Genomic DNA, 230,082 nt, shown 5'->3' with positions numbered 1-230,082 from the left:
TGCGCGTCCAGCAGATAGAACTCCAGCTCCGCCGCCATCACCGGGTAATAACCGTCGGCCTGCAAGGCCTCGATCACCTGGCTGAGCAAATAACGCGGATCGGCGATTGTCGCCGGCATGCCCTCCTGGGGATGCATGCTGACCTGCACGGCGGCCGTGGGCATCAATCGCCACGGCATGCGCTGCAAGCTGCCGCTGAGGGGATAGGCACGGCAATCGATGTCACCGACGTCCCACACCAGTCCGGAATTTTCCACATCATCGCCATTGACGGTCAGCCCGAGAATTGTACTGGGCAGTGGCCGACCACTTTCGAAGACCGCCAGCAGCTCGTCCCGATGCAACAACTTGCCCCGGGGCACACCGTTATTGTCGAGGATGAACAGTTCGAACAGTTCGATATCGGGGTTCTGGGCAAGGAACGCCTCGGCGTGTTGCACGGGTGCGAAAGAAATCTTGGCAAGGCTCATGAGAAGGCTCGTATTTCCATGTCGGACGGGCGACAAGGCGCCGTCAGTCTGTGCTCGCCATTGCGCGAGCACCGTGAGTGATCAACAGGTAATACGAATATCTGGAGGACGGGCGTGACGGCAATGCCAGAGCGCCCAAAAGGCCAGCTCGGAGGGCAACGCACTGAGGGTTGGGGCCATGGCAGGCGTGAACCTGCCGACCGGATCGACCGCGGCAGATGAAGGGTATTGGAATGCCAGGGGCCAACCGTCCATGAGCGCATCACAGGAAACACATCGGGCAAGCGTCCCACGACCCCCTGGGAGGTTAAACCTGGATTTGATGGAGCTTGGATCGCAGCGAACTAAACATAGATAAACCAAACAGTCGTTGATCGACACGTCGTGTTCCCTACATTATCTGTCCCGTTCCCGACCATGAAAGCGCCTGCCTGGCATTCTCTTGGCACGTTCGTTCCGTTAGGATCGTCAGCCTGGTTTGCGCAAAATCCGCGCAAGGAGCACAGCGAGAGACAGAACGGATGCTGAACAGTAACTCCCTCAGAAAGCTCGACATGCAAGACCTCATGGTGTTTAGCGCCGTGTACGAGCAAAGCAGTGTCACCGGCGTGTCCGAGGCATTGTGCGTCAGTCAGTCAACCGTCAGTTATTGCCTCAAGAAACTGCGAACCTGTTTCGAAGACGAGCTATTCATCAACACCCGCACCGGCATGCGCCCCACCTATAAGGCCGAGGGCATGTACGATCACGTGCGCGCCATTTTACAAAGCATCAACCTGTGCCATGCCGGAACGCCAACTTTTGATCCGACGCGGCAAGCCATTACCTTCAATATTTGCGCACCGGAATATTTCGAACAACTGATCCTGCCGCCACTGCTGCGAGGCTTCGATTATGCCAATCTGCCGGTGGCGGTGAACGTGCACAAGCTCGAAGCCGACATTCCCGCCGAAGAATTACGCGACGGCAGCCTCGACCTGGTGATCTGCTTCGGCCCGAACTTCCACAGCAACCATGCCGATTTCAAATCCCGGCAGTTGCTGGAGGAGGACCTGGTTTGTGTCGTGGATAAACGGGCAACGCCACTTGAGCCGCAACTGAGCCTTCAGTCTTTCGTACGGCGCCGACACGTGTTTCCGACGCCTTGGACGTCAGCGACCAACATGGTGGACGGTTGGCTGTCGCAGCAGGCGCATCAACGCCAGATTGCCGCTCGCGCCAATAGCTACGGCGCCGCACTGAAGATGATCACCGGCACCGACTTCATCCTCACCCTGCCCCGCCGCATCCAGAAACTGCTGGCCAACGAGGCGATTTTCAATCACCACGAAGTGCCCCAGGGCCTGCCGGGGTTTACCTTGAACATGCAGTGGAGCCTGGCCGTCGATCAGGACAGTGCCAACGCCTGGCTACGCGAACAGATCATCAAGGCCTGCACCGTCCGCGACACCTGATCGTCATTGACCGATCAAGGCCTTGGCATACGGGCCTCGATCGATGTCGAGGATTTCCACGCACAGTTGCACGCTAACGTCGGCCGGCCATGGCCCCAGTTCCTGGATCACGGCCAGCAGGTTATCGGCCAGTTGTTTCTTGATTTCCGGCGAGCGGCCGCTCAGCAAGGCCAGCTTCACGTGCACGAAGCCCCGTTCGCCCAGCCCCGTGCCCACCCGGAAAGTCTCGAGCTTCACGGCACGGCTCTTGATGTCCAGCTCGGCGGCGAATTGACCGGAGGCCACCAGCGCATTGTTCAGGCGCAACAGTGCGACATCGGCCTTCAGCTCGGGCAGGTTGGCGGTGTACTCCATGTGCAGGTGAGGCATGTGTTCGACTCCGATTCGAAAATATGACGAGGTGGTTTCAGCCGCCACAACCTTACCTCGACTTTATTCTTTGGGGCAGGTTTTGTTTCGTCGTTTCACGGGCTCAAGGTTGCGCCGAGACAACGTGCTCGCCCATGAACGCCTCCAGCCGCGATCGCAACCAGCGTTCGGCCGGGTCACTGTCGACATGGCTCAGCCAGACCATGGACAAATCCAGGGTCGGGGTCTTGAAAGGAAAGGGTTCGTTGAACAGTTGGCCCGAGGCGGCCATGGCGACGGCGGTATAGTCCGGCAGGCTGGCGATCAGGTCAGTGCCGGCCAACAACGCCGGCAATGCGCTGTATTGCGGCACCGACAGCACGACCTGGCGCGTGCGTCCGATCTCGGCCAGCCATTCATCGGCAAACCCGGCGACGTTCGCGGTATGGGACACCAGCACATGAGGCCGGGCGCAGTACTCGTCCAGGGTCAGTGGTGTGTCCGATGCATCGGCGCGCAACACGCGGGGCTGGATGTGTCGCAACAATTTGCGCTTGGCGTTGGCCGGCAGACCGCGCGTCTGGCTGATGCCCACGGTGATGTCGCCCGATGCCAGCAGATCGGGGATGCGCCAGTAATCGACGTGCTGGACCACGAACACGATGTGCGGCGCCTCTTGCCGCAGGCTGCTCAACAGGGGCGGCAGCAGGCCGAACTCGACGTCGTCCGACAGGCCGATACGAAACGTCATGGTACTGCTGGTGGGGTCGAAATCGTGGGTCAGGCTCAAAGCCACCGACAGCGAATCGAGCGCCGGTGATAGGTGCCGGATGATTTCCTCGGCCCGGGCCGTCGGCTCCATGCGGTGGCCGACGCGAATGAACAGCGGGTCGTTGAACATCTTGCGCAACCGATTGAGAGCCGAACTGATGGTCGGTTGGCCCAGGAACAGTTTTTCCGCCACCCGCGTCACGTTACGCTCAAGCATCAGCGTTTCGAAAACCACCATCAGGTTGATGTCGGCCTTGCGCAATTCGTTGCGGTTCATTCACTGCCCTCGATCCCTTGATTGGCTGCAGTGTAGAAACGCCAAGGGTTGCGCGTCTATGCGCAAAAGGGCTCACTTCCCGATCGCGTGTTCTCATGCCCGCAATATTCGATAACCATTGGAAACGAATTTCCCGTAGCCAAAACCTCCCACTTGGCTAGGCTGGCAGCCACATGTCCAACGCATGTCTTGACTGAATGAATCGCAGGGAGCGAACCGATGTATTTTGAAATCTATCGACAGACCCGAGGCACCCCGAGCACCGGAAAAGGCCAATGGCGCTGGCGCTTGAGAGCCGGCAACCACGAAACGATCGCCAGTGGCGAATCCTATGTGAACAAGAGTGACTGCCTTCACGTCATCGGGCTGATCAAGAATGTCCAGGGTGAAACGCCTGTGAAGGAGATCTAACAGCGCCGCGTAGGCTCTGTAGGAGCTGGCGAAGCCTGCGATCTCTTGATCTTGATCTTTCGCCTGAGATTCAAGTGTCTGGGAAAAGATCGCAGCCTCGTTGCACTCGACAGCTCCTACACAGCGTCTATGGGCGCAGCCTTGCGGGAGCAATCTCCAGCACAGGTTCAGCTTTTTTGCTGTGACGAAGGTCATCCGGCAGGTAGGGTATGCGGACAAAAGCAGGAGGCTGGTGCAATGACTCGATCAATCCATAATCGCGACTGGCTGGTACGGGCGCCCGAATCGAGGAAAATGGAACGCATCGAGGCCTATTTCAGCGGGCATGGCTACACCACCCATCGCCACGACACCTACGCCATCGGAATCACACTTTCCGGCGTGCAGAGCTTCAACTATCGCCACAGCAAACGCCACAGCCAGCCCGGCGGCACCGTCGTCCTGCACCCGGACGAGGTGCACGACGGCGAAGCCGGGACGAGCGAGGGTTTTCGCTACCGGATGCTCTACATAGAACCGTCGTTGATCCAGCAAGTGCTGGGCGGCAAGCCATTGCCCTTCATCGAAGGAGGATTATCCAGCGACCCGCGCCTCAACATCGCCACCCGTCGGCTCCTGAAAGGCCTGGATCATCCCCTCGATCCGCTGGAGGAAGAGGACGCCATCTACGATGTGGCCCAGGCACTCGACATCGCAGCCGGCAGCCGGCGTGGACGGCGGCTGATCGACTACCCGGCGGCGGAGCGTGCCCGCCTGTTCATCCATGATGCCCTCCACAAGGCGATCACACTGGACGACCTGGTGCAGGCCAGCGGCAGGGACCGATGGAGCCTGTCCCGGGATTTCCGGGCACTTTACGGCACCAGCCCCTATCGCTACATCACCCAGCGCCGCTTGAACGAAGCCCGGCGCCTGGTATTGCATGGCATGCCGTTGAGCGAAGTAGCCCTGGCCTGTGGTTTTTTCGATCAGAGCCACATGACCCGACTGCACACCCAGGCCTTCGGTATTTCACCGGCACGCTGGCTGAAAATGCTGCGCTGAAGGCAGAGGCTGCGCACGGCAAAAAGCTGCACGATCATCCAATACGCACCCAGGCTCCGACAGTAAGGTACAGCTCACCACCCACCTGAGGAGCATGCCTCGATGACCCACTACGCCCCCATCAACTTCGCTCAGAAATACGCACTGTTCCACGAACAATGGGCACCGAAAGTCGTGGCCGAAATGAATGACTACCAATTCAAGATCGTCCGGCTCGAAGGCGAATTCATCTGGCACACCCACGCCGACACCGATGAAACCTTCATCGTGCTGGAGGGCGAGTTGCGTATCGACTTTCCCGACGGTGCGGTGACCATAGGGCCGGGCGAAATGTACGTGGTCAAAAAAGGTGTCGAGCACAAGCCCAGCGCCGCACACGAAGTGAAACTGCTGCTGATCGAACCACGTGGCGTCCTCAATACCGGCGAACAAACCAATGAGCGAACGGCGGTGAATGATGTGTGGATCTGACTGAGCCAGGCTCAATCGTATTCAGCTTCCTGGTGATCGCCCAACAACCGCCGCTGACGAGGTGTCGCGGCCGCCAGGACAGCAGGGTTGAACTGCCAGTGCAGATAGGGTGAGAACTTCTGCGCGACCATCCGCCGGCCGTAGTGCACCTGGAGCATGTACCGCGTACGGTCGACGGTGCGGTTGTCGTTGCCGGCGTGCCATAACTCACTGCGCAAGATCAGCACATCGCCGGCCTGGCACAGCACCGGCTGCGCGGGGCGCCCTTGCCATTGTGTTTCGCCCTTCACTGGCGCGCGGCCGGCCTTGTGGCTGCCAGGAATCACCTGCGTCGGGCTCAAGTCGGCGTCGATGTCATCCAGGTAGAACTGCGCGGTAAACACCTGCATGGGCAGGTCGAAAGCCGGGTCGTCCAACAGCGTTGGCGGCAATGCCATCGCCAGGTAATCCAGGTGCAACGGTGCCCCTGCGAAACCGGGATGGCAGCGCCAGGCCGTTTGGCCAATGACATGGCAATCATCGCCCAGGGCCGCCTCGGCCAGCTCGATCACCCCGGCCACCTCCAGGAACGGCAGCCAGAATGGACCGCGATTGAACACACATTTGTAATGATCGATGACGCCGCTGTAGTCCCAATGCCGGGGCTTCAACTGGTCGATGGCATGGCGCAGGTCGGCGATCTGCCGGGCATCCAACACACCGGGCATCAGGACGAAACCGTCCTGATGCAGGGCTTGCAAATGGTCGTCAGTAGACACGACACCACCTGCTTCAGGTGCGGAAGCGGCCGGTCAGTTCTGCCAGGTTTCTCGACAGGCTGGAAAGCTGTTGGCTGGCCTGCATGCTCTGGGCAGAATTGGATGCCGCCTCGTTGGACAGATCACGGATGTCAGAAATATTGCGGGCTATTTCCTCAGTGACGCTGCTCTGTTCCTCGCAAGCACTGGCGATTTGCGCGGCCATGTCGTTGATCCGCTGGATCGAACCGCCGGTACCGCTGAGCACCTGATCGACGCCCGCGGCTCGTTCGACACTGTCCCGGGCCTTGCTGCTGCCCACATGCATGGCTTGTACAGCCTTGGCGACACCGCTCTGCAACCGCTCGATGCGAACCTGGATGTCCTTGGTCGAATCCTGTGTGCGCGCCGCGAGTGCCCTCACTTCATCGGCCACCACGGCAAAACCACGGCCCTGCTCACCGGCCCGCGCGGCTTCGATGGCAGCGTTCAGCGCCAACAGGTTGGTCTGTTCGGCAATGCCACGGATCACCTCGAGCACGGCGCCAATACTGGAAGTTTCCTGGGCCAATGCCTCGATCGTGCCCGAGGCGCTTTCCACTTCCTGGGCCAACTGGCGAATCGACTCGATGGTGCTGCTGACCACCTCGGCGCCGTCGCGAGACTGACTGCTCGCCTGTTGCGCGGCCCCCGAGGCGTTCGCCGCGTTATGCGCCACTTCATGCACCGCTGCACTCATCTGGGTGGCGGCGGTACTGACCTGATCGAGCGCCGCATGTTCGCTGCTGATCAACCGGTCATTCGTCGCGGCCATATCGGCCATGGCACGCGCTGCGGAATCGACCTCCCCGGTCACCCGTCCAACTTCGGCGATCAGGGGCTGCAACTTGTCGAGGAAACGGTTGAAAGCACTGCCGAGCTGGCCCAGCTCATCGGCCGAACGCACCTCCAGACGGCCTTTCAGATCGCCGCCACCCTCGGCAATCTGCTCGACGCGGTGCAGCAAACGACGCATAGGGCTCAACACCACAAGTGGCAGAGCAACAAGCACAAGGATGCAACCGAGCAAGCCGATCAGCAGAATCGCGCCTTGATGCACGCCGACCGTCTCACCCTTTTCAATCGCTGCGTCACCTTCGCGATTCGACGCCGCGTCTTCCAGCTCACCCAGCTTGTCGATTGAGTCGCGCATGGTTTCGAACAGGCGCTCGCTGTCACCAAAACTCAGGGCGCTGGCGCCCTGCGGGTCGCCTACAGACAGTTCGAGGACGCGCCGGGAAACCTGCATCCATTTCCCGAAGCTGTCATTGAACTGACTGACCAACGCCTGCGCCTCGGCACCGGGCTGCATCGCCGCATATTTCTGCACGCGGTCATAAGCCTGCTTCGCATTCTCACCATGACTGGTGCTCAGCGCTTTCAAATGCTCGTTTGCATGACCATCCAGCAGGCTGCGCTCGGCAACGAAAGCCTGATAAAGATCACGGTCGGCGTTGAGCAACAGGCTGATCGCCGGCAGATAACGTTTGGTCAATTGCGTGCTCGATTCAGTCACCTGACCGATACCGCGCATACCCGCCCACCCCATCAGCCCCAGCAACACAGCCAGGAATGCGATCGGAAGGGTGATTTTCCAGCGAAAGCCCAGATCGGCAAAAAACCGCAGCATGGGGTGTCACTCCTTTCATGGGGATTAGCTTACCTATCGGCAGCCATGCCTTGAGCTATAGACCATTAGTCTAATTGTTACAAAGCTTTGGGTCTGGAAGGCACCGGGGTTATGCAGGTCGCGGAGTGGGTTGGGCGGGATAAAAAAGGCGGGGGGAGGCAATAGCTGCGGGGAATTTTCTGACATTTCCCGCCCACATAATTTAGAGAATTTTCTGACTCATCATCTGATTGATGATTTCTCCAGCGAGGCCCTATAGTCCAAACGTCGTTCGTAAGAGCGGCTTGGGTTTGGCGACTCGATGACAAATGGTAAGAAGGTCCTCAATCAAATGGAGTTTGGAATGAATAGATACATGGCTCTTACCAGCAATGCCGACGATCAACCCCTCTTTGTCGATACCTCAGCGCCTTTGCACACCCTGCTCGACACGGCAGGCTATAGAATTCGCGCGGTTACCCAGCTTTTAGAGAACCTCGCCATGCGAGGGGACATTCCCAGCGACTCAGTGGTCCTTCAGGACTTTGCACAGCTGTGCTGCATTCCGTTGAGGGATGGTTGCGACGTGCTCGATGTCATAGCCCGACGCTTGGATGCGGAACCTGCCTAGGGATAATACTTGTCAGCTAGAGATAAAGTCTGTGGGAGCAAAGCTTGCTCGCGATAGCGGTAGAGTCGCCAATATCGTTGTTAGCTGGCTTACCTCAATCGCGAGCAAGCTTTGCTCCCACAGGATTTACGCCAGACTGACAGATGACGAAAACGAAAAAGCCCCTGAAATGTTCAACCATTTCAGGGGCTTAGTCATACACAATAATGGCGGAGAGATAGGGATTTGAACCCTAGGTACTGTCGCCAGTACAACGGATTTCGAATCCGTCCCGTTCGGCCACTCCGGCATCTCTCCAGTGGCGCGCATCATACCAGCACATTCGCCGGAAGCGAACCCCCGAGCGAAATTTTTTCCGTGCTATCAGATGCTTGCGTCGATTACAGCGGCACACCCAGACGCTGGGCGACTTCTTCGTAGGCTTCGATGACGTCACCGAGGCCTTGGCGGAAGCGGTCCTTGTCCATCTTCTTCTTGGTGTCCTTGTCCCAGAGGCGGCAGCCGTCAGGGCTGAACTCGTCGCCCAGGACGATGGAACCGTCGCTGAACACGCCGAATTCAAGCTTGAAGTCCACCAGCAGCAGGCCGGCGTCGTCGAACAGCTTGGTCAGTACTTCGTTGACCTTGAGGGACAATTCCTTCATGCGGACCAGTTGCTCGGCGGTGCCCCAACCGAATGCCACGACGTGGGATTCGTTGATGAACGGGTCGCCCTTGGCGTCGTCCTTCAGGAACAGCTCGAAGGTGTAAGGGTTGAGCTTCATGCCCTCTTCCACGCCCAGGCGCTTGACCAGGCTGCCGGCGGCGTAGTTACGCACGACGCATTCGACCGGGATCATGTCCAGCTTCTTGACCAGGCATTCGTTGTCGCCCAGCAGCTTGTCGAACTGGGTCGGCACGCCGGCGGCTTCGAGCTTCTGCATGATGAAGGCGTTGAACTTGTTGTTCACCATGCCCTTGCGGTCCAGCTGTTCGATGCGCTTGCCGTCGAACGCCGAGGTGTCGTTGCGAAACAGCAGGATCAAGCGGTCAGCGTCGTCGGTCTTGTAAACCGACTTGGCTTTGCCGCGGTAGAGTTCTTCACGTTTTTCCATGATGGGCTCCGCTTGCTAAGTAGTGGGCTAGGCGATATGTCGCCAGTCGAGCCCTGAATCTTGATCGGCCAGTTGCAGCCAGTCCGGGTCGCACCCGAGGGTGTCGACAAAACATTGCCGGGCCAGCTGCGGCAGGTTGTTCTTGCTGCTCAGATGGGCCAGGACCAGGTGTTGCAGGCCTTGCCAGCCCAACTCGGCCACCAGGAACGCTGCCTGGTGGTTGTTCAAATGTCCGTATTCCCCGCCTACCCGCTGCTTGAGGAAGTACGGGTAGTAACCACGCGCCAACATGTCGCGGCAGTGGTTGGACTCGATCATCAACGCATCGAGGTCCCGGTAACTGTCCATCACCCTGTTGCAATACGACCCCAGGTCGGTCAGCAGCCCAAAACGCCGCTCGCCGTCACTGAACACATATTGCGTCGGTTCCCGGACATCGTGCGCCACGCTGACCACGCTGATATCCAGGCAACCGATGCGCAGTTGCTCGCCACCGGCCACGAAGCCGGCCGGTTCGATGGGCTTGCGCAGGCCTTCCAGTGTGCCACGGCTCAGGTACACCGGCAGATTGTAGCGCCGAGACAGCAAACCCACGCCATGCACGTGGTCGGCATGTTCGTGGGTCACAAGTATCGCGCTCAGTTGCGCTGGGTGCACACCCAGGCGCAACAGGCGCTTCTCGGTTTCCCGCAGGGAGAAACCACAATCGACCAACACATACGTGCCGGCACTGGCTACCAGCGTGCCGTTCCCTTGGCTACCGCTGCCGAGAACGGCAAAACGCATCGGATCAGCCCAGGTTGTCCTGAATCAAGCCCAACACCTTGCGGGCCACATCGGCCGGCGCCACGGTGTTGATGTTCTTCTCGACGGTGACCTGGACGTTGTCGCCGACCTTGCTCAGGCGAACCTGGTAACGCTCGGCGCGGGCTTCGACTTCTTCCTTGTCCGGCTTGCTGCCGAACAGGCCACTGAAGAAGCCTGGTTTCTCGTCCTTCCTCTCGGCCTTTTCAGCGAGGTTGATGTAGTACAGGCCCAGGCTGCGGTTGATGTCTTCAACGCGCCACTCGCCCTGCTCCAGCGCACGGCCAACACTCGACCAGGCACGGTCCAGGTCGGAGCCGACGTTGAGCACCGGGTTGCCGCTGCCGTCTTCGCTCAGGCTGACGCGGCTCGGGGTGTCGTAGTCGCGGGTAGCCAGCATCGAAACCGAGCCGCCCTGCTCTGCGGTACGGCTCATGCTGGCAAGCATGTCGTCCACCAGGGCAGCGTCCAGGCCGGTATTGACCGAACGGTTGGTGAAGGCCACGTCAGCGGTGCTGCCGGCAGGCCGCTCGGCGCTGACCACATAGACTTCACTGGTGTTGCGCTGCACGCCTGGCTCGATACGCACCCGCACGCGGGTTTCGCTGTCGGCCGCGACACCGGCGGCGCTCATGCGCTTGGCCATGGCGGCGGACAGTTCATCGGCGCGCTGCCAGGTGGTGGTGAATTCGCCAGTTTGCGGGCGCTGTTCGTCCAGGCGGAAACCGTTGTCCTGGAAGAACTGGATCGCCACAGGCCAGACTTCGGCCGGTGGATGCTGGCCCATGACCCAGCTGGAATCGCCACTCTTCTGCAGGGTGTAGTCGCTGGCATCGGCCACGGCCGACAGCGGCTGTGGACGTGGGACGATGTATTCGCCCTTGACGCTGTCGTCGGCTACGTTGCGCGGGATCGGCAGCAGCGGATCCAGGCGCTTGGCAACGCTGACGTCTTGCGGCAGTTGCATCGGTGCAGTCTGTTGCGCCTGCAGGTAATCGCTACCACGGTCGCGGAAGTAACCTTCCGGCCCCCAGATCCATCCGCAGCCGCTGGTGCTGGAGATAATCAAGGCAAGTGCGGAAAGTCCGGCCATTCGCTTCATGCGTTGTACTTCCTCAATTAAACCAGGACGCCGGACTGGCGCATGGCCTGCCGCAGCGGTTCGTGACAGGGGGTGCTCAGCCAGGTCAGTGGCAGGCGGATGCCTTCGTGCATCAGGCCCATTTCAACCAAGGCCCACTTCACCGGAATCGGGTTGGCCTCGAGGAACAGGTCCTTGTGCAACGGCATCAGTTTTTCGTTGATTGCCCGCGCAGTCTCGGCGTCGCCCTTGAGCGCGGCCTCGCACAGGTTGGCCATTTCGCGCGGAGCAACGTTGGCCGTGACGGAGATGTTGCCCTTGCCACCCAGCAGGATCAGCTCGACCGCGGTCGGATCATCGCCGGACAGCACGATGAAGTCCTTGCCCACGCCATCGAGGATGGCCTTGGCGCGCTTCATGTCGCCGGTGGCTTCCTTGATGCCGATGATGTTCGGCACGGTGGACAGGCGGATCACGGTCTCGGCCTGCATGTCGCAGGAGGTGCGGCCGGGAACGTTATAGAGGATCTGCGGGATGTCGACGGCTTCGGCAATGTGCTTGAAGTGCTGGTACAAGCCTTCCTGGGTCGGCTTGTTGTAGTACGGAACGACCAGCAGGCAGGCGTCGGCACCGGCTTCCTTGGCGTTGCGGGTCAGCTCGACGGCTTCGCGAGTCGAGTTGGCGCCGGTCCCGGCGATGACGGGAATGCGACCGTTGACCTGCTTGACCACGGCACGGATGACTTCGATGTGCTCATTGACGTCGAGGGTTGCCGACTCGCCGGTGGTACCGACGGCGACAATGGCATGGGTGCCGTTCTCAAGGTGGAAGTCCACGAGTTTGCTGAGGCTGGCCCAGTCAAGATGCCCTTGTGCATCCATGGGTGTGACCAGTGCCACCATACTGCCCGCAATCATGAAACCGCTCCTGCCGGAAAAAGAGAGCGGTAATGGTACTGGCGCCAAGATGCTTGTACAAGCGAACTACCATTCCCCTTGGCGATGGTTTTCGCTACCCTTCAGGCTTTGATCGGTACCGACAAGCTCATACGCCGGTTTCCAGCCTCCGTTTTCGACGCCACAAGCCCCGATCCCGGGTTTGTCCTGGTGCGTTCCTGCTGTCGTGGAATGCAGCGCAACCCCGGGCACAAGGCTTGAGCCGTTCGTTTTTCCGGGCCTGGCGCTGTGTCGAGCGGCAAAGGTACCGACCGCTCATCGCTTTAGGAATGCTGCATGTCCACCCCCACAGTCCGCGAACAATTCCTTGTTATCAGTGCCCTTGGCGCCAACCCCATGGAGCTGACTAACGTCCTGTGCCGCGCCAGCCATGAAAATCGCTGCGCCGTCGTGACCTCACGCCTGACCCGTCATGGCGAATGCAGTGCCCTCGTGCTCGAGATCTCCGGCAGCTGGGACGCCCTGGCTCGCCTGGAAGGCAGCCTGCCGGTACTGGCCAAGAAGCATGCCTTCACCGTCAACGTGGTGCGTAGCGCCGCCCTGGAGAACCGTCCCCAGGCCCTGCCCTACGTGGCCTATGTGAGCTCGGCCTACCGCCCGGACATCATCAACGAGCTGTGCCAGTTCTTCATGGACCACCACGTCGAGCTGGAAAACCTGACCTGCGACACCTACCAGGCCCCGCAGACCGGCGGCACCATGCTCAACGCCACGTTCACCGTGACCCTGCCCGCCGGCACCCAGATCAGTTGGCTGCGCGATCAGTTCCTGGACTTCGCCGATGCGATGAACCTGGATGCCCTGATCGAACCGTGGCGCCCACAAAACCCAATGTAAGGAAGCGTTCATGGCCGTTGCCGTCGACCAGCCGGTTACCGATTTCCAGGCACCCGCCACCAGCGGGCAGACCATCAGCCTCGCCGCCCTCAAGGGCAAGCAGGTGGTGATCTACTTCTACCCCAAGGACAGCACCCCGGGCTGCACCACCGAAGGCCAGGGTTTTCGCGATCAGTACGCGCAGTTCCAGGCTGCCAACACCGAAGTGTTCGGCATCTCCCGGGACAGCCTCAAGTCCCACGAGAACTTCAAATGCAAGCAGGAGTTCCCGTTCGAGCTGATCAGTGACAAGGACGAGGCCGTCTGCCAGCTGTTCGACGTGATCAAGCTGAAAAAGCTCTATGGCAAGGAATACCTGGGGGTTGATCGCAGCACATTCCTGATCGACAAGAACGGCGTGCTGCGCCAGGAATGGCGTGGTGTGAAGGTGCCGGGGCATGTGGATGCGGTGTTGGCGGCGGCTCAGGCCCTCAACAAGGGCTGAAATTTTCGCTGCCTGTCCTGGCGCTATCGCGAGCGAGCTCGCTCCCACAGGGATTTGATTAACACCACCAATCCAGTGTGGGAGCGAGCTTGCTCCGGGCGGCGTTCCGACGATGGGGCCACAAGCCCCACCCCATAAGCTACAACAACGGCGCCACCACCGGCTCCTTGCTCGGCCACGCATCCAGCACCGCCTTGAACAGCGTCGCCAGGGGTATCGCAAAGAACACCCCCCAGAACCCCCACAGCCCGCCAAACAGCAGCACCGCACAGATGATCGCCACCGGATGCAGGTTCACCGCCTCGGAGAACAGCAGCGGGACCAGCACGTTGCCGTCCAGCGTCTGGATGATCCCGTAGACCGCCATCAGGTAGATGAACTGATCGCTCCAGCCCCACTGGAACAGCGCAATCAAGGCCACCGGCACGGTCACCACCACGGTGCCGACATAAGGCACTACCACTGAGATGCCCACCAGCAGCGCCAGCAAGGCGGCGTAATTGAGTCCCAGGGCGACGAAGCCGATGTAGGTCACGCCGCCGCAGATGAAAATCTCGATGACTTTGCCGCGAATGTAGTTGGCGATCTGCCGATTCATTTCCTGGGCCACCCGGGTAATCAGCGCCCGCTCACGCGGCAGGTAGCCACGGACCCAACGCCCGATCATTTCCCGGTCCTTGAGGAAGAAAAACACCAGGATCGGCACCAGCACCAGGTAGATCATGATGTTGACCAGAAGCGGCAGGCTGGACAGCGAAAACGTCAGCGCCCACTGGCCGAACTTGCCGATCTGGCCGCGCACGACTTCAATGGCTTGCAACACCTGCTCGTCGGACACCAGGTGCGGATAACGCTCGGGCAACAGCAACAACACGGACTGCCATTTGGCAAGCATCCCCGGCAACTCGTTGAAGAGCGTCACCAACTGGTGCCAGAGCAGCGGCACGATCACGATTATGAACACCAACAACAAGCCCATGAACAGGGCGAACACCAAGCCCACCGCCGCCGCACCCGGCAACCGCAAGCGCTCCAGGGTCGTGACCAACCCTTGCATCAGGTACGCCAGCACCATCCCCGCCAGCACCGGCGCCAGCATGCCGCCCAGGGTGAGCACGGCGGTAAAGGCCAGGAACAGCAGCACTGCCAGGACTACAGCCTCTTCATCGGAGAAGTAGCGCTGGATCCAGTCGCGTAACACTTTGAACATTAAAAATCCTTAAGAGACGCTGTCGGTTTTCAGGCCTTTTTCAGCCAGTAACGGTAGACGCCGTTATCGTCTTCTTCACGCAGCAGCGTATGACCGGCCAATCGGGCGAAGGTGCGGAAATCACGCTGGGAGCCCGCATCCGTGGCGATCACCTTGAGCACGCTGCCGCTGGCCAGGCGATTGAGTTCCAGCTTAGCCTTGAGCAACGGCAACGGACAGTTCAGGCCGCTGGCGTCCAGTTCGGCATCGTGGGCTACAGCATCAGTCATGGGTTCACTCCGCAGCAGATCGTTGAGCGGCCTAGAATATCTGGTCCCGGGCCCGGTGTCCGGCTACAGTAAGGTCTTTGTCGACTAAGGCTTCGTGCATGACATTTCTGCGCCCCACCCTGCTGACGCTCGCTTGCCTGCTTGCCTCACCGGGCTTCGCCGACGACCTGCCGTCACTTGGCGACGCCAGTTCTGCCATCGTCTCGCCAGAACAGGAGCACCAACTGGGCCGCGCCTGGTTGGCCCTGCTGCGCAGCCAGGTTTCACAGCTCAACGATCCACAGCTCAAGGACTACGTCGAATCCAGCGTCTATAAACTGGTGGAAACCAGCCAGGTCAACGACCGGCGCCTGGAGTTCATCCTGATCAACAGCCCGCAGCTCAACGCCTTCGCCGCACCAGGCGGAATCGTCGGGGTCAACGGCGGCCTGTTCCTCAATGCACAGACCGAAGGCGAATACGCCTCGGTCATGGCCCACGAACTGGCGCATTTGTCACAACGCCACTTCGCCCGCGGCGTCGAAGCCCAGCAGCGCATGCAGGTACCAATGATGGCCGCGCTGCTGGCTGGCATCGTGATTGCCGCCGCCGGTGGCGGTGACGCCGGGATCGCGGCCATCGCCGGGACCCAGGCCGCGGCCATCCAGGAACAACGGCGTTTCTCGCGCCAGAACGAACAGGAAGCCGACCGCATCGGCATCCAAAACCTGGAAAAGGCCGGCTACGACCCGCGGTCCATGCCGACCATGTTCGAGCGTCTGATGCGCCAGTACCGGTTCGACGCCAGGCCCCCGGAGTTCCTGCTGACTCACCCGGTAACCGAATCCCGGATCGCCGACACCCGCAACCGCGCCGAACAGGCCAAGCCGGGCGGTATCGAGGACAGTGTGCGCTATCAACTGATTCGCGCTCGGGTCCAGTTGACCTACGAAGAAACCCCGGGCCTGGCCGCCAAGCGCTTCCGGGCACAGCTGGATGAGAACCCGAAGAACGACGTGGCGCGCTATGGCCTGGCAATCGCGCAGATCAAGGGCGGCCAGTTGAACGAAGCACGGGAAAACCTCAAGCCGTTGCTGGCCAAATCACCCAACGAGATCATCTACAACCTCGCCCAGGTGGACCTGGACATCACCAACAACAAACTGGCCGACGCTCAATCGCGCGTCGAGCGGATGCTGAGCCAGTACCCGGGCAACTATCCGCTCAACCAGGTACGCGTCGACCTGCTGCTCAAGCAGAACCGCCCCGCCGATGCCGAGAAGGCCCTGGAATCCTTGCTCAAGACCCGCCCGGACGATCCGGACGTCTGGTACATGGTGGCCGAGACCCGCGGGCTGTCGGGCAATATCATCGGCCTGCATCAGGCTCGTGCCGAGTACTTCGCACTGGTAGGCGACTACCGTCAGGCCATCCAGCAACTGGACTTCGCCAAACGGCGCGCCGGCACCAACTTCCCCCTGTCGTCACGCATCGATGCCCGGCAGCGGGAGCTCATGGAGCAGGAACGCATGGTCAAGGACATGATGGGCTGAGCATTCGCCAGGCAAAAAAAACGCCTCTTTCGAGGCGTTTTTTTTTCAGCGGCTAACCGATCATTCGGCCAGCTTGAAGGTGATGAAGCTCGCACGCCCCTGACGCAGGACGCGCATCGACACCGAACGATTCTTCGGCAACGCCTTGGCGATGTCGGTGAACTCCTTGGCGGAACCGATGGCCTGGTTGTTCAGGTGGGTGATGATGTCGCCCGGCTGAAGGCCGATCAGCGCGGCAGGCCCCTCCTGTACCTCCTTGATCACCACGCCGCCCTGAAGCTCCAGGGTGCGCTTCTGCTCTTCGGTCAGCTCGGCCACAGCCACGCCCAGACGGTTGCTGCTGCGCTCGACGCCAGACTTGGGCAGCGAATCCAGCTCCTTGCCTTCTTCAGGAATGGCGCCGACGGTCAATTCGACGTTCTTGCGCTTGCCTTCGCGAATCACTTCCAGATTGGCCTTGGCGCCAGCCTTGAGGGCACCCACCAAGTGTGGCAAGTCGGCGGACATGACGATCGGCTGACCGTTCATGCTCAGGATCACGTCACCCACTTGCAGGCCGCCCTTAGCAGCCGGGCCACCGTCCTGGATTTGCGCCACCAACGCACCGGCGGGCTTATCCAGCCCGAACGACTCGGCCAGGTCCTTGTTCACTTCCTGAATGACCACGCCCAACCAGCCACGGCTGACCTTGCCTTCGCTTTTCAGTTGGTTGGACACGTCCATGGCAACGTCGATCGGAATCGCGAAGGACACGCCCATGAAGCCGCCCGAACGGGTATAGATCTGGGAGTTGATGCCGACGACTTCACCCGCGAGGTTGAACAGCGGGCCACCGGAGTTACCCGGGTTGATCGGCACGTCGGTCTGGATGAACGGCACGTAGTTTTCGTTCGGCAGGCTGCGACCGATGGCGCTCACAATACCCTGGGTCACGGTGTGGTCGAAGCCGAACGGCGAACCGATGGCCACGACCCATTGGCCGGCTTTCAGGTCCTGGGATTTGCCCAGCTTGAGCACGGGCAGGTCCTTGCCTTCGATTTTCAACAGCGCCACGTCGGAACGTGGATCGGTTCCGACCAGCTTGGCCTTGAGCTCGCTGCGATCGGCCAGGCGCACCAGGATTTCGTCGGCATCGGCGATTACATGGTTGTTGGTCAGGATGTAGCCGTCAGGCGAAATGATGAAGCCCGAGCCCAGGGATTGCGCTTCGCGCTGGCGACCACCGCCAGGGGACCGTGGTTGTTGCGGCATGCCGCGCTCGAAGAACTCCCGCAGCATCGGCGGCAGACCTTCCAGGTCCGGCATCTGCTGGTCCGATACACGGCGGTCCGGCAGTTTCTGGGTGGTGCTGATGTTCACCACGGCGGGCGAAGCCTGCTCGACCAGTTGCGTGAAATCAGGCAATTCGACCGCCACGGCAGGAACGGCCTGGCCGAGCACAAGCACGGTGGCAAAGATGGAGAGATAGGTTTTCAAGCGTGGTATCGACATACGGCTCCCGTTACGACGAGCATGGTTAAGCGATATGGAGCAAGGAATACCAGGGAAAGATACGCCGGTATTTTTGTTCCGGGAACAGACAAGGCCAGGGCCGTGCGGCTCTGACCTATAGAAAAAAAGCTGGTTTTTTGCAAATGAAAATGCTGACAGGAAGTTTCGGCACTTCGATCAAGCCCTGGCGTCATCAGCCTCTCGCACAATCGAACCACCCATGCAGTCAGCAGGCTATTGAGTCGCCGTGACGTCGGAGCGCATGGAAAGCGCAATCCGTTCCGCCGTACCAATAGGAATCTCACCGACCACCGTGACCATCATTTCGCCCTGGGGCGTCGTGAGCCTGCGCGAGACGGCAGCCGTCGGGCCTAGCTGAGTACGAGTATCGGTGGCGTTGGCACCGTTCAACGGCTCCAGGAACACCGAAAAGCGCGCCAGGCCATCGTCGTACATCAAGCTATTGACCTGGACCTGGGTGTCCGGGTCCTTGCGTGCAGCGCTGCTGGTCAGCTCGAAACCCGGTGGAAGCCAATCCGAGTGCCAGGCGGTTTTCGCCGCGACGGCCTTGCCAGGATCCTGGGCGACAGCCTTGCATTCGGCGCTGGCTTGCAGCTCACCATCGGTCGGCGCGGCGACGTTCAAGCGAGTGAACTGGAAACGCTCGAGTAGCTGGCCCTTGTCATTGAGCAGCAGGGACTTGAGCGGCAGGCCGGTCTCTTTGTCCAGGTGCAGCTCGAAGCCATAGCGATGCTGGTCCTTGGGCGTCAACGCAACAATGACCGCTTGACGCCCGGCCACGCGCGACTTGCCAATGACGGCCAGGTCATACCAATTCTTGAGTTTTTGCGGATCGAGTGCACGTGAGGTGCCGTCAGGTGTATTGCCCAGCCCCGCGATCAAGGAGCCACTGACGCATTGAGTATGCCCATCAATGCGCAGGACTTCCTGTGCCGAGCCGTCGAGCTGGAGTAACCGCTCGCGGACTTTGCCATCCTGGACGCGATGCCAGATGTTATGGGTAGAAAAACTACCGTTGCGCTCGTAAACGAAAGTGCCCTGGAAGCTCTGCTGTTGCTCGGCTTGACTCAGGCGGTTCAGCCAGTCCTGAGCCTCATCGGCATGGGCTGGAATCGCACACCAGCCACCAAGCAGAAGCGTGAATAGAGGTATGGCGCGCAATGGCTTTCCTTATTAACGGTTTTCCAGGCTGGCTGCACGGGCGTAAGGCAGCGCGCTTTCAGTACCTTTCAGGGCTGCTTGTTGAGCATGCTGACGCAGGTAGTTGGGCAGACGCTGATCATGCCAGCCAGGTTGGCCTTGCAGAACACCGTTGACCATCGGGCCTGCGGTTTCCGAGCCTTCGCTGTAACCGGCCAGTACCGCTGGGCCCTTGACCTGTGGAGCGGCCAGGCCAGGCTGGTTGGACTGCTGCGCCATCTGCACGCCGGCAATCTCATCCTGGTTGTACAGGCGCACACCGGCCAGTACGGCCACGGTGACCGAAGCGGCTACTGCCAGGCGACCCAAGCTGCGCCATGGTCCGCGAGAAGCTTTTGCCGGTACGGCTTCGTCAGCCAAGGCAGCAGAAACGGCCGCAGCGATGTCCAGGCGTGGAAGCAACAAGTCCTTGTGCATCACAGCCCGGGCGATCTGGTAACGAGCCCAGGTCTCACGGGTTTCAACATCGTCGAAGGCATTCAATACCCGACGCAATTCCAGTTCGTCCGCTTCGTTGTCCATAACTGCGGACAGCGATTCCTGCAGGGCTTCACGACTCATGGCGTTCCTCTCTTGGCTGTCGCCGCTGTCTCTAGTTTTCCTGCAACAAAGGTTGCAGGGCTTTATCAATGGCCTCCCGGGCGCGGAAGATCCGGGAGCGCACGGTGCCTACAGGACATTGCATGACGCTCGCAATGTCTTCGTAACTCAGACCGTCGAACTCACGTAAAGTTAAAGCCGTACGCAAATCTTCGGGCAGTTGCTGGATGGTTCGATGGACAGTGCCTTCAATCTCATCCCGCAGCAACGCACGTTCCGGTGATTCGAGATCCTTGAGGCCATGATCGCCATCATAGAACTCGGCATCTTCAGAACTTACATCGCTATCCGGCGGCCGACGGCCGCGTGAAACCAGATAGTTTTTCGCCGTGTTGATGGCGATGCGGTAAAGCCACGTATAAAACGCACTATCCCCGCGAAAATTACCAAGTGCGCGGTAGGCCTTGATGAAGGCTTCCTGAGCGACATCCTGCGCTTCATGGGTGTCGTGCACGAAACGCACGATCAACCCGAGAATTTTGTGCTGGTATTTCAGCACTAGCAGATCGAAAGCTCGCTTGTCGCCGCGTTGGACGCGCTCGACCAGCTGCTGATCCTCTTCCTGGGTTAGCATGAACACTCCTCGATAAGCTCGAAGGAGGCTTGCATTACTAACTGACCGGGCTTGCAAACATAGACTCGGGCTTTTCGCAAAAGTTCTCCCCCTTTCAAGCAAGTTTCCGGCGCGCTCTGATCTCGGCACGCACGAAAAACGCAGCAGGAGATTCCCCGGCTGCGCGAATAATCTGTCACCGGGCCCGTTGGCAGCGATTCCAATCGAAATCCTGCACCAACCCGATGCTGCTCCCTTTTGCAGACAACCGTCTATTGAACGTAGGCGCTTGGCAAAAGTTCCCTCTATTTATAGTGCTATGCACTGAATATCAGGCAACCGTGACGAGATAAACTGCGTTCTGTCCTCGAAACGGTAGCCTTGTCGACCTTGAACCAAAACCAGCGATCCGACGAAGCGTGTCGCTTTTCTGTCACGCTGGTTTCACATTGCCATGAATGCCCGGCTATTGTGCCGATCCCCCCCTCTATATACTAGTGGGCTGCGTGGCTGCCTGACCCGTTGAAGCGGTGTCTTGCGCCAACCCCGACCCGGGTCGCCTTGAGCGGAAACCATTCGAATGAGCCAACAGTTTCAACACGATGTTCTGGTAATCGGCAGCGGAGCCGCCGGATTGAGCCTTGCACTGACCTTGCCTGAGCATTTGCGCATTGCAGTCCTGAGCAAGGGCGACCTGGCCAACGGTTCGACCTTCTGGGCCCAGGGCGGCGTCGCAGCCGTGCTGGACGATACCGACACTATTGAATCCCATGTCGACGACACCCTTAATGCCGGCGGTGGCCTTTGCAATCCGCAAGCGGTGCGTTTCACCGTGGAACACAGCAGGGAAGCCATCCAGTGGCTGATCGACCAGGGTGTGCCGTTTACCCGTGACGAACAATCGGGCACCGAAGACGGCGGTTTCGAGTTCCACCTGACCCGCGAAGGCGGTCACAGCCATCGGCGCATCATCCACGCGGCCGACGCCACCGGTGCGGCGATCTTCAAGACCCTGCTCGCCCAAGCGCGACAGCGGCCGAACATCGAATTGCTGGAGCAGCGCGTCGCGGTCGACCTGATCACCGAAAAACGCCTGGGCCTGGACGGCGATCGCTGCCTCGGCGCCTACGTGCTCAATCGCGGCACCGGCGAAGTCGACACCTACGGCGCGCGCTTCGTCATCCTGGCGTCCGGCGGCGCAGCGAAAGTCTACCTTTATACCAGCAACCCCGACGGCGCCTGCGGCGATGGTATCGCCATGGCCTGGCGTTCGGGTTGCCGGGTGGCGAACCTGGAGTTCAACCAGTTCCACCCCACCTGCCTCTATCACCCGCTGGCCAAGAGCTTCCTGATCACCGAAGCCCTGCGTGGCGAAGGTGCACACTTGAAGCTGCCCAACGGCGAGCGCTTCATGCAGCGCTTCGATCCGCGCGCCGAACTGGCACCGCGCGACATCGTCGCCCGGGCCATCGACCATGAAATGAAGCGCCTGGGCATCGATTGCGTTTACCTGGACATCAGCCACAAGCCCGAAGCGTTCATCAAGAGCCACTTCCCGACGGTGTACGAGCGCTGCCTGGAGTTTTCCATCGACATCACCAAGCAGCCGATCCCGGTGGTGCCGGCCGCGCATTACACCTGCGGTGGTGTGATGGTCGACCAACAAGGCCGCACCGACGTGCCTGGGTTGTATGCCATCGGCGAAACCAGCTTCACCGGCCTGCACGGCGCCAACCGCATGGCCAGCAACTCGCTGCTGGAATGTTTCGTCTACGCCCGCTCTGCGGCGGCAGACATCCTGGCGCAATTGCCGCAGATCGCCATTCCAGCCGCCCTGCCCTCATGGGACGCCAGCCAGGTCACCGATTCGGATGAAGACGTAATCATCGCGCACAACTGGGACGAACTGCGGCGATTCATGTGGGACTACGTGGGCATCGTGCGCACCAACAAGCGCCTGCAACGGGCACAACATCGGGTGCGCTTGCTGCTGGATGAAATCGACGAGTTCTACAGCAACTATAAAGTCAGCCGCGACCTGATCGAGCTGCGCAACCTGGCCCAGGTGGCCGAACTGATGATTCGCTCGGCCATGGAACGCAAGGAAAGTCGGGGGCTGCATTACACGCTGGACTACCCGAACCTGCTGCCCGAGGCTCTGGACACTATCCTGGTGCCGCCCACCTACGCCGACTGAACCTGAGCCGCACCCGCAGGCGCCGATGGACATCCGGCGCCAGCGCATCGCGGGGCACGCACAGCGAGCGGACGCGCCGTTCACCCGACACGCGAAAACGCAGCACGATGATCATCGGCAGCGCCAGGCTATCGGGGCGCAGTTGCACAGCCCGCCAGCCATCGGCCCGGCTCCAGAGTTGCCAGCCAGCGGCATTACGCCGCAACCCGCAGAAGGCCCGGCGATGGGTCAGCAGTAAATGCCGGGGGATCACCCAAGCGCCATGGGCCAGGCACACTATGACGCCAAGCGCTGCGCACCAGGACGGCACGGACAACAGGAACAACGAACCCAGGGCAAACACCTGGGCCAGCAGATAGGCCGCCAGCAGTTGCCCGGAGGCCTGCCAGCGGCATTCGAAGCGATTACTTGGGTTGGACACGGTCCAGGATCATCCGGACCATGCGCTGCAACTCAGGGTCTTCGGATTCGCTGCGCTCCATGAACCAGCCGAACATGTCCTGATCCTCGCATTCGAGCAGGCGGACATAGCACGCACGGTCCACTTCATTGAGATGGGGATAAACCTCTTTGACGAATGGCACCAGCAACACGTCCAGCTCAAGCATGCCGCGGCGGCTGTGCCAGTAGAGGCGATTCAGTTCAACATCTTCGACCATGGAGCGCTCCTCAAATAGAGCGCAAGTATACAGGCCCCGCCGCAGTGGAACAGACAGCTTTGGTCGGCCACCACCGATCCTTTGTGAACTACCCATTTCAAGGGCGCCCCCTTATGATGTCTACCAGACTTTTTACCCTGCGATGACCCATGGCTGATTCCGCTTTTTTCTGCACCCTGTCCCACGAAGGCGTCCTCGCGGTCCGCGGCGTGGATGCCAGCAAATTCCTGCAAGGCCAATTGACCTGCAACCTCGACTACCTGAGCGACAGCCGGGCCAGCCTCGGCGCCCGCTGCACCCAGAAAGGCCGGATGCAATCGAGCTTTCGCATCCTGCTCGAAGGCGACGGCGTGTTGATGGCCATGGCCACCGAGTTGCTCGAACCGCAACTGGCCGACCTGAAAAAATACGCCGTGTTCTCCAAATCCAAGCTCACCGACGAAAGCGCGGCCTGGGTTCGCTTCGGCTTGGAAAACGCCGACAAGGCGCTGGCCGGCCTGGGCCTCGAACTGCCGAGCGACACCGACAGCGTGGCACGCCATGAAACCTTGATCGCCATCCGCGTATCGCCCGGTCGCGCCGAATTGTGGGCACCCGCCGAACAGGCACAGACGCTGCGAACCCGCCTGGGCGCGGAATTGGCCGAGACAGACCTGAACCCCTGGCTGCTGGGCCAGATCCGCGCCGGGATCGGCCAGGTCATGCCGGCCACCCGCGAACTGTTCATCCCACAGATGCTCAACCTGCAAGCCGTCGGCGGCGTCAGTTTCAAGAAAGGCTGCTACACCGGCCAGGAAATCGTCGCCCGCATGCAATACCTGGGCAAGCTCAAGCGACGCCTGTACCGCTTGCAGCTGGACGCCAGCGAACTACCGGAACCCGGCACGGCGCTGTTCTCCCCCACGCATGGCAGTTCCATCGGCGAAGTGGTGATGGCTGCCCGCGGCGAAGGAAATATCGAACTGCTGGCGGTATTGCAGGCCGAAGCAGCAGAAGACGACAATTTGCACCTCGGCACCTTGGAAGGCCCACGCCTTCAACAGTTGGACCTGCCTTACGAACTGGATCGCGATCGAGAAATCCAGCGCTGATCGCAGCATTTGCCGCAATACCCTAGAGAACCGAAATGAGCGATTTGGCGGATAAGGTCCAACGGGATTTGGTACAGGCCATCGACAACGATGACTTGGTTCTGCCGACATTACCGGAAGTGGCCCTGCAGATTCGCCGGGCCGCCGAAGACCCGGAAATCAGCGTCAGCAACCTGAGCAAAGTGATCGGCCGCGACACGGCTCTCTCTGCACGTCTGATAAAAGTGGTCAACAGCCCGCTGCTGCGCGCCACCCAGGAAGTCACCGACCTGCACACGGCCATCACTCGATTGGGCGTCAACTACAGCAGCAACCTGGCCATCGGCCTGGTCATGGAGCAGATTTTCCACGCCCGCTCCGAGGTGGTGGAACTGAAGATGCGCGAAGTCTGGCGCAAGAGCCTGGAGATCGCCGGCGTCAGCTATGCGCTGTGTCGCGGTTACACCCAACTCAAGCCCGACCAGGCCGCGCTGGGTGGGCTGGTGCACCAGATCGGCGTGCTACCGATCCTGACGTATGCACAAGATAATAATGAATTGCTCTCGGACCCGGTCAGCCTGAACCACGTCATCGAAACGATTCACCCGGTGCTGGGGGACAAGCTACTCAGCGTCTGGGAGTTTCCGGAGCGGTTGGTGAAACTGCCGGGGTTGTATCTGGATTTCACCCGGGACTCCCAGCAAATCGATTATGTCGATCTGGTGCAGGTCGCTGCGCTGTATTGCTACAAGGACACCGAGCATCCCCTGAGCAAGATTGACGTGTTCGGCGTTCCAGCCTTCAAGAAACTGGGCATCGACCTGGAGAACCAGGCCCGCTGCGCGGATATCGAAGAAGCGCGGGCGATGTTCTATTAAACAGGTCGGACACCTATGAACTCGTAGTCAGGCCTGAATCTGTGACCTGTGGCAACAGGATTTGTGGGAGCAAAGCTTGCTCGCGAAACAGGCGCCTCGTATAAAGACCGTGTCGCCATCATCGCGGGCAAGCCTTGCTCCCACAGGATCAGTCTGCGCCTGGGATAAAACTCACCCGCACCTTCAACCCGCTCTCCTGCCCATCGTGCAAGGTGATCTGCGCCAGGTGGGCACGGCAGATTTCGCCGACGATCGCCAATCCCAGCCCCGAACCGGCCACTTGCTGGTTGCGTCGATAAAACCGCTCGAACACCCGATCCCGCTCGTGCAGCGGAATGCCAGGGCCATCGTCCTCGACCTCCAGCACGGCCGGCGCAGAAACCCGCAGGATCACATTGCCGCCCGATGGGGTATGGGCCAGGGCGTTGTCCACCAGATTGCTCAACAGCTCGTTCAACAAGGTTGGCTCACCTCGAAGCCACACCGGCTCGTCAGCTTCCAGGGCCAGCGCCACCCCTCGGGCATGAGCCAGCGGGGCCATGGCCATGCCCAATTCGCGGGCCAACTGGCTGAGATCAAGCAACTGCGCGCCGCCTTCGGCAATGGCCCGGGCGCCATTTTCCACACGCGCCAGGGACAGCAACTGATTGGCCAGGTGAGTCAATCGATCCGTCCCCTGGGCCGCGGTTTCCAGGGTTTCACGCCAGGTCGCCGGTTCGCTGGCGCGCAAGCCCAGTTCCAAGCGAGCCTTGAGCGCGGCCAAGGGCGTACGCAGCTCATGGGCGGCATCGGCGATGAACTGCGCCTGACGCTCGAATTGCCCGCGCAGGCGCTCGGTGAAATGATTGAGGGCCCGCACCAGCGGCCATAATTCGTGTTGCACTTCCACCAACGGCAACGGCCGCAGATCGTCCGGCTGACGCTCCTCCACCGCGGTGCGCAAGCGCTCCAGCGGGCGCAGCGCCGCGCTGACCGCAAACCACACCAACAGCAGCGCACCCACGGCCAGCATGCCCAGGCGCAACAACGTGTCGGCCATCAGCCCGCGAGCCATGCTGACCCGCGCCTCTTCAGTCTCCGCCACGCGAATTTCCGCCATGCCGTTCATGTTCGGCTCGCTCACGGCCTTGAGCAGGCTCACCACCCGCACGTTCTGGCCCTGATAGCGAGCGTTGTAAAAGCGCGCCAGGGCTGGGTAATCGTCCGTGCGCGGCGTGCCGGGCGGCGGGCCAGGGAGGTTTTCGTAGCCGGAAATCAGCTTCTTGTCGATGTCATTGACCTGGTAATAAATGCGCCCGGCGCTGTCGTAGGCGAAGGTGTCCAGGGCCACGTAGGGCACATCTGCGCTGAGACTGCCGTCGCGCTGGGACAGGCCTGCGGCGATGGTCCGGGCCGAGGCCAGCAGGGTCCGATCATAGGCAGTGTCCGCCGCTTCGCGACCATTCCAATAGGCGCTCAAGCCGCTGGCGAGCATCAATACCACCAGCAGCAGTGCGAGGTTGCGAAGCAGCCGCCAGCGCAGGCTGTCGGGCTTATGCATTGCGGTTTTCCAGCAGGTAGCCCAAGCCGCGGAACGTCACGATCGCCACCGCATGGCCGTCGAGTTTCTTGCGCAGGCGATGGACGTAGATTTCGATGGCGTCGGGGCTGGCCTCTTCGTCCAGGCCGAACACCTGGGCCGCCAGTTGTTCCTTGCTCATCACCCGCCCTGGCCGGGCAATCAACGCCTCCAGCACGGCTTGCTCGCGGGATGTCAGGGTCAGCAGTTCGTCGTCGAGGGTAAAACGACGGGTGTCCAGGTCATAGACCAGCCCGCCACAACGTTGCTGGCGTTCGCCGCCCAGTACGCTGCGGCGCAACAGCGCCTTGACCCGGGCCTCCAGCTCAGTGAGTTCGAATGGCTTGGCCAGGTAATCGTCGGCACCGAGGTTCAGGCCATGGACGCGGTCCTTGACGTCGCTGCGCGCGGTCAGCATCAGTACCGGCAAGGTCTTGCCACGCGCCCGCAGGCGCGCCAGCACCTCGAAGCCGTCCATGCGCGGCAGCCCGACATCCAGGACCGCCACGGCGTACTCCTCGCTGCTCAAGGCCAGGTCGGCCGCGACGCCGTCGTGCAACACGTCCACGGTCAAACCGGTGCTCTTGAGCGCCTGGGCAACGCTTTCGGCGAGCTGAAGATGGTCTTCGACGAGCAGGACACGCATGGGTTAATCCTCGATTCAGGGATGGCCGACGCCATTCTTTGGCGCGGAGTTTACAGCCGCATCTGCCACTGTGAAGCCAAAAAACACGCTGAAAGCTTTTGAAAGGTTAGCGAAAGGTTGAGCCGTTAGAGTCCTCCCACGGACAGTTTCGACTGCCGTCGCGACGCACATCGCGAACGAAAAACGCCTCGAAGCGTTTTCGCCAAATAAGAACAATAAAGCGGAGTACCACCATGCTGTCCATGCAGCCCCAGGCCTTCACGCCCGCCCCTCTCTCCCGTCCCAACCAGACTACCCTTGTCTGTGCCGCCGCCTGGGCCGATTTGCATCGACGACAAGGTGCATGCGCGCAACGCGACCTGCCGCTTCTTTGAAAACGCTGCGCAGGTCCGCTACAGCTTCAAGCCTGTAATGTCCAATCTACAACACACAACAACAACTCCTGTGGAGACGATAATGAACCTATCACTGCGTAAAGTAGCCCTGGCCGCCGGATGCCTGATGTTCGCCGGGCAGTTGCTCGCCGAGCCCAAGCGCCCCGAATGCATCGCCCCGGCGTCCCCCGGCGGCGGTTTCGACCTGACGTGCAAGCTGGTACAAAGCGCGCTGGTCAACCAGAAGCTGCTGACCAAGCCGATGCGCGTCACCTACATGCCCGGCGGTGTCGGCGCGGTGGCCTACAACGCAGTGGTCGCCCAGCGCCCGGCCGACGCCGGCACGCTGGTGGCCTGGTCCAGCGGTTCGCTACTGAACCTGGCCCAGGGCAAGTTCGGTCGTTTCGATGAAAGCGCGGTGCGCTGGCTGGCGGCCGTCGGCACCAGCTATGGCGCCATCGCCGTGAAAAGCGACTCGCCCTACAAGAACCTCGACGACCTGGTCCAGGCCCTGAAGAAAGACCCGGGCTCGGTGGTGATCGGTTCCGGCGGCACCGTCGGTAGCCAGGACTGGATGCAGACCGCCCTCATCGCCAAGGCCGCCGGCATCAACCCTCGCGACCTGCGTTACGTAGCCCTCGAAGGCGGCGGCGAAATCGCCACCGCACTGCTCGGTGGACACATCCAGGTCGGCAGTACGGATATTTCCGACTCCATGCCGCACATCCAGAGCGGCGACATGCGCCTGCTCGCCGTGTTTGCCGAGAAACGCATCGACGAGCCGGAAATGAAAGACATTCCGACCGCCAAGGAACAAGGCTACGACATCGTCTGGCCAGTGGTCCGCGGCTTCTACCTCGGGCCGAAGGTCAGCGACGAAGACTACGCCTGGTGGAAAGACGCTTTCGACAAACTGCTGGCTTCCGAAGAGTTCGCCAAGCTGCGCGACCAGCGCGAGCTGTTCCCGTTTGCCATGACCGGCCCGGAACTGGACACCTACGTGAAGAAGCAAGTGGCTGATTACAAGGTGCTGGCCAAAGAGTTCGGCCTGATCCAGTAACCGTCTCTGTTCTCGCGGCGGCGCTGGCACTGTCGGCGCCGCCCAGGAGTTAGTCATGCTCACCATCCAACGTATTTTTGCCGCGGTGCTGCTGCTGGTCTGTATCGGCCTGACGCTGATGGCTTGGCCCTATCAGGCCGCCTTTTCCTACGAACCGGTCGGTCCCCGCGCCTTTCCCTTGCTGATGCTCGGGCTGATGGGGCTGGCATTGCTGTACATGTTGTTTCGCCCTACGCCCATCGTGCACAGCGACGAAGACCCGCACCTGGACCGCGAAACCTTGCAGAAGATCGGTATCTGCGTGGCGCTGCTGCTGGTCTTCGCCGGGACCTTCGAACCCCTGGGCTTCATCGTCGCCAGCATCCTGATCGGCGTGCCGATGGCGCGCCTTTACGGCGGTCGCTGGGTGCCGAGCGTGGTGATCATCAGCCTGATGGCCATCGGTCTTTATCTGTTGTTCGACAAGCTGATGGACGTGCCGCTGCCCCTGGGCCTGCTCGACGTCCTGGAGAATTGATATGGATACCCTGAATTATCTCGGCCAGGGTTTTGGCGTTGCACTGACCCCCTACAACCTCGTCACAGCACTGACCGGCACCCTGATCGGCACCGTGGTCGGCCTGCTGCCGGGCCTGGGCCCGATCAACGGCGTGGCGCTGTTGATCCCGATTGCCTTCGCCCTGGGGCTACCGCCGGAATCGGCGCTGATCCTGCTGGCGGCGGTGTACCTGGGATGCGAATACGGCGGACGCATCAGCTCGATCCTGCTCAACATCCCCGGTGAAGCCTCCACCGTGATGACCACCCTCGACGGCTACCCGATGGCCCGCCAAGGTCTGGCCGGTGTGGCGTTGTCGCTGTCGGCGTGGAGTTCGTTCATCGGCGCGTTCATCGCCACCTGCGGCATGGTGTTGTTCGCACCGCTGCTGGCCAAATGGGCGATTGCCTTCGGGCCGGCGGAGTATTTCGTCCTGATGGTGTTTGCCATTGTCTGCCTCGGCGGCATGGCCGGTGATCGACCGCTCAAGACATTCATTGCGGCGCTGATCGGCCTGTTCCTGTCCAGTGTCGGGATCGATGCCAACAGCGGCGTCTACCGTTTCACCGGTGACAACATCCACCTGACCGATGGCATTCAGTTTGTCGTGCTGGTGCTGGGCTTGTTCTCCATCAGTGAAATCCTGTTGCTGCTGGAGAAAACCCATCGCGGACAGGAAGCGGTGGAAGCCACCGGGCGGATGATGTTCAACGTCAAGGAAGCGGCCTCGGTGTTCTGGGTGAACATCCGCTGCGGCGTGCTCGGCTTCATCATGGGCGTATTGCCTGGCGCGGGCGCGACCCTGGCCAGCGCCGTGGCCTACATGACTGAAAAACGCATCGCCGGCACCAGTGGCACGTTCGGCCAGGGCGACAAGCGTGGCCTCGCGGCACCGGAAACCGCCATCGGCGGCGCAGCCTGCGGCGCACTCGTGCCGATGCTGACCCTCGGCGTTCCCGGCTCGGGTACCACGGCGGTGATGATCGGCGCGCTGTCGCTGTACAACATCACCCCGGGTCCATTGCTGTTCCAGCAGCAGCCAGACATCGTCTGGGGCCTGATCGCGTCGTTGTTCGTCGCCAACATCATGCTGGTGATCCTCAACATCCCGATGATCCGCGTCTTCACCCGCATCCTGGCCGTGCCGAACTGGGCGCTGGTGCCGGTCATCGCGATCATTACCGGGATCGGTGTCTATGCGGTGCACGCCACCACGTTCGACCTGTTCCTGATGATCGGTATCGGCATCTTCGGTTACATCCTGCGCAAGTTGGATTTCCCGTTGTCGCCGGTGCTGCTGGGCTTCATCCTCGGTGGCCTGATGGAGCAGAACCTGCGTCGTGCGCTGTCGATTTCCAACGGTGCACTGGAGATCCTCTGGTCGAGCCCGATCACCTTCGGCTGCTGGGTGCTGACGGCGATCATGCTGTTCATGCCATTGCTGCGGATCTGGCGTCGCCGCGCCGCACAACGTCGCGCCCTGGCCAATGTCTGAAGCGACCTTCAGACAATGGTGGGGAACACCGCTCGTCGGTCTGGCCGGCGGTTACCTGGCCAGTCTGATCGGCTGGCCCTTGCCCTGGATGGTCGGCTCGTTGCTGGCGATCATCCTGGTGCGCTGTCTCACGCCGTGGCAATTGATGGAAATCCCCGGCGGCCGTAAAGGCGGCCAATGGGTGGTGGGCATCGGCATCGGCCTGCACTTCACCCCGGTGGTGATAGAGCAGGTCCTGAGCCACTTCGGCCTGATCTTCTTCGGTGCGCTGATCACCAGCGTGTCCAGCGTAGTGAGTGTCTGGCTGATGCGGCGCACCGGCGAGGACCGCGCTACAGCTTTCTTCTCGAGCATGCCGGGCGGTTCCGGCGAAATGGTCAACCTCGGCGCCCGCAACGGCGCGGACCTCAGCCGTGTTGCGGCGGGCCAGAGCCTGCGGGTGCTGGTGGTGGTGCTGTGCGTGCCGGCGGCCTTCAAGTACCTGTTGGGCGAAGGCGCCCCGGTACAACACGCCACGACGGTGGACTGGCTGTGGCTGGCGATGCTGTTCCCGGCGGGCGCCCTGCTCGCCTGGGTCTGGGAGCGCTTGCGCCAACCCAATCCCTGGTTGTTCGGGCCATTGCTGGTCAGTGCGGCGGTGAGCGTCGGTTGGGACCTGCACATCGGCCTGCCCAATGGTGCCAGCCAGGTCGGCCAATGGTTGATCGGCAGCGGATTGGGTTGTCATTTCAACCGGCAGTTCTTTCGTCGGGCGCCGTCGTTCATGGGGCGCACCCTGGTCGGCACGGTGTTGACGATGCTGATCGCCACTCTCGCGGCGTTGGGCCTGAGCACCCTGACCCAGCTGGACCTGCGTTCACTGACCCTCGGCATGATGCCCGGCGGCATCGCGGAAATGAGCCTGACGGCCGAGACGTTGCAACTGTCGGTGCCATTGGTGACGGCGTTGCAGGTGATGCGATTGCTGTTTGTGCTGTTTCTGGCGGAGCCGTTGTTCAGGTATTGGACGCGCGAGCCGGGTTCGGCCTGATAGACCGAGTTGTCTTCATCGCGAGCAAGCTCGCTCCCACATGGGATTTGCGGCGTACAAAATTCTGTTGGTCGCTGAAGATCAATGTGGGAGCGGGCTTGCTCGCGAAGGCGTCGGCACACTCCACATCACCGCAACTGATCTACCGCTTTCGCGAGCAAGCCCCACAGGAGGGTGTGTGCCCCTATGTGGGAGCGAGCTTGCTCGCGATGGGGCCCTTATTGCCGACCATTTAAACCGGCGGCAATCGCCAATCGATAGGCGCCTCGCCATGTTGCTCGAGGAATTTGTTGGTCCGGCCAAAATGCCCGCAGCCCAAGAAACCACGATAAGCCGACAACGGCGACGGGTGGACCGAGGTCAACACCAAATGCTTGGTGGCGTCGATCAGCTTCTGCTTGCCCTGGGCATGGGCGCCCCACAGCAGGAAGACCAGGTTCGGCTGGTGTTCGCTGACCACTTCGATGACCCGGTCGGTGAAATGCTGCCAGCCCTTGCCCGCATGAGCATTGGCGTTGGCGCGCTCCACGGTCATGGTGGTGTTGAGCAGCAACACGCCCTGGTCGGCCCAGCTTTGCAGGTAGCCGTGATTTGGAATGTCGATGTTCAAATCGCGCTTCAATTCCTTGAAGATGTTCACCAGCGAGGGGGGGGCCGGCACGCCCGGTTGTACCGAGAAGCACAAACCATGGGCCTGGCCCGGGCCGTGGTATGGGTCCTGGCCGAGGATCACCACCTTGACCTTATCCAGCGGCGTGGAATTGAGGGCGTTGAAAATCAGCGGAGCCGGTGGGTAAATCTCCTTGCCGGCGGCGTATTCACTGCGCAGGAATTCGCGCAACTCTGCCATGTAGGGCTGGTCGAACTCGGCACGCAGTGCCTGCTTCCAGCTCGGTTCGAGTTTGATACGGTCGTCGGCAGTCATGGTTGCATCCGGTAAAAACAATGGGCGCACCCTAGGAAAGCCTACATGGCTTGTCAATTGATCTGACGCAGAACCGGCACTTTCCTACGCAGCGGTCATACTGATCATTCCAATTTCTGATCGAGGTCACGATGAATCTGCACTTCGAAGAGCTCACCGGCATCGACGGGGCCCGTATTGGCATCGCCACCCTGGACGCCGAAAAATCCCTGAACGCCCTGTCCCTGCCGATGATCAACGCCTTGCGTGATCGTCTCGATGCCTGGGCCCGGGAGCCGCAAGTTGTTTGTGTGTTATTGCGCGGCAATGGCGCCAAGGCATTTTGCGCTGGCGGTGAAGTACGCAGCCTGGTGGAAGCCTGCCGTGCCCATCCCGGCGAAGTGCCGCCGCTGGCTGCACAATTCTTCGCGGCGGAATACCGCTTGGACTTCAACCTGCACACCTACCCCAAACCCCTGCTGTGTTGGGGCCATGGTTATGTACTGGGCGGCGGCATGGGGCTGCTGCAAGGCGCCAGTACCCGCATCGTCACACCAAGCAGTCGCCTGGCAATGCCGGAGATCAGCATCGGCCTGTACCCGGACGTCGGCGCCAGTTGGTTCTTGTCGCGCCTGCCCGGCAAGCTCGGGCTGTTTCTCGGCCTGACCGGCGCCCACATGAATGCCCGGGACGCCATCGACCTGGACCTGGCCGACCGCTTTTTGCTGGATGAACAACAGGACGACCTGATCGAGGGCCTGCTGCAACTCAATTGGCAGGAACAAACCGAGATGCAGCTCAACAGCCTGCTCAAGGCTTTGCAGCAGGAAGCGGTCGGCAAAATGCCCGAAGCCCAATGGCTGCCACGCCGGCAGAAAATCGATGAATGGCTGGATGTCAGCGACGTGCGTTGCGCCTGGAAAGCCCTCAGCCTGCTGGTGGACCACCCGGATCCCCTGATCGCCCGCGCCGCCAAGACCATGACCGAAGGCTCGCCGTTGACCGCTTGTCTGGTCTGGGAGCAGATCACCCGGGCCCGGCATTTGTCCTTGGCCGGTGTGTTCCGGATGGAATACACCTTGAGCCTCAACTGCTGCCGCCATCCGGAATTCAGCGAAGGCGTACGCGCGCGCCTGATCGACAAGGACCACAAGCCCCGCTGGCACTGGCCGGACATCAACCATGTGCCCGAAGCGGCGGTCGAGGCGCACTTTCACAAAGCGTGGGAAGGTCGGCATCCGTTGGCGGATTTGTCCAACGAGTAAAGAACCTGATTGACACCCTGTGGGAATGACATTCTGTGAGAGTGACATCTGTGGGAGTGACATCTGTGGGAGTGACATCTGTGGGAGTGACATCTGTGGGAGCAAAGCTTGCTCGCGATAGCGGTATGCCAGTCACCGGGCGGCTGACTGACCCCCTGTCATCGCGAGCAAGCTTTGCTCCCACAAGCCTTATCCCATCGGGTTTATTGCAGGCATAAAAAAGCGGCGCTTAATGCGCCGCTTTTTTCTGCCCTGGGATCAGCGGTGGTTGCGTCGTCCATCGTGATCGCCGCGTCCGCGATCATAATCACCGCGTCCCCGATGATCACGCCCGCCTCGACCCCGTCGGTCATCATTCCAGCCACCCCGGCTATGGCCGTCCCAGCCACCCCGATTCGGATAAGACCGGTACGCCGCTCGCGGCGGCGAGTAGTGGCGTGGGCCATGTTGGTAGTAACGCGGTGCCGAGTAGTAGCGCGGCGCCGGTTGGTAATACCGCGGGGCGTAATAGCCACGCGGTGCCGAATAATAACTCCCGCCACCGTAATAGACCGGCGCCGGTGAGGTGTAGACCTCGGAACGGTAGTAGCTCGAGTCTCCGTCGTAATAAGGCACGCAGGCCGAAAGAGTCAAACCGAGAAACGCAATGAGCAGCAGTCGTCGATACATGGCGGCCTCCTGGACCGCGGATGGGCCACATCAGCGACGCTGATGGGCGGCAGTCAACGTTGTGTGACTGACACCTACTCAGACAGCCAAATCGGAATCTGGTGCGCCCTGGCAACAACTCGAAACATGTCGCTCGTCGCCCTCTTCCAGTGCGCGACAGCACCACAAGCAAGCACAAATCCGCTTTTAATCCCCCCTCCCCAACACCTGCCCTCTCTGGCCCGGGCCTTTGCGCGAATTGGCACGGCTCTCGCTTTAACAAACTCCGTGCAGGAGTCATCACAGGTTCGCGGCACCACAATTTGCAATGGCTGACTAGGGTTCCGGCTCGCTTCTGGCGAGTGGCTGGTCCGAGAGTTGGCGACCTCCAGTTGAGGTTACACGGCGGGACAAAAGCCCGGGAGACAAGCCACCGTTCGCGGTGCCGCGTTGCTCCTGCCCGCCCTTGATCAACTGGAGAATCACCATGCTCAAGCTTCGTCTGTCCGCCCTGCTCCTCGCCGCCCTCTCGGCCCTCGCGAGCTTCTCATCCGCCGCCGCCCAAAAAGACCACTTCAGCGTCTGCTGGACCATTTACGCCGGCTGGATGCCCTGGGAATACGCCGGTAGCCAAGGCATCGTCGATAAATGGGCGAAAAAGTACGGCATCCAGATCGATGTCGTGCAGCTCAACGACTACGTCGAATCCATCAACCAGTACACCGCCGGTCAGTTCGACGGCTGCACCATGACCAACATGGACGCCCTGACCATTCCCGCCGCTGGTGGCGTGGACAGCACCGCACTGATCGTCAGCGATTTCTCCAACGGCAACGACGGCATCGTCCTCAAGGGCGAGGGCAAGAAAGTCGCCGATCTCAAGGGCATGGACGTCAATCTGGTGGAACTGTCGGTGTCCCACTACCTGCTGGCCCGTGCCCTGGATTCGGTTGGTCTCGCCGAGAAAGACTTGAAAGTCGTCAACACCTCCGACGCTGATATCTCTGCCGCCTTCAACACCGACCAGGTCAAGGCCGTCACCACCTGGAACCCAATGCTCTCGGACATCAAGGCCCAGCCAGGTGTGAGCGAAGTGTTCAATTCCAGCCAGGTTCCCGGCGAAATCATGGACATGATGGTGGTCAACACCCAGACCCTCCAGGACAACCCCGCCCTGGGCAAAGCGTTGACCGGCGCCTGGTTCGAAGTGGTGGCGCTGATGAATGCGAAAAACGCCGCCAGCCAGGCGGCGCTGGAACACATGGCCAAAGCGTCAGGCACCGACCTCAAAGGTTTCCAGGCGCAACTGGACACCACCAAGCTGTTCGCCACACCCAAGGAAGCCCTGAGTTTCGCCACCAGCGAGCAACTGCCCGCCACCATGGGCAAGGTGGCCGAGTTCTCGTTCCAGCACGGCTTGTTGGGCGAAGGCGCCAAGAGCACCGACGCGGTCGGCATGGCGTTCGCCAATGGCGTGACCCGCGGCGACAAGGCCAACCTCAAGCTGCGCTTTGACCCGACCTACGTACAGCTGGCCGCCGACGCCAAGCTGTAAACCGGAGGACCTGGCATGCGCCTGATCAACCGCTACCCGGATCGTCCCAGCCGCTTGTTGCTGGTGATCCTGCCATTCGCGCTGGTGTTGTTCGCCTACTTCATGGGCTCGGCCGAACGGTTGACGGACAACCCCAACGACAAGCTCCTGCCCAGCGCCGTGCAAATGGTCGATGCGGTGAAACGCCTGGCCTTCACAGCCGATGCCCGCAGCGGCGACTACCTGCTCTGGCAAGACACCGCGTCGAGCTTGCGTCGGTTGGCCATCGGCCTGGGCATCAGCGCCCTGGCCGGGCTGTGCCTGGGCATTGCCGCCGGTACGTTGCCACTGTTTGGCGCACCGCTGTCACCGTTGCTCACCGTGGTGTCGATGGTGCCGCCACTGGCCATCCTGCCGATCCTGTTCATCGTCTTCGGCCTGGGCGAACTGTCAAAAGTGATGCTGATCGTGATTGGCATCACACCGTGCCTGGCGCGCGACCTGGAACAGCGCGCCCGGGAAATTCCGCCCGAGCTGCTGATCAAGGCCCAGACCCTCGGCGCGTCGACCTGGACCCTGATGCTGCGGGTAGTGCTGCCGCAACTGCTGCCGCGCCTGTTGATTTCCCTGCGGCTGATGCTCGGTTCGGCCTGGCTGTTCCTGATCGCCGCTGAAGCCATCGCTTCCACGGATGGGTTGGGTTATCGGATTTTCCTGGTGCGACGTTACCTGGCGATGGACGTGATCTTGCCGTATGTGGTGTGGATCACCCTGCTCGCCTGGCTGATGGACTGGGGCCTCAAGCGCCTAACCCGCCGAGCGTTCCCCTGGTACGAGGGGGCGAAGGCATGAGCTTCATTACGGTGAACAACGTCTGGCAACAGTATGCCGATCAGGTGGTACTGGAGCGTTTGAACCTGAGCGTCTCTGAGGGTGAGTTCTGCACCCTGGTGGGTGCCTCGGGTTGCGGCAAGTCGACCTTCCTGCGCTTGCTGCTGGGCCAGGAACGCGCCAGTCGCGGACAGATTCTCCTGGACGGCGAACCCTTGGCCGGCGAGCCGGATGCCAGCCGGGGCGTGGTGTTCCAGCGTTATTCGGTGTTCCCGCACCTGAGCGTGCTGGACAACGTGACCCTGGGCCTGGAGTTGCCGCGCTCGCCGCTGCTGGGCCGCCTGTTCGGCAGCGCCAAGCGCCAGGCCCGCGAAGACGCCGCACAACTGCTGGACAAGGTCGGCCTGGGCCATGCGCTGGATAAGTACCCGGCGCAACTGTCCGGAGGCATGCAACAGCGGCTGGCGATCGCCCAGGCACTGATCATGAAGCCGCGTGTCCTGCTGCTGGACGAGCCCTTCGGCGCCCTCGACCCGGGCATTCGCAAAGACATGCACGCCCTGTTGCTGGAGCTGTGGCGCGAAACCCGGCTGACGGTGTTCATGGTCACCCACGACCTGTCCGAAGGTTTCAGCCTCGGCACACGCCTGCTGGTGTTCGACAAGGTCCGCACCGACCCGCACGCCCCCGGCGCCTATGGCGCACGCATTACCTACGACATTCCATTGAACAGCGACCGCCGCACCGCCCGTGCCGCCGTCGACGCCCTGCCCGCCGAACTGGCCGGCACGTTGCGTATCGCTTGAAAGGAGTTTTTACCATGACCGACTCGACCCAATTGTTTACACCTTTCGCCGAAGAACTGCTGCCCGGCGGCGGCCACCGTTCCTTCGTGCTCAAGCGCGGCCAACTGCTGCGCCTGACCGACCTGCGCGGCGCGGCCAACGTGAGCCTGACGCTGCTCAACGCCAACGAAAAAACCGAACGCCTGAACCTGCCCGACAGCCTCAAGTGCCAACACACCGCCAAACTCACCGCCGGCCATTGCCTCTACTCCGACATGGGCCGGGTGCTGGCGGCCATCACCGCCGACACCTGCGGCTGGAGCGACAGCCTCGGCGGTGTGCTCTGCGCCGAGGAAGTCGCTGAAAAATATGGTCAAGGCCGCTACCAGGAACTGCGCAACGGCTTCTTTCGCAACGGCACCGACAACCTGCTGGTGGAGCTGGGCAAATGGGGGCTGGGCCTGTCCGACCTGCTGATGACCCTCAACCTGTTCAGCCGGGTCGATGTCGATGAGGCCGGCGGCTTTCACTTTGTTGAAGGCAACTCCCAGGCCGGCGACTACATCGAGCTGTACGCGCCGATGGACACCCTGGTGGTGCTGACCGCGCTGCAGCACCCGATGGACCCGAACCCGCAGTACGCCCCGAAACCGCTCAAGCTCAGTTGGATGAACGCTGACGCCAGCGTCGCCGAGCACTGTCGCCATTCGCGCCCGGAAAACCAGCGCGGCTTCATCAACACCGACCGCCTGTTCGCCTGAGGATCGCTGCCATGTCACTTGCCATCGCTACCGCACACAAGCAACCCGATACTGCCGTCTACCGCGCCACGATTCCCGCCGGAGAACCCTGGCTGATGGAGGTCAAGGCCGGCCAGACCCTGCGCATCCTCGACCTGGAAGGCAACCAGGCGGTCGATACGCTGTTCTACAGCCTGGCCAACCCCAAGGAGCGCTACGACGTGCAGCGCACCCTGCGCCGGCAGAACAGCGTTTACCTGAGCACCGGCAGCGTGCTGTATTCCAACCTCGGCCACCCGATGCTGACCATCGTCGAAGACACTTGCGGGCGCCACGACACCCTCGGCGGCGCCTGCGCCCAGGAAAGCAACACCGTGCGCTACGCCCTGGAAAAACGCTACATGCACAGCTGCCGCGACAACTACCTGCGGGCCTGCGCCCACGACGGTCGGCTGGGCAAGGGCGACATCGGGCCGAACATCAACTTCTTCATGAACGTGCCCGTCACCGCCGATGGCGGCCTGACCTTCGAAGACGGGATCTCGGCACCAGGGAAATACGTCGACCTGCGGGCCGAGATGGACGTGATCGTGTTGATCTCCAACTGCCCGCAACTGAACAACCCGTGCAACGCCTACAACCCCACGCCAGCGGAGCTCTTGATATGGAACTGAAACTCACCCGCCTGCGCCGCTGGTTGTTTGTGTTGTGCCAGAGCCGGTCGGGGCAGTGCATCAAATAGCACTAACACCTACAACCTCATGTGGGAGCGGGCTTGCTCGCGAAAGCGGTCCGACAGTGACATTGATGTTGACTGACACAGCGCTTTCGCGAGCAAGCCCGCTCCCACAGGGTTTAGCAGTGTTTGTAAGGTTGATTATTTCGCTCACGGGGACGACCCCGGCGGCCATCGAAAACTGCGGGACGGCCCGCATCCCAGTTCAGGCAGCACGCATGCCTGAGGGGGCAATGCCATGTTCGAAAAAATCCTGATCGCCAACCGTGGCGCCATCGCCTGCCGCATCCTGCGGACCTTGCGTGAGCTGAGGGTCGAGGGCGTTGCGGTGTATTCCCAGGCCGACGCCGCCAGCTTGCATATCCTCCAGGCCGATGAAGCCCACTGCCTGGGCGAAGGCGCGGCGGCCGGTACTTACCTGGCGGTGGACAAGCTTTTGGCGATTGCCAAAAGCAGCGGCGCGACCGCGATCCATCCCGGCTACGGCTTTCTCTCGGAAAACGCCGCCTTCGCGCAAGCCTGCGAAGCTGCCGGTATCGCCTTCATCGGTCCGACGCCAGAACAACTGCGTGTGTTCGGCCTCAAGCACACCGCCCGCGACCTGGCGCGCCGGCACGGTGTGCCACTGCTCGAAGGCACCGAACTGCTCGACAGCCTCGACGCCGCGCTCTTGGCAGGCACCCAGCTCGGCTATCCGGTGATGCTCAAAAGTACCGCGGGCGGTGGCGGTATCGGCATGCGTGTGTGTCGCAGTGCCGCCGACCTGAGCGAATCCTTCGAAGCGGTCAAGCGCCTGGGCCAGAACAACTTCAGCGACGCCGGGGTGTTCATCGAAAAGTACATCGAACGCGCGCGGCATCTGGAAGTGCAGGTGTTCGGCGATGGCCAGGGCCAGGTGATCGCCCTGGGCGTGCGCGACTGCTCGGTGCAACGGCGCAACCAGAAAGTCCTCGAGGAAACCCCAGCGCCGAACCTGCCCGAGGGCATGGCCGACGAACTCTGCGCAGCGGCGATCCAACTGGCCCAAGCCGTGAACTACCGCAGCGCTGGCACCGTGGAGTTCGTGTTCGACAGCGACGCCGGGCGCTTCTATTTCCTGGAAGTGAACACCCGCCTGCAAGTGGAACACGGCGTCACCGAGCAGGTGTGGGGCGTGGACCTGGTGCGCTGGATGGTGCAACTGGCGGCCGGTGATTTACCGCCACTGAGCGAGCTCGGCCAAGGCTTGAAAGCCGAGGGCCACGCGATCCAGGCGCGCTTGTATGCCGAGGACCCAGGTCGGGATTTCCAACCAAGCCCGGGGCTGCTGACCGCCGTGAAATTTCCCCAGGCCGATGGCAAACAGTTGCGCATCGACACCTGGGTCGAGGCCGGTTGCCAAATCCCGCCCTACTTCGACCCGATGATCGCCAAGGTCATTCGCTGGGCGCCGACCCGCGAGCAGGCACGCCTGGGCTTGCATCAAGCACTGGACGAAAGCCTGCTGTATGGCGTCGAAACCAACCGCCACTACCTGCAACAGATTCTCCTCGACACACCGTTTGCCAGCGGCCAGCCCTGGACCCGCTGCTTGGAAGCGTTGGTCTATCGCGCCAACACCGTCGAAGTGCTCAGCCCCGGCACCCAGACCAGCGTCCAGGACTATCCCGGCCGCCTCGGCTATTGGGCAGTGGGCGTGCCGCCGTCGGGGCCGATGGACAGCCGTTCGTTGCGCTTGGGCAATCGCCTCTTGGGCAACGAAGAAGGTGCGGCAGCCTTGGAAATCACCATGAACGGGCCGCTGCTGCGTTTCAACTGCGCTGCCCGGGTGGCGGTGACCGGTGCGGTGATTGCCCTCACGCTCAACGGCGAAGCAGTGCCGATGAACACGCCGTTGTCGATTACTGCCGGCGCCACCCTCGCCATTGGCAACATCGCTGGCGCCGGGGCGCGCAGCTACCTGTGCCTGCAAGGCGGTGTGCAAGTGCCGGATTACCTGGGCAGTAAAAGCACCTTCACCCTCGGCCAGTTTGGCGGCCACGGCGGACGAGCGTTGTGTACCGGCGACGTGTTGCACCTGGCGCCGCTGGACGAGCATACGACGCTGCCGCCAACGAGCGCGCCGATCCTGGAACTGCCAAGCGTGCGGCAGATCCGCGTGATCTACGGCCCGCACGGCGCGCCCGAATATTTCACCGAACGCTACATCCAGACCTTCTTCGACACGGCCTGGGAAGTGCACTTCAACTCCAGCCGCACCGGTGTGCGCCTGATCGGGCCGAAACCCGAATGGGTCCGCGCCGACGGCGGCGAGGCCGGGCTGCATCCTTCCAATATCCATGACAACCCTTACGCCATCGGCGCCGTGGACTTCACCGGCGACATGCCCGTCATCCTCGGCCCCGACGGCCCGAGCCTGGGCGGCTTCGTCTGCCCGGTGACGGTGATCGAAGCGGACCTGTGGCAGTTGGGGCAACTCAAGGCGGGGGACAAGGTGCGGTTCGTGCCGGTGGATATCTCCACCGCCCGATCTCTCGCCTTGAAATGGGATCAATGTGGGAGCGGGCTTGCTCGCGAAAACGGTCTGTCAGATACATCAATGTTGACTGTGCCATTGCTTTCGCGAGCAAGCCCGCTCCCACAGGGGCTGGGGTCGCCTGTGGTGTTGGATATCGGCCAGGACGATACGCGCCTGGTGGCAAGGCTATCGGGCGACACCCACCTGCTGCTGGAAATCGGCGCCGCCGAACTGGACCTGGTGTTGCGCTTTCGCGCCCATGCCTTGATGCAGGCGTTGGAACACAAACACCTGCCCGGCGTGATCGACCTGACGCCGGGCATTCGCTCGCTGCAAGTGCACTACCAACCCGAGCAAATGCCCCTGGCCGATCTGCTGAGCATCGTCGCCGGTGAGTGGGACGCGGTGTGCGCCGCGCAGGACCTGCAAGTGCCGTCGCGCATCGTCCACCTGCCGCTGTCCTGGGATGACCCGGCCTGTCAGCTGGCCATCGAAAAATACATGACCACGGTGCGCAAGGACGCGCCCTGGTGCCCGAGCAATCTGGAGTTCATCCGGCGCATCAACGACCTACCCAACCTCGACGAGGTGCAACGCACGGTGTTCGACGCCAGCTACCTGGTGATGGGCCTGGGCGACGTCTACCTCGGCGCGCCGGTCGCCACGCCGCTCGACCCGCGCCATCGACTGGTGACCACCAAATACAACCCGGCCCGGACCTGGACCGCGGAAAACTCGGTGGGCATCGGCGGCGCCTATATGTGCGTGTACGGGATGGAAGGTCCTGGTGGCTATCAGTTCGTCGGGCGCACGTTGCAGATGTGGAACCGTTATCGGGACGTCGCCGCCTTCGACGGCAAGCCGTGGCTGCTGCGGTTCTTCGACCAGATCCGCTTCTACCCGGTCAGCGCCGATGAACTGCTGCGCATCCGTCGGGACTTCCCCCTGGGCCGCTTCGACCTGGAGATCGAGCACAGCCAGCTCAACCTCGCCGACTACCAGCGTTTCCTGGTGCAGGAAGCCGACGGCATCGCCGCGTTCCGCCAACAGCAACAAGGCGCCTTCGACGCCGAGCGCGAGCGTTGGATCGCCAGTGGCCAGGCGCACTTCGACAGTGAAGAAGCGGCCATCGCGCCGAGCGAAGATTCGCAACTGACTGACGGTCAACTGAGTGTCGACAGCCACATCGCCGGCAACCTCTGGCAGGTGCAGGTAGACGTTGGCGCACGGGTCGCCGCCGGTGATGTGCTGGTTATTCTGGAGTCGATGAAAATGGAAATCCCGCTGCTTGCGCCCTCGGCCGGCGTGGTGCGCGAGGTGCGCGTCCAACCCGGCTCGGCGGTGCGCGCCGGACAGCGCGTCGTGGTGCTGGACCGTGACTGAACTCAATCAAAGGATTAACACCATGAACTTCTCTCTTCGCTTGGACGACCTGCGCAACACCTACCGCAGCGGCGAACTGACGCCACGCCAATTGCTGTTGGGCCTGCGGGAAAAAGCCGCGGCGCTGGACCCGGACTATCACCTGTTCATCCACCTGCTGACGGCAGAGGAGCTGGAACCCTACCTGACCGCATTGGAAAGCCGCGACCTGGAGAGCCTGCCGCTGTACGGAGTGCCGTTTGCCATCAAGGACAACATCGACCTGGCCGGCATTCCGACCACCGCCGCCTGCCCGGCGTTTGCCTACGTGCCAGGCCGTTCGGCGACCATTGTCGAGCAGTTGCTGGCACTGGGCGCGATCCCCCTGGGCAAGACCAACCTCGACCAATTCGCCACCGGGCTCAATGGCACTCGCTCGCCCTACGGCGCCTGCCGCAACAGCGTGTTGCCCGACTATCCTGCCGGCGGTTCGAGCGCCGGCTCGTCGCTGGCCGTGGCCCTGGGCGTGGCGAGTTTTGCCTTGGGCACCGATACCGCCGGCTCCGGGCGGGTGCCTGCAGCGTTGAACAACCTGGTGGGCTTGAAGGCCACCTTGGGGTTGATCTCCACGGCCGGCGTGGTCCCGGCCTGTCGCACGCTGGACTGCGTCACCACCTTCACGGCGACGGCCAAGGAAGCCAGCCAGCTCTTGGCACTGACGGCCCGTCCAGACCCTCGTGACGACTACAGCCGCCACAACCCGCAGTGGAACGACGGCGCCGCGTTCGGCGCGCCCCGGCGCTTTCGTTTCGGTGTGCCGCGCCAACGGGACCTGGCATTTTTCGGCTGCCAGGAAGGTCCGCAGCTGTTTCAGGAAGCCATCGAGCGACTCGAACGCCTGGGCGGCGAAGCCGTGGAACTGGACCTGTCGCCGTTCCTGGAAGCGGCGCGGCTGCTGTATGAAGGCCCCTGGGTGGCCGAACGCTACAGCGTTGCCGGCCCCTTGATGGAACGTGAGCCGGAGGCCGTACTACCGGTCATCCGCGCCGTCCTGGCGAAAGCGCCTACGGTGGATGGCGTACAAACCTTCCGCGCCCGCTACCGTTTGCAAGCGCTCAAAGCCCAATGCGACCGGGCCATGGATACGCTCGATTGCGTCCTCACCCCGACCATCGGCCGCCCGGTGACCCTCGCCGAACTGGCCGCCGAACCGGTGCTGCGCAATTCGGAGCTGGGTTACTACACCAATTTCATGAACCTGCTGGACTACGCCGCCGTCGCCGTACCCAGTGCGTTCATGGGCAACGGCTTGCCCTGGGGCGTGACGTTGTTCGGTCGAGCCTTCACCGACCAATACCTCTTGAGCGTGGCCGATGCCTTGCAGCGTCAACAGGACAAGGCCTTGCCAGCGCCCGCCAACCCGGCGCGCCACGACCGGGCGCGGCTGGTGGTGTGTGGCGCACACCTGGATGGGTTGGCGCTGAACGGGCAACTCAAGCAACGCGGGGCGCGTCTGATCGAGGCCACCCAAAGCTCAGCGAACTACCGCCTCTACGCCTTGGCCGGTGGCCCGCCCTTGCGTCCCGGCATGCTTCGGGTCAGCGAGGGCGGCGTGGCGATCGAGGTGGAGGTCTGGGAACTGCCGAGCAGCGAACTGGGTTCATTCCTGACCGGCATCCCCGCACCGTTGGGGCTGGGCAAGGTGCAACTGGCCGATGGTCGCTGGGAAAGCGGATTCATCTGCGAGTCGTATGGCCTGGAAGGCGCACGGGACATCAGTCACCTGGGGGGATGGCGGGCTTATCTGCGTAGCCTGGAATAAGGCCGAACCTGTGGTGAGGGAGCCTGTTCCCTCACCATGGTCCTACAAACCTGCAAATCCGAATGTCTTTTCCCACAAGGCCACTAAACTGACTTCATTGGGTCTGCGCCAAGGGAAACGCCATGTCGCTCCGTTCGCCGTTGTATTCCCAGCGCAAGCCGCTCCTGGCCGTGGTGGCGCTGCTCGGTACTGGTTTCCTGATCATTGCATTGCTGGGCTATTACGCTGCCCAGGCCTCGCTACGCGATAACATCCTCAAGACGCTGTATCTGAACCTGCTGATCGGCATGCTCGTGACGCTGGCAGTCCTGGCAATCCTTTATCGGTTGATCAACAGCTACCAACAACGCATCGACGCCCAGGCCACCCTCGACAGCCTGACCGAATTACCCAATCGCCGTGGTTTCGACCTGCTGGCCGTGCAAGCCCTGCATGAAGCCCAGCGCGAGCCAAAACCGTTGACTGCGCTGCTGGTGGAACTGGACGATTTCAAGCGGTTGGACACCACCCATGGTCATATCGCCACCGATCAACTGCTGACCGGGTTCGCCCGCGACCTGACACAAAGCCTGCGGCATTCGGACATCGTGTGCCGCTGGAGCACGGAAGCCTTTGTCGTCCTGCTCAAGGACACCGACGGACAGACCGGTCTGAAGATCGCAGAGAAAATTCGTCAGCACATCGAAAAGCAGCGCTATTTCTGCAGTGGAAAACAATTGCTGGTCACCGTCAGCCTCGGCCTCACCACCTTGCAGGACGAAGACACCTTGCACAGCCTGCTGTCGCGGACCGATCATGCGCTGCAACGCGCCCGACAGACCGGGTGCAACCGAACCTGCGTGGAAATGCCTCACTCCAGTTATGAATAAACCCGACCTTTGCCCGGCCTGCGGCGGTGCCAACGATTGCACCCTGGCCGACCCACGAACTGCCGACCGCGCCTGCTGGTGTTACGGCGTGAGCATCGACCCGGCCGTGCTCGAGGCATTGCCAGCCGAGCTGCGTGATCAGTCCTGCCTGTGCCCACGCTGCGCCCAGGTCGAAGCCCAGTTGCGCGCCAAGCCCCAGCCGATCGCGTAAGATGCCCGCCCTCCGTTGCCTTGCCTGAACTGTCCATGCGCGTCGACCGTTTCCTCAGTAATCTGCCGCGATTCAATCGCCAACAAGTGCGCCTGTTGCTGGTGGAACGCCGGGTGCGGATCGACGGCCAGACCGTCAGCGACCCCCATGCACAAGTCCGTGAATTCAGCCGTGTAGAGGTCGACGACGAAGTGCTGCAAACGGGCCGACCGGCGCGCTACTTCATGCTGCACAAGCCGCCCGGCTGTGTCAGTGCGACCCGCGACCCGCAACACCCCACCGTTCTCGACTGGCTGGACGAACCGGACACGGACGACCTGCACATCGCCGGGCGCCTGGATTTCAACACCACCGGGCTGATGCTGATCACCAATGACGGCGCCTGGTCACGGCGCCTGACCCAACCGCAGACCAAACTGCCCAAGGTCTACTACGTCGAAACCGAGCAAATCATCACGGCCGAATACGCCGACACCTTCGCCCGGGGCCTGTACTTTGCCTTCGAAGACCTCACCACCCAACCAGCAGAGCTGACGCTGCTGGGGCCGAGATCGGCGCGCTTGAGCATCGTTGAAGGGCGCTATCACCAGGTCAAGCGCATGTTCGGCCACTTCAACAACAAGGTGCTGCGCCTGCACCGCGAGCGCATGGGCCCACTGACACTGGACGCCCATCTCGAGCCGGGCCAGTACCGCGCCTTGAGCCTTGAAGAAGTCCATCTCATCTGAACCTGCTACCGCTGGGCAGAAGTGTCGAACAATTTTCCGATAGGTACTTGCGCAACGGTCGTCCCCCTGCTTGAATCAGGTCGTCGGCCGAAATGTGACCGATGAGTCACAACATACTTCCAAGAAACTTTTTGCCGGCTGGAACCCTCAGGTTCCGCCTTGTCCCGCCGGCGAACTGCCCGCCTATAACAACACCCGTCGACCGTTTTTTTGGATCGACATGGGCTTTATCTTTCAGGCGTATGCCTACCTGTCACATTGCCCGTGCAATCTCATTGCGCGCATACCCGCTTGCCAGGAGTCTTATGACATGAGGCCAGAAATCGCTGTGCTGGATATACAGGGTCAGTATCGGGTTTACACGGAGTTCTATCGCGCAGACGCCGCACAAAAGACCATCATTCTGGTCAACGGCTCAATGGCCACCACCGCGTCGTTTGCACAGACCGCCAAAAACCTCTACCCGCAATTCAATGTTGTGCTGTACGACCAACCCTACGCGGGCAAGTCAAAAGCTCACAACCGACATGAGCAAATGCTGACGAAAGAGATCGAGGGCCAGATTCTCCTGGAACTGATCGACCACTTCGCCGCCGAGCACGTGCTGTCGTTTTCCTGGGGCGGCGCCGCTACGCTGACCGCCTTGGCGCAACGGCCACGGCGCATCGAAAAAGCGGTGATCAGTTCGTTCTCGCCGGTGCTCAATGCGCCGATGCGCGACTACCTGGAACGCGGTGTGGATTACCTCGGCAGCCTGGACGGCGACCGTGTCGGGCACTTGGTCAACAGCACCATCGGCAAGCATTTGCCGCCGCTGTTCAAGCGCTTCAACTATCGCCATGTCAGCAGTTTGGCCGAGCATGAGTACGGGCAGATGCATTTCCACATCAGCGATGTGCTCCACAGCGACCAGCTGTGCTACGTCAACGCCGCGAAAAAGATCAACGTACCGGTGTTGTTCCTGAACGGCGAATGGGACGAATACACCGCGGCCGACGACGCCAGGCTCTTTGCCGATCACGTGCAGCACAGCAGCTTCAGCACGCTGCAAGCCACCGGGCACTTCCTGGACATGGAACACAAAGCCGCCTGCCGCGACAGCCGTAACGCCTTGATGGGTTTCCTCACACCGGAACACCACGAAAGCCGACCGCGCTATAGCTACGTACAGGGCTACCATGCACTGGCCATCTGAAACCGAGTCCTGGCGAGCAAGCCCCGTCCTGCGCCTTCAGCAACGGGGCTTGCCCGCCAACGACCGCTCTGGTTTGAGGCTCGCGTAGACGACTGACCGCACGTTGTGTGAAGAAAAACTTCAAATCCGTGCCCACTTCTGGTACAAAGTCAGCCGCTCTGAGCGGGTGTCGTATAATGGCATTACTCCAGCTTCCCAAGCTGATAACGAGGGTTCGATTCCCTTCACCCGCTCCAATCGAATTCTGGTCCTGCGTCGTATGTTTTTGGCGGGGGATTAAAAAACCGGCTCTTGGTGGCCGGTTTTTTTTGGTCTGGAGTTTTGTGGGATTTGCGCCCCTGAGGTTCACACCGAGTAGCTATGAAGGAGAGCAAGGATGCACCTGATTGACTCATATCTGCCTACGTATCAGTTCAGTGAATTGCATACCGTGGACATCCCCGTAGACCCTTCCCATGCCATGGCGGCAATCCTCGCCCACCGCCCCGAAGACGACCGTTTTTTTCGGTATGCAATCAAGCTTCGCGAAATCCCCATGCGCCTGCTGGGTCGATCTCGGCACCCAGAGGCTGATCAACGCGCTTCATTCGGCATGGATAATTTCACGTTGCTTCAACGCAACGGCGACGTAGAGGTCGCTTACGGGCTCGCCGGCAAGCTGTGGAAAGCCGACTACGGCCAAGTCGTTGTCGCGGATGCCGAAGCGTTCGAGCTATTCAATGAGCCGGGGAATGTGAAGCTGGTCATAAGCTTCACCTGCCAGTTGCTGCGACCGGGCTTGACGAGGGTCACCACGCAGACACGGGTGCATTGCCTCGACGCGGATGCGTTGCGAAGTTTTACGTCGTATTGGTATTTGATTCGGCCGGTCAGCGGGCTTATTCGTCGGCGCATGCTGAAGGCTATTGTTAGGCGTTGCGCAGCAGGCGCTTTGAAGAAGAGTGAGCATGAATGAGCGCTCATGGAGATAACTTCATCAGACCTTCGCCATAGGAAAAGTGCTAGGCAGGTGGTCAAGCCTCTTGGATCCGCTTACAGCAAAGTAGAAGCGATAGCGCTGAACACGTAGGGGGTAGGGCACCGATGATTTGAGATGAGTGGCAAAGAATCAAACATGCCTTGCGACAAAAGCGACGACGGCCAACAGAGTCAGGGCGAACGCAGCACCGATGCTGAACGGCAGCAACGTAACGCGGATATAGCGACAGCGTTTCGCCCATCAGCTCGCGCAAGACGAACCACGAGTTCGACGAGACTTGGAACAGAGCCTAATGAACCTTGGGCTGATTTGACGGCAACATCTCAGTTTGCCTGAGCAGAAGCCCGCGCAGCTTTGATAGCCTCTGCTTTCTGCACGACATCCCGTTGGGAGGCGTTAGCCTTGCCAATGATGCCCATCAAAATCTCTTTTCTAGTCTCGGCGGGGGTGTTGGTGAAAAACTCAGTCAAAGCGCTGGTTTTCTTGATCTTTTCTGTACTCATTGATTTCAAACCTCTGCTAACAGCTCAACGAGCTGAGCCTGATCATAGATCTGGGGAATCAGAGCGTCAATCGTATCCCCAGCCACATCAAGCTCAACCTGTTGAGCATCGTCGCCATCAAAGTCCTTGATAAGCAAATCGATGTGGATCTGGCTACCGTAGATGCGCTTCAACTCAATGACATTGCACCGTGCGGCAACAAACTGTCTGGCGAACTCCTGCAGCGGAATGTTCCTGCCCTCTGTGACTTCCCGAGCCTGCACGAACTGCCAGGCGAGTTCTGGCCTCTGGTAGACATACATAATCTGGGCTTTCCTGCCACTTCCCAAGACGCGGTCGATATTCCGCTTCGCTATCCCAAGGTTGGCCATCGTCCCATCCAGAATGAACGAAAGCCGTCTCTTGAACGCGCGGTCCAACACCTTTTCCAGAATCTTCGTAACCGCACGCTGAAAAAGGTATGAATTGCTTCCGTCGTAGCCGGGAATCAGACTTCGAAAATCATCAGGATCGATACGAAGAACACGTTTGGAGTAAAGGCTAAGATTTCTCTCGTCCAAATCGTCAGCCATAGCCTTGGCTATTTCCGTCTTGCCAGCCCCAGGCGACCCCGCCATGAACACCGTGAATGGTACCTCCTCACTGAGGTACACAGCGGCGTCCGCAATATGCCGAGCCAAAGAGGCTCGATTCACTCTAGCGAATTCAAGGGCTGCGTGCTCGATAGCAGATTCTTCTGGCGTCATACCGACATCGACCTGTTTTACTTGATCCAAACTTAGAACGTTGATCGTTACCCATACGGACGAAGGCAACGACGATCAGTGTCTCGTTGAACATCGTCACATAAAGTATCCTCTGGCTCTCACGAATATTTGTAGGGAAATTCCGAGCGTTGCGTAAGGAGCACGCTAACTACGCTTTTTAGGCGGTGTGCCGACTTGTTGGGTTTGTCTTCCGTGGTTACCCTTCTAGACGTCGCTGCAAATCAGGCGATCGGGCTTGGAAACCCGTGAGTCAAGCAACCGCGCTTCACGGGAGCTAGACAATGCGTACCTCGCAGCAAATCAAATCACTTTCAAACCAGCCAAAGCTCAGGCCTCGAACCTACTGTTTCTCGATCGACGGGGGCAGGCCATGAACGAAGACACTGGGCTAAAAACCATCGGCTACACCCCCTTCAACTATTCCGCTGATCGAGCGCTGTTCCGTGTCAACGGCGGCGTACCCATCCAAGAGGCATTGGAACGGGCGTCAGATCTTTTGCATCTCGCTCACCGGCTTGCCGAAGACGCGGCGTTTGAAAAGAGCACCGACCGCTACGCCTGGGCTGCGCACTTTTTGTTGGAGATGAGCAAGGCGGTGATTGATGACGTTGTGAAGGTCATTACGCCAAGGCCGGCGGCTGAGTCCAAGAAAAAATCCGAGGCGCAGTAGATCGACAGTAAGTCCTGAGAATGGGGACATAGGGAACCCCATCCGATAGACAGCGCTAAGCCCTGCTTCTTTCGCAGCGGGGCTTAGCAATACGACGTCCCTAGGAGGCTCAAGCATGGGAACCGTTCGAAAAACCATCACCGTGGCCAATCAGCCCATCCAGAGACATAAGGCTGAACTGAAGACTATTCGCTCGGCCCTTGAAGACGGTGAGTCCAGCGGCCCCCCTCACCCATTCAATCCCGACGCATTCAAACAGCGAATATTATTAGTACGTGGGGTAAATCCCCATCGTAAAAACTATTCAGCCCCAGGCAAATGCCCCAACGGCAACGCCCCCGGCGTCTTCACCGTATGAATCACAAAGTTGCTCCGGATATCACCCACCCTCGGCCTCTTCGAGCATCCACACGCGACGCAGGCATGGCGAGGCGGATAGCGAGCCGACCAATCCAGGCAGAGGAATACGAAAGGAGATGATGACTCGGAGAACATGACGCGGCTTGATCAGTTGTGGACCGTGGACCGTGGACTGTCGGCAAACGGCGTTTAACGGAGACAAATGAAATCTGACTTCCTGTCGCAGTCTGTCTTCAAGCGTGCACTTCACGATCAAGAACATCGGCCACCCACTGGTTGATACTCTTGTGGGCGAGCTGAGCTTTCACGGCGACTGTTGCATGGAGCGCAGGGGCTAGGCGTAGGCTGAGATTGCCAGAGTAGGGTTTCTGCGGTGCTCGCCCCAGCTTGGCACAGGTCTCCAGATAATCAGTGACTGCCTCTTCAAACGCGGTTCGAAGCTCGCTGACAGATTCGCCGTGAAACCCGACGACATCCCTAATACCAGCGATGTGACCGACAAACAGACCGTCTTCATCGCTGTAGTCGATTCGGGCGGCGTAACCTTGATAATTCATAACGTTCACGGCGTAACTCCTGCTTGTTCAAGGAAAGCCCGAGCATCACGTACCTGGTAGGGCTTTGCTTCTTTGTCTGGGTGGGGCCGGTGGAACGTTGCGACCACGCCATTCAATTCAAAACGTACACGCGACCCACTGCCCTCAATGGTCTTGGCACCCGCTGCGCCAAACAGTGACTCAATACGAGCCCACTCCAGCGTTGAAAGCGTCGGCCTGGAAAATATGGCTCTGAGCGTGCTGTGCTGCTTATTGTTCATGGTATTACACCGCGATACCAAAAAAAAGATTTACCACCTGCGCTTGACGTCGCCGACGTGTGAGTAGCACCGATAAATAAAGTCAAAATGCGGACATGGTCATCCTTTCGGTTTTAACCCGCCCTCCCCTCCAATCCCACTTTTCGCGAAGCCGGAAAAATATGTCGGACGTTAATCGCCTATCACTAATCGTGCAGTCCGTTCTGCGGGGCACTATTTCCTATCTACCTTGCTGTGGATAGCGGGTAACTCCCGCTTCGTTTGTAGGCAAGATCAGAGAGTTGCGTAGGGGGTGCGCTTACTTTGCTTTTCGGCGAGTTTTCGCCTCGCTGCCCTTGTCCTTCGATGGCTACTCTCCAGACGTCGCTGCAAATTCAGCGACCGGGCCTAGGAACCCGTTGAATTCAAGGCGCACAGCGCCCCATGAAATTGCAGGCGCTTTTTGTGTTTGCGATGATGTTTTATGGCGGCTGTGCGTGGGACACCCTCGGGTGTGCCGGGTGCCTTGATTCCCGGTTCCTAGCCCACGTACGGCCGCCACCCGAATCTAGGAAAGGATGGCGGCGGTTTCTCAAGTCCCCGACCGACTCCCACCTAACGACAAAACAAAAAGCCCCGGTGCTTTTCGCAGCGGGGCTTTTTGTATCTTGGCCGCCGACTTGTGTCGTTCATTGCTCGGTCCCCGGCAAGTGCCCCAACGGCAACGCCCCCGGCGTCTTCATCGTATGAATCGCAAAGTTGCTGCGGATATCACTCACACCCGGCAGTTTCAGCAGCCGCCCAGTGAGAAAACGGTCGTAAGCCCGCAAATCCGGCACCACCACTTGCAACAGAAAATCCGATTCACCTGACACCAGAAACGCCGAGATCACTTCCGGCAATGCCGTGACGGCCTGGCGAAACGCTTCGGCTTGTTCGTCGTTGTGCCGTTCAACTTTCACGCCGACAAAGATCGTTAATCCGAGCCCTACTTCGTCACGGTCCAGGATGGCTTGATAACCGCGAATGACACCGGCTTCTTCGAGCATCCGCACGCGGCGCAAGCAGGGCGACGGGGACAGGCCAATTTCTTCGGCCAGTTGCACGTTGCTCAGGCGGCCGTCCCGTTGCAGCGCGGCGAGGATTTTGCGGTCAAAGGCGTCCAGTTTCATGGATTGGCAGATTCCGATTTAATGGCACGAATAAGTGGCAGGTTATGCCAATTAGCAACGCTTTAGAAGCTGACTTCGCAACCACCTGCCCTCCCCCTCGGCTCTAGACTGGCGCTATCAAATCGTCGCTCAAAGGGGTGTCACGTGGCAGAGCTCTGGTTGTTCCTGATGGCCTTGATGGTGGTCTACGTGTTGCCCGGGCCGGACATGATTCTGCTGCTGCAAACCGGTGCCCGTCAGGGCAGGGGCGCGGCGCTGGCGACGGCGGTGGGCCTGGGGGTTGCTCGTGGGTGTCATGTTGCATTGGCGGCGTTGGGGCTTTCGGCCTTGTTCAAGACCGCGCCGTGGACGTTCGACGTCGTGCGTCTGGCCGGTGCTGCCTACTTGTTATGGATCGGTTTTCAATGCCTGCGGACCACCTTGTTGCCGAGTTTTGAAGGTGCCGCCGTCGAGGTCGGGAAACGGCGCTGCTACCAGGCGATTCGGCGTGGGCTGCTGACCAATCTGCTCAATCCCAAAGCCTTGCTGTTTTGCTCGGTGTTATTGCCGCAGTTCATCGATCCACAGGGCGGGCCGGTGCTGGGGCAATTCGCGACCCTGGGCGTAGTGCTGGTCGGCGTCGGCCTGCTATTCGATAGCGCCTACGCGTTGGTGGGTGTCGCACTCGGTCGCTGGCTTCAACGTTCGCCTTCGGCCCAGCGTGTGCAGCAGTGGTTATTTGGGAGTCTTCTGATTGGATTTGCGGTACGGCTGACGTTTGTGCAGCAGTCCTAGTTCCTGTGGATAAACTGATCGGGCTCTCGAGTGAGCACCTGGCAAACTGAGCCGAAAATCCGGGGCTGCTTCGCAGCCCAGCGGGAGTCGGGCTCGCTCACAAATGCGTCGGGTCAGCTTGCGATGATGTTGACTGTGCCGCCGCCATCGCGAGCAGGCTCGCTCCCACATTTTTTCCGAGTTGCTCTCAGGTATCGCACTCACCACAAATCCCCTGTGGGAGCGGGCTTGCTCGCGAAAGCGGTGTGTCATTCAACATTGATCTTGGCTGACCCGACGCATTCGCGAGCAAGCCCGCTCCCACAGGTTCCCATTTCGTTTCTTAACTGACTGGCATTAGTCCAAAGTGGTCGGCTTTTTTCAGCAGCAGCTAAATATCCAGGCTGCTTCGCCCCACAGCGGGAGCAAGCTCTCATGGAAAAAAATGCAACCATGTGATTTTCAAGGCTGAAAATACATATCGATCGTTCCCACGCTCCTGCGTGGGAATGTCGCCAGGGACGCTCCGCGTTCCGCTTCTGGAAGGTGACGCAGAGCATCACGGGATGCATTCCCACGCAGAGCGTGGGAACGATCAAAAACAGATATCTCGTGGACGTCGCTCTAGTTCCCTGCGCGACAGCGCAGTGTCGAAGACGTGGCGGGGACTCCCTCGCCACCCAAACATTTGCCCCCTGTTTCACATCCCGAAATAAACCCACCCCGCCCCTCTGCCGCCCTTGTGCGACGCCGCTTCTAGACTTCGTTGCGATGACTGCGCATAGCTACCGAGGTCACCTTCGGTGGTTACAGTGTTGATCATTCATTTTCAGTAGGTATAGTACCCACCAAGCACACCACACGGAGGTGTTGTGAATAGCCGATTTTTGATAAGCCAGATCATTGCAGACGGTTGGTATCTGGTACGGGTTCGGGGCAGTCACCATCATTTCAAGCACCCGACCAAGCCGGGCTTGGTCACGGTTCCTCATCCCAAGAAAGACCTGCTCAAGAAAACGGCCATCAGTATTTTGCAACAGGCACTGCTTCAGCCGGCCCGTTGCGCGACGTTCGCGGAGGACGATGAATATGCTTTACCCGATTGCGATTTCCATGGGCGATGACAAGCACGCCTGGGGTGTTGAGGTACCGGATATTCCCGGTTGTTTTTCCGCAGGCGACGACCTGGACGAGGCCATGGCGATGGCGCGTGAGGCCATCGAGGGTCACTTCGAGATTCTGGCTGAAGACGGCTCGCCGATTCCGCCGGCCAACACCGTCACCTTGCACGCCGCCAATCCGGCATATGCCGGCTGCACTTGGGCGCTGGTGGACATCGATGTGACCAAATACCTGGGCAAGGCGCAGAAACTCAACATCACGTTGCCCGGCTACCTGCTCAATCGTATTGATGAATATGTGTTGCACCATCCTGAAGAGAAGAGCCGTTCCGGCTTCCTGGCTTCGGCAGCGCTGAAGGTGTTGCAACAAGGGCGCTAAGAAAGCCGCCATAACCTGTGGGAGCTTGCTCGCGAAGGCGTCGGCACATCCAACATCACTGCGAACTGATCCACCGCCATCGCGAGCAAGCTCGCTCCCACAGGGTTGAGCTAGATGACTATTTGTTTTCCGTTCCCGACTCTTGCATCTGCACCGAGGACTTAGTGCCATCGGTGTTGTCCTTGGTCTCGTTACCCGAATTGTCGAAGCAGCCTTGCAGGGCGAACAAACAGCAGGCAAGGCAAACAGTGCGTGCGAGGTTCATGGTGGACTCCGAAGCTGAGGGCCTTAAGGAGTGACCCGCCAACACGGCAATTGGTTGCGATGATTTTCAGGTTGCACGAAAAACCTTGCCGAACAGCGGCGCCTGAAAATGTAAGCAGAATTTTCATCAATTCATTGCTGTCACAAAGGACAGGTGCATCCATAAGGAACACAGCAATGACCTTCGCAAAAATCGCTCAAAAACTGGCCCTTTGGGCGGGGAGCCCCAAGACGTTTCTGGGGGCCATCGTGTTGTTGGCGCTCTGGGCCCTCAGCGGACCTCTTTTCGACTTCAATGACACATGGCAACTGATCATCAATACATCAACGACGATCATTACCTTCCTGATGGTATTCCTGATTCAAAACACGCAGAACCGCGATACCGACATCTTGCACCTCAAGGTCGATGAGTTATTACGAGCGACCAAGGAGGCACAGAATGCAATGCTCGGCCTTGAGTCGCTGGACCTCAAGCAACTGGAGGCGCTGAGAAAGCATTACCAGGCCATGGGCCAGGACGAAGTCAGGAGCCTTGAAGGCCTGGAAGAAAAGAACAAAGTAGACCTGAACCAGTGCTGACGCAGATGCGCTGGAAGGTTCTCCTTTTGGCGGGCAAAAATCAGCCGGGACGCGAACGTCCCGGCCCTGAATACAAAAACGCAGCGGATCAGCGGCTGGCTTGCAGCGCCCTGGCCATTTCGAGATGGGTCTGCAGTTTAGGCAGCGTTTCATCGGCGAAGGCCTTGATCTCCGGCACTTCGGTGGTCTGGGCCTGCTGCTCGATCTGCGCGATGGCCTCCTCGGTGGCCTTGACCTGGCTGGCGGCATACGCAGCCTCGAACGACTCGCCTTCCTTGACCTGCGGGATCAGGGCCTTGGCCTTGTCAGCCACCTCCTCACGGGGGGCGACAGCCAAGTCGAGCTTCTTGGCGATCTTCGCCAGGTGTTGATTGGCCGTGGTGCGGTCGTTGATCACCATGATGGTGTAGTCCTTGACCTCCCTGGATTCGGCTTTCCCGTGGGCCATGCGACTGGCCTCGATGTCGGCCATGCCTTTGGCGGAAGCATCGTTGATGAAGTCGGCAGGCGATTGGGCCCAGGCACTGTTGGCACCCAGGCCCATCAGCACGACGAGACTGGTGGTGCGAAAAAAGCTGGCCATACGGCTCATGGTCGCGCCCTCCTCTGATAAAAGTTCTGACGGGTTTCCCGCCTCTGAATCAGAACCACCCATGATGATCAACGAAACGTCTGACCCAGGTACGGCTGAGTGGTTCTCCCCCTTCTGCGACCCGCTCCAGACATCTTCGTTCGATCATGGACGATGTTTCCGGCGAGCGGGGCCCGCCTGACATCTGAAAAGGTCACGCTTGAAAGGTTGAAAAAACGTCCAGCGCCACGACGAACGGTGACGCGCTATCAGATGCCGAACGCCCGGTGATTGTGACGTTTGGCGGCGTACATAGCCTCATCGGCATGGCGGAACAGGGCGACATCTTCGGTGCCATGGTCGGGGAAACAGGCCACGCCGATGCTCGGTTCGATGCTCAGGCAGTGTCCGTCCAGACGCAGTGGCTGGGCCAGTGCATGGCGGATTTTTTCCCGCACACTGTGGGCATCCTCCAGGGCCTGGATGCTGTGCAGCAGGACCACGAACTCGTCGCCGCCAATACGCGCCACGGTGTCGGTGTCGCGGATGCAGCCCTTGAGACGATTGGCCACCGCTTGCAACAGCATGTCGCCCACCCCGTGGCCATAGGTGTCGTTGACCTGCTTGAAACGGTCCAGGTCGATATACAGCAAGGCCATGCGCCCGGACGCAGCACGGGCGGTTGCCAAGGCGTACTTGAACCGTTCACGGAGCAATTCGCGGTTGGGCACCTGGGTCAACTGATCGTACTGAGCCATGTGCTGCAACCGGGCGTGCAACTGCTTGCGCTCGATGGCGATGGTGAGTTGCGCGCAAACGTATTGCAGCAACTCCTTGTCCTGCTCGGTGTAGCGCACATTGTCCGGCGCGCTCTTGACGATCAGCGCGCCAATCGTGCCGCTCTGCGAGTTCAGTGGCACGCCCAGCCAACACGGCGCATCCGGCTGCGCCACAAGGTCGTCGAACCCCGGCGGCAAGTGGCTGCAACCGGGCGTCAGCAGGATTGGCTGGCCGCTGCGAATCACCTCGGCGCACAAACGCCCGGTGACCGTGCCCGGCAATTCGGGCTGCCCTTCCCGGTCGTCGACGTGATAGGGGAAGTTAAGTTGCGAACATTGTTCGTCATACAGCGCCACCGAAAAATTCAGCGCCGGCAGCCACTCGCCAATAATCAGGTGGATGCGTTTGAACAGCGCCAGCAGATCCGCCGCGGCATGGGCTGCCTCGGAAATCGCATACAACGCCGCCTGTCGGGACTCGGCCTGCTTGCGTTCGGTGATGTCCCGGGCCACGGCAATGCGCAGTTGGTCCGCCGGCGACCAGCGTGCCGACCACAGGATGTGCACCACCCGACCGTCCTTGCGCAGGTAGCGGTTTTCGAAATTGAGCTTGGGCTCGCCGTCCATGATCTCCCGGGCCGCCTCGAGGGTCCGCTGGCGGTCGGCGGGGTGCACCAGATCGATCATCGGCTGGCCGATCAGCTCCTGCGGGGTGTAGCCAAAAATCTGTTCGCAGGCAGCACTGACAAACACGAAACGCCCTTGGCCGTCGACGGCACACACGACGTCCAGCAAAAGGTCGATGTAGCTGGCCAGCGGCGCGGAACTTCGAGTGTCCATGGGGCTGGAGGTCATCCGGATAATGCAACGGTGAGCGAAGCGGGTGATGGTCAGTTCGTGACGCCGATACAACGAGCGAGACCGACGCGCCCCACCAATACCGATGAGGATAGCGCAGGGGATCAGACTGTAGAGGATGAGCCTCGATATCGGGGCGAACATTCACACAAACGATGGAGACCAACGGGACTGGCAACACTTCAAGGACGATGTAGTATGTTGTATTACAAACCACTACATCGAGATCATCATGTCCGTCATGTCATTGCGCTTGCCCGATGAAGTCGCCGAAACCCTGGCGGTATTGGCCAAGGCTACCGGGCGCAGCAAGTCATTCCTGGCCGTCGATGCACTACGCGAATACCTGGCCCGTGAAGCCTGGCAGATCAAGGAAATCCAAGAAGCCTTGCATGAGGCAGATGCAGGTGACTTCGCCAGTCCCGAGGATGTCAACGCGATTGCCGAAAAATGGATGAACAATGCAGGTTGAGTGGCTGCGCACTGCCCTCAAGAATCTGGACGACGAAGCCGCTTACATTGCGTTGGAGAATCCAAAAGCAGCAGCGCACTTCGTCAAGGCAATCCTCATGAGCGTCGAGCAACTTGCCCAATTCCCGGCGTCCGGTCGTGAAGGCCGCCTGGCTGGCACCCGTGAATGGGTTGTCCCCGACCGTCCGTACCTGATTCCCTATCGCGTTCGCCACGGGCGCGTGCAAATCCTGCGACTGTTCCATACGCGACGATTGCCGCCCAACGCCTGGTAGGCGCAGCAACTCGGTTCGACGCAGCCCATCACGGCTCGGTAAAAAACACCATACCGGCATACGGTGCCTGCCGACAGGCCTGCAACCGCGACGCCAGGTCCCCCACATGGACTTCCAGCTTGTGCCCATCCGGGTCGAGAAAGTAGAACGAATCCCCCTCGCTGCGGTTGTCTCGCCATGAGGACACCTGGGCCGCGTTCAGCCGCGCCACCAGCTCCGGGAAATCCTCGGCAGCGATGCTGAAAGCGTAATGGGTGTAGTCCGCTGCCGGCAGGGGCCTGCGCAACGGGTCGAAAGCCAGGCACAACCACAAACCCGGCAGCGACAAATAGGCCCCGCGGTCCCACTTGGCTTCGAGGCGCAACTGCAATAGCTCGCCATAAAAAACCACACTGCGATCCAGGTCGGTGACAGCAAGGGTCAGATGATTGAGGCCTGAGAGCATCAGTAAACAACCTTCAGAAAAGAGTGATAACCCAGCGGGCTTGGGGCGAACCCAGGGTACTTTCAAGCTCCGACATCGCCGACGGATTCCCCGTCCAAGGTCCTAGGCAAAGTCCTACGCAGAAATCTCCAGTGACACTCAAGCACGCCGGAAACAGCCGATTCAAAGCCCTGCACAACAATCTGTAAAGTCTGGAAACACACCGCTATCGAAACACCCCACGGACAGCGCCACTCACCAAGGAATGTAATCGCACCATGAACCAGACTGCTCAAGCACCCCATCACTTCACCCACTACCGCAAGGTGATTTCCCTCGCAGACCAGAACTGGCAGGGCACCGAAGCCGGAAAAATCTCAGGGCTGAATGTCGAGGTCAAGACACCCAATGTGCTGGTCGACCAATACGGTCGCACCTTTCATCACTTCTGTACCACGTCCTACCTGGGCCTGGACTATCACCCCGCGTTGCTGGACGGCGCCATGACTGCCCTGTGGGAAACCGGGACCCTGCGGGTCGCCAACTCAAGGAATCGCTGCAAGCTGGCGATCCTGGACGAGTACGAAACCCAATTGTCGGAGCTGTTCGGGGCCAGTTGCCTCAGTGCCCTGTCGTGCAGTGCGGCAAGCGCCGGAATCCTGCCGTTGCTGGCCAGCGGCGCGTTCACCAACCAGTGTTCGCCGGTCATGGTGTTCGACAAATACGCCCATTACTCGATGAACCACAGCAAGGCCGCCTGCGCCGATGAAACCCAGGTCATCACTTGCCCGCACAACGACATGGACTTCATCGAAGACCTGTGCAAACGCCAGCGCTACGTGGCATACGTGGCCGACAGCGCCTACAGCATGGGCGGATTGGCGGACCTGGACAGCCTGATGTATCTCAAGCAGCGCTATGGCCTGTTTCTCTATCTGGACGACTCCCACGCATTGTCTGCGGTCGGGGAGTCCGGCGCAGGCCTGGTCCGTTCGCGCGTCCCGGCCGTGGATGAACGTACCCTGATCGTTGCTTCATTGGCCAAGTCATTCGGCGCCAGTGGCGGGCTGGTCATGTTTGGCAGTGAGCGGTACAAAGCGCTGGTGCAGCGTTACGGTGGGCCGAGCAATTGGTCCCAGAGCCTGAACGCAGCGGCCATCGGCGCCGGCATGGCGTCGATCCGCCTGCACCGCAGTCGAGAATTCAGCGCCCTGCAGGAGCGTTTGCAAGCTAATATCCGCTTCTTCGACAGCCTCGTGCGCACTGAACAGCACGGCAATCCCATGGCGATCCGCATGGTGCCCTGCGGTGAAGCTACCCTGGCCAACAGCCTGGCCGTCGAACTGGCCGAACTGGGGTATTTCACTTCAGCGGTTTTTTTCCCCGTGGTGCCGCAAGGCAAGGCCGCCATTCGCATTACCCTGCGCGCCGACATGGAGCCGAACGTGATTCGCTCGTTTTGCGAAAAGATCACCGAACTGCTGCTGACCCACGGGCGTGACATCCGCCCTTGAGACAGGACGCTCGATGAAGACCCGTACAACCCTGATCGTCACCTGCACCACCGTTTTCCTGGCCCAACTGGGCATGAGCATCTACTTGCCGGCCCTGCCCGATATCGCCCGGGACCTGGGCGCCGATGCGTCCCGGGTTTCCTGGGGCTTGTCGGTGTACCTGATCGGCATGGCGCTGCCCATGTTGCTGTGGGGCAGCCTGAGCCAGCGGCTGGGGCGCAAGCCGATCTTGCTGGCGGCCTTGGGGTTGTACGGTTTGGGCAACCTGGCCCTGCCGCTGGGCACAACCGTGGAGGCGTTCCTGACGCTCAGGTTGATCCAGGGCATCGGCGCCAGCGGTATCTCGGTGATGGCGCGGGTCTTGATTCGGGACAGTTTCAGCGGCGACCTGTTGGCCAAGGCGCTGTCATGGATATCGATCGCCTTTGTGATTGCCCTCGGTATCGGCCAGTACCTGGGTTCGCTGATCCAGGCCGCTTTTGGCTGGGAGGCGATTTTCTACGGTTTGGGCGCCGTCAGCCTGGCCATGGCAGCGGCGGTGTCCCGGGCCAGGTTCCCGGTGCTGGTGCAAGCCGGCAACGGGCAATCGGCATGGGGCATCTACGGGCACATTCTCCGGCAACGCGCGTTCCTGCTGCCGGCCTTGGCCGGTGGACTGGGTTACGGCGTGATCGTCGCCTTCAACACCGCCGCGCCGCTGATCCTGCAGGAGAGCTTCCACTGGTCGCCCATTGAATACGGCCTGCTGGGCTGGCCGGTCAGTGCCGCGTACTTGCTTGGGGCGCTGGTGGTGAACGCTTTTGTACTGCGTACTGGTCAACGGCGAATGATGGGCTGGGGCATCGCGCTGGTGTTGGGCGGGAGCACGACCATGCTGGCAGGCAGCCTCACCCTGAGCAGCATCGCGCTGCTTTTCTGGTTGCCGTATTGCTTTGCGGTGTTCGGCCAGTCGTTGAACTACCCCATCAGCTTGTCCCTGGCCAACGAAGGCTCACCGGTGGCCGGCGCTTATGCCATGGCATTGAGTGGGTTCCTGCACCAACTGATGGCCTCGGTGATCGGCGCCATGGCCAGCCTGTTGTTGAGTCAACAGGCCTGGCCGCTGGCGGCGTTGTGCGCGGTGTTGGGGACGGCGGCGATGCTCTGTGTGAGGTTCATGCCGCCCCGGGTCGCTTAGAACGCGCTGCGGAAAATCTCTTCGATCTGCCGCTGGTCCGCCGCCCGTGGGTTGGTCAGGCCGCAGGCGTCTTTCAAGGCGTTGGCAGCCAGCACCGGTACGTCGTTGAGGCGTACGCCCAGGTCACGCAAACCGGCCGGAATGTCCACGTCAAGGGCCAGTTTGCGGATCGCCGCAAGGGCGTCCCGAGCGCCCTCTTCCGGGCTGAAGCCGCGTGTATCGGTGCCCATGGCATGGGCCACGTCGGTCAGGCGAACGGCGCACACCGAAGCGTTGAAGCTCTGCACATGAGGCAACAGCACCGCGTTGCACACACCATGAGGCAGGTCGTAGAAGCCACCCAACTGATGCGCCATCGCGTGCACGAAGCCTAACGATGCATTGTTGAATGCCATCCCCGCGAGAAACTGCGCGTAGGCCATGTTCTCCCGCGCGGTCAGGTCATTGCCGTCACGCACGGCCAGGCGCAGGTTGTTACTGATCAGGGTGATGGCCTTCAGGGCGCAGGCATCGGTGATGGGGTTGGCGGCGGTGGAGACATAAGCCTCGATCGCGTGAGTCAGTGCATCCATGCCGGTGGCGGCCGTCAGGCCCTTGGGCATCGCCACCATCAGCGCCGGGTCGTTCACCGACATCAATGGTGTCACGTTGCGATCGACAATCGCCATTTTCACGTGGCGTGTCTCGTCGGTGATGATGCAAAAACGGGTCATTTCGCTGGCGGTGCCCGCCGTGGTGTTGATGGCGATCAGCGGCAACTGCGGCTTGCTCGAACGGTCGACGCCTTCATAGTCACGAATCTGCCCACCGTTGGTGGCGCACAGGGCGATGCCCTTGGCGCAGTCGTGGGGCGAACCACCGCCCAGCGACACGACGAAATCACACTGACTCTCCTTCAGCAGCCCCAACCCGAGCTCGACATTGGCGATGCTTGGATTGGGCTTGGCGCCGTCGAAAATCACCGAGTCGATGTCCTGTATCGCCAACAACTCGGCCACCTTGGTGGCGACGCCGGCCTTGGCCAGCCCCGCGTCGGTGACGATCAGGGCTTTGCGAAAGCCGTAGTTGCGGATAGCGATCATCGCTTCATCGAGGCAGCCCAGCCCCATGATGTTCACGGCGGGAATAAAAAAAGTGCTGCTCATGGGGTCACGCTCCTGGTTGAGGCCGGATCGGCAGGGCCTACAGAATGACCGACTAGTCATGACGCATCTTGATCTGGCTCAAGACTGGGTCGTGATAAAGTCGCGCCCTGCCTTTGCCACGTTTTGAGATGATCCTTGCGATGACCGATTTCCAGGAATACGACACCCGGCTCGAAGACTGGGAGGCCCTGCGCGCCGACACCGCCTTCAACGGCCTGCTGGTGGGCAACGGCGCCAGCCGCGCGGTGTGGGATGATTTCGGCTATGACTCGCTGTTCGAAAATGCCCGCACCGTCGAGGAAAAACCCCTGAGCCCGTCGGAGCTGAGCGTGTTCGACGCGATGCAGACGCGCAGTTTCGAACAGGTGCTCACTGCGCTGAAAACCACCAGTCGCGTCAACAAGGCCCTGGCCGTCAGCTCCGCCGCGCCGCGCAATCGCTATTACGCGATCAAGGAAGCGCTGATCAACACCGTGCATGCGGTGCACATCCCATGGCGCCTGGTGCAACCGTCGACCCTGGCGACGCTCAACCAGGAGCTGGGCCGCTACCGCACGGTGTTCACCACCAACTACGACCTGCTCAACTACTGGGCGATCCAGCAGGCGCCCGAGAGCATCAGCGACCTGTTCTTCGGCGACGACCACAGTTTCGACCTGAGCCAGGCGACCACCGACAAACCACGCCTGTTGTACCTGCACGGCGGCCTGCACCTAGTGCGCAACCAGGACGGCACGGCGCGCAAGCTCACGTCCACCGAAGGCACCTTGCTGGGCAGTTTCGCCATCAACAACACGATCAAGACCCTCGACGATGTGCCGCTGTTCGTCAATGAAGGCCCGAGCCAGGACAAGCTCAAGACCATCCGCAGCAGCGATTACCTGTCGTTCTGCTACGACCAGTTGCTGCAGCATGGCGACAACCTGTGCCTGTTCGGCCATGCCCTGGGCGAGCAGGACAACCACATCGTGCAAGCCCTGCGCCTGGCCGCACCGAAAACCGTGGCGATTTCGATCTATCCCCGTAGCCAGGCATTCATCCAGCATCAGAAGCGGCATTACGCCAAGGTGTTCCAGGGGCTGGAGGTGCAGTTGCGCTTCTTCGATGCGAAGAGCCATCCGCTGGGCGATCCGAAATTGTCGGTGCCGGTGGAGGTTTAAAGGCAGGGTAAACACGCATGACCAGGGGGATTCATTTGTGGGAGCAAAGCTTGCTCGCGATGAACGATAACGCGGTGAGCCTGCACAATCGCAGCGCCTGCATCGCGGGCAAGCCTTGCTCCCACAGATCCCCTCGCCACAGTTCTCCTTATTATCGTCCTGTCAGAGCGCAGCCACCGTCTTGTCCTTGATGACCGTCGTCGGTCCGTTGGCCTTGACGCTGGCGATGCCTTTGTCCCGGGCCGCGTCCGATGAATAAGCCTCACTGCTGCCAATCACTTCATGGTTGGCCGCCTTGAGATTGAAATACGGATGGCCGTCCTTGGTGTTCTTGAGTTCATAGCGCTCGGCCAACGGACTGTTTTTCTGCACCGAAGCAATGCCACCGTCGGCACCGCTGCGGGTGGTGTACAGCTCACTGGTCAAGATTGTCTCGGCGTTGGCCGCCTTGAGCACAAACCGAAACTGGCCGCTGCTGCTTTTGCTGATTTCGTACCATCCGGACATGATTTCTCTCCTGGTAATGAAGACATGCCCCGAGAGTAAAGACCCGCTGCGCTTGCCTTGCCAGTCCGCTGTGCGGCGTTATTACAAAGTGATGGCCGTGCCCAGCAGCGTCAGGAATCCCGCCAGCCAGTTCGGATGCGCAGGCCAGGCCGGTGCGGTCGCGAGATTGCCCTGGACATGGCCCTGGGTCACGGGAATGTCGATATAGGTCCCGCCCGCCAGCCGGACTTCCGGAGCACAGGCCGGGTAGGCGCTGCATTCGCGCCCTTCGAGGATGCCCGCCGCCGCCAGCAATTGCGCACCGTGGCACACCGCGGCAATCGGCTTGCCCGCCAGATCGAAATCGCGCACCAGTTGCAGGACGGTTTCATTCAGGCGCAGGTATTCCGGCGCTCGCCCACCCGGCACCAACAGCGCGTCGTAGTCGGCGGCCTGGACGTTGGCGAAGTCATGGTTGAGGGCAAACAAATGCCCCGGTTTTTCACTGTAGGTCTGGTCGCCTTCGAAATCGTGGATCGCCGTGCGCACCGTCTGTCCGGCGGTTTTGTCCGGACACACGGCGTGTACGGTGTGGCCGACCATCTGCAGGGCCTGGAACGGCACCATGACTTCATAATCTTCGACGTAATCGCCGACCAGCATGAGGATTTTCTTGACGGGCATGGGGTGGGCTCCTTTGGGGATGCGTGGGTGGTTAACGCATTAAAGGTAGTCCGCTACGTCGGTAGATGAGGGATAAGCGCTGATTACCTGACGGGCTGCACCTCAGTCCCCTTGTGGGAGCGAGTCCTGTGGGAGCAAAGCTTGCTCGCGATGAACGATGACGCGGCTCTAGCAGTTAAACCGTGTCGCCCTTATCGCGAGCAAGCTTTGCTCCCACAGTATTTGGGGCACCAGCTTCAGGCGAGGTAACCATCGGCCCGCAGCAGCGTTTCAAGGCAGTGCTCGGTGATGTGGTAGAACGCCTTGAGTTCCTGGATCTTGGCCAGCAGCTCGGTGGGGTCCACCGGTTCGGCGCGTTTGACGGCCAGGATCATCTTGTTCTTGTTGGTGTGGTCCAGGGAGATGAACTCGAAGACCTTGGTCTCGTAGCCGCAGGCTTCCAGGAACAGCGCCCGCAAACTGTCGGTGACCATTTCCGCCTGCTGACCCAGGTGCAGGCCGTATTGCAGCATCGGCTTGAGCAAGGCCGGGCTCTGGATCTGCAAGCGGATCTGCTTGTGGCAGCACGGCGAGCACATGATGATCGAGGCGCCCGAGCGAATGCCCATGTGGATTGCGTAGTCGGTGGCGATGTCGCAGGCGTGCAAGGCGATCATCACGTCCACCGCGCTCGGCGCCACGCTGCGCACGTCACCGTGCTGGAAGCTCAGGCCCGGGTGTTCCAGGCGCGCGGCGGCTTCGTTGCACAGCTTGACCATGTCTTCGCGCAGCTCGACACCGGTCACCACGCCTTCGGCCTGCAAGGTGTTGCGCAGGTAATCGTGGATGGCGAACGTCAGGTAGCCTTTGCCCGAACCGAAATCCGAGACCCGCACCGGTTTGTCCAGGGCCAGCGGCGAAGACGTCAGCGCATGACTGAAGACCTCGATGAACTTGTTGATCTGCTTCCACTTGCGCGACATCGCCGGAATCAGCTCGTGCTTGTGGTTGGTCACGCCCAGGTCGGCCAAAAATGGCCGGCTCAGGTCGAGGAAGCGATTTTTCTCGCGATTGTGCTCGGCAGACGGCACTTCCCGCAGTTGCTGGGGCTTGCTCTTGAACAGCGAGCTCTTGCCCTTCTTGCTGTACTCCAACTGCGCCTCGTCGGTGACCGCCAGCAAATGCGCGTTCTTGAACGATGCCGGCAACAGCGCAGCAATGGTTTCCACCCCTTCGGCCAGCGGGAAATTCTTGGTGATGTCGCGGGTCTTGTAGCGGTAGACGAAGGACAGGCACGGCTGGTCCTTGACCGTCAGCTGCTTGATGATCAGCCGCTGGAGGTCCGCTTCGTCACCCACGTACTTGGCCAGCACCAGTTTGATGAAAGCGTTTTGTTCAAGGCTGGTGCGCAGCAGCTCGATGAACTGGGCGTGGTGATCCGGCGCGGGACGGACGGGCGTTGCGGTGGCAGACATGGACAAGCGGCCTCGGGGCGGGGCGAATCGGGAATGGCGGGTATTTTAGGGGGGATGGGCAGCGAGGGCACGGAAAAGTTGGTGTGGCGAGCAGTAGCCTCTGTGGGAGCAAGGCTTGCCCGCGATGAATACGCCGCGATAGTGCAGGCTCACCGCGTTATCGTTCATCGCGAGCAAGCTTTGCTCCCACAGGCTTTGTTCCCACAGGCTTGTGCTGGCAGGAAGTTTTCAGCCCAGCACCACCAACCGATTCGGTAGTTCATTGCGCTCCTGGGTCACCGGCACGTGCTCCTTGAGCAATTCGCCGCAAGCTTCGATGCAGGTCACGAAACCCTGCAAGGTCTGCCCCTGGCGAACCTGCTGGGTGAACGCTGCGACGATGGCATCCCAGCATTTGTTGTCCAGGCGCTTGGAAATGCCTTCGTCCACCAGGATTTCCACGTACCGCTCAGCCTCGCAGACAAAGATCAGCATCCCCGTGCTGCCCACGGTGTGGTGCAGGTTCTGCTCGAGGAATTGCCGGCGCGCCAGGTTGGAGGCCCGCCAGTGACGCACGGAACGGGGGATCAGGTGCGTGGTGATCCTGGGGATGCGAAACACCAGGCACAGCACAATGAAGCTGACCCACTGCACCAGCAACAGGCTGTGCATCGTCAGCCAACCGGAGAGGTAATGGACCACGCCGGGCACCACCAGGGCCAGCAGGCTGGCCCATAACAGCGGGATATAGGCGTAGTCGTCGGCGCGGGCGGCCAGCACTGTGACCAGCTCAGCGTCGGTATGCCGCTCGACCCGGGCGATGGCCTCGGCGACCTTGCGTTGTTCGTGTTCAGTCAGTAATGCCATGTTAAAAGTGCCTGCTCATTATTATTATCACCAGCCGCCCGACGAACCGCCGCCCCCGAAACTGCCACCGCCACCACTGAAGCCCCCGCCGCCGCCTCCGCCGCCTCCGCCGAAGCCTCCACCGGAACCGCCCGAACGGCTGGAGCCACCGCTTCCGGTCGGCAGGATACCGAGCATCTGGCAGACCAATATCGTCAAAATAAACAGTATCACCAGGAAGATGAATAGGCCGGGATGGCGCTCGACGAAATCACTCGGTTCTTGCTGCCCGTGCGCACTGTACGCCGGCGCCGGCTCGTCCAACGGGCTGCCGCCCAGCACCACCAGCATCGCCGCGACGCCGTCGCTGATGCCTTTGTTGAAGTTGCCGGTCTTGAAGGCCGGGGTGATCACCTGGTTGATGATCACCGAACTCTGCGCGTCGGTCAGGCGATCCTCCAGGCCGTAGCCCACCTCGATGCGCAGTTTACGGTCATCCCGGGCGACGATCAGCAGTGCGCCGTTGTTTTTATCCTTCTGCCCGATGCCCCAGTGGCGCCCCAGTTGATAACCGAAGTCTTCGATGCTGCTGCCTTGCAGGTCCGCCAGCGTGACCACCACTACCTGTTCGCCGGTGGCCTGTTCATGGGCCTTGAGCTGCGCTTCCAGTTGCGCGCTCACCGACGGTTCGAGCATCTGCGCGGCGTCCACCACCCGCCCGGTCAATGCCGGAAACTTCAGCTCGGCCTGGGCCGTGATGGCAAACACCCAGAGCAACAGCACCAGGCCAAATTTCAACACGCGCATTGGAACTCCTGTGTGGGAGCGAGCGGATGTGGGAGCCGAGCTTGCTCGCGATGAAGGCACCTCGGTCTTTCTAATGACCGCGTTATCGTTCATCGCGAGCAAGCTTTGCTCCCACAGGCTCGCTCCCACAGTTTTTTTTCAGAACTTCACTTCAGGGGCTTTTTCGGCATTGGGGCTGGTGGCCTCGAAGGTTTCGCGGATCGGCAGGTCGCTGTACATCACGCTGTGCCACAGGCGCCCCGGGAACGTGCGGATTTCGGTGTTGTACTTCTGCACCGCCAGGATGAAGTCGCGACGGGCCACGGCGATGCGGTTCTCGGTGCCTTCGAGCTGCGATTGCAACGCCAGGAAATTCTGGTTGGCCTTGAGGTCCGGATAACGCTCGACCACCACCATCAGCCGGCTCAACGCGCCGCTCAACTGGTCCTGGGCCTGCTGGAACTGCTTGAGTTGTTCCGGGTTGTTCAAGGTGTTGGCGTCGACCTGGATCGACGTCGCCTTGGCCCGTGCCTCAATCACGGCAGTCAGGGTGTCCTGTTCGTGCTGGGCGTAGCCCTTGACGGTTTCCACCAGGTTGGGAATCAGGTCGGCGCGGCGCTGGTACTGGTTCTGCACCTGGCCCCAGGCGGCCTTGGCCTGTTCGTCCAGGGTCGGGATGTTATTGATGCCGCAACCGGCCAGCACCGTGGTGAGCAGCATCAGGGCCAGCATCGGCAAGCTGCGAAGGTGGTTCAGTCGTGGATTCATTGGAGGAAGCGCTCCCTGGCATGACATTGGAAAAAACCGGCCACCTATCTCACCGGCGCCTGGGGCATAATCTGCCGCCGCACTGGATTGAAACGGGTCGATGGGCTAAAAGATGCGCAGTGCGAAACTAAGTTCAGCCCAATGGGTTCGAAAGTGTGCTGCATTTAACTGAACAACAATAGCCGCTCCTCACATTTTGGCTGACCGGCGTGTCCTGATTACCGCCCTTTAGGCTTGCGAGAAAATTATTCATGAAGAAGCTGTGTTTGCTGGGCCTGTTTGTCAGTCTGGCCAGTCAATCCGTATTAGCCGACAACCTGCCAGCCCCCATAGAGAACAAGGACGCCTTCATCAGCAACCTGATGAAGCAGATGACCCTCGACGAGAAGATCGGCCAATTGCGCCTGATCAGCATCGGCCCGGAAATGCCCCGGGAGATGATTCGCAAGGAAATCGCCGCCGGCAACATCGGGGGCACGTTCAACTCCATCACCCGCGATGAAAACCGTCCGATGCAGGACGCGGCCATGCGCAGCCGGTTGAAGATCCCGATGTTCTTCGCCTATGACGTGATCCACGGCCACCGCACGATTTTCCCGATCCCCCTGGCCCTGGCCTCGAGCTGGGACATGGACGCGATCTACCACTCCGGCCGCATCGCGGCCAAGGAAGCGGCCGCCGACAGCCTGGACATCACCTTTGCGCCGATGGTCGACATTTCCCGCGACCCGCGCTGGGGCCGCACCTCCGAAGGTTTCGGCGAGGACACCTACCTGGTGTCGCGCATCGCCGGGGTGATGGTCAAGGCGTTCCAGGGCAACGGCGCCAACGCGGCCGACAGCATCATGGCCAGCGTCAAGCACTTCGCCCTGTACGGCGCGGTGGAAGGCGGCCGGGACTACAACACCGTGGACATGAGTCCGCTGAAAATGTACCAGGACTACCTGCCACCCTACCGCGCCGCCATCGACGCGGGTGCCGGTGGGGTGATGGTCGCGCTGAACTCCATCAACGGCGTGCCGGCCACCGCCAACACCTGGCTGATGAACGACCTGCTGCGCAAGGAATGGGGTTTCAAGGGCCTGGCGGTCAGTGACCACGGCGCCATTTTCGAACTGATCAAGCACGGCGTCGCCAAGGACGGTCGCGAAGCGGCGAAACTGGCGATCAAGGCCGGTATCGACATGAGCATGAACGACTCGCTCTATGGCAAGGAACTGCCAGGGCTGCTCAAGGCCGGCGAAATCGAGCAGAGCGACATCGACAACGCAGTGCGCGAAGTGCTCGCGGCCAAATACGACATGGGCCTGTTCAAGGACCCGTACCTGCGCATCGGCAAGGCCGAGGACGACCCGGCCGACACCTACGCCGAAAGCCGCATGCACCGCTCCGACGCCCGTGACGTGGCACGCCGCAGCCTGGTCCTGCTGGAAAACCGCAACCAGACCCTGCCCCTGAAGAAGACAGCAAAAATCGCCCTGGTCGGCCCGCTGGCCAAGGCACCGATCGACATGATGGGCAGTTGGGCCGCGGCCGGGCGTCCTGCGCAATCGGTCACCCTGTTCGACGGCATGACCCGCGCCCTGGGCGCTGACTCGAAGCTGATCTACGCCCGTGGCGCCAACATCACCGGCGACAAGAAGGTGCTCGACTACCTGAACTTCCTCAACTTCGATGCCCCGGAAGTGGTAGACGACCCGCGTCCGGCCCAGGTGCTGATCGACGAAGCGGTAAAAGCCGCCAAGGATGCCGATGTGGTGGTGGCCGCCGTGGGTGAATCCCGTGGCATGTCCCATGAATCGTCGAGCCGTACCGACCTGAACATCCCGGCCAGCCAACGCGAGCTGATCAAGGCCCTGAAAGCCACCGGCAAGCCGCTGGTGCTGGTGCTGATGAATGGCCGCCCGCTGGCGTTGCTGGATGAGAAGCAGCAGGCCGATGCGATCCTGGAAACCTGGTTCAGCGGCACCGAAGGCGGCAACGCCATCGCTGATGTGCTGTTCGGCGACTATAACCCGTCGGGCAAGCTGCCAATCACCTTCCCACGCTCGGTGGGGCAGATTCCGACCTACTACAACCACCTGAGCATCGGCCGGCCATTCACGCCAGGCAAGCCGGGCAACTACACCTCGCAGTACTTCGATGACACCACCGGCCCGCTCTATCCGTTCGGCTACGGCTTGAGCTACACCGAGTTCAGCCTGTCGGACATGGCCCTGTCGTCGACCACGCTGAACAAGACCGGCAAGCTCGATGCCAGCGTGACACTGGAAAACACCGGCAAGCGTGACGGTGAAACCGTGGTGCAGCTGTACATCCAGGACGTGACCGGCTCGATCATTCGCCCGGTGAAGGAACTGAAGAACTTCCGCAAAGTGATGCTCAAGGCCGGCGAGAAGAAAGTCATCCACTTCACCATCACCGAAGACGACCTGAAGTTCTTCAATGCCCAACTCAAGTACGCGGCGGAACCGGGCAAGTTCAACGTGCAGATCGGCCTGGACTCCCAGGAAGTGAAGCAGCAGAGTTTTGAGTTGCTCTGATCCAACAACATGCATGACCCTGTGGGAGCGGGCTTGCTCGCGAAGGCGGTGTATCAGTCAGCAATTGAGTCGGCTGACACACCGCCTTCGCGAGCAAGCCCGCTCCCACATGGGGTTCCATGTGTTTTCAAGGATTGCGCTTAACCTCGCCGATCCAGCAAGTTCACCACCACCCGATCCACCAACCCCCACAGCCGCTGCTTGAAGCGCTTCCACAACGGTCGGCGCTGCCAGGCGTCGAGGCTGACTTGCAGGCTCTGGCTGAAGTCCCGCTCGAAACTGGCCGCCACTGCACTGCTGAGCCTGGAATCCAGGGCTTCGAGGTTGGCTTCCAGGTTGAAGCGCAGGTTCCAGTGATCGAAGTTGCAGGAGCCGATGCTGACCCAGTCGTCCACCAGCACCATCTTCAAGTGCAGAAAACACGGCTGGTATTCGAAAATCTGCACGCCGGCCTTGAGCAGTCGCGGGTAGTATCGGTGCCCGGCGTAGCGCACGGACGGGTGATCGGTGCGCGGGCCGGTCAGCAGCAGGCGCACATCGATGCCGCGGGCGGCGGCCTTGCGCAAGGAACGACGCACGTTCCAGGTCGGCAAAAAATACGGTGTCGCCATCCAGATGCGTTTCTGGCCGCTGTTCAAGGCCCGCGACAGCGACTGCAGGATGTCGCGATGCTGGCGGGCGTCGGCATACGCCACCCGGCCCATGCCCTCGCCCACTGGCGGTACCCGCGGCAGGCGCGGCAAGCCGAAGTTGGACGCCGGTTTCCAGGCTCGCCGATGACGGTTGGCGAGCCACTGGCGGTCGAACAGCAATTGCCAGTCGAGCACCAGCGGGCCGACGATTTCCACCATCACTTCGTGCCACTCACTGCGGTCGTCGAGGGGGTTCCAGAATTCATCGGTCACCCCGGTGCCGCCGACCACGGCCAAGCGTTGATCCACCAACAACAGCTTGCGGTGATCCCGGTAAAGGTTGCGCACCCAGCGGCGCCAGCTCAGGCGATTGTAGAAACGCAACTCCACCCCGGCCTCGATCAGACGCTTGCGCAGGGCCAGGGTAAACGCCAGGCTGCCGTAGTCATCGAACAGGCACCGCACGCGAACGCCACGCTCGGCGGCCTGCACCAGCGCCTGGACCATCGCCTCGGCGCATGTGCCCGCCTCCACCAGATAGAGTTCCAGCTCGACCTGTTCCCGGGCACGGGCGATTTCCACCAGCATGCGTGGGAAGAACTGCGGGCCATCGATCAACAGCTCGAAGCGATTGCCTTCACGCCAGGGAAATACCGGGCCGCTCATGTCAGCGCGCCGTGAAGATCAGCACCGCATTCACCGGCACCGAGAGGCTGATGGCCGACAACCCGGCCAGGTTTCGCAGCTTTTCCAGCCCCGGCGCCAGATCGAAATCGGCCGCGTTGAGCACCACCGGTTCCAAGGTCACCACTTGGAAGCGGCGTTCATCCAGGCGCGTCGCCAGCAGTTCGACGGGGTATTCATGTTGTTTGCCGTGCAGGTTCACCGTCAGCGGCAGACGCAACTCCAACTGCGCGCCGTTGGCCAGGTCCTGGATCGGCGCCAGGTCGATTTTTGCGGTGACAGTGGCTTCGGCAAATTGCTGGATCTCGAACAGCTCGGCGCGCATGCGCTCATCGCGCAAGGGAATGCCGCTGTTGATGGACTCCAGCTCCACCTCCAGGCGCGCCAAGCCCTCGGGCTGGACTTGACCGTGCAGCACCAGGAACCGCTGGACCTCGGAGACGTTGCCGTTTTTGCTGCTGATGAACGACAGCCGCGACGATTCGCTATCCAGGTACCAGTCGGCCTGGGCCGGCAGCGCTGCGCAGGCCAGCAGCAAGCTGGCGGCGTGAGGGAAAAACCGCTTGAACATACACACTCGGGGGGCAGATAAACCTGTGGCGAACCTTAACCGGGCCGAGGGCGCTTGCAAACTGTCTGTTGCAACAACGATCAGGAATACAGAGAACCTGAGGTGAAGGGTTTTATCTGTGGGAGCAAGGCTTCCTGGGGTGAAGGGGTTTATCTGTGGGAGCAAGGCTTGCCCGCGATGGCGGCCTCAAGGATGCCATCGCGGGCAAGCCTTGCTCCCACAGGCCTTGTTGCCAACGGTTAGTTCAGGGCTCCAACCGACACCCCTGCCGCTCACCCACCCATTGCGCACTGTTGCTACGCCCCAACCCGCTGACGGTGACGCGTTTGGCTTCAGGCGCATCGAAAAAATCATCGGTGGGCACTGACTGCTTCACATAACCCCGGCAATACCCGACCGGTTGTTGCATTACATAGCGGCACGAGCAGTATTCCTTGGCGGTGTAGGCGCTGATGATGTCGGGGAAGGCCCGCAATGCCACCCGCTCCAGCCAGACCCAACTGAACAGGGCGATGAGCAGCATCGACAACAGGGTGAGCAACACTTTGCGCTTCATGGCTGCACCGTCCCGGCGAACGCCGCCATGGCGCGCTTGAGCAATTCGTTATGGCGATAGCTGCCGTCGCGGTCGTCGCCGTAGCGCACGACCACCAGTTTGGCGCTGGGAATGATGTACAGCGCCTGGCCCCAATGGCCCAACGCGGCAAAGGTATCCGGCGGCGCATCGGGCCAGGGGTGGATCGCCGGATCGGCGGCTCGGTTGAGCCACCAATGCCCGCCAGGCACGGCTTCGTCCTGGCCGGCCTGGAAGTGGGCAAAAGGCTGGCGATTGAACGCGACCCAGGCCTTGGGGAGCAGTTGCCGTCCGCCCCAGCGGCCGTCCCGTTGCAGCAACAACCCGACACGTGCCAAATCCCGCGCGGTGAGATAGGCATAGGACGATCCCACGAACGTACCGCTGGCGTCGGTTTCCCAAGTGGCGTGGCGGATGCCCAGGGGGTCGAACAAAGCCGTCCAGGGGTAGTCGGGGTAGCGCGCCGGGCCGACGATGGTTTTCAAGACCGCCGCCAGCAAGTTGCTGTCACCGCTGGAATAACGGAACGCCTGCCCCGGCGGGCTGAAGCTTTCATGCTGCGCAGTGAACGCCGCCATGTCATGACGCCCACGGGTATAGAGCATCGCCACCACCGAAGAGTTGAGCGGCGCGTATTCGTAGTCTTCCTGCCAATCCAGGCCTGAGGCCCAGTGGAAAAGATCGGCCAGGGTCAGGCCCGGGTGTCGGCTCAGTGGCGAGTAATACTTGGCGGCCGGGTCTTGCAGGCCAAACAGCTTTTCACCGTAGGCCACGCCGAACACCGTCGCCAGCAGGCTTTTGCTGATGGACCAGGTCAGGTGCGGGGTCTCGGCGGTCGTCGGCCCGGCGTAGCGTTCGTAGACCAGCCGACCGTCCTGGATCACCAGCAGCGCATCGGTGCGGATGCCCTCGCGGCTCACATCGTCCCGGGGTGGGAAGGCGTATTGTTCCAAGGCTTCGATGGCCGGCCCGCTCGGGGTCGGGCCACTTGGCCATTGCTCGCCGGGCCAGTCTTCGGCGTGGGCGCTCAGGCTGAGCAACAGCAGCGGGATCAGGAACCAACCTTTGGACATGCTCGGGGCTCGCAGGGTTGAACCTTCAGAGCCTATTCAGACTTGATGACAGTTTCGAGGCTTGTGTCGACAGTCCCGACGCCATCGCGGGCAAGCCTTGCTCCCACAGGTGCAATGCCAAATGACAGTCTGTTGTAGGCCTGTGGGAGCAAGGCTTGCATCACAGGCTCAGTGCCAAATGACAGTCTGCTGTAGACCTGTGGGAGCAAGGCTTGCACCACAGGCTCAGTGCCTAATGACAGTCTGCCGTAGACCTGTGGGAGCAAGGCTTGCCCGCGATGAGGCCCGTCAACCCAATGAAGCTCCCAACGCCTTGGCCAGCCGCTTGGCCCGCGCCCCCGCTCCAATCTCCATCACGCCTTTATCCCGCGCCCACATCTCGCGCCACGCCGCAGGCCCCGCTGCCAGGGCAACGTTGAGTTCGCCGTCGAGCCCCTGGAACTGGGCGAACAACCCGCCCAGCAGCACGTGCCCGGCCGCACTGGACGGGTTATGCCGACTCACCTGCGCGCAACCGGCGAGCAACGCCAGCAGGCGCAATTGCAACGCCTGGGGCCAGGCACATTCCTGCCCGACGCCATACAACCAGGCGGTCATCGCGCTGAGCACATAAAGGTCTTCCAGGGTGCGGAACGGTTTGACGTAGGCGTCCCAACCGTCGCCTGCCAGCAACTCGCATAACGCGCCGTCGAGCAGGACGCGGCCATGGCTGATGTCCGGCATCAGGGCAATGGCGGGCAGTTTTTCCAGGGTGACGCCGGGCTCACCCGCATAGGCCACTGCCAGGTTCAGCCGTGGCGTTTCACCGGGCGCTTCGCAGCGAGCGGCAATCAACAGCCACTCGGCGGCATCGCCCGCGGTGACGAAATCCTTGCGTCCGCTCAGGCGCAAGTCGTCGAGGCGGGTTTGCATGTCCGCCGGGCGCAGGCTGCGCTGTTCGGTGGCACACAAGGCACCGAGGCTCTGCGGCGCGCTGGGCCACAGCACCCGCAGCGCCGCCTGGTACCCCACCAGGAACGCCAGGCCCGGTGTGGCCATCAAGCGTGCCCCGGTCACGGCCAGTTCGAACGGCGTTACCGGCCCCAGGCGTTGCAGCAACGCTGAATAACCTTCGGCCAGGTCCGGATGGGCGGGCAGGCGCTCGCCGCGCTCGATCAGGGTGTGCCAGGGCATGGGGGGCTCCTTGAGGGCTGTCACATAAGCATCACCAAAGCTTCATGGCGATGACACCGGGGCTACATAGCCTGACTTTGCACAACATGGCTGCATAAAGAAAGTCGACAGGCTGCAACTGAACAGCCCGCACGGAGATTCGCTATGACCCAGATCGCCCGCATCAGCGACACCGGCAATGAACGCCGCCTGCAAGCCGAACGCCTGATTGGCGCCCAAGCCTTGCAAGAAGCACAGGCCCTGCGTTTCAACGTCTTCAGCGGCGAATTCAACGCCAAGCTCAAGGGCGCGGAAATGGGTCTGGACATGGATGACTATGATGTTCACTGCGCCCACATCGGCGTACGCGACCTGAACACCGGCCGCCTCGTGGCGACCACTCGCCTGCTCGATCACCAGGCCGCCAGCAGCCTGGGCCGGTTCTACAGCGAAGAAGAATTCAGCCTCCACGGCCTGGTCCATCTCAAGGGCCCGATCCTGGAAATCGGCCGTACCTGCGTCGACCCGGCCTACCGCAACGGCGGCACCATCGCGGTGCTCTGGGGCGAACTGGCCGAAGTCCTGAACGAAGGTGGCTACAGCTACCTGATGGGCTGCGCGAGCATTCCGATGCAGGACGGTGGTATCCAGGCCCAGGCGATCATGCAGCGCCTGCGCGAACGCTACCTGTGCACCGAACACCTGCAAGCCGTGCCGAAAAAACCCTTGCCGACCCTGGACGTGCCGTCCAACGTCATCGCCGAGATGCCACCGCTGCTCAAGGCCTATATGCGCCTGGGCGCGAAGATTTGCGGCGAGCCGTGCTGGGACGAGGATTTCCAAGTGGCCGACGTGTTCATCCTGCTCAAGCGCGACGAGCTCTGCCCGCGCTACGCCCGCCACTTCAAGGCAGCGGTGTAATGAGTCGGTTGCGGGTGTACGCGCGTATCGCGCGAGTGTTGCTGGTGGTGACACTGGGCCTGAGCATGGCCAGCGTCTTCGGTCTGTTCGAACGCCTGGGGATCGCCAACTCGATGGTCCGCCGCCAGCGCTGGTCGCGGTTCTTCATGGCACGGCTGAGCCATGCCCTGCCCTTTTCCGTCACCGTCCACGGTCAACTGCCGCAACGGCCGATGCTGTGGGTCAGCAACCATGTGTCCTGGACCGACATCCCGTTGCTGGGCATGCTCACGCCGCTGTCGTTCCTGTCCAAGGCCGAAGTGCGCACCTGGCCGGTCGCCGGCTGGCTGGCAGCCAAGGCCGGCAGCCTGTTTATCCGGCGCGGTTCGGGTGACAGCCAATTGATCCGCAAGCAGATGAGCCGCCATCTGGAACAGGCCCACTCGCTGTTGATGTTCCCCGAAGGGACCACCACCGATGGCCAGACCTTGCGCACCTTCCACGGTCGCCTGCTGTCAGCGGCCATCGACGCCGATGTCGCGTTGCAGCCAGTGGCGATCCGTTACTTGCGCAACGGTGAACCGGATTCGCTGGCACCGTTCATTGGCGATGATGATTTGCTCTCGCACCTGATGCGCTTGTTCGCCAATGATCGGGGTGAGGTGCACATCCATCTGCTGGAACCGATTGCCTGCCACGGCCAGGAACGTGCGGCCCTGGCCTTCCAGGCGCAGCAGGCGGTGCACAAGGCGTTGTTCGGGACGATTCCAGAGAAACAGCAAGCGCCGGTGCGGCCTGCGGCGATTGCAGCCTGATCCGATCCCAGCGGAGATCCCTTGTGGGAGCGAGCTTGCTCGCGATAGCGACTTAACATTCAGCAGATGCGCTGGCTGATACACCGCTATCGCGAGCAAGCTCGCTCCCACAATTAGTCCTGCGGCGTGACTTGGTTTTGAGCAAAATCCTGCAGCTGTGGGTAGAACAACCGAAAATCTTCGCTCAACGGCTCATAGAGCCTGATCAACTCCGGCATCGCCCCGGCCAGTTCCTCAGGCCGGGACAGCCGGCGGGAAATGCCGCGCAGCACCTGCCCCAGCACCTCGAACTCCTGATAAGACCCCAGCCAGTCATCCGCCGCCATATGCGGTGCGATGTGCGCCAGGCGTCCCGGTAGCTGCGGCTCGGTGCTGAGCACCTGATAAACCCGAGAGGTGAAATCCAGCAGCGGCCCTTCGCCGTACAACGTCCAGTCCCGGGCCAGGCAGTGGTCGAAAAACACGTCGAGCACGATTCCGGCATAGCGCCGTCGCACCGTGGAAAAGCGCGACAGGGCGATGTCCACCAGGGGATGACGGTCGGTGTACATGTCAATGCGCCGATGCAGGGCAATCGCCGCTTCGATCCGTGGGTCGTAGAGCCCTTGCAGCGGTCCCTTGACGAAGTCGCCGTAGAGGCTGCCGAGTAGTTGTTCCCGGCCGGGGCCGCCGAGGTGCAGGTGCGCGAGATAATTCATGGCCCGCAGCTTAGCACCCCAAGGCCAATATCGTTATAACCCGATATAGCGATTTATGCGGCATTCAGATCAAATCCATATTGGTATATCGCGAAGTAACGATTTAAGGTTCGCCTCATCGCGATATAGCGTTTTACTCACCCCCGAGCTTGCCACCCATGACCCTCGACCTCGACGAAATAATAAAAGCCCTGGCGCACCCCGTACGGCGAGACATCCTCAACTGGCTCAAAGACCCCAAGGTCCAGTTCCCCGAACAGTTGCACAACCACGAGTTCGGCATTTGCGCCGGGCAGATCGACCAGCGTTGCGGCCTGTCGCAATCCACGGTGTCTGCGCATTTGGCGGTGTTGCAACGGGCGGGGCTGATCACCAGCCAGAAGGTCGGTCAATGGCACTTCTTCAAACGCAACGAGGACGTGATCCAGCAGTTCCTCAAGCAAATGAGCCAAGAGCTCTGACCTGACAAGGATCCATCATGCCCCTCTCACTCCTGATCCTGGCCCTGAGCGCCTTCGCCATCGGCACCACCGAGTTCGTCATCATGGGCCTGTTGCCCGAAGTGGCAGTCGACCTGGGCGTGTCGATTCCTGGCGCCGGCTGGCTGGTGACCGGCTACGCCCTGGGCGTGGCCATCGGTGCGCCGTTCATGGCCCTGGCCACCGCCCGGCTGCCGCGCAAGGCCGCCCTGGTGGCGTTGATGGGGATTTTCATCGTCGGCAACCTGCTCTGCGCCATTGCCAGCGACTACAACGTGCTGATGTTTGCCCGGGTCGTCACAGCCCTGTGCCACGGCGCGTTCTTCGGTATCGGTTCGGTGGTGGCCGCCGGTCTGGTGGCGCCCAACAAGCGCGCTTCGGCCGTGGCCCTGATGTTCACCGGCCTGACCCTGGCCAACGTGCTCGGCGTACCGCTGGGCACCGCACTGGGCCAGGAAGCCGGCTGGCGGTCGACCTTCTGGGCCGTGACTGTCATTGGCGTAATTGCGCTGATCGGGCTGATTCGCTTCCTGCCGGCCAAGCGCGATGAAGAAAAACTCGACATGCGTTCGGAGCTGGTGGCGCTCAAGGGTGCTGGCCTGTGGCTGTCCCTGAGCATGACCGCGCTGTTCTCCGCCTCGGTGTTCACCCTGTTCACCTACGTCGCCCCGCTGTTGGGTGAAGTGACCGGCGTGTCGCCCCGTGGCGTGACCTGGACCCTGGTGCTGATCGGCCTGGGCCTGACCCTGGGCAACATCATCGGCGGCAAGCTGGCGGACAAGAGCCTGGCGAACACACTGATGGGCGTCTTCCTCACCATGGCCGTGGTGTCCACCGTACTGAGCTGGACCAGCGTGGCGCTGATCCCCAGCGAAATCACCCTGTTCCTCTGGGCCACCGCCTGCTTCGCCGCCGTGCCGGCCCTGCAAGTCAACGTGGTGACCTTCGGCAAAGACGCGCCCAACCTGGTCTCCACCCTGAATATCGGCGCCTTCAACATCGGCAACGCCCTGGGCGCCTGGGTCGGCGGCAGTGTCATCGACCATGGCCTGGGCCTGACCTCCGTGCCCCTGGCCGCCGGCGCACTGGCCGTGCTGGCGCTGCTGGTCACCCTCATCACTTTCCGTCAGGGCGGCAATGCCGACCTGGCGCCGGCAACTCACTGACTTTTAACCCTTCCACTTTCGAGGTTTGTATTTCATGGCGACTATTTTCGACCCCATCAAACTCGGCGACATCGAGTTGAAGAACCGCATCATCATGGCCCCGCTCACCCGCTGCCGCGCCGACGCAGGTCGCGTGCCCAACGCGCTGATGGCCGAGTACTACGTGCAACGCGCCTCCGCCGGCCTGATCCTCAGCGAAGCAACCTCGGTCACACCGATGGGTGTGGGCTATCCAGACACCCCGGGCATCTGGTCCAACGATCAGGTGCGCGGCTGGTCCAACGTCACCAAGGCGATCCACGGCGCTGGCGGCAAGATCTTCCTGCAACTGTGGCACGTGGGCCGGATCTCCCACCCGTCGTACCTGAACGGCGAAACGCCGGTGGCACCCAGCGCGATCCAACCCAAAGGCCACGTGAGCCTGGTGCGTCCGCTGGCCGACTACCCGACCCCACGCGCACTGGAAACCGCTGAAATCGCCGACATCGTCGACGCCTACCGCGTCGGTGCCGAGAATGCCAAGGCCGCCGGTTTCGACGGCGTGGAAATCCACGGCGCCAACGGCTACCTGCTCGACCAGTTCCTGCAAAGCAGCACCAACCAGCGTACCGACAGCTACGGCGGTTCCCTGGAAAACCGTGCCCGCCTGCTGCTGGAAGTGACCGACGCAGCCATCGAAGTCTGGGGCGCCGGCCGGGTTGGCGTGCACCTGGCGCCACGCGCCGACTCCCACGACATGGGTGACGAGAACCGCCTGGAAACCTTCAGCTACGTGGCTCGCGAGCTGGGCAAACGTGGCATCGCCTTCATCTGCTCCCGTGAGAAGGACGGCGACGACAGCATCGGCCCGCAACTCAAGCAGGCTTTCGGCGGCCCGTACATCGCCAATGAACGCTTCACCAAGGACAGCGCCAATGCCTGGCTGGCCGAGGGCAAGGCCGATGCCGTGGCCTTCGGAGTGCCGTTCATTGCCAACCCGGACCTGCCGGCACGCTTGCAAGCCGATGCACCGTTGAACGAAGCGCATCCGGAGACCTTCTATGGCAAGGGTCCGGTGGGCTATATCGATTACCCCGTACTCTAAGTCGTAAAAAACAAAAGCCCTGCCTCGAAAGAGTCAGGGCTTTTTTATGTGCGCTAAATATCCAGTCAAACATCCAAACTTCTAAAAGCCGTTCAACCCTTCCTATTATCGCCAGCAACAAGACAACACGTCTTGCTTGCAGTCACTCTCTTTGAAAAGGATTTCAAATGAACGCCTCCCCTGAAAACAGTCAACAGACCAACAATGGAATTTATGAACTCATCGCCTCTCAATTCAGTTGGGCACCGTTGGCCGTGTTGTACCAATACCTCAAGTCACTCGATACGCAAGAATACATGCCGATGCTCACGGCACTGCTAGAGAAAGCGAACCTGAACGACAAGGTCAACGAGCAGGTTCAAGCCTGGGAACAGGAGCGCATCAACCCAAACCGCACCCGTCTCATCGTAAAGTTAATCAATCATACCGATTTGGATTTTGAAGTCGGTGAACACAACTTGCCGTTGAATGCGGACGAGCAACACCCCACACTGATTCTTCCCTGGGATATCCAAACCTGGAAGTTCGACCTCGCTTATACCCGACGCCTGGGCAGTCCCAGTAGGGAGATATTCAAACACTGCATTGTGTTCGGCGATAAAGCGTTTGGCTTTCGCTTTGACTTCGGTTTGCGCGTCAATACATCCTTCGGTGTTATTTCACCGACGCTGACACCCGTCCGGACCCACATACTGACTTCTATTGGAACAAGCCCGATCCAATGCACGACTCGAATCACCCGCACAGCAAGTGAAGAGCCCTATGGTTTTACTGTGGAACTCACGCTGAGCTAAACCATTCGGCCTCGCCAGGGCAGTCTGGCGGGGCATCGGCCGATCCGGTCGGATGAACCTGCCGAGCGGATTCTTCCTGCACATTCACCCGCGCGAAACAAATTTCCTACAAAATTCGCCGCCTATTGCCTATCAACCGCGCCAGTGTCGGTTTATAAAAGCACCCTTACGCGGATGTATCGACACAAACCGACGCAATTACGCATTTTGTTTCATTTGCGCAGGCTGGGGCTCAAGTGCAGCATGTCCAGCCCGATCTCCACCCAGCGCTCGGCCTCACCCGCCAGGGCGAAGCTGTCGGGGGCCAGTAGCCATTGGTACAAGATGCCGTCGATGTAGGCATGAATGGCAACTGCCGCCCTTTCGGGGTCCAGATCATCCGGCAACTGGCCGCGTTTCATCGCATTGCGCAACGACAGGGCGATGCGCACATTGCAGTCGAGGCTGACCTCGCGTCGCTGCTGGCGCAAATCGCACATTTCATCGGTGAATTCACACTTATGGAACAGAATCTCATTAATGCGCCGGGTTTTCGGGTCCAGGGCCACTTGCTGGAACAACCGGACCAACAGTTTGCGAATACAGCCCAGCGGGTCAAGCTCCTCCTCATTTTCACTGGCACGGGCCAACTCATCGAGCGGCTCGTGGAGGGTATCGAGCATGGCCTGGAGCAGGTCCGCCTTGTTGCTGAAATGCCAATAGATGGCGCCGCGCGTCACTCCGGCCAGTGTCGCGATGTCGGCCAGGGTCGTACGCGCCACGCCTCGCTCGAAAAACGCCTTTTCGGCGGCTTCGAGTATCTGGCTGCGAGTCTCCTGGGCTTCCTCTTTGGTACGACGGACCATGGCAGTAAACACCTCAATCAGGATGCGTCAGCAACGCGACAGCAACGCGTCAGCAATGCGTAAGAATCAACGGAACAAAATATGAGGCGACGTCTCTTGGAACGCGTCCCCGATCTACGCTCGCCTTTGTCAGGCTTGTGTAAAGCCGGATATTACGCAATTTGGCTGTTTACAAACAACCATGTACGTAAGTATATTTCTTAGCATCCTACTAATTGAATTAATGCGCCTTTTTACCTTTCCACCTTTCGAGTGCGCCCGTTGCGCGCCTGGACCCGAGGATTTCCATGCAATTCAAGCCAGCTGTTACTGCCCTGGTTACTGCCATCGCCCTGGCATCGCTGCTCAGCGGATGCAAAAAGGAAGAGGCTGCACCTGCTCCTCCGCCTCCTCAGGTCGGCGTCGTAACCCTCAAGACCCAGCCTTTCACCCTGACGTCGGAGCTTCCGGGGCGCACCAGCGCGTTCCGCGTCGCCGAAGTACGTCCGCAGGTCAACGGCATCATTCTCAAGCGCCTGTTCAAGGAAGGCGCCGACGTCAAGGCCGGCCAGCAGCTGTACCAGATCGACCCGGCCGTCTATGAAGCGACCCTCAAGAGCGCCGAGGCCAACCTGCGTTCCACCAAGTCGATTGCCGACCGCTACAAGCAACTGGTGGATGAACAGGCGGTGAGCCGTCAGGAATACGACACCGCCGTGGCCAATCGCCTGGAGTCGGAAGCCAACCTGCAGACCGCCCAGATCAACGTGCGCTACACCAAGGTCTACGCGCCGATTTCCGGTCGCATCGGTCGCTCCTCGGTCACCGAAGGTGCGCTGGTGAGCAACGGCCAGACCGACGCCCTGGCGACCATCCAGCAACTGGACCCGATCTATGTCGACGTGACGCAGAGCTCGGTCGAGCTGCTGCAACTGCGCCGTGAGCTGGAAAGCGGCCGCCTGCAAAAGGCTGGTGATAACGCCGCCATGGTCAAGCTGACCCTGGAAGACGGCAGCCAATACCCACACGAAGGCAAGTTGGAGTTCTCCGAAGTGTCGGTCGACCAGACCACCGGTTCGGTGACCTTGCGCGCCGTGTTCCCCAACCCTGACCACACCCTGCTGCCGGGCATGTTCGTCCACGCACAATTGCAGGCCGGTGTGAACAGCGCGGCGATCCTGGCACCGCAGCAAGGCGTGACCCGCGACCTCAAGGGTGCGCCGACCGCCCTGGTCGTTGGCCCCGACAACAAGGTCGAACTGCGTCAGCTCAAGGCCAGCCGCACCGTTGGCAGCCAATGGCTGATCGAAGACGGGCTCAAGGCCGGCGATCGCGTGATCACCGAAGGGTTGCAGTTCGTACGCCCTGGCGTGGAAGTCAAAGCCACCGAAGCCACTAACGTCGATACCAAGAACCCGGCCCCCGCACAGACAGCTGATAAAGCCGCCGGCGGCAAAGGGGAGTAAACCATGTCGAAATTTTTTATCGACCGTCCGATTTTCGCCTGGGTGATCGCCCTGGTGATCATGCTGGTCGGGGCTCTATCGATCCTCAAGTTGCCGATCAACCAGTACCCGAGCATTGCACCGCCGGCCATTGCGATCCAGGTGACCTACCCGGGCGCATCCGCGCAAACCGTGCAGGACACCGTGGTGCAGGTGATCGAGCAGCAGCTCAACGGCATCGACAACCTGCGTTATGTATCGTCGGAAAGTAACTCCGACGGCAGCATGACCATCACGGCCACCTTCGAGCAAGGCACCAACTCCGATACCGCGCAGGTCCAGGTCCAGAACAAGCTGAACCTGGCCACCCCGCTGCTGCCGCAAGAAGTGCAGCAACAGGGCATCCGCGTGACCAAGTCAGTGAGAAACTTCCTGATGGTGATCGGCGTGGTGTCGCGCGACGGCAGCATGACCCGGGAAGACCTGTCCAACTACATCGTGTCCAACATGCAGGACCCGATCTCGCGCACCGCGGGTGTTGGTGACTTCCAGGTCTTCGGCGCCCAATACGCGATGCGGATCTGGCTCGACCCGGCCAAGCTGAACAATTTCAACCTGACCCCGGTGGATGTGAGCACGGCGATTACCGCGCAGAACGTCCAGATCGCTTCCGGCCAGCTCGGCGGCCTGCCGGCCATGCCCGGCCAGCAACTGAACGCCACTATTATCGGCAAGACCCGCTTGCAGACCGCCGAGCAGTTCAAGGCAATCCTGCTCAAGGTCAACCCGGACGGCTCGCAAGTGCGTGTCGGCGACGTGGCCGATGTGGCCCTGGGTGGTGAGAACTACAGCATCAACGCTCAGTTCAACGGTGCCCCGGCTTCTGGCCTGGCGGTGCGACTGGCGACTGGCGCCAATGCCCTCGACACGGCCAAGGCCCTGCGCCAGACCGTGGAAAATCTCAAGCCGTTCTTCCCGCAAGGCCTGGAAGTGGTGTTCCCCTACGACACCACCCCGGTGGTGAGCGAATCGATCAAGGGTGTGGTTGAAACCCTGGTCGAGGCGGTTGTACTGGTGTTCCTGGTGATGTTCCTGTTCTTGCAGAACTTCCGCGCCACCATCATCACCACGATGACCGTACCCGTGGTACTGCTCGGCACCTTCGGCATCCTCGCGGCGTTCGGCTTCAGCATCAACACCCTGACCATGTTCGGCATGGTGCTGGCCATCGGCTTGCTGGTGGACGATGCCATCGTCGTGGTGGAAAACGTCGAACGGGTGATGAGCGAAGAAGGCCTGTCGCCCAAGGAAGCCACCAAGAAATCCATGGGCCAGATACAGGGCGCCCTGGTGGGTATCGCCCTGGTGCTCTCGGCTGTATTGCTGCCGATGGCGTTCTTCGGCGGCTCCACCGGTGTGATCTACAAGCAGTTCTCCATCACCATCGTCTCGGCCATGGCCCTGTCGGTCCTGGTGGCCCTGATTTTCACCCCGGCCCTGTGCGCCACCATGCTCAAACCAATCCCCAAGGGTGAGCACGGTACGCCGAAACGCGGCTTCTTCGGTTGGTTCAACCGCACCTTCGACCGTGGCGTCAGGAGCTACGAACGCGGCGTGGGCAATATGCTCAAGCACAAGGCCCCGTACCTGCTGGCCTACATCATCATCGTGGTTGGCATGGTCTGGCTGTTCACCCGCATCCCGACGGCGTTCCTGCCGGAAGAAGACCAGGGCGTACTGTTTGCCCAGGTGCAGACACCGGCCGGTTCCAGCGCCGAGCGTACCCAGGTGGTGGTGGACAAGATGCGTGAGTTCCTGCTGCGTCCGAGCAAGGACGGCGGCGAAGGCGATGGCGTGGCCTCGGTGTTCACCGTGACCGGCTTCAACTTTGCCGGTCGTGGCCAGAGCTCCGGCCTGGCGTTCATCATGCTCAAACCGTGGGAAGAGCGTAACGCGGATAACACCGTGTTCAAGATCGCCGGCCGCGCCCAGCAACACTTCTTCACCTTCCGCGACGCGATGGTGTTCGCCTTCGCCCCGCCAGCGGTGATGGAACTGGGTAACGCCACCGGTTTCGACGTGTTCCTGCAGGATCGCGCTGGCATCGGTCACGACAAGCTGATGGAAGCCCGCAACCAGTTCCTGGGCATGGCGGCCCAGAGCAAGATATTGGCTCAGGTGCGTCCAAACGGCCTGAACGATGAACCGCAATACCAGCTGGAAATCGATGACGAGAAGGCCAGTGCCCTGGGCATTACCCTCACGGAGATCAACAACACCCTGTCGATTGCCTTGGGCAGTAGCTATGTGAACGACTTCATCGACCGCGGTCGGGTGAAACGGGTGTACGTCCAGGGCCAGCCGAACGCACGCATGAGCCCCGAAGACCTGCAGAAGTGGTACGTGCGCAACAGCGCCGGGACCATGGTGCCGTTCACGGCGTTCGCCAAGGGTGAGTGGGTCTACGGCTCGCCGAAACTGGCTCGTTACAACGGCGTGGAAGCGATGGAAATCCTCGGCACCCCGGCGCCTGGCTATTCCACCGGTGAAGCCATGGCCGAAGTCGAAGCCATCGCCAAGAAGCTGCCGGCCGGTGTTGGTATTTCCTGGACGGGCCTGTCCTACGAGGAACGTCTATCGGGCTCCCAGGCGCCAGCGTTGTACGCCTTGTCGCTGCTGATGGTGTTCCTGTGCCTGGCAGCGCTGTATGAAAGCTGGTCGATTCCGATCGCGGTCATGCTCGTGGTGCCGCTGGGGATCATCGGTGCCCTGATGGCGACCAGCCTGCGCGGCCTGTCCAACGACGTGTACTTCCAGGTGGGCTTGCTGACCACCATCGGCCTGGCGGCGAAAAACGCCATTCTGATCGTGGAGTTCGCCAAGGAACTCCACGAACAGGGCCGAACCCTGGTGGAAGCCGCCGTTGAAGCCTGTAGGATGCGTCTGCGGCCGATCATCATGACGTCCCTGGCGTTCGTCCTCGGCGTGGTCCCGCTGGCGATCTCCACAGGCGCCGGTTCAGGCAGCCAGCACGCCATCGGTACCGGTGTGATCGGCGGTATGTTGACCGCGACCATCCTGGCGATTTTCTGGGTGCCATTGTTCTTCGTGACCGTGTCGTCGATAGGCCGTCGCAAAAATACCGACGAGCACGACACTCCTGAAACTTCCAAAGAGGCTGGCCAATGAGCAAGTCGCTACTCTCCCTGACCATCGCCGCCGTCGTGCTCAGCGGTTGCTCGCTGATCCCCGACTATCAGCGGCCCGACGCACCGGTCGCGGCGCAATACCCGCAAGGGCCGGCCTACGAGGCGGCCAATGCGCCCGGCCAGGCCGCCGCCGAGCAAGGCTGGAAGCAATTTTTCCATGACCCGGCGTTGCAACAGCTGATCCAGGTCGCCCTGGAAAACAACCGCGACCTGCGTGTCGCGGCGCTGAACATCGATGCCTACGCCGCGCAGTACCGCATCCAGCGCGCGGACCTGTTCCCGGCCGTCTCGGCCACCGGCTCCGGCAGCCGCCAGCGGGTACCGGCACGGGCTTCGCAAACCGGTGAAGCGGCGATCAGCAGTTCCTACTCGGCGACCTTGGGCATCAGCGCCTATGAACTGGACCTGTTCGGTCGGGTTCGTAGCCTGAGCGAGCAAGCGTTGCAAAGCTACTTCGCCACCGAAGAAGCCCGGCGCAGCACCCAGATCAGCCTGGTGGCCAACGTCGCCAATGCCTACCTGACCTGGCAAGCCGACAAGGAACTGCTCAAGCTGACCCAGGAAACCCTCGGGGCCTACGAGCAAAGCTTCAAGCTGACCTCGCGCAGCGCCGAAGTCGGCGTGGCCTCGGCCCTGGACCTGAGCCAGGCGCGCACCGCCGTGGAAAACGCCCGTGTGCAACTGGCCCGGTACACCCGCCAGGTCGCCCAGGACGAAAACAGCCTGACCCTGCTGCTGGGCACCGGCCTGCCGGCCAACCTGAACTCGCAACCGTTGAGCGATGACCTGCTCAGCGAAATGCCGGCCGGGCTGCCGTCGGACCTGCTGCAGCGTCGTCCGGACATCCTCCAGGCCGAACGCAACCTGCTGGCTGCCAACGCCAACATCGGCGCCGCACGGGCCGCGTTCTTCCCGAGCATCAGCCTGACGGCCAACGCCGGCACCCTGAGCCCGGACCTGTCCGGCCTGTTCAAGGGTGGTTCGGGCACCTGGACCTTCGCGCCGCAAATCAACCTGCCGATCTTCAACGCCGGTAGCCTGCGCGCGAGCCTGGACTACGCCAAGATCCAGAAAGACATCAACGTCGCGCAGTACGAGAAGTCGATTCAGACGGCGTTCCAGGAAGTCTCCGACGGCCTGGCCGCGCGTCAGACCTACAACGAACAGTTGCAGGCCCAGACCGACTTCGTCGCCGCCAACCAGGACTACTACCGCCTGGCCGAGCGTCGCTACCGCATCGGCGTCGACAGCAACCTGACCTTCCTCGACGCCCAACGCCAGTTATTCAGCGCGCAACAATCGCTGATCACTGACCGTCTTGCGCAACTGACCAGTGAGGTCAATTTGTACAAGGCTCTGGGCGGTGGTTGGAATGCCGAAACGGGCAAGAACGAACCGGTGAAAGAAGAAGCGCCGAAGATGAAATTGTTCTGATTTGATGCCTGAGTGTTGAAACACGAAGCCCACCGGAAGGTGGGCTTTTTGTTTGTGTGCGCTTTAACGCTGGCCTATGTGGGAGCAAGGCTTGCCCGCGATGGCGGCCTGACAGCTGGCCTTGCTCTTGTTGACTGGGTACATATCCGTTTTCGTGGTAACGGCGGCTTAGGGTTCCGCCCTGACGGCGGCTCACTTTTGAGAAGCGCAAAAGTAAGCAAAACGCTCCTGCCCCACCACTTGGTGCCTCGCCTAGGCTCGGCATGCCTGAACGAAGGTACTGCTCCGTGGGCCGCCGCGAAGGGCCATCCATGGCCCAGCGCGGCTAACCCGGCATCCATGCCGGGTTGCCCACTGCGCAATACCTTCGCTCAGCCATCGTGGTTAACGGGGCGCCCGAGATCAACGTCCACCACGAGGCGGCCTAGTAGCCGACCTAGTTCTATGTGGACCGCGTTTCCCCTGTGGGAGCGGGCTTGCTCGCGAAGAGGCCGGCAAACCCAACATCCATGTGACTGACCCACCGCTATCGCGAGCAAGCTCGCCCACATAGGTTTTTGGTCGTTTATAAGATCAGTGTCCACCGCAGATCCCTGTGGGAGCCGAGCTTGCTCGCGATAGCGGTGGGTCTGCTTGCATCAATGCTGAATGTGCTGCCGCTTTCGCGAGCAAGCCCGCTCCCACAGTTGGATTAGGGCACGGCCGGAGAGCTAGGTCGGCTGTCAGGCCGCCTCGCGAGCAAGCTTTGCTCCCACAGCCCAGCGGGGCGATGCGACGCTTCGCTAAATCCCCTCGCCACACTTGGTTAACGCGGGTCGACGATATCCAGCGCTCGATTGGCCAACAACTCACTCAAGTCAATCATCTGCGCCACGCCGAGCGCGACATGCCGCCGCGAGCCTTCCAGATCGAACGCCAGGTCGTTGACCATGGCACTGGCCGAGGCCAGGGTTTCGCTGAGATTTGCTAGCAGGCACTCGGTGTCGAGGGTATCGATGACGGTGAAAACTTGAGTTGAGGTTTTGGGTTTGGGGTGAGTGCCCAGGTGGTAATCGAGTGCTCGATCTGCGGCCTCTTGGAGCTTTTCCGGATCGGGGTCGTTGTAGGGGAAGGTAGACTCTGATGGCGAAGAAGGGTGATGTTTTTTCATAGCGGCGCTCCTGCATCAATTGGAGCCCGAGACATTGGGTCCGGGCGCTGGCGCCTAACGAATTCGGCGGGCTTGCAGTCCCGATCGCTGAATGGGCAGCGACCCGAACAAGCTAGAGATACCGCTTCCGAGCAGCAACCTTAAAACTTCGTCGGAAAAGTCGCCGCGTCTGTCAGACCGGCCACAAATTCTGTGGGAGCAAGGCTTGCCCGCGATGGCGGCCTGACAGCTGGCCTTGCTCTTGCTGACTGGGTACATATCCATTGCTGCGGTCACGGCGGCTTAGGGTTCCGCCCTGACGGCGGCTCACTGTTGAAGAGCGCAAAAGTAAGCAAAACGCTCATGCCCACCACTCGGTGCCTCGCCTAGGCTCGGCATGCCTGAACGAAGGCATTGCTCCGTGGGCCGCCGCGAAGGGCCATCCATGGCCCAGCGCGGCTACCTCGGCATCCATGCCGAGGTGCCCACTGCGCAATGCCTGCGTGCGGCCATCGTGGTTAACGGGGCGCCGAGATCAACGTCCACCACGAGGCGGCCAAGTAGCCGACCTGGTTCTTGGTGGGACCGCGTTTTCCCTGTGGGAGCGGGCTTGCTCGCGAAGAGGCCGGCAAATTCAACATCTCCACCGACTGTGACACCGCCTTCGCGAGCAAGCTCGCACACACTTGGATTGAAGTACAGCCGCCAGAGCTAGGTCGGTTGTCAGGCCGCTTTCGCGAGCAGGCTCGCTCCCACAGTTGGGTCGAAGTACAGCTGCCAGAACCCGGTCGACTGTTAGGCCGCCATCGCGAGCAAGCTTTGCTCCCACAGATCTGACAGGTGTACGACCAAGAGAGCCAGGTCGGCTACTAGGCCGCCTCGCGAGCAAGCTTTGCTCCCACAGATCTGACAGGTGTACGACCGGGAGAGCCAGGTCGGCTATAAGGCCGCCTCGCGGTGGACGTTGATCTCGGCGCCCCGTTAACCACGATGGCCGAACGCAGGCATTGTGGAGTGGGTAACCCGGCATGGATGCCGGGATAGCCGCGCTGGGCCATGGATGGCCCTTCGCGGCGGGCCCACGGAGCAATGCCGGAGTGAGGGCATGCCGAGCACTAGCGAGGCACCGAGTGGTGGGGCAGGAGCGTTTTGCTTACTTTTGCGCTTCTCAAAAGTGAGCCGCCGTCAGGGCGGAACCATAAGTAGCCGTTACCACGAAAACGGATATGTACCCAGTCAACAAGAGCAAAGCCAGCTGACAGGCCGCCATCGCGAGCAAGCTCGCTTGTATGGTAGGACTTGAAGGGAGGAGGAGGGACAAAGCTCGATTCTGACTGTTCGCGCAGTACAGACCGTGGGAGATTTCACCCCTCCTCCTTTCACCCAAGCGCCGATAAAGAATGCATCTGGCCTAGACCGACGATAGGAACAAGCCTGCGCCTCTGGGTGAACCCTTCAAGTGTTCAAACCTTAGCCCGGAAGATTTTCAATGGCAATGCCGGTTTCTGTCGCAAAGCCGATCGTGGGTGTTGATGTCGCCAAAGATGAGTTAGTGATTTATCACGCAGAAACAGATCGACTGGAAGCGATCCCCAACACCAAAGCTGCGATCAAGAAGTGGCTCAAGGAGCTGCCCGCGCCAGTGGATGTCGCCATCGAAGCCACCAATATCTATCACCAGGAATTCGCCGACCTGGCTTATGCGCAAGGCTGTGTGATCTACATGATCGGCGGCTACGAGCTCAGCCATTACCGCAAAGGTGTGAAAGTTCGCGCTAAAACCGATGCGCTGGATGCTCGGTTGTTGGCTCGCTACTTGAACAACGAAGGCCACCAGTTGCACCCGTGGACTCCGCCTTCGCCCCTGTATTGCCGTCTTATAAGCCTTTTCCGGCGCCGGGCAGCCTTGGTCCAGGCGCGTGTCAGCCTCAAGCAAAGTTGGTCCAACGAACCGTTGCTCAAAACGGCGTTTGAGCACCAGATAAAGGCCATGCAACGACTGGAAATCTTGCTCGAGAAAACAATCCAGACGCAGTTGGAAGCAGCTGGCTTGGGCGCTCAGCTCAAGCGTTGCATGAAAGTCGAAGGCATTGGCCTATTGAGCGGTGCCCGTTTGCTCACGTCGTTTCAGCGTGGAGATTTCAGAAATGCCGATGCCTTCATCGCTTTTCTGGGCCTAGACCTGCGTATATCGGATTCTGGGAAAAAGAAGGGACGCCGCTGCTTGTCTAAGCGAGGTGACCCAGAGGCACGTCGATTGATGCATAACGCCGCGATGTCGGCGAGGCGCACAGCGGCATGGAAGGGTTTTTATGAGGCACTGAGGGCCCGGGGACTCAGCACAACCGAAGCATTAGTGGCACTGGCCCGCAAGCTTGCCCGAGTGGTATTCGCCCTGCTGAAGAACCAGAGCGAATACTTACCGAAAGGCATTTAAGGGGTAGCCCCGTACCATAGAATCTCCCACAGGGGGGATGTCACCACCAGGACGAAACATCACCCAAGGCATCACGTAACTGAGCCGCACCCATACGCCGCTGCCCCGGATCAAATGCCAACGCCATCCGCAGCGCCGGCCAGCAACGCCTGGGCAGGTTGCGTGGCGCCTTGAGTGGGCGCTCCAACCGGCTATCGCGAGCCTGGGTGGAAGGTAGCCGTCGGAACGGGTGTTGGCCGCTCGCCAGTTCATACAGCACGCAAGCCACAGCGTAGACATCGGCACCCGCTGAAAGGGGCGCACCTTCAAGCAGTTCAGGCGCCGCGTAACCAGGGGTCCAGGCGTTAAGGCGTTCACGGTTCAGGTTTGGCAGATGCTGAGAAGGCCCTTCTTCGGCCAGGCCCAAACCGAAATCGAACAGGCGCAGGCCTTCTTCGCTCAACATGACGTTGCTTGGCTTCACGTCGCCATGCAGCACGCCACGGCCGTGGGCGTACGCCAGGGCATCCAGCAGCGGCACGGCGATAGCCTTCAGTTCGGGCCAAGGCAGCCCGAGGGGCCGTTCGCAAAGCAGTTTGTCCAAGGTCAGGCCGCGCATCAGTTCCATGGTGATGAAGGCCCGTCTTTGGGCGGCATCCACTTCGAAGGTGTAGGGGCGCAAAATATTCGGGTGGTGCAATCGCCGCGTCAGGGCGAACTCGCTGTAGAGCAGCGCACTCGCATCGGGTGATGCGTCGAATACCTCGCTGAGCATCTTCACGGCAAGGTATGGATCGGGATCAGCGAACTGTTCGTGCAGCAGATCCCGCGCGCGGTAAACAACCCCCATGCCACCCGCCCCAAGCAAGCGTTCAAGGCGATAGCGTCCTGTGAGTATGTCCGGTGTTTCGCTGACGCAAAGCTGGTTGGATGCCACAGTAGGCACAGCGTTGGCGAAGGTGGAATACGTCGGGTGGCTACCCTCTTCATTCACGGGCGGACCACCACGGCCGTCAGGTTATCCCGTGCCGGGCCACGCAGAACGTCGTCGAAAAGATGCTCCAACGCCACGCGCGGCGAAGCCAGGTCCAAGGCACTGCCAAGGGCTTGCGCGCCAAGGCCTTGGTACAGGCCGTCACTGCACAGCAAGAACGTATCGCCCGGGTGAACATCCAGCTCCAGCACCTCCAGCCTCAACTCTGGGGCGGCACCGACCGCGCGGGTCAGTGCCTTGGCCGCAGGATGGGCGCAGGCCTCACCGCGGCTGATGTGTTGCGTGTCGATCAGTTGCTGTTGCAGTGAGTGGTCCTTGGTCAGTTGGTACAGTCGCCGACCACGCCACAGATAACAACGGCTGTCGCCCGCCCAGATGCAGACCCCGCGGTTTCCTTCCAGCAACAGCGCCACCACGGTGCTGCCGATAATGCCGGGATGATCGTCGGTGACGGTCAGCTCCTGGCTCAGTCGTCGGTTGGTCCAGCGCAGGCATTGGCGCACCGCTTTCGAACGTTCAGCCAAGTCCCGGTACAGCGGCAGTTCCGTCAGGTTGGCAACGATCAGCTGGCTGGCAATGTCGCCCCCCGAGTGGCCACCCATGCCGTCGGCCACCGCCCACACCCCCTGTTGTGGGCAATCGAGAAAAGCATCCTCATTACGTGGCCGGGTCTTGCCAGGGTCCGTGCGCGCGGCGCTGTACCAGGGGCCGGCCTCCATCAAAGCTGCACCGGCAGGCGAAATGTGCGCAGCACGCTCATGTCGAAAGGGTTCGGCGTACGTTGGCTCGTCAGCAAATAGTTGGCGCGCAGGCCACCCAGGTCCGCCTTCAATACGCGGACATCGCGCCCGGTCAGGTATTCGCTCTGCATCAGGTCGAACAACCGAAACAGCGACCACGGCCCGGTATTTTTCTCGATACCCACGCCTCGCCCAACCATTTTGTCCAGCACCAGGGCGGCTCGACCATTCTGCGCGTCGCTTGGCCAGGTAAACGCCACCGGCAGGATCGGACCGTGGCGGTATTCAAGCATCTGGTCACCGAAACGGAATTCAGCACGGCTTACCGCCGGGTCCAGGGTGTACGGTTCAAGCTTGAACTGTACTTGCGGCTCGGTCGGGTTTTCGGCGAAAAAACTCCGGCGAATGGTGTGTGCGGTTGCCATTTGATCGAGATAGACCCGGGACATCGGCAAGCTCTGACCGTCGATGCTGCGCAGACGGTAGTGTCCCGCGGAGCCACTGATGAAGGGCTGCATGTAATTGTCGAAGAATCGATCGACGATGCCCTGGTCCTTGAAGAACTCCCGGAAGTCATTGAGCGCGACGTCGCTGGCACTGTGGGCACTGAACGGGTATCGCTTGTTGATCGCCTTGCCGTAAAAGCTGTACAGCTCGCTCTGATAACGCTGGTTCAGGTAACGATAAGAGTCATCGAGCACCAAGCGCCAGCTGTCCTCAGCCATCACGTTGAACCAAGCACTGACCGGCCGCGGCAAGCGGGCAGACGCACCGCGCAGGTGACTCAACGCATCGCGCTGGCCGCCCATCCGGTGCCTGGCCAACTCGAACGCCGCTTGTTCCGGGGCACTGGCGCGAGCCAGGTTCGCCAGTTGCAGTTGCACCTCATCAATGGCCCGCAAGGCCTGGACCAGATCTGCCGTCGGACCATTGTCCGGATCCAGTAGGCGATGCAGCGGCTCGAAACGCCGTCGCAAGGATTTTTGCGCGGTGTCCGGCAGGCTTTCGGTCAGGGACGCAGAGGCTTTCCCAGCCACGGCGGCGAGTTTTGTAACGGCATGTCCAACGTTCCCTGCCGCTTGCGTCAGGTCGTCGATTTGCTCGACAACAGCCTGGATTCGAGTGTGTTCGCGCACTTGCACCAGCATCCGCAGAATCGGCGAGTGAGCCGAGGTCAGCCCCGCGAGTTGCTCGGCGCCCTCACCTGCATTGCTGATGGTTTGTAGGGCGACCTGGCCGACCGCTTCGCTCCAGTGGTCGGCATAGTCACGAAAATACAGCTGTTCCAGTTCGACCATCAGGCGACGCATGTCCATGCCGCTGAGGCCCTCGCCTTCACCCAATACCCAGTTGTCCCGCAGCAACTCGGTGACCAGGGCCGTGCCTTGAACCGAAAAGTAGCGTTCGTAACCCTGGCGGGTATAGAAACCGGGAATCATACGATCGGTGCCGACCAACAACGCACCTTGCGAGCCCAGGTGTTGGCTGAGTCGGTATTGCGGCAGATGGCTGGCCTGTTCGTGCAGCATTCTGTAGACGACGGCCGCCAGGGACTCACGGCGCAAGGCTTCCCGGGCCTGGGCCACCAGCGGTTCGTTGAGCGCATGGATAAACGGTAACTCCAACAGGCGCTCGAGGTGGGCATTCAGGCCCTCCTGCAGCGCCGTGTTGCCGGGATGACGAAGCGACCCATCGTTGGCCAGCCAGTCCTTGAGCCAGGCAACATCGCGGCGCTCTTGCAAGCCCAGCATCAAGTACGCGCGCAGGCTGTTGAGCAGTTGCTCACGGTCATTCCAGTTGTTGCGGACATGCGCTTCCAGCCTCTGCGCAACCTTCGGCAACAGTCGCTCCTGTAGTTCACGCTCGTAGGCGTCGGTCACCGCAGGGTTGCTCGCCTCGCCCTGGTACAGGCCGACGCGTTCATGCAAAGGCACCGCCCTGTAGGGTGGGAAAACCTGGGTGGCCTCGAAACGGAGATCCAGTGATTCGAGCATCGCGGCCCAGTCATCAGCATTCGCCTGGACCGATTGCTGCTGGTCCCAGCGTTGCGTCAGCGTACGCAAGCTGTCCAGTCGCTCGTGGTTGGCCGAAAAACCGTGCGCCCACAACAGCCCACACAGGCCAATGACCGTCAGCGCCCCGAAATACAAAGCTCGCTGCCCCCAATGGAGACGACGGCGCTCGCGCTGAACGAGGTCGGTCAGATCGGCCTCCGGAAAAATCACCCGGCTGATCAAGTGATGAATGAACCGCGAGCGCCCGCTGTGCGTGGTATTGGTTCGGGCCGGCGATGATGCGCAGGTCAGGTAGAAACCCCGCAACGTACCAACGTTGCCGGTAAACGCCTGCTCGACCAGCAGACACAGGCCTGCGCCGAGTTGTCCAAGTTGGTGAGGGAAATCAAGCATACAGCTACGACGCAGCGGGTCGCGCTCTTGATGCATGCGCATGATCACCTGACTGTTGAGGCGATGCAGCAGCGCCTCGAACTCGGCACGTAACACGACCACATCACCGCCACGCTGGTCCCGACTGAAACTTGCACCCAATACCTGGTCGTTTTCTTCGCGAGTCAACGAATCAAAGAACTCATTGAAACCTGGCATGCCGTCCGCTTTGCTCAGGACCAGATAAACCGGGACATCGACGTGCAGTCGCTGTTGCAGGTCCTGCAGGCGGCCACGAATCTGGCGGGCCAGCGTAGTAACTTCGTCCTCGCTGCCCAGCAACAGGACCTCGGTCGGCACCGTCACCAGTACACCGCTCAACGGACGACTGCGGCGACGCTTGCGCAGCAGTTCGAGCAATACGGCCCAGGCGCTGCTGTCGACATCACTGTCCGTTTGGGTCAGGTAGCGCCCGGCGGTGTCGACCAGCACGGCGTGCTCGGCAAAATACCAATCGCAATAACGGGTACCCGATGTGTCGCCGAGTGGCTTGCGTTCAAGCCTGTTGAGGGGGAACTCCAGGCCCGAGCAGTCCAGCAGATGGGTCTTGCCGCTGGCAGGCGGGCCGATCAGCAGATACCACGGCAGATCGTTGCGCCAGCGTTCGCTGCGGCCGGGATAAAGGCTCGAGGACCTTAGCGTGGATAATGCCTGCTTGAAGCGCGAGCGCACTTCGCGCTGCTCATCATCAATCCTGGCCTGATGCAGGGCCCGAGCCTGCTCGGGGGCGTTTTGCTGGAGATTCGTGCTTGAACTGCCGCGCCCATTGACGAAAACCATGGCCAGACCCCAGCCCAGCATTAACACGCTGACGGTCAGCAACCGCGCCGTCGGGCTTGCCCAGAACTTGTAGTCATTGACGGCCAGGAGCGGCCCGGCGAACCACACCAGCAACGCGATACAAAGCACCGCCAGCAGCGTCCAAATCCACGTCTGGCGCACCCAGGCACCGGCTTTCCTTAAAAGCAATTTCATGACACGTCCCTGTTTACGGCAGCGGCTGAGCGGCGACCGGTTCTGACAGTTGATATGGTTGCAGTACGCTTCGGCGCTGCCCGTCCAATACCCAGGCGAAACTCGAGTACATCACCCCCAGGCAGACCAGCGTAAAAACCGCCACCGTCCAGGCCGGGACAATGCGCACCGGGTTGCGTCGCGTACCATCGAAGCCTTCCCAACGAGGCGACAGTTCACGAGGAATGTCGCCGCGTGCCTGGCAGATCAGCCGATACAGGGCATCGCGCAGATTTTCGAGTTCGAGCATCCCACGGGTCTGCACCCGATACTTGCCCTCGAAGCCCAGGGACAGGCACAGATACAACAACTCAAGCATCGACAGGTGTTTGATGGGGTTTTTCGACAAGCGCTCAAGCAATTGAAAGACCTTCTCGCCGCCGAAGGTTTCGTTGTGAAAAGTGCTGAGCAGGCTTATCTGTGACCAACCACCGCCATGGCCCCACGGCGTAGTGACGATCGCCTCATCGATCGCTGAGCAGAGCACGTAACGCGCCGCGATCAACTGATTGTTTTCAACACCGTCCTGCAAGGCACAGGCTTCGAACTGCTCCAGGCCTCGCTTCAGTTCCCCTTTAAGGGCTTGCAGGTCCTCGCGTTCGCGGCCGTGCTTGAGCTGCACCATTTGCGACAACAATCCGGACGCCGCCGAGACCAGCGGATTAAGGCTGACATTGAAGGCCTGGGACCGCGGCAGGTGCGCAGCGTAGATCATTCGCTCTTGCAACTGTTCGAAACGCGGCGGCGCAGCAGCGTCGGTCAAGGGTCCGGAAGCAGGACGCTGTCCATGGTGGTCGAGCAGGACGGTTGTTTCGTCCTGGGGATTTTCCTTGTCCATTTCGTTCAATTCCTGATGGCCCAAAAATTCAGTTCAAGCTCGGCGAAATCACCGCACACATGGAACGCGAAGCCTGCCGAGCGCTTCAGTTGCGCCAGGTCTTCGGAGCTGGGCTCCAGGATGAAATAGGTTTTGTTGGCATGGAAGGCGATCTGCCGCGGAGCCACAGGCAGAGGCCTGATCTTGATACCGGGCAGATGCAGGTTGACCAACTGGCGGATGCGCTCCACAGAGCCAACCTTGAGGTTCAACGGCAGTCGATGGCGCAGCTCTTCGCTGTCACAGTTGGCACTAGCCGCCAGCACGAATGAAGCCGTATCCAGCAGGGAGAGGTCCTGCATCGGCGAAACGGTGATTCCATATTGGCGCGGCTGCAATTGCAGCTCGATAGCGTGCTGCTCGAGCACCATCGACAGCACCTGGCGGATCGCTTGCATCAGGCTGCGAAAACATGCGCCCTGGTCGCTGTGCTGGTAGCGGTTGGTGAGGGGTGGGCGCTTGCTGTCACTGGAGAACGTCGCCAGTTCACCCAACAGGGCCAGTAGCATTCGGTAGAGCGTTTCGGGATGTACTTGCTCCAGGTCCAGATAATGACGCAGCAACAGTTCGCTACGGTTGATCAGTTGCAGCATCATGAAATCGCCGACTTGCGCACCACCGGCCTTGCCATTGAAACGGATCCGCTCCGCAAGACTGTCACCCCGATGGGCAAGCATGCCGATGATCTCCTTGAGACACGACAGCAAATAATGGGATGAACGAGCCTGGAGGAAGGTCGGCACAAAGTCCGGGGCGAGCCTGATCACTCCATCGGCCGTGGTATCGAGCACCTCACAGAGCTTGAGCTTCACAAACGCATGGTCGCTCTGTTGCTCGCCCAACAGCAGGCGCAGGTCCGGCCGGCCACAACTGATCTGGCTCCCGCCGGAATCGCCGGCGTTGGAGTCGGTCACCTGCGCGTCGTAGATGGTGTAGCGCGCCAGCACGTCAGATTGCTCCGGACGACGGGACTCGATGTGATTGCCGGTCACCAATGGCAGCGCGAGGTAGATCGGTGTATTGCTGGTATTGGACGGTACTTCCAGGGCCAACGGCTCGGTGTTGCCACCGAGCTCGAACAGACTGCCGTCCGGCAGGACCCCGCTGGCCTGGCTGACCACCAGTTGGCCCATGTTGAGAAATTGCAGATCGATTTCCAGCGCCAGGAATCCCCAGGCGTAACTGGCCAGCAACCGGGTGCGAACCTTCAACTGGTGGTCGAAGTAACGATCGTTGTGTTGCAGATGTTGTGGACGCAACAACATGCCTTCTTGCCAGATGACTTTATCGTGATTCATCGGTCATCTACCTTGGCCTGTCTTTCAAGCATGTTGGCGATCCCATCCTGGTCGAGAGTCAGGTTCGCTTCGGTCAACTGCGTCGCAGCCACTGGCAGTGTGTAGCGCCAGCGGGCGTGTGGCAGGTCCCGGTACGCCGCGAGTATGCCGACGTAACGGCCATCCCCAGTGATACCGAGCCTGAGCTCGACGGTTTCACCTGGGCGCAATTCCAGCTCTTCGCTGGAAACCAGATCGGGGGCCAGTGTTTCCCTCGCGCGCTCATAAAGGCTGAAGAAATCCGAATTTTCAAAGGCTACCGGATGCCTGAGTTCGAACAACCGCACCACCACTGGCGATGGGCGCCCATTGAGGTCGGGGTTGAGCTGATCACTGGCCGTCAGGGTGAGGTTGAGCTTGGTCATCGTCGAAAAGGGCGACAACGTGGTGCAACCGCCCAGCAGCAGGGCCATGGCCAGCGCCTTCAAAGTCTTGAATAAGTGCATCGTGCAGTGCGACATGGACGTCATCCGTGGTGATCGATTTGCAGGCTGGCAATCAGACGAACCTGTTCTTCATAGGTCTGGGCCGGGTGCAGTTCGCCTTTCAACGCCGAGCGAGTGCGCAAGCTCTGCTGCAAACCATGAATGCTTTGCTTGAGCAGCAGCGCGGCGTTGATCGCCAGGGTTTCGCGGGCCTCGCTATCAAGGCTTTCGAGATCCATACCCAAGGCCATCGCAAAGCGCTCCCAAAAATCTTCGCGCGGGTGATCCATAGCGCCGGCGGGCGGGATGGACGCAGGCCTTGGTTCAACGAGCTCTTCGACCAACTCCGGCACCAGCAGGCTTTCCATGTCGATACGCGCATAATCTGGGCGCCCAAGGGCATCTGGTGGTACGGCAGTGGGATTTATCAGCTCATCGATGTCCAGCAAGACCCGCTCCTGTTGGTCCAGCGCTTTCAGCGGGTCGAGTTCCAGAAAGGCATCGTCCGGAATGAGACTGTCGACCGGCGTTGAGCGACCGGCTTCGGCAACGCTGTTCGACGGGCCGCCGACCAGCCGTGCCAGGACCTCGAATTCGCCCATGATGTAGGCGTCTCCGTCCTGTATCCGTACCGGCTCGCCCTTGGGCAGGCGTGCGCCGCTTTCGCGGTGGGTCGTACCGTTGCCACTGGTATCGGTCAGGAAAAACGCGCCCTCACGGAAGCTGACCTGCGCGTGACACTTGGACAGCAGGCGATCACGATCAGGGATCATCCAGTGGCAACCCTCGCCCCGACCGATCACTCCGCCGGCCGGTCCGAAGGTCTTGTGAAGCAGCCGTACAGGGACGAACTGGTTGGCGTTCAGCATTTCGAAAACAAGATCCATCTACTAAAGGTTCCTTGGGTCACTTACCGCGATAGACCGCTTGTGGATCACCCAGAGGGCGATAATCACTGTCGTTGAATTTGTAGTTACCACTACAACCGCCGAGGGCAAGCGACACGAGGAACGTCAGCAGGACGGCTCGCCAGGCAAAAACAGGCATCGAAATTTCTCCAGGAATGACCGGGCTGGAAGGACTACGAACAAGGCGAGGATCAATCATTGAAATCACTACGCTGAACGTTCAGGCGCGCAAGGCGATAGACCAGCGTGCGTAGCGGCAAGCCAAGTTCACGGGCGGCACGCGCCTTGTTGCCCGAGCTCTCGCGCAGGCCATCGATCAGCAGGCCACGTTCGATCTGCTCCATCCGTTCACGCAAGCTCACACGGCCCCGCTCGGCTGGGGTCTGGATGTGTAGTGCAAAATGCTCGACAAGCAGTTCGCCGCCCTCGCACATGAGCACGGCCCTTTCTACGATGCTCTTGAGTTCACGAACGTTTCCCGGGAAGTCGTAGGCGGCCAGGTGATCGAGCGCTGCGTCTGACCAGCGCACCGGATCCCGCTGCAGGAGTGTGCAAGCCTTGTCGGCAAAATGCCGCGCCAGCTCAATGATGTCGCCGTCGCGCTGGCGCAACGCCGGTAGCGGAATTGGAAACTGCGCAAGGCGGTAATACAGGTCTTCACGGAACTTGCCCTCCTCCATCAGTTGCTTCAGGTCGCGGTGGGTAGCGGCAATGATGCGCACGTCGACTTGGTGAGTGACGTTGGACCCCAACGGTCGGATTTCGCCTTCCTGCAACACTCGCAACAACTTGGCCTGCAGGGATAACGGCATATCGCCGATTTCATCGAGCAACAGCGTGCCGCCGTTGGCCGCGTCGAACAGCCCGGCGCGGTCCCGGTCGGCACCGGTGAACGCGCCCTTGCGATAGCCGAAAAGCTCACTCTCCAACAAGTTCTCGGGAACCGCCGCACAGTTCTGCACGATAAACGCCTTGGATCGACGCGGGCCGTAATCATGGAGGACCCGGGCCACCACCTCCTTGCCGGTACCGGTCTCACCCCGCAGCAGGACGGTATAGGGGCTGTGCAGTACTTTACTGAGCAATGAGCAGGTCTTGCGCATGGCCATGCTCTTACCAATCAGGCCGTAACTGACGGCGCTCGGCAGGCTCGTGGTATCAGGCACCGACTCGTCGACAGGACCGCGCAGACGCTGTAACAGATGCATCTGGCCAAGCGCGAAGGTCCCAAGATGTCCCAGGGACTCAGCGATCCCATGCAGGTCGAGGTGCCGATTGCTCGCGCATAGCAACAAGCCTCCGACCCCATCCTGCGGATCACCCAAGGGAACGCAAAGCAGCGACTGCCAGGGGGTGGCCCGCGGCGGCAGGAAACCGGTTTCGTGCACGCTGTCGCTTAACGCGTCGAGGTACACCACACGGTTCTGGCACAGGGAAAATTGCAACAATTGCTCAGCGTGGTAGTCGGAGGGCAGGCTTTGCGGGTCACGAAATTGCAACTGGCCATCCAGGCTCTCGGTGTTCATTACCAGGCGGGTGAGAGTGGCATCGAGCAGGTACAACTGCACCAGTTCACAGCCACTGAGCCGCGCTACGCCCTGGATGAACTTCCCCACCAGCTCAGCACCGTCCGCCAAACGCGAAAGGTCGGAAAACAGCGCCAGAAGCGCTTCGGCATAGTCCAACGGTTGCGAAAGTTTCTTGAACATGGCGCCCACCTCAGGAGAACTCACACGCGAGACTGGCGTTGCCGTTGAGCACGGCGTGTACATGCCGTAGCTGTTCACCACCGGCCATGGCGGCGAGCAACCGGTCGGCAACCAGCGGCATCAGGTGCAGGTCAAGCAGTTGGTCAATCAGTCGTGCGCCACGATCATTACGACTGCAACGCTCAACCAGGTGGTTCACAAGGTGCCCGCAATAACTGAAACCCAATTGACGACGGTGCAGCCGCTCGCCCAGGCGGTCGAGTTTGACTTCCACCAGTTCACGTAACACCGGCCCGTTGACCGGGTAGTACGGCACCACGCACATGCGCGCCAACAGCGCGGGCTTGAAATGTTGACTGAGTATTGGGCGAATGGATTCTTCAAGGCATTCGGCACTTGGTTTGGCGCCGTTTTCGCACAACACGTTGATGCGTTCGCTGCCCAGGTTCGACGTCATCAGGATCAGGGTGTTGCGAAAATCAATCTCCCGCCCTTCTCCGTCGTTGGCCAAGCCCTTGTCGAATATCTGGTAGAAAAGATTCAACACATCCGGGTCGGCCTTTTCGACCTCATCGAGCAGCACCACTGAATAGGGCTTTTGCCGCACGGCTTCGGTGAGCATGCCGCCTTCGCCAAAACCGACGTAGCCCGGCGGCGCGCCAATCAGCCGGGAAACCGTATGTTTCTCCTGGAATTCGGCCATGTTGAGCGTGGTGATAAAACGATCGCCGCCATAGAGCAGGTCGGCCAGGGCATGCGCCGTCTCGGTCTTGCCGACGCCACTGGGCCCTACCAACAGAAACACGCCCACCGGAGCGTCGGGTTTGTTCAGGCCTGCGGCGGCGGCACGCATCGCACGGTCAAGCGCCTGTACAGCCGGCTCCTGACCACGAATACGAGCACGCAGGTCCGTCGCGAAACTGGCGACTTTCAAATTGTGCTCTCGCGCCAGTTGTGCCAGCGGCACACCGGTCCAGGCACTGATGACCTCGGCTACCAGTCGCGGGCAAACTTCGAAGCTGACCAGGCGCGCCTGGACTTGCGCAGCCACCAACGTGCCGTGTGTTTCATGCAACGCCGCTTCCAGTGCTTCGACGCTGAGGGGGTGATCCACCGAGGCTTTCCGTGCCTTGGCCAATTGCTGACGAAGCGACAACAGGCGTTCCGCAAGAATGCGTTGCTCGGTCCATTGGATTTCCAGCGTTCGGCGCTCGTCTTCGGTAGCCTCCAGGCGTACCTCCAGCGCTTCCAGCGCCTGAAGATCAATCGATAGGCCGGCCTGCGCATCACGACGAAGCGCTTGGCGCTGGCGCTTGCCTTCGGCCAACTCGCCGCGCAACCGCTCCAGGCTGTGCGGCGCAGCGGCCAGGCTGATGCGCACGCGGGCGCAGGCAGTGTCCAACACATCCACAGCCTTGTCTGGCAACTGACGACCAGCCAGGTAGCGAGCCGACAATTGCGCCGCCGCGACCACCGCATCATCACGCAGGTAAATGCCGTGACTGTTCTCGTAGACCCGGGCCAGGCCACGCAGGATGGTCACTGCCTCACTGACGGTCGGCTCGTGCAATTGCACCGGTTGGAAACGACGGGCCAGGGCCGGGTCTTTTTCAAAATATTTTTTGTACTCGGCCCAGGTGGTGGCCGCGATAGTACGCAGCTCGCCCCGGGCCAAGGCCGGCTTGAGCAGGTTGGCCGCATCGGCGCCCCCGGCGTTGCCACCCGCGCCAATCAAGGTGTGAGCCTCATCGATGAACAGGATGATGGACTTTGGCGAAGCCTTGACCTCGTCGATCACCCCTTTGAGACGACGTTCGAATTCACCTTTTATGCTGGCCCCGGCCTGCAGGAGCCCCATATCCAGCGAAAGCAGCTCGACGCCTTCGAGCACTGACGGTACTTCTCCGACGGCGATGCGCAACGCCAGCCCCTCGACGATGGCGGTCTTGCCCACCCCTGCTTCACCGACCACGATTGGATTGTTTTTGCGGCGACGAACGAGGATATCGATCATCTGCCTGATTTCACCGTCGCGACAAAGCACCGGGTCGAGTTGACCTTCACGAGCCTGCCGGGTCAGGTCATGGGTAAAGCGCGCCAGCAGGGAGTCGCCCGGCTTGGCGGAGTGATCGGCGACAGGGTGGGTCTGTTGCGACAAGGCGAAATCTTTCAACCGATCGACGTTCAGTCGGGTGAGCAGCGCCTGGTAAGCACTCCCTGCATAGCGAAGCGGGTTGCGCAGCAATGCCAGGATCAACGCGGCTTGTCCGACCTGGCTGCAGCCCAGCTCGAGATTGGCCACCAGCAGTGCATCCTGCAACCATTGCACCAGCTCCGGGGCGAATACCGGGTTGCGCGAAGCGCTGTGTCCCATCCGTGGTTGCAGCGCAGCGCTCAGTTCACCTGCGCTTACCTGGGCATCCTGCAAGGCTCGCGCGAGCAGCCCCTGCGGACGTTCCAGCAAGCCCAGCATCAAGTCTTCCACCAGGACTTTGTCTGCGCCACGGGCGACGCATCGCTCGGCCGAGCGCTCCAGATCGCTTCTGGTTTCGTCGTCCAACGCCTGGATCAGTTGCTGAAGGTCTACGTTGATCATGTCATTCATTCCTAATGAATTTTGCTGCCGAGGGTCACCACGCCATCGGCGCGCTCGTGCCCCAACCAACTGGTCCATCCCAGGCGGCAGATGTTCTGTTCTCCAATGCACAGCTCACGAATGTCCTGCCGGCGCAGGACCAGGCGAATGTCATATTCGAGGGGATCACGCAGGGTGAATCGCACCAGCGAGCACAACGGCTGGTAACCGATGCCGATGGGCAGGAATTCGTGAAAACGCTGCCAGTCCAGTTCGCTGATATGGATCCGGAACTTACCGCTGCGGTCACGCACCTGTTCACCCAGCACCAGGTCTTGGCTCAGCAGGCTATTGGCGCTCCCCAGGCGATTGCGCTGTTCGCCAAGGATCTCCACGCGCCGCTCGATGCACTGCTCAAGGTTCAGTTCGGCGTGCTTGAAGTAATAACGCAGCACGGCCTCGATCAGAGCTGCCGAATGAGCACGAAGACTCAGCAGTCCCAGATACGGCAGCAGACGCTTCCAGTTCAGTTGACTGGCCTTGCGAATGTCGTCGCCGCCCAGGCCGATCAGCGCAAACAACTGCTCGGAAAACGGGTCTTTAGCTCCGCTCTGAAAACTTGCGCAGTAGCGATACTTGCGCCAGATCGGCAGCATCAGCCGTTGAAGACGGTGGTGGAAGACGTCGAGGAAGTCGCGCGTCGGATTGCCATCCTCCTCCCCCAGGGCCTGCTCACCATAGAACGCCGGTAGCGGCGACCCTGCCCCTACCAGGCTGATCAGGTTCATGCTCAGCCGCGCTCGCACCTGGCCGTGCTCTTCGAAAAACTCCACACGATCGATGTCGCTGGCGGGGAACCCCAGGCTTGGGTTGGCCTGGAACTCCAGCCGGTCATACAGCGCCTCATCATCCAGGTCTGGGTGAGCCTCGCGCAGCCGATCAACGACCAACAACACGGCCTGAAATAGCGAGTACTCGCGTATCCCTCGCGTCAGCCCGCTTATAGAAGCGGCTGCTGGCCCATGCGGGGTGTCCATTGATAGACCTCTCCTTGTGTGCTGTTCACCCGCAGTTCGTGGTACGAATTGAGGCTGGCATAAAGCGCGAAGAATTCGTTGAGAACCGAAGCGAAGACGAACAGGTCGCCCTCGCCGATGTATCCCTGGGGGTCGATGGTCAGTTCGGTGCGCAAGCCACGAACCGGCAAGCCTCGATGCAGGCGGTCGACATGCTGGTGCCTGATCGACTTGAGCCCGTCCAGCAAACGCTTGCTGACCTTCTCTGTCTGCTCGTCGTAGTAGCGCGGAAAATCATAGGTTTCGAGAATCACCTTGAGCGCATTGACGTCCGCCAGCGACAGGTAGTTGAGTGACATGTTGCTGACCAGCTTCCAGAGGAAATCGCGATTGAGCGGGGGAGCGAAGCTCGAGGTGACCGGCCCGATGTTGCGGAAACTCAGCGCCTCAGGGCTTTTTTCACCGGGCTGGTCGATGTCACCCGGCTTGAGCTGGCGCGGCAGGTTCTGGTTGGTGCACATCAACTCGATCGACAGGGTTTCATGGGGGTGAGAGTGCCGGGTACCGAAGCCCAGGCAGGTATCCAGGCCACCGTGCAGCAATGAAGGGCGCTGACGAACGCTGTAGTAGGGTCGGCTGTGGGCCACATCGAAGCTTGAATCGTGCTCGAAGGATTCGAACGGCACATAGGCCTGATAACCCAGGCCGCCGGGGTTCCAGCCGGTGACGCTTTCGACCGAGAACACGCCGCAGTGCTCCTGGTCATAATCGGCCGGCAGCAACAGGTATTCGTCCTGTTTGCTGTCCAGGCGGATTGGCTGGGCATCATGCTTGAACAGATTGACGATCGGCGTGCAGTGAAGCTTTATGTTGTCCAGTGTCGGGCGCGTCCGCTGGATACCGCTTTTGCCAATATCGAAGCGCAGTTCCAGGCCCCGCATCTGTTCGACGCTGCCACGCGGAGCAGCGTTGATCACGTCCAGGCCATTGACGTCGACGAACAGGAACTTGTCCTGGAAGGCGAAGTATTCCTGCAGGTAGCGATAGCCGCGAAAAGTATTCAGCGGATACGGGATCAGCGCTTCCTCTTCGGCAAACCCTACCGGCTGGACACGATCGGCCGGGACCCTGAACATCATGGGGCTGCCATCTGCAGCCCGCAGGGCATCGCCGGAGCCGTCCAGCGGGATCAGCTCGATACCTTCAAGGTTGCGCAAGAGACTGAGATAGAGCATCTGGCTGATGTAACGCTCGCCGGTCAAGTGCAGACGCAATTGGCTCAGTTGCAGTTCGCCCAGATGACCGTCGCAACACATTTCCAGGCGCAGGCTCAACAGCGACCCATCCCCTTTCACTGAATAACTCAACCTGGTCAGATCAAGCGCCAGCACCTCGGTTGAGTAACACGTCAGGAAACGGCAACGCACCTGCTGCACAGGCTTGCTTTCGACCGGCGTATCACGCTCCACCCGCAGTGCGGGGCCGGACCGCTGTAGTGGATCGAACTGCAAGATGCTGAAGGCCGGCAACGGCCGCATGTAGTTCGGCCACAACAGCTGCATCAGCGAATGGCTCAGCTCCGGCAATTGGTCATCGAGCTTCTGGCGCAGCCGCCCGGTCAGGAATGCAAACCCCTCCAGCAGCCGCTCCACATCCGGATCCCGTCCGGCCTGCCCCAGAAAGGGGGCCAACGCCGGGTTACGCTCGGAGAAACGCCGGCCCAGCTGACGGAGCGCCGTCAGCTCGCTCTGGTAGTAATGATTGAACGACATGTATGGCTATCCTTGTCTGACCTTGACCTGACCGCTGCCGTCCAGGCACGCGGAAAAACTGACCTGTCGCCTGACCCCCTCCACATCCAGCAAAGCGTCGATGCTGAAGGACAGGCGAAGCGGATCGGCATGGTTTGGTATTGAAACGACACAGACATTCCTGAGGCGTGGCTCGTAGGCCTTGATGAACGCCTCGATCGCCTTGCGGGCCTGGCTCCCTGCGTCGTGCAGGCTCAAGCGCATGTCATTGAGATCCGGTAGCCCATAATCGGATAGCGTCTGCACGCTACCCGCCCGGGTGCTGAGCATCTTGGCCAGATGCGCAGCCACCGATGTCACGACACACATCTCACGGCTCAAACCCGCGCGCTTTTCTGAATCACCGGCCAGGCGCTCGAAAAGGCTGCCATACATCATGAGCGCGCCTACACCTTGTCCAGCTTGCCAACCAACGACAGCGTGAAATCGGCCCCCATGTACTTGAAGTGAGGCCGTACGTTCAGCCCTACGCGATACCAACCCGGCTCACCTTCAACGTCGCTGACAATGATCTTCGCTGCGCGCAGCGGACGGCGGCCACGAACTTCGGCACTCGGGTTCTCCTGGTCGGCAACGTATTGGCGAATCCAATTGTTGAGTTCACGCTCCAGATCCGTGCGCTCCTTCCATGACCCCAATTGCTCGCGCTGCAGAACCTTCAAGTAGTGAGCCAGTCGATTGACGATCATCATGTAGGGCAACTGAGTGCCAAGCTTGTAGTTCAGCTCGGCATGCTTGTCCTCGGCACCGTTACCAAAAAATTTCGGCTTCTGCACGGAACTGGCGGAGAAGAACGCGGCGTTGTCACTGCCTTTGCGCATGGTCAGGGAGATGAAGCCTTCCTCGGCCAATTCGTACTCGCGTCGGTCGGACACCAGCACTTCGGTCGGGATCTTGGTTTCGATCTCACCCATGCTTTCGAAGTGGTGCAACGGCAGGTCTTCAACCGCGCCACCGCTTTGAGGGCCGACGATGTTCGGGCACCAGCGGAATTTGGCAAAGCTGTCGGTCAGCCTTGTACCGAACGCGTATGCCGTGTTGCCCCACAGGTAGTGCTCGTGGCTGTTGGCTACGGTTTCCTTGTAGACGAATGACTTGACCGGGTTCTCTTGCGGATCGTAGGGGTTGCGCAACAGGAAGCGCGGTACGGTCAGACCAAAATAGCGAGCATCTTCCGATTGACGAAAGCTCTGCCACTTGGCGAATTGCGGACCTTCGAAGTGGTCCTTCAGGTCCTTGAGGTCCGGCAGGTCAGTAAAGCTTTCCAGGCCAAAGAATTTCGGACCGGCTGCGGCGATGAACGGCGCATGGGACATGCAGGCGACACTGGACACGTACTGCATCAACTTCACGTCCGGCGAGCTTGGCGACATGAAGTAGTTAGCGATGACCGCACCCACCGGCTGCCCACCGAACTGCCCGTATTCAGCGGTGTAGATATGTTTGTACAGGCCTGACTGCATGACTTCTGGCGAATCCTCGAAGTCGTCCAGCAAATCGTCCTTGGAGACGTTGAGCATTTCTATCTTGATGTTTTCGCGGAAGTTGGTGCGGTCCACCAGCAACTGCAAACCGCGCCATGCCGACTCCAGGGCCTGGAATTGTGGGTGGTGGAGGATTTCGTCCACCTGGCGACTGAGCTTGGCGTCGATCTCGGCGATCATGCGGTCGACCATGGCCTTCTTGACCGGCTCGCCGCTGTTTTGCGGTTTGAGCAACTCTTCGATGAACGCAGATACGCCTCGCCTGGCAATGTCGTAGGCGTCATCGTCCGGGGTCAGGCGAGTCTGGGCGATGATGCTCTCAAGAATGCTGTAATCAGCGTTGTCCTGGCTTTGCTGCTGTACGGCATGGGTACTCATGTTTCGGCTTCCTTGGCTGAAAGAATCAAGCGTTCTTCGCTGTGGTGTTCAGACCCAGCTCATCCAGTACGCGGCGGCGGGACTCGTCATTGCCGAGTACGCCTTCGATGGCCTTGCGAAACGCCGGCGCGTTACCCAATGGCCCTTTGAGCGCCACCAGGGCATCGCGCAGCTCCATCAATTTGCTGAGCTCCGGCACCTGCTCGACCAGGCTCGCCGGGTTGAAATCCTTCATCGAGTTCACACGCAGCTGTACTGCCAACTCTTCAGTTTCGCTTTCTTCCTGGAGACGATTCGGTACGCTCAGGGTCAGGTTCAGCTCTTGCTTGGCCAACACTTCGTCGAAGGTCATCTTGTCGATGCCAATCGGCTTGCGGTCCTCGATCTTGCGTTCATCCCTGCGGTGGGTGTAATCACCGATCGCCAATAGTTTCAACGGCAGTTCAATTTCTTCCTGGGCACCGCCGGTGGCAGGTTTGAAGGTGACGTTGATGCGTTCCTTCGGGGCGATCGAGCCTTCTTTGGCCATGACTTTCTCCTTACAATTTTGGACCCGGAGGCCTATTCAATGACCCGTTCCAGGTCGAGGTGACACAACCTGCGATAGGTCTCTTCCTTGCACTCGCGTATGACGTGGTTCTGAGGCAATAACTCGCAGCAGCTGTGCAACAAATGCAGCACCTGTAACTCCAGGGTGGGCTCCCAGGTATTCAGGCCGGCGTGTTGCAGTGTCTGGTCGAGGACCTCGAGCTGGACTTTGGCGAGTTCGTATTTCCTCGCCGAGAAGCACAAGCGAGCCATCGCGAACCGCCAGAGGAAACACTCGCGTGCCCCAAGAGCGTTTTGCATGCCTTGCCTGAGTAACTGGACAGCGGGTTTGAGGCCATCCTTGGACAGGATCGACTGGGCCTCTTCCAGCGTCAGTTCCCAAGGCGCATCGTTGTGGGTGGTATCGATTTCGGGCGCCGCGCCGGGGTTTTTCAGGTGAGGCATGACCTGGGACGCGATCCACGCCCGCGTGGCGGGATCGGCGAACGGCGTACCGTCATGCCAGCGCAATTCGATAACCCCCGGCAGGCGCTGGATGAATAGCGCGAAATGGACCTCCACTTCACCCATGGCCAACTCGGCGTTCAACCCTTGCAGGCACTCCCAGGCAAGCCGCTGGCCATCGAGCCAGAACGGAGCCTTCGCCAGGCTGGCCTCGATCTCCACCAGCAGGTTCGCGTAATCGCCTTGGTGGAGACTGTCCTGATAAGCCTTGAGTTTGTCCGCCGGCACCCCACGCAACTGCGTGATCTGCTCGGCGTTACGCTCGGGCATGGCGTCAATGGTCAGCCAGGTCAAGGTACGGTTCAGGCGCAGGGCCCGAACGTCGGTTGCTTTTTGCTTGAGCCACCAGATGCATAACGGCCCTGCGCTTTCCTGCTGGGCGCGCAGAGCCTTGTGGGCTTCTTTTTCGTTTTCGATCGGAGCGCCGGGCGTGAGCAGTTGGGCGGCAACTTGCTTCACCTGAGCCACTACCGTCCCAATGGCACCCGCCTGCGGCAGGTTGTCAGTGGTACGCTGGATCATCGTGTTGAGGCGCCGACACAACGGGAGCAGCAGAGGCGCGTCATCACCCAAGTGGGCAGTGCAAGCGGTATCGAGACCTTCAAGTTGTTCGGTCAGATGGCGGAACAGCGGCAACTGCTCCTTGATCGCAACGTCATCGCCCAACGCCTGCTCCAGGCGAGGCATCAACCAATTGATACTGGCGGCACGGGTTCGATTTTTGATCGGATGAATGTCAGGCCAATGGTTTTTACACAAGTGGTGCAAAAGACAGAGACCTGCCAGCAGCCCTTGGAAAGATTCGCGCTGATACAGCGCCCAAACCAGCCAGGCCGCCACTCGCAAGTCCTTCGACTGGGTACGCAGCAGCGCTTCACTTCCTTCACGGATCTTCAGCCAGTCGACCTGGCCGCTTTCGTGCATCGACTGGGCTTTGCCGAGCTCGCTTTCCAACGCCTCGTATTCATTCGAAAAGCGCACGTCCGCACCCGCAAAACCCTCTTTGGAGATGGGCATTTTGGCGAGAGCCAGGTAATGGGCGGACAGTTTTCCGGAATACGACATTCACGAGCCTGTTAAGAAAATTCAGTTTGTGAGATGGGCAGTTTTGGCGACATGGTTATTCAAGGTAAATATTCGGTTTCGCTTGTAGGAAGTTTCGCCAAATACAATCAAGGCATACCTAAAAACTCACACCGTCCCAACCAGCGGAACGCAGCGAAGAATGCCAAAATTTTAAAAATAAAAAAGTAGGACCTTTCCTTTTTTTCAAAAAAATACCTCTTCAGAAACGCCCAAAGCAGATTTTTTTGTCAAATTTGAACACACCATCGCGCCAACTAAAAATCACTTCAAATCATTTCATTCTCACTTCCTACTTGCTGCGAAGAGAACTCCTACGTCCTTTTCTTTTTTTACGAGTCTCTGCGCGTTCCCCCATCAAGACTGCTTCAATGTGATCAGGAGTCAAAGCCAACGCCCAAGGAGCCGCGAATGTTCCACCCCCCTGATTTGCGCGAAATTCATCTCACAATTCCTGACCTCGAACATGACCTCCAAGTGTTGGCCTTCGAAGGCTGCGAAGCTATCAGCACGCCGTATTCGTTCGATATCGAGCTCGTCAGCGAACAAAGCGATATGGAGTTGGAATGCTTGTTAAACCAGCACGCATTTCTTGCATTCAACAAACAGGGAAGTGGTGTTCACGGGCTGATTTATCGTGTTGTACAAGGCGACACCGGAAAACGCTTGACGCATTACAAGATAAGACTGGTTCCACGATTGGCTTACTTGGAACACCGCACCAACCAGCGCATTTTTCAACACGTCAGTGTGCCGCAGATCATCACCTCGATCCTCAAGGAGCACGGTATTCTCACCGACGCCCATCGCTTCCAGTTAAGTGCAAGTTATTCGCCTCGTGACTACTGCGTGCAGTATCGCGAATCCGACTTGCACTTCATTGAGCGCCTGTGTCACGAAGAAGGCCTGCATTATCATTTCCAGCACAGCGAGTCGGGCCATCATCTGGTATTTGGTGATGACCAGACCGTATTTCCCCGGCTTGAGCACCGCACTGTCTATAAACACGGCAGCGGCATGGTTGACGACGAGCCGGTTATCCATCGATTTGGCCTGCGACTGGAGACCCGGACCAGCCGCGTCACGCGCCGTGATTACGATTTCAAGAAGTCGACATTCCTGCTGGAGAGCAGCTGTCAGCCCGGCCTCGAAAAAATCCGACCCGACTTGGAGGCCTACGATTATCCAGGCGACTTTACCCAGGAAAAACGCGGCAGGTTATTGAGCCGGCGAGCCCTGGAACGCCATCGCGTCGACTACCGCCAGGCCGAAGGAAAGAGTGATCAGCCGGCACTGACGACGGGACACTTCCTGACATTGAGTGGGCACCCTCGCCAGGAATGGAATGATCTATGGCTCCTGACAGAAGTGCATCACGAAGGCAAACAGCCGCAGGTACTGGAGGAAATCACCCCCAGCGACACTGGCAGGGCTGAAGAGCACTTCAATCAGGGCTATCGCAATCACTTCGTTGCCACGCCTTGGGATGCGATCTTTCGTTCGCAACGGCTTTACCAAAAGACACGTGTATGGGGCAGCCAGACGGCAATCGTCACGGGCCCTAAGGGTGAAGAGATCCACTGTGACCCGTATGGCCGGGTCAAGGTCAGGTTTTTCTGGGATCGGACGGGGGACTTCGACGACGGCAGCAGCTGTTGGTTGCGAGTCGCCTCTAATTGGGCGGGCAACAGCTACGGGAGCGTCACGATCCCGCGGGTGGGCATGGAGGTGTTGGTGACCTTCATGGAAGGCGACCCCGACAAGCCCCTGATCAGCGGATGCCTGACCAACAGCGCCAACGATCGGCCCTACCCGCTGCCTGCGCACAAGACCCGCACCGTGTTTCGTTCTTGCAGCTCGCCGGGCAACAACGGCTTCAACGAGCTGCACCTGGAAGACCGCGCCGGTCAGGAGTTGATCTATCTGCGGGCCCAGCGTGACATGGAACAGAAGATCGAAAACGACAGCCGACTTGAGATTGGCAACGAGCGGCGGGAGACCATCAGGGGCAACAGCATCACCGTTCTGCATGCCGAGGAACATCGGACCACCGCCGCCGACCGTACGGTCCAGGTCGAAGGCAATGACTATCTACGCGTCGCCAACCGCCACACCCGTGTCGATCAGACACTGGCCGTCGAGGCCGGGCAGCAAATACAGATCAAGGCTGGCGCTCATGTGGTCCTTGAAGCAGGTGCATCTCTCAGTTTGAAAGCCGGGGGCCAGCACATCCTGATCAACCACAGCGGTATCTACAGCAGCAGTGAAATCCAGCTCGGCGGCGACCCCATGGCCGGTGCTGCCGCTTCATCAATCACGCCTGGCTTGACGGATCCCTTGGCGGCTCCAGCCCCAGTGCTCGCCCCCACTCAACGCGCGCTGATAGCGGCCAGCAAAGCAGCGGGATTGGACTTTTGTCCGATCTGCGAGGCCTGCCGCGAGGGTCTCTGCCCAATGGAAGTCGCCGCCGCATGACTCGCTCACTCCCCCATCAATGGTTGATCGAACAGCAACGCCTCGGCCACACCCTGTGTCTCGTCCTGGACTCGGAACATGAGCACCCCACGCGCCAGGCATTGCTCAAGAGCAGTCGCCCCGACCAGTACCTGAGCGTGTACGGCCAAACCCAGGTCGCTGACCTTGCTGACGCGGGGCCCTTTGTCTTCAGCTTCGATCGGCCCGGCGATGAACACATCAATGAATTGCTTAACCGGCCGGACAACCACTGGGGATGGCTTGCCAGCCTTCCCAAAGGGGGCCTGCCAACACTGGTGAAACACTGGCGTGAACGGCTGATCATCGGAGAACGCCCCCATCAGGCGTTGTACCGCTTCCATGACAACCGTGTCCTGGCCCGGGCGCTCAAGCACTTGCCCGTTGAAGCCTATCCGGCCTATCTCGGGCCAGCGATCAGTGTCTGCTATTGGCAGGGCACTTGTTGGGCAAGCACCTATAACCCGGCCCCGGGGGAATATCCGCTACCCGACTCGCCTCTTTGGCTGCAGGTGCCTGTTACCCCGCAGCAAGCGAAGCAGACTCGCTTCCTCAATGCCCGCCGCTTCCTGTTGGCCGAGCATGTCCAGGCCTTCGCCTCCCTTGCCGAGCAACAGAACCCGGATGCGTGGTTGCGCGTCACGCTCGATCAGGCCGAGGTCTGGCACTGGCAGGCGCCCGAGCAGTTGGAGTTTTTACTGACCCAGCACCTGCAAGCACCCGCCCAGGCGCTGGCGCCGTACTGGCAAGTACGTTCAGCTGAAAGCCCCGACGAGCATTTTGAACGGGTGCGCCTGATGGCAGCGTTCTGGCAGGGAGATATGCCGCCATGAAACAGGCTTTGTGCATTGCAAGTTTGAGCGGCCTGGCGATAACGGCAGGTTGTGCCAACACACAGCCGAACACGTTTACTTTTACGGCAGATTTGCCGCCTGATTTTGCCTACCAGGCGGCGGTTTACTACGTGCCCGCCCCAGGCGAAACCTGCACCGTCGAGACCCGGTATAACAAGGCGCCGGTGTTCAATAGGGAGTGGCGTAAGGCATACAAACCCGATTCCGAAATCGTTATTCGCCGAACCCGTATGGGTTGCCCGCTGGTGATCAGCCGCATCGAGCTCGAAATCAACTCCGCCTACGGCAAGGATTGGGGGGATATCAGTCAAGATTCAGCCAACGTCGTGATTCGCGACGAGCTGGAAGCGCAATACAAAGGCACGTTCAGCGAAGCGGGTGAAAGCACTTTCTATGGCCAATGCCAGTGGTTGTTCCGTACTGCTGGGTCCAAACGACGCATCGTAAAAATCCTCGACTGCAAAAAAACCAACCCACAGGGCGAGCTTGGGCGTGGGCGTCCTTTCTCGGCGTACACCCTGGATCAGCTGTCGGGTAAGACCGTAAGGATGAAGATCAAGTTGGCGGACGAGGAGAGACCCGCCATTGGAGACACTTGGGTGAAGGTGCCGAACGGTTGGAAACGCTGCATGGGCAAACACTTTGAGGACCCACACGCATTTTGTTATGGCAATTACCAGGACTTCAGCGGTTTTCAAATGCCCGACGGACAGAAATGCACCATTTACCCCGGCTGTACGGAATAAGGCCCTATCCCGTGACTACGCCCTACTCAAAAATACATGCGCTGTTGCGTAACGCAGGCTTGGGTTGCTCCATCGCGTTAATCGTTGGTTGCACCAACAAACAAGTTAATACTTTTATTTTTGCCGCTGATCTGCCACCAGACTTTGCCTACCAGGCTGCGGTGTACTACGTACCCGCCCCAGGCGAAACCTGCACCGTCGAGACCCGGTATAACAAGGCGCCGGAGTTCAATAGGGAGTGGCGTAAGGCATACAAACCCGACTCCGAAATCGTTATTCGCCGAACCCGTATGGGTTGCCCACTGGTAATCAGCCGCATTGAGCTCGAAATCAACTCCGCCTATGGCAAGGATTGGGGGGATATCAGTCAAGATTCAGCCAACGTCGTGATTCGTGATGAGCTGGAAGCGCAATACAAAGGCACGTTCAGCGAAGCGGGTGAAAGTACTTTCTACGGCCAATGCCAGTGGTTGTTCCGTACTGCTGGGTCCAAACGGCGCATCGTAAAAATCCTCGACTGCAAAAAAACCAACCCACAGGGCGAGCTTGGACGTGGGCGTCCTTTCTCGGCGTACACCCTCGATCAGCTACCGGGTAAAACCGTGAGGATGAAGATCAAGTTGGCTCGCGAGGAGAGACCCTATATGGGAGATACCTGGGTGAAGGTGCCTAACGGCTGGAAACGCTGCATGGGCGACAACTTTGAAGATCAATACGCATTTTGCTTTGGCAATTACAAAGACTTCAGCAGTTTTCAAATGCCAGATGGCCGGCAATGCACCATTTATCCAGGTTGTACGGAATAAGGAGATCGACACATGGCGTTATTGAAAAACGGTATGGAGTCGCGGCTGAGCAGTCGCATTCTGACGTGCCCCAAGGGCGGAAATTGGACCAGCTTTCAACTCGTCGATGAGCTTGGTTCTGGTGAACCTTATGCAGGGCTGGCTTATACCGCTACCGATTCAGAAGGGCAAAAATACCTTGGCAATCTGGATGCCATGGGTATTGGCAAGGTCACGAACCACTATTCCGGACCAGTTGCCCTTGCCTTTGAGCAAAACTATCAAGAACAGGAAAAGCTCTATGTAGAACTTCAACGTAGAGATAGCTACCCCCTCCAAATCACCGAACTACAAGTCCGCGCCGAGCAAACCCGCTACCTGAACCCAAACGCCACACGCACCCGGGAAAATCCCGCACAAGCCTGCGCAGGCGATTTCTTCCAGGTGGAAGTACGGCACCTGGTCAAGCACGTCGCGCATTTGCCGCCCGAGGTATACCGCCATTACCCACTCCCGGCTGGGCCGGCACGGTTGATGGGCGAACATGGCAAACTCGGTGTTGCCCTGATGCCGCAAAAACACACAGTGCTGGAAGTTCGCCCGTTGCGCGCCTTGCGGCCTATGCTGTCCACCGCCCCCGAATTCTGTGCGCTCAACTTGTATCAATTGGCGCTCATGTCGACCTTGACCTATTGCCCCTTCGGCCAGACACCTGACAAGGCTCCAATAAAAACACCGCTGAACTTCACCGAGCAACCAAGCGTGGGCAACTGGTTCGCGGATGCATTGGCCAAGTTCGAAGAGCTCGGGGAGTTCTATCCGGAGCAGACAAAACCCTACTACCCGCTGTATGAAGACGTGCCCTACTCCAAACGCTTGGAGATCGTACCGTTCGATCCAGCCCTCTACGCGGTCAACGATCCGGAATTGGGTGTACATCAGGAACATCCCGCCAAAGTCCATTTTCTCGACGATACCGACAAGCAAGAAGGCACTGATACCCAAGCCTACATCACCCACAATGACGAGCTGGTCCTGATCGCAGTACGTGGCACCCAGCAATCCGCCGACTTCCTGCGCGACGCCGATGCGCTTCAGGTGCCGTTTGAAGAAGGTGTCGGCCGGGTGCATCGAGGGTTCTATGACGCCGCCAGAAAAACAGCGGCCTTCGTGACGAGTTATCTGGACAGGTTTCATGCGGGGCAAAAATTGCTGATTTGCGGTCACAGCCTGGGGGGAGCCGTGGCATTGTTGCTCTCGGAGATACTGCGGCGCAGAGCGGGCTTCGACTACACCCTCCAGCTCTACACCTACGGCGCCCCCCGCGCCGCCGACGCCACCTTCACAAAAAACGCCGAAGCCCTGGTGCACTACCGAATGGTCAACCACAACGACCCGATACCCAGCGTCCCCGGCAGTTGGATGAATACCAAGAGCGGTGTTTATGGCTCAGGGCTGGCCCTTACGTTCGCCAACGTACCGGTCGGTCTTTCCGTGTTCGTGGCGGGCATCACTAACTTGACGGGCGAGCCCTACGAACACCACGGCATCTTGCGGCACTTCCTGCCGGTGGAGTTCGATCGCAAGGAGCGGTCTTCGATCCTGTGGATGCCCCAGTGCGACACCATCACCCAACACGCCGCCTGCGAGGTGGCCCTTGAGCATAAATATGGCTTGCCGAACCGTCCGGCATTGCTGGCCCAACTCATCCAGACCGGTGATCACTTCATGGTCCCCAGCTACATTCCCGCTTGCTGGGCGACTTTGCGGCGCTGGCAGGAAGCGCAGATCGACGGAAGCACGCTGGCGACAAAACGCGAATATGAATGGATCGACAATGCGCTGACACGGATTACCCAACAGTTGCGCGATGAAGAGCGCTACCTGGCGGGACGGGGCGCGCCCAATGGGCGTAGCGAAAGCTCCATCAACATTGCGCTCATCCGTGAGGTCGACAAGATGCACAACACACGTGCGCGCCTGGCCACGCTGCGCACCGCGTCGGTTAGTGAAAAAGACGTTTACGGAAGCTTGGCGGAACAACCCGAGCAACTGGCACACAACCTGGCCCGTTGGCAGGCACACCCGGAGAACAGGGTGGCTGAGCAACTGGCGATGGCGCCGGCCATGGATGACGATAGTGAGTTGATCCGTGGTGCTCATGGGTATGCCATTGGTAAGCCCTACACGCTGGATCTTGATTCCATCATCTGATCGACGCGCCGTTCTCCACGCCTTCAGGTCAGGTATGTACCGTGCTGCCGTCATCGCGAGCAAGCTCGCTCCCACAGGGGGTGGTGGTGGGCGCTCATTCCTGAGTTGCGCCTGTAGGAGCTGTCGAGCGAAGCGAGGCTGCGATCTTTTCCCAAGCACTTGAGTCTCAAGCGAAAGATCGCAGGCTTCGCCAGCGCCTACAGAGCCGACCGGGGCAGGCTCTGGCCATGAATTCCAGGACTATTCAGAGGCTTGTTTATTCACCCTGCGCAACGCTTCCGCCAAGCTACGAATCCTTGCGCCATTGCCTACAACTACGCCAGAATCCGCCCGCTTGTGCGCCTTGCCCATGGGTTCTATCGTTTCCCTGCCACTGCCCATCAGTGGTCGGGTTTAGTAGCCCGAGGTTGTGTCAGTAAGATGCACGAGCTCTCCATCCAAGCAGGTTGCTAACCTGTCCTTGATGGTGGCTGTGCGCAGGGCGCTTCGGCGCGCCGGCAATGCTGATCTCCCCGGTCTACTAACCTGCGTACAGCCGCCACCCTTCTTTTAGTAGGGAAGAGGTTGCGGCTTAACCATGGAGTATCAGCACATGTTCAAGCCAACACCGAATCCCCCCGAAGCAGATCGCACCTCTGCGTCCACCCAATCCAAAACGAAGAAACAAGACGAAGCAGAAAGGCGCGCCTTGGATTATTACCTGCATCCGAAACCGGAAAAGTCCGAGGATACGTCCAAACCGGGCCAGCTCTTCACCGTCGCAAAAAACGCCGACAACGAATGCCTGCTCGCCAACCTCAGCGAAAACCTGGCATCCGCCGACGCGATGATCAGCAACCTGGCTTTCGATCTGGAAGGCCCCCGCCGCCACATCGCCCTCGGCATCCAGCAACTGATCGAGATGAGTTCATTGCTGGCGAACCGAGTGCTGGATAACGTCGACCCGCGCTAACCGCAGCACCAACAACCCCGTGGCGAGGGAGCTTGCTCCCGCTCGGCGGCGCAGCGACCGCAAGATTTTAGGGCCGCTTCGCAGCCCAGCGGGAGCAAGCTCCCTCGCCACGGGTTGTAAGGCGCGTCTGACGGATTGCTCAGCCCTTCCGCCAAGCCACGCATCCTTGCGCCTTTGCCTACAACTACACCGGAACCCGCCGACTTGTGGGCCATACATTCAACCCCTATCGTCTCCTCGTCGCTGACATCAGCGAACGGCTTGGCGGCCAATCCCGTCAGTAATTGCTGAAACACTTTAAGCATCACATTCTTCTAGAGGGGGGTGCGAAAAAAGTTGATATCAAGGATTTGGAAGTGGGGAAAGTTATACGGCGCAAATATGAGGAATGGCGGGCTTATGCCTGTGCGGCCCGTACAGCTTCCAACGAGCTATTGACGTTGCTAGCACAAGAACCAGCAGATCCTGAACGAGCGTCTGGTGTTGATTTTGCACTGGTGCGCTTCGGCAACATCGATGCTGATGCGCTCGAACAATTTAATCTATGGGAATCAGACCATGGCTTCCCCTGGCATGACTCTCCAGAGGTCATCAAAAGCGATGCCCGACATCTTGACCTTGCGCTGTGGTACGGGAATCTACTGTGCGGTCTATGCTTCGCCACACCCAGCGGCAAACGCACCGTTGTACGGATCAAACTACTGGAAGGCCATCCCAAGCGGGAGAGTGGTTCACACCCGTTGAAGAGAAGAGTCATCCAGCTTTGCGTGCTTGCCGTTACTCAGTACTGCAAGATCATTGGTGCGGAACTCATTGAAATAGATAGCCCGTTACCCGGTGCAGTCCCTATATACGTCGAAAATGAATTTCAGATGGTAAACGGTGCCCTTGTGTTGACTCTTGATGAGTAATAGCATCATTTCAGAGGTGATCGAAAAATGAGCAAATTGAAAGCAACCCAACGCGGGAAGGCCGGCAAACATAAAGGGCAGGACAACTTTGACTGCTTGTACGTACGCGGCTTGCGCAAAGCTCGTGTCACAAGCTCAATGGATTTGCGGATACTCGACCGCATCCGTCGTGGGTCCTCCGATGAGCCTGATGGTGCACTCGCAGGCTCGCGCTTGGTCAAGCTATCTGCCAGCGCGTAACCCCCACAAAGTAAGCATTAGGCGGCCCATCGGCCGCTTTTTTATTTAGCGGCTGGCAACAAAAAAACGAAGCTGGCTTTCAAGCTGGAAGGCTCGCTTCAGCACTTCGCTACCCCGTCATTATATGGCCTCAGATAGCCCTGGTTCCCAACGCCCCGAACCAGCGCAAACCCGCGCCAACAAGGGGGCGATTTACGGTCAAAGTTTTCGATCGTTCCCACGCTCCTGCGTGGGAATGTCGCCAGGGACGCTCCGCGTTCCGCTTCTGGAACAGATATCTCGTGGACGTCGCTCTAGTTCCTTGCGCGACAGCGCAGCGTCGAAGACGTGGCGGGGACTCCCTCGCCACAAAATCATCGCGTCGCCATCTAAGCCGCCCTTATGCCCCAACCCCGCGCACACCCGCGCCAACAAGGGGCGATTTACGGTCAAACTTATTGGCCATTTCGATCCCCTTTTGGCCTCTCCTGCCGTTCTCTGAAACGCCTCCCGCCGCAAGACTGTGTTCAAACCGACCAGCCTTGCGGAGAACAAAAAAATGCTGACGATCTACTCAGACGATCACCACCTGCACCACGGCCGCTGCGAGTTGATGGACGGACAATTGATGCCCTGCTTCGAGATGCCATCCCGGGCCGATCACGTGTTGGAGCGGGTCAAGACGCAGGGGCTGGGGCCGGTGGAGGCGCCGCAGGATTTTGGCTTGGGGCCGATCCAGCGCATCCACAGCGCGGCGTACCTGGAGTTTTTCAAAGGCGCCTGGGACCGCTGGGCCAAGTACAACCGCGAGGGCGATTTGTTGCCCTTCACCTGGCCGGCGCGGACCTTTCGCACGGTCATCCCCACCAGCCTGCATGGCCAACTGGGTTATTACAGTTTCGACGCGGGCGCGCCGATTACCGCCGGCACTTGGCAGGCGGCCTACAGCGCCGCGCAAGTCGCCCTCACCGCCCAGGCGGATATCCAGCGTGGGGCGCGCAGTGCCTTTGCGTTATGCCGCCCACCGGGGCACCACGCCGCTGGCGATTTGATGGGCGGTTATTGCTACCTCAACAACGCGGCCATCGCCGCCCAGGCCTTTCTCGACCAGGGTCATAAGAAGGTCGCGATCCTGGATGTGGATTACCACCACGGCAACGGCACCCAATCGATTTTCTATGAGCGCAGCGACGTGTTATTCGCCTCGATCCACGGCCATCCGGAGGCGGAATTTCCGTTTTTCCTGGGTTATGCCGACGAGCGTGGCGAGGGCGACGGCGAGGGCTTCAACTTCAACTACCCTTTGCCGGCCGGCTCAGGCTGGGACACCTGGAGCGCGGCGCTGGAGCAGGCCTGCGGGCAAATCCGCGGTTACGACGCCGATGTCATTGTCGTGTCCCTGGGCGTGGACACTTTCAAGGACGACCCCATCTCGCAATTCAAGCTCGACAGCCCGGATTACCTGGCGATGGGCAAGCGCATCGCGGCGCTCGGCAAGCCAACATTGTTCGTGATGGAAGGCGGCTACGCGGTGGCAGAAATCGGCATCAATGCCGTGAACGTTCTTGAAGGTTTCCAAAGCGCCCCATGAGGAATCACAGCATGAACAGACTCAAGCGTTTAATGGCTCCAGCCGTGTGCGCCGCGCTGCTTTGCGGCGCTGTGCAGGCCGAGGAGCGCACCTTGCGCGTCTACAACTGGTTCGACTACATCACGCCCAAGGCCCTGGAGGATTTCAAGGCGCAGAACAGCCAGGTCAAGCTGGTCTACGACATCTTCGACACCAACGAGGCCCTGGAGGCCAAGCTGCTGACAGGCAACTCCGGCTATGACGTGGTGGTGCCGTCCAACGTGTTCCTGGCCAAGCAGATCGAAGCCGGGGTGTTCCAGCCCCTGGACCGCAGCAAGCTGCCGAACTGGAACCACCTCGACCCCAAGCTGATGAAGCTGATCGAAGCCAACGACCCGGGCAACAAGTTCGCCGTGCCCTACATGTACGGCACCATCCTGATCGGCTTCAACCCGGACAAGGTCAAGGCCGCCCTGGGTGATAGCGCGCCGGTGGACAGTTGGGACCTGATCTTCAAGGAAGAGAACATCAGCAAGCTCAAGCAGTGCGGCGTGGCGCTGCTCGATTCGCCGTCGGAGATCCTGCCCCTGGCCTTGCAGCACCTGGGCCTGGACCCCAACAGCAAGAAGCCGGCGGACTACGCCAAGGCTGAGGCGCTGATGATGAAGGTGCGCCCGTACATCACTTACTTCCACTCGTCCAAGTACATGGCCGACATCGCCAACGGTGAGATCTGCGTGGCGGTGGGCTATTCCGGCAGCTTCTCCCAGGCGGCCAACCGCGCCAAGGAAGCCAAGAACGGCGTGACCGTGGACATGCGCCTGCCCAAGGAAGGCGCGCCGATCTGGTTCGACATGCTCGCCATCCCCAAAGGCGCGAAAAACCCGGACGACGCCTACACCTTCATCAACTACTTGCTGCAACCGCAGGTGATCGCGCCGGTGAGTGATTTTGTCGGCTACCCGAACCCGAACAAGGACGCCACCGAAATGGTCGACCCGGCGATCCGTGGCAACCCCAACCTGTACCCGACCGCTGCGGCCATGACCACGCTCTACACCCTGCAACCCTTGCCCCGGGACGCCGAGCGCGCACGCACGCGGGCCTGGACCCGGATCAAATCCGGCCAATGAAGGCCATGGTGGGAGCAAGCTTTGCTCCCACCAGCGTATACATAGTTACCACCTGCCCCGTCCCTTGCCTCTCTAGCATGAAAACCCCGAAGCATTCGGCTTCGGGGTTTTCATCCATCTCGAGACAGGGACAACTCAGATGACATCAGACCCTACCGGCACCGACCCGGCATTCAACGCGAGTATCAGGAGCACGCTGCTCAACCAGTTGCTCGCTGGCCCCACCTACCCGGAAGTGGCGGCCATACTCCTGCGGGACGCGCTCAAGAAGCTGTACCCCTCACTGGATCTAGACCCGCATACCACCGTCATCGGCGAACCAGCCTGGGACATCGTCGGCGGTGAGATCGTAGCGCTCCCCACCCGTTATGAATCGCTCAGCGATTTGCTCGCCTCGCGGGTGGACCAGAGCAAACCCACGTTGTTGATTGAAGGGCTGCACTTCCTGACCCAATTGCCGATCACCGTGCCCGAGGTGCATTTGCCGGTGCGCATCGACCAGATCGGCCGTTTGATCAACGAGCTGCTACCGGCCATGTTGCCGGCCAGCCAGGAGCAACAACTGGCGTACTGGAACACGCCGTTCGGCAATTACGGCCCACGCTGGCATGAACTCTCCCACACGCTGCGCATGCTCTGGGACGTCAAGCAGATCGAGGGCTGGACGGCGGCTGAATGCGACATGGCCCGGCAACTGTTCCTGTACCCCGATCCACAGGACCGTAAGGACAGCTATGACAGCCACGCGTATCTGGTCGACATCGAGAAGGTCGACGGCGACGAGGTCAACCGCGTGAATGAAAACTCGCTGGTGGTGCTGATTGGCCAGATTGACAACAAGGAGGTCATCCTGGCGCACTCGTTGCTCAACGGTTATGAAAAGTTCGCTTCACGGCAGGCGTTGGGACAAGCCCTTTCAGAGCATCTGGGCATCCTGGTCCATCCGACGACAATTCGCTGGCAGCTCTATGAGCCCAACGGCAATATTTTCGACAGCAAGGCCTGCGCGATCATCACCGTGCAGGTCAAGGTCCTTGGCATCCCCAACATCAACTTAAATCCGACCTTTGCTGACGACGAACCATCGGCCCCCAGCGGAATGGACATAGGACCTGGCGAAAGCTGGTTTCAAAAACAGTTGCCCGAGTGGCTGCAGACAGCATCGATCTCCGACCAGATCCTGTTCGCCCAATACATGAAGAATCTTTCGGCGCTGAGCAGCTCCCACGCCGGCAAAACCTACCTGGACGACATTCCCCCCATCAAAACGTATGCGTCGCAGGCGCTGAAAACGCAGATGCAATCCGACCACGACGACGCTTCGACGCTGGACCCGGAAAAAATCGAGATCGAGATAAAAAGCCCGGTTGTCTGGGGCTCCTTCGTTGTGCCCTTCAAGTTGGATACCACCCAGTTCAACCTCGTCGATCTGGCGTTGCAAAACCTGATTGCCCTGCCCACGGGCAGCAAGACGGTGAGGTCCCTCGACGCGACCGTGTTGCCCGCGTGGTTGACGGTGGACTACGTCGAGAAGCTCATCACCCAAGTCGATATCGGTCGCGTTTATCCCGACCTGATCAAGCGCAAACTGCTCGATGACCCGGCGGAGTCGACCCGCCGCGAAAACCTGTACACCTCACAGTTGCGCATACAGCTGCCCATGCTTGCGCTGGAAGGCAAACTCCGTGGGTGGGGCAATATCGATGAGCGCGGTTGTCGTTATGTCGCGGCGCTGATGGAGCCCCAGGAAGACGACCGCAAGGTAGACGGGCAAACCATCGTCCTGCGCAAACTGGCCTTCGTGCCCGAGCTGCAGTTGGGGCTTTCGGAGGACATCGTTGCCAACATGTTCGTGATCGGCCCGCAGACGCCAAGTGCCGGTCCTTGCCTGCTGTATCGCCCGTTGCTTGAACCGCAGCTGTGGCAGTTCCCGTCGTTCAGCAACTTGCTGTACACCATCAGGCAAAACGCACCCTTGCGCCAATCGGTACTGGCGTGGCTGCCCGATGGGGTACGAGAAACCTACGGCCGCGATGTCTTTCCAGGCGCCCTGCCCTCGCCCTGGACCATCGTGGAGTTCGCGGCATCCCCACTGGAGTCCTTGTCCAATAACGGTCCTGTCAATCTTAGTGACGAGACCCTGGGTGCCGACTTCCTGCCACTGTTGTTCCGGGCCAACGCCAATGCCTTGGTCACACTCGCCGATCATCAGTCGGTCTCCAATCGCGAAAGCCGTTGGGAGTCTTTCAAGCAGGCCGGCTGGCTGATTTTCAATCTGGCGCTGCCCTACCTCGGCACCACGGTGGCCACCGCGACCTGGCTCTGGCAGATCCTGGACGACCTTGAACAGCTGACGCAGAGTGACGAAGAAACCAATAGCCAGGACAAGTGGGCGCTCTTTGTCGATGTGTTGTTGAACGTCTCCTTGGGGATCATCCATTACGTGATTGACGGCACCAGGGCGAGCAAAGGTAGCCGTCCGACAGAAGCCCCGGAGATTGCCCCGCCACAAATCCCGCCAGTGCCCAAACCCAAGCTCACGATCGAAACGCTCGCGCCGCTCACCAAGCCAGAGCTGCCGCAAGAGCACTACGAGGTCGTTCATACCAGTGGTGCGTTGATCGGCAGGTCGAGCAAGCGCGCCAATCTGCTCGATAGCTTCAGCATCGCGGCCCCCGATTCCCCTGGACAACCCAGGACCGAAGGCGTGCTCAAGGGTCTCTATGAGAAAGAGGGGAAGTGGTACGCGAAAATGACGGGAAAATGGTTCGAGGTCACCGTAGAGGGCGACCAGGCCTGCATCATTGATGGGGCCCGCACCGGCCCTCCGCTGATCCATGATGCGCACGGCCAGTGGCAGATCGATACCCGCTTGCGCTTGCGCGGCGGCGGCTCAAAAGGTGCTCGGCAGAAGGTCGTCGCCGAGGCACGACGCCGCAGCGTGGAGCTGCTGGCCGAACTCAACCAGTTTGAAGAACAGAAACCGGCGAACCAGACGTTGCTGACCATGGACGCGCAGGAAATGAACCAGGCGTCCGGCGCGGCCCGGGAAACCAAGCGTGTGGAGTACCTGACGACCCTGGAAGCCCAGCGAAAAAACTACGAAAAAGCGCTGAAGACGTTGATTGAATGGCCGGTCTTCCAGTCACGCCCCGATTACCCTCGCGTCAGCCTTGGTTACCTGAACGCGCAAGTGAATTTCACCTTTGCGGAAATGGATGTATTGCGAGAGCGCTTTACGCCTGCCATTACCGATGCCATGGGCATGATCACGTCCGAGGTCAAGGTGCTGGAGCAACAACACATCGATGCGGCCAATACCATGATCAACGCCGGTCACGACATGATCGAGCGCCTGGACTACATGGAGACCCGTTTTTCCAGGCTCAAGGAGTTGGGACGCGAAGGCTTTGAGTTTGTCCGCCAGTACCGTGGAAAGATGCCGACCTACAACAGTGACGATCTGCGACTTATCCAGCTGGATATGTACCGCCACCTCTGCCTGTCTCTTGAAAGCGTCGAGACGATGCCTGAAGGCTGGGTGGAAATTAACCGGATTGTCGACAACGCGACGGTGGCCTTCCAAAGCCTGCGCGACGCCGTGGATGAGCGAAGCATGATCCGGCTGGATGAACAAATCGATGCACTGGGCAGCCTGACGGAACAGTTCGCCGCCATCGAAGAACATCTCGACTACATGGGTAGCGAATACCAGGACAGCGCCAGCCCTGCACAACTCACTCGCCTGACCCGGCAGATAGGCGATTGTAGAAGACGAGCGTTGCGCCAGTTGGCCCAAGCCCTCGATGAGCGAAGCAACCGGCGAAGATCAGGCCGCGCTCATGAGCCACGTCCACGGCCCAGGAAAAAATTCATCAGGGCCCGCTTCTGGGGCGTCATCAGTGGCGAGCCTCGCTTATCGCAGCTGCACGAGGAAACGGATTGGGTCGATGTGAAGAATCCGTTCTCGGATGAAATCATCGCCTCGTTCCACCGCAAGGAAACCGGCGAATGGGCGCCCCACGTGATGTCCGACCCGCCTCCCCTGGCAGTCCCTTCACTGGACACGAGCGTTCGCAAAGGCCAAGCCCTGATCGACGGGCTGACTGCGTTCAAGGCGCAAATTGAACAAGACGTGGAAAAGCCAGGCCGGACACCGGCCGGTGTGGCAATGATCCTCAATGCCCACGCCAGCAGGATGGAGAAGGTCGGCATCGCGATCAGGAAGGCACTCGACCAGGCACAAGGCGTTGCCACCAACGAAACGATTGAAATATCAGAGGCGCAGCAGCGCTCGACCGAAGCCTTGCGATTGCGCCTCAAAAGAGAATCGAAGTCGCTCTATGAACAGGAATTCGAAACCGTACTGAACATCATCAAGCAGAGCCCTCCGACCATGAGCGGCGTGATCTGGCTGAAAGACCGTAACCGTATTTCCATCACCAAACGGATCAACCGCCAACGCATCAAGGGCCGCACACATGGTTACCTCGACAGGTATGAAATCAAGGACAAGAAGACCGGCAAGACCCTCTGGTTCGCCGACTTCCTCTACTCCACGAACTGGGTGCCTGCCCGTACGTTCCTTGCGGCACGCCTGAAAACAGTGGAGCAGGTGCTGCTGGGCGTGGCCGAGGTCTCTACAAAGGGCTTTAGCCAGCGTCAGTTGATCAATCATTACCGCAGCGAAATTGCCGTGGACCAGGCCCAGCAGGTGTTCTTTCCAAAGGAGCGGCCATAAGGCCGGGGCCGCCGCCGATGCCCCGGCGGCGCGCCCTCAGGGTTTCCAGACCTTCGACAGGTTCGCCAGCGCGGTGCCAATCGCCGCTGGCGGGACCGCCGCAAACCCCAACACCAAGCCGGCGCGCACCTGCGACGGCGTGGTGGGCAACCAATAACTGCTCAGGCCATTGATCTCCACACCCACATTCGTCGCTTGGGCGATCAGTTCGCGCTCGCGCTCGATGCTCTCCACAGGAACCGTGAGATGCAGCCCGGCCACGACAGTGGGCAGGGCACCGACACCCGCAACAGCCTTGGGCCAGCCCGCCAGCAACGCATCACGCCGAACCAGGGCGGCCCTGCGCATCCGCCGGATATGCCGCTGGAAATGCCCGGCGGCCATGAACTCGGCCATCACCGCCTGGGTGCTGACTTCGGAGTGGCGCACGTCCACGGCGCGCCGTCGGGCGAAGGCGTTGACCAGGCCTGGCGGCAGCACCAGGTAGCCCAGGCGCAGGGCCGGGAACGCCACTTTGCCGAACGTGCCGACGTAAAGCACCCGCCCCTGGCGATCCAGAGCAGCCAGGGGCGCCAGTGGCGCGCCGCTGTAGCGGTACTCGCCATCGTAGTCATCCTCGACGATCCAGCCGTCGTTGCGCTCGGCCCAGGCCAGCAGCTCCAGCCGCCGTGGCAGGCTCATGACCACCCCGGTCGGGTATTGATGGGACGGTGTGACGTAGGCCAGCCGACAGTGGCGCAACGCGCCCAGCGCGGCGCAATCCAAGCCATCGTCATCCACCGGCACACCCCTGACGTCGGCACCGGCAACGGCGAACGCATGCCCGGCCGCGCGATAGCCGGGATTTTCCACCGCCACGACGTCGCCCGGATCGACCAACAGCTGTGCACAAAGGCTGATGCCCTGCTGTGCGCCACTGGTGATCACAATTTGTTCAGCCGTGCAGTGCAGCCCCCTGGAGCTGCGCAAGTACGCCGCGATCAACCCGCGCAAGCGCGCATCGCCCTGGGAATCGCCATAACACAGCTGCTGCAAGTCCGGCTTGCGCCAGAAAGCCGCATTCAGCTTGGCCCAGACGTCGAAAGGGAACAGATCGAAAGCCGGTACACCGACCCGAAACGCTCGCGGAGGGCCGCTGGGCGGTTGGGCCAAATGGTGTTTTTCGACGCGGTTTAGCGCGTCGCTGTGGATAACTTTACTGGATGGACCCACAGGTAAATCGAGCCAATCTGTGGATAAGGCTGTGGGTAAGCCTGTTGAAAACCCTGTGGATACTTTTGTGGATATGTTTTTCAGCGGCAACGTCGTCGAGGACAGTTTTGCCACATAAGTGCCGTCACCGACCCGCCCTTCGATGAAACCCTCGGCGTAGAGCTGGTCATAGGCCCGCACCACGCTGTTGCGCGAAATCGACAAGGCCGCCGCCAGGTCACGGCTGGCAGGCAGGCGCGTGCCGCTGGCCAGGCGTCCATCGAGCACCCGGGTGCGCAACGCCTGGTAGAGCTGGCGGCTGAGCCCCTGGCGGCGGTCCAGCTCGATGCCAGCGGGGTTGAACGACAATGGCGGCGCGGCGTTGTGCATGACAGCCCTCGTGAATGGACCTATCGAATTGGCCGGAAGTGGCTCTTACAACAGACCAATAGCCTGCCTAGGATGCTCGCATTCGCCAAGGAAAATCATCATGTACAACCCAAAAGCCTTTGCCGTCGAAGACCTGCCCGAACTGCACCAGATGATCGGCGATTGCCGCCTGGCCATATTGGTCACCCAGGGTGAACACGGTTTGCAGGCCAGCCATTTGCCGCTGTTGCTGGACACCCAACAAGGGCCGAACGGCAGCCTCTACGGCCACATGGCCCGGGCCAATCCACAATGGCGCGACCTGGAAGCCGGCGCCGAGGCCCTGGTGATATTCGCCGGGGCCGATGCCTACGTCAGCCCAGGGTTGTACGCCAGCAAGGCCGAACACGGCAAAGTCGTGCCGACCTGGAACTTCGTGGCCGTCCACGCCTACGGCAGCGCCGAGGTGTTCAGCGACGCCCATCGCCTGCGCAACCTGGTGGGCGCCCTCACCGACCACCACGAAACCGGTCGCGAGCAGCCGTGGAAGATCGATGATGCGCCGCCCGAGTACATCGACAGCATGCTCAAGGCCATCGTCGGCTTCGCCCTGCCCATCCAACGCCTGGAGGGCAAGCGCAAGCTCAGCCAGAACCGTAGCCCCGCGGATGCCGCCGGCGTACGCAACGGCCTCGCCGCCAGCCACGACCCGCAGGACCGGGCGCTCGCCCACCTGATGCCTGAACAATTGTCCAAGGAGTGAACATGAGCCAACCTGAAATCCGCCTCGTCAGCGCCGACGATCACGCCGCCTGGCTGCCGCTGTGGCAAGCCTACCTGCGGTTCTATAAAACCGAATTGCCGGACGCCGTCAGCCAAAGCACCTGGCAACGCTTGCTCGATGAGCATGAACCGACCCATGCTGCCCTCGCCTGGGATGGCGACACGGCGGTGGGCCTGGTGCACTTTATCTATCACCGTTCGAACTGGAGCATCGAGAATTCCTGCTACCTGCAAGACCTGCTGGTAACGGAACAGAGCCGTGGCACCGGGGTGGGTCGCCAGCTCATCGAATTCGTCTACGCCACCGCCAAGGCCGATGGTTGCTGCAAGGTGCACTGGTTGACCCACGAAACCAACGCCACGGCGATCCAGCTGTACGAGCGCATCGCCGAGCGCCCAGGCTTCATTCAATTTCGCAAAGCCCTTTAAGGAGCGCAGCATGTCGACTTCACTCGCCGATTGGAAAGGTGTCCCGGCGCCCTCTGCACAGGTGCTCGAAGGGCGTTTCATCCGCCTGGAAAAACTCGACCCGGCGCGGCATGCCGATGGCCTCTGGCAAGCCCTCGAAGGCCCCGGCGCCGACCCGAAGCTCTGGGATTACTTGCCCTATGGTCCGTTCACGGATCGCGGCGCGTTCGATGCCTGGCTGAACAACCATGCGGCCAACACCGACCCGTATTTCTTCAGCGTGATCGACCGCGCCAGTGGCGAGGTGCAGGGCATTCTCAGCCTGATGTCCATCGTCCCGGCCCAGGGCCGCATCGAGATTGGCCACGTGACCTTCGGCGCGCCGATGCAGCGTTCGCCGAAAAGCACCGAGGCGGTTTATTTGCTGGCCAAGGAGTCTTTCGCCCTGGGTTATCGTCGGCTGGAATGGAAGTGCAACAACGGCAATGCCCGCTCCAAATACGCGGCCGAACGGCTGGGGTTCACGTTTGAAGGGGTGTTTCGCCAGCACATGGTGGTCAAGGGCCAGAACCGAGATACGGCGTGGTACTCAATACTGGATTCGGAATGGCCGGTGATCGCGGCAGGATTCGAGCAGTGGTTGAGTGAGGAGAATCAGAGCGAAAGTGGGCAAGTGCGCGGGCTAGTAGAGTGTCGGACATCCGCTATCGGTGGCTGATGGCCCGTTTCGGCGAGCAGACTCGGCGCCCATCACGTAGTTGACGACCCCACCGCCATTCCTTGCGGGGAATGGCGGTGGGGCTACTTGCATCAGAACTGTAAGTAGCTTGCGATTAAGCGATCAAGGTTTCTTTTTGGCTCCAAATGGCTGGAGCGTTTCGCGCGTGACGCCCTGCCTCAGGTATTGCCAGGCCCAATCGGGCACCGCCATGTAGCCTTCCACATACAATGCAAAGTCCAAAAGCCTGTGGCCCAAACGATAGGCTGGGAACTCAAAATTGTAGAGATATTGTTGAGCCTGTCGCTGGCCAACACCGAGTGAATCTCTAATGATTTGGTTCGCGCGCGCCCCGTCCCCGCCAAGCCCAACTCTTAACGCCCTTGCAATATCCAACTCTGAACGAAGCGAGCCAGGTTGCCTGAGCGCGGCTCGAACAGTGGCATCGCTGAAATACGGCCCAACGAGGTCCTCCCATATTTGTATCGCGTGATTCCTCGGGAAGCGTTGGAGCAAATTAAAAATATTCGGTGTATTTAATAAAATCGAAACCCTGATATTAGAAACAACTTGTCCCGAACTGCTAAACAAACCTACCACTGCTGGCGTTTCGGCGTTCGATTGTACCCACCCCAGAAACTCTACAAATCGCGTCAGGCTGTCTTGCTGCCGGACAATACTGTTCAGATTCTGATCATCGAACGGCTGCATCCAGTCAATACTTATCGTGCCGTCGTCAATCACTTCGGTGTAGCGGGTATTGGCATATTCCGCAATGATTCCAAGCCGCGTCTCAGACAGCTTCGGATCACGTAGCCACCTGGCAAGGACATTGACCGGCAGCATGCCGCCGAGGTTCGAGGAAATCACCGTTGAGCGAAGCAGCAGATTAGCCCGTCGCTGCAAATCGGGAAACCGCTCGAGGGCAACGCTGAGCAGATCGATGGTGTCTTCTACGCGATCGTAATACATGAACTGGTTCATTAACTCGGCATCGTCATTAATGGTGACGCCCGACTCACGTTGATACCTTTGCTTTACTTCATTCAGATCGGCCTGATCCACCAGCTCAGCACCTTCCAGTAAATCATCGAGTTGATCATCGTCCAAATGGCCGTGCAGGGTCTCATTGTATTTTACGTAAGCCAGCTCATTCCTTGGATGATGGTCGGTCAACTGTGGAGCCCTGATACCATACTCAAGCATGATATGGATCACATCCTGAGAAAGTTGAAGGTATTCGTTATTGAGCAGGTCGGTCAGATGCAAATCATCGATGGGACCCAGCAGCACGTCTTCGAAGAACCTGCTCAAGGATTGCGTTTCCTGAGTGTAAAAGGGAGCGCTACTTGGCATCAGGCGCTCCGGAGACCGAACCGATAGATGATGCCCGATCTCCTGCAACATCTCCGGCGGCAGGATGGCGTCCCGCGCTGCGTCCAGCGTCCTTCGGCCCAAGCTGTTGGCGTGACGGTCAAGGTAATCCAGAACCGGCTGGAACAAGCGATGTGGGTTGGGGGCGTTGTAGACAATCCGAGTGAGATCAGAGAGCGCTGCCTCCTCCAAGAGCTCTTGCAACCAAGGCGCGATGTCGGAGAGCGCCAATTGCAAGCCGGAGGCCGGCGGCATCATGAAGTGGCTGATTTCCGGGTGTCCATCGATATAATCGGCAGCTGCATTACGCAGCCCTTGCATCGTGAAGGCTTCCTGCGCTTGCCCTTCATTGAGCCCACGGGCGACGGCATTGAAAAAACAATCGCCATCGGCGGGAATCCCAACGACCCGTCTACCCAAGATCAAGCTGTAGTGATTTTCAGCCGTTCGCCTCAAGACGATATCCGTGGGTGATCTATCGGGGTGCTGACTCATCGGATAGAAACGCTCGTATTGCCCCGGCGTGAAGCGTACTGACCAACTACTCCCTGCGGTTATTTCGTCCATGATCAGCAAGCTCCGGTTCTGCGGCCAGCTCGGAAGACGAGTCATGACAGAGGGGACCAGATCCATGATGTCGTTGTCCCAATGACCAGCAGTCCGTACCAATTCGGAGGCACGAGGCGACAGAGCAGGCACTTTGGGTTCGGAAGGGCCTGGTTGTGTAGAGCTACCTGCCGGGCGTTTCCCGCCGCCCTGACCAAATCCAACCGCACGCCACTCTCCGTCGGGCATCCGGGCAACGGTACTTCGCATCACGCCACTGGAGCGGATACTCGACCCGGTGCCAGGGTCGACAAGGGTGGCTTCGGTTGCATTCAATCTCGTATGGTCATGAACCCGGAATACGGTCCCGTCGGGTTGCTGTATGTAGACGGGTCGGGAACTGCCCCCAGCAACAGAATTGAGCGTGGGGCGATAGAAGCCCTGGGCATCTGCAGCCAACCCTCGCAACAGTGAAGTGTCGGTCACCGCATAACGGTTATAGAGTGCCGCTTCCAGAGGCAACCCGGCCAGTGCATCACCCTGGCTCTGGCGCGCCGTAACCGCCAGGAAAGACGACTGGCCTCGGACCGGAACCGTGGCCCCTGCGGCAAGTTCCTGTCCGCCATGATTAGCCACTCTGTAGACAAATGCCAGGGTGTCCAGGTCCATCGGAACAGCGCCGGTCCTGGCCACGAGCAGGCCCGTCTTGACAGCACGCCTGAGTATTTGGAAACCGGGTATCAACAGCATGCCGGCCAAGTCCATGAACACTTCCATGGCTACCATGACCATCCTTACTGCTGTTTCACGACGTATATCCGCGTTGCTGTTGGAGCGGTGGTCCGCATAAGCGCTATGGAAATCAACGTGCGCTCGGTGAAGCGCTTCAAGCAGATCGCCTGTGATAACGCTTGCGCGAATCAAGGGACGACCACGGTGCTTTATTTCTTCGGGATTGACCGCGCAAATGCGTGAACGGAAGTAGTCCTGCCATGGCTCTTGTCGTAGAAGCCCCCCGACCCCATCGGCCAGATTGGCAAATTCGTGAAAGTCTTCTCCGTCGGGACTGTCTGGAAAATAAACACCTACGGTTCCCTTAATGTCCGGCCCGTCCTGATCGGAAAAAATCAAGGCGCCGTCAACGCTGACTGCGTTACCCATCGTCCCGTGCTGGCCTCCAGCCCCTACACTGCCACCCAGCAAAAGGCCATGTACCTGCACGTTTTTTCCCATGACCTGTGGACGCGTTTTTGCCTCTGGCGATTGCAGCACAGCGTCTAGCCAGAGCGTGACCAGTTTTTTGACTTTAGGTGGCTCGAAGGCTTTATCGAGTCGGGTGACCTTGAATATTTCATCCCCCCTGAGCAGGGTCTCGTAACCTTTGAATTTCATACTGGCCGTGTACGCTTTTTGCCAGGCTGCTTTGTAATCCGGCTTGTTCATCTGTGCCCTGAGCAGGGTTTCATAACGTGCGCCAGCGTCGATACTTGTCGCCATCGTGGCGAGTTCGCGCCCTTTCAATGTCATCAGCAAGCCACTCACCGGATGTCGTATCCGCTTGCCATCTTTATCGACAAGGTGAACAGCCATGACCTCTCGCATTGCATTGGGGTACTGCCGCGGGCGCAAGTTATCGAGTATCAGCTGGGTCAGGCTGGTAATACGAGACTGCCTCGGGTTGGCACCCTTTGCGAAAGCAAGCGTCACCATCGTTTTGTCTGGGTCGGGTTTTATCGCGTGATGCAGGGTTCGCTGCAGGTATTGCTGGATCTTCTGGCGGGTAAACTGATGCAGCGTCTGGATACCGTCACCCAAATCCGAAACAGCTTGGAGGACATCTTGCTCCAAGCGACGATAACGGGTTTGTTCTGAAAGCGTTGCGGTTGTATAGAAATGAGGACGGTTGTTTTCAATCAAGGTTTGCTGACGAATAGCCAATGCACCGGCAAGAGATAACGTAGGCAGGCGCAATGCATCTTCGGTCCTTTGAGCAAAAGTCCTCAGGGCTACCGTTTCGTTTTCTGGCGCATTCAAGACGGCTTCGAGCGCGTTGCTTTGCAGTTGGAGCAGTTCCGATGCCGCCACTTCGAACACATCCCCGGACAGCTCAGTCGAAATATCCCGTATCGTGCGCTGATGCCCTGCATGGACGACCAGTACTTTTTTGACCATGTCTTGAAAAGAATCGAACCGTTGAATGCCGCGTTCCATGGAATAGAGAAACAGTGGCGCTTGATCGGTTCGTTTGATCACCATCGCGGCAGGCCATTTCTGAGATGCCGCCGTATCCATATCGAGCATCACAGCGTAAACATTGGGAACAGGTGCTCTCAGCAGAGTGTTTCTTTGCGCCTTGGAAGGATGGGTCGTGATGATATCCAGCAGCCGGTCTTCCTCACGTTGCCGAGCGTTCACACTGTCGGTGAGTTGCGCAGGGTTGCGATCAGCTTTATATAAATCGGAAAGAAGCTGAAATCGCCGGGAAAGCAAATGGGCGAATGTCTCTTGCGCTGTGGCTGGGCTATCTGCATCGTTTTTTTTATTGCGAAACAGTGCCAGCGCTTCATGAAACTGGCGCTTCAGTTTTTCGTTTGTCGTGGGGTTGGCAATATAAAACACCGCCTCCATGGCGCTTAGTATTTGCTTTTCCACCGGGATGGCAAAGAAGCTGCTTTCCTCATCCGTGCTGCCCGGACGGTTGAAGAAGCCTACGTCAGCTGATGTATAAACAGGGGCTGTATCGGTCAATAGGCCATGCCACATGACCTCGGTAAAACTCTGCGAGACGGTACATAAACGCTTACCGCTTGAGTCCGTAGAAAAGCCATTGACATAACAATGATCGGGATCAATATTTTCTTGCAACGTCGCGCGAAATTTTCGCCGAGCTATCTTGGCGTGAATCGCCTCGACCAGCGAACCCTTGATCACCGCATCAAACGTGGGTAGACCGGCAAACAAGCGCGCCAGCTTTACTTGATTGGCGTCCAAAAGCGCTATTTGCTTTAGTTGTTCATTTTCCTGACCGCGCAGTAACTTTCCGTGGACATCCATTTCAATAACCGAGGATTCCTCCGGGCCTTGATAATTGCTTGGAATACCGGCCTTTAGCTGCTGTTGAATAGCTTGCGACAACGGCTCGTCGCCCACCCGAAGTGACGAGAAATCCAGCGACATATGGCTGCGATGTGGGTAGCGCCAACCTTCACGTGGGGAATGGTTGCCGGAATGAAAAACATCTTTGCTTTGGTGGGTAATTATAAAGCCTTGTGTCACTGCGTCACGCAGCGGCACCGATGAGGTTTTTCTTTGAGCGGCCGAATCGACTGTCTCGACCTCTTGATAGGTGACCTGTACCCGCGTATCGCCGATAAGGCCCCATTGATTTAGCCATTGATCGGCGAATTCATGAGGTTGAAATCGAATACCGTGGGGTAACAGGCTGATGGGTTTGAGCTGTGCGCCGGCAGCATGCGGCGTCACGCCAGGTGCATTTTCAGGGAAGGCAGTCATTCAGGTGTCCCGGTGATGAGTAGGACTGGGACCCTATCGCGCCGTTTCAGCGGGAATGACGTACATATGTATAGGTGTGGCTACGGGCTTTGGAGAAAGCGTAAGCCCAAATGTCAGCAAGTTCTCACGGATCCGTGACGAGGGAGCTTGCTCCCGCTCGGTTGCGCAGCAACCGCAAATTTCTTGGGGCCGCTGCGCAGCCCAGCGGGAGCAAGCTCCCTCGCCACAGGTTATTTCATCAAGTTCAGACCAGCTTTTGCGCCAACACCGCAATATGCTCCGGCCCGATCCCGCAGCAGCCGCCCAGATGGCTGGCACCGCGTTTTTGCCAGTCCGTCGCCCACTGGAGATAGCCTGGTGGGTCGAGGTCTTCGCGTAGCGGGTCCAATCCGTCGTTGGCCGTCGCTTCCTTCGGTTGCGGCGGGAAGGCGTTAGCGTAGGCACCGATGTGGATCTTCACCCCCAGGCGCTCGAAGGTATCCCGCGCCGCGTCGATCGCCGCGCCGATCACTTCCGGTTGGCTGCAGTTGAACAGCAGCACCTCAACGCCCAGTTCCGCCGCCACCGCCGCGGCATCCGCCACCGGTTCGCCGGAGCGCAGGCGTGGCACTTCATCGGTGTCTTCGTCTTTCAGGGTGAACGACAGCCAGAACGGCTTGCCGTCCTTCGGCAACCCGGCGTGAATCGCCCGCGCTTCGACCGTAGAGCTTTGGGTCTCGGCCAGCCACACGTCGACGTGGGGCGCCAGGCCGTTCACCAGGGGCGCCAGCAGCTCACTGGCGCGGGAAGCGTCGAACAGATCCGGCCGATAGGAACCGAACAGTGGCGGCAGCGACCCGGCCACACGCACTGCTTTGCCCGAAGCGTGCACTGCCCGCTGCGCCAACTCGCCCGCCAGCGCGGCCAGGGCCTGGCCTTCTTCGGCGAAACGCGCCTCGCCAATATGAAACGGCACCACGGCATAGCTGTTGCTGGTGATTACGTTGGCGCCGCTGGCAATATAGGCCGCGTGCACGGCCTCTACCGCCTGGGGCGCTTCGCTCAAGGCCAGCGCCGACCACTCGGGCTGTCGGAACGGAGCGCCCCGGCGTTGCAGTTCGCGGCCCATGCCGCCATCGAGAATGACTGTCGTTGCTGAGCCCATATGCGATTCACTCATAAGCTTATGAAAAATACTCACTACCGGAGTTGTTCTTATAACTATTTAATACGCACCATTCGGTGAACTACAACTTATTTTTCTATCAGGGCCCTCACATGAAACTACAACCATTGCTGGCCCTGGGCCTGACTCTGCTGGCTGCCTCTTCGCAAGCCTTCGCCGGCGCCACGCTGGATCGCATCGAACAGAAAAAAGAACTGGTCGGCGTGCTGATGGAAAGCTACCCGCCCTTCTCGTTCCTCAACGATCAGAACCAGCTCGACGGTTTTGACGTGGACGTCGCCAAGGCCGTGGCGCAGAAACTGGGCGTGAAGCTGCGCCTGGAAACCCCTTCCTGGGACGTGATCGCGGCCGGCCACTGGAGCGGACGCTATGACATCTGCATTTGCTCCATGACGCCGAGCAAGGCACGCGCCGAAGTGTTCAATTTCCCGGTGCAGTACTACGCTTCGCCAGCGGTGATCGTAGTCAACGCCAAGGACGACCGTATCCATGGCGCCAAAGACCTGAGCGGCAAGAAGGTCGGCCTGACCAGTGCCTCCAGCTACGAGAGCTACCTGAACAAGAACCTGGTGATCGAAGGCGCCGAGGATACTCAACTGAGCTATCCATTCGAAGACGTGCAGATCGCCCCGTACGACACCGACAACGTGGCCTTCCAGGACCTGGGCCTGGGCGCCGGGGTGCGCCTGGACGCGGTGCTGACCAACCTGGTGACCGCACAGCCGCGCCTGACCGAAGACAAGCGCTTCAAGCTGGCCGGCGAGGCGCTCTACTCCGAGCCGAACTCGGTGGCCATCGAAAAAGGCGACGCCCAGTGGGACAGCAAGGTGCGTGAAGTCTTTGCCCAGTTGAAACAGGACGGCACCTTGAGCAAACTCTCGCAGAAATGGATCGGCGCCGACATTACCCAATGACTTCTTTTCCACCCCCTCAGCCACCGCCACCGGTGGCTGAGTCACGCTTGCAAAAAATCTTCGGTTTTCGCACCCGGCTGTACCTGACCTGGGCGGCCATGCTGGTGCTGTTCGCGAGTTTCTTCCTGAGCTTCGACCTGAAGTTCTCCATCATCCTCGACAAATTGCCGAACCTGCTGGGTGTGCACCTGGCGCCCAATGGCTTTTTGCAAGGCGCGGTGCTGACACTGTTCCTGTGCTTGTGCTCGATCGTCGCTTCGTCATTGCTGGGCTTCATCACCGCCCTGGCGCGGCTGTCCAGCAGTGCGGTGGCGTTCGGTATCGCCAGTTTCTATGCGTCGTTCTTTCGCGGCACGCCGCTGCTGATCCAGATCCTGCTGATCTACCTGGGCCTGCCCCAACTGGGCGTGGTCCCGGGCGCCATCGCCGCTGGGATCATTGCCTTGTCGCTGAACTACGGCGCCTACCTGAGTGAGATCTTCCGCGCCGGGATCCTCGGCGTCCCCAACGGCCAACGCGAAGCTTCCCTCGCCCTGGGCCTGAGCGAAACCGTGATCTTCTGGCGCGTCACCCTGCCCCAGGCGATGCGCACCATCATCCCGCCGACCACCAACCAGTTCATCTCCATGCTCAAGGATTCTTCGTTGATTTCGGTGATGGGGGTTTGGGAGGTGATGTTTCTGGCGCAGTCTTATGGGCGTTCCAGTTATCGTTATATTGAGATGCTGACGACGGCGGCGATTATTTACTGGTTGATGTCCATTGCGTTGGAGCTGATTCAGGCGCGGATGGAGCGGCATTATGGGAAGGCTTATCTGAATAATCGTTGAGTTGGGGAATGCCTGGGAGGCCGTAAAGCTATTCCTTGGATTGGTGTGTATATCCATTTCTGCGGTAATGGCTGCTTAGGGTTCCGCCCTGACGGCGGGTCACTTTCGAAAAGCGCGAAAGTAACCAAAGCGCTTCTGCCCCACCACTCGGTGCCTCGCTTAGGCTCGGCATGCCCTCACTCCGGCATTGCTCCGTGGGCCCGCCGCGAAGGGCCATCCATGGCCCAGCGCGGCTATCCCGGCATCCATGCCGGGATGCCCACTCCACAATGCCTGCGTTCGGCCAGCGTGGTTAACGGGGCGCCCGAGATCAACGTCCACCACGAGGCGGCCTTAGAGCCGACCTGATTCTTGATGAGACCGCGTGTCTCCTGTGGGAGCGAGCCTGCTCGCGATAGGGCCAGCAAGCCCAACAGCCATGCCACTGAGCCACCACCATCGCGAGCAGGCTCGCTCCCACATTCAATCTCCAGTGAACACAAAATTCATATCCAACGCAGACCCCCTGTGGGAGCGGGCTTGCTCGCGAAGAGGCCGGCCCATCCAACATCTTCATCGACTGCGACACCGCCTTCGCGAGCAAGCCCGCTCCCACAGAAGAAACGCGACCCCACCAAGAACCAGGTCGGCTGTTAGGCCGCCTCGTGATGGTCGTTGATCTCAGCGCCCCATTAACCACGCTGGCTGAACGAAGGTATCGCGCAGTGGGCAACCCGGCATGGATGCCGAGCCTAGGCGAGGCACCGAGTGGTGGGGCATGTAGCGTTTTGCTTACTTTTGCGCTTCTCAAAAGTGAGCCGCCGTCAGGGCGGAACCCTAAGTGGCCGTTACCGCAGAAACGGATATACACACCGACCTTAAAATCCCACCCAGCTCAACGGCTAAGCAGGAAAATCCGCCTGAGGTGCAGCCGAATCGCTAGCAGGTGAAGTTTGGAAATCACACCCATCAATGCTCCACCCCAACACTTCCAGCGCATCGCAACCGTCCTGCAACAGCAGATGCGCGGCGCTGGTGAAGTGCTCCAGGTCATAGCCTTCGGCGTTTTTCATGCATAGACAGGAAACGCTGTTGAGTAAATCTCGAGCCACTTTGATGCGATGCGCAGCAGTTTCCAAAAGATCGGAGGCGCCGGCTTCCGTGTCGATAAAAAGCGTGGCTCCGGCGCTGGTATTTGCTTGAAGGGGATGGAACTTGATCATCGGGTTGCTCTCTTGAGTTAGGAGCTACCGCCGTTCGCGGAGGCAGCAAAAAGCGCCGCCGTTGGGGGCGCTCGTGCACTCTTGTTCGACCGGCTAAGATCGGTCACCGATTTGTCGATGACGAGAGAACTATAGGCGAGGCCCTAATGACAAAAAACCGGGTTTCTTGATCTCGGAGCTATCCTACGTGAAACCCGGAACGGGTTTACAGATTCGATATTTGACAGACAGATCTCGGAATTCAGCCACGCAGAAAGGTCTGGGTATGCTGTAGGGCAATGCTTCGAGCCACGGAGGCCGGCGCGGTGATGCTGTGATCACAGCGTGGGCAGCCTACAAGCTCCATCGCTATGTCTCGCCAGCGGCTAGGAGACGGCTGGCATCGCGACCCGGGATGAAGTTTTTAAAGTTCGACCTCATTCATGAGAGGTCGTACTCAATGCCTACCCAACACTCATATCTTCCCCAACATCTCGCTCTGGCAATAGCCTTGGCGCTCGGCTGTGTCGAGGTTTCGATGGCTCAGTCACCTGCCGAGACTCCTACGACGGCCGAGTTTCAAGAGCGTCTCAAAGCACTCGAAGAAGCTACAGACACTAAGCATCACAGTATTGTCACCCCCCGCAAAAAAGGCATGAAACTGACTAAGACCAATGACTTGGTCAACGTCAGCGCAAATGGCACGTTCGGCGGGACTGTTGATGGAGGTGGCGGAACCAACGTTCTGCGATTGGGCGATGCTCAACACTCCAAAGTACCTGAGACCCGCAATTTCGAGGCTTTGCATGTCACTAAAGGCGAATGGGAGCACACCGGGAATTTCGCTGGTTGGGGAGTGATCGAGCCGGAGACCACGTTGACCAACACCGGCCATATCGACGGACAGATCGGGGTACTCGGTGCGTTCGATAACAAGGGGGTTGTCGCCAACAACGTGATCATCGAACCAAGCGCCCGCATGACAAATTCCGGCACAGTCAATGGCGGTGTCCATGTGCGCGAGAACGCCAGTTTCAGCGGCAATGGATCCGTGGAATTTCTGAGCGTAGCGGGTCAGTTGAGGGTCGGGCCTGAGACCGGTGCCCCCTCGATCAAAGGAAACTTCGAGCTGTTGAGCGGCGCAGAGCTGATCTATGGCGTCGATGCTGATGGTCGTAGCTCGACGATCAACGTTGAAGGCACCGCGACACTGAACAACACGACCCTGAAAATCGATGCTGTACCGGTCGAAAACATGGGCACGAGCGAGCACACGGTGATCCGAGCGGGGGACATTGAGGGTGAGTTCGGCACGGTCATTAGCAATCTCACCTTCATGACGGCGACCCCGCACTACAGCGGGACGGAGGTTGGCCTGACCTATGCGCGCAACGACATCCCCCTCAAGGTTGCAGCAAAGAACGAAAACGCAGAAAGATTCACCAACAGTATCGAAGATCCGCAAACGGCCACGCCACTGCCGCCCAAGCCTGTCGACAATGTAGCGGCTGTCCGGTCACCTACCACCCAAGCGAAAGTCGATCCGGCCCAACATCCCCGCCAAGCGTCGCCAGTGGCCAGCATTGAACCGAAACCCACCAGCCAGCCGCACACCACTCCCGTCGCGCAACCCAACGCAGCCGTCAATGCGCTGCTCGGCACCAACCTGACCACCGCCGCCGATGCCATCGACCAACTGGGCGGTTATGACACCGCCGACCTGGGCAATGTCACCCTGAGCAGTGTCGCGCCGATCAGCACGGGAATGCTCTCGGCCATGAGCCGGAGAAGTCCGGCGGATGGGTACGACAACGGCCAAGTCTGGGTCCAGGCCATCGGCAACAGCGGTAGCCTCGCCAAGGAATTGGGCAGCTATGCCCTCAAGCATTCGACCAAGGGCCTGATGCTGGGAACCGATTGGGCTGTCAGCTCCAATTGGCGGTTGGGCATCATCGGCAGCAAGACCCAGACACGACTGGACAGCTATCAATTCGACGGAGCGCTCGACAGTTGGCTCGTGGGCGCCTACGCCTTGCGCGAGGACGGTCCGCTGGCGCTGCGCCTGGGCGCTGTCCATGGCAATCACGACGGCAGCACCAAGCGCCATGTCGCGTTCAACGGTTTCAGTGATCGCCTCAAGGGTCGCTACGACGCCACGACGCAACAGGTCTTCGGACAGGTCGGCTACCACCTGGACGTCGGACCGTTCGATATAGAGCCCTACGTCCAGGTGGGTTACCAACGCTACCAACGCGACGCCTACGCGGAAAAAGGTGGCGATGCCGCGTTGCTGTACAACGGCCAGGCACAGGAACACTACAGCAGCGACCTCGGCCTGCGCCTCGCCCGTCCTTTGATTTTCGACCGAGGCATGCGGTTGATGCCGCGCGTCGATGTCGGCTGGAAACACCTATACGGCGACATCAGGGGCAGCTCCCATCAACGCCTGGCTAACGGCGGCAATGTCTACCTCATCAAAGGAGTCGAGCTGGACCGCGACAGCCTTCTCTTGCAAGCAGGACTGGACCTGGCCGTATCGCCACGTCATACCCTGGGACTGAACTACAGCGGCGAAACGGGGCAGGACAACCGCAACGGCGCGTTGACCGGCCAGTGGCGAATGATGTTCTGACAGGCAAAAAAAAGGGGAGCACATGCCCCCCCGAGGTTAAAGCGTTGTATCGAGGCTGTTTACTCAGCCTTCGATCTCGATCAGGATCTCGCCCGGGTTGACCCGGTCGCCCTTGGCTACATGAATCGCGGTGACCTTGCCGGCGATGGCCGCCTGCACTTCGGTTTCCATCTTCATGGCTTCGGTGATCAGCACTGCTTGACCGGCCTTCACCACGTCGCCTTCCTTGACCAGCACATCAACGATGTTGCCCGGCATGGTGGTGCTGACATGGCCCGGTGCAGTGGCTTGCTTGCGCTTGCTGCTGCCGCCACTGACAAATTCATTGAGCGGTTCGAACACGACCTCTTCCGGCATGCCATCGATGGACAGGTAGAAGTGACGCTTGCCTTCGGCCTTGACGCCCACACCGGTGATGTCGACGCGGTAGGTTTCGCCGTGAACGTCGATGACGAACTCGGTCGGCACGCCTTCGCCGCCCGCCGAGCTCACGCTGCCCGCCTCGGGGATTGGCAGCAGCACTTCCGGGGTCAGGGTGCCGGCTTCGCGTTCTTCGAGGAACTTGCGACCGATGTCCGGGAACATGGCGTAGGTCAGTACGTCCTCTTCGGACTTGGCCAGCGCACCGATTTCACCGCGCAGCTTGGTCATTTCCGGCTTGAGCAAATCGGCCGGACGCACGTCGATCACCTCTTCGCTGCCGATGGCCTGGCGACGCAGCTTCTCACTCACCAAACCCGGCGCCTTGCCGTAACCGCCCTGCAGATAGAGCTTCACTTCGTTGGTGATGGTCTTGTAGCGCTCACCGGCCAACACGTTGAAGAACGCCTGGGTACCGACGATCTGCGAGGTCGGGGTCACCAGCGGCGGGAAGCCGAGGTCTTCGCGCACGCGCGGGATCTCCGCCAGCACTTCGTTCATCCGGTTCAGTGCGCCCTGCTCTTTCAACTGGTTGGCGAGGTTGGAGATCATCCCGCCCGGCACCTGGTTGACCTGGACGCGGGTGTCCACCGCGGTGAACTCGCTTTCGAACTGGTGGTACTTCTTGCGCACGGCGTAGAAGTACAGGCCGATTTCCTGGAGCAGTTCCAGGCTCAGGCCGGTGTCGAACTCACTGCCCTTGAGGGCCGCGACCATCGACTCGGTGCCCGGATGGCTGGTGCCCCAGGCGAAGCTGGAGATCGCGGTGTCGATGTGATCGGCGCCGTTTTCGATCGCCTTGAGCTGGCACATCGCGGCCAGGCCGGCGGTGTCGTGGGAGTGGATGAACACCGGCAACGATTGCTCGGCCTTCAGCGCTTTCACCAGCTCGCCAGTGGCGTACGGGGTCAGCAGGCCGGCCATGTCCTTGATCGCCACCGAGTCGCAACCCATGGCTTCCATCTGCTTGGCCTGGGCCACGAACGCGTCGATGGTGTGCACCGGGCTGGTGGTGTAGGCGATGGTGCCCTGGGCGTGCTTGCCGGCGGCCTTCACCGCTTCGATGGCGACCCGCAGGTTACGCACGTCGTTCATCGCATCGAAAATACGGAACACATCGATGCCGTTGACGGCGGCCTTGGCCACGAACGCCTTGACCACGTCATCGCTGTAATGGCGGTAGCCCAGCAGGTTCTGGCCGCGCAGGAGCATTTGCAGACGGGTGTTAGGCAGCGCCGCGCGCAGTTGGCGCAGGCGCTCCCACGGGTCTTCTTTCAGGAAGCGCACGCAAGCGTCGAATGTCGCGCCGCCCCACACTTCCAGCGACCAATAGCCGACCTTGTCGAGCTTGTCGCAGATCGGCAGCATGTCTTCGGTGCGCATGCGGGTGGCGAGCAGCGATTGGTGGGCGTCGCGCAGGATTGTGTCGGTAACAAAGATCTTCTTGGACATGGTCATAGTTCCTTACAGGCCTGCGTGGGCGGCAATGGCGGCGGCGATGGCCAAGGCCAGCTCTTCGGGTTTGCGCTTGATCGAGTAGTTGGTCAGTTCAGGGTGGCTTTCAACGAAGCTGGTATTGAACTGGCCGCTGCGGAATTCCGGATTGCGCAGAATCTCCTGGTAATACGCGGCGGTGGTCTTGACCCCCTGCAGGCGCATGTCATCCAGGGCCCGCAGGCCACGGTCCATCGCTTCTTCCCAGGTCAACGCCCAGACCACCAGTTTCAGGCACATCGAATCGTAGAACGGCGGAATGGTGTAGCCGGTGTAGATCGCCGTGTCGGTGCGCACACCCGGGCCGCCAGGGGCGTAATAGCGGGTGATCTTGCCGAAGCTGGGCAGGAAGTTGTTTTTCGGGTCCTCGGCGTTGATACGGAACTGCAACGCAAAGCCACGGTGCTGGATGTCTTCCTGCTTGACCGACAGCGGCAACCCGGAGGCGATGCGGATCTGTTCGCGAACGATGTCGATACCGGTGATTTCTTCGGTGATGGTGTGTTCTACCTGCACCCGGGTGTTCATCTCCATGAAGTACACCTCGCCTTCGGCGAGCAGGAACTCCACGGTGCCGGCATTCTCGTAGCCCACGGCCTTGGCGGCACGCACCGACAGGTCGCCGATGTAGGCGCGCTGCTCGGGGGTCAGCTGCGGGCTCGGGGCAATTTCGATCAGCTTCTGGTTGCGGCGCTGGATCGAGCAGTCCCGTTCGAACAGGTGCACCACGTTGCCGAAACTGTCACCGAGGATCTGCGCTTCGATGTGCTTGGGATTGACGATGCACTTTTCCAGGAACACTTCCGCCGAACCGAATGCCTTGGTGGCTTCGGAAATGACCCGCGGGAAGGCCTGTTCGAGTTCTTCGCGGCTGTTGCAGCGACGGATACCACGACCGCCGCCGCCGGACGTGGCCTTGAGCATCACCGGGTAACCGATGCGATCACCTTCGGTCAGCGCTTCTTCAATGCCCGCCACGTTGCCTTCGGTGCCCGGCGTGACCGGCACACCGGCCTTGATCATGCTGCGGCGCGCTTCGGTCTTGTCGCCCATGCGGCGAATGACTTCTGCCGAAGGGCCAATGAATTTGATGCCGCGTTCAGCGCAGATGTCTGCCAGTTCGGCGTTTTCCGAGAGGAAACCGTAGCCGGGGTGCAAGGCATCACAGCCGGTTTCCACCGCCAGGTTCACCAGTTTGCGCGGGTTGAGGTAGCCGGCCAGCGGATCGGCGCCGATGCTGTGGGCCTCGTCCGCACGCTTGACGTGCAGCGCATGGCGGTCCGCGTCGGAGTAGACCGCGACCGAGCGAATGCCCATCTCGGCGCAAGCGCGCACGATGCGGACGGCAATCTCACCACGGTTGGCGATCAGGATCTTTGTTATCAATTGGAGGTTCCCTTGAGCCGGTGATACCACGGCCTGGGGTCCAGGCCGACGCGTGACCAGATGTAACAATTGGTCGCAGCCCCACACTAGTCCTGGCTGTTGATTAACAAAAATGAATAATTATTGGGTCATGCATAAGCAAAGACTTATAGTTGCGCTATCCGTCTCGGCCCAGGGTGCTTGAAAGATGCGTAAGTCATTGATGCGTATGACATTACGTCAATTGCAGATTTTCAACGAGGTGTGCGACCTGAGGTCCTACAGCCGTGCAGCTGATGAAATGTCTCTCACACAACCGGCCGTCAGCCTACAGATTCGTTCCCTGGAAGAGCTGATTGGCCAACCGCTGTTTGAGTATGTTGGCAAAAAGCTCTACATGACCGAAGCCGCCGAAGCCCTGCAACGTGCCAGCCGGGACATCTTCGGACGCCTGGAAAACCTCGACATGCAGCTCTCGGACATGCAGGGTTCGCTGCAAGGCCAATTGAAGCTGGCGGTGGAGTCCAGCGCCAAGTACTTCGTCCCGCACCTGTTCGCCGCGTTCAAGCGCCAGCATCCGGAGGTCAACCTGAACCTCACGGTGGTCAATCGCGGCCAGGTCATCCGTCGGCTCTCGGACAACCGTGACGACTTGGTGATCATGTCCATGGTGCCCCAGGACATGGGCCTGGAATTCCTGCCCTTTCTCAACAACCCCATCGTCGCCGTGGCGCCGCCCGATCATCCGTTGTGCCACATGGGCCCGCTGCGCTTGCAGGACCTGGAGCCCTATACGCTGCTGTTGCGCGAACCGGGGTCCGGCACGCGACTGGCCTGCGAGGAATATTTCAAGGAGAAACGGGTGCATTTCACCCAGACACTGGAGGTGGCGTCGGCGGAGGCCCAGCGCGAGTGTGTAGTGGCCGGGCTGGGCGTGGCGCTGTTGACGCGCCACGCCGTGAGCCGGGAACTGTCGTCCGGCGCACTCATCGAGTTGCCGGTGGAGGAATTGCCGCTGTACCGCAGCTGGTGCCTGGTGCAAGCCAGGGCCAAACGCCTGTCACCGGTGGCTCACGCCTTCCTGGCATTCGTTCGCGGCGAGCGCGCTCAGATCATCGGCCTGGTTGAGCGTTTCGACGGGAAGCCGCCGGCGTTGCCTGCCAGTAATTGAACTCTGCCGCGTCAGGAAATTCGCTGATCTCGGCCAGGAGCTGGCGCTGTTCATAGCGGTCTTCGATGGCACGACGGAACGCCATGCGGCGCTGGTCTTCCTGCTGACGACGGGTTTTGACGGCGCTGCGTTCTTCGTAGGACTGGGTCATGTCGAGACTCCCAAGACGTATACGGGAGCTTTACGATGACGGCGCGGGATGACGGTTTGGCGGCGCGTGCGTTACAGAACGATGAATTCGGGCAAACGATCCCTGTGGCGAGGGAGCTTGCTCCCTCGCCACAAAAGCCCCTCGACCTCAGGGCTTGGGATTCAGTCGTCCAGCGCCTTCACCGACTTGGGCGACAGCCGCAGGCTGCGAAGGCTGCGCTTCACGCTCTTGAGATGGTTGACCAGGCTTGGACCACGGGCCATGGCGACACCCATTGCCAGCACGTCGATCACCACCAGGTGGGCGATGCGCGAGGTCAGCGGCGTGTAGATCTCGGTGTCTTCATGGACGTCGATGGCCAGGTTGACCGTGGACAGTTCCGCCAATGGCGTCTGGCTCGGACACAAGGTGATCAGCGAGGCACCGCTTTCGCGCACCAGGTTCGCGGTGATCAGCAAGTCCTTGGAACGCCCCGACTGGGAAATGCAGATCGCCACATCGGTGGGTTTCAAGGTCACCGCTGACATGGCCTGCATGTGCGGGTCGGAATAGGCCGCAGCCGTCAGCAGCAACCGGAAGAACTTGTGCTGGGCATCGGCTGCCACCGCACCCGAGGCACCGAAGCCATAAAACTCGACACGCTGGGCCTGGGACATGGCCGTGACGGCTTTTTGCAGCGCCACCGGGTCGAGCTTCTCGCGAACCTCCATCAGCGTATGCAGGGTCGTGTCGAAGATTTTCAGGCTGTAGTCCGCCACTGAATCGTCTTCGTGGATCGCAAACTGACCGAAGCTCGCGCCGGCGGCCAGGCTTTGCGCCAGCTTGAGTTTCAGGTCCTGGAAACCCGAGCAACCGATGGCCCGGCAGAAACGCACGATGGTCGGTTCGCTGATGCCGACGCTGTGGGCAAGATCGGCCATGGAGCTATGCATCACGGCCGCAGGATCAAGCAGTACGTGATCGGCGACTTTCAGCTCCGACTTGCGTAGCAAGTGGCGTGACTGGGCGATGTGTTGCAACAGGTTCAAGGGGCTGGACTCTTGTTATGGGCAGATGCCGGGATGTAGCAAGCTTGTAGTTATACTACAAGAATTGGCTTTTTGCCCGTTCAAAACGTAACTGGATTGCCGCGCTGCCCCTTTGTTTTGGCCGAGGATCCGTCGATGTAGCAGCTTGTGCCGTAGCGCAAACCTTCAACGCTGCCGATCCGCTGATTTCCAGGCCCGTCCTGGGCTTTCAACGCGGGGAAAATCGTCTATCGGTCAATAGCCAACGCCTAAAACAACTTGCGCCCCTCAACAATATCTCCCAGTAACAATAGACAGTAGATCTTAAAACAGAACCAAGTAAGCCATCGGAAACTCATTTCTCCTTACAATCCCAATCGCAATTGAGCAGACACTCTCAAGTCAAAGTCGATATATTGGCTCCCGCAGGACGCAATCAACTTAACTACAGGAGTTACAACCATGAAAATCACGACTAAAGATTGGACCGCACAAATCGACCGCATGCCAGGTGCCGCATCTTTCCGCACCTTTGGCACCGTCACTGTAGCCAATAGCGGCGTTACCCCGACGCTGGTACGCAGCGACCTACAGGACAAGTCCTTTGACCTGCGACTGGAATTGAAACTTGAACATTCCGATGGAGTTTCACTGCAAGTACTGACCGACAAGTTCGTTGAATACAAAGAGCTGGGCGACTCCAATGTCACTGGCGTCAGTATCTTTTTCGAAGGCCAGTTACTGCACCACATCGATGACGTGCTAATCACTAACTAAGCGTAGACTCCATAACTTTCCGTCAGACGACTTCGTTGCCTGACGGGAAGTTATCGTCGTGGTTCAGGCTCATTCAACCAGGTGTTGCGCCCGCAACAACCCAGCCAACCCTTCAGCCTCCACCGGCCGGCTGATCAGATACCCTTGAACCTCATCGCAACGTTCGTTCCTGAGGAATTCGAGTTGCTCCTGCCGCTCGACGCCTTCGGCCACGACCTTGAGCGACAGCCCATGGGCCATTGCAATGATTGCCCGGGTAATTGCCGCATCCACACTGCCCTCACCCAACCCGCGAATGAACGCCTGGTCGATCTTCACGTAATCCACCGGGATGCGCTTGAGGTAGCTCAGCGATGAGTAGCCGGTGCCAAAATCGTCGATCGCCAGCTTGACTCCAAGGTCCCGCAATTGCTGGAACGTGGCGATGATGTGTTCAACGCTGTCGAGCAGTTGGCTCTCGGTCAGTTCCAGCTCCAGGTATTGCGGGGCCAGACCGGTTTCTTCCAGTACCTGCCGCACCAGGCTGACCAGCTTGCCCTGGCGCAGTTGATGCACCGACAGATTGACGGACACCCTGATCGGCGCGAGCCCCTGGCGCTGCCATTCGCATGCCTGCCAACAAGCCTGGCGCAACACGAATTCGCCAATCGGCCCGATCAACCCGGTCTCTTCGGCCAGGCCGATGAAATCCCCCGGGGGCACCCGGCCCATGGCCGGATGATCCCAACGCACCAACGCCTCGGCGGCGTTCAGGCGACCGGTCGCCAGGCACAGTTTTGGTTGATAAAAGACCTTCAGTTGTTGCTCTTCCAAGGCCTTGCGCAGCTGATTCTCCAGTTGCAGGCGCTCCAGCGTGCTGGCCTGGAGGCTATCGGTGTAGAACTGGAAGTTGTTGCCCCCCAAATGCTTGGCATGCTGCATAGCCATGTTCGCCTGGCTGACCAGTGTGGCAATTTCCCGCGTATTGTCGGGCAACAAGCTGATGCCAATCGAGGCACTGAGCACCAGTTCATGGCCTTCGATGGTCAGCGGCACACGCAGTTTGGCGGCCAGCCGGGTCGCCACCCGCGCCAGGCTTGAAAGGTTGCCATAGGCATCGAACAACACCGCAAACTCATCGCCCGATAACCGGGCGATGGTATCCGCCTCGGGCAGCGCATTGATCAGGCGTCGTGCCATTTTCTGCAACAACTGGTCGGCGATGTCATGGCCGAGACTGTCGTTGAGCAATTTGAAACGATCCAGGTTGATATGCAGCAACGCCAGGCTGCGCCGTCCGCCCTGGCGCACACGCTGATGAGCTTCGTGCAGGCGCTCGCGAAACAGCGAGCGATTGGCCAGCCCGGTCAGTTCATCGTAATGGGTCAGGTAGCGCATCCGTTCTTCGGATTCGCGGCGCGCCGAAAGATCGGCGAAGAAGCCCACGATATGGCTGACATTTCCCCGCGCATTGCGCACGACGTTCAGTTGCAGCCATTGCGGATACAACTCGCCGTTGGCACGTGCCTCTACCAACTCACCCTGCCAGGTGCCGTGCTGCTTGAGCGCTTGGCGAATGATGGGGTAATGCCGGCGCGCGTCGCGACTGCACGGCAGATCCACCACGTTGCGCCCGAGCATGTCATCGATATTGAAACCGGTGACCCGCGTGAACGCCTGATTGGCAGCGAGTAGCACGTAGTGGGGGTCGAAAATAACGATACCTTCGCTGGCGGCCTCGAACACCGTGGCCGCCAGTTGCCGCTGCTGCTCGAGTTCCTTGCTGGCGCTGATGTCTCGCCGGGTGCCAACCATACGCAGCACCCGTCCGCTCACGCTGCGCTCCACGGCCCGGCCGCGGTCTTCGATCCAGACCCAGTGACCGTCGCCGTGACGCACACGGTATTCGATCTGGTAATCCTCGCTGCGGCCCTTGAGGTGTTCGACCAGGGCTCGCTTGAGCGCCGGCAGGTCTTGAGGGTGCAGGCGCGGAGTGAGGTGAGTGAGCATCGCCGTGATGTATTCGGGCTCCAGGCCGAAGAGCTCCTTGAGCTGGGTGTGATGGACTTCATCAGTCTGCAGGTTCCAATCCCACAACCCCAGTTCACTGGCCTTGAGCGCCAGGGCCAGACGCGCCTCACTCTTGCTCAAGGCCTGGCTGGTGACCTCCAGTTCAAGACTGCGCTGCGCTACCCGCGCCTCCAGGCCCACCTGGGCCGCCCGCAGTTTTTCCTCGGCAGAACGACGCTGTTCGACCTCCCGGGCCAGCGCGTCGTTGAGCTGCGCGCTGCGGGTTTGCGCTTGCTGCAGGTGCTCGATCAGCGCCTGGTTCTGGAAGCGTCGCAACAGACTGCTTTGAATCAAGCGGTTGACTTGCCAGGCCACCACGCTCAACGAGACCAGCACAATCAGCCCAAGCCAGCCCCACCCGCGTTGCTGCTCATCGCCGCCCCAGAAGAGATAGCCGATGGCCGGTAACAGGCAGGGCAAGGTAAAGGACAGGAAGGCGGGAAGACTCACCGCGTAGGCCACGCTGGCGGACAGGGCCGCCGCGCCAATCAGGCCGAACACCCAGGCCTGCTGCTGGAAGCTGTCGGCCGGGACCAGCGCGATACCGGCCCCAGCCAGCGTCAGGCCAGTCATCGCGGAACCCAGCAAAAACATGCGCAACCAGATCGGGTGTGCCTGGCGGCTCGGCATCGCCGAATCGAAAGCCGCCACCTGGATCACCCGCAAGGCCACCAGTGACAGCAACCAGACGAGCCAGACGCTGACCAGGAAATAGCGCCGCGGCTCCCACAACAGCGCGGCGCAGACCAGACCGTTGAGCAACATGAACAGCGTAGGCAGCAGCGAGCCTTGATACAGCAGACGTGTGCGCTCGACCGCCATCTCCATGGCGTACTGCTTGCAGATGATCCGCGGCTCCACACAGGGGCCCGCCGGATCGGAATTGAGGGTCATTGGCACTGTTCTTGTTCTTATTCAGTAGAGCGTGGAGAACCCGAAACAAGCACCGAGCATACACAAGCCATGGGCCATCCCACACTGCCCCAGCTCATAAAAATACGGAAAAAGTCGCTATTTCATTGGCTCGCGCCCCTTCGAAGCGAGTCCCGCCAATGGCTGTAGCCTATGACCCGCCGGTCATCCACAACCGGTCTTTTATCGGCTGATGCAAAGCTCGGTTTGCCCGGGGTGACGCCGCACCCTAGAATGCCCCGATGCGCGATGATCTCTCCCTTCTGCTGAACTCCCTCAACGATGCCCAACGTCAGGCCGTAGCCGCCTCCGTGGGTCGTCAGTTGGTCCTGGCCGGTGCCGGCTCCGGTAAAACCCGAGTGCTGGTGCACCGTATCGCCTGGTTGATCCAGGTCGAGAACGCCTCGCCCCATTCGATCCTGTCGGTGACGTTCACCAACAAGGCCGCGGCCGAGATGCGCCATCGCATCGAGCAACTGATGGGCATCAACCCCGCCGGCATGTGGGTCGGCACGTTCCACGGCCTGGCGCACCGCTTGTTGCGGGCGCATTGGCAGGAGGCCGGGCTGAGCCAGACCTTCCAGATCCTGGACAGCGACGACCAGCAGCGCCTGGTCAAGCGGGTGATCCGCGAGCTGGGCCTGGACGAGCAGCGCTGGCCAGCCCGCCAGGCGCAATGGTTCATCAACGGCCAGAAAGACGAAGGCCTGCGCCCGCAACACATCCAGGCCAGCGGCGACCTGTTCCTGGCGACCATGCGCAGCATCTACGAAGCCTACGAGGCGGCGTGCCAGCGTGCCGGAGTCATCGACTTCTCCGAGCTGCTGCTACGGGCGCTGGACCTGTGGCGCGACCACCCAGGCCTGCTGGCCCATTACCAGAAGCGCTTCCGGCATGTACTGGTGGACGAATTCCAGGACACCAACGCCGTGCAATACGCCTGGTTGCGCCTGCTCGCCAAGGGCGGTGACAGCCTGATGGTGGTGGGTGACGACGACCAGTCGATCTACGGCTGGCGCGGCGCCAAAATCGAGAACATCCACCAATACTCGGCGGACTTCCCGGACGCCGAAGTCATCCGCCTGGAACAGAACTACCGCTCCACCGCCGGCATCCTCAAGGCCGCCAATGCCCTGATCGCCAACAACACCGGGCGCCTGGGCAAGGAATTGTGGACCGACGGCGGCGAAGGCGAGGCAATCAACCTCTACGCCGCCTTCAACGAACACGACGAAGCCCGCTACGTGGTGGAAACCATCGAAAGCGCGCTGAAAACCGGCCTGGCCCGCAGCGACATCGCCATCCTGTACCGTTCCAACGCCCAGTCACGGGTGCTCGAAGAGGCCTTGCTGCGCGAGCGAATCCCCTACCGCATCTACGGCGGCCAGCGCTTCTTCGAGCGTGCTGAAATCAAGAACGCCATGGCCTACCTGCGCTTGATCGAAGGTCGTGGCAACGATGCAGCCCTGGAGCGGGTGATCAACGTGCCAACGCGGGGCATTGGCGAGAAAACCGTCGAGGCGATTCGCGATCACGCACGCCACAGCCATGTGTCCATGTGGGAAGCCATGCACCAACTGGTCGCCAACAAAGGCATGACCGGTCGCGCCGCCGGTGCGCTGAAGGCCTTCATGGACCTGATCGAGGACCTGGCCGCCAAGTGCGGGGAAATGCCTCTGCACTTGATGACCCAGACCGTCATCGAACAGTCCGGCCTGATCGCCTACCACGAAGCGGAAAAAGGCGAGAAAGGCCAGGCCCGGGTGGAAAACCTTGAGGAACTGGTCAGCGCCGCGCGCAACTTCGAAAGCACCGAAGAAGACGAAGACCTGACGCCGCTGTCGGCCTTCCTGGGTCATGCCTCCCTGGAGGCCGGCGACACCCAGGCCGACGAGCATGAAGACAGCATCCAACTGATGACCCTGCACAGCGCCAAGGGCCTGGAATTCCCCTACGTGTTCCTCGTGGGTATGGAAGAGGGCCTGTTTCCCCACAAGATGAGCCTGGAGGAACCGGGCCGCCTGGAAGAGGAACGGCGCCTGGCCTATGTCGGTATCACCCGCGCCATGCAGAATCTGGTGCTGACCTACGCCGAAACCCGACGTTTGTATGGCAGCGAGACCTACAACAAGGTGTCGCGCTTCGTGCGTGAAGTCCCGAAGGGCCTGATTCAGGAAGTGCGGCTGTCCAACAGTGTCAGCCGACCGTTCGGTGGCGGCCAGCAACAAAGCACCAGCAGCCTGTTCGGCGGCAGCAACATCCCGGAAACCGGCTTCAGCCTCGGCCAGACCGTGCGGCATTCGGTATTCGGCGACGGCGTGATCCTCAACTTCGAGGGCGCTGGCGCCCAGGCGCGGGTGCAGGTGAACTTCAGCGAAGGCAGCAAGTGGCTGATGCTGGGGTATGCCAAGCTCGAAGCGATCTAAGGATTTCGTAAGAAGCACCTTGCTGTGGGAGCAAGGCTTGCCCGCGAGGCGGTGGCACATTCAACACAGATGCGTCAGACAGATCGCTATCGCGGGCAAGCCTTGCTCCCACAGGTATCTCTCTCTATCCCACATTAGTTTCCGACCGAACTTATTTACTTTTCCTACAGCCCAAAGCGAACAAGCCTTCTTGCACAGCCGAAGCTGAACCTAAGCTGTCACGCAAAAGCCCGAAACACTCTGTCACTAGCCAGCAACAGTTCAGCTGTGCAACATGGCGCGCGTGCTATCCACAAATGGGAATGCCTTTATATGAAACGTTTTCTTAGCATCGCCATGGCGCTGTGCATCGGCCTGACGATGGCCATCGACGCCAATGCCGCCAAGCGTTTTGGCGGTGGTAAAAGCTCGGGCGCTGCCCCGACTCACCAGACCAGCCAGATGGCACCGTCCTCTGCCGCCGGTTCTACCGCTGCCACCGCAGGCGCGGCCGGTGCCGCAGGCGCTGCCACCAAGGCCAGCGGTGCTTCGCGCTGGCTCGGCCCCCTGGCCGGCATCGCCGCCGGTGGCCTGCTCGCCTCCATGTTCATGGGCGACGGCTTCCAGGGCATGCAGATCTTCGACATCCTGATCATGGCGGTCATCGCCTTCCTGGTCTTCCGCTTCATTGCCGCCCGTCGTCGCAAGCAGCAGGAGCAATTGGCTCCAGCCGGCCACGCGCCGATGCAGCGTGAAGTGTTCAACCAGCAGCCTGCCAGTGGTTCGATCTTCGGCGGTTCGGCAGCGCCTGCCGCCGTCCGTCCGGTCATCAATGCGCCAGCCTGGTTCAACGAAGGCCGCTTCGTCGAAGCCGCGCGCAACCATTTCATGTCCCTGCAGCAACATTGGGACGCGAACGAAATGGACAAGATCTCCGAGTTCGTGACCCCGCAGCTGCTGGAGTTCCTCAAGCGCGAGCGGGCCGAACTGGGCGATGGCTTCCAGTCCACCTACATCGACAATCTGAACGTGCAACTGGACGGCGTCGACGATCGCGCCGACAAGACCATCGCCACCCTGACCTTCAGCGGTGTGTCGAAGGATTCTCGCTTCGACAAGGGCGAAGCGTTCAGCGAAAGCTGGAACATGGAACGTGCCCAGGGCGATGACCAGCCTTGGCTGGTGGCCGGTATCCGCCAGAACGGTTGAACCTTTGCCCGTTTTGCATGTTGAAATAAAAGAACCCCGGCTCAGGCCGGGGTTTTCTATTTCGCAGTTGCATCTATAGCGAGCTACTGTATAAACCGCTCCATATAAAACCGCGCCATCGAGAAAGAGGATCCCCGGACGTGGAAGAAATCATCGAACAATTGCGTGAAGCCAACGAGCCCGTACCGGTCCCGCTGGAGTTGCCCGACGAAGACTTGCTGGTAGAGATCGAGGAGCAGCTGTTCATCGATATCCCATTCGTCTTCAGGGAGTTTTTGCTGACCGTCAGCGATGTCGTCTATGGCAGCCTGGAACCGGTGACCGTCACCGATCCACAATCCCACACCTACCTGCCGGACGTTGCCGCCAATGCCTGGGATGCCGGTGTCGACCGCAGCCTGATCCCGATCTGCCAGGACGGCGACGATTATTATTGCGTCGAAGAAGACGGCACTGTGGTGCTGTGGCAGGCCGAGGAAGAACTGGTCGCCGAAGAAACCTGGGAATCGGTCTGGCACTGGGCGCGGGACGTCTGGCTGGAAAGCTGAGCCCCGTCGCCGGTCAATGCCCGGACGGGTCCTTGTGATTGTCCAGGGTTTCAAGCAAGGCCACCTGCATCCGTGTATGCAGGCGGATGAACCAGCGCCAGAGCAGTGCCGCCACGGCGGTCGCCACTACGGCGATCAGTACGAGCAACTTGTTGGTCGGCAGAATGCTGGCCGACAAGGCTGCCAATAGCAGGAAAATCACCAGCAGCGAGAGAATCGGGATCACTTCGGCGATCACCCGACGCACGCGCTGGGTGTGGCGGCCAGCCATCTCCGGCTTCACGCCCATCTCCGCCAGCAGCATCGACAGCGCCTTGAGCTTGCGATAGGCGGCGATCAGGAACGGTAGCGACAGCAACAACGCCCCGCCCCAAATCAAGGCTTTCTGCCAGCTCGGGTCGCTGATCCACGCTTGCAGGTAAGCCGACATCCGCTCGGCGAAATAACCGCCCGAGACAAAAATCGCAATGACCAGCGCCAGGTTGACGCCGACCTGCAGCAAGATCCGCCGGATCATCGACGCCACCAACGCCCCTTCACCATGGGGCTGGATGCTGCGCAGCCATTCGCCATACATCCCCAGCACCCGCGTCAGCCGTTGCGGCATGACCGTCGCCAACTTGACGGACAGTGGGTCGGCGGCCCGGATCAGGTACGGCGTCAGCAGTGTGGTCAACACCGAGACGGCGACCGCGACTGGATAGAGGAAATCGCTGGTGACCTGCAGGGTCATCCCCAACGACGCGATGATGAAGGAGAATTCGCCGATCTGCGAAAGGCCCATCCCAACGCGCAGCGAGGTGCGTCCGTCGTTGCCGGCGATAAAGGCACCGAGGCCGCAGGACAACATCTTGCCGAGCACCACTGCCCCCGTGATCACCGCAATCGGCCAGGCGTACTGCAGCAATATCGCCGGATCGAGCATCAGCCCGATGGCGACGAAAAAAATCGCGCTGAACAGATCGCGCACCGGTTCCACCAGCCGCTCGATTTTCAGCAGTTGCCGGGACTCGGCCATGATCGCACCGATCAGGAACGCCCCGAGCACCATGCTGTATTCCAGCTTCACCACCAGCAGGCAGAAACCAAAACACAGGCCCAGCACGGTAATCAGCAACATTTCGTTGCTGTCGAACTTCGCCACGTAGGCCAGCACCCTCGGCACCAGCAGAATGCCGATGACCAACGCGACGATCATGAACAACGACAACTTGCCGACCGTGGAAAACACCTCGCCGGAGCTCACGGTGCCGCTGACGGCAATGCTCGACAGCAAGGCGATGATGCCAATACCGAGGATGTCCTCGACGATCAACACCCCGAAGATCAGCTGCGCAAAACGCTCGTTCTTCATCTTCAGGTCGTTGAGGGCCTTGACGATGATGGTGGTGGAGGAAATGGCCAGGATCGCGCCGAGGAACAGCGAATCCATGGTGCTCCACTCGAACCAGCGGCCGATTTCATAACCGATCCAGATCATCAGCACGATTTCGAGGAACGCCGCGATGAAGGCCGTGGCCCCAACCTTGAACAGTTTGCGCAGGCTGAACTCCAGGCCCAGGCAAAACATCAGGAAGATCACCCCGAGCTCGGCCAGGGTCTTGATCGTGTCTTCGTCGTGGATAAAACCGAACGGCGGCGTATGCGGGCCGATGATGAAGCCGGCCACGATGTAGCCCAATACCACCGGTTGCTTGAAACGATGAAAGAGCACGGTCACCAGCCCCGCTGCCATCATGATGATTGCCAAGTCTTGAATGAAACTGATGGCATGCATGTCGGGGCTCCCTGTTCAAATGACTCATCGCAGAGCTGGAGAAATCCATTTCCTCTGTAGGAATTGCCCTCACAACGGGCTTTTGAAGGGTAACACCGCGACTTCCGACAAAAAGACGGTGCAATATATGGAAACAGATCCATCGGCGCGTGACGGCAACCACAGGCGCAGCGTCCCGATATCGGTGGTTTTAAAAACCTGGTGACCTGTTTGCAGGCCACTCACCAGCACCCGCAGAGGTGCACTCCAACATTGCTGCCTTGAACCGTGAGTACGTTATGGAACCCGGAAACGCCCAGCTGTCGATGACGGTGTTGATGACCCCCGATATGGCCAACTTCTCTGGCAATGTCCATGGCGGCACCTTGCTCAAATACCTCGACGAAGTCGCCTACGCCTGCGCCAGCCGCTACGCCGGGCGCTACGTGGTGACCCTGTCGGTTGACCAGGTCATTTTCCGTGAGCCGATTCATGTCGGCGAACTGGTGACCTTCCTGGCCTCGGTGAACTACACCGGCAACACGTCGATGGAAGTGGGCATCAAAGTCGTGACCGAAAATATTCGCGAACGCTCGGTGCGCCACACCAACAGTTGCTTCTTCACCATGGTTGCGGTGGATGACCTGCGTAAACCCGCAGCCGTGCCGCCCTTGCAGCCGCAAAACAGCGAAGAAAAACGCCGCTACGAACAAGCCCAGCAACGCCGGCAGATTCGCCAGGAGCTGGAAAAGCGTTATCAGGATATCAAGGCGGACGGGCCTTAACCGACATGTGGGAGCTTGCTCGCGATAGCGGTCGATCAGTCAATATTGATGCTGACTGACACACCGCTATCGCGAGCAAGCTCGCTCCCACAAGGGGCTTGCATTGATCAGAGGCTGATCGGCACTGCCTCGAACCGCACCCGTGGATGGGCGATCCGGTCCTGGGCGCGGACCAGTTCCAGCTCATAGCTTGTGCAGGCCTGGGTTTCCAACAGCACTTCATGCACCGCTGCGGCAGTGAACTCGAGCGCCGCCACCAGACTGTCCCCCAACAGTATCCGCGCCAGGAACAACCCTGACGTCAGGTCACCCACGCCCACCGGCTGACGCGGGAAAGCCAACAGCGGACGGCGCAGGTGCCAACTGCCATCGGCGGTCACCAGCAGCATTTCGAAGCTGTCATCCGGCTTGCCAGGGTAGGCCAGGTGCTTGACCAGCACCGCCTTCGGGCCACGGGCCAGCAACGCCCGGGCCATGGCCAGGCAATCGAGCAAAGATTGCGCCTTGCGCCCCGAAAAACTGTCCAGTTCCAGTTGGTTCGGGCACATGAGGTCCGCCACGGCAGCAGCTTCTTCCAGGAGAAACTCGCTCACTTCGGGCGCCACGATACAGCCCTTCTCTGGATGCCCCATGACCGGGTCACACAGGTACAGCGCCTTCGGATTGGCGGCCTTGATCCGCGCCACGCCCGTCAGAATCGCCCGCCCCTGAGCCGCGCTGCCCAGGTAACCGGACAACACCGCATCGCAGTGACCCAGCTCACCGATGGCCGCAATGCCTTCTACCAGTGCCGGTATCTGCTCTGGCGCCAGCACTTCCCCGGTCCATTGGCCGTACTGGGTGTGATTGGAAAACTGCACGGTGTTGAGCGGCCAAACGTTCACGCCAACCCGCTGCATCGGAAACACTGCGGCGCTATTGCCGGCGTGTCCGAACACCACGTGGGACTGAATGGCAAGCAGATGAGGCGTACGTTTCATGCGGGAAGTTTCCGTAAAACGATTGAAATTCAAGCCGCGCAGTATGCGACTAAACGCAGCCTGTACGACAGACCGGCGAGACAGTTAAGCTGGCAGCAACTTGTTGGAGCACTTTGTTCATGCTGACCCTTGGAAACATTTTCGTGCTGATGCTGCTGGCTACCGGCGGCGCCTGGCTGTGGCACAACCATGGCTTGCGCGAACGGGCGTTGGCGAGGGTCATGCAGCATTGCGCCAACCTCAAGATCGAGCTGCTGGACGGCAACGTGGCGCTGAAAAGGATCGGTTTCGTGAAAGACGCCAGCGGACGACGACGGCTGGCTCGCGTCTACACCTTCGAGTTCACCGTCACCGGCGAAAGCCGCCATTCGGGCACCATCACTCAGTTTGGTGCCCACAGCGCACAAATAGAACTAGCGCCCTACCCGATGCCCTTCGAAGAAACACCGCCACCCTCCATTGAACCGGTCCAGACCAGACCCAGGGCTGAAGTCATCGAGTTGAGCCAATGGCGCCAGGAACACAACAAATGGAAGCCTTGAAACGGGGCTGACTCAGCGACACCGACAGTTCGCCAGCCCGGCTCGCAGGCGATCAACGTCTTGCACCTGATCGAAAATCAGCTCGATCCGAGAATCCTGGCGCCACTCACTGGTTTGCCAACCCACCACCGCCCCCTCCAGCGCATTGGCTGAAACCCAACCACCGACGCTGTGGATAACCATCTTCGCCCGTTTCCAGTCCTGGCCTTGCAGCCATTGCGTCAGCGCCGCTGCGTCGAATTGCTGGCTGGGGTGCCAGCGCCAACCAATACTCCAGCCGCCTTCCTGCTGCTGATACAAGCAGATCGGCAGCGTCGGGTCGGACCAAATGGCCGGTATTTGGCCCAGGCTCTTCGGTAGATTCAAGTTATCCACAGCCCCACTGCCCCGAGCCGCAAGGCCTGGCAATCGATCGATCGGCAGCGCAGCCTGTTGCGTCCAGTACAACGCACGCCCTGGCAGTTGCGCCGTCAGCCGTTCGCGATCGGCTTGTGTGAGGGTCTCGGACTTGTTCAGCACCAGCAGTCCGGCATCCGCCAGGATTTGTTGCTGCGCGTCGGGCAAGGGCTTGCCGTCCGCCATCGCCCGGGCGTCCAACACCAGCACACAGGATTGCACCGCCAGCACACCGAGCCATGGCGCTTCGCTCAGCTGGCGCATCAACTGCGCCGGATGACCCAGGCCCGAGGGTTCGATGAACAGCCGATCTGGCCGGGCCTTGCGCAGCAAACGCCCAAGACCGATCTGAAACGGCGCGCCGTTGACGCAGCACAAGCAGCCGCCGGCCACTTCGCCCAGTGCGATACCATCGCCCGCCTGGGTCAGCAACGCGGCATCCAGGCCGATCTGGCCGAACTCATTGATCAACACCGCCCAGCGCTCATTGGCCGGGCGCTGCGCCAGCAGATGCCTGATCAGGCTGGTCTTGCCGGCGCCCAAGGGACCGGCGATGACATGAGTGGGAATGTGCTGCAACATAATCGACGGCTTTCGATGGAGGTGAATATGCGAATGATCGGCTGGTTGTTACTGGCACTGACTTCGAACCAGGCATTGGCCCAGGCTTGCGTGGTCCACAGCCAGGCGGAGCGGCTGGATGTGAAAGTCTGCCAGCAGAACCGCAACATCCCGCAGAAGCTGTTTGCCGATGGTTTCTGCCAGCCAAACCTTGCCGGCCAGAAGGTCGAGGTGCAATACGTCGATCAATGCCCTGGCGGCGCGTTCGGCGTCTGCAGCAACGCCCAGGTCGCCAATATGCCTTACCGCCAGGATATTCACTATTACGGCGTGGCGACCGATGCCGCTTATCTGCAGCCCTTTTGCGAAGGGCAGAGCCAAGGCACCTGGCTCAAGCCTTAAGCCAGCCAATCCAGCGTGAGAATCAATCGACGCTCTCCCGGCGCGAGCTCCGGTGATCGATGGATCAGGCCAAGGCCCTCGTTGCCGTGCCATTTTTCGCCTTTAAGCAAACCCACATCACCGCAACGAAACTGCTGGATCACGCGCGGATCACTGGGCTCAGCCTCAGGCTCGGCAAGTCGTCGACGGTCCATGGCACCTTCCTCAAGCCACTGGCTGCCGACGCCCGCATAGGTGGTCAGCAGCCGCACCGGCACGTGGTCAACGTGAAAGCGCGGGCACATCGCCTTGTCCAGCGTGCGCAGGCGCAGGCCGACACGTTGGGCACCCAATAGGCAGGCAAATGCACTGACCAGCCAGGAGACATCGGCGATAAAGCCTTCATAACCTTGCAGGTCGCTGAAACCTGCCGCGAGCCCTCGCAGCGCCGGCTGCGTGTCTTCCTCCGGCAACTCGAGCACGCGTGATTCGGCCAGCGACGGGTCCATCGCCAGCACCATGGCCGCAAAATCGCTGATGTGTGCAGGAAGCTGACGCTGCCAGACCGCCAGGTTGGTGCCGTCGTCCAGGATCTGCGTGAATACCCCTGGCGTATCACCTTGGACCTGTCGTGCCTGCGTAGCCCTTTTCAGACTGGGCGCCAGCATCACGCCGCGACCTCGTCATGCCACGGGCCGAACGGATCGGGTAACAAGCACCAATTTTCGGCGCCTAAGGCCATTTCCGCGTCGGTGAGCAAGCAAGCGTCCAGTTCGGCGGTGAGCTGGCTGAAGTCGATGTCCTGACCAATGAACACCAGCTCCTGACGGCAATCGCCTGTGGCAGCGAGCCAGTTCTTCATGATCGCCGCTGTGCTCTCTTCATCCTGCGGCCATTGGTTTTTCGGCACGAACCGCCACCAGCGCCCGGCGAAACCATGCCGCATCAAGCCCCCGGCCTGGGACCAACTGCCCGCCTCCTCAGGTTTGCTGGCCAGCCAGAAGAACCCCTTGGAGCGCAGGAGTTTGCCGTTAGGCCATGGACGGTCGATGAAACTGAAAAAGCGCTCGGGATGAAACGGTCGGCGTGCCCGATAGGCGGTCGAGGCGATGCCATATTCCTCGGTTTCTGGCACGTGCTCGCCACGCAGCTCCTGCAACCAACCAGGGGCCTGGGCGGCGCGTTCGAAGTCAAAAAGGCCTGTGTCGAGGATCCGGCCCAGCGGCACCTGCCCCATGACCATGGGGAAGATCTGCGCCTGGGCGTTGAGGCGCTGCAGAATCGCGGTCAACTCTTCCCGTTCATGCTGGCTGATCAGGTCAATCTTGCTGATCAGAATCACGTCGGCAAACTCGATCTGTTCGATCAGCAGGTCGGTGATCGAGCGTTCATCGTCCTCACCCAGGGTTTCACCGCGGGACGCAAGGCTTTCAGCGGCCTGGTAATCCAACAGGAAATTCACCCCATCGACCACCGTCACCATAGTGTCGAGTCGCGCCACATCGGCCAGGCTTCGGCCTTCTTCATCACGAAACGTGAAGGTTTCTGCCACTGGCAGCGGTTCGGAAATACCCGTGGACTCGATCAGCAGGTAATCGAAACGCCCTTCCCTGGCGAGTTGCCCGACTTCTTCGAGCAGGTCCTCGCGCAACGTGCAGCAGATGCAGCCGTTGCTCATTTCCACCAGTTTCTCTTCGGAACGACTCAGGGTGACATCTCGCTGAACTTCGCTGCCATCGAGGTTGATTTCGCTCATATCGTTGACGATCACCGCAACCCGTAGATTGTCGCGATTACGCAAAACGTGGTTGAGCAGTGTGCTTTTACCGGCACCGAGGAATCCGGAAAGCACGGTTACGGGAAGACGATTGGGCATCAGGTATATCCTCATCGGGCGGCCGCTTCGACTACGGCTCGTTTCCAGGGTTTGGCTAGATTCAGGGGCAAGGCGCTTATGTTATAGTATAACAACGCAATTCAACCAGCCCCCGCCATCCCGCATTGGCCTGAGATCACTCCATGCGCAATCATCTGAAATTCGTATTGGCGAGCCCGTTGTTGCTGTGGGTGTTAAGCGTTTCGGCCCAAACCTCACTCCTGGCGAACTGCACCCGCAGTGCAAATCTGCTGGCGTGCGTGGACATCCAGGGCAACGCCTACAGCGTCGCAACGGCGGGCAACACCATTTATTTACGAGGTTTTGAAGCGGCCAGTCGTCGTTATTGGGCGCAAACAAACAGCCGTTACGGTCAGCTCACCTTCTTTACCGGCTTGGCATCGGATGGAGAAAGTTGGGTCGGATACAGCCGGCGAGTGGGCTGGACGACCCTTAATCGTTTCTCGAGCTCCGGTGGTAGTGGGGGCGCATTTGTATGCGGGCGCATGAACGGCTGCCAGGATTCATCGCGCTGATGTTTCACGTGGAACGTGAACGTTTGGGGAGATGAAACTCCTTTCATGGAAAAGGTTTCTTTAAATTAGTTGTTATACTATAACATCTAATTTTGAACCTTCGATGGACCTTGCCCATGAACGCGTTAACCCTGCCCGACATCGCTGCGCAGGCTTCACGTCAAACCCTGCCCCTCGATTGGGTGGGCATGTGTGGCATCGCAACGCCGGTGTTGATTGACGGTCAGCGTCTCAGTGCAATGGCCGACGCAGGTGTCAGCCTTGATGACGGTGAGGCGCGCGGCATTCACATGTCACGCTTATACCTGGCGCTGGAGTTGCTCGAAGAGACGCCGCTTTCACCAGCGTTATTGCGCCGAATCCTCCAGCAATTTCTCGACAGCCACGAAGGCTTGTCCCACGCAGCATCGCTCAGTGTGCATACCGATCTGCTGCTCAAGCGTCCGGCACTCATCAGCCCGCTGATGGGTTGGAAACGCTACCCGGTGAGCATCGAAGCCCACTTGAAAAACGCAATGTTCCACGTGGAACTGAACATCCAGATTCCCTATTCATCCACCTGCCCCTGTTCGGCCGCACTTGCCCGGCAGTTGGTCCAACAGCAATTCGTCGACGACTTCGCTAACCAGAAACTTGAGCACGCCGAGATCCTGGCCTGGCTAGGTTCATCGAACGGCATTGTTGCCACCCCTCATAGCCAACGCAGTACGGCAACACTGACCCTACGCCTGAACCCCGACACCGACGATTTGCCACTGCAATCTTTCATCAACGAAGCCGAAGCGGCCCTCGGCACCGCTGTGCAGACCGCCGTCAAGCGCGCCGATGAACAAGCATTTGCCCTGGCCAACGGACAAAACCTGATGTTCTGCGAAGACGCCGCACGGCGATTAAGCACGGCCCTGAGGCGGTCACCCGACATCGCTGCCCTGAATGTCCGAGTCGTCCACGCCGAAAGCCTGCACGCCCATGACGCCGTGGCGCAAAGCCGCTGGACCCGGGACGCATCATGATCAACTGCCAAGCGCTGCGCTGGGGCGCCCCCGGACAACCCCTCACGCCGCCGCTCACGATGCAGCGACCGGCCGGTAGTCTCACCGCCATTATCGGTGCCAACGGCTCGGGCAAAAGCAGTCTGTTGAAATTGCTCGCGGGACTGCAACAACCGCTCTCCGGCAAAGTCACCTTGGATGTTCCACGCCGTGGTGGGGTTTCGTTCATGCCCCAGCAGCAACATCTGGATCGGCAATTCCCCATCAGTTTGCAAGAGTTGGTGGCCGCCGGTTCCTGGGGTAATCGACACACGCCAGCCATACGCAGGCAGTTGCTCCAGACCGTACTGGCCGACTGGGCACTGACCGGCCTTGAGCATCGTCCGTTAATGGCGCTGTCTGGAGGCGAGTTGCAACGCGCCCTGCTCGCTCGCCTGAGCCTGGCCGAAGCACCACTGCTGTTGCTCGACGAACCTCACGCCGCCCTCGACGAACAGGGCCAGGCACTGCTGTGGAAACACCTCCATCACTGGCACGCCCAGGGTCGAACCGTCGTGGTGGTATGCCATGATCTGGCAGCGGTCCGCCTACATATCCCCCATACGCTGCTGATCAGCAACACCGGCTGCGTGCTGGGCCGCAGCGTCGACTTGATCGCTCAACAACCCCACACGTGGGTGGCCTGATGCTTGCGGCCACTCATCTCTGGCAACCGTTTCAAGAGTTTGTCTTCATGCGCCGGGCCTTGCTTGGCGGCCTGGTGCTGGCGTGCAGCACGGCGCCGTTGGGCGTGTTCCTGATTCTTCGGCGCATGAGCCTGATTGGTGACGCCGTAGCGCACGGCATTCTGCCTGGCGCCGCCCTCGGCTTCTGGTTTGCCGGGCTGAGCCTGCCGGCCTTGACCGTTGGCGGCCTGGGCGCGGGCTTGAGCATGGCCGGGCTCGCCGCCTGGATTACCCGGCGTACCGGTCTAAGGGAAGACGCCAGCCTCGCGGCGATTTATCCCATTTCCCTGGCGGCCGGCGTGTTGATCCTCGGCATGGCCGGTAAACGCCTGGACTTGCTACACCTGCTCTTCGGCTCAGCCTTGGCGGTGGACGGCCCGACGCTCACCGGCATGCTCTGGGTGTCCGGTGCCAGCCTGTTGGCGATGGCATTGATTTACCGACCGTTGCTGCTCGATACCCTGGACCCACTGTTCCTGCAAACCGTCAGTCGTCTCGGCCCGTTGGCCCACGGCGTATTTCTGACCCTGGTGGTGTTGAACCTGGTGATCGGCTTCCAGGCCATCGGTGCGCTGATGGTGGTCGGCCTGATGATGCTGCCGGCCGCCGCGTCGCGATTCTGGAGCCGTCGCCTGCCGCTGCTGATGTTGATCGCGGCGCTGCTCGGCTGCCTCTCGGTCTGGCTTGGCCTGTTGTTGTCCTTCTATTACTCACTGCCCAGCGGGCCGTCCATCGTGCTGGTGGCAGGCGGGTTTTATCTGCTGTCGGTGGTATTCGGTCCGGTGCACGGCTTGCTGCGCCGCCCGCCTTTGATCACATCCCAATGAGGTGTTTCCCGATGCGCGTACTGCTCGTGCTATTCAGTCTGATGCTGTCCATGTCCCTGTCCGCCGCCGAAAAGCTCCAGGTGGTGACCAGCTTCAGCATCCTCGCCGACATGACCCAACAGGTCGGCGGTGAGCATATCCACATCACCAACATGGTCGGGCCGGACGCCGATGCACACACCTACGAACCCACACCAGACGACGCCAAGGCATTGCTCAAGGCAAAACTGATCATCAAGAACGGACTGGGCTTCGAGCCATGGTTGGATCGCCTGGTGACCAGCACTGAAACCACTGCCCCGGTGATCAGCGCCAGTCGCGGCGTCATCCCGCGCTCACTGGATGAGGATGGCGAGACCATCCCCGACCCGCACGCCTGGCACAACCTGGCGAACGCCGAGCTGTATGTCAGCAACATCACCAAGGCATTGGAAGCGGCCGACCCGGCCAACAAGGCCGACTACGAACGCAACAGCCAGGCGTACCTGAAGAAAATCTATGCGCTGCTCGCCGAAGCCAAGGCCAAGCTCGGTGCATTGCCTGCCGGCAATCGCAAGATCGTGACCTCCCACGATGCATTTGGTTACCTGGGCCAGGCCTATGGCATCGAGTTCATGGCGCCCCAGGGTTTATCCACAGAGCGTGAACCGTCGGCGGCAGAAGTCGCGGCGCTGATTACCCAGATCCGTCAGGCGAAAGTCAAAGCGGTGTTCATGGAAAACATCAAGGATGCGCGCCTGCTCAAGCTGATCGCCGACGAGAGCGGCGCCCACATCGGCGGCACGCTGTACTCCGATGCACTCGCCGCCAGCGGACCGGCCAGCACGTTCACCGGCCTGTTCGAATACAACCTCAATACGCTGTATGAGGCGCTGAGTCGGCCTTGATCGAGCACTTGTGGCAAGGCTTGCCCTGATCGAGCACTTGTGGGAGCAAGGCTTGCCCGCGATGAACGATAACGCGCTTGGCGATTGACCAAGTTGCCCGCATCGCGAGCAAGCTTTGCTCCCACAGGTTCACCAAGAAATTACCTAATTCCGATTCAAGCCCTCGGCTTGACCGTCCCGCACTCCTGCCCCAGCCACACCGCGCGCGTGTCGAGGCTGCCGTTCTGCTGGATGCCGGTGGCATTGAACGTGCCGTTGACCTTGGTGGTGAATTCACGATCGCTCTGGAACGTCGCGATCCCATTACCCTGGGCTTTCGGGCAACTGAAGCGAAACTTCCACTGATTGCCGGTACGCTCGGTGATCTGCTGCTTGCAACCCGATTGCGGATCTTGCAGCGGAATGTCATTGGTTTGCACCTGCGCCGGGGTCAGACAGACGCGAATGCCTTTACCGCCCATGGTGATGCCCTGCTTTTCCAGCATCGCCCGTTGCTCCGGGGTCATCTGGGTTTGCAACTGGCCGAGGATCAATTGCAGGTCCGGCAAGTTCTGGTTATCGACCTTCATGTTGCTGGTGGTCAGTTCCCACAAACCCGGCTGGAGCATCTGCGCCTGAGCCGCCATCGGAACCGCCAAGCCAATTGCCAAGGCCACACCCAGCAGACGAACATTCATTGCATAAACTCCAGAGGACAAGTGGCCGTTAGACGCCGCCCACAGGCTTCGGTTCAAGCCCGGGACGAGTGAATTAAATAGCGACATTCGCCATGGAACATGGTCTGTTAAGCATAGAAACTTCCGGAGCAAGGCTGCCCCATGGATTATTTCGGCCCGCATGTTTTCGGTTACCTGATCGCGCTGCTCCACACCCTGGGTTCCGTCGCCGCCGTCCACGCTGTATTGACGGTGCGCACGGCCCAAGGCTCGATTGCCTGGGCCCTGTCGCTGCTGTTCATTCCCTACCTGACGTTGATTCCTTACCTGGTTTTCGGGCGCAGCACCTTTGATGGCTACATCAAGGCGCGCCGACAAGCCAACGAAGAGATGCGCAAGGCGATCTCCGAGCTGAACTGGCGGCCGTGGGTTGAAGAGGCTTTGACCGCCCGTGCCTCCCAGGCCTACGACTCGCTACGGGCCATGCCCAAGCTGGGGCGCACACCGTGCCTGGCGAACAATCAGGTGCGTTTGCTCGTCAATGGGCAGGCCACGTTCGAGGCAATCTTCCAGGCCATCGATAACGCACGGCAGGCCGTGCTGATTCAATTTTTCATCATCCACGACGACCGCCTCGGCCTACGCCTGCAGACACTGCTTCTGAAAAAAGCCGCCGAAGGCGTGGCGGTGTATCTGCTTTACGACCGCATTGGCAGCCACTCCCTGCCCCACCGCTACGTCCAGGCGCTGCGCGACGGTGGTGTCCACGTCAAAGCCTTCGCCACCCGCAGCGGCTGGCTCAATCGGTTCCAGGTCAACTTTCGCAACCACCGCAAGATCGTGGCGGTGGATGGCGTTCTAGGCTTCGTTGGCGGGCACAACGTGGGCGATGAATACATGGGCGAAAAGCCGCCCCTGGCGCCGTGGCGCGACACCCATGTCGAAGTCTGCGGCCCGGTGGTGGGAAGTATGCAAGAGTCGTTTGCCGAGGACTGGTTCTGGGCGGCCCGTTCGCTGCCACCGCTGATCCTGCCAGACACCTACCCGGACGACGGTGTGCTCTGCCAGTTGCTGACCAGCGGCCCGGCCGATGCCTACGAAACCTGTTCGCTGTTTTTCGTCGAAGCTATCCATGCGGCCAGCGAGCGAGTCTGGATCACAACGCCTTACTTCATCCCTGACGAAGCGGTGTTCGCGGCCTTGCGCCTGGCGGTGCTGCGCGGGGTGGATGTGCGCATCCTGCTGCCCTCGCGGCCAGACCACAAGATCGTCTACGCCGCATCCAGCCTGTATGCGTTTGAAGCGGTGCGGGCCGGTGTGCGGATGTTCCGTTACGCGCCAGGCTTCCTGCATCAGAAAGTGGTGCTGATCGACCGGGAAATCAGCGCCATCGGCAGTGCGAACCTGGACAACCGTTCGTTCCGCCTGAATTTCGAAGTCATGCTGCTCACGGTGGATATCCCGTTCGCCACCGAGGTCGAGCAGATGCTTGAGCAGGACTTCGCCCGAGCCGTGGAAATCGACAAACAGGAAAGCCGGGAGACCCACCGCCTGCAGAAGATCGGCATGCGGATCGCCCGGCTTATTTCCCCGATTCTCTAAGGGGTGTAGATGTCGTCGCGGGTCCAGGGCAACTCATGGCTACCGTCGGCGTGGGCCTTCACCGCCAGGATCTGGTGCAAATTGATCCAGCCCTTGGCGAACGCGTAGGCGCAGCCGGCCAGGTACAGACGCCAGATCCGCAACGCCTGTTCCGGCACTTCCTTCGCGGCGGCCTCGAGATTGTCCTCCAGGCGTTCACTCCAGTGATCGAGCGTGCGCGCGTAATGCAGGCGCAGGCTTTCCACGTCGACGATCTCCAGCCCCGCTTCGCTGATTTCGGCAGAGATCATCGACAGGTGAGGCAGCTCGCCGTTGGGGAATACATACTTCTCGATGAATTCACCGGCGCCACGACCGACCGGACGACCGTCGGTGTGCTTGGCGGTGATGCCATGGTTCATCACCAACCCGCCCTCACGCACCGCGCCGAACAGCGTCTTGCAGTACTGCTCGAGGTTAGCGTGGCCAACATGCTCGAACATGCCGACGCTGACCACTTTGTCGAAGCGACCGTCCTGGGGCAGGTCGCGGTAGTCCAGCAATTGCAAATCGACCAGATCCTCCAGGCCTTCTGCCTTGACCCGTTCCCGAGCCAGTGTCAGCTGCGCCTTGCTCAGGGTAATCCCGAAGACTTTGGCACCAAACTCGCGTGCAGCGTAACGGGCCAGGCCGCCCCACCCACATCCGACATCCAGCAGGTAGTCACCCGGCTGTAATCGCAGCTTGCGGCACAAGTGGCGGAATTTGGCTTGCTGGGCCTGTTCGAGGGTTTCACTGCCCGTCTCGAAATAGGCACAGGAATAGGCCATGTCACTGTCGAGCCACAGCTGATAGAACGCGTTGGAAAGATCGTAGTGATAGGAGATCGCCTGGGCGTCGGTTTCCTTGTCGTGGAGCGATCGCACCGGCAGGTTGTCGGCGTCTTCCTCAATCAATGCCTGGCTCCATTCATCGCAGACACGAATGACTTCGTGGATCGATCCTTCGAGTTCCAGCTTGCCTTCGACGAAGGCCGCTCCTAGCGCATTCAGGCTGGGATGGGTGAATTGCGCGACCATTTGTGGGTCCTTGACCACGATCGTGACACTGGGGTCGTCACCCAGTGAAAATTCATGGCCATCCCAGAGCCGCAGCCGAAGCGGTAGATGCAGATTCTGTAAGGCCGGTGGAAGTTGCGCGAGCATGAAGAATCCCCCATGTTTCAGACGTCTGAAAATGAGGGTAGACCATCATAGAAAAATAGCAGGCTATCGAATTTATAGCCTTTCTCTATCACCGTCCCAAATTCACTCCTTGTGCCGGGTAATGCCAGTATGGGTGCCCTCTCCAACAGAGACTGCAAGGGTGACGCACAGTTCGCCAAGGGTTATCCAACGGCTCCCTTCGCTTGGATTTTCAGGAGTGGCTCCTGGAACCGCAGCAATCGCCCTGCATTACCTAACACTAGCAGGGTACTGAGATTGTGCAGCAGCGCAGCGATCATCGCCCCCGCCGCGCCGAGCCAACCGAAGGCGGCAAAGGCGACGATGGCCAGCGTCCAGCCCAGGCCAATGATCACGTTGACCTGCAACGTGCGCCTGCATTGGCGGCTCAATCGGACGCAGGTGCCGAGGCGTCGCAGGTCGCTGCCGATCAGCACGATGTCTGCCGACGCCAGGGCGATATCTGCGCCGCCGGCGCCCATTGCAACGCCGACCACCCCGGCCTTGAGCGCCAGGGAGTCGTTGATGCCATCGCCCACCACCATGGGGCGGAACCCATGGTCGATTTCGGCCATGACCCGTTTGAGTTTGTCTTCAGGGAGGGCCTGGGCTTGCAGGTCGCCGATGCCGACATCCCGGGCCAGGGTCGTGGCCACGCTCTGGCGGTCGCCGGTCAACAGCAACTGACGTCCCAGGCCCAGCTCGCGCAGCTCGGCCATGGCAACCCGTGCCTCCGGCTTGACGCTGTCGGCCAGCAACAGCCAGGCGAGGAACTGCCCATCCAGGGCCAGACCGGCAATCGGGCCATCGTGCTCCGGGACCGCTGACGTTTGAATGCCCAGCTGTGCAAACAACTCCGGCCGCCCAAGCGCCGCTTCGCCCTGGGCGGTCATCGCGACCACCCCTAAGCCCTGGCGCTCATGGATGTCCGTCAGCGCCACGCAGTCTTCCTGGTCCACCAACCCTGCCAACGCACGACTGACCGGATGACTGCTGGCCGAACCGAGGCTGGCCGCCAAAGGCAGCAGCAACGATGCATGAGCATCCTGGGCATGTTCGATGGATTGCAGGCGCAGGACGCCGTAGGTCAGAGTACCGGTCTTATCGACAACCAACGACGTCAGGTCCGCCAGTTCTTCCAGGAAGGCCGAGCTGCGGATCAGGATCCCGTGGCGCGCCGCCACCGCGATCCCGGCAATGGCGGTGGCCGGCGCCGACAGCACCAACGCACAAGGGCAGGCGGCGACCAATACCGCCAGCATCGCCTGGGCATCGTTGGTCACGAACCAGGTCACCGCCGCCAGCAACAACACCAGTACCAGGTAACTGCCGGCGTAGCGTTCCAGCAAGCGAGTGATGGGTGGCTTGGAGCGTTCGGCGTTTTGCATCAGGGCGATGACCTTGCCCAAGGTGGACTCTTCGCCGGTACGGGTCACTTTCAGGCGCAGCAGGCCATCCAGATTGATCGCACCACCAAAGACTTCAGTGCCGACCACAGCCTCCAACGGCACCGACTCACCCGTGATGGGCGCGGTGTCGAGGCTGGCTTGGCCGGACAACACCCGACCATCAGCCGGCACCCGGTCACCGGCGCGCACCTCAACGACATCGCCGGGCTGGAGCGTTGCATTGTCGACATCGATGATCGAACCGTCGGCCTGCACCTTGCGACCTTGGCTGCGGGTCAGTTGGCCAAGTGCATGGATCGCCTCCTGGGAACCGATGACGCTGCGCTCTTCCAGCACATGCCCGAAGATCATGATGATTGGCAACAACGCCGCCGTCAGCAGATCGCCGGTGGCCCAGGCACCGAGCATCGCCAGGGCGATGAGTTGGTCGGTAATCCCGTGCAGGCTTGGGTAACGCAAGCTGTACCAGGCCGACCGCATCACCGGCACTGCCACCAACAGCGAGGCGAACCCCAACAGCAGTTGGCTGACACCGCTCTGCTCCGGCGACCAACCGCGCCATACCAGGCCCAATGCGAGCAAGCCGAGGGCGAGCATCGCCAAGGTCAGTTGCCGGGCGGCGATGCGTTGTTCCGTCGAGGACAACATCGGTGCAACGCTGGTTTGGGCGGTCATTGTCCGGCTCCCTGGATGATCAGGTGGGAATCGTCTTTCGGATCGACCGTGGTCACTGAACCGGCCTGGCGAAGGATGGCAGGCATGCGTTCGCGATACAGACGCAGCAGCATTTGCGGATCGCTGCCTTGGGTCTTCGCCAAGCCGAGCACCGTGGCCGTGTCGGCCGAAGCCTTGGCGAGTCGTTCGCTGGCCTGGGCATGGGCGACTTGCACGGCGCGGTCGGCATCTTGGCGAGCGGCCTGGGTGAGTTTTTCCGCTTCAGTCCGGGCGTTGGCCACGGCTTTATCGGCCTGCTGGCTGGCCGTCAGCACCGCGTTGAAGGCACTCACCGCCGGCCCCGGTAAACTCGATTGCACATCGACCCGCACCACTTCGATCCCCAACCCCTGCCCCGTCGCCGCCAAGTCAGCCAGGCGTCGGTTAAGCCCCTGGACCAGATCGCCACGCAAGCGTTCGCGACGCTCGGCCGCCTGGTTGTCGCTGCCCATCAGTTCGGGGCGAGCCACCAGAATGGTGTCCAGATCCCGGGCTGCGGTCAGGGCCACGGCACTGCGGGTCGCCAACCGGTCCAGTGCCGGTAGGACATGTTCACCTTGCAAGACGAAGGAATAAGGGTCGGTGACTTTGTAGAACACCCGCACATCCAGTTGCACCACGCCGGCATCACCGGTCAATAAATAACCAGTGCCGGCCAACGCATCGCTGGCCGGGGTGGCGAAGCTGGCGACACGATCAGCCTGCAAGGCCGCATCCGAGCGCAGCAGATTTTCCACCCGCCGCTCAAGCACCCGATCCGCAGCGGGCAGCAAGACCACTTGTTCCACAGGACGAGGCCACGCCAACAAAAGGCCGGCATTCTGGATGCGATCCAAGGCGCCAAAGTGCAGCACCACCGCACGATTCTGCGGATCGATCTGCCGCACGTTGGAAAAGACCCAGGCCAACGCCGCCAACACCGTGACGGCGTAAAGCGCCAGAAACGCCAGGCGCCCGGCCTGGATCCACGGGCTGGATAACTCGTTTGTTCCACGTGGAACCAAACTCATGGTTGTGTTCCACCTTTGCCTTCCACGGAACCAGGGCCGTCCACCAGGACACGGAATGGCGCCGCATCGGTGCGCAAAATCAGCTTGGTACCTGGGCTGACAATGGTGCCCAAGGTGTCCAGCGAACGGAGCAGGTTGTAGAGCTGCGGAGAGCCAGCGTATGCCCGGCCGTAGATCTCGGCTGCTTCTACCCGCGACTGCGCTTCGATATCCGCAGCTTTCACCGTGGCATCGGCTTGCAGGACTCGCGCATCACGTTCTGCGGCGGAGCGAATCTGCGCCGCTTCGCGCTTGCCGATGGCGGTGCGTTCGGTGGCGATGGTCTCACGCTCGGCGCGCATGCGATCCACCGTCGCCGTCAGCGTCACCGAGGGCAAGGTCAGGCGCTCAACGCCAACTTGCAACACGCGCACGCCATAAGTGGTGAGCAACTGTTGATCGATCTGCTGACGCAGCTGAGCTTCGAAATCGGCGATGCGCACTTGGCTGGCGTCGGTGTTGACCAGGTTCGCCAGGTCAAAACTGGCGGCGGTGGTTTCCAGCGCCGAGCCGACGAAGGTGCGAATCTGCCGTGCGGCTTCGTCCGGTTGGTTCTGCACCGCGCGCATGAAGCGCTGTACGTTGTCCGGGTCACCCTGTACCTGCCACGCCACGTAGGCCTGGACGATGATCCGCAGCCCGTCACGAGTACCGACATCCTGCAGGCCGCTGGAGGTGGTGCGCAATCGCAGGTCCACCGGGATCGCTGCCTCGAACGGCGCCGGCCAGCGCCAACCCAAGCCAGGTTGCAGCAGCACCCGCGCCGGATTGCCGAAACGGGTGATGACCGTGGCCTCCCCCGAGCGCACTTGCACCAGGCTGGCCGCTGCAACGGCAAACGCCACCAGCAACACCGCCCAACCCATCCGCCGCCACGGGAACGGACCGGCTTGCTGCGGATCGCCATGATGGTGGTGATGATGCCCATGGTGATGACCGGCATGACCGTGATCGTGACCAGCGTGGTCGTGGTGATCGTGTGTAGAGGACTGGCTCAATGGGCAGCTCCTGGCGGGACAGGGTTACGCGGCGACGCAGGGTCTGCCGGCAGCGTGAAGGTACGCAAGTCGATGGTCGGCGCGTTGCCGCTGCCGCCCAGGCGATGGTCGAGAATCAGCAACCGGGCATTGGTGAGGCCCTGGCTGAGTTGGCCCAGGTAATGCTCCAGCACAAAAGCGTGCCCCGCCGTGGCGTAGGCTTTGCGGTCGGCATTGAAGCGCAGGTCGGCGGCCTGGGCGGTCGCGTTGATTTCCCGGGCGGTGGCCGTAGCCTGGTCATGGGCGACGCTGGCTTGCAATTGCGCCTGGTTGGTCTGTTCCGCCGCCGCGCCGCGCTCTCGAGCGATCAATGCCTGCGCGCCAATCTGCGCCGCCTGCACGCCGTGGTAGGCATTGGCCGCACCGGCCGGTGGATGAATCGCCTCCACAACCGTCGCCAGGATTTCCACACCGCTGTCGAGCGATTGCAAATCAGCCTGGACGGCGCGACCGATTTCGTCGGCGAGGCTGACACGGTCCGCGCCCAGCAAACCGTCCAGCGTGCGGGACGCAAACTCATGCACCAGGATGCGGCTGGCGGTGCTGCGGATCAGCGTCGGCACATCCGCGCTGTTGTAGGTCGCCGCCAACGCCGCAGCGTCGGTCAGGCCGATACGGTAGACAAAGCGCACGTCCATGTTGACGATCTGGAAGCTCTGCTGGTCGGCACGACGACTGGCAATGACCTGGGACTTGTCGTTCACATGGCTGGCGTCCCACAACCGATTGGCGATTGCCGGCGCCGGTCCCTCCGCCGGTTCAGCCTCGACCACGGCCCGACTCTCCGCGACGCTGGTCGCCAGTTCATGCACAACACCATTCTCGACGTTCAGCACCCTGCCCCACGGCCAAGGCAACGCGACATGCAAGCCCGGGCCGAACACCTCCACCGGTTTGCCAAAGCGCTCATAGATGCCACGTCCCTGCAGCGGCACTTCATGCACGCCCGTCAACAACCAGCCCACCAGCGACACCAGCGCCAACACCGGCAAAAAAGCCCGGCGCATGTAGCTGAAGGCCCAGATCTGCCGCAGGTCGATACCAAAACGGTTGTGCAGTTCATGCTGCAGGGCCAGCAACGGTTGCGGCGGCCAGCGCAGCAGATCGGCGATGACACTGCGGCCCAGCAGCGTCGGTTCCAGGGCGTCCCGGCGCGGGATGAATAACGACAGCACCGCGCGCAGCAAAAACTCGGCCGCCACCACGCCCGGCAACAGCCCCATCAGCACGGCCAGGCGCATCGGCCAGATGGACGTTTCTGCGGCGAACAACAAGCACAAAGCGCCGAGCACCAGCACGATGATTGCCACCCGCGTCAGTTGCGCCAGCGGCGGCGCTTCCGGCCATTCCACCGGAGATTGCTGGGCCAATTGCCGCTCGAACACCAATAACCCGAACGCCAACAACAACGACAACACCGCCCCCACACTGGCCGAGACACCGAGGGCGGCAGCCGGCAGTTGCAAATTCCAGGCTTGCTCCAGGCCCAGCAATACCAGCACTGACCACCCGACCAACCACAACGCAGGCGCACCGATCTGTTTCAGCAGGCCGACCCCGCGAGCGCCCATTCGCTCCAGCAGCCGCTCATACCAACCCAGGTTATCAACAGGCTCGTTTTCCGCAGGCAGGTTATCCACAGCTGGCAGCAGCGCCCTGCTACGCCATTGCGTGACCCACCAGGCCGATTGCAAACCCACCACCAGCACCAAGAGTCCCGCGCCTTGGCTGACCAGCAAAACCGGCCATAGCGACTGTGGCGAAAACACCCCGATAAAAAACGCCAGCACCAGGCCCAAACCCGCCACGCTTCCCAGGGCGAAAGCAATCTGCTTCAAACGGCGCCCTTGAAACAACGCGCGCTGAAAACGCGGCCATTCGGCCACCTGTGCCCCCTCGACATCAAGATCGACTTGCATACCACCCCAGCACTCGTGGCGATCAAAATCCGGGGCCGTGGCCAGGCGCCACCGACGCTCCGTTATATGCCGTTACCTTATAACGATTCCTGTGAAATTTCCGTTTTGAATTCTTCATGCCAAGGCCCACGCTGGCCGCTTGACTTAAGCCTTGACCGAAATCTCTGGAAACGCTCATATTACGAGCATAATTTTTTTATCAAGCCAAGCGGGAGAACAGCAATGAGCAACTACGACGTGATCATTCTGGGCGGCGGCCCCGGCGGGTATAACGCGGCGATTCGGGCCGGGCAGTTGGGGTTGAAAGCCGCCTGTGTCGAAGGCCGAGCCACCCTGGGCGGCACCTGCCTGAATGTCGGCTGTATGCCCTCCAAGGCCTTGCTGCATGCCTCGGAACTGTACGAAGCCGCCACGGGAGCGGAATTCGCCAATCTGGGCATTGAAGTCAGCCCCACCCTCAACCTTGCGCAGATGATGAAGCAGAAGGACGAAAGCGTGGCTGGCCTGACCAAGGGCATCGAGTTTCTGTTTCGCAAGAACAAGGTCGACTGGATCAAAGGCTGGGGCCACATCGACGGGCCCGGCAAGGTGACCGTTACCGGCGACGATGGCGCCAGGACCGAACTCAGCGCCAAGGACATCGTCATCGCCACCGGCTCGGAACCCATGCCGCTGCCAGGCGTGACCATCGATAACCAACGCATCCTCGACTCCACCGGCGCCTTGTCCCTGAGTGAAGTGCCCCGGCATCTGGTGGTGATCGGCGCTGGCGTCATCGGCCTTGAACTGGGTTCGGTCTGGCGGCGCCTGGGGGCCCAGGTGACCGTGGTGGAATACCTCGATCGCATCTGCCCGGGGGTAGATGGCGAGGCCGGCAAGACCCTGCAACGGGCCCTGAGTAAACAGGGCATCCAGTTCAAGTTGAGTTCGAAGGTCACCGGAGCCATTCCCTCGGCCAACGGCGTGCAATTGCAGATCGAACCGGCGGCGGGCGGCGAAGCACAGACCCTGGACGCCGATTACGTGCTGGTCGCCATCGGTCGTCGGCCTTACACGCAAGGGTTGGGGCTGGAGAACGTCGGGCTGAGCCCTGACAAACGCGGCATGCTCGCCAACCAGCATCACCGGACCGAAGCGCCCGGCGTCTGGGTCATCGGTGATGTGACGTCCGGACCGATGCTGGCCCACAAGGCCGAAGACGAAGCCATGGTCTGCATCGAACAGATCGCCGGCAAGGCTGCCGAGGTCAACTATGCGCTGATTCCCAGCGTCATCTACACCCGTCCGGAACTGGCCAGCGTCGGCAAGACCGAGGAACAACTCAAGGCCGAAGGCCGTGCCTACAAGGTCGGCAAGTTCCCCTTCACCGCCAACAGCCGAGCCAAGATCAACCACGAGACCGAAGGGTTCGCCAAGGTCCTGGCCGATGAACGCACCGATGAGATCCTTGGTGTGCACCTGGTAGGCCCGAGCGTCAGTGAGATGATCGGTGAATACTGCGTGGCCATGGAGTTCAGCGCCTCAGCCGAGGACATCGCCCTGACCTGCCACCCACACCCTACCCGCTCGGAGGCGTTACGCCAGGCGGCGATGAATGTGGAGGGGATGGCGACGCAGATGTAGGAACAACGCAAAGCTGGAAGGAACACTGTTTGGTCCGGGGGCATGGTTAACCTGTGGCGAGGGGATTTATCCCCGTTGGGCTGCGCAGCAGCCCCCCAAAACCAGGCAACTCGGTATGCCAGGAAGATTGAGTTAACTGCTTTTGGGGCTGCTGCGCAGCCCAGCGGGGATAAATCCCCTCGCCACAAAGGCCACCATGACCTCGGTCCAAACAACTGTGTTCGGCTGGCCGTTAGCTTAGCTGGTCGACATCCGTGCCTTGCGCCGGCGCCGGCTGATCAGCCCCAACGCCACCGCTACCAGCAGCACGGCCCCGCTCACCTCCAGCCAAACCTTGTAAGGTCGCAACGTCGAACGAATCGGGTCCAAGGCCTGCGTCACATAGCGTTTGTTCGCCTTGCTGAAGTCCGGTTCCTGGCATTGATGACCGAAATCGCCGGCCCAATCCACATACGGACCGTCCTTCACATAGCGTTGATACAGCGCGCTTTGTTCCTCAAGGCTGGAGTTGTACCCCACCCCTTTGCACAGCACCGCCGCAAAGGCCTGGCTGGTATGCGGCAAATGATCCGCCGCCTGGCTCGCCAGCGCCGTGGCGACAAACCGATAGTGATAACGCACCTCAGGCTGCGCCGCGCTGGCCTGCTGGCGTTGCACTTCGCCTTCGGCCACCAGCGGCCCGACCTTCAGTTCAACCGGTTCCAGGCTGTAGTTGCCGCCCAGGCTGGCGTAATCCGGCGCCATCTCATAGCCGAGCAACTCCATGCCCCATTTGCGCGCCATCCAGGACGCATTGAAATACGCCTCGGCCCGTCGGGTTGGCCACCATTTGGACTCCGCGTCCTGGCGCAATTGCCCATAGGCGCGGGCCTTGTTCTGCAGGTCCGCGTTATCGAAATAAGCCGGTGCCTCATCAAAGCGCCCTTCTCTCAACAACCTACGACCCAGCAGATTGCGCAGGCTCGCAGCCACCGGCAGCGGCACGTAGTTGTCCCGATCCTCCTGGCTCAACGCCGGTGGCGCCGGGACCTGGGCGTCGACGTACTGCTTGAGCTCATCCACCGTGAGCACACGCTCGGCGACGGCGGCAGCGTCGTACCAATAGTTGCTCTGGCCGCGATAGAGCTGATCGAAAGCTTGCAGGTAATCGCCGCGCTGCAGGGCCAGGATCGCGCTTTCACCTTCGACACGGCACTTGGGTTGCACCGACTCGTAGTTCCAATCCGGTGTGCGCCGGTTGCCCCAGGATTCATCGTTCGGAAAGGCCTGGGCGGCCTTGGCATAAGCCGCCGCCGCGGTCACTTTGTCGCCGTCGCGCAAGGCCAGCTTGGCACGCACCCACCAGGCCAGGCCGGTGTCGGAAGCCTTTTGCACAAAAGCCTGGGCGCTGGCGTAATCGCCGTGCTGGTAACTCACCGCCGCCAAACGGTCGGCGTCGTCCAGGTTGTCCCGGGCGCTGGCCTGCAACAGTTCGAACAGCCTTTTCTCGCCAGAGGGTTCTTCACCGTCCCACCAGCCGACGCGGCTGAGCAGGTAGGCGGTGACCAATCGCTGCACTGCCTTAGTCTTGAGCAGTTCGCTCAAGCGCGCATCCGGCTGGACGCTCAAATCACCGGCCAGTTGCAACAACGAGCTGTAGCCCACCGGGGAGCCTTGCAGGTTCTGGATCGCATACAGGCCGATGGCACTGTCCCAGTCGTCAGCGGTGTAGGCCACCCGGGCTTCTTCGCCAAGGCTGGCGATGCCCAGTTCCAGCGGATCGCTGAAGCCGGCAATGCTCAACTCGCGGGCCTGGCGAAACGCTGCTCGCGCCTGGTCCTGCAAAACCACAGGGTCGCCGCTGCCGGCCTCGGTGCTCACGGCGAACAAGGCCCGCCCCAGGGAGTACGCGGCCCAGGTGCTGCGCAACCGACGTTGGTCGGCCGGTAACGCCAGCAACTGCTGGAACGCGTCCACGGCACGCTGATGCTCGCCGACGTTAAAAGCCGCCGCGCCAATCGCATACAGGCGCAGTTCATCAGGCAGATTGGCCGCTTCGGTTGCCACCTGGTCGACATCGGTCAGGGCCCGCAGGCGCTCCACCACCGCTTGCTGCGGCGGGGTCAGGCCGATCTGCTCAGCCTTGTTGCGTTGTTCAACGTAGGAAGGCAGGTCGTCATAGCTGTAGTCCGGGTTACGCGTTGCCTCGGTGGCCGGCTTGAGCCCGGCAATCGCCTGGCCGAGGCGGCTGACCTCAAAGCGAAAGCTGCCTTCGGGCAATTCGGCCAGCGACTGGGCGCGGTTATCCAGCAGACGCATCGGGAAATCCGGCCCGCAGGCCAGCGCCGGGCCCAGCGGCAGGCAAAGGCTCAGGCACAGTAGGTGACGAGGCCACTTACGGGTAAACATTGAAACCTCCTTGGTCAATTTTCGTACAGCGCGCCCAGCCGATTGCCCGTTGGCTGCCAGCAGCCAAGCGGCCTTCCTGAATGCGGGTGAAGGTAAGCAGTCCGGGGGTTTGTTGCAACGTATAACCGGCCAGGGCATCGACGCCGTCACACGCGCCAACAGCCAGCGTCAGTCGCTGGGGCCAGGGGCTGTCGAGATTGCCCTGGTTAACCAGGCGGATATCGTACAAACCACCCTGCTCTCCCCACTGCAACGCCAGGCGACTGGCCAGGTTATCGCCCCGGGCGACGGCGCCGAGCGTGGTCAGGCTCCACGCCCTTCGGTCGCCGGCCAGCGGCAGGCGAAACCAGATCAGCCCCGCGAGATGTTGCGGCGGATCGGCACGCAAATCTGCCGCAAGCCCGGCCACTTGTTGCGGATCGGCCAGCAACTCCCGCCGCTCGCCACCGCGATCGATCGGCACTTCGCTTTCCACCACCGGAACGCCACTCTCCTGGGTCAGCAGCGCCACGCCGTACGCCGGCAGGGCCAGATAAAACGGCCGTGTGGTGACGTCGCTCCAGCGTTGCGCCCAGTGCCGGGCCTGTTTCGGATCGAACAAGCCCTGCCGTGGATCGCTCACCGCATGGACCTGCAGCACGCTGCTGTCCACCGTTTCCAACAACCCGGGCAATGCTGGGCTGTCGAGCCAGGCCGGTAGCGCCGTGATGCTCAGCCGCAGGTTGGCGGGCAGGACTTGCCGCAGTTGGCCGAGGAATGTTCCGTAGGCCGGCAACCGTGCATTGCCAGCATCATGGTCGATCTCCACACCTACCGGGGTCAGGCCTTGGGCTTGCCAATCGCTCAGCACCTGCTGGATTTGCGCGATCACCTCGTCCTGGTCCAAAGCCTTGAGCTGACCGTCCAGGCGAATCACAGCGATCAGCGGACGGCCGTCAGCCTTGAGCAAGGCCGGATTGATCCGCGCACGGCTCCAGCCCGCCCCGGGAAAAGCCTGCAACGCCAGCACCCGCAGCATGGAAAAATCGCCCTGGCTTTGGCGCAGCGCCAGCGCGTGGGCCGGGGTCCATTGGCGTTGCCAGATATAGAGCTGCTGATCGAGGGCCGGGGCCGGGGATTGTTCGCAGCCCCCCAAGAGCAACACGACGAGGGCCAGGGAGAGCCGGAAAAGAAAAGTCATGGAGCCTCACCACCCATCAAAGCCCGGCAGATTACCGCCACTTGGGGTCGAAGCGGAAATGGTGCAGAGGGGATTTGATCCTACTGTGGGAGCAAAGCTTGCTCGCGAAACAGACGCCTCGATCTATGAAGGACCGCAGTGCCTTCATCGCGGGCAAGCCTTGCTCCCACAGTGAAGATAAATCCCCTCGCCACCGGGCTCCGTGTCAGGCGTGCTTTTGCAACCCGACAACCGTACGCGGCATGCCCACGAACCCGGGCAAGGCTTCGATCCGCGCCAGCCAGGCCCGTACATTGGCATAGTCGTCCAACGACACATTGCCTTCCGGTGCGTGGGCGATGTAGCTGTAGCCGGCGATGTCCGCAACGGTTGCAGCGTCACCCGCCAGATAAGCACGGCTGCTCAATTCCTGATCAATGACTTTCAGCACGTTGTGAGAACGGGCAATCACGTCCTCGGCGTTGTAGGCCGCACCAAACACCGTGATCAGCCGCGCCGTGGCCGGCCCCGCATGGATCGGCCCGGCCGCCGCCGACAGCCAGCGCTGCACCCGGGCGGCACCGATCGGATCGGTCGGCAGCCAGCGGCCCTTGCCGTATTTGTGCGCCAGGTACACCAGGATCGCGTTGGAGTCCGCCAGCACGACGCCGTCATCGTCAATGACCGGCACCTGGCCAAACGCATTGAGCGCCAGGAAGTCCGCCTGTTTGTGCGCGCCCTTGGCCAAGTCGACGAAGACTTCTTCGACAGGCAGCCCGAGCAACGAAAGCATCAGTTGAACGCGATGGGAATGGCCGGAAAGCGGGAAGTGATAGTGCTTGATAGGGTTCATGGTCGACTCCGCTGCAAGTGACGCCATCAGCACAACGGCGTCGATGGGGTCATCTTCCGCCCCAGGCAAAAACAAGAGAATCACCCAGAAATGCAATCCATTGTTTCAGCCAGAGAAACAATGCTTCAGCCGCTCAAGGCCGGATGTTCGCGCAATGCACTGACGATGAAATCGACAAAACTGCGGACCCGCGCCGGCGCATTGCGCCCGCCCTGATACACCACATGGATCGGCAGAGGCGGCAATTCGAAATCGGCCAGGACGATTTCCAATTCCCCGGCCGCCACGTTGCCTGCCACTTGGTAAGACAGGACACGCGTCATCCCCAGCCCCTGGCAGGCCGCCGTGATCGCGGCCTGGTTGGCCGTCACCACCAGCCGAGGCACGGGCCGGACGGCCAACGGTTGGCCTGAATCGATGAAGGTCCAGCTTTTGACCTGGCCAATGGCCGACGACGCCACCACAGGTATTCGCTCCAAGTCCTCCGGATGCCGGGGCCGCCCGTGGCGCGCGAAGAAATCCGGGGCGCCGCACACCACCCGCCGCACTTCACCGACACGCACAGCGTGCAGGTTGCTGTCCGGCAGCTCGCCAATGCGCAAGGCAACATCGATGCCCTCCTCCACCAGGCTGACCGTACGATCCAACAACAAGGCGTTGATGCTGACCTCGGGGAACCGGTGCAAGTAATCCACCAGCAGCGGCGTGACGAATAACTGACCGAACAGCACCGGTGCGGTAATCGTCAATTGCCCACGGGGCTGGACGTGGCTGCCGGCCGCCGAATCCTCGGCTTCCTGCAAATCGCTCAGGATCCGGCGACAGTCCTCGAGAAAGCGCTGGCCGGCTTCGCTCAGGTACACATTGCGAGTGGAGCGCACCAACAACGGCGTGCCGATGCGTTGCTCCAACGCTGCCACCGCCCGCGTGACGCTGGCCGCCGACATCCCCAAGCGCCGCGCTGCTGCCGAAAACCCCGACTCCTGGGCCACGGCAAGGAAAACCTGCATTTCCTGGAACCTGTCCATCCATCCCCCGATGAGAAATCCTGATACAAGTTTTCTGCGCGTCTCAAAGCAGCGCTACGCGGCCATTGTAGAGGCCTGGGCCAGTGAACCACAGCGTAGCGCAGCCAGACACCGGGACATTGGCTCGGCCAGGGGCGATTGCCCTTGGTACCATCCCTCTTCATGACAGTTTCATGACTTGAGAATGACCTGGACCTGGTGGGAGCGGGCTTGCTCGCGAAGGCGGTATTTCAGTTGACGAGGATGCTGACTGGCACAACGCCTTCGCGAGCAAGCCCGCTCCCACAGGGTTGCCTGGCTCGCACCCATCGAAAGGCCTGCTTTTGTGAACGTTCTTTATCGCGCTTCAACCCATCCGCGCGCCGCCCTCATCGCCCTGATTGGCTGCGTACTACTCGTCCCCATGGGCCTGCGTCTCGCCCTCGGCTGGTCCGACCCGCTGGGTTATCTCTCGGACCTGGGTATCGGCGGGTTGCTGATCGTGCTGCTCCATCACCGTTCCGGGTGGCTGGCGTTCCCGGTATTGCTGGCCTGGAGCACGTTGACGCTGGCCAGCATCGAGCTGGTCAGCGCGGTCGGGCGGATGCCCAATCCTTCGGACATTCTTTATCTGACCGACCCGCAGTTCGTTGAAAACTCCACCCGCGGCGGCTTTTCCCATCCATGGCTGGCGGCGATCCAGTTGGCCGCGCTGGCGTTCTGGCTGATGACCCAATGGACCAACCGCCCACGCCAAGCGCCACGCTTGCCTCGCCACGCCTGGGCCGTGCCCGTGTTGCTCCTGCTGAGCCACGGCGCGCTGCAAGCCTGGCGCCCCAGCGAGGCGGACCAATGGAACGTGTTCAACCTGCCTCACCAACTCGTCACGGCGGGTATCGCCGCCGGGCGGGACCAGGCCCGACAATGGCTCGACGGCGATGCCGTGGACCCGGCCCCACCCATGGCAGGGCTGACCCGCCTGGACCTCGATGGCAACAGACTGCTGGCCGAACCCGGGCGTGCGCGCAACGTCCTGGTCATCGCCCTGGAGGGCATTCCCGGCGCCTATGTGGGCGCCAACCGTCAGGCCTTGAAAAGCAGCTATCAGGAGAACCTGATGCCGCACCTCAGCGCCTGGGCCGAGCGCGGCATGAACACCCCCGATTACGTCCTGCACAGCCACCAGACCATCCGGGGCTTGTACGCGATGCTGTGTGGCGACTACGACAAGCTCGACAACGGCACGCCCAAAGGCGTCGAAATGCTCAACCAGAGCCAGCGTAACCAAGCCTGCCTGCCAGCCCAGTTGCGCCAGAACGGCTTTTCCACCCACTTCCTGCAGGGCGCGGGCCTGCGGTTCATGGCCAAGGACCGGATCATGCCGCACATCGGTTTCGACACGACCTTGGGCATGGAATGGTTCACTCGCTCCGCCTACCTGGAATTCCCTTGGGGCAAGGACGACAAGACCTTCTTCGAAGGCGCGCTGGACTACGTCGGGCAACTGCAAAAAGCGGACAAACCCTGGATGCTGACCCTGTTGACCGTGGGCACGCACCAGCCCTACTCGGCCCCAGATGACTACCTGCAACGCTACGACACCGCCAAGCAGGCGGCGGTGGGTTACCTGGACGACGCCCTGGAGAACTTCCTGGCGGGCCTGGAACGCCAGGGCATCCTGGACAACACCCTGGTGGTCATCACCTCGGACGAATCCCATGGCATCGACGACGTGCGGCTGGCCTCGTCCTGGGGGTTCAACCTGACGCTGGCGCCGGAACCGTTGCCCCGGATCAAGTCAGGCACCTACGGCCATGTCGACCTGACCGCCTCGATCCTCGATTACTTCGGCTTTACGGTGCCCACGTCGTTGTCTGGCCGCTCGATGTTCAGGGACTACCCGACGGGCCGGGAAATCATGTCGTTCACCAACGGCAAGCTGCGCTATCACGACGGCAAAGGCACGTTTACCGAGTGCGACTTCCTCCAGCATTGCCGTGACTACACCAGCGCAGGCTTCATCGCCGACCGTGCCACCTATGGCGGGCAATACAGCGGCCAGCGCGCCAGGCTGATCGGCGCCCGGGCCACGGCCCTGGACCAGACCCTGTTGCGCACGCCCTTGAACCAGCATTATCAGTTCGGCGGCGCGGATAAAATCCCGCTGCCGGCCCAGGTCATCGACGACTGGGCCGACAACCTGATCGGTGCCCAGTACCTGGAAATGCCCAAGGGTTCACAGACCCGCGTCAGCCTGACCATCCGCGCCGTCGAGGCAGACCATGCCGCCTACATTTCCCTCAAGGCCAAGGAATTAGAGCAGGATGTGCCGATGGACCTGCCGACAGACGTGGTGGTGACCCCCGACCAGCCGCTGGTGATGAACCTCCGTTTCGACAACCCACAGCAACGCAAGATGTTTTCCTTCCATCTGCTCGGTCATGGGGTCGGCGCCATCGAGATCAGCGACTTCAGCGTCGTGACCGAGCTGCCGGACCAGACCGACCAGCCGCAATACCTGGACGACATGCAGGAAGACAGCGAGGCCCAATCCAGCTAAACAAAAAACGCGCAGCCTTGAACACGGCGGCGCGTTTTTTATTGTTCGGGGCCGGGCTTGATCAATGCTTGATCAATTGCATGATTTCGAATGCGTTCAGTGCCGCCCCCCGCAGTAACTGGTCACCGCTGATGAACAGGTCCAACCCGTGCTTCCCATAGATCAGGTTGTAGCGAATCCGCCCGACTTCCACCGCATGCTTGTAGGTGGAGGTCATGGGCATCGGATAGGCGCCGTACTCGGGCTCATCCACCACTTCAACCCCCGGCGCCGCGCGCAACAACTCACGCACCTGCGCCAATGACTGGATGGTTTTTTTGAACCGCAGGCTCAGGCTCTCGGCATGGGAGCGCAGGGTCGGCACCCGCACCGCCGTGGTGCTGATAGCCAACGCCGGCTCATCCAAGACCTTGCGCAGCTCCCAGACCACTTTCATTTCTTCACGGGTGTAACCATTGGCTTCGAACGAATCGACCTGGGGAATCACGTTGAAAGCCAGGTTATGGGCGAAGTGCTCGCTGTCATCGCGGTCGCCATAATCACTGAAGGACTTGGCCTTCTCCCGCAGCTCCAGCATCGCTGGCTGCCCTGCACCACTGGCGGCCTGGTAAGTGGAAATGATCGCGCTCTCCAACCCGAAGGCCTGATGCAGCGGCCCCAGCACCATCAGCGCAATGGCCGAGGAGCAATTGGGGTTGGCGATCAGTTTTTCGCCCTTGTAACGCTGACCGTTGATGGGCGGCACCAGGAGCGGAATCGCCGGGTGATAACGGAAGGCCGAGGAGTTATCGATGACGTAGGCATTTTCAGCCAGACGCTCGCCGTACTCCAAGGCGAAGGCCCCGGAGACACACAGGAAGACGATATCGCACGCGGCGCATCCCTCGACCGAAAAGGCTTCGATCAGGTGCTCGACCTGCCCCACCTTCAAGCGCTTGCCCGCCGAACGGCCAGAGGCCATGCACACCACTTCATAATCGGTATTTTCAAGCAATTGCAGCATGGTCATGCCCACTGCACCGGTGCAGCCCACCACGGCGACTTTCTTCATTTCGCGTCCCTTTTCCACCTTTGCAAAGGCTCAACCGTCTTGGTTTTCCTGATTGCCTGCGATCGATTGTAGGGAGACAGGCCCGTCCGCTACAGTGCAGCGCAAGACAATAAACGGTGGATTTACGCCAAATGCATACGCATCCCGGAACCGTGGCAATCCTCGTTTATGAAGGCCTGTGTGTGTTCGAGTTTGGTATAGCCCTGGAGATCTTCGGCCTGCCCCGCCCTGAGCTGGATGTAGCGTGGTATGGCCATCAAATCGTTGCCGTCGATCCAGGACCGATGCATGCACTGGGAGGCCTTCGGATAGCCGTCGACGCGGGTCTCGAAGCACTGGATACCGCGCAAACCATCATCATCCCCGGCTGGCGCAGCCACCACGAACCGCCTCCCGAAGCGCTGTTACAAGCACTGCGCCGCGCCCACGCCCGCGGCGCTCGCTTACTGTCCATCTGCTCAGGCGTGTTTGCCCTGGCCGCCACCGGACTGCTCGACGGCAAGACCGCCACCACCCATTGGCAATTCTGCGCAGAACTGGCCGAGCGCTTCCCGCTGATCACGGTTGACCCAAATGTGCTGTATGTCGATTCCGGGCAATTGATCACCTCAGCCGGCAGCGCCGCCGGCATCGATGCCTGCCTGCACCTGATTGCCCGGGACTTCGGCACGCACATCGCCAACTCGGTGGCCCGTCGCCTGGTCATGGCGCCGCAACGGACCGGTGGCCAGGCCCAGTTCATCATCGCCCCCGTGAGCAAGTCACCACGCAACGAACTGACCCGCGTCCTGCAGTGGATGCGTGAAAACCTCGACCAGCCCCTAAGTGTCGGCGACATGGCTGCCCGCGTCGCCATGAGCGAGCGCACCTTCCTGCGCCGCTTCGTCGAAACCACCGGCCTGCCGCCCAAGACCTGGCTGCAACAGGAACGCTTGAACCGGGCACGGGCGCTGCTGGAAAGCACCGACCAGAGCACGGCCGGCATCGCCCAGGCCTGCGGCTATCGGTCGGTGGAGAGTTTCCGGGCCGCGTTCAGGAACGCTATCGGTTTGCCGCCCTCCGCCTATCGCGAAAGATTCGGCGGCGGTGAGGGTCGCCCAGAGGAGGCCTGGGGCTAATCCAGCAACCGATGCAGCTTGGCGTACTGCAACAGCATGATGGTCTTGCCGTCGCAAATCTCCCCGGCCTCGATCATGCCCAAGGCCTGGTCGAGGGACAGCTCCAGCACTTCGATCTCTTCGCCCTCGGCTTCCAGGCCGCCGCCTGCGTGCTGCTTGTCTTCATCGAAGTACTCGCCGACGAAAAAATGCACCCGTTCAGTCACCGAACCCGGGCTCATGAAGGCTTCGAACACCTTGCGCACGTCCTGGATGATATAGCCGGTTTCCTCCTGGGTTTCCTTGCGAATGCAGGTGTGCGGGTCGTCGTTGTCCAACAGGCCGGCGCAGGTTTCGATCAACAGGTCATCGTGCCCGTTGACGAAGGCCGGGAAGCGGAATTGTCGGGTCAACACCACGGTCTGCTTGGCTTTGCTGTACAGCAGGATGGTGGCGCCGTTGCCACGGTCGTAGGTCTCGCGCGTCAGCTCGCGCCATTGGCCATTGCGGCCGAGGTAGTCATAGGTGGTCTTGCGCAGCACGTACCAATCATCCGAGAGGACTTCGACGTGCTTGATGCGTACCCGATCCTTGATGCTGATTGCCTGTGTCATTTGCCCACTCCGTTAGGGACCAGTGGCCACAGGCACAACCATGGCCTGCCAGCCTGTCGAATTGAATCGGCAGGCTAGCAGAAGCGCCATGAATCACTCCACCGTCACAGACTTCGCCAAATTGCGCGGCTGGTCCACATCGGTACCCTTGAGCACAGCGACGTAGTACGACAGCAGCTGCAACGGGATGGTGTAGAGGATCGGCGACAGGATGTCGTGGATGTGCGGCATGTGCACCACGTGGGTGCCTTCGCCATTGGTCATGCCGGCCTTCTCGTCAGCAAAGACAATCAACTGGCCGCCACGGGCGCGCACTTCCTGCAGGTTGGACTTGAGCTTTTCCAGCAGCTCGTTGTTCGGCGCGACGGTGACCACCGGCATGTCGTTATCCACAAGCGCCAGCGGGCCGTGCTTGAGCTCGCCGGCCGGGTAGGCCTCGGCGTGGATGTAGGAGATTTCCTTGAGCTTCAAGGCCCCTTCCATCGCCACCGGGAATTGCGCGCCACGGCCCAGGAACAGGGTGTGGTTCTTCTCGGCGAACAGCTCGGCGATTTTTTCCACGGTGCCGTCCATGGCCAAGGCTTCGCCCAGGCGGGCCGGCAGGCGACGCAGTTCTTCCACCAGCTTGGCCTCGACGCCTTCACCCAGGGTGCCGCGCACCTGGCCCAGGGACAGCGTCAGCAACAGCAGCCCCACCAGCTGCGTGGTGAACGCCTTGGTCGACGCCACACCGATCTCGCGACCGGCCTGGGTCAGCAGGGTCAGGTCGGACTCGCGCACCAGCGAGCTGATGCCCACGTTGCAGATCGCCAGGCTGGCGAGGAAACCCAGTTCCTTGGCATTGCGCAGGGCGGCCAGGGTGTCGGCAGTTTCGCCGGACTGGGAAATGGTGACGAACAGTGAATCGGGTTGCACCACGACTTTGCGATAGCGGAACTCGCTGGCCACTTCGACCTGGCACGGAATACCCGCCAGCTCTTCCAGCCAGTAACGGGCGACCATGCCGGCGTGATAACTGGTGCCGCAGGCCACGATCTGCACGTTGCGGACCTTGGCGAACAATTCGGCCGCTTGTGGACCGAAGGCCTGGACCAGCACCTGTTCCTGACTCATGCGTCCTTCCAGGGTGCGCTGCACAACGGCCGGTTGCTCGTGGATTTCCTTGAGCATGTAATGGCGGAACTCGCCCTTGTCGGCGGCTTCGGCACCGTCGCGGTACTGAACGGTCTCGCGCTCCACGCTTTTGCCATTGAGGTCCCAGATCTGCACGCTGTCGCGACGAATCTCGGCGATATCGCCTTCTTCCAGGTACATGAAGCGATCAGTGACCTGACGCAGCGCCAGTTGATCGGACGCCAGGAAATTTTCCCCCAGGCCCAGGCCGATCACCAGCGGGCTGCCACTGCGGGCTGCTACCAGGCGATCCGGTTGTTTCGCGCTGATCACCGCCAAGCCGTAGGCCCCGTGCAGTTCCTTGACCGTTGCCTTGAGGGCCACGGTCAGGTCCGCCAGATCCTTGAGCTTGTGGGTGAGCAAATGGGCAATGACTTCGGTGTCGGTGTCGGAAGTGAACACATAGCCGAGCGCCTTCAGCTGTTCGCGCAACGCTTCATAGTTCTCGATGATGCCGTTGTGCACCACCGCCAGGTCGCCGGAGAAATGCGGATGGGCGTTACGCTCGCACGGCGCGCCATGGGTGGCCCAACGGGTATGGGCAATGCCCAGGCGACCGACCAGCGGTTCGGCGTCCAGCGCTCGTTCCAGTTCGCTGACCTTGCCTGGACGACGCATGCGCTCAAGCTTTTCGTCGTTGGTGAAAACCGCCACGCCAGCGCTGTCATAGCCGCGATATTCAAGACGCTTGAGGCCCTCAAGCAAGATGGCAGTGATGTTGCGTTCAGCTACGGCGCCGACAATTCCACACATGCTATTTCTCCTGGCTGACAGGCGCGCAGATCACGGTGATGCCGCGGGCCTGAATCTGATCGCGGGCCTCTACGGGCAGGCGATCATCGGTAATGAGGGTATGGACGCTGCTCCACGGCAGTTCCAGATTGGGGATCTTGCGGCCGATCTTGTCGGCCTCCACCATCACGATCACTTCCCGGGCAACCTCAGCCATCACACGGCTCAGGCCCAGCAGTTCGTTGAAGGTGGTGGTACCTCGAACCAGATCGAGGCCGTCGGCACCGATGAACAGCTGGTCGAAATCGTAGGAACGCAGAACCTGCTCGGCCACCTGGCCCTGGAACGACTCGGAATGAGGGTCCCAAGTGCCGCCGGTCATCAACAGCACCGGCTCGTGCTCCAGTTCACTCAAGGCATTGGCAACGTGCAGGGAATTGGTCATGACCACCAGGCCCGGCTGTTGGCCGAGTTGCGGAATCATGGCCGCCGTGGTGCTGCCGCTGTCGATGATGATGCGCGCGTGCTCGCGGATCCGCTTCACGGCGGCCCGGGCAATGGCCAGTTTGTACTTGGAGACGGCTTGCCCGTTATCGGCCACCAACTCCTGCGGCATCGGTACCGCGCCACCGTAGCGACGCAGCAGCAGGCCGTTGGTTTCCAGGGCGGCGAGGTCCTTGCGAATCGTAACTTCCGAGGTTTCGAAGCGCTTGGCCAGCTCATCCACACTGACCTCACCCTGCTCCTGGAGCAGGGCAAGGATGTTGTGACGGCGCTGTGGCGTGTTGCGTTTCGACATGGCGGCTTAAGTTTCGATTCGAAAGATAACGTAAGCAATCAAAACCTATTGAAGCGATATCGTCAAGGCGCCAGAAGAAAAATTCAGAAATCACGCAAATCGAATGTGGGAGCGGGCTTGCTCACGAATGCGTTGAGTCAGCAACGAATTAATTGGCTGAACCACCGCTTTCGCGAGCAAGCCCGCTCCCACAAGGGGGATGTGGATAACTTCAGGATTTCTTGATTTTCTCCGGCCGCTTCCAGCCGTCGATGTTGCGTTGGCGGGCGCGTCCGACTGCCAATTGGCCTTTATCCACATTCTGGGTAAGGGTCGAACCGGCTGCCGTGGTCGCACCGCTGGAGATATCCACAGGTGCTACCAAGGAGTTGTTAGAGCCGATGAACACATCTTCGCCCAACACGGTTTTCCACTTGTTGGCGCCATCGTAGTTGCAGGTAATGGTCCCGGCGCCGATGTTGGTGCGGGCGCCGACTTCAGCGTCACCGAGGTAGGTCAGGTGCCCGGCCTTGGCGCCCTCGCCCAGATGAGCGTTTTTCAGTTCAACGAAGTTACCCACATGGGCACGGGCTTCCAGCACCGAACCCGGGCGCAGGCGGGCAAACGGGCCGGCGTCGCTGCCCTCCCCCATGATTGCACCGTCGAGATGGCTGTTGGCTTTGATCACCACGCCTTTGCGCAGGGTGCTGTCCTTGATCACGCAGTTCGGGCCGATGACCACGTCGTCTTCGATGACAACCTTGCCTTCGAGGATGACGTTGATGTCGATGACCACGTCGCGACCCACGCTGACGTCACCGCGCACGTCGAAACGGGCCGGATCGCGCAGGGTCACGCCTTGGGCCATCAGGCGGCGAGCGGCGCGCAATTGATAGTGGCGCTCCAGCTCGGCCAGTTGCCGGCGATCGTTGGCGCCCTGCACTTCCATGGCGTCCAGCGGCTGCTCGGTGGCGACCACCAACCCGTCGCTGACCGCCATGGCAATCACGTCGGTCAGGTAGTACTCGCCCTGGGCGTTGTTGTTCGACAGACGACTCATCCAGTCACCCAGGCGCTCGGCCGGCACGGCCAGAATCCCGGTGTTGCCTTCAGTGATCGCGCGCTGGGCTTCGTTGGCGTCCTTCTGCTCGACAATCGCCATCACCTGGCCGTCGGCGTTGCGCACAATGCGGCCGTAACCGGTGGGGTCATCCAGCTCGACGGTCAGCAAGCCCAACTGCTGTGGGGCAACGTGCTTGAGCAGGCGCTGCAAGGTCTCGACTTCGATCAGCGGCACATCGCCGTAAAGAATCAGCACCGTATCCGCCGTGATGAACGGCACGGCCTGGGCCACCGCATGGCCTGTGCCCAGTTGTTTGTCCTGCAGGACGAAATTCAGGTCATCGGCGGCCAGGCGTTCGCGCACCGCATCGGCACCGTGGCCGATCACCACGTGAATGCGCTGTGGATCAAGTTGCCGGGCGCTGTGGATAACATGGCCGAGCATGGAATTGCCGGCTACCGGGTGCAAGACCTTGGGCAGCGCCGAACGCATGCGGGTGCCTTGACCGGCCGCGAGGATAACGATTTCGAGAGACATGACTGGCTACCAATCCTGGGTGGTCAGCGGCTGCGACCAGATGATGAGTATCGGGAAAAGAAAAAAGGGTAGCCGAGGCTACCCTTTTTAATCAATCGCACAGAAAGCAGACGGCTTAGCCGCCGAACTTCTTGCGGATCTGCTGGACGGTGCGCAGCTGGGCTGCGGCCTCGGCCAGACGTGCAGCAGCAGAACCGTAATCGAACTCCGCGCCACGCTCGTGCAGGGCCTTCTCGGCAGCCTTGACGGCTTCCTGAGCGGAGGCTTCGTCCAGGTCGGCAGCACGTTGCACAGTGTCGGCAAGGACCTTGACCATGTTCGGCTGAACCTCGAGGAAACCACCGGAGATGTAATACACCTCGGCTTCCCCGCCCTGCTTGATCAAGCGGATCGGACCCGGTTTCAGATTAGTGATCAGCGGTGCGTGACCCAGAGCGATACCAAGATCACCCAGCTCACCATGCGCAATCACCATCTCGACCAGACCGGAGAAGATTTCCCCTTCCGCACTGACGATATCGCAATGGACTGTCATAGCCATCTGATTGCCTCAACCTAAATTAGCGCCCGTTGCCGGGCGCCGGGATTACAGTTTCTTGGCTTTCTCGATCGCTTCTTCGATGCCGCCGACCATGTAGAACGCTTGTTCTGGCAGGTGGTCGTAGTCACCGTTGAGGATGCCTTTGAAGCCAGCAATGGTGTCTTTCAGGGAAACGTATTTACCCGAGGCACCGGTGAAGACTTCAGCCACGAAGAACGGCTGCGACAAGAAGCGCTGGATCTTACGAGCGCGGGATACCAACTGCTTGTCGGCTTCCGACAGCTCGTCCATACCCAGGATCGCGATGATGTCCTTCAGCTCTTTGTAGCGCTGCAGCACGTACTGGACGCCGCGAGCGGTGTCGTAGTGCTCCTGGCCGATCACGTTCGGATCCAGCTGGCGCGAAGTCGAGTCCAGTGGGTCAACCGCTGGGTAGATACCCAGGGAAGCGATGTCACGGGACAGAACGACGGTGGCGTCCAAGTGGGCGAAGGTGGTCGCTGGCGACGGGTCGGTCAAGTCATCCGCAGGTACGTATACCGCTTGGATCGAAGTGATCGAACCTTCCTTGGTCGAAGTGATACGTTCTTGCAGAACGCCCATCTCTTCAGCCAGGGTCGGCTGGTAACCTACTGCCGAAGGCATACGGCCCAGCAGTGCGGATACTTCGGTACCGGCCAGGGTGTAACGGTAGATGTTGTCGACGAACAGCAGAACGTCGTTACCTTCGTCACGGAACTTCTCGGCCATGGTCAGGCCGGTCAGGGCTACGCGCAGACGGTTGCCCGGCGGCTCGTTCATCTGGCCATAGACCAGTGCCACTTTGTCCAGAACGTTGGAATCCTTCATCTCGTGGTAGAAGTCGTTACCCTCACGAGTACGCTCACCCACACCGGCGAACACGGAATAACCGCTGTGCTCGATGGCGATGTTACGGATCAGTTCCATCATGTTTACGGTCTTGCCTACACCGGCACCACCGAACAGACCGACTTTACCGCCCTTGGCGAACGGGCAAACCAGGTCGATAACCTTGATGCCGGTTTCCAGCAGGTCGTTGCCGCCTGCCTGTTCAGCGAAGGATGGCGCAGGACGGTGAATGCCCCAGCGCTCTTCGGTGTCGATCGGACCCGCTTCGTCGATCGGGTTACCCAGTACGTCCATGATCCGGCCCAGGGTCGCTTTACCGACCGGTACGGAGATGGCTGCGCCAGAGTCGATAACGTCCAGACCGCGCTTCAAGCCTTCGGTAGAACCCATCGCAATGGTACGAACGATGCCGTCGCCCAGCTGCTGCTGAACTTCCAGGGTAGTTTCCGCGCCTTGTACTTTCAGCGCGTTGTAGATGCTCGGTACGCTGTCGCGTGGAAATTCCACGTCGATAACGGCGCCGATGATTTGAACGATACGTCCGCTACTCATAGCTGGATCCTCTGAATATTTGAACCGTTAAACCGCGGCAGCGCCGCCGACGATTTCCGAGATCTCTTGGGTGATCGCAGCCTGACGCGCCTTGTTGTAGATCAGCTGCAAATCGCTGATCAAATCACCGGCGTTGTCGGTAGCGTTCTTCATCGCGATCATCCGCGCTGCTTGTTCAGCTGCGTTGTTCTCGACCACCGCCTGGTAGACCTGCGACTCCACGTAGCGGACCATCAAGCCGTCAAGCAGCTCCTTGGCATCCGGTTCGTAGAGATAGTCCCAGTGGTGCTTGAGTTCCTGTTCCGGGGTCGCCACCAGTGGGATCAATTGCTCCACGGTTGGCTGTTGCGTCATGGTGTTGATGAACTTGTTGGATACCACGGACAGGCGGTCAATCCGGCCTTCCAGGTAAGCATCCAGCATCACCTTGACGCTGCCGATCAGGTCATTGATCGACGGTTCTTCACCCAGGTGGCTGATAGCAGCGACGACGTTGCCGCCGAAGTTGCGGAAGAAAGCCGCACCCTTGCTACCAATCACGCACAGATCGATCTCGACGCCTTGTTCGCGGTTTACAGCCATGTCCTTGACCAGGGCCTTGAACAGGTTGGTGTTCAAGCCACCACACAGACCACGGTCACTGCTCACCACGACGTAACCGACGCGCTTGATAGCACGGTCGATCATGAACGGGTGGCGATATTCCGGGTTGGCGTTGGCCAGATGACCAATAACCTGGCGGATGCGCTCCGCATAAGGGCGGCTAGCAGCCATGCGCATTTGTGCCTTGCGCATTTTGCTGACCGCCACTTTTTCCATGGCGCTGGTAATTTTTTGCGTGCTTTTGATGCTCGCAATCTTACTGCGAATCTCTTTTGCGCCTGCCATGTAACACCTATCAGGTTAGCAAGCGGGAGCCTTGCGACTCCCGCTGCGGCTTACCAGGTTTGGGTGGCCTTGAACTTCTCGATACCGGCTTTCATGCCAGCGTCGATTTCGTCATTGAAGTCACCCTTCACGTTGATCTTGGCCAACAAGTCGGCGTGATCGCGGTTGAAGTAAGCAATCAGCGCTTGTTCAAAGCTGCCGACCTTGGCGATTTCAACGTCAGTCAGGAACCCACGCTCAGCGGCATACAGCGACAGCGCCATGTCAGCGATCGACATTGGTGCGTATTGCTTCTGCTTCATCAGCTCGGTAACGCGCTGACCATGCTCAAGTTGCTTACGGGTCGCTTCGTCCAGGTCAGAAGCGAACTGGGCGAATGCCGCCAGTTCACGGTACTGGGCCAGGGCGGTACGGATACCACCGGACAGCTTCTTGATGATCTTGGTCTGAGCGGCACCACCCACACGGGATACCGAAACACCGGCGTTCACAGCAGGACGGATCCCGGAGTTGAACATGGCCGATTCCAGGAAGATCTGACCGTCGGTGATGGAAATCACGTTGGTCGGAACGAACGCGGAAACGTCGCCAGCCTGGGTTTCGATGATCGGCAGAGCGGTCAGGGAGCCGGTCTTGCCGGTCACTGCGCCGTTGGTGAACTTCTCTACGTACTCTTCCGAAACGCGGGATGCGCGCTCCAGCAGACGGGAGTGGAGATAGAACACGTCGCCTGGGTAGGCTTCACGGCCTGGTGGACGGCGCAGCAGCAGGGAGATCTGGCGGTAAGCCACTGCCTGCTTGGACAGATCGTCATAAACGATCAGCGCGTCTTCACCGCGGTCGCGGAAGTATTCGCCCATGGTGCAACCGGAGTACGGTGCCAGGAACTGCAGCGCAGGAGATTCCGATGCGCTGGCCGCCACGATGATCGTGTTGGCCAGGGCGCCGTTTTCTTCCAGCTTGCGAACCACGTTGGCGATGGTCGATTGCTTCTGACCGATGGCTACGTAGACGCAGAAAATGCCGCTGTTCTTCTGGTTGATGATCGCGTCGATCGCCAGAGCGGTCTTACCGATCTGACGGTCACCGATGATCAGCTCACGCTGGCCACGGCCGACAGGGATCATGGCATCGACAGCCTTGTAGCCAGTCTGTACAGGCTGGTCTACCGACTTACGCCAGATCACGCCAGGAGCAACTTTCTCGACCGCGTCGGTCTCGGTGTTGTTCAGCGGACCTTTGCCGTCAACAGGGTTACCCAGTGCGTCGACGACGCGACCCAGCAGTTCCTTACCCACCGGAACTTCGAGGATGCGGCCGGTGCACTTGGCGCTCATGCCTTCGGCCAGCGACTGGTAGGAACCCAGTACAACGGCACCTACGGAGTCTTGCTCCAGGTTGAGGGCCATACCGTAGACGCCGCCCGGAAACTCGATCATCTCGCCGTACATGACGTCGGCCAGACCGTGAATCCGCACGATACCGTCAGATACGCTGACGACAGTGCCTTCGTTACGGGCTTGGGAGGTCACATCGAGCTTGTCGATGCGGCCCTTGATAATTTCACTTATTTCGGAAGGATTGAGTTGCTGCATTGCTCTGCTGCCCCTTCAAACTCAAGATTTCAATGCTTCGGCAAGTTTCGCGATTTTGCCGCGAATCGAGCCATCGATAACCAGGTCGCCGGCGCGGATTACAACGCCCCCTATCAGGGACTTGTCTTCCTCGACTTGCAGGCGCACTTCCCGGTTGAGTCGTGCACTGAGAACCTTGGCGAGTTTGTCTTGCTGTTCTTGGTTCAATGCGAAAGCACTGGTCACTTCCACGTCTACCGACTTCTCTTGCTCGGCCTTGTACAGGTCGAAAAGAGTGGCGATCTCCGGCAGAAGCAGGAGACGGTCGTTTTCGGCAACGACGTGAATGAAATTCTGTGCCTTGGCATCGAACTTGTCGCCGCACACGTCAATGAACGTGGCGGCCTTTTCTGCGCTCGTCAGTCGCGGGGCCTTGAGCACGCGCTGCATGGTGTCGTCTTGCGACACCGCTGCAGCCAGGCCGAGCATGGCTGACCAATTGGCCAGTTGCTGGTGGGCCTGAGCGTGCTCGAAGGCCGCCTTAGCGTAAGGTCGGGCCAACGTGGTCAGTTCTGCCATGATCGCCCTCGCTTAGATTTCAGCAGCCAGTTGGTTAACCAGCTCTGCGTGCGCGTTTTGATCGATTGTGGCACCCAGGATCTTCGAAGCACCGCCAACGGCCAGGGCACCCACTTGGGCACGCAGCGCGTCTTTGACACTGTTGAGTTCCTGTTCGATCTCGGCTTGAGCCTGAGCCTTCACACGGTCAGCTTCGACGCGAGCCTGTTCACGGGCTTCGTCGACAATCTGGGTACCGCGTTTCTTGGCTTGCTCGATGATTTCAGCTGCCTGAGCTTTCGCTTCGCGCAGTTGCTGACCCACTTTCTCATGGGCCAACTCCAGGTCGCGAGCTGCACGGCTGGCAGCGTCCAGACCATCAGCGATCTTCTTTTGACGTTCGTGCAATGCCGCAATGACCGGAGGCCATACGAACTTCATGCAGAACAGTACAAAAATCAGGAACGCAACGGACTGGCCAATCAGGGTCGCATTAATGTTCACGCCAACACCTCGCAGTTACGTTGTCCATCACACCAATCTACTCGAGACATCCGAGTAATTAGCCAGCGATTTGACCAACGAACGGGTTCGCAAAGGTGAAGAACAGCGCGATACCAACACCGATCATGGTCACGGCGTCGAGCAGACCGGCCACGATGAACATTTTGACTTGCAGCATTGGAACCATTTCTGGCTGACGCGCTGCGCCTTCCAGGAACTTGCCGCCCAACAGGCCGAAACCAATTGCGGTACCCAGTGCGCCCAGGCCGATCAACAGTGCAACAGCGATAGCGGTTAGACCAACTACAGTTTCCATCTTTCCTCCCGACTTTTACGTCGTATGGTTTAGGTTTTTTAGATTAAAGCGGTAAAACAAATCGTTTCTCAGCCCGGTTCGGGCTCCTTCCCGTTTGACCGGGAAGGACATCAGACTAGTCGAGACTGGTCTTAATGGTTTTCTTCGTGCGCCATCGACAGGTAGACGATGGTCAGCATCATGAAGATGAACGCCTGCAGGGTGATGATCAGGATGTGGAACACAGCCCACGCCCATTGCAGGACTACACCCAGGCCGCTGAGCCACAGCAGGCCGCTGCCGAACATCACAGCGATCAGGATGAACACCAGTTCGCCGGCATACATGTTGCCGAACAGACGCAGTGCCAGAGAAATCGGCTTGGCGATCAGGGTTACGAATTCCAGCAGGAAGTTCACCGGAATCAGCAGGGCTTGAACGAGGATGTTCTTGCTGCCGAACGGGTGCAGGGTCAGTTCGCCGATGAAGCCGCCGATGCCCTTGACCTTGATGCTATAGAAAATGATCAGTGCGAAAACCGAGAGCGCCATACCCAGGGTCGCGTTCGGGTCGGTGGTCGACACAGCGCGGAATGGGATGTGTGCATCACCGGAGATCAGGATGGCCAGCTGAGGAATCCAGTCGACCGGTACCAGGTCGACGGCGTTCATCAGGAACACCCAGACGAAGATGGTCAGTGCCAGCGGTGCGATCACCGGGCTACGGCCATGGAAGCTGTCTTTCACGCTGCCATCGACGAATTCGACCAGTACTTCAACGAAGTTCTGCAGTGCACCAGGCTGACCGGAGGTCGCCTTCTTTGCCGCCATGCGGAAAAGAAGAACGAAGATCAGGCCCAGTGCGACCGACCAGCCGAGGGTATCGACGTGGAAAGCCCAGAAGCCCATTTCCTTGGCTTCTGCTGCGGTGTGGGCAAAGCCCCAGCCGCCGTTGGGTAGCTGACCGAAGGTCAGGTTCTGCAAGTGGTGCTGGATATAGCCCGAAGCGGTTGTCTCTGCCATGGTTGCCTCAAACGCCCTAAGGTCTCGAAAGTCTTGTTCTCATTAGCAGGGGAGCGAACCAGCTAACCAGTTGGGTCAGCACGAAGACGCTGAATACAGCCAGCGGCGCCAGTGGCTTCACACCTGCGAACGTCAATGCAAACAGCACTGCCGTCAAAATCAGTTTCCCCGCCTCGCCGGCATAAAAAGACCGGACGATAGCCTGGGCTGCTCGGGCGCCGGAAAACCGAAAGGCCCTGTGAGCAAAGTAAATATTGGGAAGCAAGGCTATCAGGCCTCCGCAAAGCCCTGAGTATCCGGCGACGACTCCTTTCCATTGCCAGAGCGCCAATGTGGCGATCAGTACGACGGTGAATTGAGCCATCAAAACCGGGAAAACTGCCAGACGATGGAACGGCAAGCGGTTTGGCGTGCGGGTTTCCATCGCTTTTGCTCTCCAATAGTCGGCCGCCATAATTCAATAACTTGGCATAATTTGTGCCGACAAAATGCGCGCAGAGTATAGGGGCGGTTCTGCCCCTATTCAACTGCCAGGTAGTGATTTCCGACTGCGCGCTACAAGAGCAATTGTTTCAGCGAATGTGTGCAAGGACACCTTGCAGCTCATCAAGGGAGTTGTAGCCAATCACCAATTGCCCCTTGCCCTTCTTTCCGTGGCGAATCTGCACCGCAGAGCCCAGGCGCTCGGCCAGGCGTTGTTCCAGGCGAGCGATATCCGGATCGGTTTTTGGGGCCTCGACGGGGGCCGGTTTGCCACTGAGCCACTGGCGAACCAGTGCCTCGGTTTGGCGCACGGTGAGGCCGCGTGCGACAACATGTCGCGCCCCTTCAACCTGTTGATTTTCCGGCAACCCGAGCAATGCCCGGGCATGACCCATTTCCAGGTCGCCGTGGGACAGCATGGTCTTGATGACTTCCGGCAACGCAATCAGGCGCAGCAGGTTGGCCACGGTCACGCGGGACTTGCCCACCGCCTCGGCAACTTGTTGCTGGGTCAGCTGGAATTCCTGCTGCAAGCGCTGCAGGGCCACCGCTTCCTCGATCGGGTTGAGGTCTTCACGCTGGATGTTTTCGATCAACGCCATGGCGATGGCCGTTTCATCCGGCACATCGCGAACCATTGCCGGGATGGTTTCCTGGCCGGCCTGCTGGCTGGCGCGCCAGCGACGTTCGCCGGCGATGATCTCGAAGCGTCCGTTGGCAATCGGCCGGACCACGATCGGCTGCATCACGCCCTGGCTCTTGATCGACTGGGCCAGTTCTTCCAGCGCCTGCGGGTCCATGTCCCGGCGTGGCTGGTATTTGCCGCGCTGGATCAGGTCCAGGGGCAGATGCTGCAGCTCGCGCTGATCGGCCTGTACGGCCTGTTCTTCCAGCGAGCTGACCGTCGGACCGCTGAGCAGTGCATCCAGTCCACGTCCGAGACCTCGTTTCTTGACGGCCATGGGGTTTCCTTAAGTTGGCTGGGCTGCAGCGGTGCGTGGATTGCGGCGCTGACGGCGAACCATCTCGCCCGCCAGGGCCAGGTAAGCCAGCGCACCACGGGATTGTTTGTCGTAGGCCAAGGCCGGCATGCCGTAGCTCGGCGCTTCGGCCAGACGGATGTTACGTGGGATGACCGTGTCGTAGAGCTGCTCGCCGAAATGCTCCTTGAGCTGGGCCGAGACATCGTTCATCAGGCTCAGGCGCGGGTCGTACATGGTCCGCAACAGGCCTTCGACCTTCAGGTTCGGGTTCAGCAGTTCGGCGATGCGCTTGATGTTATCCACAAGGTCGCTCAAGCCTTCCAATGCGAAGTACTCGCACTGCATGGGGATAATCACCCCATCAGCCGCCACCAGGGCATTGAGGGTCAGCATCGACAGCGACGGCGGGCAGTCGATCAGGATGTAATCGTAGTTTTCCCGGATCGGCGCCAAGGCGCTGCGCAGGCGGCTTTCCTTCATCTGCATTTCCAGCAGCACCACTTCGGCCGCCGTCAGGTCACGGTTGGCCGGCAGCAGTTGATAACCGCCGTGTTCGGAGAAGTGCATGGCCTGGCCCAGATCGCATTCGCCGATCAGGACGTCGTAGATGGAATTTTCCAGGCCATGCTTATCCACACCGCTACCCATGGTGGCGTTGCCCTGTGGATCGAGATCGATCAACAGCACCCGGCGCTTGGTCGCGACCAGGGATGCTGCGAGGTTGATGCAGGTGGTGGTCTTGCCCACACCACCTTTCTGGTTCGCTATCGCGAATACCTTAGCCATTCTTGCTTGTGTTCCCAATCATGCCGTGCGGCGCAGTATCAGCAGATGGCGTTGGCCTTGGCAACCGGGTACGGCCAAGGCGTGTTCGCTATCGAGGTGGAAGTCTGCCGGCAATGCTACCAGCTCATCGGCCGGATGAACGCCCTTCATTGCCAGCCAGCGCGTATCGGCGTCGCCCAGGTGGCGAGTCCAGTTGCTGAAGTTCTCCATGCTGCTGAACGCCCGGGAGATGATCCCGTTGAACGGCTCGGCAGGCTGGAACGCTTCGACGCGATTGTGGATAACTTGCAGGTTATCCAGTTTGAGTTCGAGTTTGACCTGGGTCAGGAAGCGGGTTTTCTTGCCGTTGCTGTCCAGACAGGTCACTTGCGAGTCGGGAAACAGGATCGCCAGCGGGATTCCTGGCATGCCGCCGCCGCTGCCGACATCCAGCCAACGACCGTTTTCGATGAAGGACATGACGCTGAGACTGTCGAGCAAATGGCGCGAGACCATTTCATCCGGATCGCGCACGGCGGTCAGGTTGTAGGCCTTGTTCCATTTGATCAACAACGCCAGATAACCCAGCAATTGCGCGTGCTGGGCTTCGGTCAGGCTGACGCCGAGCTGACGGGCACCTGTGGATAACTCTTCAGCGTGTTGCGAGGTGACCATCGAACTCAAGCGCTTTGCTCCAACTGGCGGCCGGCGCCGCGTTTTTTCAAATGAATCATCAACAGCGAAATCGCTGCCGGCGTGACGCCGGGAATGCGCGAGGCCTGGCCCAGGGTTTCTGGACGGGTCGCACCGAGCTTGCTCTGGATTTCTTTCGACAACCCGGAAATACCGGTGTAATCGATATCCACAGGCAGCTTGGTGTCTTCGCTGGCACGCAGGCGGGCGATTTCATCCTGCTGACGGTCGATGTAACCGGCGTACTTGGTCTTGATCTCGACCTGTTCGGCCACTTGCGGATCTTCCGCGCCCTGGCCGGTCACTTCCACCAGCCCGACATAGTCGATTTCCGGACGGCTCAAGAGGTTCAGCAGATTGTATTCGTGGGTCAGCGGTGTGCCGAATTTCGCCGCAATGGCATCGCCTTGCTCGGTACCGGGACGAACCCAGGTGCTTTTCAGCCGCTGCTCTTCCAGCTCGATGCTCTCGCGCTTCTTGCAGAACGCGGCCCAACGCAGGTCGTCCACCAACCCCAGTTCGCGCCCCTTCTCGGTCAAGCGCAGGTCGGCGTTGTCTTCACGCAGGATCAGGCGGTATTCGGCGCGGGAGGTGAACATCCGATACGGTTCCTGGGTACCCAGGGTAATCAGGTCATCCACCAACACACCGATGTACGCCTCATCGCGACGCGGGCACCAGGCTTCTTTGCCCTTGGCGAGCAGTGCGGCGTTGGCTCCGGCGAGCAAACCCTGGGCACCCGCTTCTTCGTAGCCGGTGGTGCCGTTGATCTGCCCGGCGAAGAACAGACCGCCGATAGCTTTGGTTTCCAGGCTGTACTTCAAATCGCGCGGATCGAAGTAGTCGTACTCGATCGCATAACCCGGACGCACGATGTGCGCGTTCTCCATGCCACGGATCGATTGCACGATCTGCAATTGCACGTCGAACGGCAGACTTGTGGATATCCCGTTCGGATACAACTCATGGGTGGTCAAACCTTCCGGTTCGATGAACACCTGATGGCTTTCCTTGTCGGCAAAGCGATGGATCTTGTCTTCAATCGACGGGCAATAGCGCGGGCCGACACCTTCGATTTCACCGGCAGCGGAATACATCGGCGAACGATCGAGGTTCGCCGCGATGATTTCGTGGGTGCGGGCGTTGGTGTGGGTGATCCAGCAACTGACTTGCCGTGGATGCTGTTCCTTGTTGCCCATGAACGACATCACCGGGATCGGCGTATCGCCAGGCTGCTCGGTCATCACCGAGAAATCCACGGACTTGCCGTCGATGCGAGGTGGCGTACCGGTTTTCAGGCGCCCGACACGCAATGGCAACTCACGCAGACGGTGAGCCAGAGCAATCGACGGCGGATCACCGGCGCGGCCGCCGGAAAAATTCTGCAAACCGATGTGGATAAGTCCGCCGAGGAAGGTCCCGGTGGTCAACACCACGGAATCGGCGAAGAACCGCAGACCCATTTGCGTGACGACACCGCGCACCTGGTCCTGCTCGACGATCAGGTCATCGGCCGCTTGTTGAAATATCCACAGGTTCGGCTGGTTTTCCAGGATTTCACGGACAGCGGCCTTGTACAGGACGCGGTCGGCCTGGGCGCGAGTAGCGCGTACGGCCGGGCCTTTGCGGCTGTTCAACACGCGAAACTGGATACCACCCTTGTCGGTGGCCATGGCCATCGCGCCGCCTAGGGCATCGATTTCCTTGACCAGGTGGCTTTTGCCGATGCCACCGATGGCAGGGTTGCAGCTCATGGCTCCGAGGGTTTCCACGTTATGCGTCAGCAACAGGGTTTTTGCCCCCATGCGTGCTGATGCAAGTGCTGCCTCGGTACCGGCATGACCGCCGCCGATGACGATCACTTCAAAACGGGAAGGGAAATCCACCACGCACCTCGTGCCTGCTTTATTCAGGTAATTCGGAAATAGGTTTGAGTCTGGCCTGGGCGTTTTTCGAGCCAGGTCGGCAAGTATAGGGACTTCGCCCTTTCTAAAGAACCCTTTGCACAAAATTTAACCAGCTGTGGAGAACTCGCGGTTAAAAAAATAAAAAAGAAAGAAATTTATAAAATCTTTGTTTTTATGTTTATTCTTACTGAGCCATCTATCTGTGGATAACGTTCTACAGGCCTTTATTTTCAATGTGTACAGAGATTCAAAACCCTGTGGTCAGGTGGCAATGAGGGGCTTGGATAACCGGTGTAAGCCTGTGGATGAATGGGCCTGTTATCCACAGAGGCGGTTATCTTCAGTTTTGAAGGGGGTTTATCAACCGACCTCAATGGCAGTTATTCACAGGGCTTAATCCACAGAAAACCGCCGCGATGGACCGCCGCAGCGTCCACAGGCAAGCCGCCATGAAGGGCAATCAGTTTAAAAAAGAGAGGAAAAACCGGGTTTGCGTTGGACTCGAGAAGCTTCGAGGGCAAACCCGGCTAGAAAGGTGGGGGTTATTTACCGATGCAGAAGCTGGAAAAGATCCGCCCCAGCAAGTCATCGGAGCTGAAGGCGCCGGTAATTTCCCCTAGGGAATGTTGGGCCTGGCGCAGGTCTTCGGCCAACAACTCACCCGCCCCCGCCAAGGTCAGCTGCGCGCGACCGTGTTCCAGGGCGGCACTGGCATGGCGCAGGGCTTCAAGATGCCGCCGGCGGGCGCTGAAGCTGCTTTCCGACGTCTGCTCGTAGCCCATGCAGGCCTTGAGGTGCTCGCGCAGCAGTTCCAAGCCCTCACCCGCTGACTTCGCGCTCAGGCTGATGGTCACATGGCCGTCGTTGCTGACCTCAAGGACAATCGCTTCCCCGGTCAGGTCGGCCTTGTTGCGAATCAGCGTGACTTTCGCGGGATCCGGGCGGACCTCGAGGAATTCAGGCCACAAGGCAAATGGATCGTCGGCTTCCGGCGCGGTGGCATCGACCACCAACAATACCCGGTCGGCTTCACCAATGGCCTTCAGAGCCCGTTCCACGCCGATTTTTTCCACCTGGTCATCGGTGTCGCGCAAACCTGCGGTATCCACTACGTGCAGCGGCATGCCGTCGATGTGGATATGTTCACGCAGGATGTCCCGGGTGGTGCCGGCGATCTCGGTGACGATCGCCGCTTCGCGACCGGCCAGGGCATTCAACAAGCTGGACTTACCGGCATTCGGCCGTCCGGCGATCACCACGGTCATCCCATCGCGCAGCAAGGCACCCTGCCCGGCTTCGCGCAGTACTGTGGATAACTCATCGCGCACTTTATCCAGCAGGCTCAGCACGTGGCCATCGGCAAGAAAATCGATTTCCTCTTCCGGGAAATCAATCGCGGCCTCGACATAAATCCGCAGGCCGATCAATTGCTCGGTGAGGTTATGCACACGTTGGGAAAACGCACCCTGCAAGGAACGCAATGCGTTGCGTGCCGCTTGTGCCGAACTGGCTTCGATCAAATCGGCAATCGCCTCGGCCTGGGCCAGGTCGAGCTTGTCGTTGAGGAAGGCCCGTTCACTGAACTCACCCGGCCTGGCCAGGCGACAGCCCAGTTCCAGGCAACGCTTGAGCAGCATGTCCAGCACGATGGGGCCGCCGTGTCCTTGCAGTTCCAGTACGTCTTCGCCGGTGAACGAATTCGGCCCCGGGAAATACAAGGCCAGCCCCTCGTCGAGCACCTGCTGGTCAGCACTGAAAAACGGGCCGTAATGAGCAAACCGCGGCTTGAGTTCGCGACCGCTGATAGCCTTGGCCGCAACACTGGCCAAGGGCCCCGAAATACGGACGATGCCGACACCGCCGCGACCTTGGGCGGTGGCAACGGCGGCGATGGTTTCACGCGGAGCGCTCATAAACCGGTATCCAGACAAAAGTGGCAGATAGCAAAACGCCCCACTAGGGGGCGTTTTGTGTGGTTATCCACAGAGCAAGTTACGCCTCGGCTTTTTTCGCAGCCGCTTCGATCTTACGCGTGATGTACCACTGCTGAGTGATGGACAGCACGTTGTTCACAACCCAGTACAGCACAAGGCCAGCCGGGAACCACAGGAAGAAGAAGGTGAAGATGATTGGCATCATTTTCATGACCTTCGCCTGCATCGGATCCGGAGGCGTTGGGTTCAGCTGCTGCTGGATGAACATGGTCGCGCCCATGATGATCGGCAGGATGAAGAACGGATCCTTGATCGACAGGTCGGTAATCCACAGCATGAACGGTGCCTGACGCATCTCCACGCTTTCCAGCAGAACCCAGTACAGCGCCAGGAACACAGGCATCTGCACAAGAATCGGCAAGCATCCACCCAGCGGGTTGATCTTCTCTTTCTTGTACAGCTCCATCATGGCCTGGGACATTTTCTGCCGGTCATCGCCATGTTGTTCTTTCAGGGCGGCCAGTTTCGGCGCCACTGCGCGCATGCGCGCCATGGACTTGTAGCTGGCGGCCGACAACGGGAAGAAAATCCCCTTGATCAGCATGGTCAGGAAAATGATCGACCAGCCCCAGTTACCGACGATGCTGTGGATATGTTGCAGCAGCCAGAAGATCGGCTGGGCAATGAACCACAGGAAACCGTAGTCCACGGTCAGTTCCAGACCTGGGGACAACTCTTTCAAGACGGCCTGGCTTTTTGGACCGGCATACAGAATGGCGCTGGTCTCGACTTTTGCACCTGGCGCAGCGGTCAATGCCGGACCGGTGTAACCGACGATGTAGTTGCCTTTGCTGTCTTTACGCGTCTGGACGAGGTTGCTTTCGCCCTTCTGCGGGATCCAGGCTGTTACAAAATAGTGCTGCAGCCAGGCAACCCAGCCACCTTGGACGGTTTCCTTGACCTGGCCCTTGTCCATGTCCTTCATGGACACTTTCTTGTACGGCTCCGAACTTGTCCACAGGGCAGCGCCCAGGTAAGTCGCGGTGCCGGTGGCCGTGCTGGAAGAAGGATCGTCGCTGGCGTCACGCTTGAGTTGCGCGAACATCGCGCCGGACCAAGGCTGGGCGCTCTGGTTGTCGACCAGGTAGGAGACGGTTACGTCATACAGGCCACGTTTCAAGGTGAAACGCTTGATGTAGTTGACGCCATCCTTGCTGAACTTCAAGTCAACGACCAGTTGGTCCTGACCGTCAGCCAGTTGATAAGTCTTCTTCTCGGCGGAATAGACCGGGCGGCCGGCCGGGCTCGAATCCGGGCCGTTGGTACCGATCAGGCCACTTTGGGCCAGATAGGTGCGCTCGTTACCGTTGTCGAACAACTGGAACGGGATTTCCGGATGATCCTGGCGACGCGGGTACAGCGGCAGCTTCAGTTGGGCGACGTCACCACCCTGTGGATCGATTGCCAGCTCGAGCACGTCCGTCTTGATCTGGATGAGATCTTTGCTTACGACCACGGGGGCTTCGGCGGGAGCGCTGGTATCGCTTGCCGCGCGTGGGATGTCGTCATTGCTGGCAGCGTTGTTGCCAACTGGGACATCCGGCAGGCTCGGTGCGGTATTGCTGGCTGCAACATTCTGAGTCGGCAGGGCAGCCTGGCCATAGTCCTGGTTCCATTTAAGGACCATGACGTAGGACACGATTGCCAGGGCGACGATCAGGATCGTGCGTTTGATATCCATGATTACTCGGCCATCGAAGAAGAACGGGAGGTAGGGATAGGCGGAACCGGGTCATAGCCGCCGGGATTCCACGGATGACAGCGACCTAAACGACGAAAGGTCAGCCAGCCACCGCGCAGTAGGCCATGATTTTCTATGGCTTCGTACGCGTAGCAGGAACAACTGGGGTAGAAACGACAGTGACTGGCCATCAAAGGACTAATGGCATAGCGGTAAAACTGGATCGGAACGAGTGCCAGTTTACGCATCGGGACTGTCTACCCCTACAGTTTCGGTGTTGACTGCTGGTACTGGCTTGTTGCGGGCCAGACGCTTCCAGAGCTTGCCGAAATGCTGAATCAATTCGGGGTTTTCTACGTCACCCAAACCTTTGCGCGCGACGATAACAATGTCCCATCCAACCAGTGAATCCTGGTTAAGGCGAAACGATTCGCGCATCAGACGTTTGAGGCGATTGCGCTGAACGGAGAGCTTGACGCTCTTTTTCCCGATGACCAGCCCTAGTCGGGGGTGATCGAGATCGTTGCTGCGCGCAAGGAGCAGGAGATTTTTCCCCGGAACCTTGCCGGTAGGGGAGTCAAAGACTGCCTTGAAATGCCGGGGGGTAAGCAGACGCTTTTCCCGACTGAAGTCCTGACTCACCTCCAGTGCCGGATTATCAAACTGCCAGACGCGCACGACCTTTGGCGCGACGACGCGACAGGACGGCACGACCGTTCTTGGTAGCCATGCGAGCACGGAAACCGTGGGTACGAGCGCGTTTGATAGTGCTTGGTTGGAAAGTACGTTTCATGTCGTGTTACCTGGTTCGTCCACAACGGGCCGGAATGGCCCCCGTTTTAAGAGACCGGGGATTCTAGAGAAAGCAAGCCTCTAGGTCAATTTCCAACCAGCGTTTCCTTTAAATAGATATCCGGGCGCTTCGGCGGATTCATCACCCAGCCCTAGATATAAAAATAAAGAAGGGAATTATTTAAAGCTTTTCTGTAAAGCTTATAAAAGCAAGGCAGCCACCTTGCTGTGGATAACCATGCTCAGGCCTTGTAATCCGCCATGTACAGAGAATGACAACTACACGGGAAAGCAGTGGTCAGCCTGTGCTGCGCTGTCGGATAAGCTGTGTGTGGAATGCCCTGTTATCCACAGGGCGGTTACCCACAGACTTTCGCCCCCACTTGTGCAACGACCTCAGGCCCGGTTATCCACAGAGCTTATCCACTGACCGCCTGTCGTCTTTCTCGCCGTTAACGCATTGATAAATCATGGGCGATCAGCAAGCTGCATGTGGATAAGTGGCCGTCTGCTCGCTACAATGGCCGCTTGTTTTTGCCTCACCGGCTTTCAACTTAGGGGATATCCGTGTCAGTGGAACTTTGGCAGCAGTGCGTAGAGCTTTTGCGCGATGAGCTGCCTGCCCAACAATTCAACACTTGGATCCGTCCACTACAGGTCGAAGCCGAAGGCGACGAGTTGCGTGTCTATGCACCGAACCGTTTCGTTCTCGACTGGGTCAACGAAAAGTACCTGGGCCGGGTCATGGAACTGCTCGACGAGCATGGCAATGGCATGGCGCCTGCGTTGTCCTTATTAATAGGCAGCAAGCGCAGCTCGGCACCGCGCGCCGCACCCAACGCGCCGCTGGCCGCCGCAGCGTCACAGGCCCAGCAGACTGCAACGGCACCGGTTAACAACCATGCTGCCCCGGCACCCGCGCCTGCCCCGAGCAAACGCAATGCACAAAAGGTCGCCGAGGTCAGCGAAGAGCCCTCCCGGGACAGCTTCGACCCGATGGCCGGTGCCAGCTCCCAGCAGGCGCCGGTGCGTGCCGAACAGCGCACCGTCCAGGTCGAAGGTGCGCTCAAGCACACCAGCTACCTGAACCGGACCTTCACCTTCGAGAATTTCGTCGAAGGTAAATCCAACCAACTGGCCCGCGCGGCGGCCTGGCAGGTTGCGGATAACCCCAAGCATGGTTACAACCCACTCTTCCTTTATGGCGGCGTCGGCTTGGGTAAGACCCACTTGATGCATGCGGTGGGCAACCATCTATTAAAGAAGAACCCGAATGCCAAGGTCGTGTACCTGCATTCCGAGCGTTTCGTGGCCGACATGGTCAAGGCGCTGCAGCTGAACGCGATCAACGAGTTCAAGCGTTTCTACCGTTCGGTGGACGCCTTGCTGATCGACGATATTCAGTTCTTCGCCCGCAAGGAACGTTCCCAGGAAGAGTTTTTCCACACCTTCAACGCATTGCTTGAAGGCGGGCAGCAGGTCATTCTCACCAGTGACCGCTACCCGAAAGAAATCGAAGGCCTTGAAGAACGCCTCAAATCGCGTTTCGGCTGGGGCCTGACGGTGGCCGTCGAGCCGCCCGAGCTGGAAACCCGCGTCGCGATCCTGATGAAGAAAGCCGACCAGGCCAAGGTCGAGCTGCCTCACGACGCCGCGTTCTTCATCGCCCAGCGTATCCGCTCCAACGTGCGTGAGCTCGAAGGTGCCCTCAAGCGGGTGATCGCTCACTCGCACTTCATGGGCCGCGACATCACCATCGAGTTGATTCGCGAATCCTTGAAGGACCTGCTGGCGCTCCAGGACAAACTGGTTTCTGTGGATAACATTCAGCGAACGGTTGCGGAATACTACAAAATCAAGATTTCCGACCTGCTGTCCAAACGCCGTTCGCGTTCGGTAGCACGTCCGCGTCAGGTGGCGATGGCCCTGTCCAAGGAACTGACCAACCACAGCCTGCCGGAAATCGGCGATGTGTTTGGCGGACGCGACCACACCACGGTGTTGCACGCCTGTCGCAAGATCAACGAACTTAAGGAATCCGACGCGGACATCCGCGAGGACTACAAGAACCTGCTGCGTACACTGACCACTTGATGACCACCAGCGCAGCTTATTAAGGCAAGGGACTAGACCATGCATTTCACCATTCAACGCGAAGCCCTGTTGAAACCCCTGCAACTGGTCGCAGGCGTCGTCGAACGCCGCCAGACCTTGCCGGTACTTTCCAACGTGCTGCTGGTTGTCGAAGGCCAGCAATTGTCGCTGACCGGTACCGACCTGGAAGTCGAGCTGGTCGGTCGTGTGCAACTTGAAGAACCGGCCGATCCGGGTTCCATCACCGTGCCGGCGCGCAAGCTGATGGACATCTGCAAGAGCCTGCCCAACGACGCGCTGATCGACATCAAGGTCGATGAGCAGAAGCTCGTGGTCAAGGCCGGTCGCAGCCGTTTCACCTTGTCCACGCTGCCAGCCAACGATTTCCCGACCGTTGAAGAAGGCCCGGGTTCGCTGACCTGCAGCCTGGACCAGAGCAAATTGCGTCGCCTGATCGAACGCACCAGCTTCGCCATGGCCCAGCAAGACGTGCGGTATTACCTCAACGGCATGCTCCTGGAAGTGTCTGCCGGCGTCATCCGCGCCGTCGCTACCGACGGGCACCGCCTGGCCATGTGCTCGATGCAGGCCGATATCGGTCAGCCGGATCGCCACCAGGTGATCGTGCCGCGCAAAGGTATCCTGGAGCTGGCCCGTCTGCTGACCGAGCCGGACGGCAACGTCAGCATCGTACTGGGCCAGCACCACATCCGCGCCACCACCGGCGAGTTCACCTTCACGTCGAAGCTGGTGGACGGCAAGTTCCCTGACTACGAACGCGTGCTGCCAAAAGGTGGCGACAAACTGGTCCTGGGCGATCGCCAGGCGCTGCGCGAAGCGTTCAGCCGTACCGCGATCCTGTCCAACGAGAAGTACCGTGGCATCCGCCTGCAATTGGCCAATGGTCAGTTGAAGATCCAGGCGAACAACCCGGAGCAGGAAGAGGCGGAAGAAGAAGTAGGCGTTGAGTACAACGGCGGCTCCCTGGAAATCGGCTTTAACGTCAGCTACCTGCTCGACGTGTTGGGCGTGATGACCACCGAGCAAGTGCGTCTGATCCTGTCTGACTCCAACAGCAGTGCGCTGGTGCAAGAGTCCGACAACGACGATTCGGCTTACGTTGTCATGCCGATGCGTCTGTAATCATGCCCATGCCCAGCAGAAGCTAGATGTCCTTAAGTCGCGTCTCGGTCACCGCGGTGCGCAATCTACACCCGGTGACCTTCTCCCCTTCCCCCCGCATCAATATCCTTTACGGCGCCAACGGCAGCGGCAAAACCAGCGTCCTGGAAGCCGTGCACCTGCTCGGGCTTGCCCGTTCGTTTCGCAGCACCCGCCTGTTACCGGTCATCCAGTACGATCAACTGGCGTGCACGGTGTTCGGCCAGGTGGAACTGGCGGAAGGCGGCCATAGCGCCCTGGGGATCTCGCGGGACCGGCAAGGCGAGTTCCAGATCCGCATCGATGGGCAGAACGCCCGCAGCGCGGCACAGCTGGCGGAGATCCTGCCGTTGCAGTTGATCAACCCGGACAGCTTCCGTCTGCTGGAGGGCGCACCGAAGATTCGCCGGCAATTTCTCGACTGGGGCGTGTTCCACGTGGAACCGCGCTTCATGACCACTTGGCAACGCCTGCAGAAGGCGCTGCGCCAGCGAAACTCTTGGCTGCGACATGGTACACTTGACGCCGTTTCGCAAGCGGTTTGGGACAGGGAACTGTGCCAGGCCAGCGCTGAAATCGATGAATACCGCCGCGCTTACATCAAAGCCTTGAAACCGGTCTTCGAGCAGACCTTGAGCGAACTGGTTGAGCTTGAGGGCCTGACGCTCAGCTATTACCGAGGCTGGGACAAGGACCGGGAACTGAGCACCGTGTTGGCTGGCTCGCTGCAGCGGGACCAGCAGATGGGCCATACCCAGGCCGGACCACAACGCGCTGACTTGCGCCTCAGATTGGGCGCACATAACGCCGCGGACATCTTGTCCCGGGGTCAGCAGAAGTTGGTGGTGTGTGCCTTGCGTATCGCCCAGGGGCATCTGGTCAGCCAGGCCCGCCGCGGTCAGTGTATTTATCTGGTGGATGACTTGCCGTCCGAGCTGGACGAAGCCCACCGTCGCGCGCTGTGCCGCTTGCTGGAAGACTTACGCTGCCAGGTGTTCATCACCTGTGTAGACCACGAATTATTGAGGGAAGGCTGGCAGACGGAAACGCCAGTCGCTCTGTTCCACGTGGAACAGGGCCGTATCACCCAGACCCACGACCATCGGGAGTGAAGGCATTGAGCGAAGAAAATACGTACGACTCAACGAGCATTAAAGTGCTGAAAGGCCTGGATGCCGTACGCAAACGTCCCGGTATGTACATTGGTGACACCGACGATGGTAGCGGCCTGCACCACATGGTGTTCGAGGTGGTCGACAACTCCATCGACGAAGCCCTCGCCGGCCATTGCGACGACATCAGCATCATCATCCACCCGGATGAGTCCATCACCGTTCGCGACAACGGCCGTGGCATCCCGGTAGACGTGCATAAAGAGGAAGGCGTTTCCGCCGCTGAGGTCATCATGACCGTCCTCCACGCAGGCGGTAAGTTCGACGACAACTCCTACAAGGTCTCCGGCGGTCTGCACGGCGTAGGTGTATCGGTAGTGAACGCGCTGTCCGAACAACTGGTCCTGACCGTTCGCCGCAGCGGCAAGATCTGGGAACAGACCTACATCCACGGTGTGCCCCAGGCACCGATGGCGATCGTTGGCGACAGCGAAAGCACCGGCACCCAGATTCACTTCAAGGCCTCGAGCGAAACCTTCAAGAATATCCACTTCAGCTGGGACATCCTGGCCAAGCGGATTCGTGAACTGTCCTTCCTCAACTCCGGTGTTGGCATCGTCCTCAAGGACGAGCGCAGCGGCAAGGAAGAGCTGTTCAAGTACGAAGGCGGCCTGCGTGCGTTCGTTGAGTACCTGAACACCAACAAGACCCCGGTCAACCAGGTGTTCCACTTCAACGTCCAGCGTGAAGACGGCATCGGCGTGGAAATCGCCCTGCAGTGGAACGACAGCTTCAACGAGAACCTGTTGTGCTTCACCAACAACATCCCGCAGCGCGACGGCGGTACTCACCTGGTGGGCTTCCGTTCGGCGCTGACCCGCAACCTGAACACCTACATCGAACAGGAAGGCCTGGCGAAGAAGCATAAAGTCGCCACCACCGGTGACGATGCCCGTGAAGGCCTGACCGCGATCATCTCGGTGAAGGTGCCGGATCCGAAGTTCAGCTCCCAGACCAAGGACAAGTTGGTGTCTTCCGAAGTGAAGACCGCGGTTGAACAGGAAATGGGCAAGTACTTCTCCGACTTCCTGCTGGAAAACCCGAACGAAGCCAAGCTGGTGGTCGGCAAGATGATCGACGCCGCTCGTGCCCGTGAGGCTGCGCGCAAGGCCCGTGAGATGACCCGCCGCAAAGGCGCGCTGGACATCGCCGGCCTGCCGGGCAAACTGGCTGACTGCCAGGAAAAGGACCCTGCCCTGTCCGAGCTGTACCTGGTGGAAGGTGACTCTGCTGGCGGTTCCGCCAAGCAGGGCCGCAACCGCCGTACCCAGGCCATCCTGCCGCTCAAGGGCAAGATCCTCAACGTCGAGAAGGCGCGCTTCGACAAGATGATTTCCTCCCAGGAAGTCGGCACCTTGATCACGGCGTTGGGCTGCGGTATTGGTCGCGAAGAGTACAACATCGACAAGCTGCGCTATCACAACATCATCATCATGACCGATGCTGACGTCGACGGTTCGCACATCCGTACCTTGCTGCTGACGTTCTTCTTCCGTCAGTTGCCGGAGCTGATCGAGCGCGGCTACATCTACATCGCCCAGCCGCCGCTGTACAAGGTCAAGAAAGGCAAGCAAGAGCAATACATCAAAGACGACGACGCCATGGAAGAGTACATGACGCAGTCGGCCCTGGAAGACGCGAGCCTGCACCTGAACGAAGATGCCCCAGGCATTTCCGGTGAAGCCCTTGAGCGCCTGGTCAACGACTTCCGCCTGGTGATGAAGACCCTCAAGCGCCTGTCGCGCCTGTACCCACAGGAACTGACCGAGCACTTCATCTACCTGCCAGCCGTGAGCCTGGAGCAACTGTCCGATCACGCAGCGATGCAGGATTGGCTGGCCCAGTACGAAGTACGCCTGCGCACCGTGGAAAAATCCGGCCTGGTCTACAAAGCCAGCCTGCGTGAAGACCGTGAGCGTAACGTCTGGCTGCCGGAGGTCGAGCTGATCTCCCACGGCCTGTCGAACTATGTCACCTTCAACCGCGACTTCTTCGGCAGCAACGACTACAAGACCGTCGTATCCCTGGGCGCGCAACTGAGCACGCTGCTGGACGACGGTGCCTACATCCAACGTGGCGAACGCAAGAAAGCCGTGACCGAGTTCAAGGAAGCCCTTGAATGGCTGATGGCCGAAAGCACCAAGCGCCACACCATCCAGCGATACAAAGGTCTGGGTGAGATGAACCCGGATCAGCTGTGGGAAACCACCATGGACCCAAGCTCGCGGCGGATGCTGAAAGTCACCATCGAAGACGCCATTGGCGCGGACCAGATCTTCAACACCCTCATGGGTGATGCGGTCGAGCCTCGTCGTGACTTCATCGAGAGCAATGCGTTGGCGGTATCCAACCTGGATTTCTGATCCCTTCAGCAGCACCGCTCCAAAAAAAGCCAACGCTTATGCGTTGGCTTTTTTTTACGCTTTAAAAACGTGCACCCTGTTCAGGCCTGTGGGTAAAAACGGGGGTAACTCGGTAACACCTTGGCACAAAGCCTTCACGCTCAATGGGTTAGGTGCGGGGTGAGAGCCCCCGGATAACGGGGCCTCAGATTTTCTGGCGCAGAACTTGCGTATTAAATAAATTACACATCGTTTCTTTAAATTGACAGGGGAGCGGTGGGTACGAGGTGACACGAATAAATCCAATACCAAGGGTAGTCTCAATGAGCGGTACGCAAACTTCCAATCATCTGGAGCAAGGGCTCAAACCCCGGCATGTGACGATGCTATCCATCGCCGGCGTCATCGGCGCTGGCCTTTTCGTTGGCTCCGGCCACGCTATCGCCGCGGCCGGTCCAGCCGTGCTGCTGGCTTACGCTGCCGCGGGTGCCCTGGTGGTGCTGGTGATGCGGATGCTGGGCGAAATGGCGGTGGCGTCGCCGGACACTGGCTCCTTCTCGACGTATGCTGACCGTGCGATTGGGCATTGGGCCGGTTTCACCATCGGCTGGCTCTACTGGTGGTTCTGGGTTCTGGTGATTCCGCTGGAAGCCAACGCTGCCGCAACGATTCTTCATGCGTGGTTCCCGGACGTTGCAATCTGGGCCTTCACGCTGGTCATTACTCTGCTGTTGACGGTCACCAACCTGTTCAGCGTGAAGAATTACGGGGAATTTGAATTCTGGTTCGCCCTGGTCAAGGTGGTGGCGATCATCGGCTTCATTGGCCTGGGGGTGATGGCGATCTTCGGCGTGCTGCCCACCAGCCAGGTCAGCGGTGTTTCACACCTGTTCGACACCCAGGGCTTCCTGCCCAACGGTATGGGCGCGGTGTTGGGGGCAATCCTGACCACCATGTTTTCGTTCATGGGCACCGAGATCGTGACCATCGCGGCGGCCGAATCGAAGAACCCTGGCCAGCAGATTTCCAAGGCGACCAACTCGGTTATCTGGCGGATTGGCTTGTTCTATCTTGTGTCCATCTTCATCGTTGTCGCCCTGGTGCCGTGGAACGATCCGCTCCTGGCCAGCGTCGGTTCCTACCAGACGGTGCTGGAGCGCATGGGCATCCCCAATGCCAAACTGATCGTCGATATCGTCGTCCTGGTAGCGGTCACGAGCTGCCTGAACTCGGCGCTGTATACGGCGTCGCGGATGATGTTCTCGTTGGGCAAGCGTGGTGATGCGCCGGCCGTTTCCCAGCGCACCAACAAGAGCGGTACACCTTACTGGGCGGTGATGCTGTCGACCGGTGCGGCCTTTTTGGCGGTATTCGCCAACTACGTGGCGCCGGCTGCGGTGTTTGATTTCCTGCTGGCCAGCTCCGGTGCCATTGCATTGCTGGTGTATCTGGTCATCGCGGTTTCGCAGCTGCGCATGCGCAAGCAACGCATGGCGCGTGGTGAAAAAGTCGCTTTCAGCATGTGGCTGTTCCCCGGCCTGACCTACGCGGTGATTGTCTTCATCGTCGGGGCCTTGACCATCATGCTGTTCCAGGAAGCCCATCGTGTAGAGATCCTGGCGACGGGGCTGCTGAGTGTTTTGGTGGTGGTGTCCGGATTGCTGATACAGCGCCGCCGGATCGCAAAGGCAGGAAGCCTGGTACAGACGATCGGCTGATATCCATTGTGGCGAGGGGATAAATCCCCTCGCCACGGATGTAATCAAATACCTAACTCGCGACAGACGCCTCACTTCCCGCCGCCACATTCTCCAACCGATACCCATACCCATAAATCGTCAGTAATTGCCAACCCCGATCCGCCGTCAGCCCGAGCTTGTTGCGCAGGCGATAGATGTGGGTATCGAGCGGGCGGGACGAGGTCATTTCCTCGTGGGTCCAGAAGCGTTCGTAGAAATACTCCCGAGACAGTGGCCGGCCCAGGTTGGCGAACAGGCACCGGGCCAGGCGGTATTCTCGCTCGGTCAGGCTGATGGGTATGCCGGCGCGGGTAATGGTCAGCTCGGCGTCGTCGAACGCCAGGTCGTTGAACACCAGCACGTCGCTGGCGGGCGCGCGTTGCAGGTTGTGACGGCGCAGCACAGCGGTGACCCGGGCCTTGAGCTCGTTGGGCCGAAAGGGTTTGCTCACATAGTCGTCGGCACCGGCGTTGAGGGCCTGGACGATGTCGTGCTCGCCGTCGCGGCTGGTCAGCATGATGGCGGCCGGTGGCGAATCCATGTGCTCGCGGGTCCAGCGCAGCAATGAAAGCCCGCTGATGTCCGGCAGTTGCCAGTCGAGGATCAACAGGTCGAAGGTTTCCCGGCGCAGTTGCCGCAACAAGTCCTCGCCTCGCTCAAAGCTGTGCAGGGTCCAGGCTTGCTCGCCCCTGCCGGGGATTTGTTGCAGGGTCTGTTCTACCCGGCGCAGCTCGGCCGGTTCATCGTCCAGTATGGCGACACGCATGGAATGCGATTCCTTGATCTCGAGAGTAACGGACATCTTCAGGTGGCAAAGAAACGCAGCCGCTGGCTGATTCGTTGTCATTGACCTGTCGCTGGCTGCGACAATACCGGCTCGCGGCACAGAGGGAAAGGCAGCAGCGCGTCACCCATCGAGTCCCGTTATAGTCATGGGCTTTGCAAGCCCGTAAAGAAATCCCCAGTCCTTGAGGTTGGCCAGGAGGCCTATGAGTAACCAGCGTCGCCGTGAAAGTCGTGAGCCAACCCAGGTCCAGCAGTTGTTTCGTCAGTTGGTGCGGGAGTGGTTGTGGATAAGTTTGTTGCTGTTGCCGCTGACGGCCTTGCTGTCATTGAGCAGCCAATCGACGGGTAACCATCCAGGCGCTGTGTTGTTGTCGGTGTGTCTGGTGGCCTGTGTATTGGGCCTGTTGCTGTTGCGCCCGCGCCTGGCCCTGTGGACAACAGTGGGCGGCATGAGCCTGGCCCTGTTGATCAGTGCCGTGCTGGGCGCGCGAGGCTGGTGGTGGTCGCCCATGGCAAGTGTGCTGGGCATCATGTTCGGCTACCTGATCTGGAATTGGCGGCGCCTGAGCGTGGTGCTGGCCTATTTCGGCTGGGAGCTGGCCCGCCTGGACGCGGAACCCAAGGTCTTCCCGGAACGTCGCCGCGCCTCCTACACCGGCAGCGACCGCTTGCAGGGCCAGATCATGGCCCTGGAACAAGCCATGAGTCGAACCCGCGACACCCGGCGCTTCATTGCCGACGGCCTGGAGTACCTGCCGGTGGCGACCATGATCAGTGATCCCCAGGGCAAACTGTTGCTTGGCAATCGCAAGGCGCGCGAGCTGTTCGGCCATGGTCTGGCGGGCGGCGACGTGCTGGAGCATCTCGGGCAATTGGGTTATCCAGGGTTGGAGCATGGGGCGCATCATCGGTTATCCACATTGCCCTTGGTGGAGTTTCGCGACATTCGCGAGCGCAGCTTGCGTCTGGAACGGGCGGCGTTATTGCCGGTTGATGGCGATGCGCCGATTGGCTGGTTGTTGAGCCTCACGGACCTGAGTGCCGAACGTGAGGCTGAAGAACAGCGCAGCGTCATGCTGCGTTTCCTCTCCCATGATTTGCGCGCCCCGCACTCGGCGATCCTTGCATTGCTCGATGTGCAGCGGCATCAGGTCGGTGGGGATAATCCGCTGTTCGACCAGATCGAGCGCCAGGTACGTCGCGCCCTGGACCTGACCGAGGGCTTCGTGCAATTGGCCAAGGCCGAATCCGAGGCGTATCAATTCCAGCCGACGCTGTTCGCCATGCTGGTGCTGGATGTGCTCGACCAGGCGCTGCCCATCGCCCAGGCAAAACGCATCCAGTTGATTCATGAAATAGAGGATGAAGAGGCGATGCTGAGGGCGGATCAACCGTTGCTGACCCGTGCCCTGTTCAATCTGCTGGAAAACGCCATCAAGTACAGTGCGCCCGACGCCTGCATTTCGCTGCAGGTCCATTGCACCCCGGGCTGGTTGATCTGCAATGTCGCCGACCAGGGCAAAGGCATCAGCGCCGAAGAACTACCCGACCTGTTCAGTCAGTACCGACGGTTTTCCTCGGCTCACGGGGTCGATGGAATTGGCTTGGGGCTGTCGATGGTCAAGGCCGTGGTTGACCATCACGAGGGGAAAATCGAGTGCCGTAGCGTGGTGGGTAAAGGCACGACGTTCAGCCTGCGTTTCCCGTTATTGGAAGATTGAAAAAGATCGCGGCTTTCGGCTGTAGGAGCTGCCGAAGGCTGCGATCTTTTGGTGCTATAAAAAACTTATGCACCTGAAGGCGGGTTTTATGTGTTTAGGAAATATGTATAAAAAACATATACCTACAGCATAAAAGCAACGGATTTAGAAAAAACGGTACACAGGTTATCCACAGATCTCAAACAGCGAGCTGGTCGGTGGCAGCCGGTGTTGTCGGGGTCGGAGGCAGCGAGCCCATTTCCCGTTGTGTCTGTTCATTCCAGGCTTGTACACGGTCATTGAGCTCGGCGATGGCGCGGGGTCCAGTGCCTTCGGCATACATCGGCGCGCCGATCACCACAGTGATGACGCCTGGTTTCCTGATCCAGCCAGCCTTGGGCCAGAATTTGCCGGCATTGTGTGCAATCGGCAGCACGGGCAGATCGGCGTTCACGGCCAATGCCGAACCGCTGCGGGAGAATTTGCCGACGGTTCCATAAGGAACACGGGTGCCCTCGGGGAAGATCAGCACCCAAACGTTATCCTTGAGCAGTTCGTCGCCCTTCTTCGCGACCTGTTTGAGGGCCACCTTGGGATTGTCGCGATCGATGGCGATCGGGCGCAGCATCGCCATGGCCCAGCCAAAGAACGGTACGAACAGCAGTTCACGCTTGAGAACCTGGCTCAATGGCTCGAAATAGGCCGAGAGAAAGAACGTCTCCCAGGTACTCTGGTGGTTGGACTGGATCACGCAGGGCCGGTCAGGCACGTTTTCGGCACCTTTGACTTCATAGCTGATGCCCAGGAACACCTTGCTCAACCACAGTGCGCAGCGGCACCAGTACACATTGATGAAACGGTAGCGCGCCTTGAACGGCAAGAAAGGCGCGATAAAGAAACTCAAGGAGCACCACAGCAAGGAACTGGTGCCCAACAGCAGGTAAAAGAGAAAGGCTCTGATGGCCTGCAATATCGACATAGCGGCATTTACCGTTGCGGGCAATGCCCGCCTGTTCAAGCGCTTCCCGAACAATCCTTGATCAGGTTGTCGTGGGAGCTCTAATTGTGGATAAGTTCAGCGGCAATCGCCGCCAAGTCGTCAAAAATCAAGGTGCCCACCGGTAGGGTCTTGCCCAGAGTCTTTTCGCCTTTCCCGGTCTTTACCAAAACTGGCTGACAATCGACGGCCTTGGCCGCCTCCAGGTCACCGAGGCTGTCGCCGACGAACCACACACCCGCCAGCGCCACGCCGTAATGCGCGGCAATGGTTTTCAACATGCCCGGCTTGGGCTTGCGGCAATCGCAACCTTCGTCCGGCCCGTGCGGGCAATAGACGATCAGCCCGACTTCCCCGCCCTGCTCCGCCACCAGGGCGCGCAAGCGCTCATGCATGGCGTCCAGGACGGCGAGGTCATAGTAACCGCGGGCAATGCCCGACTGGTTGGTGGCAACCGCCACCGTCCAGCCGGCCTTGCTCAACTGCGCGATGGCTTCGATCGAACCGGGCAGTGGCAACCACTCCTCCACCGATTTGATGTAAGCGTCGGAGTCGTGATTGATCACCCCGTCCCGATCGAGAATCAGCAGTTTCAACAGCAGCTCCTCAACCCAGCACGGAAATATCGGCAATATTGAGGAACAGGCTGCGCAGGCGTGCCAGCAATGCATAACGATTCTTGCGAACGTCCTCGTTGTCCGCATTCACCATCACGGCTTCAAAGAACGCATCGACCGGTTCGCGCAGGGCCGCCAGGCGCGCCAGGGCCTCGGCATAATCGCGTTTTTCCATGAGCGGTTGCACCGACGCATACGCCTGTTGAATCGCCGAGTTGAGCGAAAACTCGGCGGCATTATCAAAGTAACGTGCTTCAACGGCTTTGACGGAGGGCTCGGCCTTGCTCAGCAGGTTCGACACGCGCTTGTTCACCGACGCCAGCGCTGCCGCTTCCGGCAATTTGCGGAACGCCTGCACCGCTTGTACACGCTGGTCGAAGTCCAGGGCCGAACCTGGTTTCAGGGCACGCACCGACAGGTAGGTCGCGACTTCGACACCTTCGTCTTCATAACGCGCACGTAGGCGGTCGAAGATGAATTCCAGCACGGCATCGGCCAGGCCGGCAGCCTTGACCTTGCTGCCGAACGCATTGACGGCGAACGCCACGGCGTCGTTCAGGTCCAGGTCCAGCTGCTTGTCGATCAGGATCCGCAACACGCCCAGCGCCGCACGACGCAAGGCATATGGGTCTTTGCTGCCGGTGGGCAGCATGCCGATACCGAAGATGCCGACCAGGGTGTCGAGCTTGTCAGCGATCGCCACGGCCGCACCGGTCAGGGTGGTCGGCAGCTCAGCGCCAGCACCGCGGGGCATGTACTGCTCGTTCAGTGCCAGGGCCACGTCTTGCGGCTCGCCATCGTTGAGGGCGTAGTAGTAACCGGCGACGCCTTGCATCTCCGGGAACTCACCGACCATTTCGGTGGACAGGTCGCACTTGGACAGGATGCCGGCACGGGCCGCGCGCTGGGCGTCGCCGCCGATGCGTGGGGCGATGAACGCTGCCAGTTTCGACACGCGCTCGGCCTTGTCGTAGACGCTGCCGAGTTTTTCCTGGAACACCACGTTGCGCAGGCGCTCGTTGAAGCTTTCCAGCGGCTGCTTCTTGTCTTGCTTGAAGAAGAACTCGGCATCGGTCAGGCGCGGGCGAACGACTTTTTCGTTACCGGCGATGATCTGCTGCGGGTCCTTGCTTTCGATGTTGGCGACCGTGATGAAGCGCGGCAGCAACTTGCCTTCGGCGTCCAGCAGGCAGAAGTACTTCTGGTTGTCCTGCATGGTGGTGATCAGCGCTTCCTGCGGCACTTCAAGGAAACGTTCCTCGAACGAGCACACCAGCGGCACCGGCCATTCCACCAACGCGGTCACTTCGTCCAGCAGGCTGGCCGGTACGATGGCGGTGCCTTCCTGCAGGGTGGCCAGCTCCTCGGTGCGTTTGCTGATCAACTCGCGGCGCTCGTTGGCGTCGGCCAGCACGTAGGCGGCACGCAGGTCGGCCAGGTAGTTGGCCGGCGAGGTGATGCGCACGCTCTGTGGATGATGGAAGCGGTGACCGCGGGAATCGCGACCGGCCTTCTGGGCCAGGATCGTGCAATCGATGACCTGGTCACCGAGCAACATCACCAGCCATTGGGTCGGACGCACGAACTCTTCCTTGCGCGCGGCCCAGCGCATGCGCTTGGGGATCGGCAAGTCATTGAGGGAGTCTTCGACGATGGTCGGCAACAGGCTGGCGGTCGGCTTGCCCTTGATGCTCTGGCTGTAGCGCAGCTTCGGGCCGCTCTGGTCGATTTCGCTCAGGTCCACGCCGCACTTCTTGGCGAAGCCCAGGGCAGCTTGGGTCGGGTTGCCGTCGGCATCGAACGCGGCCTGGCGTGGCGGGCCGTCGAGGTTGATGCTGCGGTCTGGCTGCTGGGTCGCCAGGGCGGTGATCAGCACGGCCAGGCGGCGCGGCGCGGCGTACACCTGTTTGGCTTCGTAGCCCAGGCCGGCGGCTTGCAGGCCTTTGTCGATACCGGCCAGGAACGCATCGGCCAGGGTGTTCAGGGCTTTGGGTGGCAGTTCTTCGGTGCCCAGTTCAACCAGAAAATCTTGAGCACTCATTGTGCAGCCTCCAGCTTAGCCAACACTTCATCACGCAGGTCCGGGGTTGCCATCGGGAAGCCCAGCTTGGCACGGGCCAGCAGGTAGGCTTGCGCAACGGAACGCGCCAGGGTGCGTACACGCAGGATGTATTGCTGGCGCGCGGTCACGGAAATCGCCCGGCGTGCATCCAGCAGGTTGAAGGTATGGGACGCCTTCAACACCATTTCATAGCTCGGCAACGGCAGCGGCTGGTCCAGCTCGATCAGGCGCTTGGCTTCGCTTTCGTAGAAATCGAACAGTTCGAACAGCTTCTCGACGTTGGCGTGTTCGAAGTTGTAGGTCGACTGTTCCACTTCGTTCTGGTGGAACACGTCGCCGTAGGTCACTTTGCCGAACGGGCCGTCGGCCCACACCAGGTCGTAGACCGAATCCACGCCCTGCAGGTACATGGCCAGGCGTTCCAGGCCGTAGGTGATTTCGCCGGTGACCGGGTAGCACTCGATGCCGCCCGCCTGCTGGAAGTAGGTGAACTGGGTCACTTCCATGCCGTTGAGCCAGACTTCCCAGCCCAGGCCCCAGGCGCCCAGGGTTGGCGATTCCCAGTTGTCTTCGACGAAGCGAATGTCGTGCACCAGCGGGTCGAGGCCCACGTGCTTGAGCGAGCCCAGGTACAGCTCCTGGAAGTTTTCCGGGTTCGGCTTCAGCACGACCTGGAACTGGTAGTAGTGCTGCAGACGGTTCGGGTTTTCGCCGTAGCGGCCGTCAGTCGGGCGGCGGCTGGGCTGCACATAAGCGGCGTTCCAGGTTTCCGGGCCGATGGCACGCAGAAACGTGGCAGTGTGGAAAGTGCCGGCGCCTACTTCCATATCGTAGGGCTGAAGTACCACGCAACCTTGCTCGGCCCAGTATTGCTGGAGGGCGAGGATCAAGTCTTGGAAGGTACGCACGGCTGGCGTAGGCTGGCTCACGAAATTCACCTGTTTCTTGGGCTGCGATTTAAAGAGCGGGAGTATACCCGATTCGTTCGTGCGCACGCCCCCTGGAGCCTTATGCCACGCTGCTTTTGGTGTTCCGAAGATCCGTTGTACATGGCATATCACGATCAGGAGTGGGGCACGCCGCTGCGCGATGCGCAGGGTTTGTTCGAGTTGCTTTTGCTCGAAGGGTTCCAGGCCGGGTTGTCCTGGATCACCGTTTTGCGCAAACGCGAGCGCTACCGGGAGGTGCTGTACGGCTTCGATGTGCAGCGGGTGGCGCAAATGAGCGACGCTGAAATCGATGAACTGATGCTCGACCCCGGCATCATTCGCAACCGCCTCAAGCTCAAGGCGGCCCGCCGCAACGCCCAGGCCTGGCTGGCGCTGGAAGACCCGGTGGCGTTCCTCTGGTCGTTCGTGGGCGACAAACCCATCATCAATCATTTCAAGGACCGCACCGAAGTGCCGGCCATCACGCCCGAGGCACTGGCGATGAGCAAAGGCTTGAAAAAAGCCGGGTTCACCTTCGTCGGACCGACCATTTGCTATGCCTTGATGCAGGCCTCGGGCATGGTCATGGACCACACCCTAGACTGCGACCGCTACGCCGAGTTGGTAAACGGCGGTTAGAATAGCCGGCTCGCAACACGGCCCATACATTCAGGAGTGACCTGTGGATAAGTTGAAAGGCGCCTTGCTGGTTGGCGCTCTGCGGTTGTTTGCGCTGCTGCCCTGGGGCGCGGTGCAGGCGGTGGGCTCGGCCATTGGCTGGCTCATGTGGAAATTTCCCAACCGTTCCCGCGACGTGGTGCGGATCAACCTCGCCAAATGTTTTCCCGAGATGGACCCGGCCGAGCGCGAACGCCTGGTGGGCCAGAGTCTCAAGGACATCGGCAAATCCCTGACCGAAAGCGCCTGTGCCTGGATCTGGCCGGCCCAACGCTCCATCGAGCTGGTGCGCGAAGTCGAAGGCCTGGAGGTGCTGAAAGAAGCGCTGGCCTCCGGCAAAGGCGTGGTGGGCATCACCAGCCACCTGGGCAACTGGGAAGTGCTCAACCACTTCTATTGCAGCCAGTGCAAACCGATCATTTTCTACCGTCCGCCCAAGCTCAAGGCCGTGGATGAATTGCTGCAAAAGCAACGCGTGCAGTTGGGCAACAAAGTCGCAGCATCGACCAAGGAAGGCATCCTCAGCGTCATCAAGGAAGTGCGCAAAGGCGGCCAGGTGGGCATCCCCGCCGACCCGGAGCCGTCTGAATCCGCCGGCATCTTTGTGCCCTTCTTCGCCACCCAGGCCCTGACCAGCAAGTTCGTACCCAACATGCTCGCTGGCGGCAAAGCGGTTGGCGTCTTCCTCCACGCCCTGCGCCTGCCGGACGGCTCGGGCTACAAAGTCATCCTCGAAGCCGCCCCGGAGGCGATGTACAGCACCGACACCGAAACTTCGTGCGCCGCCATGAGCCAAGTGGTGGAACGCTACGTGCGGGCCTACCCGAGCCAATACATGTGGAGCATGAAACGCTTCAAGAAACGCCCGCCGGGTGAGGCACGGTGGTACTGAAGGCCTGTTGCCATCCCCAATCCCTGTGGGAGCGAGCCTGCTCGCGATGGCGGCGGCACATTCAACATCGATGCAAGCAGACCCACCGCCATCGCGAGCAAGCTCAGCTCCCACAGTTTTTTCGGGTTTGCTCACAGACATCGCGTCCATCCCCAATCCCTGTGGGAGCCGAGCCTGCTCGCGATGGCGGCGGCACATTCAACATCGATGCAAGCAGACCCACCGCCATCGCGAGCAAGCTCAGCTCCCACAGTTTTTTCGGGTCTGTTCACAGACATCGCATCCATCCCCAACCCCTGTGGGAGCCGAGCTTGCTCGCGATGGCGGCGGCACATTCAACATCGATGCAAGCAGATCCACCGTTATCGCGAG

200 protein-coding genes, 2 tRNA genes, 5 pseudogenes and 1 riboswitch (1 of these 208 only partly in view) are annotated in these 230,082 nt (G+C 60.3%); of the genes and pseudogenes, 91 read left to right on the top strand and 116 right to left on the bottom strand.

Translation table 11 applies throughout. From position 1 onward, the window contains the following. Positions 1-455 carry the beginning of a glutamine synthetase family protein gene (locus AD662_RS07650; RefSeq protein ID WP_162493991.1) on the bottom strand. 913 nt of this gene lie to the left of the window's left edge, so only the first 455 of its 1,368 coding nucleotides appear in the window; the start codon lies at positions 453-455; the stop codon falls past the left edge of the window. 536 nt (positions 456-991) lie between these two features. Between AD662_RS07650 and AD662_RS07645 the strand changes: the two genes are divergently transcribed. After that, the gene (locus AD662_RS07645; RefSeq protein WP_053178438.1) at positions 992-1,924 is read left to right on the top strand and encodes a LysR family transcriptional regulator; all 933 of its coding nucleotides are present in this window, start codon (positions 992-994) and stop codon (positions 1,922-1,924) included. A 3-nt stretch (positions 1,925-1,927) separates the two neighbouring features. Here the strand turns inward: AD662_RS07645 and AD662_RS07640 are convergent, their stop codons facing one another. Together AD662_RS07640 and AD662_RS07635 are read right to left on the bottom strand one after the other, a co-directional pair. Then, positions 1,928-2,293: a 5-carboxymethyl-2-hydroxymuconate Delta-isomerase gene (locus AD662_RS07640; RefSeq protein WP_018606819.1), complete on the bottom strand. Its 366-nt coding sequence runs from the start codon at positions 2,291-2,293 to the stop codon at positions 1,928-1,930. A 103-nt stretch (positions 2,294-2,396) separates the two neighbouring features. After that, entirely contained in the window at positions 2,397-3,320 is a 924-nt protein-coding gene (locus tag AD662_RS07635) for a LysR family transcriptional regulator (protein WP_018606821.1), read from the bottom strand. Between the two features lie 219 nt (positions 3,321-3,539). On the opposite strand from AD662_RS07635, the gene AD662_RS07630 reads away from it, so the two are divergent. The 3 genes from AD662_RS07630 to AD662_RS07620 all read left to right on the top strand — a co-directional run bounded on the left by AD662_RS07630 (position 3,540) and on the right by AD662_RS07620 (position 5,246). Further along, the gene (locus tag AD662_RS07630; RefSeq protein WP_014337049.1) at positions 3,540-3,731 is read left to right on the top strand and encodes a YegP family protein; all 192 of its coding nucleotides are present in this window, start codon (positions 3,540-3,542) and stop codon (positions 3,729-3,731) included. Between the two features lie 237 nt (positions 3,732-3,968). Beyond that, positions 3,969-4,775 (top strand): AraC family transcriptional regulator, encoded by an 807-nt coding sequence (locus AD662_RS07625; RefSeq protein WP_053178437.1) that lies wholly within the window; start codon positions 3,969-3,971, stop codon positions 4,773-4,775. Between the two features lie 102 nt (positions 4,776-4,877). Next, positions 4,878-5,246 carry a cupin domain-containing protein gene (locus AD662_RS07620; protein ID WP_053178436.1) on the top strand — a complete coding sequence of 123 codons (369 nt, stop codon included), beginning with the start codon at positions 4,878-4,880 and terminating at the stop codon, positions 5,244-5,246. Positions 5,247-5,257: 11 nt separating this feature from the next. Here AD662_RS07620 and AD662_RS07615 read toward each other — a convergent pair whose 3' ends face one another. From AD662_RS07615 to AD662_RS30080, 3 genes and pseudogenes are all read right to left on the bottom strand, one after another. Further along, positions 5,258-6,004: a phytanoyl-CoA dioxygenase family protein gene (locus AD662_RS07615; protein WP_053186412.1), complete on the bottom strand. Its 747-nt coding sequence runs from the start codon at positions 6,002-6,004 to the stop codon at positions 5,258-5,260. A gap of 13 nt (positions 6,005-6,017) precedes the next feature. After that, positions 6,018-6,797, bottom strand: coding sequence for a methyl-accepting chemotaxis protein (locus AD662_RS30085; RefSeq protein ID WP_373419643.1), 780 nt, complete (start codon positions 6,795-6,797; stop codon positions 6,018-6,020). Between the two features lie 78 nt (positions 6,798-6,875). Then, positions 6,876-7,652: pseudogene (locus AD662_RS30080) on the bottom strand (MCP four helix bundle domain-containing protein); the annotation flags it as partial. Between the two features lie 343 nt (positions 7,653-7,995). Between AD662_RS30080 and AD662_RS07605 the strand changes: the two are divergent. Then, complete coding sequence (locus AD662_RS07605) at positions 7,996-8,262, top strand: hypothetical protein (RefSeq protein ID WP_053178434.1); 267 nt, start codon at positions 7,996-7,998, stop codon at positions 8,260-8,262. A 207-nt stretch (positions 8,263-8,469) separates the two neighbouring features. Here AD662_RS07605 and AD662_RS07600 read toward each other — a convergent pair. From AD662_RS07600 to dapA, 5 genes are all read right to left on the bottom strand, one after another. Further along, positions 8,470-8,559 (bottom strand) — tRNA-Ser (locus AD662_RS07600). Positions 8,560-8,642: 83 nt separating this feature from the next. After that, positions 8,643-9,356 carry a phosphoribosylaminoimidazolesuccinocarboxamide synthase gene (purC, locus tag AD662_RS07595; RefSeq protein WP_018606833.1) on the bottom strand — a complete coding sequence of 238 codons (714 nt, stop codon included), beginning with the start codon at positions 9,354-9,356 and terminating at the stop codon, positions 8,643-8,645. A gap of 27 nt (positions 9,357-9,383) precedes the next feature. Beyond that, positions 9,384-10,142, bottom strand: a complete 759-nt coding sequence (locus AD662_RS07590; protein WP_053186404.1) for an MBL fold metallo-hydrolase — start codon at positions 10,140-10,142, stop codon at positions 9,384-9,386. A gap of 4 nt (positions 10,143-10,146) precedes the next feature. Beyond that, a complete protein-coding gene (gene bamC / locus AD662_RS07585) occupies positions 10,147-11,262 on the bottom strand; it encodes an NlpB/DapX family lipoprotein (protein WP_024616117.1) in 1,116 nt (371 codons plus the stop codon). A 17-nt stretch (positions 11,263-11,279) separates the two neighbouring features. After that, positions 11,280-12,158, bottom strand: coding sequence for a 4-hydroxy-tetrahydrodipicolinate synthase (dapA, locus tag AD662_RS07580; RefSeq protein ID WP_053186398.1), 879 nt, complete (start codon positions 12,156-12,158; stop codon positions 11,280-11,282). 315 nt (positions 12,159-12,473) lie between these two features. Here dapA and AD662_RS07575 point away from each other — a divergent pair, with 315 nt between their 5' ends. Both AD662_RS07575 and AD662_RS07570 read left to right on the top strand, forming a co-directional pair. Continuing rightward, positions 12,474-13,034 (top strand): glycine cleavage system transcriptional repressor, encoded by a 561-nt coding sequence (locus AD662_RS07575; RefSeq protein ID WP_003184325.1) that lies wholly within the window; start codon positions 12,474-12,476, stop codon positions 13,032-13,034. A 10-nt stretch (positions 13,035-13,044) separates the two neighbouring features. After that, complete coding sequence (locus AD662_RS07570) at positions 13,045-13,518, top strand: peroxiredoxin (RefSeq protein ID WP_018606850.1); 474 nt, start codon at positions 13,045-13,047, stop codon at positions 13,516-13,518. A 139-nt stretch (positions 13,519-13,657) separates the two neighbouring features. Here the strand turns inward: AD662_RS07570 and AD662_RS07565 are convergent, their stop codons facing one another. Both AD662_RS07565 and AD662_RS07560 read right to left on the bottom strand, forming a co-directional pair. Beyond that, complete coding sequence (locus AD662_RS07565; RefSeq protein ID WP_018606852.1) at positions 13,658-14,728, bottom strand: AI-2E family transporter; 1,071 nt, start codon at positions 14,726-14,728, stop codon at positions 13,658-13,660. Positions 14,729-14,757: 29 nt separating this feature from the next. Beyond that, positions 14,758-14,997: a sulfurtransferase TusA family protein gene (locus AD662_RS07560; protein WP_014337032.1), complete on the bottom strand. Its 240-nt coding sequence runs from the start codon at positions 14,995-14,997 to the stop codon at positions 14,758-14,760. A 98-nt stretch (positions 14,998-15,095) separates the two neighbouring features. On the opposite strand from AD662_RS07560, the gene AD662_RS07555 reads away from it, so the two are divergent. Further along, on the top strand, positions 15,096-16,529 hold the full coding sequence (locus tag AD662_RS07555; RefSeq protein WP_018606854.1) for a M48 family metalloprotease: 1,434 nt from the start codon (positions 15,096-15,098) through the stop codon (positions 16,527-16,529). A 60-nt stretch (positions 16,530-16,589) separates the two neighbouring features. On the opposite strand, the gene AD662_RS07550 is transcribed toward AD662_RS07555, so the two are convergent. From AD662_RS07550 to rpoE, 4 genes are all read right to left on the bottom strand, one after another. Then, positions 16,590-18,020 (bottom strand): DegQ family serine endoprotease, encoded by a 1,431-nt coding sequence (locus AD662_RS07550; RefSeq protein WP_018606856.1) that lies wholly within the window; start codon positions 18,018-18,020, stop codon positions 16,590-16,592. Between the two features lie 234 nt (positions 18,021-18,254). Next, positions 18,255-19,202, bottom strand: coding sequence for a MucB/RseB C-terminal domain-containing protein (locus tag AD662_RS07545; RefSeq protein WP_018606859.1), 948 nt, complete (start codon positions 19,200-19,202; stop codon positions 18,255-18,257). Positions 19,203-19,214: 12 nt separating this feature from the next. Beyond that, entirely contained in the window at positions 19,215-19,802 is a 588-nt protein-coding gene (locus AD662_RS07540; protein WP_014337028.1) for a sigma-E factor negative regulatory protein, read from the bottom strand. 31 nt (positions 19,803-19,833) lie between these two features. Further along, positions 19,834-20,415, bottom strand: a complete 582-nt coding sequence (gene rpoE, locus AD662_RS07535) for an RNA polymerase sigma factor RpoE/AlgU (protein ID WP_003172477.1) — start codon at positions 20,413-20,415, stop codon at positions 19,834-19,836. 559 nt (positions 20,416-20,974) lie between these two features. On the opposite strand from rpoE, the gene nadB reads away from it, so the two are divergent. Beyond that, entirely contained in the window at positions 20,975-22,591 is a 1,617-nt protein-coding gene (gene nadB, locus AD662_RS07530; protein ID WP_018606914.1) for an L-aspartate oxidase, read from the top strand. Here the strand turns inward: nadB and AD662_RS07525 are convergent. Then, positions 22,560-23,012: a protein YgfX gene (locus tag AD662_RS07525; protein WP_018606915.1), complete on the bottom strand. Its 453-nt coding sequence runs from the start codon at positions 23,010-23,012 to the stop codon at positions 22,560-22,562. The genes nadB and AD662_RS07525 overlap by 32 nt on opposite strands. Continuing rightward, positions 22,996-23,250: an FAD assembly factor SdhE gene (locus AD662_RS07520; RefSeq protein ID WP_003184348.1), complete on the bottom strand. Its 255-nt coding sequence runs from the start codon at positions 23,248-23,250 to the stop codon at positions 22,996-22,998. The genes AD662_RS07525 and AD662_RS07520 overlap by 17 nt, the downstream gene beginning before the upstream one ends. Before the next feature lie 149 nt (positions 23,251-23,399). On the opposite strand from AD662_RS07520, the gene ygfZ reads away from it, so the two are divergent. Further along, positions 23,400-24,341: a CAF17-like 4Fe-4S cluster assembly/insertion protein YgfZ gene (gene ygfZ, locus AD662_RS07515; RefSeq protein WP_053186396.1), complete on the top strand. Its 942-nt coding sequence runs from the start codon at positions 23,400-23,402 to the stop codon at positions 24,339-24,341. A gap of 35 nt (positions 24,342-24,376) precedes the next feature. Next, positions 24,377-25,198 (top strand): HDOD domain-containing protein, encoded by an 822-nt coding sequence (locus AD662_RS07510; protein ID WP_018606921.1) that lies wholly within the window; start codon positions 24,377-24,379, stop codon positions 25,196-25,198. Between the two features lie 148 nt (positions 25,199-25,346). Here the strand turns inward: AD662_RS07510 and AD662_RS07505 are convergent, their stop codons facing one another. After that, positions 25,347-26,738 carry a sensor histidine kinase gene (locus AD662_RS07505; protein WP_018606923.1) on the bottom strand — a complete coding sequence of 464 codons (1,392 nt, stop codon included), beginning with the start codon at positions 26,736-26,738 and terminating at the stop codon, positions 25,347-25,349. After that, positions 26,731-27,402: a response regulator gene (locus AD662_RS07500; protein WP_003198779.1), complete on the bottom strand. Its 672-nt coding sequence runs from the start codon at positions 27,400-27,402 to the stop codon at positions 26,731-26,733. The genes AD662_RS07505 and AD662_RS07500 overlap by 8 nt, the downstream gene beginning before the upstream one ends. A gap of 456 nt (positions 27,403-27,858) precedes the next feature. On the opposite strand from AD662_RS07500, the gene AD662_RS07495 reads away from it, so the two are divergent. Genes AD662_RS07495 through AD662_RS07480 form a run of 4 tightly spaced genes read left to right on the top strand, consistent with a single transcriptional unit; the run spans position 27,859 to position 31,899 of the window. Next, the gene (locus tag AD662_RS07495) at positions 27,859-28,836 is read left to right on the top strand and encodes a Bug family tripartite tricarboxylate transporter substrate binding protein (RefSeq protein WP_018606926.1); all 978 of its coding nucleotides are present in this window, start codon (positions 27,859-27,861) and stop codon (positions 28,834-28,836) included. 55 nt (positions 28,837-28,891) lie between these two features. After that, positions 28,892-29,353: a tripartite tricarboxylate transporter TctB family protein gene (locus AD662_RS07490; protein ID WP_018606928.1), complete on the top strand. Its 462-nt coding sequence runs from the start codon at positions 28,892-28,894 to the stop codon at positions 29,351-29,353. Between the two features lies 1 nt (position 29,354). After that, positions 29,355-30,869 (top strand): tripartite tricarboxylate transporter permease, encoded by a 1,515-nt coding sequence (locus tag AD662_RS07485; protein ID WP_018606929.1) that lies wholly within the window; start codon positions 29,355-29,357, stop codon positions 30,867-30,869. Continuing rightward, positions 30,862-31,899 carry an AbrB family transcriptional regulator gene (locus tag AD662_RS07480; RefSeq protein WP_053178419.1) on the top strand — a complete coding sequence of 346 codons (1,038 nt, stop codon included), beginning with the start codon at positions 30,862-30,864 and terminating at the stop codon, positions 31,897-31,899. Before AD662_RS07485 ends, AD662_RS07480 begins: the two co-directional genes overlap by 8 nt. Before the next feature lie 232 nt (positions 31,900-32,131). On the opposite strand, the gene ung is transcribed toward AD662_RS07480, so the two are convergent. After that, complete coding sequence (gene ung / locus AD662_RS07475; RefSeq protein ID WP_018606932.1) at positions 32,132-32,824, bottom strand: uracil-DNA glycosylase; 693 nt, start codon at positions 32,822-32,824, stop codon at positions 32,132-32,134. A gap of 131 nt (positions 32,825-32,955) precedes the next feature. Here ung and AD662_RS07470 point away from each other — a divergent pair, with 131 nt between their 5' ends. Beyond that, positions 32,956-34,068 carry an enoyl-CoA hydratase/isomerase family protein gene (locus AD662_RS07470; RefSeq protein WP_053178417.1) on the top strand — a complete coding sequence of 371 codons (1,113 nt, stop codon included), beginning with the start codon at positions 32,956-32,958 and terminating at the stop codon, positions 34,066-34,068. Positions 34,069-34,326: 258 nt separating this feature from the next. Here AD662_RS07470 and AD662_RS28250 read toward each other — a convergent pair whose 3' ends face one another. After that, positions 34,327-34,737, bottom strand: a complete 411-nt coding sequence (locus AD662_RS28250; RefSeq protein WP_074849578.1) for a hypothetical protein — start codon at positions 34,735-34,737, stop codon at positions 34,327-34,329. A 304-nt stretch (positions 34,738-35,041) separates the two neighbouring features. Continuing rightward, positions 35,042-35,143, top strand: a riboswitch (guanidine-I (ykkC/yxkD leader). A gap of 60 nt (positions 35,144-35,203) precedes the next feature. On the opposite strand from AD662_RS28250, the gene AD662_RS07460 reads away from it, so the two are divergent. The 13 genes and pseudogenes from AD662_RS07460 to AD662_RS07400 all read left to right on the top strand — a co-directional run bounded on the left by AD662_RS07460 (position 35,204) and on the right by AD662_RS07400 (position 48,981). After that, positions 35,204-36,271 (top strand): putative urea ABC transporter substrate-binding protein, encoded by a 1,068-nt coding sequence (locus AD662_RS07460; RefSeq protein WP_053186392.1) that lies wholly within the window; start codon positions 35,204-35,206, stop codon positions 36,269-36,271. Positions 36,272-36,286: 15 nt separating this feature from the next. Then, positions 36,287-37,102: an ABC transporter permease gene (locus tag AD662_RS07455; RefSeq protein ID WP_053186390.1), complete on the top strand. Its 816-nt coding sequence runs from the start codon at positions 36,287-36,289 to the stop codon at positions 37,100-37,102. Next, the gene (locus tag AD662_RS07450; protein WP_053186389.1) at positions 37,099-37,887 is read left to right on the top strand and encodes an ABC transporter ATP-binding protein; all 789 of its coding nucleotides are present in this window, start codon (positions 37,099-37,101) and stop codon (positions 37,885-37,887) included. The genes AD662_RS07455 and AD662_RS07450 overlap by 4 nt, the downstream gene beginning before the upstream one ends. A gap of 14 nt (positions 37,888-37,901) precedes the next feature. Then, positions 37,902-38,627, top strand: coding sequence for an urea amidolyase associated protein UAAP1 (locus AD662_RS07445; protein ID WP_053186385.1), 726 nt, complete (start codon positions 37,902-37,904; stop codon positions 38,625-38,627). An 11-nt stretch (positions 38,628-38,638) separates the two neighbouring features. Next, the gene (locus AD662_RS07440) at positions 38,639-39,280 is read left to right on the top strand and encodes an urea amidolyase associated protein UAAP2 (protein ID WP_018606945.1); all 642 of its coding nucleotides are present in this window, start codon (positions 38,639-38,641) and stop codon (positions 39,278-39,280) included. Positions 39,281-39,580: 300 nt separating this feature from the next. After that, the gene (uca, locus tag AD662_RS07435) at positions 39,581-43,222 is read left to right on the top strand and encodes an urea carboxylase (RefSeq protein WP_053186381.1); all 3,642 of its coding nucleotides are present in this window, start codon (positions 39,581-39,583) and stop codon (positions 43,220-43,222) included. Between the two features lie 22 nt (positions 43,223-43,244). Further along, the gene (atzF, locus tag AD662_RS07430; protein ID WP_053186378.1) at positions 43,245-45,023 is read left to right on the top strand and encodes an allophanate hydrolase; all 1,779 of its coding nucleotides are present in this window, start codon (positions 43,245-43,247) and stop codon (positions 45,021-45,023) included. 251 nt (positions 45,024-45,274) lie between these two features. Further along, positions 45,275-45,892: pseudogene (locus AD662_RS07425) on the top strand (GGDEF domain-containing protein); the annotation flags it as partial. After that, the gene (locus tag AD662_RS07420) at positions 45,885-46,103 is read left to right on the top strand and encodes a cysteine-rich CWC family protein (RefSeq protein WP_018606955.1); all 219 of its coding nucleotides are present in this window, start codon (positions 45,885-45,887) and stop codon (positions 46,101-46,103) included. The pseudogene AD662_RS07425 and the gene AD662_RS07420, both read left to right, overlap by 8 nt. A gap of 35 nt (positions 46,104-46,138) precedes the next feature. Beyond that, on the top strand, positions 46,139-46,831 hold the full coding sequence (locus tag AD662_RS07415) for a pseudouridine synthase (RefSeq protein ID WP_053186375.1): 693 nt from the start codon (positions 46,139-46,141) through the stop codon (positions 46,829-46,831). Positions 46,832-47,141: 310 nt separating this feature from the next. Beyond that, positions 47,142-48,026 carry an alpha/beta fold hydrolase gene (locus tag AD662_RS07410; protein WP_053178410.1) on the top strand — a complete coding sequence of 295 codons (885 nt, stop codon included), beginning with the start codon at positions 47,142-47,144 and terminating at the stop codon, positions 48,024-48,026. Positions 48,027-48,188: 162 nt separating this feature from the next. Further along, positions 48,189-48,262 (top strand) — tRNA-Gly (locus AD662_RS07405). Between the two features lie 140 nt (positions 48,263-48,402). Then, on the top strand, positions 48,403-48,981 hold the full coding sequence (locus tag AD662_RS07400; protein WP_053186371.1) for a hypothetical protein: 579 nt from the start codon (positions 48,403-48,405) through the stop codon (positions 48,979-48,981). A gap of 347 nt (positions 48,982-49,328) precedes the next feature. On the opposite strand, the gene AD662_RS07395 is transcribed toward AD662_RS07400, so the two are convergent. Further along, the gene (locus AD662_RS07395; RefSeq protein WP_018606959.1) at positions 49,329-49,508 is read right to left on the bottom strand and encodes a hypothetical protein; all 180 of its coding nucleotides are present in this window, start codon (positions 49,506-49,508) and stop codon (positions 49,329-49,331) included. Between the two features lie 5 nt (positions 49,509-49,513). After that, entirely contained in the window at positions 49,514-50,254 is a 741-nt protein-coding gene (locus tag AD662_RS07390) for a zeta toxin family protein (protein ID WP_053186367.1), read from the bottom strand. Positions 50,255-50,645: 391 nt separating this feature from the next. On the opposite strand from AD662_RS07390, the gene AD662_RS07385 reads away from it, so the two are divergent. Beyond that, entirely contained in the window at positions 50,646-50,945 is a 300-nt protein-coding gene (locus tag AD662_RS07385; protein WP_053178471.1) for a DUF3077 domain-containing protein, read from the top strand. Positions 50,946-51,245: 300 nt separating this feature from the next. Here AD662_RS07385 and AD662_RS28240 read toward each other — a convergent pair. The 4 genes and pseudogenes from AD662_RS28240 to AD662_RS07375 form a co-directional block, all read right to left on the bottom strand. Next, a pseudogene (locus AD662_RS28240) lies at positions 51,246-51,344 on the bottom strand (Lrp/AsnC family transcriptional regulator); the annotation flags it as partial. A gap of 194 nt (positions 51,345-51,538) precedes the next feature. Continuing rightward, positions 51,539-51,871 carry a type II toxin-antitoxin system HicB family antitoxin gene (locus AD662_RS07380; RefSeq protein WP_053178407.1) on the bottom strand — a complete coding sequence of 111 codons (333 nt, stop codon included), beginning with the start codon at positions 51,869-51,871 and terminating at the stop codon, positions 51,539-51,541. Beyond that, positions 51,868-52,122, bottom strand: a complete 255-nt coding sequence (locus AD662_RS28235; RefSeq protein ID WP_074849576.1) for a type II toxin-antitoxin system HicA family toxin — start codon at positions 52,120-52,122, stop codon at positions 51,868-51,870. The genes AD662_RS07380 and AD662_RS28235 overlap by 4 nt, the downstream gene beginning before the upstream one ends. 668 nt (positions 52,123-52,790) lie before the next feature. Then, positions 52,791-53,273 (bottom strand): Lrp/AsnC family transcriptional regulator, encoded by a 483-nt coding sequence (locus AD662_RS07375; protein ID WP_018606962.1) that lies wholly within the window; start codon positions 53,271-53,273, stop codon positions 52,791-52,793. Positions 53,274-53,417: 144 nt separating this feature from the next. Between AD662_RS07375 and AD662_RS07370 the strand changes: the two genes are divergently transcribed. From AD662_RS07370 to AD662_RS07365, 3 genes and pseudogenes are all read left to right on the top strand, one after another. Beyond that, the gene (locus tag AD662_RS07370; protein WP_018606965.1) at positions 53,418-54,047 is read left to right on the top strand and encodes a LysE family translocator; all 630 of its coding nucleotides are present in this window, start codon (positions 53,418-53,420) and stop codon (positions 54,045-54,047) included. An 851-nt stretch (positions 54,048-54,898) separates the two neighbouring features. After that, positions 54,899-55,075: pseudogene (locus tag AD662_RS28230) on the top strand (type II toxin-antitoxin system HicA family toxin); the annotation flags it as partial. Between the two features lie 40 nt (positions 55,076-55,115). Beyond that, positions 55,116-55,526 (top strand): type II toxin-antitoxin system HicB family antitoxin, encoded by a 411-nt coding sequence (locus AD662_RS07365; RefSeq protein ID WP_053186365.1) that lies wholly within the window; start codon positions 55,116-55,118, stop codon positions 55,524-55,526. A 118-nt stretch (positions 55,527-55,644) separates the two neighbouring features. Here AD662_RS07365 and AD662_RS29500 read toward each other — a convergent pair whose 3' ends face one another. Then, the gene (locus tag AD662_RS29500) at positions 55,645-55,791 is read right to left on the bottom strand and encodes a hypothetical protein (protein ID WP_018606976.1); all 147 of its coding nucleotides are present in this window, start codon (positions 55,789-55,791) and stop codon (positions 55,645-55,647) included. Positions 55,792-55,967: 176 nt separating this feature from the next. Here AD662_RS29500 and AD662_RS07360 point away from each other — a divergent pair, with 176 nt between their 5' ends. Continuing rightward, positions 55,968-56,372: a low affinity iron permease family protein gene (locus AD662_RS07360; protein WP_018606978.1), complete on the top strand. Its 405-nt coding sequence runs from the start codon at positions 55,968-55,970 to the stop codon at positions 56,370-56,372. Between the two features lie 88 nt (positions 56,373-56,460). Here the strand turns inward: AD662_RS07360 and AD662_RS07355 are convergent, their stop codons facing one another. Both AD662_RS07355 and AD662_RS07350 read right to left on the bottom strand, forming a co-directional pair. Further along, positions 56,461-56,964 (bottom strand): DUF4142 domain-containing protein, encoded by a 504-nt coding sequence (locus AD662_RS07355; protein ID WP_053186362.1) that lies wholly within the window; start codon positions 56,962-56,964, stop codon positions 56,461-56,463. A gap of 248 nt (positions 56,965-57,212) precedes the next feature. Then, positions 57,213-58,562, bottom strand: a complete 1,350-nt coding sequence (locus tag AD662_RS07350; RefSeq protein ID WP_053186359.1) for a sensor domain-containing protein — start codon at positions 58,560-58,562, stop codon at positions 57,213-57,215. Positions 58,563-58,812: 250 nt separating this feature from the next. On the opposite strand from AD662_RS07350, the gene AD662_RS07345 reads away from it, so the two are divergent. After that, positions 58,813-59,052, top strand: a complete 240-nt coding sequence (locus AD662_RS07345) for a CopG family ribbon-helix-helix protein (RefSeq protein WP_018606984.1) — start codon at positions 58,813-58,815, stop codon at positions 59,050-59,052. Beyond that, entirely contained in the window at positions 59,042-59,326 is a 285-nt protein-coding gene (locus AD662_RS07340) for a type II toxin-antitoxin system RelE/ParE family toxin (protein ID WP_018606986.1), read from the top strand. The genes AD662_RS07345 and AD662_RS07340 overlap by 11 nt, the downstream gene beginning before the upstream one ends. A 28-nt stretch (positions 59,327-59,354) precedes the next feature. On the opposite strand, the gene fos is transcribed toward AD662_RS07340, so the two are convergent. Beyond that, the gene (gene fos, locus AD662_RS07335) at positions 59,355-59,771 is read right to left on the bottom strand and encodes a fosfomycin resistance glutathione transferase (RefSeq protein ID WP_053186356.1); all 417 of its coding nucleotides are present in this window, start codon (positions 59,769-59,771) and stop codon (positions 59,355-59,357) included. A gap of 257 nt (positions 59,772-60,028) precedes the next feature. Here fos and AD662_RS07330 point away from each other — a divergent pair, with 257 nt between their 5' ends. Further along, positions 60,029-61,264: an aminotransferase class I/II-fold pyridoxal phosphate-dependent enzyme gene (locus AD662_RS07330; RefSeq protein WP_018606990.1), complete on the top strand. Its 1,236-nt coding sequence runs from the start codon at positions 60,029-60,031 to the stop codon at positions 61,262-61,264. Positions 61,265-61,277: 13 nt separating this feature from the next. Further along, positions 61,278-62,441, top strand: coding sequence for an MFS transporter (locus AD662_RS07325; RefSeq protein WP_053186352.1), 1,164 nt, complete (start codon positions 61,278-61,280; stop codon positions 62,439-62,441). Here the strand turns inward: AD662_RS07325 and yiaY are convergent. Then, positions 62,438-63,586, bottom strand: coding sequence for an L-threonine dehydrogenase (gene yiaY / locus AD662_RS07320; protein WP_053178400.1), 1,149 nt, complete (start codon positions 63,584-63,586; stop codon positions 62,438-62,440). The genes AD662_RS07325 and yiaY overlap by 4 nt on opposite strands. A 140-nt stretch (positions 63,587-63,726) precedes the next feature. Here yiaY and AD662_RS07315 point away from each other — a divergent pair, with 140 nt between their 5' ends. Continuing rightward, positions 63,727-64,746, top strand: a complete 1,020-nt coding sequence (locus AD662_RS07315; protein WP_053186349.1) for a DUF4917 family protein — start codon at positions 63,727-63,729, stop codon at positions 64,744-64,746. 162 nt (positions 64,747-64,908) lie between these two features. On the opposite strand, the gene AD662_RS07310 is transcribed toward AD662_RS07315, so the two are convergent. From AD662_RS07310 to AD662_RS07285, 6 genes are all read right to left on the bottom strand, one after another. After that, positions 64,909-65,253, bottom strand: coding sequence for a YegP family protein (locus tag AD662_RS07310; protein ID WP_018606998.1), 345 nt, complete (start codon positions 65,251-65,253; stop codon positions 64,909-64,911). A gap of 81 nt (positions 65,254-65,334) precedes the next feature. Further along, on the bottom strand, positions 65,335-65,916 hold the full coding sequence (locus AD662_RS07305; RefSeq protein WP_018607000.1) for a DJ-1/PfpI family protein: 582 nt from the start codon (positions 65,914-65,916) through the stop codon (positions 65,335-65,337). Positions 65,917-66,152: 236 nt separating this feature from the next. Beyond that, entirely contained in the window at positions 66,153-67,370 is a 1,218-nt protein-coding gene (locus tag AD662_RS07300; RefSeq protein WP_053178398.1) for a class I SAM-dependent methyltransferase, read from the bottom strand. Between the two features lie 228 nt (positions 67,371-67,598). Continuing rightward, positions 67,599-68,216: a TPM domain-containing protein gene (locus AD662_RS07295; protein WP_003198695.1), complete on the bottom strand. Its 618-nt coding sequence runs from the start codon at positions 68,214-68,216 to the stop codon at positions 67,599-67,601. 27 nt (positions 68,217-68,243) lie between these two features. Continuing rightward, complete coding sequence (locus AD662_RS07290) at positions 68,244-69,002, bottom strand: TPM domain-containing protein (protein ID WP_053186347.1); 759 nt, start codon at positions 69,000-69,002, stop codon at positions 68,244-68,246. Positions 69,003-69,140: 138 nt separating this feature from the next. Then, positions 69,141-69,749, bottom strand: coding sequence for a LemA family protein (locus AD662_RS07285; RefSeq protein WP_018607006.1), 609 nt, complete (start codon positions 69,747-69,749; stop codon positions 69,141-69,143). A 251-nt stretch (positions 69,750-70,000) separates the two neighbouring features. Between AD662_RS07285 and bglX the strand changes: the two genes are divergently transcribed. After that, positions 70,001-72,292 (top strand): beta-glucosidase BglX, encoded by a 2,292-nt coding sequence (gene bglX / locus AD662_RS07280; RefSeq protein ID WP_053186344.1) that lies wholly within the window; start codon positions 70,001-70,003, stop codon positions 72,290-72,292. A gap of 140 nt (positions 72,293-72,432) precedes the next feature. Here the strand turns inward: bglX and AD662_RS07275 are convergent, their stop codons facing one another. The 5 genes from AD662_RS07275 to AD662_RS07255 form a co-directional block, all read right to left on the bottom strand. Then, a complete protein-coding gene (locus AD662_RS07275) occupies positions 72,433-73,590 on the bottom strand; it encodes a phospholipase D-like domain-containing protein (protein WP_018607010.1) in 1,158 nt (385 codons plus the stop codon). Position 73,591: 1 nt separating this feature from the next. Next, positions 73,592-74,179, bottom strand: coding sequence for a YceI family protein (locus tag AD662_RS07270; RefSeq protein WP_018607012.1), 588 nt, complete (start codon positions 74,177-74,179; stop codon positions 73,592-73,594). 244 nt (positions 74,180-74,423) lie between these two features. Then, positions 74,424-74,735 carry a hypothetical protein gene (locus AD662_RS07265; RefSeq protein WP_053186341.1) on the bottom strand — a complete coding sequence of 104 codons (312 nt, stop codon included), beginning with the start codon at positions 74,733-74,735 and terminating at the stop codon, positions 74,424-74,426. Continuing rightward, positions 74,732-75,826 (bottom strand): serine hydrolase domain-containing protein, encoded by a 1,095-nt coding sequence (locus AD662_RS07260; protein WP_053186339.1) that lies wholly within the window; start codon positions 75,824-75,826, stop codon positions 74,732-74,734. Before AD662_RS07260 ends, AD662_RS07265 begins: the two co-directional genes overlap by 4 nt. Before the next feature lie 288 nt (positions 75,827-76,114). Next, positions 76,115-76,999: an acyl-CoA dehydrogenase middle domain-containing protein gene (locus tag AD662_RS07255; RefSeq protein ID WP_053186335.1), complete on the bottom strand. Its 885-nt coding sequence runs from the start codon at positions 76,997-76,999 to the stop codon at positions 76,115-76,117. 144 nt (positions 77,000-77,143) lie between these two features. Between AD662_RS07255 and olsB the strand changes: the two genes are divergently transcribed. Further along, the gene (gene olsB / locus AD662_RS07250; protein WP_003198679.1) at positions 77,144-77,899 is read left to right on the top strand and encodes an L-ornithine N(alpha)-acyltransferase; all 756 of its coding nucleotides are present in this window, start codon (positions 77,144-77,146) and stop codon (positions 77,897-77,899) included. Then, a complete protein-coding gene (locus AD662_RS07245; RefSeq protein ID WP_024618438.1) occupies positions 77,899-78,693 on the top strand; it encodes a lysophospholipid acyltransferase family protein in 795 nt (264 codons plus the stop codon). The genes olsB and AD662_RS07245 overlap by 1 nt, the downstream gene beginning before the upstream one ends. 113 nt (positions 78,694-78,806) lie before the next feature. On the opposite strand, the gene AD662_RS07240 is transcribed toward AD662_RS07245, so the two are convergent. Further along, on the bottom strand, positions 78,807-79,391 hold the full coding sequence (locus tag AD662_RS07240; RefSeq protein WP_053186332.1) for an acyl carrier protein phosphodiesterase: 585 nt from the start codon (positions 79,389-79,391) through the stop codon (positions 78,807-78,809). Positions 79,392-79,549: 158 nt separating this feature from the next. Between AD662_RS07240 and AD662_RS07235 the strand changes: the two genes are divergently transcribed. The 4 genes from AD662_RS07235 to AD662_RS07220 all read left to right on the top strand — a co-directional run bounded on the left by AD662_RS07235 (position 79,550) and on the right by AD662_RS07220 (position 82,914). After that, entirely contained in the window at positions 79,550-79,852 is a 303-nt protein-coding gene (locus tag AD662_RS07235; protein ID WP_014336977.1) for an ArsR/SmtB family transcription factor, read from the top strand. Between the two features lie 17 nt (positions 79,853-79,869). Then, positions 79,870-81,036 (top strand): MFS transporter, encoded by a 1,167-nt coding sequence (locus AD662_RS07230; protein ID WP_053178386.1) that lies wholly within the window; start codon positions 79,870-79,872, stop codon positions 81,034-81,036. 34 nt (positions 81,037-81,070) lie between these two features. Further along, entirely contained in the window at positions 81,071-82,120 is a 1,050-nt protein-coding gene (locus AD662_RS07225; protein ID WP_053178385.1) for an alkene reductase, read from the top strand. Between the two features lie 167 nt (positions 82,121-82,287). Next, on the top strand, positions 82,288-82,914 hold the full coding sequence (locus AD662_RS07220) for a hypothetical protein (RefSeq protein ID WP_018607030.1): 627 nt from the start codon (positions 82,288-82,290) through the stop codon (positions 82,912-82,914). A 212-nt stretch (positions 82,915-83,126) separates the two neighbouring features. Here the strand turns inward: AD662_RS07220 and AD662_RS07215 are convergent, their stop codons facing one another. Next, complete coding sequence (locus AD662_RS07215) at positions 83,127-83,759, bottom strand: TetR family transcriptional regulator (protein ID WP_018607032.1); 633 nt, start codon at positions 83,757-83,759, stop codon at positions 83,127-83,129. A gap of 287 nt (positions 83,760-84,046) precedes the next feature. Here AD662_RS07215 and AD662_RS07210 point away from each other — a divergent pair, with 287 nt between their 5' ends. Genes AD662_RS07210 through adeC form a run of 3 tightly spaced genes read left to right on the top strand, consistent with a single transcriptional unit; the run spans position 84,047 to position 89,826 of the window. Then, a complete protein-coding gene (locus tag AD662_RS07210; protein WP_018607033.1) occupies positions 84,047-85,204 on the top strand; it encodes an efflux RND transporter periplasmic adaptor subunit in 1,158 nt (385 codons plus the stop codon). A gap of 3 nt (positions 85,205-85,207) precedes the next feature. Further along, positions 85,208-88,372, top strand: a complete 3,165-nt coding sequence (emhB, locus tag AD662_RS07205; RefSeq protein ID WP_053178383.1) for an efflux RND transporter permease subunit EmhB — start codon at positions 85,208-85,210, stop codon at positions 88,370-88,372. Next, positions 88,369-89,826 (top strand): AdeC/AdeK/OprM family multidrug efflux complex outer membrane factor, encoded by a 1,458-nt coding sequence (gene adeC, locus AD662_RS07200; RefSeq protein WP_018607038.1) that lies wholly within the window; start codon positions 88,369-88,371, stop codon positions 89,824-89,826. The genes emhB and adeC overlap by 4 nt, the downstream gene beginning before the upstream one ends. Before the next feature lie 805 nt (positions 89,827-90,631). Here the strand turns inward: adeC and AD662_RS07195 are convergent. Beyond that, a complete protein-coding gene (locus AD662_RS07195; RefSeq protein WP_053186328.1) occupies positions 90,632-90,976 on the bottom strand; it encodes a DUF6124 family protein in 345 nt (114 codons plus the stop codon). Positions 90,977-92,444: 1,468 nt separating this feature from the next. Here AD662_RS07195 and AD662_RS07190 point away from each other — a divergent pair. Then, entirely contained in the window at positions 92,445-93,392 is a 948-nt protein-coding gene (locus AD662_RS07190; protein ID WP_053177781.1) for an IS110 family RNA-guided transposase, read from the top strand. Between the two features lie 40 nt (positions 93,393-93,432). On the opposite strand, the gene AD662_RS07185 is transcribed toward AD662_RS07190, so the two are convergent. The 16 genes and pseudogenes from AD662_RS07185 to tssA all read right to left on the bottom strand — a co-directional run bounded on the left by AD662_RS07185 (position 93,433) and on the right by tssA (position 113,204). Then, entirely contained in the window at positions 93,433-94,365 is a 933-nt protein-coding gene (locus AD662_RS07185; RefSeq protein WP_053186325.1) for a serine/threonine-protein kinase, read from the bottom strand. Next, positions 94,362-95,087, bottom strand: coding sequence for a PP2C family protein-serine/threonine phosphatase (locus AD662_RS07180; RefSeq protein ID WP_053186322.1), 726 nt, complete (start codon positions 95,085-95,087; stop codon positions 94,362-94,364). The genes AD662_RS07185 and AD662_RS07180 overlap by 4 nt, the downstream gene beginning before the upstream one ends. Then, a complete protein-coding gene (gene tssM / locus AD662_RS07175; RefSeq protein WP_053186320.1) occupies positions 95,084-98,527 on the bottom strand; it encodes a type VI secretion system membrane subunit TssM in 3,444 nt (1,147 codons plus the stop codon). Before tssM ends, AD662_RS07180 begins: the two co-directional genes overlap by 4 nt. 13 nt (positions 98,528-98,540) lie before the next feature. After that, positions 98,541-99,404: a type IVB secretion system protein IcmH/DotU gene (icmH, locus tag AD662_RS07170; RefSeq protein ID WP_053186318.1), complete on the bottom strand. Its 864-nt coding sequence runs from the start codon at positions 99,402-99,404 to the stop codon at positions 98,541-98,543. Between the two features lie 5 nt (positions 99,405-99,409). Further along, positions 99,410-100,741: a type VI secretion system baseplate subunit TssK gene (tssK, locus tag AD662_RS07165; RefSeq protein ID WP_053186314.1), complete on the bottom strand. Its 1,332-nt coding sequence runs from the start codon at positions 100,739-100,741 to the stop codon at positions 99,410-99,412. Beyond that, entirely contained in the window at positions 100,738-101,241 is a 504-nt protein-coding gene (tssJ, locus tag AD662_RS07160; protein ID WP_053186311.1) for a type VI secretion system lipoprotein TssJ, read from the bottom strand. Before tssJ ends, tssK begins: the two co-directional genes overlap by 4 nt. 59 nt (positions 101,242-101,300) lie before the next feature. Beyond that, positions 101,301-102,092: pseudogene (gene tagH, locus AD662_RS07155) on the bottom strand (type VI secretion system-associated FHA domain protein TagH); the annotation flags it as partial. Positions 102,093-102,111: 19 nt separating this feature from the next. Then, a complete protein-coding gene (locus AD662_RS07150) occupies positions 102,112-102,252 on the bottom strand; it encodes a hypothetical protein (RefSeq protein WP_053186305.1) in 141 nt (46 codons plus the stop codon). A gap of 52 nt (positions 102,253-102,304) precedes the next feature. Then, entirely contained in the window at positions 102,305-103,822 is a 1,518-nt protein-coding gene (locus tag AD662_RS07145) for a sigma-54 interaction domain-containing protein (RefSeq protein ID WP_053186303.1), read from the bottom strand. A 10-nt stretch (positions 103,823-103,832) separates the two neighbouring features. After that, positions 103,833-106,418 carry a type VI secretion system ATPase TssH gene (gene tssH / locus AD662_RS07140; RefSeq protein ID WP_053186301.1) on the bottom strand — a complete coding sequence of 862 codons (2,586 nt, stop codon included), beginning with the start codon at positions 106,416-106,418 and terminating at the stop codon, positions 103,833-103,835. Positions 106,419-106,429: 11 nt separating this feature from the next. Then, positions 106,430-107,434 carry a type VI secretion system baseplate subunit TssG gene (gene tssG / locus AD662_RS07135; RefSeq protein ID WP_053186298.1) on the bottom strand — a complete coding sequence of 335 codons (1,005 nt, stop codon included), beginning with the start codon at positions 107,432-107,434 and terminating at the stop codon, positions 106,430-106,432. Continuing rightward, entirely contained in the window at positions 107,398-109,185 is a 1,788-nt protein-coding gene (tssF, locus tag AD662_RS07130) for a type VI secretion system baseplate subunit TssF (protein WP_053186295.1), read from the bottom strand. Before tssF ends, tssG begins: the two co-directional genes overlap by 37 nt. Before the next feature lie 6 nt (positions 109,186-109,191). Next, positions 109,192-109,602: a type VI secretion system baseplate subunit TssE gene (gene tssE / locus AD662_RS07125; RefSeq protein ID WP_053186292.1), complete on the bottom strand. Its 411-nt coding sequence runs from the start codon at positions 109,600-109,602 to the stop codon at positions 109,192-109,194. A gap of 8 nt (positions 109,603-109,610) precedes the next feature. Beyond that, on the bottom strand, positions 109,611-111,086 hold the full coding sequence (tssC, locus tag AD662_RS07120; protein ID WP_053186289.1) for a type VI secretion system contractile sheath large subunit: 1,476 nt from the start codon (positions 111,084-111,086) through the stop codon (positions 109,611-109,613). Between the two features lie 25 nt (positions 111,087-111,111). Continuing rightward, positions 111,112-111,615: a type VI secretion system contractile sheath small subunit gene (tssB, locus tag AD662_RS07115; protein ID WP_053183142.1), complete on the bottom strand. Its 504-nt coding sequence runs from the start codon at positions 111,613-111,615 to the stop codon at positions 111,112-111,114. Between the two features lie 32 nt (positions 111,616-111,647). Next, positions 111,648-113,204 (bottom strand): type VI secretion system protein TssA, encoded by a 1,557-nt coding sequence (gene tssA, locus AD662_RS07110; protein ID WP_053186286.1) that lies wholly within the window; start codon positions 113,202-113,204, stop codon positions 111,648-111,650. Positions 113,205-113,633: 429 nt separating this feature from the next. Between tssA and AD662_RS07105 the strand changes: the two genes are divergently transcribed. The 10 genes from AD662_RS07105 to AD662_RS07060 all read left to right on the top strand — a co-directional run bounded on the left by AD662_RS07105 (position 113,634) and on the right by AD662_RS07060 (position 129,840). Next, the gene (locus tag AD662_RS07105; protein WP_053186283.1) at positions 113,634-115,697 is read left to right on the top strand and encodes a type VI secretion system Vgr family protein; all 2,064 of its coding nucleotides are present in this window, start codon (positions 113,634-113,636) and stop codon (positions 115,695-115,697) included. Next, a complete protein-coding gene (locus AD662_RS07100) occupies positions 115,694-116,548 on the top strand; it encodes a DUF4123 domain-containing protein (protein WP_053186280.1) in 855 nt (284 codons plus the stop codon). The genes AD662_RS07105 and AD662_RS07100 overlap by 4 nt, the downstream gene beginning before the upstream one ends. Continuing rightward, a complete protein-coding gene (locus tag AD662_RS07095) occupies positions 116,545-117,315 on the top strand; it encodes a hypothetical protein (RefSeq protein WP_053186278.1) in 771 nt (256 codons plus the stop codon). The genes AD662_RS07100 and AD662_RS07095 overlap by 4 nt, the downstream gene beginning before the upstream one ends. Positions 117,316-117,326: 11 nt before the next feature. Next, positions 117,327-118,121 (top strand): hypothetical protein, encoded by a 795-nt coding sequence (locus AD662_RS07090; RefSeq protein ID WP_235862379.1) that lies wholly within the window; start codon positions 117,327-117,329, stop codon positions 118,119-118,121. A gap of 12 nt (positions 118,122-118,133) precedes the next feature. Continuing rightward, on the top strand, positions 118,134-120,314 hold the full coding sequence (locus tag AD662_RS07085; RefSeq protein ID WP_053186275.1) for a lipase family protein: 2,181 nt from the start codon (positions 118,134-118,136) through the stop codon (positions 120,312-120,314). A 592-nt stretch (positions 120,315-120,906) separates the two neighbouring features. Continuing rightward, positions 120,907-121,266, top strand: a complete 360-nt coding sequence (locus AD662_RS07080) for a DUF6124 family protein (protein WP_053186272.1) — start codon at positions 120,907-120,909, stop codon at positions 121,264-121,266. A gap of 284 nt (positions 121,267-121,550) precedes the next feature. Beyond that, on the top strand, positions 121,551-122,177 hold the full coding sequence (locus tag AD662_RS07075; RefSeq protein ID WP_235862380.1) for a hypothetical protein: 627 nt from the start codon (positions 121,551-121,553) through the stop codon (positions 122,175-122,177). A gap of 778 nt (positions 122,178-122,955) precedes the next feature. After that, positions 122,956-123,987, top strand: a complete 1,032-nt coding sequence (locus AD662_RS07070) for a histone deacetylase family protein (protein ID WP_053186269.1) — start codon at positions 122,956-122,958, stop codon at positions 123,985-123,987. An 11-nt stretch (positions 123,988-123,998) separates the two neighbouring features. Next, positions 123,999-125,099, top strand: a complete 1,101-nt coding sequence (locus AD662_RS07065) for a polyamine ABC transporter substrate-binding protein (RefSeq protein ID WP_053186266.1) — start codon at positions 123,999-124,001, stop codon at positions 125,097-125,099. Positions 125,100-125,238: 139 nt separating this feature from the next. Then, positions 125,239-129,840 carry a dermonecrotic toxin domain-containing protein gene (locus AD662_RS07060; protein WP_053186263.1) on the top strand — a complete coding sequence of 1,534 codons (4,602 nt, stop codon included), beginning with the start codon at positions 125,239-125,241 and terminating at the stop codon, positions 129,838-129,840. A 36-nt stretch (positions 129,841-129,876) separates the two neighbouring features. On the opposite strand, the gene pdxR is transcribed toward AD662_RS07060, so the two are convergent. Beyond that, positions 129,877-131,421 (bottom strand): MocR-like pyridoxine biosynthesis transcription factor PdxR, encoded by a 1,545-nt coding sequence (gene pdxR / locus AD662_RS07055; RefSeq protein ID WP_053186260.1) that lies wholly within the window; start codon positions 131,419-131,421, stop codon positions 129,877-129,879. A 100-nt stretch (positions 131,422-131,521) separates the two neighbouring features. Here pdxR and AD662_RS07050 point away from each other — a divergent pair, with 100 nt between their 5' ends. Genes AD662_RS07050 through AD662_RS07040 form a run of 3 tightly spaced genes read left to right on the top strand, consistent with a single transcriptional unit; the run spans position 131,522 to position 133,309 of the window. Further along, positions 131,522-132,163 carry an FMN-binding negative transcriptional regulator gene (locus AD662_RS07050; protein WP_053186257.1) on the top strand — a complete coding sequence of 214 codons (642 nt, stop codon included), beginning with the start codon at positions 131,522-131,524 and terminating at the stop codon, positions 132,161-132,163. Between the two features lie 2 nt (positions 132,164-132,165). Beyond that, positions 132,166-132,612 carry a GNAT family N-acetyltransferase gene (locus AD662_RS07045; RefSeq protein WP_018611678.1) on the top strand — a complete coding sequence of 149 codons (447 nt, stop codon included), beginning with the start codon at positions 132,166-132,168 and terminating at the stop codon, positions 132,610-132,612. 10 nt (positions 132,613-132,622) lie between these two features. Then, the gene (locus tag AD662_RS07040; RefSeq protein ID WP_053183179.1) at positions 132,623-133,309 is read left to right on the top strand and encodes a GNAT family N-acetyltransferase; all 687 of its coding nucleotides are present in this window, start codon (positions 132,623-132,625) and stop codon (positions 133,307-133,309) included. A gap of 123 nt (positions 133,310-133,432) precedes the next feature. Here AD662_RS07040 and AD662_RS07035 read toward each other — a convergent pair whose 3' ends face one another. Beyond that, positions 133,433-138,742: a dermonecrotic toxin domain-containing protein gene (locus AD662_RS07035; protein ID WP_053186254.1), complete on the bottom strand. Its 5,310-nt coding sequence runs from the start codon at positions 138,740-138,742 to the stop codon at positions 133,433-133,435. A gap of 244 nt (positions 138,743-138,986) precedes the next feature. Next, a complete protein-coding gene (locus tag AD662_RS07030; RefSeq protein ID WP_033062836.1) occupies positions 138,987-139,886 on the bottom strand; it encodes a homocysteine S-methyltransferase family protein in 900 nt (299 codons plus the stop codon). A gap of 113 nt (positions 139,887-139,999) precedes the next feature. Here AD662_RS07030 and AD662_RS07025 point away from each other — a divergent pair, with 113 nt between their 5' ends. Next, positions 140,000-140,821, top strand: coding sequence for an ABC transporter substrate-binding protein (locus AD662_RS07025; protein ID WP_053187274.1), 822 nt, complete (start codon positions 140,000-140,002; stop codon positions 140,819-140,821). After that, positions 140,818-141,651 carry an amino acid ABC transporter permease gene (locus AD662_RS07020; protein WP_024619059.1) on the top strand — a complete coding sequence of 278 codons (834 nt, stop codon included), beginning with the start codon at positions 140,818-140,820 and terminating at the stop codon, positions 141,649-141,651. The genes AD662_RS07025 and AD662_RS07020 overlap by 4 nt, the downstream gene beginning before the upstream one ends. Positions 141,652-142,532: 881 nt before the next feature. Here the strand turns inward: AD662_RS07020 and AD662_RS07015 are convergent. Further along, a complete protein-coding gene (locus tag AD662_RS07015; protein ID WP_053186252.1) occupies positions 142,533-142,853 on the bottom strand; it encodes a hypothetical protein in 321 nt (106 codons plus the stop codon). 439 nt (positions 142,854-143,292) lie between these two features. On the opposite strand from AD662_RS07015, the gene AD662_RS07010 reads away from it, so the two are divergent. Next, positions 143,293-145,464 carry an autotransporter outer membrane beta-barrel domain-containing protein gene (locus AD662_RS07010; RefSeq protein WP_053186249.1) on the top strand — a complete coding sequence of 724 codons (2,172 nt, stop codon included), beginning with the start codon at positions 143,293-143,295 and terminating at the stop codon, positions 145,462-145,464. A gap of 63 nt (positions 145,465-145,527) precedes the next feature. Here AD662_RS07010 and oadA read toward each other — a convergent pair whose 3' ends face one another. Both oadA and AD662_RS07000 read right to left on the bottom strand, forming a co-directional pair. After that, the gene (gene oadA, locus AD662_RS07005; protein ID WP_053186246.1) at positions 145,528-147,336 is read right to left on the bottom strand and encodes a sodium-extruding oxaloacetate decarboxylase subunit alpha; all 1,809 of its coding nucleotides are present in this window, start codon (positions 147,334-147,336) and stop codon (positions 145,528-145,530) included. Positions 147,337-147,348: 12 nt separating this feature from the next. After that, positions 147,349-148,764 carry an acetyl-CoA carboxylase biotin carboxylase subunit gene (locus tag AD662_RS07000; RefSeq protein WP_003187105.1) on the bottom strand — a complete coding sequence of 472 codons (1,416 nt, stop codon included), beginning with the start codon at positions 148,762-148,764 and terminating at the stop codon, positions 147,349-147,351. A gap of 187 nt (positions 148,765-148,951) precedes the next feature. Here AD662_RS07000 and AD662_RS06995 point away from each other — a divergent pair, with 187 nt between their 5' ends. After that, positions 148,952-149,914 (top strand): LysR family transcriptional regulator, encoded by a 963-nt coding sequence (locus AD662_RS06995; RefSeq protein ID WP_013694598.1) that lies wholly within the window; start codon positions 148,952-148,954, stop codon positions 149,912-149,914. Here AD662_RS06995 and AD662_RS06990 read toward each other — a convergent pair. Next, complete coding sequence (locus AD662_RS06990) at positions 149,856-150,065, bottom strand: PA3496 family putative envelope integrity protein (RefSeq protein WP_018613928.1); 210 nt, start codon at positions 150,063-150,065, stop codon at positions 149,856-149,858. The genes AD662_RS06995 and AD662_RS06990 overlap by 59 nt on opposite strands. Before the next feature lie 161 nt (positions 150,066-150,226). Further along, entirely contained in the window at positions 150,227-151,093 is an 867-nt protein-coding gene (hexR, locus tag AD662_RS06985; protein WP_003187110.1) for a transcriptional regulator HexR, read from the bottom strand. Between the two features lie 441 nt (positions 151,094-151,534). Here hexR and AD662_RS06980 point away from each other — a divergent pair, with 441 nt between their 5' ends. Further along, positions 151,535-151,849: a hypothetical protein gene (locus AD662_RS06980; RefSeq protein ID WP_018613925.1), complete on the top strand. Its 315-nt coding sequence runs from the start codon at positions 151,535-151,537 to the stop codon at positions 151,847-151,849. 69 nt (positions 151,850-151,918) lie between these two features. Here the strand turns inward: AD662_RS06980 and AD662_RS06975 are convergent, their stop codons facing one another. After that, positions 151,919-154,792: a putative bifunctional diguanylate cyclase/phosphodiesterase gene (locus AD662_RS06975; RefSeq protein WP_053186243.1), complete on the bottom strand. Its 2,874-nt coding sequence runs from the start codon at positions 154,790-154,792 to the stop codon at positions 151,919-151,921. Positions 154,793-155,052: 260 nt separating this feature from the next. Here AD662_RS06975 and uvrD point away from each other — a divergent pair, with 260 nt between their 5' ends. From uvrD to AD662_RS06960, 3 genes are all read left to right on the top strand, one after another. Further along, a complete protein-coding gene (gene uvrD / locus AD662_RS06970; protein ID WP_018613920.1) occupies positions 155,053-157,236 on the top strand; it encodes a DNA helicase II in 2,184 nt (727 codons plus the stop codon). Positions 157,237-157,548: 312 nt separating this feature from the next. After that, positions 157,549-158,424: a Tim44 domain-containing protein gene (locus AD662_RS06965; RefSeq protein ID WP_018613918.1), complete on the top strand. Its 876-nt coding sequence runs from the start codon at positions 157,549-157,551 to the stop codon at positions 158,422-158,424. A gap of 140 nt (positions 158,425-158,564) precedes the next feature. Continuing rightward, complete coding sequence (locus AD662_RS06960) at positions 158,565-158,972, top strand: SMI1/KNR4 family protein (protein ID WP_024616886.1); 408 nt, start codon at positions 158,565-158,567, stop codon at positions 158,970-158,972. Positions 158,973-158,985: 13 nt separating this feature from the next. Here AD662_RS06960 and AD662_RS06955 read toward each other — a convergent pair whose 3' ends face one another. Then, on the bottom strand, positions 158,986-160,749 hold the full coding sequence (locus AD662_RS06955; RefSeq protein WP_053183203.1) for a cation:proton antiporter: 1,764 nt from the start codon (positions 160,747-160,749) through the stop codon (positions 158,986-158,988). A gap of 278 nt (positions 160,750-161,027) precedes the next feature. On the opposite strand from AD662_RS06955, the gene AD662_RS06950 reads away from it, so the two are divergent. Further along, the gene (locus tag AD662_RS06950; protein ID WP_003206993.1) at positions 161,028-161,513 is read left to right on the top strand and encodes an acyl-CoA thioesterase; all 486 of its coding nucleotides are present in this window, start codon (positions 161,028-161,030) and stop codon (positions 161,511-161,513) included. A 107-nt stretch (positions 161,514-161,620) separates the two neighbouring features. Here AD662_RS06950 and pdxY read toward each other — a convergent pair whose 3' ends face one another. Further along, positions 161,621-162,493 carry a pyridoxal kinase PdxY gene (pdxY, locus tag AD662_RS06945; protein ID WP_053186240.1) on the bottom strand — a complete coding sequence of 291 codons (873 nt, stop codon included), beginning with the start codon at positions 162,491-162,493 and terminating at the stop codon, positions 161,621-161,623. A gap of 119 nt (positions 162,494-162,612) precedes the next feature. On the opposite strand from pdxY, the gene AD662_RS06940 reads away from it, so the two are divergent. Then, positions 162,613-163,035: a DUF3301 domain-containing protein gene (locus AD662_RS06940; protein ID WP_053186237.1), complete on the top strand. Its 423-nt coding sequence runs from the start codon at positions 162,613-162,615 to the stop codon at positions 163,033-163,035. Between the two features lie 12 nt (positions 163,036-163,047). Here the strand turns inward: AD662_RS06940 and AD662_RS06935 are convergent, their stop codons facing one another. After that, a complete protein-coding gene (locus AD662_RS06935; RefSeq protein WP_053183208.1) occupies positions 163,048-164,013 on the bottom strand; it encodes a CobW family GTP-binding protein in 966 nt (321 codons plus the stop codon). A gap of 27 nt (positions 164,014-164,040) precedes the next feature. Here AD662_RS06935 and AD662_RS06930 point away from each other — a divergent pair, with 27 nt between their 5' ends. After that, positions 164,041-164,394: a hypothetical protein gene (locus AD662_RS06930; RefSeq protein WP_014340943.1), complete on the top strand. Its 354-nt coding sequence runs from the start codon at positions 164,041-164,043 to the stop codon at positions 164,392-164,394. Here AD662_RS06930 and AD662_RS06925 read toward each other — a convergent pair. Both AD662_RS06925 and zigA read right to left on the bottom strand, forming a co-directional pair. Then, positions 164,391-165,041, bottom strand: coding sequence for a DUF1826 domain-containing protein (locus tag AD662_RS06925; RefSeq protein ID WP_018613905.1), 651 nt, complete (start codon positions 165,039-165,041; stop codon positions 164,391-164,393). The genes AD662_RS06930 and AD662_RS06925 overlap by 4 nt on opposite strands. Continuing rightward, positions 165,041-166,249, bottom strand: coding sequence for a zinc metallochaperone GTPase ZigA (gene zigA, locus AD662_RS06920; RefSeq protein WP_053186234.1), 1,209 nt, complete (start codon positions 166,247-166,249; stop codon positions 165,041-165,043). Before zigA ends, AD662_RS06925 begins: the two co-directional genes overlap by 1 nt. Before the next feature lie 143 nt (positions 166,250-166,392). Here zigA and AD662_RS28190 point away from each other — a divergent pair, with 143 nt between their 5' ends. From AD662_RS28190 to AD662_RS06900, 5 genes are all read left to right on the top strand, one after another. Then, a complete protein-coding gene (locus AD662_RS28190) occupies positions 166,393-166,785 on the top strand; it encodes a hypothetical protein (protein ID WP_018613900.1) in 393 nt (130 codons plus the stop codon). Between the two features lie 116 nt (positions 166,786-166,901). Next, positions 166,902-167,798, top strand: coding sequence for a GTP cyclohydrolase FolE2 (gene folE2 / locus AD662_RS06915; RefSeq protein ID WP_053186232.1), 897 nt, complete (start codon positions 166,902-166,904; stop codon positions 167,796-167,798). Then, positions 167,795-168,463 (top strand): metal ABC transporter ATP-binding protein, encoded by a 669-nt coding sequence (locus AD662_RS06910; protein WP_053186230.1) that lies wholly within the window; start codon positions 167,795-167,797, stop codon positions 168,461-168,463. The genes folE2 and AD662_RS06910 overlap by 4 nt, the downstream gene beginning before the upstream one ends. Continuing rightward, positions 168,463-169,329 carry a metal ABC transporter permease gene (locus AD662_RS06905; protein WP_053187271.1) on the top strand — a complete coding sequence of 289 codons (867 nt, stop codon included), beginning with the start codon at positions 168,463-168,465 and terminating at the stop codon, positions 169,327-169,329. Before AD662_RS06910 ends, AD662_RS06905 begins: the two co-directional genes overlap by 1 nt. 11 nt (positions 169,330-169,340) lie before the next feature. Then, positions 169,341-170,216 carry a metal ABC transporter substrate-binding protein gene (locus AD662_RS06900; protein ID WP_053186227.1) on the top strand — a complete coding sequence of 292 codons (876 nt, stop codon included), beginning with the start codon at positions 169,341-169,343 and terminating at the stop codon, positions 170,214-170,216. A 155-nt stretch (positions 170,217-170,371) separates the two neighbouring features. On the opposite strand, the gene AD662_RS06895 is transcribed toward AD662_RS06900, so the two are convergent. Then, positions 170,372-170,893 carry a DUF3617 domain-containing protein gene (locus AD662_RS06895; protein ID WP_053186224.1) on the bottom strand — a complete coding sequence of 174 codons (522 nt, stop codon included), beginning with the start codon at positions 170,891-170,893 and terminating at the stop codon, positions 170,372-170,374. 141 nt (positions 170,894-171,034) lie between these two features. Here AD662_RS06895 and cls point away from each other — a divergent pair, with 141 nt between their 5' ends. Further along, positions 171,035-172,474, top strand: coding sequence for a cardiolipin synthase (cls, locus tag AD662_RS06890; RefSeq protein ID WP_018613888.1), 1,440 nt, complete (start codon positions 171,035-171,037; stop codon positions 172,472-172,474). Here the strand turns inward: cls and cfaB are convergent. The 5 genes from cfaB to AD662_RS06865 form a co-directional block, all read right to left on the bottom strand. After that, positions 172,471-173,658, bottom strand: coding sequence for a C17 cyclopropane fatty acid synthase CfaB (gene cfaB, locus AD662_RS06885; protein WP_053186221.1), 1,188 nt, complete (start codon positions 173,656-173,658; stop codon positions 172,471-172,473). The genes cls and cfaB overlap by 4 nt on opposite strands. 182 nt (positions 173,659-173,840) lie before the next feature. Beyond that, positions 173,841-175,760, bottom strand: a complete 1,920-nt coding sequence (locus AD662_RS06880) for a heavy metal translocating P-type ATPase (protein WP_053186218.1) — start codon at positions 175,758-175,760, stop codon at positions 173,841-173,843. Continuing rightward, positions 175,757-176,809, bottom strand: coding sequence for a protease modulator HflK (gene hflK / locus AD662_RS06875; protein ID WP_053186215.1), 1,053 nt, complete (start codon positions 176,807-176,809; stop codon positions 175,757-175,759). Before hflK ends, AD662_RS06880 begins: the two co-directional genes overlap by 4 nt. After that, a complete protein-coding gene (gene hflC / locus AD662_RS06870) occupies positions 176,806-177,846 on the bottom strand; it encodes a protease modulator HflC (protein ID WP_053186213.1) in 1,041 nt (346 codons plus the stop codon). The genes hflK and hflC overlap by 4 nt, the downstream gene beginning before the upstream one ends. Further along, on the bottom strand, positions 177,843-179,804 hold the full coding sequence (locus AD662_RS06865; protein WP_053186210.1) for a protease modulator HflK: 1,962 nt from the start codon (positions 179,802-179,804) through the stop codon (positions 177,843-177,845). The genes hflC and AD662_RS06865 overlap by 4 nt, the downstream gene beginning before the upstream one ends. Before the next feature lie 222 nt (positions 179,805-180,026). Between AD662_RS06865 and lpdA the strand changes: the two genes are divergently transcribed. Then, the gene (gene lpdA, locus AD662_RS06860; RefSeq protein WP_053186207.1) at positions 180,027-181,427 is read left to right on the top strand and encodes a dihydrolipoyl dehydrogenase; all 1,401 of its coding nucleotides are present in this window, start codon (positions 180,027-180,029) and stop codon (positions 181,425-181,427) included. Positions 181,428-181,664: 237 nt separating this feature from the next. Here lpdA and AD662_RS06855 read toward each other — a convergent pair whose 3' ends face one another. The 4 genes from AD662_RS06855 to AD662_RS06840 form a co-directional block, all read right to left on the bottom strand. Next, positions 181,665-183,815, bottom strand: a complete 2,151-nt coding sequence (locus AD662_RS06855) for a hypothetical protein (protein WP_053186203.1) — start codon at positions 183,813-183,815, stop codon at positions 181,665-181,667. After that, a complete protein-coding gene (locus AD662_RS06850; RefSeq protein ID WP_053186201.1) occupies positions 183,802-184,995 on the bottom strand; it encodes a DUF3142 domain-containing protein in 1,194 nt (397 codons plus the stop codon). The genes AD662_RS06855 and AD662_RS06850 overlap by 14 nt, the downstream gene beginning before the upstream one ends. 205 nt (positions 184,996-185,200) lie before the next feature. Further along, positions 185,201-185,827, bottom strand: coding sequence for a glutathione S-transferase family protein (locus tag AD662_RS06845; protein ID WP_033062948.1), 627 nt, complete (start codon positions 185,825-185,827; stop codon positions 185,201-185,203). A gap of 125 nt (positions 185,828-185,952) precedes the next feature. Further along, positions 185,953-186,855, bottom strand: coding sequence for a LysR family transcriptional regulator (locus tag AD662_RS06840; RefSeq protein ID WP_053186199.1), 903 nt, complete (start codon positions 186,853-186,855; stop codon positions 185,953-185,955). 325 nt (positions 186,856-187,180) lie between these two features. On the opposite strand from AD662_RS06840, the gene AD662_RS06835 reads away from it, so the two are divergent. Continuing rightward, a complete protein-coding gene (locus AD662_RS06835) occupies positions 187,181-189,394 on the top strand; it encodes an LTA synthase family protein (RefSeq protein WP_053186197.1) in 2,214 nt (737 codons plus the stop codon). Between the two features lie 61 nt (positions 189,395-189,455). Here AD662_RS06835 and AD662_RS06830 read toward each other — a convergent pair whose 3' ends face one another. Beyond that, the gene (locus AD662_RS06830) at positions 189,456-190,445 is read right to left on the bottom strand and encodes an aspartate-semialdehyde dehydrogenase (protein WP_018613861.1); all 990 of its coding nucleotides are present in this window, start codon (positions 190,443-190,445) and stop codon (positions 189,456-189,458) included. 131 nt (positions 190,446-190,576) lie between these two features. Here AD662_RS06830 and ftrA point away from each other — a divergent pair, with 131 nt between their 5' ends. Next, a complete protein-coding gene (gene ftrA, locus AD662_RS06825; RefSeq protein ID WP_033062936.1) occupies positions 190,577-191,563 on the top strand; it encodes a transcriptional regulator FtrA in 987 nt (328 codons plus the stop codon). Here ftrA and nudK read toward each other — a convergent pair. The 22 genes from nudK to rpmH form a co-directional block, all read right to left on the bottom strand. Continuing rightward, positions 191,560-192,156: a GDP-mannose pyrophosphatase NudK gene (gene nudK / locus AD662_RS06820; protein ID WP_018613855.1), complete on the bottom strand. Its 597-nt coding sequence runs from the start codon at positions 192,154-192,156 to the stop codon at positions 191,560-191,562. The genes ftrA and nudK overlap by 4 nt on opposite strands. Positions 192,157-192,249: 93 nt before the next feature. Beyond that, positions 192,250-194,082 carry a glutamine--fructose-6-phosphate transaminase (isomerizing) gene (gene glmS, locus AD662_RS06815; RefSeq protein WP_018613853.1) on the bottom strand — a complete coding sequence of 611 codons (1,833 nt, stop codon included), beginning with the start codon at positions 194,080-194,082 and terminating at the stop codon, positions 192,250-192,252. A gap of 1 nt (position 194,083) precedes the next feature. Then, positions 194,084-194,860, bottom strand: coding sequence for a DeoR/GlpR family DNA-binding transcription regulator (locus AD662_RS06810; RefSeq protein WP_018613851.1), 777 nt, complete (start codon positions 194,858-194,860; stop codon positions 194,084-194,086). A 211-nt stretch (positions 194,861-195,071) separates the two neighbouring features. Next, complete coding sequence (glmU, locus tag AD662_RS06805; RefSeq protein WP_018613849.1) at positions 195,072-196,439, bottom strand: bifunctional UDP-N-acetylglucosamine diphosphorylase/glucosamine-1-phosphate N-acetyltransferase GlmU; 1,368 nt, start codon at positions 196,437-196,439, stop codon at positions 195,072-195,074. Between the two features lie 115 nt (positions 196,440-196,554). Continuing rightward, positions 196,555-196,980, bottom strand: coding sequence for a F0F1 ATP synthase subunit epsilon (locus AD662_RS06800; RefSeq protein ID WP_003207087.1), 426 nt, complete (start codon positions 196,978-196,980; stop codon positions 196,555-196,557). A gap of 45 nt (positions 196,981-197,025) precedes the next feature. Then, complete coding sequence (gene atpD / locus AD662_RS06795) at positions 197,026-198,402, bottom strand: F0F1 ATP synthase subunit beta (protein WP_003207089.1); 1,377 nt, start codon at positions 198,400-198,402, stop codon at positions 197,026-197,028. Positions 198,403-198,429: 27 nt separating this feature from the next. Beyond that, positions 198,430-199,290, bottom strand: a complete 861-nt coding sequence (gene atpG, locus AD662_RS06790; RefSeq protein WP_003207090.1) for a F0F1 ATP synthase subunit gamma — start codon at positions 199,288-199,290, stop codon at positions 198,430-198,432. A gap of 50 nt (positions 199,291-199,340) precedes the next feature. Beyond that, positions 199,341-200,885: a F0F1 ATP synthase subunit alpha gene (gene atpA / locus AD662_RS06785; protein WP_003207093.1), complete on the bottom strand. Its 1,545-nt coding sequence runs from the start codon at positions 200,883-200,885 to the stop codon at positions 199,341-199,343. Positions 200,886-200,906: 21 nt separating this feature from the next. Beyond that, the gene (locus AD662_RS06780) at positions 200,907-201,443 is read right to left on the bottom strand and encodes a F0F1 ATP synthase subunit delta (RefSeq protein ID WP_003207094.1); all 537 of its coding nucleotides are present in this window, start codon (positions 201,441-201,443) and stop codon (positions 200,907-200,909) included. Between the two features lie 12 nt (positions 201,444-201,455). Beyond that, on the bottom strand, positions 201,456-201,926 hold the full coding sequence (locus AD662_RS06775) for a F0F1 ATP synthase subunit B (RefSeq protein WP_003187193.1): 471 nt from the start codon (positions 201,924-201,926) through the stop codon (positions 201,456-201,458). Positions 201,927-201,984: 58 nt separating this feature from the next. Then, positions 201,985-202,242 (bottom strand): F0F1 ATP synthase subunit C, encoded by a 258-nt coding sequence (gene atpE / locus AD662_RS06770; RefSeq protein ID WP_003097235.1) that lies wholly within the window; start codon positions 202,240-202,242, stop codon positions 201,985-201,987. A 131-nt stretch (positions 202,243-202,373) separates the two neighbouring features. After that, positions 202,374-203,243: a F0F1 ATP synthase subunit A gene (atpB, locus tag AD662_RS06765; protein ID WP_018613768.1), complete on the bottom strand. Its 870-nt coding sequence runs from the start codon at positions 203,241-203,243 to the stop codon at positions 202,374-202,376. Positions 203,244-203,259: 16 nt separating this feature from the next. Beyond that, positions 203,260-203,667, bottom strand: coding sequence for a F0F1 ATP synthase subunit I (locus AD662_RS06760; RefSeq protein WP_014340990.1), 408 nt, complete (start codon positions 203,665-203,667; stop codon positions 203,260-203,262). A 148-nt stretch (positions 203,668-203,815) separates the two neighbouring features. Then, on the bottom strand, positions 203,816-204,688 hold the full coding sequence (locus AD662_RS06755; protein WP_003187197.1) for a ParB/RepB/Spo0J family partition protein: 873 nt from the start codon (positions 204,686-204,688) through the stop codon (positions 203,816-203,818). A gap of 9 nt (positions 204,689-204,697) precedes the next feature. Beyond that, positions 204,698-205,495, bottom strand: coding sequence for a ParA family protein (locus AD662_RS06750; protein WP_018613761.1), 798 nt, complete (start codon positions 205,493-205,495; stop codon positions 204,698-204,700). 18 nt (positions 205,496-205,513) lie between these two features. After that, on the bottom strand, positions 205,514-206,149 hold the full coding sequence (rsmG, locus tag AD662_RS06745) for a 16S rRNA (guanine(527)-N(7))-methyltransferase RsmG (RefSeq protein WP_172681190.1): 636 nt from the start codon (positions 206,147-206,149) through the stop codon (positions 205,514-205,516). A 5-nt stretch (positions 206,150-206,154) separates the two neighbouring features. Then, the gene (mnmG, locus tag AD662_RS06740; protein ID WP_018613756.1) at positions 206,155-208,053 is read right to left on the bottom strand and encodes a tRNA uridine-5-carboxymethylaminomethyl(34) synthesis enzyme MnmG; all 1,899 of its coding nucleotides are present in this window, start codon (positions 208,051-208,053) and stop codon (positions 206,155-206,157) included. Positions 208,054-208,616: 563 nt separating this feature from the next. After that, positions 208,617-209,987 (bottom strand): tRNA uridine-5-carboxymethylaminomethyl(34) synthesis GTPase MnmE, encoded by a 1,371-nt coding sequence (mnmE, locus tag AD662_RS06735; protein ID WP_053183265.1) that lies wholly within the window; start codon positions 209,985-209,987, stop codon positions 208,617-208,619. 79 nt (positions 209,988-210,066) lie between these two features. Then, positions 210,067-211,749, bottom strand: a complete 1,683-nt coding sequence (yidC, locus tag AD662_RS06730) for a membrane protein insertase YidC (protein ID WP_018613752.1) — start codon at positions 211,747-211,749, stop codon at positions 210,067-210,069. A gap of 2 nt (positions 211,750-211,751) precedes the next feature. Continuing rightward, positions 211,752-211,997 (bottom strand): membrane protein insertion efficiency factor YidD, encoded by a 246-nt coding sequence (gene yidD / locus AD662_RS28185; protein ID WP_010465488.1) that lies wholly within the window; start codon positions 211,995-211,997, stop codon positions 211,752-211,754. Further along, positions 211,990-212,391: a ribonuclease P protein component gene (rnpA, locus tag AD662_RS06725; protein ID WP_003207107.1), complete on the bottom strand. Its 402-nt coding sequence runs from the start codon at positions 212,389-212,391 to the stop codon at positions 211,990-211,992. The genes yidD and rnpA overlap by 8 nt, the downstream gene beginning before the upstream one ends. A 16-nt stretch (positions 212,392-212,407) precedes the next feature. Continuing rightward, positions 212,408-212,542: a 50S ribosomal protein L34 gene (gene rpmH / locus AD662_RS28180; protein ID WP_003213577.1), complete on the bottom strand. Its 135-nt coding sequence runs from the start codon at positions 212,540-212,542 to the stop codon at positions 212,408-212,410. Between the two features lie 566 nt (positions 212,543-213,108). On the opposite strand from rpmH, the gene dnaA reads away from it, so the two are divergent. From dnaA to gabP, 5 genes are all read left to right on the top strand, one after another. Further along, positions 213,109-214,635, top strand: coding sequence for a chromosomal replication initiator protein DnaA (dnaA, locus tag AD662_RS06720; protein WP_024616799.1), 1,527 nt, complete (start codon positions 213,109-213,111; stop codon positions 214,633-214,635). A gap of 39 nt (positions 214,636-214,674) precedes the next feature. Beyond that, positions 214,675-215,778, top strand: a complete 1,104-nt coding sequence (dnaN, locus tag AD662_RS06715; RefSeq protein ID WP_003196145.1) for a DNA polymerase III subunit beta — start codon at positions 214,675-214,677, stop codon at positions 215,776-215,778. A 26-nt stretch (positions 215,779-215,804) separates the two neighbouring features. After that, a complete protein-coding gene (recF, locus tag AD662_RS06710) occupies positions 215,805-216,908 on the top strand; it encodes a DNA replication/repair protein RecF (protein ID WP_003196148.1) in 1,104 nt (367 codons plus the stop codon). A gap of 5 nt (positions 216,909-216,913) precedes the next feature. Beyond that, positions 216,914-219,331, top strand: coding sequence for a DNA topoisomerase (ATP-hydrolyzing) subunit B (gene gyrB, locus AD662_RS06705; RefSeq protein ID WP_018613723.1), 2,418 nt, complete (start codon positions 216,914-216,916; stop codon positions 219,329-219,331). 302 nt (positions 219,332-219,633) lie between these two features. Beyond that, the gene (gene gabP / locus AD662_RS06700) at positions 219,634-221,028 is read left to right on the top strand and encodes a GABA permease (protein WP_053183267.1); all 1,395 of its coding nucleotides are present in this window, start codon (positions 219,634-219,636) and stop codon (positions 221,026-221,028) included. 52 nt (positions 221,029-221,080) lie between these two features. On the opposite strand, the gene AD662_RS06695 is transcribed toward gabP, so the two are convergent. Further along, positions 221,081-221,815, bottom strand: a complete 735-nt coding sequence (locus AD662_RS06695; protein ID WP_018613718.1) for a response regulator transcription factor — start codon at positions 221,813-221,815, stop codon at positions 221,081-221,083. 223 nt (positions 221,816-222,038) lie between these two features. Here AD662_RS06695 and AD662_RS06690 point away from each other — a divergent pair, with 223 nt between their 5' ends. After that, complete coding sequence (locus tag AD662_RS06690; protein ID WP_053186195.1) at positions 222,039-223,556, top strand: PAS domain-containing sensor histidine kinase; 1,518 nt, start codon at positions 222,039-222,041, stop codon at positions 223,554-223,556. A gap of 178 nt (positions 223,557-223,734) precedes the next feature. On the opposite strand, the gene AD662_RS06685 is transcribed toward AD662_RS06690, so the two are convergent. From AD662_RS06685 to glyQ, 4 genes are all read right to left on the bottom strand, one after another. After that, a complete protein-coding gene (locus AD662_RS06685; protein ID WP_053183271.1) occupies positions 223,735-224,514 on the bottom strand; it encodes a lysophospholipid acyltransferase family protein in 780 nt (259 codons plus the stop codon). Positions 224,515-224,594: 80 nt separating this feature from the next. Continuing rightward, positions 224,595-225,134: a D-glycero-beta-D-manno-heptose 1,7-bisphosphate 7-phosphatase gene (gene gmhB / locus AD662_RS06680; protein WP_162843747.1), complete on the bottom strand. Its 540-nt coding sequence runs from the start codon at positions 225,132-225,134 to the stop codon at positions 224,595-224,597. 4 nt (positions 225,135-225,138) lie between these two features. After that, entirely contained in the window at positions 225,139-227,190 is a 2,052-nt protein-coding gene (glyS, locus tag AD662_RS06675) for a glycine--tRNA ligase subunit beta (RefSeq protein ID WP_024616795.1), read from the bottom strand. Further along, complete coding sequence (gene glyQ, locus AD662_RS06670) at positions 227,187-228,140, bottom strand: glycine--tRNA ligase subunit alpha (protein ID WP_003177094.1); 954 nt, start codon at positions 228,138-228,140, stop codon at positions 227,187-227,189. Before glyQ ends, glyS begins: the two co-directional genes overlap by 4 nt. Positions 228,141-228,221: 81 nt before the next feature. Between glyQ and AD662_RS06665 the strand changes: the two genes are divergently transcribed. Continuing rightward, a complete protein-coding gene (locus AD662_RS06665; RefSeq protein ID WP_024616794.1) occupies positions 228,222-228,779 on the top strand; it encodes a DNA-3-methyladenine glycosylase I in 558 nt (185 codons plus the stop codon). A gap of 43 nt (positions 228,780-228,822) precedes the next feature. Beyond that, a complete protein-coding gene (locus AD662_RS06660) occupies positions 228,823-229,710 on the top strand; it encodes a lysophospholipid acyltransferase (RefSeq protein ID WP_014335795.1) in 888 nt (295 codons plus the stop codon). The last annotated feature ends 372 nt before the right edge of the window (positions 229,711-230,082 follow it).

The organism is Pseudomonas kilonensis, assembly GCF_001269885.1.
In the GTDB taxonomy this organism is placed as follows: Bacteria; Pseudomonadota; Gammaproteobacteria; order Pseudomonadales; family Pseudomonadaceae; genus Aquipseudomonas; species Aquipseudomonas kilonensis.
Note: the sequence above shows the minus strand (reverse complement) of the source record. Positions and strands in the feature narration are given on the sequence as shown.

Excerpts from the sequence above, each read along its gene's own strand:
- AD662_RS07645 (WP_053178438.1), top strand. The coding sequence starts at position 992 with ATGCTGAACAGTAACTCCCTCAGAAAGCTCGACATGCAAGACCTCATG.
- AD662_RS07640 (WP_018606819.1), bottom strand. The coding sequence starts at position 2,293 with ATGCCTCACCTGCACATGGAGTACACCGCCAACCTGCCCGAGCTGAAG.
- AD662_RS07635 (WP_018606821.1), bottom strand. The coding sequence starts at position 3,320 with ATGAACCGCAACGAATTGCGCAAGGCCGACATCAACCTGATGGTGGTT.
- AD662_RS07630 (WP_014337049.1), top strand. The coding sequence starts at position 3,540 with ATGTATTTTGAAATCTATCGACAGACCCGAGGCACCCCGAGCACCGGA.
- AD662_RS07625 (WP_053178437.1), top strand. The coding sequence starts at position 3,969 with ATGACTCGATCAATCCATAATCGCGACTGGCTGGTACGGGCGCCCGAA.
- AD662_RS07620 (WP_053178436.1), top strand. The coding sequence starts at position 4,878 with ATGACCCACTACGCCCCCATCAACTTCGCTCAGAAATACGCACTGTTC.
- AD662_RS30085 (WP_373419643.1), bottom strand. The coding sequence starts at position 6,797 with ATGGCCGCGACGAATGACCGGTTGATCAGCAGCGAACATGCGGCGCTC.
- AD662_RS07605 (WP_053178434.1), top strand. The coding sequence starts at position 7,996 with ATGAATAGATACATGGCTCTTACCAGCAATGCCGACGATCAACCCCTC.
- purC (WP_018606833.1), bottom strand. The coding sequence starts at position 9,356 with ATGGAAAAACGTGAAGAACTCTACCGCGGCAAAGCCAAGTCGGTTTAC.
- AD662_RS07590 (WP_053186404.1), bottom strand. The coding sequence starts at position 10,142 with ATGCGTTTTGCCGTTCTCGGCAGCGGTAGCCAAGGGAACGGCACGCTG.
- bamC (WP_024616117.1), bottom strand. The coding sequence starts at position 11,262 with ATGAAGCGAATGGCCGGACTTTCCGCACTTGCCTTGATTATCTCCAGC.
- dapA (WP_053186398.1), bottom strand. The coding sequence starts at position 12,158 with ATGATTGCGGGCAGTATGGTGGCACTGGTCACACCCATGGATGCACAA.
- AD662_RS07575 (WP_003184325.1), top strand. The coding sequence starts at position 12,474 with ATGTCCACCCCCACAGTCCGCGAACAATTCCTTGTTATCAGTGCCCTT.
- AD662_RS07570 (WP_018606850.1), top strand. The coding sequence starts at position 13,045 with ATGGCCGTTGCCGTCGACCAGCCGGTTACCGATTTCCAGGCACCCGCC.
- AD662_RS07565 (WP_018606852.1), bottom strand. The coding sequence starts at position 14,728 with ATGTTCAAAGTGTTACGCGACTGGATCCAGCGCTACTTCTCCGATGAA.
- AD662_RS07560 (WP_014337032.1), bottom strand. The coding sequence starts at position 14,997 with ATGACTGATGCTGTAGCCCACGATGCCGAACTGGACGCCAGCGGCCTG.
- AD662_RS07555 (WP_018606854.1), top strand. The coding sequence starts at position 15,096 with ATGACATTTCTGCGCCCCACCCTGCTGACGCTCGCTTGCCTGCTTGCC.
- AD662_RS07550 (WP_018606856.1), bottom strand. The coding sequence starts at position 18,020 with ATGTCGATACCACGCTTGAAAACCTATCTCTCCATCTTTGCCACCGTG.
- AD662_RS07540 (WP_014337028.1), bottom strand. The coding sequence starts at position 19,802 with ATGAGTCGTGAAGCCCTGCAGGAATCGCTGTCCGCAGTTATGGACAAC.
- rpoE (WP_003172477.1), bottom strand. The coding sequence starts at position 20,415 with ATGCTAACCCAGGAAGAGGATCAGCAGCTGGTCGAGCGCGTCCAACGC.
- nadB (WP_018606914.1), top strand. The coding sequence starts at position 20,975 with ATGAGCCAACAGTTTCAACACGATGTTCTGGTAATCGGCAGCGGAGCC.
- AD662_RS07520 (WP_003184348.1), bottom strand. The coding sequence starts at position 23,250 with ATGGTCGAAGATGTTGAACTGAATCGCCTCTACTGGCACAGCCGCCGC.
- ygfZ (WP_053186396.1), top strand. The coding sequence starts at position 23,400 with ATGGCTGATTCCGCTTTTTTCTGCACCCTGTCCCACGAAGGCGTCCTC.
- AD662_RS07510 (WP_018606921.1), top strand. The coding sequence starts at position 24,377 with ATGAGCGATTTGGCGGATAAGGTCCAACGGGATTTGGTACAGGCCATC.
- AD662_RS07505 (WP_018606923.1), bottom strand. The coding sequence starts at position 26,738 with ATGCATAAGCCCGACAGCCTGCGCTGGCGGCTGCTTCGCAACCTCGCA.
- AD662_RS07500 (WP_003198779.1), bottom strand. The coding sequence starts at position 27,402 with ATGCGTGTCCTGCTCGTCGAAGACCATCTTCAGCTCGCCGAAAGCGTT.
- AD662_RS07495 (WP_018606926.1), top strand. The coding sequence starts at position 27,859 with ATGAACCTATCACTGCGTAAAGTAGCCCTGGCCGCCGGATGCCTGATG.
- AD662_RS07490 (WP_018606928.1), top strand. The coding sequence starts at position 28,892 with ATGCTCACCATCCAACGTATTTTTGCCGCGGTGCTGCTGCTGGTCTGT.
- AD662_RS07485 (WP_018606929.1), top strand. The coding sequence starts at position 29,355 with ATGGATACCCTGAATTATCTCGGCCAGGGTTTTGGCGTTGCACTGACC.
- AD662_RS07480 (WP_053178419.1), top strand. The coding sequence starts at position 30,862 with ATGTCTGAAGCGACCTTCAGACAATGGTGGGGAACACCGCTCGTCGGT.
- ung (WP_018606932.1), bottom strand. The coding sequence starts at position 32,824 with ATGACTGCCGACGACCGTATCAAACTCGAACCGAGCTGGAAGCAGGCA.
- AD662_RS07470 (WP_053178417.1), top strand. The coding sequence starts at position 32,956 with ATGAATCTGCACTTCGAAGAGCTCACCGGCATCGACGGGGCCCGTATT.
- AD662_RS28250 (WP_074849578.1), bottom strand. The coding sequence starts at position 34,737 with ATGTATCGACGACTGCTGCTCATTGCGTTTCTCGGTTTGACTCTTTCG.
- AD662_RS07460 (WP_053186392.1), top strand. The coding sequence starts at position 35,204 with ATGCTCAAGCTTCGTCTGTCCGCCCTGCTCCTCGCCGCCCTCTCGGCC.
- AD662_RS07455 (WP_053186390.1), top strand. The coding sequence starts at position 36,287 with ATGCGCCTGATCAACCGCTACCCGGATCGTCCCAGCCGCTTGTTGCTG.
- AD662_RS07450 (WP_053186389.1), top strand. The coding sequence starts at position 37,099 with ATGAGCTTCATTACGGTGAACAACGTCTGGCAACAGTATGCCGATCAG.
- AD662_RS07445 (WP_053186385.1), top strand. The coding sequence starts at position 37,902 with ATGACCGACTCGACCCAATTGTTTACACCTTTCGCCGAAGAACTGCTG.
- AD662_RS07440 (WP_018606945.1), top strand. The coding sequence starts at position 38,639 with ATGTCACTTGCCATCGCTACCGCACACAAGCAACCCGATACTGCCGTC.
- uca (WP_053186381.1), top strand. The coding sequence starts at position 39,581 with ATGTTCGAAAAAATCCTGATCGCCAACCGTGGCGCCATCGCCTGCCGC.
- atzF (WP_053186378.1), top strand. The coding sequence starts at position 43,245 with ATGAACTTCTCTCTTCGCTTGGACGACCTGCGCAACACCTACCGCAGC.
- AD662_RS07420 (WP_018606955.1), top strand. The coding sequence starts at position 45,885 with ATGAATAAACCCGACCTTTGCCCGGCCTGCGGCGGTGCCAACGATTGC.
- AD662_RS07415 (WP_053186375.1), top strand. The coding sequence starts at position 46,139 with ATGCGCGTCGACCGTTTCCTCAGTAATCTGCCGCGATTCAATCGCCAA.
- AD662_RS07410 (WP_053178410.1), top strand. The coding sequence starts at position 47,142 with ATGAGGCCAGAAATCGCTGTGCTGGATATACAGGGTCAGTATCGGGTT.
- AD662_RS07400 (WP_053186371.1), top strand. The coding sequence starts at position 48,403 with ATGCACCTGATTGACTCATATCTGCCTACGTATCAGTTCAGTGAATTG.
- AD662_RS07395 (WP_018606959.1), bottom strand. The coding sequence starts at position 49,508 with ATGAGTACAGAAAAGATCAAGAAAACCAGCGCTTTGACTGAGTTTTTC.
- AD662_RS07390 (WP_053186367.1), bottom strand. The coding sequence starts at position 50,254 with ATGACGCCAGAAGAATCTGCTATCGAGCACGCAGCCCTTGAATTCGCT.
- AD662_RS07385 (WP_053178471.1), top strand. The coding sequence starts at position 50,646 with ATGAACGAAGACACTGGGCTAAAAACCATCGGCTACACCCCCTTCAAC.
- AD662_RS28235 (WP_074849576.1), bottom strand. The coding sequence starts at position 52,122 with ATGAACAATAAGCAGCACAGCACGCTCAGAGCCATATTTTCCAGGCCG.
- AD662_RS07375 (WP_018606962.1), bottom strand. The coding sequence starts at position 53,273 with ATGAAACTGGACGCCTTTGACCGCAAAATCCTCGCCGCGCTGCAACGG.
- AD662_RS07365 (WP_053186365.1), top strand. The coding sequence starts at position 55,116 with ATGCTTTACCCGATTGCGATTTCCATGGGCGATGACAAGCACGCCTGG.
- AD662_RS29500 (WP_018606976.1), bottom strand. The coding sequence starts at position 55,791 with ATGAACCTCGCACGCACTGTTTGCCTTGCCTGCTGTTTGTTCGCCCTG.
- AD662_RS07360 (WP_018606978.1), top strand. The coding sequence starts at position 55,968 with ATGACCTTCGCAAAAATCGCTCAAAAACTGGCCCTTTGGGCGGGGAGC.
- AD662_RS07355 (WP_053186362.1), bottom strand. The coding sequence starts at position 56,964 with ATGAGCCGTATGGCCAGCTTTTTTCGCACCACCAGTCTCGTCGTGCTG.
- AD662_RS07350 (WP_053186359.1), bottom strand. The coding sequence starts at position 58,562 with ATGGACACTCGAAGTTCCGCGCCGCTGGCCAGCTACATCGACCTTTTG.
- AD662_RS07345 (WP_018606984.1), top strand. The coding sequence starts at position 58,813 with ATGTCCGTCATGTCATTGCGCTTGCCCGATGAAGTCGCCGAAACCCTG.
- AD662_RS07340 (WP_018606986.1), top strand. The coding sequence starts at position 59,042 with ATGCAGGTTGAGTGGCTGCGCACTGCCCTCAAGAATCTGGACGACGAA.
- fos (WP_053186356.1), bottom strand. The coding sequence starts at position 59,771 with ATGCTCTCAGGCCTCAATCATCTGACCCTTGCTGTCACCGACCTGGAT.
- AD662_RS07330 (WP_018606990.1), top strand. The coding sequence starts at position 60,029 with ATGAACCAGACTGCTCAAGCACCCCATCACTTCACCCACTACCGCAAG.
- AD662_RS07325 (WP_053186352.1), top strand. The coding sequence starts at position 61,278 with ATGAAGACCCGTACAACCCTGATCGTCACCTGCACCACCGTTTTCCTG.
- yiaY (WP_053178400.1), bottom strand. The coding sequence starts at position 63,586 with ATGAGCAGCACTTTTTTTATTCCCGCCGTGAACATCATGGGGCTGGGC.
- AD662_RS07315 (WP_053186349.1), top strand. The coding sequence starts at position 63,727 with ATGACCGATTTCCAGGAATACGACACCCGGCTCGAAGACTGGGAGGCC.
- AD662_RS07310 (WP_018606998.1), bottom strand. The coding sequence starts at position 65,253 with ATGTCCGGATGGTACGAAATCAGCAAAAGCAGCAGCGGCCAGTTTCGG.
- AD662_RS07305 (WP_018607000.1), bottom strand. The coding sequence starts at position 65,916 with ATGCCCGTCAAGAAAATCCTCATGCTGGTCGGCGATTACGTCGAAGAT.
- AD662_RS07300 (WP_053178398.1), bottom strand. The coding sequence starts at position 67,370 with ATGTCTGCCACCGCAACGCCCGTCCGTCCCGCGCCGGATCACCACGCC.
- AD662_RS07295 (WP_003198695.1), bottom strand. The coding sequence starts at position 68,216 with ATGGCATTACTGACTGAACACGAACAACGCAAGGTCGCCGAGGCCATC.
- AD662_RS07290 (WP_053186347.1), bottom strand. The coding sequence starts at position 69,002 with ATGCGCGTGTTGAAATTTGGCCTGGTGCTGTTGCTCTGGGTGTTTGCC.
- AD662_RS07285 (WP_018607006.1), bottom strand. The coding sequence starts at position 69,749 with ATGAATCCACGACTGAACCACCTTCGCAGCTTGCCGATGCTGGCCCTG.
- bglX (WP_053186344.1), top strand. The coding sequence starts at position 70,001 with ATGAAGAAGCTGTGTTTGCTGGGCCTGTTTGTCAGTCTGGCCAGTCAA.
- AD662_RS07275 (WP_018607010.1), bottom strand. The coding sequence starts at position 73,590 with ATGAGCGGCCCGGTATTTCCCTGGCGTGAAGGCAATCGCTTCGAGCTG.
- AD662_RS07270 (WP_018607012.1), bottom strand. The coding sequence starts at position 74,179 with ATGTTCAAGCGGTTTTTCCCTCACGCCGCCAGCTTGCTGCTGGCCTGC.
- AD662_RS07265 (WP_053186341.1), bottom strand. The coding sequence starts at position 74,735 with ATGAAGCGCAAAGTGTTGCTCACCCTGTTGTCGATGCTGCTCATCGCC.
- AD662_RS07260 (WP_053186339.1), bottom strand. The coding sequence starts at position 75,826 with ATGTCCAAAGGTTGGTTCCTGATCCCGCTGCTGTTGCTCAGCCTGAGC.
- AD662_RS07255 (WP_053186335.1), bottom strand. The coding sequence starts at position 76,999 with ATGCCCTGGCACACCCTGATCGAGCGCGGCGAGCGCCTGCCCGCCCAT.
- olsB (WP_003198679.1), top strand. The coding sequence starts at position 77,144 with ATGACCCAGATCGCCCGCATCAGCGACACCGGCAATGAACGCCGCCTG.
- AD662_RS07245 (WP_024618438.1), top strand. The coding sequence starts at position 77,899 with ATGAGTCGGTTGCGGGTGTACGCGCGTATCGCGCGAGTGTTGCTGGTG.
- AD662_RS07240 (WP_053186332.1), bottom strand. The coding sequence starts at position 79,391 with ATGAATTATCTCGCGCACCTGCACCTCGGCGGCCCCGGCCGGGAACAA.
- AD662_RS07235 (WP_014336977.1), top strand. The coding sequence starts at position 79,550 with ATGACCCTCGACCTCGACGAAATAATAAAAGCCCTGGCGCACCCCGTA.
- AD662_RS07230 (WP_053178386.1), top strand. The coding sequence starts at position 79,870 with ATGCCCCTCTCACTCCTGATCCTGGCCCTGAGCGCCTTCGCCATCGGC.
- AD662_RS07225 (WP_053178385.1), top strand. The coding sequence starts at position 81,071 with ATGGCGACTATTTTCGACCCCATCAAACTCGGCGACATCGAGTTGAAG.
- AD662_RS07220 (WP_018607030.1), top strand. The coding sequence starts at position 82,288 with ATGAACGCCTCCCCTGAAAACAGTCAACAGACCAACAATGGAATTTAT.
- AD662_RS07215 (WP_018607032.1), bottom strand. The coding sequence starts at position 83,759 with ATGGTCCGTCGTACCAAAGAGGAAGCCCAGGAGACTCGCAGCCAGATA.
- AD662_RS07210 (WP_018607033.1), top strand. The coding sequence starts at position 84,047 with ATGCAATTCAAGCCAGCTGTTACTGCCCTGGTTACTGCCATCGCCCTG.
- emhB (WP_053178383.1), top strand. The coding sequence starts at position 85,208 with ATGTCGAAATTTTTTATCGACCGTCCGATTTTCGCCTGGGTGATCGCC.
- adeC (WP_018607038.1), top strand. The coding sequence starts at position 88,369 with ATGAGCAAGTCGCTACTCTCCCTGACCATCGCCGCCGTCGTGCTCAGC.
- AD662_RS07195 (WP_053186328.1), bottom strand. The coding sequence starts at position 90,976 with ATGAAAAAACATCACCCTTCTTCGCCATCAGAGTCTACCTTCCCCTAC.
- AD662_RS07190 (WP_053177781.1), top strand. The coding sequence starts at position 92,445 with ATGGCAATGCCGGTTTCTGTCGCAAAGCCGATCGTGGGTGTTGATGTC.
- tssM (WP_053186320.1), bottom strand. The coding sequence starts at position 98,527 with ATGAAATTGCTTTTAAGGAAAGCCGGTGCCTGGGTGCGCCAGACGTGG.
- icmH (WP_053186318.1), bottom strand. The coding sequence starts at position 99,404 with ATGGACAAGGAAAATCCCCAGGACGAAACAACCGTCCTGCTCGACCAC.
- tssK (WP_053186314.1), bottom strand. The coding sequence starts at position 100,741 with ATGAATCACGATAAAGTCATCTGGCAAGAAGGCATGTTGTTGCGTCCA.
- tssJ (WP_053186311.1), bottom strand. The coding sequence starts at position 101,241 with ATGTCGCACTGCACGATGCACTTATTCAAGACTTTGAAGGCGCTGGCC.
- AD662_RS07150 (WP_053186305.1), bottom strand. The coding sequence starts at position 102,252 with ATGCCTGTTTTTGCCTGGCGAGCCGTCCTGCTGACGTTCCTCGTGTCG.
- AD662_RS07145 (WP_053186303.1), bottom strand. The coding sequence starts at position 103,822 with ATGTTCAAGAAACTTTCGCAACCGTTGGACTATGCCGAAGCGCTTCTG.
- tssH (WP_053186301.1), bottom strand. The coding sequence starts at position 106,418 with ATGATCAACGTAGACCTTCAGCAACTGATCCAGGCGTTGGACGACGAA.
- tssG (WP_053186298.1), bottom strand. The coding sequence starts at position 107,434 with ATGGACACCCCGCATGGGCCAGCAGCCGCTTCTATAAGCGGGCTGACG.
- tssF (WP_053186295.1), bottom strand. The coding sequence starts at position 109,185 with ATGTCGTTCAATCATTACTACCAGAGCGAGCTGACGGCGCTCCGTCAG.
- tssE (WP_053186292.1), bottom strand. The coding sequence starts at position 109,602 with ATGATGTATGGCAGCCTTTTCGAGCGCCTGGCCGGTGATTCAGAAAAG.
- tssC (WP_053186289.1), bottom strand. The coding sequence starts at position 111,086 with ATGAGTACCCATGCCGTACAGCAGCAAAGCCAGGACAACGCTGATTAC.
- tssB (WP_053183142.1), bottom strand. The coding sequence starts at position 111,615 with ATGGCCAAAGAAGGCTCGATCGCCCCGAAGGAACGCATCAACGTCACC.
- tssA (WP_053186286.1), bottom strand. The coding sequence starts at position 113,204 with ATGTCGTATTCCGGAAAACTGTCCGCCCATTACCTGGCTCTCGCCAAA.
- AD662_RS07105 (WP_053186283.1), top strand. The coding sequence starts at position 113,634 with ATGTTCCACCCCCCTGATTTGCGCGAAATTCATCTCACAATTCCTGAC.
- AD662_RS07100 (WP_053186280.1), top strand. The coding sequence starts at position 115,694 with ATGACTCGCTCACTCCCCCATCAATGGTTGATCGAACAGCAACGCCTC.
- AD662_RS07095 (WP_053186278.1), top strand. The coding sequence starts at position 116,545 with ATGAAACAGGCTTTGTGCATTGCAAGTTTGAGCGGCCTGGCGATAACG.
- AD662_RS07085 (WP_053186275.1), top strand. The coding sequence starts at position 118,134 with ATGGCGTTATTGAAAAACGGTATGGAGTCGCGGCTGAGCAGTCGCATT.
- AD662_RS07080 (WP_053186272.1), top strand. The coding sequence starts at position 120,907 with ATGTTCAAGCCAACACCGAATCCCCCCGAAGCAGATCGCACCTCTGCG.
- AD662_RS07070 (WP_053186269.1), top strand. The coding sequence starts at position 122,956 with ATGCTGACGATCTACTCAGACGATCACCACCTGCACCACGGCCGCTGC.
- AD662_RS07065 (WP_053186266.1), top strand. The coding sequence starts at position 123,999 with ATGAACAGACTCAAGCGTTTAATGGCTCCAGCCGTGTGCGCCGCGCTG.
- AD662_RS07060 (WP_053186263.1), top strand. The coding sequence starts at position 125,239 with ATGACATCAGACCCTACCGGCACCGACCCGGCATTCAACGCGAGTATC.
- pdxR (WP_053186260.1), bottom strand. The coding sequence starts at position 131,421 with ATGCACAACGCCGCGCCGCCATTGTCGTTCAACCCCGCTGGCATCGAG.
- AD662_RS07050 (WP_053186257.1), top strand. The coding sequence starts at position 131,522 with ATGTACAACCCAAAAGCCTTTGCCGTCGAAGACCTGCCCGAACTGCAC.
- AD662_RS07045 (WP_018611678.1), top strand. The coding sequence starts at position 132,166 with ATGAGCCAACCTGAAATCCGCCTCGTCAGCGCCGACGATCACGCCGCC.
- AD662_RS07040 (WP_053183179.1), top strand. The coding sequence starts at position 132,623 with ATGTCGACTTCACTCGCCGATTGGAAAGGTGTCCCGGCGCCCTCTGCA.
- AD662_RS07035 (WP_053186254.1), bottom strand. The coding sequence starts at position 138,742 with ATGACTGCCTTCCCTGAAAATGCACCTGGCGTGACGCCGCATGCTGCC.
- AD662_RS07030 (WP_033062836.1), bottom strand. The coding sequence starts at position 139,886 with ATGGGCTCAGCAACGACAGTCATTCTCGATGGCGGCATGGGCCGCGAA.
- AD662_RS07025 (WP_053187274.1), top strand. The coding sequence starts at position 140,000 with ATGAAACTACAACCATTGCTGGCCCTGGGCCTGACTCTGCTGGCTGCC.
- AD662_RS07020 (WP_024619059.1), top strand. The coding sequence starts at position 140,818 with ATGACTTCTTTTCCACCCCCTCAGCCACCGCCACCGGTGGCTGAGTCA.
- AD662_RS07015 (WP_053186252.1), bottom strand. The coding sequence starts at position 142,853 with ATGATCAAGTTCCATCCCCTTCAAGCAAATACCAGCGCCGGAGCCACG.
- AD662_RS07010 (WP_053186249.1), top strand. The coding sequence starts at position 143,293 with ATGCCTACCCAACACTCATATCTTCCCCAACATCTCGCTCTGGCAATA.
- oadA (WP_053186246.1), bottom strand. The coding sequence starts at position 147,336 with ATGTCCAAGAAGATCTTTGTTACCGACACAATCCTGCGCGACGCCCAC.
- AD662_RS06995 (WP_013694598.1), top strand. The coding sequence starts at position 148,952 with ATGCGTAAGTCATTGATGCGTATGACATTACGTCAATTGCAGATTTTC.
- AD662_RS06990 (WP_018613928.1), bottom strand. The coding sequence starts at position 150,065 with ATGACCCAGTCCTACGAAGAACGCAGCGCCGTCAAAACCCGTCGTCAG.
- AD662_RS06980 (WP_018613925.1), top strand. The coding sequence starts at position 151,535 with ATGAAAATCACGACTAAAGATTGGACCGCACAAATCGACCGCATGCCA.
- AD662_RS06975 (WP_053186243.1), bottom strand. The coding sequence starts at position 154,792 with ATGACCCTCAATTCCGATCCGGCGGGCCCCTGTGTGGAGCCGCGGATC.
- uvrD (WP_018613920.1), top strand. The coding sequence starts at position 155,053 with ATGCGCGATGATCTCTCCCTTCTGCTGAACTCCCTCAACGATGCCCAA.
- AD662_RS06965 (WP_018613918.1), top strand. The coding sequence starts at position 157,549 with ATGAAACGTTTTCTTAGCATCGCCATGGCGCTGTGCATCGGCCTGACG.
- AD662_RS06955 (WP_053183203.1), bottom strand. The coding sequence starts at position 160,749 with ATGCATGCCATCAGTTTCATTCAAGACTTGGCAATCATCATGATGGCA.
- AD662_RS06950 (WP_003206993.1), top strand. The coding sequence starts at position 161,028 with ATGGAACCCGGAAACGCCCAGCTGTCGATGACGGTGTTGATGACCCCC.
- pdxY (WP_053186240.1), bottom strand. The coding sequence starts at position 162,493 with ATGAAACGTACGCCTCATCTGCTTGCCATTCAGTCCCACGTGGTGTTC.
- AD662_RS06940 (WP_053186237.1), top strand. The coding sequence starts at position 162,613 with ATGCTGACCCTTGGAAACATTTTCGTGCTGATGCTGCTGGCTACCGGC.
- AD662_RS06935 (WP_053183208.1), bottom strand. The coding sequence starts at position 164,013 with ATGTTGCAGCACATTCCCACTCATGTCATCGCCGGTCCCTTGGGCGCC.
- AD662_RS06930 (WP_014340943.1), top strand. The coding sequence starts at position 164,041 with ATGCGAATGATCGGCTGGTTGTTACTGGCACTGACTTCGAACCAGGCA.
- AD662_RS06925 (WP_018613905.1), bottom strand. The coding sequence starts at position 165,041 with ATGCTGGCGCCCAGTCTGAAAAGGGCTACGCAGGCACGACAGGTCCAA.
- zigA (WP_053186234.1), bottom strand. The coding sequence starts at position 166,249 with ATGCCCAATCGTCTTCCCGTAACCGTGCTTTCCGGATTCCTCGGTGCC.
- AD662_RS28190 (WP_018613900.1), top strand. The coding sequence starts at position 166,393 with ATGCGCAATCATCTGAAATTCGTATTGGCGAGCCCGTTGTTGCTGTGG.
- folE2 (WP_053186232.1), top strand. The coding sequence starts at position 166,902 with ATGAACGCGTTAACCCTGCCCGACATCGCTGCGCAGGCTTCACGTCAA.
- AD662_RS06910 (WP_053186230.1), top strand. The coding sequence starts at position 167,795 with ATGATCAACTGCCAAGCGCTGCGCTGGGGCGCCCCCGGACAACCCCTC.
- AD662_RS06905 (WP_053187271.1), top strand. The coding sequence starts at position 168,463 with ATGCTTGCGGCCACTCATCTCTGGCAACCGTTTCAAGAGTTTGTCTTC.
- AD662_RS06900 (WP_053186227.1), top strand. The coding sequence starts at position 169,341 with ATGCGCGTACTGCTCGTGCTATTCAGTCTGATGCTGTCCATGTCCCTG.
- AD662_RS06895 (WP_053186224.1), bottom strand. The coding sequence starts at position 170,893 with ATGAATGTTCGTCTGCTGGGTGTGGCCTTGGCAATTGGCTTGGCGGTT.
- cls (WP_018613888.1), top strand. The coding sequence starts at position 171,035 with ATGGATTATTTCGGCCCGCATGTTTTCGGTTACCTGATCGCGCTGCTC.
- cfaB (WP_053186221.1), bottom strand. The coding sequence starts at position 173,658 with ATGCTCGCGCAACTTCCACCGGCCTTACAGAATCTGCATCTACCGCTT.
- AD662_RS06880 (WP_053186218.1), bottom strand. The coding sequence starts at position 175,760 with ATGACCGCCCAAACCAGCGTTGCACCGATGTTGTCCTCGACGGAACAA.
- hflK (WP_053186215.1), bottom strand. The coding sequence starts at position 176,809 with ATGAGTTTGGTTCCACGTGGAACAAACGAGTTATCCAGCCCGTGGATC.
- AD662_RS06865 (WP_053186210.1), bottom strand. The coding sequence starts at position 179,804 with ATGCAAGTCGATCTTGATGTCGAGGGGGCACAGGTGGCCGAATGGCCG.
- lpdA (WP_053186207.1), top strand. The coding sequence starts at position 180,027 with ATGAGCAACTACGACGTGATCATTCTGGGCGGCGGCCCCGGCGGGTAT.
- AD662_RS06855 (WP_053186203.1), bottom strand. The coding sequence starts at position 183,815 with ATGTTTACCCGTAAGTGGCCTCGTCACCTACTGTGCCTGAGCCTTTGC.
- AD662_RS06850 (WP_053186201.1), bottom strand. The coding sequence starts at position 184,995 with ATGACTTTTCTTTTCCGGCTCTCCCTGGCCCTCGTCGTGTTGCTCTTG.
- AD662_RS06845 (WP_033062948.1), bottom strand. The coding sequence starts at position 185,827 with ATGAACCCTATCAAGCACTATCACTTCCCGCTTTCCGGCCATTCCCAT.
- AD662_RS06840 (WP_053186199.1), bottom strand. The coding sequence starts at position 186,855 with ATGGACAGGTTCCAGGAAATGCAGGTTTTCCTTGCCGTGGCCCAGGAG.
- AD662_RS06830 (WP_018613861.1), bottom strand. The coding sequence starts at position 190,445 with ATGAAGAAAGTCGCCGTGGTGGGCTGCACCGGTGCAGTGGGCATGACC.
- ftrA (WP_033062936.1), top strand. The coding sequence starts at position 190,577 with ATGCATACGCATCCCGGAACCGTGGCAATCCTCGTTTATGAAGGCCTG.
- nudK (WP_018613855.1), bottom strand. The coding sequence starts at position 192,156 with ATGACACAGGCAATCAGCATCAAGGATCGGGTACGCATCAAGCACGTC.
- glmS (WP_018613853.1), bottom strand. The coding sequence starts at position 194,082 with ATGTGTGGAATTGTCGGCGCCGTAGCTGAACGCAACATCACTGCCATC.
- AD662_RS06810 (WP_018613851.1), bottom strand. The coding sequence starts at position 194,860 with ATGTCGAAACGCAACACGCCACAGCGCCGTCACAACATCCTTGCCCTG.
- glmU (WP_018613849.1), bottom strand. The coding sequence starts at position 196,439 with ATGTCTCTCGAAATCGTTATCCTCGCGGCCGGTCAAGGCACCCGCATG.
- AD662_RS06800 (WP_003207087.1), bottom strand. The coding sequence starts at position 196,980 with ATGGCTATGACAGTCCATTGCGATATCGTCAGTGCGGAAGGGGAAATC.
- atpD (WP_003207089.1), bottom strand. The coding sequence starts at position 198,402 with ATGAGTAGCGGACGTATCGTTCAAATCATCGGCGCCGTTATCGACGTG.
- atpG (WP_003207090.1), bottom strand. The coding sequence starts at position 199,290 with ATGGCAGGCGCAAAAGAGATTCGCAGTAAGATTGCGAGCATCAAAAGC.
- atpA (WP_003207093.1), bottom strand. The coding sequence starts at position 200,885 with ATGCAGCAACTCAATCCTTCCGAAATAAGTGAAATTATCAAGGGCCGC.
- AD662_RS06780 (WP_003207094.1), bottom strand. The coding sequence starts at position 201,443 with ATGGCAGAACTGACCACGTTGGCCCGACCTTACGCTAAGGCGGCCTTC.
- atpE (WP_003097235.1), bottom strand. The coding sequence starts at position 202,242 with ATGGAAACTGTAGTTGGTCTAACCGCTATCGCTGTTGCACTGTTGATC.
- atpB (WP_018613768.1), bottom strand. The coding sequence starts at position 203,243 with ATGGCAGAGACAACCGCTTCGGGCTATATCCAGCACCACTTGCAGAAC.
- AD662_RS06760 (WP_014340990.1), bottom strand. The coding sequence starts at position 203,667 with ATGGAAACCCGCACGCCAAACCGCTTGCCGTTCCATCGTCTGGCAGTT.
- AD662_RS06755 (WP_003187197.1), bottom strand. The coding sequence starts at position 204,688 with ATGGCCGTCAAGAAACGAGGTCTCGGACGTGGACTGGATGCACTGCTC.
- AD662_RS06750 (WP_018613761.1), bottom strand. The coding sequence starts at position 205,495 with ATGGCTAAGGTATTCGCGATAGCGAACCAGAAAGGTGGTGTGGGCAAG.
- rsmG (WP_172681190.1), bottom strand. The coding sequence starts at position 206,149 with ATGGTCACCTCGCAACACGCTGAAGAGTTATCCACAGGTGCCCGTCAG.
- mnmE (WP_053183265.1), bottom strand. The coding sequence starts at position 209,987 with ATGAGCGCTCCGCGTGAAACCATCGCCGCCGTTGCCACCGCCCAAGGT.
- yidC (WP_018613752.1), bottom strand. The coding sequence starts at position 211,749 with ATGGATATCAAACGCACGATCCTGATCGTCGCCCTGGCAATCGTGTCC.
- yidD (WP_010465488.1), bottom strand. The coding sequence starts at position 211,997 with ATGCGTAAACTGGCACTCGTTCCGATCCAGTTTTACCGCTATGCCATT.
- rpmH (WP_003213577.1), bottom strand. The coding sequence starts at position 212,542 with ATGAAACGTACTTTCCAACCAAGCACTATCAAACGCGCTCGTACCCAC.
- dnaN (WP_003196145.1), top strand. The coding sequence starts at position 214,675 with ATGCATTTCACCATTCAACGCGAAGCCCTGTTGAAACCCCTGCAACTG.
- recF (WP_003196148.1), top strand. The coding sequence starts at position 215,805 with ATGTCCTTAAGTCGCGTCTCGGTCACCGCGGTGCGCAATCTACACCCG.
- gabP (WP_053183267.1), top strand. The coding sequence starts at position 219,634 with ATGAGCGGTACGCAAACTTCCAATCATCTGGAGCAAGGGCTCAAACCC.
- AD662_RS06695 (WP_018613718.1), bottom strand. The coding sequence starts at position 221,815 with ATGCGTGTCGCCATACTGGACGATGAACCGGCCGAGCTGCGCCGGGTA.
- AD662_RS06690 (WP_053186195.1), top strand. The coding sequence starts at position 222,039 with ATGAGTAACCAGCGTCGCCGTGAAAGTCGTGAGCCAACCCAGGTCCAG.
- AD662_RS06685 (WP_053183271.1), bottom strand. The coding sequence starts at position 224,514 with ATGTCGATATTGCAGGCCATCAGAGCCTTTCTCTTTTACCTGCTGTTG.
- glyS (WP_024616795.1), bottom strand. The coding sequence starts at position 227,190 with ATGAGTGCTCAAGATTTTCTGGTTGAACTGGGCACCGAAGAACTGCCA.
- AD662_RS06665 (WP_024616794.1), top strand. The coding sequence starts at position 228,222 with ATGCCACGCTGCTTTTGGTGTTCCGAAGATCCGTTGTACATGGCATAT.